Here is a 230686-nt window from a genome sequence, read left to right as displayed (position 1 = left end):
AGCCAAGTGCCGAGCGTCGGCGAATAGGCGACGGAGGTGATATAGCCCTGCCCATTGGCGAGCGAGGGCCTGTCGTTCTTCTTGAGGAGATGCGATCCGGCGCGGATGCGGTCGGCCCTGTCGACCGGCCTGATGCCGACCACGGCCTCGCGGTCCTTGGCCACCATGCCTTCGCGGCCAGCCATCATGCGGCCGATATAGTCCTTCTTGGTCGACATCATGCGCCCGAGGCCCAGATCGGCGGCGGTCGTCGTGCCATTGAGCTCGCCGCCCGCCACATGGCCCTTCTCGACGCGCATGACGGAGAGCGCCTCGATGCCATAGGGCGTGATGCCGAATTCCTCGCCTGCCTGCATGATCGCGCGAGCAACCAGATTACCATAGTCGGCCGGCACCGAGAGCTCATAGGCATGCTCGCCCGAGAAGGAGATGCGGAACAATCGCGCCGTGATGCCGCCCAGGATCGAGATCTCCTTGGCCGCCAGATAGGGGAAGGTCTCATCGCCGAGCACCACGTCATCGACGATCTTCTGCAGCGTCGGCCTCGCCTTGGGGCCGGCGACCGCCATTTGCGCCCATTGCTCGGTCACCGACACATATTGCACATCGAGCTCGGGCCACAGCGCCTGGTGGCAGAATTCCATATGCGTCATGATCTTGGCCGCATTGGCGGTCGTCGTCGTCATGAAGAAATGATCGGCCGCGAGCCTCGATGTGGTGCCGTCGTCCATGACGACGCCATCCTCGCGCAGCATGAGGCCATAGCGCGCCTTGCCCACGTCGAGCTGGGCGAAGCCGTTGCAATAGAGCCGGTTGAGGAATTCGGCCGCATCGGGCCCCTGCACGTCGATCTTGCCGAGCGTCGACACATCGCACAGGCCGACCTTCTGGCGCGCCGCATTGACTTCGCGGATGACCGGATCGAGCCAGCCTTCCTCATGCGGCAGCGGGAACCAGCTCGAGCGCAGCCAGAGGCCGGTCTCGACGAAGACAGCGCCCTGCTCCTCGGCCCAGTCATGCAGGGGCGTCTTGCGCACCGGCATGAAGTGATGGCCGGTAAACGGTCCGACAAAGGCGGCGAAGGGCACCGGCGTGTAGAAGGGCCGGAAGGTCGTGGTGCCGATCTCGGCGATCGACTTGCCCGCGGCTTCGGCGAGGATGGCGATCGCATTCACATTGCCGAGCTTGCCCTGGTCGGTCGCCATGCCGGCGGTCGTGTAGCGCTTGGCGAGCTCGATCGATGAGTAGCCTTCGCGCGCCGCGAGCGGCAGGTCCTTGGGCGTCACGTCGTTCTGGTAGTCGACAAAGGCCTTGCCGTGACTCTCTTTCACCCACCACAGCGCCTGCGCCGCATAGGCTTCGTCGCGGCATGGGGGCGGTGCCGCCTTCTTCGTCTTGAAGCCGAGCTCGCCCACCGCTCTGCTGGCCTTCTCGGCGCCCTCGCGCAGGGCTTCGGAGAGCAGCATCGCGCCATTGGCGGCGCCCGCGGCGACGAAATCGCTGCCGATATCGGGCGGCAGGAAGGCCTGCAGCCTGTCGTTCCAGATGGGTTTCGCGCCCTTGTGGCACATGAGATTGACGACCGGGCTCCAGCCGCCCGACATCGCCAGCGCATCGCAGGCAATATGCATGTGGTCGGAAAGCTCGACGCCCGAAACGATCTTGCCGGGCGTCGCATCGGCGACCGTCCGGCCTTTCAGCACCGGAATGCCGGCCGCGTCGGCGGAAGCCTCCTTGCGGGAATCGACGATCACCTCGACATGCACGCCCTTGGCTTTGAGATCGCGCGCCGTGCGATAGCCTGAATCATTGCTGGTGAAGACGACAACCGACTTGCCGGCCGCCGCCGCATAGCGGTTGGCGAAAGTCCGCATGGCCGAGGCGAGCATCACCCCCGGCACGTCATTGCCGCCGAACACGATCGGCCGCTCCTCGGCACCCGCCGCCAGCACCGCCTTGCGGGCCATGATCTTCCAGTAGCGCAGCCGCGGCTCATAGGGCGACGGCTCCAGCACATGGTCGTTCACCCGCTCCAGCGCGCCGAAGACATTGCCGTCATAGAAGCCGAAGGCGGTGGTGCGCGGCATCAGCGTCACATTGGCGAGTGACGCGAGCTCCGCGATCGCAGCTTGCGCCCAGTCATAGCCGCTCCCGCCGGCGATCTCCTCATTCTCGCTGAGCAGCGAGCCGCCGAGGCGCGAGCCTTCATCGAGCAGGATCACGCGCGCCCCGGCGCGCGCCGCGGTCAGCGCCGCCGAGAGGCCGGCGGGACCGGAGCCGATCACCAGGAGATCGCAATGGCCATAGGACTTCTCATATTTGTCGGGATCGGCCTCATGCGTGGCCGCACCTAAGCCCGCGGCGCGCCGGATCAGGGGCTCATAGATCTTCTCCCAGAAGCTCTTCGGCCACATGAAGGTCTTGTAGTAGAAGCCGGCGACGAAGACGGAAGCCGCCAGCGAATTGATGGCGCCGATGTCGAAATTGAGCGACGGCCAGCGATTCTGGCTGCGCGCCGCAAGCCCGTCATAGAGCTCGATCACGGTGGCGCGCGTATTGGCTTCCTTGCGTCCGCCCTCGCGCAATTCGACCAGCGCATTGGGCTCGGCCGCACCCGAAGCGATCACCCCGCGCGGGCGGTGATATTTGAACGAGCGCCCCATCAGATGGACGCCATTGGCAATGAGCGCGGAAGCCAGCGTATCGCCCGCATGCCCCGTGAAGCTCTTGCCGTCGAAGGTGAAATTGAGCGAGGTCGCGCGGTCGATGAGACCGCCTTTGTCGAGACGGAAGCCGGCCATCAGACCTTGCCCTTCTTCTGATCTTGCGCAAAATCCCTGGCCGTCGTGACGCCGAAGATCTCATGCGTCTGCGTGTCGCGCTCGACCACCAGCCAGGAGCGGCAGCCGCCGCCATGATGCCAGTATTCCTTGAACCGGCCCTTGGGGTTGTCGCGCAGATAGACATAGTCGAACCACTGATCCATCGTCTTGGGATCGTTCGAGGCCGGCCGCTGCACCGTGGCGTCACCCAGCTGGGTGAACTCCTCCGAGGGACGCGGGCCGCAATAGGGGCAGTTGATCAGCATGAGTGGGTGTTCCTGATGTCGAACCTCCCTCCACCGCCGGAGGCGGGGAGGGTGGCCGCGGCGAAGCCGCGGACGGGTGGGGTGTCGAGGCGATCGTGATCTTGCAAGTACAAGCGAGACTGCTCACGCGGAGCCGCCCCACCCGTCGCGCTTTCGCGCGCCACCCTCCCCGCGCTGCGCGCGGCTGAGGGAGAAGAAATGGCGAAGAGCGCGTGCATGGCCATCAGTGCAGATTGGGCGTGGCGCCGACGCCCTTTTCATCGATCATGTAGCCACGCTCGAACCGGTCGAGCCGGTAGGGCGCGTTGAGCTTGTGCGCTTCGTTCCTGGCGATCGTATGGGCGAAGCACCAGCCCGATGCCGGCGTCGCCTTGAAGCCGCCATAGCACCAGCCGCAATTGAGATAGAGCCCGTCAATATGGGTCTTGTCGATGATGGGCGAGCCATCCATCGACATGTCCATGATGCCGCCCCAGGACCTGAGCACGCGGATGCGGGCGAGGCCCGGGATCATGGCGACACCCGCCTCGATCACATGCTCGACCGTCGGCATGTTGCCGCGCCGCGCATAGGAGTTGTAGCCGTCGAGATCGCCGCCGAAGACGAGGCCGCCCTTGTCCGACTGCGATACGTAGAAATGGCCGACGCCATAGGTGATGACATTGTCGATATAGGGCTTGAGACCTTCCGACACGAAGGCCTGCAGCACATGGCTCTCGATCGGCAGTTTCATGCCGGCCATGGCGGCGACCTCGCTGGTATTGCCGGCGGCCGCGAGGCCCAGTTTCTTGCAGCCGATATAGCCCTTGCTGGTCTCGACGCCCTTCACCTTGCCGTTCTCGATACGTATGCCGGTCACTTCGCAATTCTGGATGATGTCGACGCCGCGTGAATCGGCGCCTCTTGCATAACCCCAGGCGACCGCGTCATGGCGCACCGTGCCGCCGCGCCGCTGCAGCAGCCCGCCCTGGATGGGGAAGCGCGCATTGTCGAAGCTGAGGAAGGGGGCGATCTCGCGCACCGCCTCGCGGTCGAGCAGCTCCGAATCGACGCCGTCGAGCCGCATGGCATTGCCGCGCCTGGCATAGGCATCGCGCTGCGGATCGGAGTGGAAGAGGTTGAGCACGCCGCGCTGCGACACCATGGCGTTGAAATTGAAGTCCTGCTCCAGCCCTTCCCACAGTTTCAGCGACCATTCATAGAACGGGTTATTGCCGAGAAGCAGGTAGTTGGATCGGATGATGGTGGTGTTGCGCCCGATATTGCCGGAGCCGAGCCAGCCTTTCTCCAGCACCGCAACATTGGTGATGCCATGCTCCTTGGCGAGGTAATAGGCGGTCGAAAGGCCGTGGCCGCCGCCGCCCACGATGATGACGTCATATTCCTTCTTGGGGGTCGGCTCGCGCCAGGCCGGGGCCCAGTTCCTGTGGCCGGAAAGGGAATTCTTGAGGAGCGAGAAGACGGAATAGCGCACGGGGTTTCCTGACCTCTGTTGGATGGCGCAGTGTGCCAGCTGGGACGCGGCTGTCTTGTCTCAGAAAGACAAATCCTGTTAAATTCAGGACATGCCTCCCAAGACCGACGATCAGGCGCAAACCATCGGCTTCCTGCTCATACCCGGTTTCGCGCTCATGTCCTATGCGTCCGCCATCGAGCCGCTGCGCGCCGCCAATCTCTTTGCGGCCAAGAGCCTCTATCGCTGGGTGCATATCTCGCACAAGGACCAGGTCGTGTCCTCATCGGGTGGCGCCACCGTGCCCTGCACCGCGCGCGTCGGCGACGACCTTCATCTCGATCTGCTACTCGTCTGTGCCGGTGGCAATCCCGCCACCTTCAACCATCGCCCCACCCTCGCCTGGCTGCGGCGGCTGGCGCAGCGGGGCTTGCGCATTGGCGGCGTGTCCGGCGGGCCCTTCATCCTGGCGCGCGCCGGATTGATGGCAGGCTATCGCATGACCATCCACTGGGAGCACGCGCCGGCCTTTGCCGAGGAATTCCCCGATCTCCTGTTGACCCGCGCCCGCTATGTCATCGACCGCAACCGCGTCACTTGCGCGGGCGGCGTGGCGCCGCTCGATATGATGCATGCCTTGATCGCGGAAAAACACGGCAGCGAGCTCGCGACAAGGACAAGCGACTGGTTCCTGCACACGGAAATCCACCCCGGCGGCGGCCCGCAGCGCGCCTCGCTCGCCGACCGCTACCGCATCAACCGCCGCGACCTGATCGCCGCCCTCGAGCTCATGCAGAACAATCTCGGCGATCCCCTGGACCGCACTTCGGTGGCGAAGTCGATCGGCCTGTCGACCCGCCAGCTCGACCGTCTCTTCGCGCGTCACCTCAATAAGAGCTTCGCCGACCACTATCGCACTATCAGGATCGAGGCGGCGGGCGAATTGCTGCGCCATTCGGCCCTCACCATCACCGAGATCGCCATCGCTTGCGGCTTCGCCAATGCCAGCCACTTCTCGACCGCCTTCAAGGCCGAGACCGGCGCGTCGCCCAGCGCGACACGTCCATGAATTCTTGACCGCCTGTCGCGTATAGGCTACAAATGACTCGCGCCGAACTACGGTCCAGGATATCGAATCTACTATCTCAGACGCGGCTCGGAAATTGTCGTATTGCTGATTGGTGGCGATAAACGAACACAGAAACGAGACATCGAGAAAGCCCAGGAGCTTGCGCGGCATTGGAAGGAAAGGACATCATGAAATCCACGACATTCGATGCCGCCGAATATCTCGATACGCCTGGGCGCCAGGCCGACTATCTTGCTCTGGCGCTGGAAGGCGGAGATCCCGACGAAGTGCGCGATGCGCTTTCCTTGATAGCACGTGCTCGCGGCATGGCTGAGATTGCAAGCGCAGCGCACCTGAACCGGGAGAGCCTCTACCGGGCGCTCGGAGAAAACGGCAATCCGGAATTCGCAACCGTCCTGAAAGTCATCAATGCTCTGGGCCTGCGCCTGACTGCCGCACCTATTGATCAACCGCGCAAACGCCGTACACCGGCGCGCAAGGCAGGCACAGCCGCACGCAAGCGCAAAGCCGCTTGAGAAAGGCTGGCATTAGGCTCGCGCCTTTTCGATTCCCGGAATCCGGCTGATCTCCTCGGCCAGGAAATCGACCAATAGCCTCACCCGTGCGATGCCTGAGCGCTCGGGCACGATCAGCATGCTCACCGGAACCGGCGTCAGCTCGTATTCGGGGAGGATCACTTCCAGCCGTCGGTGGGCCAGGAGATCATCGACCAGCCAGTGATGGGCCGGCGCGACACCGCGCCCGGCGGCAAGGGCTTCGCGCGCGGCAAGCCCGTGATCGGACAGGAAGCGTCCGCCGAAGGGCACGATATGACGCTCGCCATCGGGACCGGTGAGCGCGAGCATGTCGCTGCCCGCGACATTCGACAGGCGGATTCCTTCATGGGCGGAGAGATCGGACGGCATAACAGGCCGCCCGCGTGCCGCGAGATAGTCGGGCGCCGCCACGAGCATTCGCCGGCTTTGCCCAAGGCTCTTGAGCTTCATCGAGCTGTCGGTGAGCGGCCCCAGGCGCAGGGCCAGGTCGACCCCTTCACGCACGAGGTCGATGCGCTCATCGGAGAGGCTGAGATCGATGCCGATATCGGGATACTGGTCCTGGAAGGCGAAGATCAGCCGGGTCACCTGCCGGATCCCGAAGGCCACCGTGCAGGAGATCCGGATCGTCCCCGCCGGCGCGCCGCGCGTGCCGCGCGCCTCATCGCCCGCCTGCTCGACGAGCCGCAGGATCTGCACACTGTTGGCATAATAGCGGCTGCCCTCCTCGGTCAGCGTCACGCGCCGCGTCGTCCGGCTGAGCAACGGCACGCCGACCGCTTCCTCGAGCTCACGCACATGGCGCGTGATGGTCGACTGCCCGACGCCAAGCTCGCGCGCCACTGCCGACAGGCTGCTGCGTTCGGCGACGCGCACGAAGCTGCGCAGGCGCTCGAGGGTGACGCCCGATTTATCCATTTTTCGGCATGATATTATTCATTATGCACATATAGTGGATTGCTCAGGTCATGCCTAGCTTAGGGGCCGTCCCATCCCGGAGGCCCAGCCCATGAAAGTCCTGCTCGTCTTTGCCCATCCCGAACCCCGCTCGCTGAACGGCGCGCTCCGCGACGTCGCCGTCAAGGAGCTCGAATCCCAGGGCTATGAGGTGCGCGTGTCGGATCTCTATGCCGATGGCTGGAAATCCGAGGTCGACCGGGCCGACTTCCCGTCGCTCGACCCGCAGGCGCGGCTCATACCGGTCGCCGCCTCCAAGACAGCTTTCGATGCCGATACGCTCACCGAAGACGTCAAAGCCGAAATCGGGAAGCTCCTGTGGGCCGATATCCTGATCCTGCAGTTTCCGCTCTGGTGGTTCTCCATGCCGGCGATCCTGAAAGGCTGGGTCGATCGCGTCTTCGCTTATGGCTTTGCCTATGGCGTCGGCGAGCACAGCGATCGGCGCTGGGGCGACCGCTATGGCGAGGGAACGCTCGCCGGCAAGCGCGCCATGCTGATCGTGACCGCCGGCGGCTGGGAGGAGCATTACACGCCGCGCGGCGTCAACGGGCCGATCGACGACCTGCTGTTCCCGATCAATCACGGCATTCTCTATTACCCGGGCTATGACGTGCTGCCGCCCTTCGTGGTCTACAAGGTCGACCGCTTCGATGCGTCGGGTTTCGAGACCGCGGCCGAAGGCCTGCGCGAAAGGATGCGCACTCTCGCAACCACTCCGCCGATCCCCTATCGCCGGCAGAATGGCGGCGACTATCTGATCCCGGGTATGACCCTCCGCCCCGGCCTTGGCGATCAGGAGATGTCCGGATTTGCCCTTCACGTGAATACTGAAGCATGATCCACCACCCGCTGACCAACCACGAAACGGCTCAATACCTGGCTCGGCACAAGCAGAAATACCTCTTGATGAAACGTTCACCTGAACGTCTAAATGGGGAGAAAAACTGGAAGGAGGACCAGATGCATACGAAGCAAGCCCTGCGCGAGCTCGGCGTCACGCCCTCGACCATTACCGATGCCCAGAAGCGGCAATTTGATGAGCAAGGCTACATCATCGTCGAGAATGTCCTGACGTCGGAGGACTGCGAGCGGATGCGCGGCGCCTTCGAGCTCATCCACGCCAAGGAGAGGGAGAACGGCGGTCACGAAGTGCATGTGGAGCCGGGCGCCCGCCGCATCTCCAACATCTTCAACAAGACCGACGCCTTCGATAAATGCCTGTGGATCCCCGAAGTTCTCGCCGTTTCGGCGCATGCGCTGGGCGAAATCAAAGTGCATGGCGCCAATCTTCGTGATCCCGTGAAAGGCTACGGCCACCAGGACCTGCATGTCGACGTCCCCAAGAAGTTCGTGGATGATTGGTGGGTCGTGAACTCCATGGTTATGTTCGACAACATGACATTGGACAATGGACCGACCCGCATCGTTCCGGGCTCGCACTACTGGGCGCCGATTAATGTGCCTTATGTGAACATCGGCGACTGGGAGCCTGCACCATTGACCCCCGAGGAAGCGGTACGCATCCCGAAGGACCTATCCGCTCCCTATCCGGGTGAGGTGCTGGTCGAAGCACCGGCCGGTTCGGTCATCATCTGCAATTCATCGATGTGGCACGCAGGCACGCTCAAGAAGACCGACAAGCCGCGCCGCATGTTGCATCTCACCTATACGCGGCGCGACCTGCCGCAGCAGCTTCTGCAGCTTGATTACCTGACGCCCGAGCTCTACAGCCGCATGACTCCGGTGCAGCGCTACTTGCTCGAGATCGAGCCGCCAAAGCCCGGCGACGGCATTGCGCGGCAACCCAAGAAAGAGCACAAGGGCTGGTGGAATTGACATCCTGACAACCACCCGCACTGGCCACGATGACGGAAGTGGCGAGGCTTCATGTCAGGCAGGCGGGCTAGCAATCCAGCGTCGTGTCGCGTTCCCACTGGGTGAGATGGCGGCAATACTGGTTCCACTCATTCGACTTGAGCTTGATATAGGCCGATGACAGCTCGGGCCCGAGTGCCTCGAGAATATACTTGTCCTTCTCGAAATTGCGGATCGCATCGAGGAGGTTGAGCGGCAGCTTCTTGGCGCCCTTCACCTTGTGCCCTTCGGCATACATGTCGATGTCGAGGCGCTTGCCCGGATCCATCTTCTCATCGATGCCATGCAGGCCCGCCGCCAGGATCACCGCCATCATCAGATAGGGATTGGCGGAATTGTCGGGCAGCCGCAATTCGACCCGCCCCTCATCCGGCACGCGCACCATATGGGTGCGGTTGTTGCCGCCGAAGGTCACCGTATTGGGCGACCAGGTGGCGCCCGACATGGTGCGCGGCGCATTGATGCGCTTGTAGCTGTTCACCGTCGGATTGGTGATGGCGGCGAAGCTCTCGGCGTGATGCATGAGGCCGCCGAGGAAGTTGTAGCACAAGGGCGACAAGCCGAGCTCGCCCTTCCTGTCATGGAAGAGATTGGCCTTCCTCGCATTGTCCCACACCGAGATATGCACATGGCAGCCATTGCCGGTGAGGTTGACGAAGGGCTTCGGCATGAAGGTGGCCCGAAGCCCATGCTTCTCGGCGATCGACTTGACCATGAACTTGAAGAAGCACAGCTGGTCGGCCGTGGTCAGCGCATCGTTGAAGTTCCAGTTGATCTCGAACTGGCCGTTCGCGTCCTCGTGGTCGTTCTGATAGGGACCCCAGCCGAGATTGATCATGGTGGTGCAGATCTCGGAGATGACGTCGAAGCGGCGCATCACCGCCGACTGGTCGTAGCAGGGCTTTTCCTGCGTATCGCGCGGGTCGGAGACGGATGAGCCATCGGCATTGATGAGATGGAATTCGGGCTCGACGCCCGCCATCAGCTTCATGTTGCGCTTGGCGCATTTCGCGAGGAGGTTCTTGAGCACGAGGCGCGGCGCCTGGCCGACCGGCTTGCCTTCCATCCACGGGTCGCCCGCCACCCACGCCACTTCCGGCTTCCACGGCAGCTGGATGACCGAATCCGCATCCGGCATCACGAACATATCGGGATGCGCCGGCGTCATGTCGAGCCAGGTGGCGAAGCCGGCGAAACCGGCGCCTGATTTCTGCATGCTGCCCACCGCTTCCGCCGGCACCAGCTTGGCGCGCTGGGTGCCGAACAGGTCGGTGAAATTGAAGAGGAAGAATTTTACTTTCTTGTCTTTTGCATATTTAGCCAGATCGCCGGCCATGAAGGTCTCCTGTTTCCAACCCTAGATTTAGACACCCTGCGGTTCGCAGATGATTTCTGTTTTGACCGAATTGGCGATGAAGCATTCCTCATGCGCCAGATGGTGAAGATGGTCGAGCTCAGGCCGCGTCGGCGCCTTGCCCGCGAACTGGACGAGAGGCTTCAAGGTGCAGCGTGTGACGGCAAGGCGTCCTTCCGCGATCTTGCCCATTTGGCCTTCGGCATTGTCCTCATAGCGCTCGACCGTAAAGCCCGCCTTGGCCGCGTGATAGAGGAAGGTCAGCATGTGGCAGCTCGAGATCGCCGCCACCAGCGCCTCTTCCGGATCGATGCCGGCGGGGTCCGAGAAGGGTACCCGCACCACATGCGGTGACGCGGAGGCGAGCACCGTCTGGCCGCCGTCGAACGACCAGTGATGGGCGCGCGAATAGGTGTTCTTGGTGAAGTTGTCGCTGTTGCTTTCCCACAGGATCCGGGCGGTGTGCAGATGCGCCATGACTACCTCGTCGCCATCGCAAGGGCGGCAGTATCGCCGAATATCGGAAGAGCGGAAATTCCCATTGGGCCTGGTCTCCTATCCGCTCTTCTTACACCTCGCCCCGCGCAGCGGGGAGAGGAAGGGGCCCATTGCGGAGCAATGGGAAGGTGAGGGGCTCCAGTTCACTTCATGCATGCCCCTCACCCCTCCCGCCGCTTCGCGTCGGGTCCCTCCCCTCTCCCCGCTAAAGCGGGGCGAGGGTCTGATGGCGAGGATATCTGCACGTCTTCCCATCAATAGCCGCTCTTGCCCGGGATCCAGTTCGTGCCCGCCAGCGGCACCTGCGCCATGGCGGCCGCCTCGACGGTGAGCGCCACCAGGTCTTCCGGCTCCAGATTATGCACATGGTTCTTGCCGCAGGCGCGCGCGATGGTCTGCGCCTCGAGCGTCATGACCTTCAGATAGTTGGCGAGCCTGCGTCCGGCCCGCTTAGGATCGAGGCGCTTGGCAAGCTCGGGATCCTGCGTGGTGATGCCGGCGGGATCGCGGCCTTCATGCCAGTCGTCATAGGCGCCGGCCGTGGTGCCGAGCTTCTGGTATTCCTCTTCGAGATGGGGGTCATTGTCGCCGAGCGCCACCAGTGCGGCGGTGCCGATCGACACCGCGTCGGCGCCGAGCGCCAGCGCCTTCGCCACATCGGCGCCGTTGCGGATGCCGCCCGAGACGATGAGCTGCACCTTGCGGTGCATGCCGAGATCCTGCAGCGCCTTGACCGCCGGGCGGATGCAGGCGAGCGTCGGCTGGCCGACATGCTCGATGAAGACTTCCTGCGTGGCGGCGGTGCCGCCCTGCATGCCGTCGACCACCACGACATCGGCGCCCGATTTCACCGCAAGCGCCGTATCGTAATAGGGCCTGGCGCCACCGACCTTGATATAGATCGGCTTCTCCCAATTGGTGATCTCGCGCAATTCATGCAGCTTGATCTCGAGATCGTCGGGCCCGGTCCAGTCGGGATGCCGGCAGGCCGAGCGCTGGTCGATGCCCTTGGGCAGGTTGCGCATCTGCGCCACGCGGTCGGAGATCTTCTGGCCCAAGAGCATGCCGCCGCCGCCGGGCTTGGCGCCCTGCCCGACCACGACCTCGATCGCATCTGCCTTGCGCAGGTCGTCCGGGTTCATGCCGTAGCGCGAGGGCAGATACTGGTAGACCAGTGTCTTCGAATGCCCGCGCTCCTCCGGCGTCATGCCGCCATCGCCGGTCGTCGTCGAGGTGCCGGCGAGGGTGGCGCCGTTGCCGAGCGCTTCCTTGGCCTGCGCCGAGAGCGAGCCGAAGCTCATGCCGGCGATGGTGATCGGGATTTTCAGCTCGATCGGCTTCTTGGCGAAGCGCGTGCCGAGCACGACATTGGTGCCGCATTTCTCGCGATAGCCTTCCAGCGGATAGCGCGACATCGAGGCGCCGAGGAACAGGAGGTCGTCGAAATGCGGCATCTTCCGCTTGGCGCCGGCGCCGCGGATATCATAGATGCCGGTGGTGGCGGCGCGGCGGATTTCCGACAAGGTATAGTCGTCGAAGGTTGCCGATTTGCGGGGCGTTGTGCGCGGCGTGTTGGGATCCATGTGTGCCTCAGTAAGCGTCGGCGTGATCGATGTTGAAATTATAGAGCTTGCGTGCCGAGCCGAAGCGGCGGAAGTCCTTCGGATTGGCCTTGATCTCGGCCTCGTCGAGAAGGCGCGCCAGCTTGGCGAGATGATGATCGGTCATCTCCTTCTCGATGCAGTCGGCGCCGAGGCTGTCGGCCTTGCCGCGCACATAGAGCCTGGCCTCATAGATGGAGTCGCCCAGCGCCTCGCCGGCGTCGCCGCAGACGACGAGATGGCCACTTTGCGCCATGAAGGCCGACATATGGCCGACCGAGCCGCCGACCACGATATTGATGCCCTTCATCGAGATGCCGCAGCGCGACGCCGCGTCGCCCTTGATGACGAGGAGGCCGCCATTGCCGGTGGCGCCGGCCGACTGGCTGGCATTGCCGTCGACGCGCACTATCCCCGACATCATGTTCTCGGCGACGCCCGGTCCCGCATGGCCATGGATGAGGATCTCGGCCTCTTTGTTCATGCCGCCGCAATAGAAGCCGGCATGGCCGGCGACCTCGACGGTGATCGGCGCATCGAGGCCACAGGCAATGGCATGCTGGCCCATCGGATTGCGGATCAGCCAGTGCCGCTCGTTGGTATCCTTGGGCAGCGCATGCAGGCGCGAATTGACGCCGCGCACGCCGTCTTTTTCGAGATCGATCTCGATCATGATTCTTGTACTCTCCCTCTGCCCGTCATCCCGGCGAAAGCCGGGACCCATTGAATAAATGCCCTGCGGGCAGCGCTCATCGTCCCGAATGAATTTAGGGGATCCCGGCTTTCGCCGGGATGACGAAAATAAGTGAGCACTAATGTCCACCCCAATTATAGATCGTCTGCGGCGCCGGCTCCCAGATCTTCGCCTTGTCGGCACCGGGCAGGTGCGCGATGGCGCGGAACTCGGTCGCCATCGCCACCCAGTCGTCGGTCTCGGCGAGGATCGCATGCTTGCAGGCGATGGGATCGCGCACCACGGCAAAGCCGTCATGCGTGCCGACGCAGAACGTATAGAAGCCGTCCATGTCCTTGATGCCGTCTTCCAATGTCTCCTTGAGCGAGGCGCCCTGGCGCAGTTTCCAGGTCATATAGGCGGCGGCGACCTCGGTGTCGTTCTCGGTCTGGAATTCGAGGCCTTCGCGCTTGAGGTTCTCGCGCAGGCGGTTGTGGTTGGAAAGCGAGCCATTGTGGACGAGGCAGAGATCGGCGCCGGTCGCGAAAGGATGCGAGCCGGCGGTGGTCACGGCGCTCTCGGTCGCCATGCGGGTATGGCCGATGATGTGGCTGCCCTTGGCCTTGGCCAGATCGAACTTCTCATAGACCTTCTCGGGCAAGCCCGTTTCCTTGAAGATCTCGATCGCCTGGCCGGAGCCGACGACGCGCACATCCGGATAATGCGCCTTGAGCCACGCCGTCACCGCCTCTTCCCTGGCATTGGTGGTGAGGATGGCATGATTGCCGATCTGCTCGGCGCTGACCTGCTTCTTGGTATGCGCCTTGAGCGCCGCCGCCAGCTTCTTCCAGGCGAATTTCGCATCGTCATGGGCGAGCGAGAATTTGGTGAAGCCCTTCTTGGCCGGGTTGCGATAGATGGCCACACCGGCTGAATCGGGCCCGCGGCTCGTCATCTCGATGAGCATGGGCTTGAACAGCTGGCCGAGCTTCGGCTGCAATTTGGGGTTCTTGAGATAGAGGCCGACAATGCCGCACATGGCCAAGTCTCCCGTTCAGTGAGGTTTCCCGATCATGTAACAGCGGCCAGGGGAACTTGCAACTGGGGGGAATAATTTTTTCCCCAGAGGAATTAACAGGGAAGGACGCGGAACAGATTGCCGATGGTTGCGTCCAGAACAGTGGCCGTTACCTGCGCCCGGTTGAACACGATGTCACAGAGACAGGCAAAGACGAAGACAAGATAGGCCGTATAGACGAATCCGACATAGTCGCCGAACACGATCGTGTGCAGCCAATTCTGGTTGAACAGATAGAAATAGCTCGTCACCAGCGTCGCGAGCAGCAGCACCAGGCCAACGGGCAGGAAATGGACCCCAGCCTGGCGCCGCATGAACACCGCGAGGGTCAGCAGGATAAAGGCAGCGGCATTGGTGCCGGTGAAGATGCGGAATTCCCGCGTGAGCTGGCCCTCCACTTCGAGATATTTCGTCTTGATGAGGTCGGTCAGTCGGTCCTGGAGCTGGGCCGCATCGGCGATTTGCGCGACCACAAAGTCACGCAACCCTCTGGACAGCCTGTTCCGGCATTCACAGTTGAGATCGGCCATCTGGCTCGCGACCAGGGCGACGATTTCCGGAATCTTGGCCTTGAGCAGGAGCTTCATCCTGCCGATCTCTTCAGCCTTGTCCTTCATCAGGATTTTCGCCTTCTCGACCAGGAAATCCGCGCCCAGCGCCTCGACTTTCTCATCCATCTCCTGGGCAACCCGGTAGCGGATGACCTCGCGCGCCGCCTGGCTGATGAAATGCGCATTGGTCCACGAGGCGATGAAGGCGCCGGTGAACAGCAAACTGCCGGCAAACCCCACGACCATAACCAGCAAGCGAATGATTTTCATGGATTATTCGTCACGGCGATAGCAGATGACCGAGAGATAGCGGATCGGCAGCTTGCGCAGTTCCTCCGGCCCATGCGGGGCATCGGCATCGAAGAACAAGGCATCCCCCGGCAGCATCGCATAGGTCTTGTCGCCATGGCGGTAGACCACCTCGCCCTCCAGCATATAGAGGAATTCGAGCCCGGCATGCTGGAAGGTCGGGAAGACGTCGGACTGGGCGGTGAGCGTGATCATATAAGGCTCGACCATCACCGGCCCATGCGGGCTGTGGCCCAGGAGCTGGTATTGGTGGCCCGCCCTGGTACCCCGCCTTTCGATCGTAAGTCCTTGCCCCGACTTGACAAAAGTGGCGTCTCGCAATTCCTCATAGCCGCGGAAGAAGGCCGTCACCGGCACATGCAGCGCCCACGAGAGAGCCTGCAGCGAGCTCAGGGACGGCGACGTCGCGCCATTCTCGATCTTGGACAGCATGCCGGCCGACATGTCGGCGGCCTTGGCGACCTCGCTGATGGTGAGCCCCAGTTTCTCGCGGAAGCGCTTGACCTCGCGCCCGATCGACTCCTCGAGCAACTTGTGCGCACCGGGCGTCGTCTGATGCGGCTCCTGATAGGGCAGCGTGTCCCCGTCCCTTCGGGATTTTTTTCCACGGCCGCCGCTCGATTTGTCCAAGGGTTACCTCCTTTTCAACTACATAGGACGGAAGACCTGCCGTGCTCAACAGAAGCTTGTGTTTGCGGTGCACAAGAGCCATAAGCAGGCCCCTTTTACGAGTTTTCGAATGACCTCCAGAAAGCTGACCCATCTCGAACGGCTTGAGGCCGAGAGCATCCACATCATCCGCGAAGTGGCGGCGGAATGCGAAAAGCCGGTCATGCTCTATTCGATCGGCAAGGACTCGGCCGTCATGCTGCATCTGGCCATGAAGGCTTTCTATCCCGCCAAGCCGCCCTTCCCGTTGATGCATGTCGACACCACCTGGAAGTTCCGCGACATGATCAGCTTCCGCGACGAGACCGTCGCCAGGCTCGGCCTCGACCTCATCGTCCATGTCAACCCGGACGGGCTCGCCAAGAAGATCAATCCCTTCGACCACGGCTCGGCGCTGCACACCCAGATCATGAAGACCGACGCGCTCAAGCAGGCGCTCGACAAATACGGCTTCGACGCGGCCTTTGGCGGGGCCCGCCGCGACGAGGAGAAATCGCGCGCCAAGGAGCGCATCTTCTCCTTCCGGGACAGTCGCCACCGCTGGGACCCCAAGAACCAGCGTCCCGAATTGTGGGACCTCTACAATGCCCGCAAGAACAAGGGGGAATCGATCCGCGTCTTCCCGCTCTCCAACTGGACCGAGCTCGACATCTGGCAATATATCTTCCTCGAGGACATTCCCATCGTGCCGCTCTATTTCGCCAGGCAGCGCCCGGTGGTGATGCGCGATGGCCAGATGATCATGGTCGATGACGAGCGCATGCCGCTGCACCAGGGCGAGACGCCCGAAATGAAGCTCATCCGCTTCCGTACATTGGGCTGCTATCCCTTGACCGGCGCCATCGAATCCAGCGCCGCATCGCTCCTCGACATCATCCAGGAAATGCTGGTGACGACCTCCTCCGAGCGCCAGGGCCGCGTCATCGACAAGGACCAGTCGGCCTCGATGGAGAAGAAGAAGCAGGAGGGGTATTTCTGATGCTCTCCCCATTTCCGTCACCCCGGCGAAAGCCGGGGCCCAATAAACCGGTGAAACATGACAACTGCCGCCCGCTTGATTCTATTCAGGGGGTCCCGGCTTTCGCCGGGATGACGTTCTTTCGCCGGGATGACGGTTTGCGGAATCTGGAGGCCGGTCGTTGATGACGTCGACGCGTTTCATCGAGTTCCAGGGCGGCGATGTCGAGGCCTATTTGCGCTCGCAGGAGGAAAAGGACCTGCTGCGCTTCATCACCTGCGGCAGCGTCGATGACGGCAAGTCGACCCTGATCGGAAGGCTTCTTTATGAAGCCAAGATGCTCTTCGAGGACCAGCTCTCGGCGCTCGAAGCGGATTCGAAGCGGGTCGGCACCCAGGGCGGCGCGCTCGATTTCGCCCTTCTCGTCGACGGCCTCTCGGCCGAGCGCGAGCAGGGCATCACCATCGATGTCGCCTATCGCGCCTTCACCACCGACAAGCGCAAATTCATCGTCGCCGACACGCCGGGCCATGAGCAATATACCCGCAACATGGCGACCGGCGCCTCGACCGCCGATCTCGCCATCATCCTGATCGATGCGAGGAAGGGCGTCCTCACCCAGACGCGCCGCCATTCCTTCATCGCCACCTTGCTCGGCATCCGGAACATCGTCGTCGCCGTCAACAAGATGGATCTGATGGATTATCGCCGCGATGTCTTCGAGGCGATCGCGGAAGACTATCGCAGTTTCGCGAAACAACTCGGCATCGAGGATTTCACCTGCATCCCGCTCTCGGCGCTGAAGGGCGACAATGTCATCGAGCCGTCCGTTTCCATGCCCTGGTATCACGGCCCGACCTTGATGGCGCATCTCGAGAGCGTGGCTATCGGCGAGGCGACGGACAAGGGCGACTTCCGCCTGCCGGTGCAATGGGTGAACCGCCCGGACCAGGCTTTCCGCGGCTTCTCCGGCAGCATCGTCGAAGGCACGGTGAAGCCGGGCGACGAGATCCGCGCCGTGCCGTCGGGCAAGACCTCGCGCGTCGAGCGCATCGTGACCTATGACGGCGATCTCGCCGAAGCCGCCTCCGGCCAGGCCGTGACGATCACGCTCGAGGACGAGATCGACATCAGCCGCGGCGATGTGATCTGCGCCGCCAATTCGCCGCTCGCCGTCGCCGACAAGTTCGAGACCCGCATATTGTGGATGGACGAGGAGGCCATGCTTCCCGGCCGCCCCTATCTGATCAAGGCGGGGCCGCTCACCATTCCCGGCGCCTTCGAGGCGCCGAAATACAAGGTCAATGTCAACACGCTCGAGCACGTCGCCGCCAAGACCCTCGGCCTCAACGAGATCGGCGTCGTCAACATAGATCTCGACCGCGCCATTCCCTTCACCCCCTATGGCGAGAACCGACGTCTCGGCAGCTTCATCATCATCGACCGTTTCACCAACAACACGGTCGGCATGGGGCTCATCAATTTCGCGCTGCGCCGCGCCTCGAACATCCATTGGCAGGCGCTCGATGTGAACAAGGCTTCCCGCGCGGCCAAGGCCGGACAGAAGCCGACCATCCTGTGGTTCACCGGCCTGTCGGGTTCCGGCAAGTCGACCATCGCCAATCTGGTCGAGAAGCGGCTCCATGCCGCCGGCCACATGACCTATCTTCTCGACGGCGACAATGTCCGCCATGGGCTCAACAAGGATCTGGGCTTCACCGATGCCGACCGGGTCGAGAACATCCGCCGCGTCGCCGAGGTGGCGCGGCTGATGGTCGATTCCGGTCTCATCGTGATGGTGTCGTTCATTTCACCCTTCCGCTCCGAGCGCCTGATGGCGCGCGAGCTGGTCGCTAAGGGCGAATTCGTCGAGATCTTCGTCGATACGCCGCTCAGCGTGGCCGAGACGCGCGACGTGAAGGGCCTCTATGCCAAGGCGCGGCGCGGCGAGATCAAGAACTTCACCGGCATCGATTCCGACTATGAGGCGCCGGAGGCGCCGGAACTGCGCCTCGACACGACGAAGCTCTCGCCCGAGGAGGCGGCCCAGAAGATCATCGCCCATCTCACCCAGGCCGGACGGCTCACGCCCGATATTCCGGTCATCGATCCGCCGGGCTTCCAGTGAGCGAGGCCGGCATCCTTTTCACCTGGCTGAACGGGCCTGACATCGCCCGGCTCGCCATGACGGATGAGGAGATCCTGGCCGCGGTGGAGGGCGGCTTGCGCGCGCAAGGCCTCGGCCAGACGGTGATCGAGCCCCGCATGCATCTTACCCCCGACCCTGCCTTTCGCGGCCATTTCAATGTGCTGCGCGGCTATGTGGCGCCGCTTGCGCTCGCCGGCGTCAAGATCGTCGGCGACTATGTCGACAACTGGCGGAAGGGCCTGCCCTCCGAGATGGCGCTTCTCAACCTCTTCGATCCGCGCACCGGCATGCCGGTCGCCATTCTCGATGCGACGGCGATCACCGAGATGCGCACCGGAGCCCTGACCGCGCTCGGCGCCCGCCATCTGGCGCGCAAGGATTCGAAGATCCTCGGCCATGTCGGCGCCCGCGGCACCTCCTACTGGAATATCAGGCTGCTCGACCACCTGTTCGATTTCGCCGAGATCCGCGTCCATTCGCGCCGCAAGGAAAGCCGCGAAGCCTTCGCGCAGACCCTCGAGCGCGACCTCGGCAAGAAGATCATCGTCACCGAGGACTGGCAAAGCTGCCTCGAAGGTGCGGACATCATGGTCGAGGCCTCGCGCCTCGAGCGGCGGGACGAGATCTTCAAGACCGCCTGGATCAGGAAGGGCGCCTGCGTCATCCCCTATGGCACGGTAAGCGCGCTCGAGCTGTCCATGACCTCGATCATGGACAAGGTCGTCATCGATGATTTCAGCCAGTTCCGCGCCGGCAAGTTCGGCGCGCTCAGACCCCATATCGATGCCGGCCTCATCAGCGAGGCGACCGTGCATGGCGAGCTGGCCGAGATCGTCGCCGGCAAGAAACCCGGGCGTGAGAGTGACGCGGAGACGATCCTGTTCTGGCACCGCGGCCTGTCTTTGTCCGACATCGCGCTCGGCGCCGCGATGCTCGACAAGGCGAAGGCGCTCGGCATCGGCCAGACACTCACTTACGCATAATACCCTCGCCCCGCTTTAGCGGGGAGAGGGAGGGACCCATTGCGCAGCAATGGGAGGGTGAGGGGCCTCTGCGTGACCTGACACAGGCCCCTCACCCTTCCCAACGCTTCGCGTCGGGCCCCTACCCTCTCCCCGCTAAAGCGGGGCGAGGGTCGGCAGCTTTCCACTTTTCACCAGCTCTGCGGCAATCCTCTCGATCTCTCTTCCCAACGGCCGGTCATCGTCGATGAATCCCGAAACCCCTCGGACCGCCTTGTGAACCGGCGCCAGCCGTACCGGCAATTCCTTCACCCCCGCCAGATCTACCGCTTGCACCCCGGCCAACAGTTCCAACGCGATCAGGAGATCCATCCGGTCGAGCAGTTCCCCGAGCTTCTGCGCTGCCAGGGCGGAGAAAGTCGCCGCATCTTCCTGCCCATCGGCATTGTGGCTGGGGAGGATCGGCACCGGATGGGCAAGATGGATGATCTCCGCCCGGAGCGCCTCCGCCGGCTTCATCAGCGGGCCGAAGCCGGCGCGGTCGGTGCTTTCGGAAGAGAGCAGCGGCGGCAGGTCGGAGAATGAGGGGCTCATGAGGCGCTGGATGCGCGACACGCTGTCGGTCGCGACGAGCGCCAGCGCCCGCGCCATGCCGTCGAGTGCCAGCGTCAGATGCGGCATATGGAAATTGCTGGTGCCGATGATCCTCTCCTCATCGAGAAGCACGACCGGATTGTCGGCCACCGAATTGAGCTCGACCGCGAGCGCCGCTTCGAGCCGCGCCGCTTCCGCATAAGCCGCGCCATGGACTTGCGGCATGCAGCGGAAGGACAGGGGATCCTGGAAGCGCCGCGCCTTCACCTCCGCCGTGCCGCAATCGGTGAGCGCCAGCAATTCATCGCCCGCCTCGATTTCGCCGGGCTGCGGCCTGATCCGCGTCGCCGCCTTCTGGAACGGCGTGCGGTTGCCGCGGAACCCGACGAACGACAGGGCACCGGCAATCTGCAGTGACGTGACGGCCCGCCGCGCTTGCACCGCCGCCAGAGCCGCAAGCCCGACCGAGAAGGCGGTCGAGTTGCACAGGACCTGGCCATCCTTCGGCGCCAGCACCAGCGGCGCAAGGCCGGCCGATTGCAGAACTTGTGCGGCCGGCTGGCGCTCGCCTTCGACAAGCATCTCCCCTTCCCCGATCAGCGCATGCGGCAGTGCCGCCATGGCGACCAGGTCGCCGGCGCCGATCGAGGCATGGCGCGGCATGACCGGAATGACATTGCGGTTGAGAGCCTGCACAAGCGCGTCGGCCACCGCCGGGCTCGCACCTGGCGCACCTGTGAGCAAGCTGTTGAGCCGCGCCACCATCACGGCGCGCACCTCCTGCGGCGGCAGTGGCGGCCCGAGCCCCTGGGCGCGGCCACGCACCATGCGGACACTGAACTCGGCCAGCGCGTCGGGCTTCAGCATCTGCCCGGCCCGGGCGCCGAGACCGGTATTGAGCCCATAGACCGGAATTCTTTCGCTCAGATGCCTGTCGACGATGCGCCTTCCCTTGTCGATGAGGGCCCGCGCAATGTCATCGATCACGACCGTCTCGCCCCGCGCCACGCGCTCGACGCCCTTTGGATCGAGCGAGCGTCCGTCGAGGATCACGGCCGCCATGCGAGCATGGTCTCGGCGATGCGGCGCAGCACCGGCTTGAGCTTCGCCACCTTGGCGGGATCGAGACGGTTCGACCCGTCATCCATGAGATGGCAGTCCTGGCCCTTCTCCATCTGCACCGCATGCACATGATCGGCGGGCTTGCCGAAGTGGCGGGTGATGTGGCCGCCGATGAACCGCCCATTCACGATCTGCGTGAGACCGCTTTCCTGCATGACCCTGGCGATCCGCGCCGCGAGCCCGGGCGCACAGCTCTCGCCTTTGACGGTGCCGAGATTGAGATCGGGCAAGACGCCATCGAACAGCCTTGGCACGCGGGACGCAATGGAGTGGCAATCGAACAGGAGCGCATAGCCATGGCGCTTCTTCGCCCGCGCGATCTCCCTGGCGAGAGCTTCATGATAAGGCCGCCAATAGGTCTCGCGCCTCAGCGCCACCTCATCGGCCTTAACCTCCGTGCCATCGCGATAGATCGGCGTGCCGTCGAATTCGATCGGCGGACAGAGGCCGGTGGTCGCCTGGCCCGGATAGAGGCTCTGATCTTCAGGCGGGCGGTTGAGGTCGATCACATAGCGGCTGACATTGGCCCTGATCACCGTCGCCTTGAGCGCAGGCGCGAAATCATAGAGCTGCTCGACATGCCAGTCGGTGTCGGGAAGCTTCCGCGCATGGTCCGTCAACCGCGCCGCGATATCAGGCGGCAGATCGGTGCCGGCATGCGGCACGGAGAAGATGAGGGGACCGTCGGCTTGCTGCAGTTCGAAGAGCTTGCTCACGCCGCCGAAGCTACCGACCGAACGCTCCCCTGTGAAGCGGTTTCAGGCGGCAAGCGGCTCGTCCAGCACCTCACTTTTCGGGATGACGATGGGGAATGCGATCAGCAGGACGAGGTTGAGCACGGCGAAGCTGGCAAAGGCGCCGGCGAAGCCCCATCGGTCCGCCAGCGGGCCGGCGATGAGCGAGCCTGCGAAGAAGGCGCTCCAGCCGATCCAGCGATAGCTCGCCACCACCCGGCCGAGCATGCTCACCGGAACCGCCGCCTGCTGATAGGCGCTGACGCTGATCACCCAGAAGACGCCGCCAAAGCCCGCCAGGAAGGCCGCGACGGCGGTGGAGACATAGCCGAAGCCGAGCGCCGGAATGGCATGGAACAGGATGGTCCCCACGACATCGGCGGCCAGCACCAGGCGCGTGCCGATGACGCGATGGACGCGGCCATAGGCGAAGGCGCCGGCAAGGCTGCCGCAGCCCAGCGTGGTGACGATGAAGCCATAGGCGGTCGCCGAGAGGGCGAGGCCTTCGGCTGAGATCACATAGCTGACGATCAGCACGAACCACCCGCCCCAGGCGATCGACATGACGGCGAGCACGATGGTGAGGCCGCGCAGGACCGGCGCCTGGATCAGGAGTCTGAGCCCGCTGGTCACATCGGCGAAACGCAAGCCTGCCTGCGCCGGCGCCGCCGCACCGGCGACGCCGGCGATGAGCAGCAATCCAGCAAGCAGGATGACGGCGGCGGCGGCCAGCGCGGCAATAGGCGCGACATCGACGAGGGCCGTCACCAGAACCGGCGCCAGCAAGGTGACGCCCACCGTCTTGGCACCATTGAGCAGGCTGTTGGCCGACCGCAGATCCTGCTTCGCCACGACCTCCGGAAGGATCGACTGGCTCGACGTGTCGACCAGCACTTCCGACGCGCCGACCGCGAAGCCGGCCAGGCACAGGAGGACGAGCGCATGTGTGCCCGTGGCGTAGAGCGCGAGGAGAACCATGATGCCGGCCACCGCCAGCGCTTCGCCGGCCCGCAGCACCTGCACTTTGCGCGACCGGTCGAGTATCAGGCCGGCGAGCAGCCCGAAAGCCGGCCAGGCGGCGGCGACCGAGGCGGCGAACATGCCGATCGCCGAGGGCGCGCTGCCGCCCAGCGCCAGCAAGGCCGGCACGGCATATTTCACCGCATTGATGCCGAAGCCGGCGCCGGTGACCGAGGCCACGATCAGATGGAGTGGACGCATTGCCGCGTAATCACTATATTAGCGATAGTCGCTTACTAATCGAATCGCGTAAGCTTGTAAAATGAAATCTGAGATTACATTTCAGCACCCTGCCCGGCTTCGGCCCGAGCGCCTGCCGGCCGACTTCGCTCTGGCCTTCGTCAACACCTATGACCCGGTGCGCGCCGTCACCGATCTCCTCGCCAATCCCGAGCATTGCCGGGTGTTCCTGAGCGAATGGTGCGAGCTCGACTGGGACCTCGACTGGGGCAAGATCGCCCGCCGGCTGCAGCTCTTTCGCGACGACCTGCGCACACACCTCATCCGTTTCATCACCGCCGAGGTCCCGCTCGCCGACTTCACTCGCTATCTCGATCACAAGCTCGAACATTGGCCCTGGATCGCGCGGCCTGTCGCGGAGGAGAAATCCGTCCGCATGATTTTCGTGCCCTCGCCGCAATTGAAGCCCGTCCAGCATGTCGAAGCGGTGGTGACGCGTGGGATCGCCGATCTCATCGCCGAATTGGGGCCGGAGCGCCTGCATCAATGCCAGTCGCAGCCCTGCGAGGAGATCTTCGCCGACCATTCCAAATCCGGCCGCCAGCGCTTCTGCGGCAAGCGCTGCGCCACGCGTTTCAATGTAGCGATGTTCCGCAAGCGCAAAACCTCCTGAGCATGTGCTTTTCCGACGACACGCTCGAAAATTTCGTCGCCCACGGCGCACCGTCGCTGCCGGCACCTGAACGCGAAGGCCACATCGAACATGACGGTGCGCGCATCTGGCATGCATCTTACGGATCGGGCCCGCCGGTCATCCTGCTGCATGGCGGACTCGGCCACAGCGGCAATTGGGGCTATCAGGCCGGACCCCTGCTCGCGTCCGGCTACCGCGTCATCGCCATCGACAGCCGAGGCCATGGCCGCTCCACGCGCGACCACCGCCCTTACACTTATGAGCTGATGGCGTCTGATGTTCTCGCTGTCATGGATCATCTCCATGTCGAGAAGGCGGCTTTCATCGGCTGGAGCGATGGCGCCTGTATTGCGCTCGTCCTCGCCATGCGGGCGCCGCAACGGGTCAGCGGCGTCTTCTTCTTCGGCTGCAACATGGATTCGAGCGGCACCAAGGAATTCGTCATGACACCCATCGTCGAGCGCTGCTTCAGCCGCCATGCCAAGGACTACGCCATTCTCTCGGCCACGCCCGATGATTTCGATGCTTTTGTAACGGCGGTCAGTTTCATGATGAAGACCGAGCCCAATTATGCGGCGGGCGACCTTGCCCGGATCACGGTTCCCGTTACGATCGTCCATAGCGAGCATGACGAGTTCATCAGGCCGGAACATGCCGAATGCCTGGCCCGAAGCATTCCCGGTGCCAGGCTGATCCGGCTTTCGGGCGTCAGCCACTTTGCGCCGCTGCAACGGCCTGACGATTTCAATCGCGCGACACTGGCCTTTCTGGCGCGTCTCGCCGCAGATTAAATCTGCAACGGGCCGTGGCCCAAGCCTTCAACTTCGGCGGGATTTGCTCTAACGTAAATGCTTTTCGGCATAGGGCATCCATCTGCCTGGAATTTAGGCATATGACGGCGGAAATCATCGACGCGCTTTATGAAGCCGCGTTCATCGCGGAAAAGTGGCCTGCCGTTCTGACACGTATTACGGATGTGGCGGCGGCGAAGGGCGGCGTGCTTCTGGTGTTTGCGGACAACATGCGCATCCGAGGACAGGCCGTCCCATCATTGCAGGACATGATGAATGCGGCCATTACCGACGAGGCGTTGCGGGTGAGCCCCGTGGCCGCTCTCGAACTCATGAATAGCGTACGGCCGGCAAGCTTCATCGAACTGGACAGTTTCATGACGCCGCAGCAGATCAGGGACGATCCATTGCGCGTTCGATTGCGCGCCCGCGGTCTCGGCAGGCAAGCCTGCACGGCCATAGCCATGCCGAGCGGCGAGGTGGCGATGTTCATCTTCGAGCGCGGTCTGGACGAGGGTATCCACCCGGCGGAGAGCTTGGCCTTCCTCGATGGCATGCGACCCGACATGGCACGCGCCAGCCTCGCTGCCGCTCGGCTCAGGCTGGAACAGGCGCGTGGCTCAGTGGAGGCTCTGGCGATGATCGGGCTCCCGGCTGCGGTTCTCGCCGGAAATGGCCGCGTCAGGGTGACGAACGCCCTGTTCGACCGCGAGAAAGAGCTTTTTGTCGCCACGGCCTTCGGCGGCATCGCCCTTTCCCATCCTGACGCCAACCGCTTGTTCCAGCTTGCCTTGCAGGCCCCGGGCGGTGCGGCGGTCCTGCGCTCGATTCCGCTGCGCAATACCCTGCCGCCGCCGATCGTGCTGCATGTCCTCCCGCTCAGGCGCGATGCGCATGATCTTTTCGGCGGCGGCGATCAGCTCATCGTCGCCACCGCCATCAGCGCCAGCATGCTAGTGCCCTCGCCCACCATCTTGATCGGCCTGTTCGACCTGACGCCGGCGGAAGTGAAGCTGGCCACCGCTTTGGCCAAAGGACTGAACCTGAAGGCGGCCGCCACCGAAGCCGGCCTGCAATTCTCGACCGTACGCACCTATCTGAACCGCATCTTCCGCAAGACGGGAACTAATCAGCAGAGCCAACTTATTGCGCTTCTGAAGTCGGCTCATCCGCTTCAGCCCTGACAACCCATAAAATTGCACTCGCCTAGCATCATATGATGCTAGGCGGCCTTGCAATTTCCCGGCAGATTTTCCGCATTGGGGCTGAACCAATGTGGTTTCCGGCGGCGCGATGCGCATCTGCCGGACTCTTGCCAGGGAGGTTTCATGAAGACGGCGATCTATTTCATCGGAGTGGCGGCGGCAGCGACCGTGGCCATCGTAGGTTTGCCACAGCTGGTTGCGAGGACCGAAGCGGCCTTCAATCCGTGCTCGGAGAAGAAAGAACATTGTGGCGGCACCGACCATTCGGATCTGAGTAATCAACAGAAATCCCACTCAGTCACTGGACGGAACTCTGGAGAATCTGGAACTACGAGTGGCGGCACCTCCGGGCAAACTAGCGGCGGTACATCTGGCGGTACCAGCGGCGGCACTTCTGGCGGCACGAGCGGCAGCACTTCTGGCGGCACGAGTGGCGGCACTTCTGGTGGCACGAGCGGCGGCACATCTGGCGGCACGAGTGGCGGCACTTCTGGCGAAACGAGTGGCGGCACATCTGGTGGCACCAGTGGCGGCACCAGCGGCGGTACGTCTGGCGGCACTTCTGGCGAAACGAGTGGCGGCACATCTGGTGGCACCAGTGGCGGCACCAGCGGCGGTACGTCTGGCGGCACCAGCGGCGGTACGTCTGGCGGCACTTCTGGCGAAACGAGTGGCGGCACATCTGGTGGCACCAGTGGCGGCACCAGCGGCGGTACGTCTGGCGGCACCAGCGGCGGCACTTCTGGAGGTACCAGCGGCGGTACGTCGGGTGGCACCAGCGGCGGTACGTCGGGCGGCACCAGCGGCGGTACGTCGGGCGGCTAGGCGAGGCTTGATCAAATCAAAATGGATATCGGGCAACCGGGGCGGACGGATGTTCAACGGAGCCAGGATGGTCATGCTTGCGACCGAAGCCGCCAGGAGAGCCCCCGCCCTCTGATTCCCGCACGCCCTGACTCAGCCAGCCTATGGACTGGTGCCGCAGGTGTAACCGCCGCCATTGCAGGCGCGGTGCTTCTGCGCGACTGGAGCGAAGTTGTCTATATCAAGACGCTTGCGGTGCTGGCTATATCTGCGGCCACCATGCTTGCCATGGATATCTTCGTCTATCGCGTCCAGCTCAATCCCACCACGGAACTGGCGCAGCAGCCGGTCCGGCCGCTCAATTGGCTAAGGCTATTCCAGAAGCTTGCCGGCTTCTGGATCACAATTGGCGTGATCGCGGCACTCTATGCGCTCATACCGGAATATGCCAACGCCTTCTACCGCCCCTTCAAGGATGCAGCCCTATATCTGCTGCCGGGTGTCGTCGTCGCTTCGCCCTTCTATATCGCCTGGGTCGATCGCCGGCAACGCGATCCCGAAGATGCCTATGCGCAGCTTGCTGCCTTCCTCATCGGACGCAGGTCGGTTGACCGGGCGGCGCTTGCCCTTCATGCGCGAGGCTGGCTGGTGAAAGCCTTCTTCATCCCGCTGATGTTCGTCTATGTGCATGATGATCTGAAAGCGATGTGGACGGCGCCGCTGCTGCCGGTGCTTGCATTCGAGCACATCTTCCCGCGTCTCATCGATCTCTTCTATCTGATCGACGTGCTGCTGGCGGCCATCGCCTATACGCTGACCTTGCGCGTCATCGACAATCACATAAGGAGCGTCGAGCCGACGATCGGCGGCTGGGTCATCTGCGTGATCTGCTATCGGCCTCTGGTCGATGCGCAGGCGCCCTATATCCAGTATGAGCTCGACAAGCTGCACTGGGGTGATGTGTTCGCACCCTGGCCTTGGGTCTATGTGCTGTGGGGCAGCCTCATTTTGGTGCTGGCCTTCATCTATGTCTGGTCGACCGTGATCTTCGGCCTGCGGTTTTCCAATCTCACCAATCGCGGCATCATCGCCTCAGGGCCTTATCGATGGGTGAAGCATCCGGCCTATCTGGCCAAGAATCTGAGCTGGTGGATGATCTCGGTGCCCTTCGTCGCCGGCGCCGGCTGGCCGATCGCGCTGCAATCCTGCCTCATGCTCGGCGCTGCCAATATGATCTACTATCTGCGCGCTCGCACCGAGGAACGCCATCTGAGCGCTGATCCCGCCTATCGCAAGTACAAGGCCTATATGGCCGAGCACGACCTCTTCGCCCGTCTCAGGCGCATGGCTGGTCTAGGCCGCGCCAAGTTCCTTCAATAGTCCGGGCGCGAAACGCGCAAACGTCCCCGCTTCCACCATGCCGGCGACGCTCTCGATGTCGGTGGCGAATTCGCGGTCGATATCGCGCGCGGCAGCCTTGCCGCGGATCAGCGCGTAGGTCTCCTCCAGCGGCTTCGATGAGGTGAGCGGCCGGCGGAAATCGATGCCTTCGGCGGCGGCGAGCAATTCGATGGCGATGATGCGGGCAAGATTGGCATTCATCAGCGCAAGACGCCTTCCGCCATGGGTCGCCATGCTGACATGGTCTTCCTGGTTGGCGGATGTCGGCACGCTGTCGACGCTGGCGGGATGCGCAAGCTGCTTGTTCTCGCTCATCAGCGCGGCTGCGGTGCATTGCGGGATCATGAAGCCCGAATTGAGGCCCGGATTGCGGATGAGGAAGGGCGGCAAGAGCGAGATGGTGGGATCGATGAGCGCGGCGATCCGCCTTTCGCTGATCGAGCCGATCTCGGCGACCGCCATGGCGATGATGTCGGCGGCGAAGGCGACGGGCTCGGCATGGAAATTGCCGCCCGACAGCACCGCGCCGTCCTCGACGAAGACGAGGGGATTGTCGGAGACGCCATTGGCTTCGATGACGAGGGTCTTCGCCGCATTGCCGAGGAGATCGAGGCAGGCGCCCATCACTTGCGGCTGGCAGCGGAAGGAATAGGGATCCTGCACCCTCTCATCGCCGGTCACATGCGAGGCGCGGATGGCGCTGCCCTGCATCAGTCGGCGGTAGTGCCCGGCCGCGAGCTGCTGCCCGGGATGCGGCCGCAAGCTGTGGATGCGCGGGTCGAAGGGCGTGTCGGAGCCCATCACCGCATCGACCGAAAGGGCGCCGGCCAGGATCGCCGCCGCGGCATTGCGCTCGGCGGCGATGAGGCCGTTGAGCGCCAGCGCGGTCGAGACCTGCGTGCCATTGAGCAGCGCCAGCCCTTCCTTGGGGCCGAGCGGCACCGGTGAGACGCCTGCCGCCTTGAGCGCCTCGGCGCCCGAGACGCGCTTTCCTTTGACGAAAGCCTCGCCCTCGCCGATGAGGACGAGCGAGAGATGGGCGAGCGGCGCCAGGTCGCCCGAGGCCCCGACCGAGCCCTGCCCAGGAATGACCGGCAATATGTCCTGGTTGAGAAGACCCGCCAGCGTATCCATCGCCTGGAGGCTGATGCCCGAGGCGCCTTGCGACAGGGCATTGATCTTGAGCAGCAGGATGGCGCGCACGATAGAGGGCTCGAGCGGCGCCCCGACGCCCGCCGCATGCGAGCGCACGATATTGATCTGCAGCGCCGAGAGATCGGCCGGCGCGATGCGCTGCTTGGCGAGCTTGCCGAAACCGGTATTGACGCCATAGATCGCATCGCCCGTGGCGAGGAGCCGCGTCACCGTCTCGGCGCTCCGCGTGATGGCGGCGCGCGCTTTCCCGGTGAGCTCGACCGTGACCGGCCCCGCCAGCGCCTGGCTCACATGATCGAGGGTGAGCGGTCCTTCTCCGATACGGATCATTGCAACACCTATTTTGTCAGCCGCTTCACCGCGGCGCGGAACTTCTTCTCGATCGCTTCTTCTCTTATATGTCGACGCTCCTGCACCACATGTTCGCCGGCGACGAAGACATCGCGCATGCAGGCATTGCCGCCGGAGAATATCCAGCTATCGAGCGCCGAATCCCCCGAGCGCCCGATCAGCGCCGGATGCCCATCATCGAGCACGGCGATATCGGCGCGGTAGCCAGGGGCCAGGGCGCCGACCTTCTGCGCCATGGATTGGGCCCCGCCCGTAAGTGCCGCATCGAGCAAGGTGCGCCCCGTCGATTTGCCGGGGCCGGAAGCCAGCGCATTGCGGGTGCGGTCCCTGAGGCGCTGCGAATATTCGAGCTGGCGCAGGTCTTCCGCCGGGCTGACGCTGATATGGCTGTCGGAGCCGATGGCGATGGCGCCCTTGTTCTTGAGGAAGAGATCGGCGGGGAATGTGCCGTCGCCCAGATTGGCTTCGGTCGTGGGACACAGCCCCGCGATCATGCCGGAGGCCGCCATGCGTGCCGTCTCATCCGCCGTCATATGGGTGGCATGGATGGCGCACCAGCGCTGCGACAGAGCGAAATTGTCGATGAGATACTGGACCGGCCGCGCCCCCTTCGACCAGGCGATGCAGTCATCGACTTCCTTGGTCTGCTCCGCCACATGGATATGGATCGGCGCTGTCTTGCGCCCCAGGCGGTCGAGCCCGGCGATCACTTCGTTGAGAAGCTCCCTGGTCACGGCGCGCAGCGAATGCGGCGAGATGCCGAGCTGGCGCAAATTATGGCCCTTGCTGGCTTTGTCGAGGCTCGAAAGGATTTTGAGATAGCGAGTCTCATCATTGATGAAGCGCCGCTGCCCCTCTGTCGGCTTCTGGCCGCCGAAGCCGCCATAGGCATAGAGCGTCGGCAGCATCGTGATGGCGATGCCCGCCTCCTCGGCCGCCGCAAGGCAGCGCAGCGACAGCTCGGCCGGCTCGTCATAGGGCGAGCCATCGGGCTGGTGATGCAGATACTGGAATTCGCCGACAATGGTCGAGCCGCTCTTCAGCATCTCGACATAGAGCTGGGCCGCGACCGCCTCGAGATCTTCCGGTCCGAGCTTGAGCGCGAAGCTATACATCACTTCCCGCCAGGTCCAGAAGCTGTCGGCCCCTGGCCCTGCCACTTCGGCGAGCCCCGCCATCAGCCTTTGATGGGCATGCGAATGGATGTTCGGCATGGCCGGAATGGCGATGCCTTTCAGGGTCTTGGCGGTCTTGTCGGAGCTGCCGGCCTCGACCTTTTCGATCATGCCATGGGCATCGATGGTGAGCGTGACGTCCTCGGCCCAGCCCGAGGAAAGCAAAGCGGAGGCGAATTTCAACTTGCGCTGTTTCATCTTTTCACTATACTGTATATACAACCTTATACAAGTGGCTTCGATGCTTTTTTCCAATCTCAGACTGGCGACGATGACGGAAGGCGGGCCCTATGGCCTGATCGAGGATGGCGCGGTGCTGGTGAAGGATGGACGGATCGCCTGGACCGGGGCGCGGAAGGAAGCGCCCGCGGCTCAGTCGATCGACTGCGGCGGGCGCCTCCTCACCCCGGGCCTGATCGACTGCCACACCCACATTGTCTATGGCGGCAATCGCGCCCGGGAATTCGAGCAGCGCCTCAATGGCGTCTCCTATGCCGAGATCGCCAAGGCCGGTGGCGGCATCCTCTCGACGGTGCGCGCCACCCGCGCGGCCAGCGAGGAAGAGCTGCTCAAATCGGCATCGACCCGGCTCGAAAGCCTGCTGGCCGAAGGCGTCACCACGATCGAGATCAAATCGGGCTATGGCCTCGATGTCGAGACAGAGCTCAAGATGCTGCGCGTCGCCCGCGCGCTCGGCAAGCAGCATCCGGTCGATGTGGTGACGAGCTATCTGGGCGCCCATACTTTCCCGGCCGAATATCGCGACGATCACGCGGCCTATGTCGATCTCGTCTGCGGCAAGGCCTTGCCGGCCGTCGCCCAAGCCAGGCTCGCCGACGCCGTCGATGCCTTTTGCGAAGGCATCGCTTTCTCCGTCGCCGAGACGGAGAAAGTCTTCGCCACCGCACAGAAGCTCGGCATTCCGATCAAGCTCCATGCCGAGCAATTGTCCAATCTGGGCGGCGCCATTCTCGCCGCGCGCTATGGGGCGCTCTCCGTCGATCACATCGAATATCTGGATGAGGATGGCGTCGTTGCCATCGCGCAATCGGGCACCGTCGCGGTGCTCCTGCCCGGCGCCTTCTACTACCTGAAAGAGAAGCAGCACCCGCCGGTTGCCGCCCTGCGCGCCCGCAAGGTGCCGATCGCCATTGCGACCGATCTCAATCCCGGCTCCTCGCCCGTCCATTCCTTGCTCGCGACCATGAACATGGCTTGCGTCCTCTTCGGCCTCACCCCGGAAGAAGCTTTGCGCGGCGTGACGGTGAATGCCGCCCGCGCGCTGGGCTTCAAGGACAGGGGCCGGATCGCACCCGGCATGAAGGCCGATCTCGTTCTGTGGAATGCCGAGCGCCCGGGTGATCTCGCCTACCCGCTCGGCTTCAATCCCCTCGCCGCGGTGATCCGCAATGGCGAAATCATCAGGGGAAAACTCTGATGACGGCGCCCCTTTATGCCAAGGTCAAGGAGCACATTCTCGGCCATATCCGCTCCGGCGCCTGGACGCCCGGCATGCGCGTGCCGTCCGAGAACGAGCTCGTCGAGACCTTCAGCATCTCGCGCATGACCGCCAACCGCGCGCTGCGCGAGCTCACCGCCGATGGCTTCCTTTCCCGCGTGCCGGGGGTCGGCACTTTCGTCAAGGAGCCGCCGGCCCGTTCGAGCCTCGTCGAACTGCGCAACATCGCCGATGAGATCGCAACGCGTGGACACCGGCATACCGCTCACATCGAAACGCGCGAGACCATCGAAGCCTCAGCCGCGCTCACCGAGGAATTCGAGCTCCGGCTGCCGGCAAAGCTCTTCCATCTGGTGATGGTGCATAGCGAGAACGGCGTGCCGGTGCAGCTGGAAGAGCGCTATGTGAATCCTTTCGCCGCGCCGCACTTCAACGAGCAGGATTTTTCGGCCGTGACGCCGACCGGCTATCTCGTCGCCGCGGTGCCGGTCGATGAGCTCGAGCACACGGTCGAGGCCGTCATGCCGACGCCCGATCAGCAGGCTTTGCTCGATATCGGCGAGCATGAGCCCTGCCTTGCTCTGCACCGGCGCAGCTGGAGCAAGGGCCATGTCGTCACTGTCGTGACGCTCACCTATCCCGCCAGCCGCTATGCCCTTCACAGCCGCTACAAGACATCGCCCTCCGGAACGCTGAGCCAGTAGGAGTTTTTATGGACACCCGCCGCGACAACAGCCGCATCATCACATCGCCGACCGGCACGAAGATCAGCGCCAAGAGCTGGCTCACCGAGGCGCCCTTGCGCATGCTGATGAACAATCTCGATCCGGGCGTCGCCGAGCGCCCCGAGGAGCTCGTGGTCTATGGCGGCATTGGCCGGGCCGCCCGCAACTGGGAAGCCTTCGACCGCATCACGGCGTCGTTGCGTTCGCTCGAGGCGGACGAGACCTTGCTTGTGCAATCGGGCAAGCCGGTCGGTATCTTCCGCACCCACAAGGATGCGCCGCGCGTCCTCATCGCCAATTCCAACCTCGTGCCGCACTGGGCCGACTGGAACCATTTCAACGAGCTCGACCGCAAGGGCCTCATGATGTACGGCCAGATGACGGCGGGCTCGTGGATCTATATCGGCACGCAGGGCATCGTGCAGGGCACTTATGAAACCTTCGCCGAGGTCGGGCGCAAGCATTATGGCGGCAAGCTCAAGGGCAAATGGTTCCTGACCGCGGGGCTTGGCGGCATGGGCGGCGCCCAGCCGCTCGCCGCCACCATGGCCGGCGCCTCGATGATCGCCATTGAATGCCAGCCGTCCCGCATCGAGATGCGTTTGAAGACGCGCTATCTCGACGCCAGGGCCTCGAGCATCGATGAAGCGCTGGCCATGATCGACACGTCGCACAGAGCGGGCAAGCCGATCTCGGTCGGCGTGCTCGGCAATGCGGCCGAGATTCTCCCGGATATGGTGAAGCGCGGCATCAGGCCCGATGCGGTGACCGACCAGACCTCGGCGCATGATCCGGTCAATGGCTATCTCCCCGCCGGCTGGACCATTGCCGAATGGGAAGAGAAGCGCGTCTCCGATCCCAAGGCCGTCGAAGCGGCGGCGAAGCAATCCATGCGCGTCCATGTCGAGGCGATGCTCGCTTTCCACAAGGCCGGTGTGCCGACCCTCGATTACGGCAACAACATCCGCCAGGTCGCCCTCGATATGGGCCTCAAGGACGCTTTCGCCTTTCCGGGCTTCGTCCCGGCTTATATCCGTCCGCTCTTCTGCCGCGGCATCGGTCCCTTCCGCTGGGCCGCTCTCTCCGGCAACCCGCAAGACATCTACAGGACCGACCAGCGCGTGAAGGAGCTGATCCCGGATGATCCGCATCTCCACAACTGGCTCGACATGGCCAGGGAGCGCATCGCCTTCCAGGGCCTTCCCGCCCGCATCTGCTGGGTCGGCCTCGGCCAGCGCCATCGTCTGGGCCTCGCCTTCAATGAAATGGTCAAGAACGGCGAAGTCGAAGCGCCCATCGTCATTGGCCGCGATCATCTGGATTCTGGCTCGGTCGCCTCGCCCAACCGCGAGACCGAGGCGATGATGGATGGCTCGGATGCCGTTTCCGACTGGCCGCTCCTCAATGCGCTGCTCAACACCGCGAGCGGCGCGACCTGGGTGTCGCTGCATCATGGCGGCGGCGTCGGCATGGGCTTTTCGCAGCATTCGGGCATGGTCGTCGTCTGCGACGGCTCGGACGATGCGGCGCGAAGGCTCGAGCGTGTTCTGTGGAACGATCCGGGCACCGGCGTCATGCGTCATGCCGATGCGGGCTATGACATCGCCATCAATTGCGCGAAAGAACAGGGCCTCAAATTGCCGTCGCTCGGCATCGGCGTTTGAGAGCAGAGATGACCCAGCACATGCCGTCCCTCGTCATCACCGGCCACGATCTCGATTTCCGCGAACTCGCGCGGGCTGCTTCCGGTATGCTCGCCGTCTCCGTCGCCCCTTCGGCCTTCGCGGCGATCAGGGCCTCGCGCGACATCGTCGAGACCATCCTGAAAGAGAACCGTCCTGCCTATGGCATCACCACCGGCGTCGGCTCGCAGAAGGATTTCAAGGTCGATCCGGCCACGGCGGCTGCCTATAACGCCAAGCTCGTCGCGGCGCATGCGACGCGCGTGCCGGGACCGACTCTGCCTCCCGAGGCCGTGCACGGCGCCCTGCTCTTTCTCGCCAACCAGTTCGCCCATGGCCTCTCCGGCGTCTCGCCGGAGCTGGTGGAAGTGATTGCGGGCGCGATCAACAGCGCGAAGATGCCGGAGATCGATGGCTCGGGCTCGGTCGGCGCCTCCGACCTCGTGCCCAATGCGCAATTGTCGTATTGGCTGCTCAACCGCCCCGAGGCGAAGAAGCTCGGTCTGCCGAGGCCGAAGGAAACGCTCTCCCTCATCAACAACAATGCGGTCTCGCTCGCCCAAGGCTCCATCGCGCTGGCCTCCGCCGAACGCCTGATGCCGGCCTTCGATCTGGCCGCCGCGGTGGCGCTGGAAGGATTTCGCGGCAATCTCGGCGCCATCTCGGAAGAGGCCAATCGCGCCCATAAACGCCGGGGCCAGCGCCGCAGCGCTCTGCGCATGCGCAATTACCTCGCCGACAGCCGCCTGTGGAAACCGGGCGAGGCGCGTCTTCTGCAGGATCCCCTTTCCTTCCGCTGCGCCTCGCAGGTTCATGGCGCGGCAGCGGAAGTCTTCGCATCAGCCGCAGATGTGTGGAACAGCGAGCTCAATTCGGTAAATGACAACCCGATCATCGATCGCATCAGCGGCAACGCCGTATCGAACGGCAATATGGACACCACAAGGCTTACCCTCGCCGCCGATCATTTGCGCCAGGCTCTGGCCAAGATGTGCGATCTGGCTGGCGAGCGCGTGCACAAGCAGCAATGGCCGGCCTTCACCGGCCTGCCCACCGGTCTTGCCGAGGAGGCGGGTGCGGTGGGCGGCGTGCAGTTCCTCAATCTCGGCCACATCACCGCTTCCCTCGTCACCTCGGTCAAGATCTGGGCCCGCCCCAGTCTCCTCAATTCCGTCGGCCAGGTGGCCGATGGCGTCGAGGACACCGCGAGCCACGCGCTTCATGCCGTGCATGACCTGATGCGTGTCATCGATGCCGGCTGGAAGATCGCCGGGCTCGAAATGATGATCGCGGTCTGGGCCATCAGGCGCCGGCGCCTGCGCAAGGCCGATCTCGGCCGCGGCATCCGCCCGGCGGTCGAGATACTGGGCGACATGCTGCCGATCGGGCGCGAAGGCGAGACGATCTTCGATATCGCGCCTCTGATCACCGAACTGCAATCGGGCTCGATCCTCGATCGCGCCTTGACGGAAGCCCGCGAGAAGGTCGATCCTGCTCTCGAATGAGATGAGGGCGGCAGCTTCATGTGGAACCCCCGGGCGATAGGCCTGTTGATCGCGCTCGCCGCAAGCCCGGCCTTGGCGCAAGCGCCGATGAATCTCGACGAAATCGATCCGGCCATGGTGGCCGATTTCCTCGGTGACTGGACCATCCAGAACGCCGATGCCGGCAAGACCTGCAAGGTGACATTGTCGCGCGAGGAGACGATCGGCGGCATGGTGATCGATGTCGACCCTGAATGCGGCAAGGTGTTCCCGGTCATGAATGATGTGGCGAGCTGGCGGCTCCTTGAAGGCTGGGAGATCGTGCTCGCCGACGCGACGCGGAAATCGCTGATCCGCTTTTTCACCCCCGACAATGCCTATGTCGCCGAGCCCGAGACTGACGGCATCAAGACCATCGTGAAGCTCGGCAGCGGCGCGCTGGAGAACTGACGACGCTCCTTCCAACATTTCCCCCTCGCCCGTTGCGAAGCAATGGGAGAGGGTGGCCGAAGGCCGGGTGAGGGCTCTTTGCCTCAGGAGCGACGCTTTCGAGAAAGAGCCCTCATCCGCCCTCTGGGCACCTTCTCCCATCCTGCGGACGGGAGAAGGGAAACTTCGTCACGATTTCACGCGCAGATTCTGCGGATCATAAAGCGGCTCCAGATGGATCTGCGCCTTCAGCAGGTTATTCGCCACCACCAGCTCATAGGTCCCATTGCGCAGATAATCGTCATCGACACCGGCCGCATCGCGCACATAGCCAAAGCCGATCGGCTTGCCGACCGTGTAGCCATAGCCGCCGCTGGTGAGATAGCCGACCTGCTTGCCATTGCGCAGGATGGTCTCGCGGCCCAGCAGCACGACATTCGGATCGACCGTGGTGAAGCAGGTGAGTTTCTTCGCCAGCGGCGAATGCACCGCCTTCTCGCAGGCCTCCCGTCCCATGAAGGCGATGTTCGATCTGAGCTTCACCGCCCAGCCAAGCCCGGCCTGGAACGGATTGTCATTGGGCGTGATGTCGGAGCCCCAGGCGCGATAGCCCTTCTCAAGCCTGAGCGCTTCGAGCGCGCGATAGCCGGCGGGCGCGATGCCATGCGCCGCACCTGCTTGCATCAGCGCGTCGAAGACATCACCCGTTGCCCCGATCGGCATATGCAATTCCCAGCCGAGCTCGCCCACATAGGTCACGCGCAGCGCGCGCAATCTGTGTCCAGCGATCTCGATCTCGTGCACATGGCCGAAGGGGAAAGCCGCATTCGACATATCGGCGCGGGTGATCGCGGCGATCACCTGACGGGCATTCGGTCCCATCACCGACAAAGTGCCCCACTCTTCGGTCACATCCACGAGCCTCGCATCGAGACCGGGCCTGATATGATCCCTGATCCAGGCGAGGTCATGGGTGCGGAAGCCGGTGCCGGTCACGATATAGAAGTGATCTTCCTTAAGCCTCGCCACGGTGAGATCGCATTCGATGCCGCCCCGCGAATTGAGGAGCTGCGTATAAGTGAGCCGCCCGGAGGGACGCGCCACGTCATTGGCGCAGATCCAGGACAAGGCCTCGGCCGCATCTTTTCCCTTGAGTTCATATTTGGCGAAGGACGACTGGTCGAAGACGCCGACCTGCTCGCGCACCGCCTTGTGCTCGACACCCACAGCATTGAACCAGTTCTGCCGGCCCATCGAATAGATGTCTTTCGGCTCGGCGCCCTTGGGCGCAAACCAGTTCGGCCGCTCCCAGCCGAGCTTCGAGCCGAAGCAGGCATTGAGTTCCTTGAGGCGCTCATAGAGCGGCGACACGATGCGCGGCCGACCGCTCTGATATTCCTCATGCGGGAAGCCGACCGTATAATGCTTGCCATAGGCCTCGAGCGTGCGCTCATTCACCCATTGCCTGTCCTTGTGCAGGTCGGAGAATCGCCTGATGTCGACCACCCACAGGTCCATCGGCGCCTCGCCCTGCGCCACCCATTGCGCCAGCACCCAGCCCGCCCCGCCGCCGCTCGCAATGCCGAAGGCGTTGAAGCCGGCGCCGACATAGTAATTGGCGAGCTCGGGTGCGGCGCCCAGGATGAAATTGCCGTCCGGCGTGAAGCTTTCCGGCCCATGGATCATCTTCTTGATGCCGGTCGTCTCGAGCGCCGGCACACGTGCCAGCGCATGCGTCATATGCTGCTCGAAATGATCCCAGTCGTCCTCGAACAGCTGGAACTCGAAATCGCTTGGCACGTCGTCGAGCGTCCAGGTGATCGGATCGGGCTCATAGCCGCCCATCACCAGCCCGCCGACTTCCTCCTTGAAATAGATGCGCCGGTCGGGATCGCGGATGGTCGCGATGTCGGTGGCGAGGCCCTCCACCTTCTCGGTGATGATATATTGATGCTTCACCGGCTGCAGCGGCACGCTCACCCCGGCCATGGCGCCCAGCTGGCGCGCCCATTGCCCGCCGCAATTCACCACCTTGTCGCAGGCGATGCGCCCGTGATTGGTCCTGACCGCGACGACGCGGCCCTTGTCGATCTCAAAACCTTCGACGCGCACGCCTTCGAAGAGCTTCGCCCCATGCATGCGCGCGCCCTTGGCCAGCGACTGCGCGATGTCAGAGGGACTGGCCTGGCCATCGGTCGGCAGGAAGCTGGCACCGACAAGATCGGATGTTTCCAGCAGCGGCCACATCGCCTTGACTTCCCTGGGCGACAGCAGATGCATTTCCATGCCGAAGCTCTGCGCCGTGGTGGCAAGACGCTTATATTCGATCCAGCGGTCCTCGTTGCAGGCGAGCCTCAGACATCCGGTCATCTTCCAGCCGGTCTCGAGCCCGGTCTCCCTGGCCAGGTTCTTGTAGAGCTCGACCGAATATTTGAGCACTTGCGTGATCGACGCCGAGGAGCGCAACTGCCCGACCAGCCCCGCCGCATGCCAGGTCGATCCCGAGGTGAGCTTGTTCTGCTCCAGCAGGATGACATTGGCCCTATGGTCGCGCGCCAGGTGATAGGCGGTCGAGCAGCCGATGATGCCGCCGCCGATGACGATGATGTCCGCTTGGTCAGGAAGATTCATGATTTCCCATATCGCTCTTCGAAGGTCTTGAGCGCCCGCTCATAGCGGCCGAGATATTCATTGGCATGCGCCACATAATCGACGCCCGGCGCATTGAGATGAAGCTCCGACACCATCGCCCAGGTCGCCTCGCGCAAGGTGGAGGCCGTCTTCATCGCATCGAAGGCGCGCTGGGTCGCCTCGTCCGGCGCCTTGCCGAAATAGAGCGTGAGCAGCCGGCGCTCGTCCTCAGGGCTGAAGGAATTGTTGGCGGAGATATTGGCGAGGTCGAACATCGCCGTGCCGAAGCCGCCATACTCCCAGTCGATGAGCCACAGCCTCTTGCCGTCATCCATGAAATTGCCGGGCAGGAGATCGTGATGGCCGAAGATGACGGGCAGCGGCACCTGCGCTTCCTCGAGGAAATCGACCTGCGCCATCCAGCGCGGGATATCGGCGGCGCGACTGTGGCTCCCTTCTTTCAGCGTATGGGCATAATCGCGCAGCACATGGAAGACCCAGAAGACCGAGGCCGGACCGGTGATCCTTCGCTTCATCTCGCGATGGCATGTCTTGAGAAGCTCGGCCGAGCGCTCGAGATTGCTGCGCACATCCGCTTCCGAGCAGGTTCTGGCTTCGATGAAGCGCACCACCATCAGGCCTTGCTCGGCATGGATGACTTCCGGCGACAGCCCCGCTTCATGGGCCGCCCGGCTGGCGCGCGCCTCGCGGTCGCGGAACACATGATGGCAGGGAAAATCCTCGCCGACGCGCGCGACATATTTTCCGCCTGCGTCGCTGACGACGAAGCTCGCATTGCTCAAGCCGCCCTTGAGCGGCGTCAGCGTGACGGCGCCCCTCCAGCAGGTGAGATCGCGCACGCGCTGTTCGGCTGACCCCGTCATGCCAGCCCGCGCCTGGCTTTCATGCGGTCGACCCAGGCGGTGATCAGCCGGTCGGCGATGATGCCGATGAAGGCGATGGCGAGCCCGGCCACGATGCCCTTGCCGGCATCGGCCTTGGACAGCGCCTTGAACACCTCCTGCCCCAGGTCGCGCGTACCGATCATGGCGCAGATGACGATCATGCTGAGCGACAAGAGGATGGTCTGGTTGATGCCGAGCATGATCTCGGGCAGCGCCACCGGCAGCTGCACCCGCCAGAACAACTGTCTTTTGGTGCAGCCGGCCGCGATCCCCGCCTCGATCAGCTCATGCGGCACCTGCCTGATGCCGTGATTGGTGTAGCGGATGGCGGGCACGATGGCGAAAGCGACGGTGGCGATGAGCGCCGTCACGTCGCCGACCCGGAACAGCATCACCACCGGGATGATGAAGCAGAAGGAGGGGATCGTCTGCAGCGTGTCGATGACGGGCGTCACGATGCTCTCGACGCGTTTCGAGCGCGACGCCCACAGGCCGATCGGAATGCCGATCAAAGCGGCGATGAAGGCCGCGGCCCCGCACAGATAGAGCGTCGCCATGGTCTGCACCCACAGGCCCGTCACCGCGCAGAAGGAGGCCAGGAGCGCCACGATGATGGCGAGCGGCAGCGCGCCCAGCCGGTAGCCGGCAAAGCCCAGGAGCAGCGCCACGCCGAGCCACGGCAATCCCTCGAAGAAGGCGCGCAGCGGATTGAGCACATAGATCAGGAAGCTGGTGCGCATCACCTCGATGATGTCGAAGTAATTGACCGTCACCCAGTCGACCGCCGCCTTCCAGGCGGGCGCGGTGGTGAGCGTGATTTCGGTCGGCACCTTGGCGAAGGCCGGCAGCGCGAGCGCCACCAGGGTCGTCCCGATCAGCAGCGCCAGGATGGCGATGAGATTGAAATGCCGCTGATGCCAGGGCAGTGCCGCGGCTTCCTGCTCGGGCTTCTGCAGGGCGGCCGCCTGGCTGACGCGGTCGAGCACGATGGCGAGGATGACGATGGCGAGCCCCGCTTCCATCGCCTGGCCCACCTTGAGGGCGCGCAAAGCGAGGAGCACGTCATAGCCGAGCCCGCCCGCCCCGATCATCGAGGAGATGATCACCATGTTGAGCGCCAGCATGATGACCTGGTTGACGCCCAGCATCAGCGAGGGCTTGGCGCTCGGCACCAGCACGCGCCACAGTTTCTGCCGCCTGGTGCAGCCCGCCATGTCGGCGAAATCCTTGATGTCCTGCGGCACTTTCGAGAGTCCGAGAACGGTGGCACGCACCATGGGCGGCGTGGCGAAAAGGCCGGTGGCGAGCAAGGCCGAGACCGGGCTGTTGCCGAACAGCAGCAGCATCGGGATCAGATAGGCGAAGGTCGGGATCGTCTGCATCAGATCGAGCATCGGCGTGATCACGAGCCGGTTCACGCTCGGCGAGAGATAGCCCCAGATGCCGATGAGAAGACCGGTCGCGACGCAGATCGGCACGCAGACCAGGATCAGCGCCAAAGTCAGCATGGCGCTGTCCCATTGCCGGAACAAGGCGATCGCCAGGAAGCTCAGGCCGCTCAACAGAGCGAGCCTCATGCCGCCGAAGCGATAGCCGATGAGACCCGCCACCGCGCAGACGCCGACCCAGGAGAAGCGCGGCAAGGTGACGGTGCTCTCGCCCCAGCCGATCTTGTAGCCCTTGGCCAGGAAGCCCAAGGCAAGCTGCAGCGGGATATTGATGATGTCGGCAAGCCCGCGCGTCAGCCAGGTGAAGGTCACCTTGATCCACTGCATGATGGCGCCGATCCACTCGGCGAAGGGGATGATGGCGGCGGACGGGTAATCCTCACCGCCGGGCACGATCCAGGCGATGGCGAAGGCCACGGCAATCGCGGCGATGACTATCGCGGCGATGCGCCAGCCGGGCAGTGCGCGGGCACCCGTTTCGCGATGATCGAGCGCGACATCGGTCATGTTGGCGCCGCCTTGCCGGACCTGCGCCCGGCGAGGAGATCGATGACCGCCTGCGGCGCGATCTCCCCCACGAGCTTGCCTCCCGCATCGGTCACGGCAAAAGGCTCCCGGGCGGCGACGATATCGGCGGCAAAGGCTTCCACTTTCGCTTTCGCCGTCACCGTGCCGGCATGTTTTGCGGAAGTCTTGCCGCGCGTCATCAGGCTTGCCGCCGACATCACCTTGGCGCGGTTCACGTCGCGGGTGAATTCCGCCACATAGTCGGTGGCGGGGTTGAGCACCAGCTCTTCCGGCGCCCCGATCTGGATGATCTCGCCATCCTTCATGATGGCGATGCGGTCGGCGAGGCGGATCGCCTCGTCGAAATCATGAGTGATGAAGACGATGGTCTTCTTCAGCACATTCTGCAGCCGCATGAGCTCGGACTGCATCTCGCGCCGGATCAGGGGATCGAGGGCGGAGAAGGGTTCGTCGAGGAACCAGATTTCGGGCTCGACCGCGAGCGAGCGGGCGATGCCGACGCGCTGCTGCTGGCCGCCGGAGAGTTCGCGCGGATAATGATGCTCGCGGCCCTTGAGGCCGACGAGGTCGACCATCGCTCTGGCGCGCTTGGTCTGCTGCGCCTTGGGCACGCCCTGGACCGAGAGCGGGAAACCGACATTTTCGAGCACGGTCAGATGCGGCAGGAGCGCGAAATGCTGGAACACCATGCCCATCTTGTGGCGGCGGATCTCGATGAGCTCGGCCTCGCTCGCTTTGAGGAGATCGCGGCCGTCGAACCGGACCTCGCCATAGGTCGGCTCGATGAGGCGCGACAGGCAGCGCAGCAGCGTCGACTTGCCGGAGCCCGAAAGCCCCATGACGATGAAGATCTCGCCCTCATGCACATCGATGCTGGCGCGCCGCACCGCGCCGATGAGCTTCGCCCGCGCCAGCGCCTCGGCCGGGGCATCGCCCTTGTGCTCTCTCATGACGCCTTCGGCATTGGGGCCGAAGACCTTCCACAGATTGCGGCAGGACAATTTCACCGGCCGCTTGATATCGGTCATTGCAAATCGTTCCGTATCAAAAACTCTCTCCATCCTTTCCCCTCTCCTGTTGCGAAGCAATGGGAGAGGGTGCCCGGAGGGCGGGTGAGGGCACTTTGCCTCAGCAGGGAACGCTCATCCCGATCGGAGCACGGTGCGCGAAAGAGCCCTCATCCGGCCTTCGGCCACCTTCTCCCACGCTCTGCGCGGGAGAAGGGGAGGTTCTTGGATTGTGGACGTAAGTCTCCTGGCGCTACTGCGCCCAGGCCTTCCACTTGGCCTCGTTGGCGGCGATCCATGCGGCCGCCACTTCCTCGATCGACTTGCCGCCGAGATCGACATCGCCCGAGAGCTTGTTGAGCTCGGCCGCATCGATCTGATAGGCCTTGGCGACCTTGTAGGCGACCGGCCATTTGTCCTTCATGCCGGCCCAGCCATATTTCCAGATCTCGCCATGCGGCTTGCCGCAATCATGCGCCTTGTCGGGATTGCTGCCCCATTTGGGGTCCGTGTAGCATTCGGGCGTATATTCCGGGAACTGGATCCACTCGCCTTCATATTTGGCGGGCGCCCAATGCGGTGAATAGATCCACAGCATGATCGGCGCCTTGCGCTGATAGGCCGAATCGAGCTCGGCGAACATCGCCGCGTCGGTGCCGGCATGGATCACCGTGAAGGGGAGATTCAGCGCCTCGACGCGCTCGTCATCGAAACCTTCCCAGGTCACCGGCCCGCCGAGATAGCGGCCCTTGGGCGCCGTCTCGGGCGTCGAGAAGGCTTCCGCGCATTTCGGATCCTTGAGCGCTTCCCAATTGGGCAGGCCCGGGCACTTCTCCTTCATATAGATCGGATACCACCATTCTTCCTTGGCCTTGGGCCCGAGGCTGCCGAGCTTCTCGGTCTGGCCGGTGGCATCCGACGCCTTCATCGCCTCGCCCGCCGTCGTGTCCCAGTATTCGATGCCGACCGTGATATCGCCATTGGTGAGGCCGGTGGTGAGCGATGAAAGATAATCGCCGGTCGGATATTCGACCGTGTAGCCCAGCTTCTCGAGAATGCCGCCGAGGATCTTGGCGTTGAGATTGACGCTGGTCCAGTCGAACAGCGCGATCTTGATCGGATCGCTCGATTCGACCGCCTGGGCGGTCATGGGGGTGAGGGCCGTCGCCGCCAGAGCGGCAAGGCCGAACAAGGCTCTTGTTACGCGCAATCTGCTCATGGATGTCTTCCTCTTCCTGGCTCCCATCGAGCCTTCCGATCGAATGATCGGACAAGGCTCGAGCAACTTTAAGCGCGGACTTGCTTGTTGTGGTCTGGTCCGCTGCCGGCAAGTGTCGTGGCACAGGCGCTCAGGTGTCAATGCCGAACCGAAAATTTCGTGGCATTTTGTGGCTTTGCCGGAATTTTCTTGCTCTGACTGACCATTTCATGGTCATTTTGCTTGAAATCGGGCATTAATTCCATGAACCGCCTCTCCCGCCGTCATGCCGAGATCCGCCAGCTGCTGCATGACCGCATGTCTGCCTCAGTCACCGAGCTGTCCGAACGCCTCGGCGTCTCGGCCGAGACCATCCGCCGCGACCTCAAGCTCATGGCCGAGCGCGGCGAGGTGCTGAAGCTGCATGGCGCCGCCACCCTGCCGCATGCGGTGGGCGAGGCGCCCTTCGAGCGCCGCATGCGCGAGAACGCCATCGCCAAGCGGGCCATCGCGCGCCGCGCCGCCGAGGCCATCGCCGATGGCGACAGCATCATGCTCGACACCGGCACGACCACCAGCTATCTCGCCCGCGAGCTTCTGCAGAAGCGCGGCCTCACCGTGGTCACCAACTCGTCCGACATCGCCCGCACGCTCTCGACGGTGAACGGCAACAAGGTGCATATGGCGGGCGGCGAGCTGCATGGCGACAATGGCGCCGCCTTCGGCAATTCGGCCATCACCTTCATAGAGCGCTTCAATGTCCGCCACGCCATCATCACGGCGGGCGCCCTCGATGCGGCGACCGGCGTCAACGACTACGATCTGGCGGAAGCGGAATTCGCGGCCACCGTTCTGTCGCGCGGCGAGCGCTCGGTCGTCGTCACCGACCGCAGCAAATTCGGCCGGAGCGCGCTGGTCAATGTCTGCGGCTTCGACCAGCTCGATTGCCTGGTGACCGATGCGAAGCCGCCCGATGATCTCGCCCGCGCGCTCGTGGCGGCGGGCGTCGCAATCGAGGTCGCTACACTCCCTTGAGCAGGCAGCCCGCCGCCAGCACGATGAAGGCGATCGTCATCAGCCAGACGGACGCGATCGGGATGAAGGTCAGGGCGTTGAGGGCGGCGAGAACAGCAAGCACGGCGATGATGACGGCGATCACGAAAGTGACGGTCTTTGGCGCACTAAGGTCCATGGCAGCATCCCCTCTTGAGTTGGCCTGATTCGGATTCTACACCAAAACCGCCCTAACGACAAAACAGGCCGGCCATGAAGATCGTCTATTCCGAAGATCACCGTTTGCATTTCCCGCAAGGCGAGCTCTATGGCGGCGAGTTCGTGACGCCCTTCGAGCGTCCTTCGCGCATCGAATACATCCTGCGCGAATTGAAGCACCGCAGGATGTCCGATCTGATGCCGCCGGCGAAGCTCGACATGAAACCCGTGCGCAAGGTGCATGACCGGGAATTCCTCGAATTCCTGGAGACCGCCTGGAGCGAATGGACCGCGGCCGGCTATCGCGGCGAGGTCATTCCGACCGGTGTCGCGGCGCGCGGCATGCGCCAGAAGAAGCCGCGCTTCATCGACGGCAAGGTTGGCTATTATTGTCATTCGATGGAAACCTGCATGACCGCCGGCACATGGGAAGCGGCATCGGCATCGGCCGCGGTGGCGCAGACGGCGCAGAAGCTCGTGAGCTCAGGCGGCCGCTGCGCTTTCGCGCTGTGCCGGCCGCCCGGCCATCACGCCCATCACGACATGTATGGCGGCTATTGCTTCCTCAACAATGCCGCCATCGCCGCGCAGGGTTTTCTCGACAGCGGCGCCGGCCGCGTCGCCATACTCGATGTCGACTTCCATCACGGCAACGGCACGCAGGATATTTTCTATGGCAGGGACGACGTGCTCTTCTGCTCGCTGCATGGCCAGCCGGAGGACGCCTATCCCTATTTCCTCGGCTACAGGGATGAGAGGGGAACGGGCAAAGGCGAAGGCTGCAACATCAACTATCCGATGCCGCCGGGCGCCAGATATGACGTCTGGGGCAAGGCGCTCTTGGACGCGCTCGGCAAGATCAGGCGCTACAAGCCCGATGCGCTCGTCGTCTCGCTCGGCGTCGACACCTTCAAGGATGACCCGATCAGCTTCTTCAAGCTGACCTCCGATGACTTCCGCACCTATGGCGGGGCAATCGCCAAATCGAAGCTGCCGACCCTCTTCGTGATGGAAGGTGGCTATGCGGTCGAGGCGATCGGCATCAACACGGTCAATGTGCTGGACGGGTTCCTGAACGGCTAGGCGTTCAACGCGCAGCGCATTATCCAAATTACCGTCACCCCGGCGAAAGCCGGGGCCCATTAAATTGGTCAGGCTTGGGCAGCGCCGCCCAGGTTGCGTTTATTCAGGGGGTCCCGGCTTTCGCCGGGATGACGAACCGGATCACAGCCGCGGTCGCCCTTTCTTGCCGGTGAACCAGCCGCCGGCCGCCTTCTCATAGGCCAGCGCCGCCTTGAACACGGTCGCGTCGTCGAAAGTGCGCCCGACGATCTGGATGCCGGTTGGCACGCCGCTCTGTGCGAAGCCCGAGGGCACCGCCATCACCGGGCAGTTATGCAGCATGTTGAACTGATGCGTCATGACCCAGCCATATTCGCCGTCGGCCTTGACGCCATTGACCTTGAAATCCGGATCCCACGGATCATGGTCGGCATGCACCGCCGGCAGATTGAGGGTCGGGCAGATGAGCACATGATGCGCCGCGAGCACCGGGCCCAGCGTCTGATACATCCGATGCGACTGCGCCCAGGCCTTGTGCACGTCATCGATTTGCGTGGTCTTCTCGATCGCATCCGCCATCTTGAGCGCATAGTCGGTCATCAGATGGCCATGCGTCTTCTTCCACCACACGGTCTGGCGCCCGAAATCCATCGCATTATACCAGTGCAGCGCATTGGCATCGACATCGCTCGTCCAGCCGAGCTTCACCTCGGTCACTTCGGCGCCGAGCGAGCGGAACAGCTCGATCGCCTTGAGCGTGTTGCGGCGCACATCGGGATCGACCTGCACATAGTCGAAGTCGACCGACGTGGCGATCTTGACGCCCCTCAGCGATCCCGCCCGCTCCGGCAGCTCGACCGTGTCGCGCAGCGAATCATGATCGAGCGGATGCGGCCCGGCGATGATCCCCTGCATGAGGCCCGCATCGCCGACCGAACGCGTCATCGGCCCGCAATGATTATAGCGGTCGAAGCAATTGGGCGCGCCGTCGGGATTGCGCCCATGCGGCGGCTTGAAGCCGACCGTGCCGCAGGCCGATGAGGGAATGCGGATCGAGCCGCCGATATCGGTTCCCGTCGCCAGCGTGGTGAGGCCGCAAGCAAGTGCAGCGCCCGAGCCGCCCGACGAGCCGCCCGGCCCGAAATCGATGTTGAAGGGATTATGCGTGGTGCCCCAGGCGCGCGAATGGCAGGCCCCCGACAGGCAGAATTCGGGCGTCGTGGTGCGCATATGGATGATGGCGCCGGCAGCACTCAACCGCTCGATCATCGGATCGGAATGATCGTCGATATTGTCGATGAAGATGAGCGAGCCATGGGTGGTACGCTTGCCCTTGACGCGCTGCGCATCCTTGACCGCCAGCGTCAGCCCTTCGAGCGGACGCGGGCCGCCATTGCGCTTGCCATAGGCCGCTTCCGCCAGTTTCGCCTGTTCGAGGGCCTCCTCGAAATAGCGGTCGGTGATGCAGTTGATCGCCGGATTGACCGCCTCGCTCCTCGCGATCTGCGCCGTGAGCAGCTCGACGGGCGACAGTTTTCGGGCCCGGAACAGCTTCAGCGCTTCCTTGGCGGTCAGATAGCACAGGTCGTCATCGGTCATGGACAAGTCTCGGTTGGGCGCGCTAGAGGCAGCACACTAATCTGACGCAAGCAAGGGAACAACGTCCATGGGTGACAGGCTGAAGGGCAAGACGGCTTTGGTGACATCGGCGGCGCAGGGCATCGGCCGCTCCACCGCCATCGCCATGGCCAGGGAAGGGGCCAAGGTCTATGCCACCGATATTCGCGAGGACCTGCTGGCGGGTCTCGCGAAGGAAGCTTCTGGCATCGAGACATTCCCTCTCGATGTGCTGAAGACCGAGGCGATCGCCGAGGCCGCCAGGCGCGCCGCCGACGTCGATGTCCTGTTCAACTGCTCGGGCTATGTCCACAACGGCACGATCCTCGATTGCGACGAGAAGTCCTGGGATTTCTCCTTCGATCTCAACACCAAGGCGCATTATCGGATGATCAAGGCCTTCCTGCCCGCCATGCTGGAGAGGGGCAAGGGCACCATCGTCAACATGTCTTCCGTCGCCTCCTCGATCAAGGGCGTGCCCAACCGCTTCGTCTATGGCGCCACCAAGGCTGCGGTGATCGGCCTCACCAAGGCGCTGGCCGCCGATTTCGTCGGCAAGGGCATCCGCTGCAACGCCATTTGCCCGGGCACCGTCGACACCCCGTCCCTCAATGACCGCATGCGCCAGCAGGGCGATTACGAGAAGGCCCGCGCCGCCTTCATCGCACGCCAGCCCATGGGCCGCATGGCGATGCCCGAAGAGATCGCCGCCCTCGTCATCTATCTGGCCAGCGAGGAATCGGCCTTCATCACCGGCCAGACTTTCGTGATCGACGGCGGCTGGTCGGGCTGATCGTTTCTACACAAATATTGGTGGTCGCCACATGCCTGTTGGCAAGCTCACTTATTCCTCATAGGATATTTGGCGCATCGGACCGAAAAGTGTGAAGTCCGATGCGACAAAAAAGAGAATAAGAATAAAACGCCAACAGGGGAGTTGTGATTGAGCAGGGCCGGTTCTGGGGAACGGCGCAGCGCCATCGAGGTGTTGGGCGTCAGCAAGGTCTTCGGCAATGGTGATGATGCGGTAAGGGCGCTCGACAATGTCGACGTCACCATTCGCGAGAACGAGTTCTTCACCCTCCTGGGCCCTTCCGGCTGCGGCAAGACAACCCTGCTCCGCCTGATCGCCGGCTTCGATTTTCCGACCGAGGGCGAGATCCGCCTCTATGGCGAGGACATCGCCCCGCTGCCGCCCTTCAAGCGCCCGGTCAACACCGTCTTCCAGAATTACGCTCTATTCCCGCATATGACCGTGGCCCAGAATATCGGCTTCGGGCTCGAGATGCTGGGCAAGCCCAGGCCTGAGATCGCCCAGCGCGTCACGGAGATGCTGAAGCTGGTGCGCATGGAGGAATTGCGCAACCGCCGCACCAGCCAGATTTCCGGCGGCCAGCAGCAGCGCGTGGCGCTTGCCCGCGCGCTGGCGCCCCGGCCCAAGGTGCTGCTGCTCGATGAGCCCTTGTCGGCGCTCGATTTCAAATTGCGCAAGGACATGCAGATCGAGCTGAAGCGCCTCCAGCACGAGACCGGCATCACCTTCATCTTCGTGACCCATGACCAGGAAGAAGCGCTCACCATGTCGGACCGCATCGCGGTCATGTCGAAGGGCCGCATCCTGCAGATCGGCTCGCCGCGCGACATCTATGACCGCCCGGCCGAGCGTTTCGTCGCCAATTTCATCGGCGATACGAATTTCCTCGAAGGCACGGTCACGGCCGTGAACGGAAGCAAGGCACGCATCGCGCTCGCCGCCGGCGGCGAGGTCGAGGCCGGCATCTCCGAAGGCGTCAAGCCGCAAGGCAATGTCACCATCGTGGTGCGCCCCGAGCATGCGGCGATCGTCATGGCGCCGGGCCAGGATGCGCTGAGAGGAACGCTCGAGAACATCGTCTATTTCGGCACCGACACGCATTTCCACGTCAAGCTCGCCTCGGGTCCGCATTTCATCATCCGGCAGCAGAACCGCCATGGCGCCCGGGAAGAGCTTAAGGTCGGCATGCCGGTCGGTGTCGAGATCGGCGAGCATGCCGCGCAAGTGCTGAAGGACTGATCATGCCCGTTGCCGCATCGTCCTCCCTGTCGCGCGCCGCCCTTGTCGCCGCCGAAGCCGACCGGCGCGAGATCCGCGGCCGCTGGCTGCTCGCCTCGCCCGCCCTCCTCATCATCCTCTTCGCCGCCATCGGCCCCCTCTTCATCGTGCTCCTCTTCTCGTTCCTGACGCCCGCCGATTATGGCGGCATCGTCTGGAAGCCCTCCGGCCATGCCTGGTTCCAGGTCCTGTTCCAGAAGGATATCTTCGACGACACGACGACCTTCGCCGATGCCCATCTCTCCATATTGTGGCGCTCGGTGAAGCTGTCCTTGCTCACCACCATCATGGCGCTGGCCTTCGGTTTCCCCACCGCCTATTTCATCGCCACGCGCCCGGAGAAGATGCGCGACATCTGGCTGTTCCTGATCACCATTCCCTTCTGGACCAATCTCCTGATCCGCACCTTCGCGGTGCAGGAAGTCATCCGCAATGAAGGCATCATCAACACGGTGCTGATCAAGCTCGGGCTCATCTCGAGCCCGATCCAGATCATGTTCACCGATGTCGCCATCATGCTCGGCATGCTCTATGTCTATTTGCCGCTGATGGTGCTGCCGCTCTATGCCAGCATGGAGAAGCTCGATTTCCGCCTCGTCGAGGCGGGCTATGACCTCTATGCCAACCGCTTCCAGGTGCTGCGCCGGGTCATCGTCCCGCTGGTCAAGCCCGGCATCATCGCCGGCTCCATCCTGGTCTTCATCCCCTCGCTCGGCGCCTATGTGACGCCGCGCGTGCTGGGCGGCGGCAAGAACATGATGCTCGGCAACCTGATCGAGCTGCAATTCGGCCAGGGCCGCAACTGGCCCTTGGGTGCTGCGCTCTCGATCACGCTGATGGCCATCGTGATGGTCGCCCTCATGGTCTATGTGCGCTATGCCGCCGGCAGCTCCGAGAACCGCCATGGCTAACGCATCGGCCGGAAAAGTGCGTGCGGTTTTCGGACAAGCCGATGCGCAAAAGCAAAGCAGGACGAATTTCTCGATCAAGCGCCAGACGGGCTTCGGCGTCATCGCCCTCTTCTGCTTCTTCCTGCTCTATCTGCCGATCGCCACGCTGGTCGTCTATTCCTTCAATGCCGGCCCCTCCATCGCCATCTGGGAAGGCTTCTCCTGGCGCTGGTATGTTGCCGCCTGGAACAACAACCAGATCGTCGAGGCCTCGACGCGCTCCTTCATCATTGCGAGCTTCGCCGCCATCGTCTCGACCATCGCCGCCACCATGGCAGCGCTCGCGACGACCCGCACCAGGCCCTATCGCGGCCTCAATTTCATCTATGGCTTCATCAACCAGCCCTTGATGGTGCCCGAGATCGTCACCGGCATCGCGCTCCTCATCTTCTTCGCCATGGTCAAGATCTGGACCGGCTATACGGGCCTCGCCTATCTCATCATCGCGCATACCGCCTTCTGCATTCCCTTCGCCTATCTGCCGATCCGCGCAAGGCTCGAGAACATGGATCTGACGCTCGAGCGCGCCGCCGCCGATCTCTATGCGACGCCGTGGATGGCCTTTCGCCGCGTGACGCTGCCGCTGCTGTGGCCCGGCATCATCGCCGGGCTGATGCTGGCTTTCGTGGTGTCGCTCGATGACGTCGTCATCACCGAGCTCGTCAAGTCGGGCGGCCAGGACACGCTGCCCACCTACATGCTGGGCCAGCTGCGCCGCGTGGTGACGCCCGAGATCAACGCCATATCGAGCGTGTTCCTGCTCATCTCGATCGTCATCGTGACCTTGTTCTTTTTCCTGAACCGCAAACGGACCTAGAAACGACCATCGTGGAAACATGAGCGCATCACTCTTCCTCCGTCATCCCGGCGCAAAGCCGGGATCCATTGAAGCCTTGCCGCGCCGGCGGCGCTGTCGAAATTGCACCGGCCTGGGGGCTCCCGGCTTGCGCCGGGATGACGGATAGATGGGTGGTAACCGGGACTTTGCATGCAATAATCTTCAATGAAGCACGGACATCAACTGAGACACAGGAAGGAAATCATGGCAGTCGCATGGGAGGGAGAATTCCCTCGGGCCTGTCCGTCGGATGCGCATACCGAGCGCATCTGGACGGACGTTATCAAATGAGCGCAGACTGATCTGGGGCCCCGGAATGTTCGACGACATCGGGGCTTTTTATTTGATCTGAGAAAAACGGAGGAACCGGATGAGTACGAAACTGAAATATGCCGCCATCGGCCTTGCCATGACGGCCTTCGCAGCCCCGGCCTTGGCCGACGGCGAGCTCCATATCTACAATTGGGGCAACTACACCAATCCCGAGCTGATCAAGAAGTTCGAGGAGGCCTACAAGGTCAAGGTCACGGTGACCGACTATGACTCCAACGACACGGCGCTCGCCAAGATCCGCGCCGGCGGCCATGGCTTCGACATCGTCGTGCCGTCCGCCAATTTCATGCCGGTATGGATCAAGGAAGGCCTCCTGGCCGAGACGCGTCCCGACCAGATGGAGAATTTCAAGAATATCGAGGACCGCTGGGTGAATGTCGAATGGGATCCGGGCCGCCATTATTCCGTGCCGTGGCAGTGGGGCTCTACCGGCGTTATCGTCGACACCTCGCTCTATAAGGGCGACATCAACACATCAGGGATCATCTTCAACCCACCCGACGAGCTCAAGGGCAAGATCAATGTCGCGCCCGAGATGAACGACGTGATGGCGGCGGTCATCTGGTATCTGGGCGGCCAGTGGTGCACCGCCGACAAGGAGCTGCTCAAGAAGGCGCGCGACACGCTGGTCGAGGCCAAGAAGAGCTGGATCTCGATGGACTATGGCGTGATCGAGAAATTCGCCAGCCGCGATTTCGGTGCCGCCTATTACTGGAACGGCGCCGCTTTGCGCTCCCGCCAGCAGAACAAGGATGTGCGCTACGGCTATCCGAAGGAAGGCTATCCCCTGTTCATGGACAGCGTCGCCGTGCTCAAGGACGCCAAGAATCTCGAGAACGCCAAGCTGTTCCAGAACTTCATCATGGATCCGCAGAATGCCGCGCTGATCTCGGCCTTCGCCAACTATGCCAACGGCATCAAGGGCTCCGATCAGTATCTGCCGGAGCATATGAAGGGCGCGCCTGAGGTCGAGATCCCGGCCGAATTCGTGTCCAAGGGACAGTTCTTCAAGCTCTGCGAGCCGGAAGTGACGGCACTTTATTCGCAGATCTGGACCGAGCTGCTCAAGTAAGCACTCAAGCAAGACCCGGCATCGCAAAGATGCCGGGTTTCAACGACAATGGCGCTAGGGAGAGAGACAGATGAAGACGATCGCATATGCAGCACTTGCTCTGGCCATGACGGCCTTTGCAGGGTCGGCCTCGGCCGATGGCGAGCTCAATATCTACAACTGGGGCAACTACACCAATCCCGACCTGATCAAGAAATTCGAGGAGACCTACAAGGTCAAGGTGACGCAGACCGACTATGACTCGAATGACACGGCGCTCGCCAAGATCAAGGCCGGCGGCCACGGCTTCGACATCGTCGTGCCGTCCGGCAACTATATTCCGATCTGGATCAGCGAAGGCCTGCTGCTCGAGACGCGGCCCGATCAGATGGAGAATTTCAAGCATATCGAGGACCGCTGGGTGAATGTCGACTATGACAAGGGCCGCCACTATACGGTGCCCTGGCAGTGGGGCACGCTCGGTGTCGCGGTGAACACCGGCGCCTACAAGGGCGACATCGACACCTGGGGCCTCCTCTTCAATCCGCCGGACGAGCTCAAGGGCAAGATCAATCTGGTGCCCGAGATGAATGACGTCATGTTCGCCGCGATCAAGTACAATGGCGGCACATACTGCACCGGCGACAAGGAAGTCCTGAAGAAGGTGCGCGATACCCTGCTCGCCGCCAAGCCCAGCTGGATGTCGATGGAATATTCGACCATCGAGAAGATGGTCAATGGCGACTTCGCCGCCACGCTCGACTGGAACGGCTCGGCGCTGCGCCAGCGCCTGCAGAACGACAAGATCCACTATGGCTATCCCAAGGAAGGCTATGTCGTGTGGATGGACAATGTCGCGGTGCTGAAGGACGCCAGGAATGCCGAGAATGCCAAGCTGTTCCAGAATTTCGTCATGGCGCCGGAGAACGCCGCGATGATCTCGGCCTTCGCGCGCTATGGCAATGGCATCAAGGGCTCGGAGGATTTCATGCCGGCCGACATGAAGACGGCGCCGGAAGTGGTCATCCCGGACAAATATCTGGCGGCCGGCGAGATCTCCCGGACCTGCCCGCCCGACGTGCAGCAGCTCTATACCGCGATCTGGACTGAGCTGACGAAATAGGGGCAAAGAGTCCTTTGCTCGCCTCGAACCTCCCTCCCCGCATGCGGGGAGGGTGGCCGCCGAAGGCGGACGGGTGGGGTCTCTCAATCTCGATACCCTTCGTCACCCCGTGTCTTGCTTCATGAAGAATCCTGTCGCTTTTGCACGCTCTCTGCGCAAGCAGATGACACCTGAGGAAGTGAAGCTATGGGTCAGGCTGAGAACCTGGCGCAGCGAGGGCTATCATTTTCGGCGGCAGGCGCCGGTGGATGGCTATGTTCTCGATTTCCTGTGTAAGACACACAAGCTGATCGTGGAAGTCGATGGGAGTCAGCACGGCGAAAGCCAAGGTCTTGCCTATGATGAGAAGCGTGACACCCACTTCCGCCGAAAAGGATATCGTATTGTGCGGCTCTGGAATGCGGATATAAATCGCGATCCTGATGCTTCCGCTGATACGATATGGGCTGTACTTCAAGGCGAGGACCCATTTTCATGATCTTTCCCCACCCGGTCACGGCTGCGCCGTGACCACCCTCCCCGCAAGCGGGGAGGGAGAGCAAAGCTACACCAAGGGAACCCACCACACATCATGCCATCCTACAGGAATTCCGAGCCGCGCCCGCCCATCATGCGCGGCAGCCCGCCCGAGCTGCGCGTGCCCTTCGCCAACTGGGATCGTCCGCCCTGGAATCGCTGGACCTTCCAGCATGTGCGCGAGATCCTGCCGACCGCCGAAGTGTGGCGCGGCAATGGTCCGTCATCCCTCTTGCCGCAGCTGCCGCAGGATCTGGGGGATGTGGAATTCACCATCCTCGGCGACAAGCGCACGACGCTCGATGCGTTTCTCGACGACAGCTATACCGACGGCTTCCTCGTCCTGCACAAGGGCCGCATCGTCACCGAACGCTATTTCAACGGCATGACCGAGCGCCGCCTGCATCTGTCGCAATCCATGGCGAAGTCGGTGACCGCGGCGGCGGCGGGCTGCCTCGTCGCCGAGGATGTGCTCGATCCGGCCAGGCCCGTCACCCATTACCTGCCCGAGCTCGCCAGCACCGCCTATCAGGGCGCCACCTTGCAGCAGGTCCTCGACATGACGACGGGCGTGCGCTTCAACGAGGATTATACCGATCCCTTTTCCGATGTCGGCAAGATCGATGTCGCTTCGGGCTGGAAGCCGGCGCCGCCCGATGCCGAAGGCTTCCCCGACCATGTGTGGGAGCTGATCCTCACCCTCACCACGCTCGAGCGCCCGCATGGCGCGAGCTTCGTCTATCGCTCGATCGAGACCGATGTCCTCGCTTTCTGCATGGAGCGCGCCACCGGCCGGCGCCTGCCCGAGCTCGTCTCGGAACTGCTGTGGCAGAAGATGGGCGCCGATGAGAGCGCCTGCTTCACGCTCGACCGCGCCGGCTATGCCCTGGCCGATGGCGGCCTCAATGCCACCTTGCGCGACTATGCCCGCTTCGGCGCGCTCTATCTGAATGACGGTGTGTTCAACGGGCGCCAGATCGTGCCCGCGGCCTGGATCAAGGCGACGCAGACGGGCGATCATGCGCTGTTCGGTGAGCCTTATACATTTACCACGCCCAATGGCGCCTATCGCAACCAGTTCTGGATCGAGGATGTGGCGCGCCCTGCGATCATGTGCCGCGGCGTCTTCGGGCAGCTCATCTATATCGACACGGCGCGCGACCTCGTGGTGGTCAAGCTGTCGAGCTGGCCGGACTTCCTCAATGTCGAATTCGGCGTGAACACCTTGCGCATGATTCATGCGATCGCGGCGGAGTTGAGCTAACCGCGGGTGGCGGGTCACTTGACGATAATATCGCCTTAGCTGGCAAAACTGCGTCGCCGCATTGATATCGTACTACGATTATCGATATTTGGCAGCGACACATCACAGGCATTCGCCTTTCATCCGTTATCCGATGACATAGACTTCTGGTCACTCAACTCTACCCGCACCAGGCGACAGGCGAACTCACGCTAAACATTGGCATCCATGGCTGCGCGCTTCCTGGCACTCACTGCATGTGTTGCGCGCAGGCGGCGTCAAACTTGTCGATTTCATAGGCTCGCGTCCTATCTACAATTGGACAAGAGGGAATCGGGAGGCTGGCGCCGTCTCGATCGAAATGAACCGGCGGGATCTGGATAGACAAAGGTCGGCCGATCGGTATCTTTGGGAGAGAAAACCTAATCCCTGTCCTAGGCTCACACTTCCATGAAAATAGAGAGCGCTCTGCGACAGGCGAAAGCTCTGATCATGACGGCGGCCATGGTTGGCGTGCTCCCGGTCAGCGTCCGAGCGGCAGATCTTCCAACCGAAGACAGGTCGTCCACCCAACTTAGGCTCCTGGACGGCGAATGGCGCGATGGCTTGCGTGAAAGCGGCATTGGCATCGATGCCTGGTGGACGCAGTTCTACCAGGGTGCGATCGCGGGTGAGGGCTCACGCGACTGGCAATACGGCGGCAAGGGCGATGTCTTCCTCACGCTCGACGGTGGCAGGCTCGGTCTGTGGCAAGGATTGTCGGTTGCCGCACATGCTGAGTTTCTGTACGGCGACGATGCCAATGCGCTCGGCAACGGCGTCCTCCTTCCTGTCAATACGGCGCTCGCCTTTCCGCACCTGGGCGGATATGACGAAGACCTTTCGATCGTCATCACCCAGGCCCTGAATGAGAGGGTCGCGGTCAGCGTCGGCAAATTCAACATGTTCGATGTCCTCGCCAAGACGCCGCTGCTCGGGGGCGGGGGAACCGATACTTTCATGAATTTGGGGCTTGCCGCGCCCGTCACCGGTGTCACGCCACCCTATCTTCTGGGCGCCAATATCACCATCAAGACCAATCCGGTGATCTTGACCGCCTTTGTCTATGACCCGCGCAACGCGCAAGATGACGATGTCCTGGAGAATCCGTTCAGTGAAGGCGTCACCGGCATGCTGTCGGCCACCGTGCCTTATCGGCTCGGCGGAAAGAGCGGTTTCCTCGGCGCCAAGGCGATCTACAGCAACAAGCGCGGCACCGATCTCTCCGAGATTCCCGCGCTCATCCTGCCGGGGGAGAGCGAGACATTCATCGACGACAAGAAGGGAAGCTGGTTCTTCAGCGCTTCGTTCCAGCAATATCTGGTGCAGAATCCCGACAATCCCCAGGAGGGCTGGGGTATCTTCGGCCAGATCGCCGTTTCCGACGGCAATCCCAATCCGCTCGAATGGAGCGCTTTGCTCGGTTTCGGCGGCACCAGCTTCCTGCCCGAGCGCAATTTCGACCGATGGGGCATCGGCTATTTCCGCTATTCCCTGAGCTCGGACCTCAGGGACGGACTTGACACTCTCGGCATCGATCTGCGTGACGAACAGGGGATCGAGGTTTTTTACAGTCTCGCCGTGACGCCCTGGTTCTCGCTGACGGGCGATGTGCAGACCGTCGAGCCGGTCATCTCCGACAATGCAACCGCAGTGACCACCTCACTGAGGACAAAAATAAGATTCTAATTCGACAAGACATCCGCTTTGCGTGGTGACATCAATCGAGTTGAACGTTGAAGATCGAGGAGGCCTAGAATGTCAAGCAATCAACATCCAACGGAGTCGGATGTTCACGGCGTTGCCTGCCAGTGCCATACCGCCGCCTTCGCGCGGCTGAATGCCTTCGTCACCTATAAATTCTCCCGACGCGGCTTTCTATTCGGCGCTTCCGCCGCGGCGGTGGCGGCGTGGCTTCCGAAGGGAGCGGCCGCGGCTATTCCAGATCCGCCAAAATCCGCGGTCGCCTTCACCAACATCAAGCTGTTCGACGGCAAGTCGACCAGGCTCCTGGGTGGCAAAAGGGTCGTCATCGAGGGCAACAAGATCAAATCCATCGAGGATGCCTCGCAGCCGGCGGCCGAAGGCATCGAAACGATCGACGGAGGCGGCCGCACGCTGATGCCAGGCCTCATCGATGCGCATTGGCACTCCATGATGGCCTCGCTTCCCATAATGGATCTGCTGACTGCGGATGTCGGCTACATCAACCTTGCCGCCGCCGAGGAGGCGCGCCGGACGCTGATGCGCGGCTTCACCAGCATCCGCGATCTCGCCGGCCCCGCTTTTGCCTTGAAGCGTGCCATCGACGGCGGCTTGACGCCCGGCCCGCGCATCTGGCCGTCGGGCGCCATGATCTCGCAGACCAGCGGACATGGCGATTATCGCCTGCCATTCGAGGTGCCTGAGGCTCCCGGTGCGCCCTTGAGCCGTGGTGAGACCATTGGCGGCGGCATGATCGCCGACGGGGTTGATGAGGTCCTCAAGCGGGTGCGCGAACAACTGATGCTGGGCGCAAGCCAGATCAAGCTCGCGGCCGGGGGTGGCGTGGCCTCGAACTTCGACCCTATCGATGTCAGCCAATATACCGAAGCGGAATTCCGGGCCGCCTCGGATGCCGCGGAGAACTGGGGTACCTATGTCACCGTCCACGCTTATACGTCGCGGGCGATCCAGATCGCGATCAGGGGCGGTGTCAGATGCATCGACCATGGCCAGCTCATGGATGAGGAGACGGCCAGGATGATGCTGGACAAGGGCATCTGGTTGAGCACGCAGCCTTTCCTCGACAATGAATATGCAAATCCGCAAACAACACCGCTCGGCCGCGCCAAGCAGCTCCAGGTCTTCGCGGGCACCGATGCGGCCTATGGCTTTGCCATCAAGCACAAGCTCAAGACCGCCTGGGGCACGGACATCCTATTCGATCCCAAGATGACCCAGCATCAGGGTGCGATATTGACGACGCTCACGCGATGGTATTCACCTGCCGAAATCCTGGTCACAGCCACCGGAACGAATGCCGAGCTCCTGGCGATGTCCGGCCTTCGCAACCCCTATCCCGGCAAGATCGGGGTGATCGAGGCGGACGCCTATGCCGATCTGCTCCTGATCGACGGCGACCCTACCGCCGATATAAAGTTGATCGCCGATCCGGAAAAGAACCTCAGGTTGATCATGAAGGACGGCCGCATCTACAAAAACACGCTAGCCTGATCTTCGGTGCTTCCAGGCAACGGAGGCTTTGCCTTTTCGCATCGCTGGCATAGTCTGCGGCGGATACGGATTCGAGGGACAGGCCCGTGCCGAAGAACAGCAATCGGCCGACATCCAGCGGAAGGCTCGGTTTTGGCATTAGCGGCGAGTTGCACTTCGACGACCCCGACGCTTTTGCCGCAGCATTTCCGGGCGGGAATTACGGCGTCATTCCGTTGGATCACGAGCCGTTCCATAGCGCCATCAAGATGGCGAATCTGGGCGGCGGCGTATCGGTGCGCAGCGCCAGCTTCGCCGGCGGGGTTCTGATCAGGGCAGAGTTCGTCGGTGATCTGCCGACGATAGCCTTCCTGTTTCCCTGCATCAATGGCGGGCATGCCGTGTTCAACGGCAGGGAGGCGGATCCGAGATCGCTGACCGTGTCACATGGCAACATCTCGTCCCAGTTTCGTTTACAGGGCCCCCATGAACTGGCCGCGATTACCATTCAGCGAGACACGATGCTCGAGGCATACGATGCGTTGTCGGGCGGCCGCGCGCCGGCGTGCCTGTCGTCGAGCACCCTGATGACCGTAAATCCCACGCATGCAGAGAGGATCGGCATTCTTTGCGGCGAAGCCAATGACATGCTGAAACTGCTGCCCGGAACAAAGCCGCAGATGAATCCGATTCCGGGGCTCAATCTGCTTCGCGACCGGATGCTGGCCACGCTGATTACAACGATAGCGACTGATCGCGATGAACGTGACCGGAGGGCCATGAGCCGCCAGACGGCAGCCATGGCCCGCATCGAACGCCATATCGATGATCATGCTCACGAGATCAGCGGGTTGCAAGACCTGTGCGCGGGCGTCGGCATGGCGCTCAGGACGATCGAGGCGATCATCAGGAGCCGCACCGGCCTTACCGCCCTCGACTATCTCAAGCGGCGACGGCTCGCTTTCGTGCACCGACAACTCCTCAATCCCGTGGGCGCGACCACGGTGGCCAATGCCGCCCTGTCCTTCGGCTTCCTTCATTTCGGACGGTTTTCCGCCGAATATCGTCGGGCCTATGGAGAACTGCCGTCTCATACCCTTGCGCGGACCCTGGGCAAGAGCATCGATTGAATGGGATCCGGCTTCTCCCTTCATCTCGTGGTCTTGGTGATCGCGGCAATCAGCGCCGCGATTGGAATGGTGTCGGTTCCGATCGGCATCGGAACAATCATCTTCCTACCGCTGCTCTATGGCTTCATCCTCGGCGCCGTGCTCAACCCCAATGCCAACAAGATCACGGCAAGGTACTTCACCGACGCGCATGTGAAGCTCGCCGGCACGATGGTCATGATCGCCATCGTGATCATCGGCGCGAAATTCGGCGCCACGGTGGGGCCGCAGATCGACAAGATTCTCGCAACCGGCCCCGCCCTGATGCTGCAGGAAATCGGCAATCTCGGAACCATCGCTCTCGCCTTTCCAGTCGCGGTCTTCATTCTCGGCATGGGGCGCGAGGCTGTCGGCGCCACTTATTCCATCGACCGTGAACCGAATCTCGCTTTGATCGCCGACAGATTCGGCCTGGGCAGTCCCGAGGGCGCCGGCACGCTCGGCGTCTACGTCGTCGGAACATTGCTCGGCACGATTGTTTTCGCCCTGGTGCCGCCGCTCGTGCATGCGTCCGGCGTCTTCGACATCCGGGCGCTTGCCATGTCGTGCGGGGTCGGTTCGATCAGCATGGTCACCGTCTGCATGACGAGTCTTGCCGCACAGGTCCCGGGGCAGAAAGATCTCATCATCGCGCTCGGCTCGGCGAGCAACCTGTTGACCAGCGCCACCGGCCTCTATGTCGGCGCCCTGGTGGCCTTGCCGCTGACCGAATGGCTCTACCGTAAATGCCGGCCGCGCGAACTGCGGCATGAGACGGCGGGGCAAAGCAGCGCGCATACCGCGGCCGTCCGGGAGCCCATGACCGCAATGCGGGAGAAGCAGCGCCTCGGCATCGCAGCTTCCGCCGGACCGCTCATGATCTCGGCCATTCTCGGCCTGTTGGCTTCTTCCATCATGACATCGACAGCGCCGTGGTCGAACGCTGCCGGAGTGGCCTTTCTCTATGCGACTTCGCTGTTTGGCATCGCGATCGCGACCATCATCCCCATGAACTTTCCTGCTGTCGGCTGGGCCGCTATTCTGACGCTGCTTGCGACGATGCCGGGCGTCCCGGGTGCAGACTTCATCGTCTCCCAGGTCAAGACAATCGATCTGACGGCCCTTGCTGTGCCGGCGCTCGCCTATGGCGGACTGGCGCTCACCCGCAACGAGTTCATCATCGCCCGCAAAGCGGGTTGGAAGATCGTTATCGTCGCCATCCTCGTGATGCTCGGAACCTTTCTGGGCTCCGCGATCGTCGCCGAGCTTGCTTTCCGCCTCGGTATTTCCTGATCACCGGGCGGTTGAAGGCTCAGCGCGCAAGATCGGCGCCAGGCGCCGGCTCGCTGTAAAGCTTCATGATCCGCGCGAGGTTGTGTTTGCGGGCTTCCCGGCACCCAGGAAGCCGGTGAGGAGCGTCACCGGAACCTGTGCTCATACCGTCCTCGCCATGATTTGCCTGCCTATTCGCCGCAGGCGTAGCGCGAACAGCGTCAGCGCCACGCCTATGACAAGCACGTCTCTACCGTTATTTGATCATTAGAAGTATCGTCTTGGGCGGGCAGTTCGTGACCGCGTGCTTCCTGGTACGCACTGCACATGTTGCGCGCAGGGCGGCGTCAAGCTTGTCGATTTCATGGGGTCGTCGATCCAATCCACAATCGGACTGATCGTGACCCGTGGTACCGTTACGGCTCGCGGAAAGACAAATTTCCAGGAGCAATGCTGACGAGAGCCCGGCACATCGCTCGATCGAGGCTGACGTGCTTCCCCATTCGCAAATCTCCTTACGACAACATCGTCTTAGCTGACAAAAGTGCGAGGCCGCATCGATATCGTACTACGAATATCGATATTAGCAGCGACACGGTACGGGCATTCGCCTTTGCTCGCTCCATCTGCTTTTGCGGCGGGTGGGAGAGGCGAATGTTCATTAGAAATAGCGATAAATTTGATTCTGTTGCATTGAGGCGCCATCCGGACCGGATGCGCGCGTCGGCTCTGCTGTCCGGTGTCACATTCTCGGCGTTGATGATCGGCCTGACGGGCCCGATCGGCGGGGCGGCCGCGTCCGATTGCGGCGGGGGCGGTGCGGTCGTCGGTGGCAATTGCACGCTGCAGCCCTATGATCCCGCCATCGATGAGAATGGCGGAACGGGCGCCAACGCCACGAACAACGACCTCGATCCTGTAACCGTCACGAATGGCGAGACGGTCACCTTGACCGGTAACGCCGCGGTCATCCAGCCCGGCGAGCCGGGCGTCAATGGCGCGACCTCCTTGTTCACCTTTGACACCGATGGCCGGGTGACCGCGGGAGCCGAGTTCCTGGACGACCATGTGCTCAACCGCGGCGCGCAGAACGGCGCGGCAAGCTACATCGATCCGATTACCCAGGACCAGCGCACGATCAACGTCTTCCAGTCGGGCCAGATGTCGGCACCGCAGCTCGGCGAGCGGACCTTTCCGGATTATGTCGCTGTCCAGGATAACCAATATATAGATACGCGGCTCGGCAATGTGGAGCAGACGGGCGGCACCCTCAATGTCGATATCGCCGGCGATATCAGCATGGCCGCCAAGCAGACGACCCTGTTCCAGGCCGACGGCAGCGGATCGGCGCAGAGCACGATCAACTGGACGTCGAGCAACAAGATAGATTTCTTCGGCGCCACCATGCCTCTCGACACGCAGCTCACGACCACGTCGAACCAGCTGGCAGGCTGGCCGACCGAGGTGGAACTGCCCGACGGCGTGACCTTACCGCCCGGCACGCCGTTGACCGTCACCGACGGCAAGGTGGCCATCAACAATTTCGACGACTTCAAGGCCTTCAACGATGCCCTGATCCAGATCATCAATGACGACAATGACGGCGTCGTCATCGACCAGGCGCAGTATGATTCGCTCATCGCCGCGGCCGCCAATCTCCAGACCGGGCAAGTCGATTTCGAGTATGACGCGGTGCCCCAGCCTGACGATGTCCATGAAGGCGGCGGCCAGCGCACAGTGATGAATGCCATCGGCGCGAACGGGGCCGCCAATATCACCGCCGGCGTCACGCTCGACGTGAACGGCGCCAATGGCGGCGTGCTGCGGGCCGAGGACGGGGCGACGATCGTCAACAACGGCACCGTCAACAACACCAATGGCGTCGTCATGGTGCTGACCAATGGCAGCACCGGCTCCAATGCCGAAGGCGCCGTCATCAATTCACGTGTCGGCAGCAATGCCGTCGATGTGAATGGCTCGACCTACACCAATGACGGAACCATCAATCAGGAAGCCGGCGGGACGGCGATAAACGCCACCAACGGATCGGACATCACCAACAACAGCGTCATCAGCCTCGGCGGCACCGGCACTGGCGGTAGCAGCGCGAATGTCTCGGCGACGGGCGTCAATGCGGCGAACAGTACCTTCACCAACGCCGCTGGCGCTGAAATCTATATCGGCCGCAATGAGCTGGGCCAGGACGTGGCCCTCAATATCGGCGGCCTGGGTGCGGCGACCGGCGTCAATGTCACCGGCCTCAGCCATGTCGTCAATGAAGGCGACATCACCATCGGGAGTCTGACGCAGGGCGCGGTCGGCCTCAAGGTCGATGGCGCGACGGCCGGATCCACTGTCGACAACAAGGGCGACATCACAGTCAACGGCGCCGCCGCCGGCACGCCGCGGGAGAATGTCGGCTATCTGGTCCGCAATGCGGGCGCCGACGGCAATATAAAGAACAGCGGCACGCTCACGGTCAATGGCGTCAACGGCACCGCGCTGAAGGTCTTGAGCGACAACGGCACCGACGCCCATGTGATCTCGACCGGCACCGTCAATGTCGCGGGCGATGCGGATCCGGCTTCCGGCACCCGCAACTACGGTGTCTGGGTGGAAGGCACGGGCGGCGGGACCGCCAGCGCCGACATATCCGGTCCCCTCAATCTGACCGGCAACGGCGCCATCGGCGTGCATGCGAGGGGCGACGCGAATGTGCATGTGGGCGATGGCGCCACCCCAAGTTTCTCGGACGGCACCGATCAGATCGGCTTCTTCATCTATGGTTCCGGCGCCTCCATCGACACCGATGAGACGGAATTCGAGGTGGCGACGGAACGCTCCACCCTCTTCCGTATCGAGGATGGCGCCCAGTTCGACGGCACCGGCTTCACGATCACCGCCAGCGGCATCGATTCCAAGGGCGTTGTCGGCACGGGAGCGGGAACCGTCATCGATACGAAGGGAACCACCTTCAACCTGACCGGCGACGGCGCAACCGCCATGGTGATCGAAGGCGGGGCGACCGGCACCGCCGATGACACCACCATCTTCAATCTCGATGCCGCCAACACCATTGCCGGCATCGCGGACGGCCAGAAGCATGGCCTGAACGGCGCCCCGGTCGGCGCCATCGATCCCGCGACCAAGCTCACCAATGGCGCGGATGTCGAGTCCGCTGAGACCGGCGTCACGGGCTTCATCGCGCGCAATTCCGCCACGGTCGAGACGACCGGCGACATGACACTGTCGGGCGCCGGCAGCACCGGCCTCCTCGCCGAGGACGGCGGCAAGTTCATCGCGTCCGATCTGACGGCCGACATCAATGGCTGGGTTGCCCAAGCCGACGGCGGCGATGCCAACAGCTTCGTCCTGAGCAATGTCATAGCTGAAGGCTCGGACGGCGTTCTCCATGTGGCGGCGGACACGGGAGCGAGCTTCTCCGCCACCGGATCGGACCTGACCGGTCGCATGCAGACCGAAGCCGGCGGCACGTCGGATGTCGACCTGACCGGCACCAGATGGGAGATGAATGCAGACTCGAACGTCACCAACCTGACGCTCGAGAACACCGATGTCTTCTACACGCGCGACGGAAACGTGCATAAGACGCTGACGGTCAACGGCGACTATTCCTCGACCGATAGCGAATTGTTCATGAACACCTATCTCGGAACCGACGGGTCGCAGTCCGATCTCCTCCATGTCGAGGGCAGCACCAGCGGCTTGACGCTGATCCATGTCGAGAACACGGACGGCATCGGCGAGCAGACGCTCCAGGACGGTATCCTGCTGGTCCAGGTCGACGGCGCGTCGGATGGCGAGTTCGTCCTCGACAGCCCCTTCGTGATCAGGAACGAGGAAGTGATCTTCCAGGGCGCCTGGGGCTACACGCTTCAGCAGAACGGCAAGGACGGCGCTGAGGATGGCGACTGGTATCTGCGCACCGAACTGGCCGACGGCGCTCTCATCACCGCGCCCGGCATTCCGATCTACGAAGCCTATGTGCAGGCATTGCTCGGCTTAAATAGCCTGTCCAGCCTGCAGCAGCGCTCCGGCAACCGCTACTGGAACCAGCCCGCGACCGGGGCGGTGTTCTGCAAGGATCCAGCACGGAATTACACCTGCGCCATCAGCGACGAAGAGGACGACTACTACCAGGATTCCAACGGCAAGCATATCGACCAGAGCTCGATCTGGGGCCGCATCGAGGTCGCGCATGGCGAGTACGAGCCCGACAAGTCGACCAGCGGAATGTCCTATGACCAGGATCTCTGGAAGCTGCAGGCCGGCATCGATGGGCTGTTCGCGGAAGGTGACGCGGGCAAGCTCATCGGCGGCATCAATGCGCAGTATGGCACGATCGACACGGATGTCTCGTCCCTGGTCGGTGGCGGCGACATTTCGACGACCGCCTACGGTGTCGGCGCATCGCTGACCTGGTATGGCCTGAGCGGCTTCTATGTCGACGGCCAGGCCGGCGCCACCTGGTATGACAGCGACCTCAAGACCAGCCTTCTGGGCGACATGGCCGACGGCAACAACGCTTTCGGCTATGCGCTCTCCATCGAGATCGGCCAGCGTCTCGAATTCGCCGGCGCTTGGGCCCTGACGCCGCAGGCCCAGCTCGTCTATTCCAGCGTGGAGTTCGACGACTTCACGGATGCGCTGGGCGCCGATGTCTCGATGGGTGACGGCGAAAGCCTCAAGGGCCGCGCCGGCCTGGCGCTCGAATACCAGGACAGCTGGAAGGACGGCTCGGGCGATATCCAGCGGGCTTCGGTTTATGGCATAGCCAATCTGCAATATGAGTTTCTCGACGGAACCAGCGTCGATGCCAGCGGCAACGAGTTCGAGACCGAGCTCGATCCCTTGTGGGGCGGTGTCGGCATCGGCGGCAGCTACAATCTGGACAACGACAGATACGCTCTCTTCGGCGAAGTCTCGGCTAACACCTCGCTTGAGAATTTTACCGACAGCTACAGCTTCAACGGCAATGCGGGCATCCACGTGAGCTGGTAGTCGCGATGCGAGCCGGCGCGCCATTGTCCGCGAGAGCTGACCGGTGAACCGGCGCTCCCTTCTCCTATTGGCCATGCCGGCAATCACCGGCTGCGCCTCCACCCGTCTCCTCGCCGAGACGGACGACACGCCGGCGCGGGATTATTCTGAAGAGCCCTATCCCGTCCGGCGTGTCGATCGTTCGAAATTTGCCGCCCGCTACCACCCGGCGACGCTCGCCGCCGCGGCCCCGGAGAGACCGGGATCCATCGTCGTCGACACGGCCAACCGCCAGCTCTCCTTCGTGGAAAGCAGGAAGCTGATCCGGCGTTATGGCGTGGCGGTCGGGGCAAGCGGCCATGCCTGGAGGGGCAAGGCGGTGGTCGGACGCAAGGCGGCATGGCCGGCCTGGTACCCGACCGACGAGATGCATGCGCAGGCGCCGGGTCTGCCTCGCCGGATCGAGCCCGGTCCGGCAAATCCGCTGGGCGCGCGGGCGCTCTATCTGTTCCAGAACGGCCACGATACCTATTATCGGATCCACGGCACATCCGAGCCCTGGACCATCGGGACCGAGGCCTCGTCCGGCTGCATCCGCATGATTAACGAGGACATCATCGACCTTTACGGCCGCGTCGCCGTGGGGGCCGTCGTGCTCGTAGTCTGAACACCGGAAATGCGGGTTCATCGGAAGCTGGCGTGAACTGGATAGCCGCACTTCCGAAACACCAGTAAACAAAATGCAGCTCGCAACGACGATCGAGACGCCCCGGCTGTTGATCAAATGACGCGCCGGGTGCCTGAACGTCGGGCTGCCGGCTAGGTGGATGGCTCTCGAGGCAAAGCGATGAAATACCTGGCATCAATGACGGGACCGCATATGCGCGTCCCATCGGTGATGTCCTGGCGTTTGCCGGACGGATATTGACGTGTCGTTGGCGACCCTCATCCCCTTGAGCTTCAGTCGACAACCGTCACGCGAACGTCATTTGCGGTCTGAGTTCATGGCCGACGAAACACACGGCTTCGTTAACATGACCAGCTTCGCGGTGCACAGGACGAGCGCCGGCCTGGCATGGCCTTCCGCATTCATGTCGGTCCAGACGGAAAGTCCTTATGCCGGGCAATTCGACGCCATAGACGGCATATTAATTTCCCTGATCGAGTCGGGCCGCGTGGACGCGACCGTTCGCTTCCCCTACAAGACGGCAACCCTGCATGGCCGGCCCGGCGGTGTTTCCATAGTCCCAAATGACATCGCCTTTGCCGTCGAATCACAATCCAGGGCGCGGACGACACATCTCTATATCCGTCGGTCGGTCGTCGACGATATAGCGATGCGGATGCATCACGGCGATCCCGACAACATCGCCATTCTTCCTACTCTCGCGGCATACGATCCCGTTCTCGAGCAGCTCTGCGGCGCGATCCGGCACGAGCTTGCGAGCGATCCGAAGTCTTCCGGCATATATGTCGAAACCCTGACATACGCCGCGGCCGCTCATCTCCTGAGAAGATATTCGAGTCTTGGTCATCCGCAGACACAGCCTGCCAACCTTCGGCGGCTAGGAAGCCAGCACATATCGCGTGCCCAGGAGATGATCCGAAGCCGGTTCGAAGAACGCCTGACGCTCAAAGATCTTTCGGCCGGCACCGGCGTGACCGCCGATCATTTCCTCAGGCTTTTCAAGCTGGAGGCCGGCGTCACGCCCTATCAGTTCCTCATTCGTTGCCGCATAGACCATGCACGGCGCCTGCTCGCACAAGCGGATGAGAGCATTGCCGTCATCGCCCAGCAATGTGGGTTTTCCGACCAGGCGCATCTGACGAAAGCCTTTCGCCGGTTGACGGGCACGACGCCGGCGGCTTTCCGGAAAGCAAACGGTAGATAGTCGCAAACGAGCCACGCACGAAAGATCCGCCCCTCTCCCGCGACTAGAAAACGATCAGCTGACCCCGCAGCCCCATGAAAACAGCCATATCGTTCCGGCTGACGGGATCTATGACCTGGAGGTCCGCGCTCAGGCGGAACCAGGGCGTAAGGGCGGCATTGTAATAGGCCTCGACGCCGCTTTCATCCTGGAGATCGATGCCCAAGTCCTCGAGCCCGTCGAGCAGCTTGTCGCTCAAGCCGTAGCGGAAATAGGCGATCCCGAAGCGATCGTCCGATCGGCCGGGAATGAAGCTCGACCCGCCGATGCCGGCAATCGCATGCCATGCGATGACATTGGGGTTTGCGTCGGAAATGCCGACCTCGCCGAACACGCCCCATCCCTCGCGCGGGTTGTCGGGATTCTGCTGAAGATATTGCTGGAACGAATAAGCCGCATACCAGCGGTTCGACTTGGGCGAGAAGTCCTGCGACTCCGGCGGCAGGCCCAGCCCCGGAACATTGTCGAGATCGAAGCCGTCCTGGGTGCTGTAGGCAAGCTTGACCCCTTGGAATCCCGAAAGGCCGCCAATCTTGACGGGAACGGTTATGGACGCAAGTCCCGTCACACCCTCGCTGAAGGGATGTTCGAAGACCTCCCAGCTCTCCGCATTGCGGGGATCATAGACATAGAAGGCATAGATGGCCGGCGCTGTCCTGATCACCAGATTGGCGCCCAATATATAGGGAGGCGTTATGCCGCTGATAGGCGCCGTAAGGCCCACATTCAGGAACGAGCCATTCGCATCGCCATTGCCGATCAGCGGCGTCTGCGCCGCCGTATCCACCATGTTGAAGTTGCCGATGCTGACCGTGACGCCATCCGCAATGGCTTGCGTGAGCACGACCGAGACATATTCATCGGTGCCGCCCAAACGCGGCAAGCCCATCCCGGTATCCACCGGAAGCAATACTCCCGATCCCGATGAATTGGCGTCGTCGCCATATTCGAGCTCGCCGTGAATGCTGACGGAGAAGCCGGACCACAACCCCACTTTCCCGCCGTCGATCCCGACGAAGAGGTCGCCCTTTCCGCCATATTGCCAGGTCCTGTCGCCCTCGCCCGCGACGGTTCCCTGGTAGAACTGCGTGAAAGCCAAGCCGAGATTGATCCCGGCATCTTTCAGGTCCTGTTTGGAGCTGTCCGGGACCAGCAGCTGGGAGCGATCCAGGATCGACTCTTCAGCCCCGGCCGCGGCCGGCAACGCCATCAGCGTCCCCAGAACAAGCAATGAGATGTTGAATTTCATGGGGACGGATTTCCAATTTTATGACTTCGCCATCAGTTCCAGCACCGAGAGCGTGCCGACCTTCGCGCCCACCGGGATCGCATTCAGATCGACCCGGAAGTCGGGATTGTGCGCCGAATACGGAAACACCTTGCCGGCCTTCGCTGCTTCGGCGAAGAGCGCCGGGTCGGCGACGCCGACCGCCATATAGGCGACCGGAACCTTCTCGTGCGGCCCCCTCAGCAGATGCACGTCTTCCGAACCGGTGGCTGGCGGAAATTCGTCGATGACCTGCTTCTCGCCCAGGAGACCAGCCAACATGGGCTTCAGCAGCGCCGCCAGCTTGGCGTCATTGACCAGCGGGGGCGAAAAACCTTTCATGACCACGGACGGCAATTGGTCTTTCGGCATTCCATAGGTCGAGGCGATCCCGTTATTGATGCTGTTGACGCCGTTGATCATCTGCTCACGGACCTTGAGGTCGAAGAACCTGAGATTGAGCTTGAGCAGAGCTTCCTTGGGAATGACATTGTTGTCGGAGCCGGCCTGGAAGGATCCGACGGTCAGCACCGCCGTATCGAGTGGATTGAGGACCCGCGAGAGGATCATCTGATATTCCATGACCGCCAAAGCGCCCATGATGACCGGGTCCTTCGTCATCTGCGGCATGGAGCCGTGGCCGCCGACGCCGTGGAAGGTGATATCGATCTGGTCGGTGCCGGCCATCACCGTGCCGCCGCGGGCGCAGATATAGCCGGTTGGTATCGGCGCCGTATGCAGCGCCAGCAGATAATCGGGCGTCGGCACGCCATGCTTGCTGTAGAGTCCGTCATCGACCATGGCCTTCGCACCTGTGATCGGCTCTTCGGCCGGCTGTCCGATGAGGACCAGGGTGCCGCCCCAACGGTCCTTGTTTTCGACCATCACTTTGGCAAGGCCGAGCATCCAGGTGACATGGGCATCGTGACCGCACATATGCGCGACATAAGTCTCGGTCCCGTCCGGCCTTTGGGCTCGAACCTTGCTGGCATAGGGCAGTCCTGTCGCCTCCTCGACGGCATTGGCGTCCATGTCGGCGCGGTACATCACGGTCGGACCGTCACCATTGCGCAGGATGGCCGCGACGCCGGTTTGCGCTATGCCCGTCTTCACCTCGAAGCCGAGATCGCCGAGTGTCTTTACAATGATTCCTGCCGTGCGGACTTCCATGAAGCCGAGCTCGGCATTCTGGTGGATGTCCTTGTAGATCTCGACCAGCCTGTCCTTGTCGGCGTCGATGGCGTCGAAGACCTTTTTTGCTAGGTCGGCGGGAATCCGGCTCGTCGCCGCGTCGGTGGCCTGCGCCGCCGCCGGAGAGGCGAAGCTCGCGAACGCCAACGGTGTCGCGGCGACCGCCGCCCCGCCACCCAGGAAGAAGCCGCGGCGGGAGAGAATGCCTGCCCATTGCGCCGCGTCGCCGCAAAAACATCCATTGGAACATGCGGGGGAATGCGCCAGTTCCTGATATTTCTTGCCAAGCCGCCTGATCATCTTGCCGCTCCGTTGATTGTGCCTCTGTTACGCTGGACTCATGTGCCGCAGGATTCGAATCCGCGACGCAGAAGATGCTCGTCGAGATTACGCCCGATGAAGACGAGCCGGCTCTCGCGCCGCTCGTCCTCCTTCCATGGCTGCTGGTGATCTCCCTCCAGGACCATATGCACGCCCTGGATGACATAACGGTCGGGATCGTCCTTGAAGGCAAGGATGCCCTTCATCCGCATGATGTCCTGCCCCCGGCGATCCGTCACATCCTGGATCCAGCGGAAGAACTCTGCCGCGTCGAGCTCGCCGCTCCGGAAGGAAGCCGAGCGGACGGCTCCATCGTGCTTCACCCTCCGCTCATGCTCATGCTCGTGATCATGGTGCGCCAAGTGATCATGATGGTGGTGATGATCGCAATCTGGCCCGCACGCCGTTTCGTCATGGAAATGATGATCGGTGCCGAATGAGCGCTGCAGATCGAAGGCACCGCAATCCAGGATCTGCGTCAGATCGAGATCGGCCCGGGTGGCGATGTGGATACGAGCGCCAGGGTTGATTTCTTTTATGACATGGCGCGCATGCTCGAGGTCCTCTTCGCCGACCAGGTCGGCCTTGTTGAGGATCACGATGTCGGCGAAGGCGATCTGCGCTTCGGCCTCGGGCGAATTGCGCAGTTGCAGGGGCAGATGCTTCGCGTCGACAAGGGCGATGACGGCGTCCAGCCGCGAGCGCTCCCGGATCATGTCGTCGGCGAGGAATGTCTGCGCCACCGGCGCCGGGTCCGCCAGGCCCGTGCTTTCCACGATGATGGCATCGAAACGATCAGGCCGCGAGGTGAGCTCGGTGACGGCGCGGGCGAGATCGCCGCGGACGGTGCAGCATATGCAGCCGTTGCTCATCTGGACCATCTCTTCGCTCGCCTGGACGATCAGGTCGCCGTCGATGCCGATCTCCCCGAACTCGTTGACCACGACGGCATAGCGGCGGCCGTGATTCTGCGTGAGGATGCGGTTGAGCAGCGTGGTCTTCCCGGCGCCAAGGAAGCCGGTCAGGAGCGTTACGGGTATCTGCGGTTTCATGCCGTCCTCGCCAGGATTTGCTTGCCTATCCTCCATAGGCGCAGCGCGAGCAGCATCAGCGCTACGCCGATGGCGAGCATCGCTATGCCGATCAGCGAGGCCACGGCCACAATGCCCCAAGCCCAGTTGGCGATGATTGCCGCGCCGAACAGGATCGAGATCATGCCCGTTGCCGCCAGCCAGAGCTCACCGGAAAGCTCCTTGCGCAGGATGACGGCGGATATCAGCTGGAAGATGCCCATGACGATGGTCCACCCGCCGATCAACAGGACGAGGTAGATGGCGATCTCTCCCGGGATCAGGATGGCCGCCAGTCCCACGACAGCGCTGACAATGCCACTGGCGAGAAGGAGCAGGCGGTTCCTTCCCTTCGCCTTCGGTGAGAGTGCGCCCCATGCCGTCAGGGCCCCGTCGACAAGCGCATAGCCGCCGAAGGCGAATGTCAGGAACCTGAGAAACTGTGCCGGCCACAGAAGCGCGCAAATCCCGAGGGCGATGCCGAAAAGGCCGCGCACCAATATGGTGGACCACATGGCGACGAGCGCTTCTTTCATGCCGTCCCGCAGCGCGGCGGACCTCGCCATCCCTTGCCTCCCTCGCCGACGAACCGGCCGCGCCCCAGCAACATGATCCCAAAGTCGCTACACATGCTATGTTCGGCCGGGGACGACGGGCTATCCATATCCCGCAGGATTTCGGCTATCGTGATGATTTTACTGAATAACGTAAGGGATGGTTAATCTTGGCCAATACCCTAGCGCGCATAGACGGTCACGACCGGCGCCTTGCCGGGCAGGAGCTTGTTGTAGACGAACCTGATGAGGGAGATATTCCGCCGCAATCCCCGCAGGTCGATGTTGCGCGTGCATTGATTGGCGCCAATGAGCTTGCGGATCTTGATGTCCTGGCTGCCGGCATTGCCGAACACCACATCGACATCGCGGAACCATACCGGACGCCGCGACACGCAGATCTTGATCTGCTTGTGCCAGTCAACCCCGCGAACCCGAATGATGTCGCGGTCGACGCCGAAACGGACTGTTTGCGTGCCAATCCGCTCCCACGCCGCTGCCTGGGCCGAGACCGCAACCACAAGCCCGAACGACAACAAGGCGGCGGAACATAGTGCTTTGATATTCATGAATGTTTCCCTTCTGTTGCAGGAGCTGACGCAGGAACTCTGCCCGCCTCGACTTTCGCTCCGAAAACTATTTGCTTCGGTCAGCGCAAGCTATCCGGAACGCGCATCTTTTCAGCGCGCGCAACCAGCGCGTGATCAGGAAAAGTGGATGCCGGTTTTCCGTCCGATCACGCGCTAAACTTAGGATTTCGATCACGTTTATCACTTCAGACCGTTTCGGTCTGAAGTGATCGTGATCCAGGCGCTCACGACTGGATGGACTGCAGATGTCCTAACAACCAATCTGTCACCTATTGGGCATTCCTTATATTGCAGCGATCAGCCCCCGGCATTCGGGGACCGGAAGACCACGGGAACACGCCTGATCAAAAGCAAGGTCCGAGCTTCCTTCGCCAAAAACTGCGCCGCCGGAAGACGAAACTTGCGTGATGCTTTTGCCTATAGAAAGATAGATCGATTAAAATCGGCGATTCTTCGTTTGAAGAGGCTGATGTGATAACGATGATATACAGAAGCTGATTGTGGTGACTCAAGCTATGTATCGTGTTCGCTCCGGACAGCGCAGCTTCGATGATCCCGATGCCTTGGCGGCAACGATTCCAGGTGGGTTCTTTGGCGTCCTGCCGCTGGAGAAGATGCCGTTCGGGGCTAGTCTTCGCGACCTGGAAATCGGACTTGGCTTTTTGGTGCGGAGCGTAAAGACATCAGGTGCGGTGGCAATCCGGTCTGAATTTACCGCGACGATGCCCTGTATTGCTTACCTCCTTCCTTGTCTCGATGGCAGCCCGGCGCTGTTCGATGGGCTTGAAGCCGGAGGCCGTACGATCGCTTCGCGTATCGTCGGCCACACGCCGAGCTTGCGCACATTCGCTCCCAATGAAGTTGTCAATTTCACAATGTCCTTGGGCATTTTGGAGCCGGCAGTTGACGCGTTTGCCGGCAAATCGGGCAAGCCGCTCCTCGTTTCGCCGAGCACGATCCTGAATGCGGTAAACGTCGATATTCCACGCTTGCGCGTGCTCCACCGGATCACAGGAGAAATAGCCGGACAGCACCGCCTCAGTGAATCGGGAGCCGTCGCACTGCCGGCATTCTCCCTGGTCCGGGACGAGATTCTGGCGACCCTTGTTCGGGGATTGGCGGATACCGGCGTGCGGCCCGATCATCGGGCTCGCCAGTTGCAAACACATTCGATGGCGAAAATTGACCGCTATCTGGACGAACACCGGGCAACTGTCGTCGGCCTGCAAGACCTTTGCTCCGGCACCGGCTTACCCTTGCGAACGGTAGAGGCGATCATTCGGGGCCGGACTGGCTTGTCGGCGCTGACTTATCTTCGGCGAAGGCGGCTGGCATTCGTGCGCGAGGCGCTGCTGAAACCGGCTTCGGCGACAACCGTCACGTCGGCGGCAATGCAATTCGGATTCTGGCATCTCGGCCGGCTATCCCAGTATTACCATCAAGCCTATGGCGAATTGCCGTCCACGACGATTTCAAGAGCGCTCGGACACCCGGTCAGCTTCCTCCGATAAGTAAATTTGTACGCATGTCGGCACCGCCGATCGCGCACAGGAAGGCCCGGCAGCACGTTTGGATTGTTCCGTTGATACGCATGACAAGTTGCTTCCGGGCAAATACATCCATTCACGCATCAACGCGGACATAATCATATCGTAGCGTGTTTCGGATAGTTGGCGCTATCGGACTTAGCGTATGACGGCTTTAAATGCGGGTCAAATATGCAAGGGAGCGCCATATCTCCCTTTGGAGGAGGTCCGATGCCTGAAGGTGAAGCACTCGGCGGCGAGATGACGCGCCGTGCGCTAATGTCCTTGGCGGCAGCTGCGGCTGCGATCAGGCCGGTCTCGTCATTTGCCCAGAGCAATACGGTCCGGCGCGACAACGAATCCGGTCCTTACGATCTGGTGATCCAGCGTGGCCGGGTCATCGACCCCGAGACCGGTCTGGATGCGATCCGCGATGTCGGCATCAAGGACAATCATATTGCCGCGATATCGGAAACACCGTTGCAAGGGGTGCGGATATTGCAGGCCGAAGGGCTGGTGGTCGCACCGGGCTTCATCGACCTTCATGCGCATGGCCAGCAGCTTCCCGCTGCCTGGGCGCAGGCGTTCGATGGGGTTACAACCGCGCTGGAGCTCGAATCGGGGCTCCTGCCGATCTCGCGCTACTATGATCTCGTCGGGAAGGAAGGCCGGCCCATCAACTATGGCGCTTCTGTTGCCTGGACCTACGCCCGCATCGCTGAGAAGGAAGGAATGGAGCCGGATGGCACGATCCTCTGGTTCCAGGGCGCCTTCGTCAAGTCCAATTGGCAGACAACGCTTGCCACGACCGAGGAGATCGACCGTATTGTCGCCCGCGTCGAAGACGGCCTGCGTGACGGCGGCCTCGGTATCGGCATCAACGCGGGATATGCGCCAGGCTATGGCCGCAAGGAATATTACCGGCTTGCCGAGCTTGCCGCTCGGTATGGCGTTCCCACCTATACCCACGTCCGCTACGGCAGCGTGAAGGAGCCGCAGAGCGCTTTCGAAGCCTTCGAGGAACTGGTTGCCTTATCGGCGGCAACCGGCGCGCATATGCATGTATGCCACATCAACTCCTCCTCGAGCCGCGACATTCGCGATTGCGTGACCCTTCTTAAAGGGGCCCAGGCGCGGGGACTGCCGGTGACCGTGGAGGCCTATCCCTATGGCGCCGGTTCTTCGACGGTCGGCGCGGAGATTTACCGCGGCGCCGACTGGCTGGAGCGCTGGGGCGCGACCGATGCCTCCGCCATGGAACTCAACGGTCAGCCGCTGACCCAGGCGAAGATCGACGAGCTTCAGGCTTCGGCTCCCGGAACCGTTATCGTCATGCACTTCCTTAGGCCCGACACGTCGGAAGTGGATCAGGCGCTGCTCGATCTCTCCGTTCTCTATCCCGGTGGAAGCATCGCTTCCGATGCGATGCCCTGGCAGACACCCGCGGGCCTGGTCGAGGGCGATGTCTGGCCGTTGCCGGAGGACGCATTTGCCCATCCCCGCTCTACGGGTTGCTATTCGCGCTTTCTCGCCCGCTATGTGCGTGATCGCAAGGCGGTTTCCCTCTCTGAAGCCTTGGCCAAGATGAGCCTCGAGCCGGCGCGCGTGCTGCAGGCGTCGGTGCCGCAAATGCTCCGCAAGGGGCGTCTCCAGGTCGGCGCCGATGCCGATATCGTGGTGTTCGACCTTGCGACGGTGCAGGACAACGCAACCTTCGTCGCGCCGACGCGCTTGTCGACCGGCTTCCGACACGTCGTTGTCAATGGCACACCGGTGATCGAAGAGGCGAAGCGTAATGCCGATGCCCGGCCGGGGCGCGCAATCCGGCGCCAGGCATGAAAAGCCTGTCTCCCGTGCCGCAGCACCCGATCCCGGTGACGCTCCTCACCGGTTTCCTGGGTGCCGGCAAGACCACACTGGTCAACCGGATGCTTCGCGAGGCCGGCGGGCTGCGCCTTGCGGTTCTGGTGAATGATTTCGGGGCGGTCAATATCGATACCGAGCTGATCGAAGGAACGGCCGACGAGGTCATCGCGTTGAGCAATGGCTGTATCTGCTGCAGCCTGACGGGTGGATTGCTGGCGGCGGTGAGCGGCGTGCTGCGCCGTCCGGAACCGCCGGATGCGATCGTCATCGAGGGCTCGGGTGTCAGCGAGCCCCTGGAGGTTGTGCGGGCTCTTTCCGATCCGGAACTGCAACGTTACGCGCCGCTCGACGCGGTCGTGACGATTGTGGATGCTGGCGGAATTGCTCATCTCGACGGAGATGCTCTTGGGCTTGCACTGCGGCAGATTTCGGCGGCCGACCTCGTTCTCATGAACAAGGTCGACCTGGCGGATGAGGCTGCCATTCGGATCGCGGAAAGCCGTGTGGCAGCGTTGGCCCCTGGGGCGAGAATCATCCGCTGTGTGAATGCAGAGGTGCCGCTCGCCGTCTTGCTCGGACTGGCTGGCGGGAAGCAGCCCGGCGCCTCGTCGGTGCCACCCAGCGCGAGAGAGGCGTTCGAAACCGTCACGATAGAACGGCAGCAGCCTATCCCGACTCAGCGGCTGCACGATTTGCTTTCGAGCCTTCCCGAACGGGTTTATCGCGTCAAAGGCGTTCTCCAGCTGGCCGAGAGGGCGGAAGCACGCTGCATTCTTCAGGTGACCGGAAAGCGCGCCACGATCACCATTGGCGAGCCCTGGAATGGCAGGCAGCCGCGCAGCCAGATCGTTTTCATTGCCGCGAAAGGCACACTCGATCGATCGCTGATCGAAAGTCTATTGGACAATGAGTCCGTGATTAAAATTGGCCCGGAAGCGATGGTGGCCTGAAGCTGCGGTTTCGGAGGAACGGCGTCCTGCGGGGCGCCGTTGCCGCGGCACCAGTCATCCTGGCAGCGGACACGTCTCTGGCCGCCACGCAGACTTCCGAGGGTTCCGTGCCGGCGAGCAGGGTCTCTGCGGAATTGACCACCCGGATCAAAGCCGCCATCACCATAGTCCAGGTGCCCGGCTGCTGACGCCCTTTGAAAGGAGCGCTCCAGCGCGTGATCAGGAAAAGTGGATGCCGGTTTTCCGTCCGATCACGCGCTAAACTCAGGATTTCGATCACGTTTATCACTTCAGACCGATTCGGTCTGAAGTGATCGTGATCCAGGGCCTTGCCTTTGCGACTTGATATCCTCGATGGGGATGGCAAAGTCCCGAGCGCCAATGGGGCGCGGGGACGGCAATGGAAAGCAGACCGACGGAAGCCGACTCGATCGTCAGTCGGATTGACGAATTGCCGCTTCGGCCGATGCACATATTTGCTGTCCTGGCATGCGCGCTTGGACTCTTTTTCGATCTCGCCGAGTTTGCGATTGGCAATGCGCTGTCGGCGGTGTTCTCCGCTCCTCCTTATTCGGCAGATGTGACGGCATTGTCGTGGCTGCTTGCGGCCGTGTATCTCGGCGCAATCGCCGGCGCCTTCGCGACCGGATGGCTTGCGGACCGCTACGGCCGCCGCTCGTTGATCATTGTCCTGCTCGCGATCATTTCCCTCTCATCGGTGGCCGCGGCTGCCAGCCCGGACATATTGTCCCTCGCGACTGCGCGAGGATTGTCCGGCCTTGCCCTTGGAGCCTATCCGCCACTGATGGCCTCATATCTGACCGACATCCTGCCGGCGCGGAACCGGGGCGGCCTCATAATGGCGACCGTCGCGTTAGGGGCGACCGGGCCGTTGGCGCTGATCTTCCTGATCCGCTGGCTTACGCCAATTGAACCACTTGGCGTCGAGGGCTGGCGTTGGGCGTTCATTGTCTGCGCGGCGGCGGCGGGAATCTGCATGCTTTGGTTCCGGAAAGTCCCTGAATCGCCGCGATGGCTGGTCAGTCAGGGAAGACTGGTTGAAGCCAAAACAGCGCTGGCTCGCTTTGGATCGGCCGCCGACAGTTTGGAACATCATACCAAGCCATCTTCTCCCGAAACTCGAAGCACACCTGCCCCTCGAGAAAAGCTCTTGTCGGGACGCCTGGGTTTCCTGCTCTTCATCTATTTTCTCGCACCGTGGTCCACTATCGGTTTTCCGCTTCTTTCCGGAGCAGTGCTCATCCACAAAGGCGTCAATCTCGGCGATTCGTTATTCTATGTCGGCATCTCGAGCATTGGGCCTGTCGCAGGCGCCATTGTCGCGGGTTTCGCCATAGACAGGATAGAAAGGAGAACCGCGCTCATTGTTTCAGCCATCGCCATGGCGACCCTGGGTTTCACATTCGGCGTTTCGCAATCACCGGCTTGGCTGATGGCGAGCGGGCTGGCCTACAACATGGTGATAGCGATCTTCATGCCGACGCTAGTCATCTATGCGGCTGAGCTTTTCCCCACAGCTCAGCGCGCTCGTGCGACCTCTTGGTCGTGGGCGATCAGAGGAATCGGCGCGACATTGACTCCTCTTATCCTGCTGCCGCTGCTGCAGTCTTCCGGCACGGTCGCAATGTTTTGCGCAATAGCAGCGAGTCTCTTCGTATTCGTTGCCGCCCTGACGATATGGGGGCCTCCTGGCGTCGCCGGTCAGGCCATTCGCTGAGTGGAGACGCCCTCTCAAAACCCGACGTGATTGGGATAGACTCCACCCGATAAGCTGCCCATCATTCATTGAGAGGCGGCATTTGGATCAGGGTGACAAACGATGCTCATTTCCATTGATTGGCGACACCTGGCCCTGGTCCTGCTCGTCATGTGGGTAACCGCCGGGACGACGGAAGCCGAAGCCAAGCGCCGCACGATAAGCGGCATGATCAGCTATCGCGAGAGGATAGCCCTGCCCCCATCCGCGATGGCTGAAGTCAAACTGATCGACATATCCCTTGCGGATGCTCCGGCAAAAGTCATCGCGTCGACCACAGTCATGCCGCAGGGTCATGTCCCGTTTCGCTACAGCCTCTCCTTCGACGATGCGCAGATCGAATCGAACCACAGCTACGGTTTGCGGGCCATCATAATGGTGGACGGCGCGCAGTGGTTCACCACGACCACTCACTATCCGGTTCTTGCGGACGGAAAGGACGAGATCGACATGACCTTGCGGCGCACCAGCGGAAACTCGACAGGGACCGGCGACCAGAATCGTCTATCCGGCCGCTGGCTCGCCGAGGATATTCGCGGCGGCGGAGTCATCGACCGGCTTCAGACCGTGCTCGAAATCGCCGAGGACGGCAAAATCACCGGCAGCGGTGGCTGCAATCGCTTTACCGGCCGGGCGACGATCGCCGGCGAGAATTTCACAATCGGTCCTGTGGCCAGCACCAATATGGCCTGCAGCCCTGCCATCATGGACCAGGAGCAGAAGTTCTTTGCCGCACTCCGGGAGGTGCGGACATGGAAAGTCGATCCCACGCGCCGCAAGCTCGCATTGCTGGATGCGGATGGCCGTGCGCTGATCGTCCTGGCCCGCATGTAGTCAAGGGCTTGCCAATCGGCCGTCGCCATCTTGAGGACCTCGGCGATCCATGCCATTGCCGCAGAAGTTTCAGAAAATATTTCAGGCCGAAAACCGGGAACGAGTTTTCGGCCCGTGCCTTGAATAGGCAATGAGAATGTCTCTGACTCTTGATAGGGTCAGCCGTTGCTCTAATTGAGGACAGCGACGCGCACCTTGGCGACGCCCGAGCCATGCATGCCGACGGCGCGCGCCGCGCCATAGGCGAGATCGATGATGCGGCCGCGGATGAACGGGCCGCGGTCATTGATGCGCACGATCACCGAGCGGCCATTGCGCAGATTGGTGACGCGCACCTTGGTGCCGAATTTGAGCGAGCGATGCGCCGCGGTGTAGCCATTGGGATTGAATCTTTCGCCATTGGCGGTCAGCCGGCCGGACTTGTAATAGGAGGCCATGCCGACTTGCGCATGGCTGGGTGCCGAGATGACGGCGGCGGAGAACGGATAGGCAAAGGCACAGAACAGGAGAGCAGCGAGGATTCGCTTCATCTCATCCCCTCATTTGTTGTTGTGGATGCCTGCTGCCTAGGGAACGTATGAGGCGAGAATGTGTTCCCTTATGACGCTGCGTCAATCATGCCATCGAGCGCGATTTCCGGCCTTTTTCCGGCGATGAGATCGGCCGTGATGCGTGCCGCGCCATGGCTCATCGTCCAGCCCATATGACCCTGTCCGGTATTGAACCAGAGATTCCTGGTGCGCCCCTGCCCCAATATCGGCGTGCCTTCCGGCGTCATCGGCCTGAGGCCCGCCCAGTATTCCGAAGCTTCCCAATTGGCGCCGTTGGGAAACAGCTCGCGCATCACGGTCAGCATGTTGCGGAAATCCTCCGGCTGGTGGGTTCGCCCATAGCCTGAGAACTCCGCCGTCGCCGTGGCACGCACCCGGTCGCCATAGGGCGCATAGGCGATGAGATTCTCCTCATCGATGCCGCCGATGCCGGGCGGATTGTTCTTGCCCGCGACGGGCGCCGTGATCGAATAGCCCTTCACCGGATAGATCGGCAGCTTGGCGCCCAGCTGGCGCGCCAGATGCGGGGAATAGACGCCGAGCGCCAGCACGATCACATCGGCGCTCTCGCGCCCCTTGTCGGTCACCACGGCCCTGATGCGATCACCGTCGAGGTCGAAGCCGGTCACGGTCGTGCCGAATTTGAAGGTGACGCCCTGCCCCTCGAGCCATGTCGCCATGTTGCGGGCGAACAGCCGGCAATCGCCGCTCTCGTCGTTCGGCGCATAGAGGGCGCCCGCGAACTTCTCCTTCACATCGCTGAGTGCCGGGTCCTTTCCGGCGATCTGATCGCGCCCGATCAGCTCGATCACGCAGCCCTCCTTGCGCAACAGGTCGGCCTTCGCTCCCGCCGCATCGAGCGCTTTCTGGCTGCGATAGAGATAGAGTATGCCGTCGCGCTTTCCATCATAGGCGACCTTCGCCCGCGACAGCGTGTCGTGGAACACGTTGAGCGAATAGGCGCAGAGCCGCGCCTTGCGCTGCGTGTTGAGGGCGGCGCGCTCGGCCGTGCATTGCTGCCAGAATTTCCACATCCAGCTCCAGAACCGGGGATCGGCGGTGGGACGGAAGCGCAGGGCCTGGTCATTGCGCCACAGGGACCTGAGCAGGATGCCGGGCGCCGCCGGCGACGACCAGGCATAGGCATGGCTGGGCGCAAACAACCCGGCATTGCCATAGGAGGTGAAGGAGGCGGGGAGGGTCTCACGGTCGATCACCGTGACCTCATGGCCGTCGCGGTTCAGTTCATAGGCGGTCGTCACCCCGACAATGCCCGCCCCCAGCACCAGTGCCTTCATGGCTTTTCCTTTGCGGCTTCCACGCCCGAGTGGTAGGCGACTTGGGCCCGCCCGACAACATGCAAGCACACATGCCTACCACGACCCACGCCGATGCCTTTCATTTCGACCACCCGGTCCGGAGCTTCTGGGAAGCGACCGCGGCTCCGCTCGGCATCGACACGGCGCCGCTCGCCGGTGACGCCCAATGTGATATCGCCATCATTGGCGCAGGCTACACCGGGCTTTCCGCCGCGCTGCGCCTGAGGAGCGAATATGGCATGGATGTGCGCGTGCTGGAGGCGGCCGAGCCCGGCTGGGGCGCTTCCGGACGCAATGGCGGCTTTTCCTGCATCGGCTGCCACAAGAGGAGCTACACCTCCCTCATCAAATCCTACGGTCTCGAGGATACGCGCCGCTTCCATGGCGCGATGAAGGATGCCGTCGGCCTGGTCCGTGATCTCTGCACCACCCACGGCATCGATGCCTGGATCCATGACGGCGGCGAGATCTCGCTCGCCCATCTGCCGAACCGCTGGGCTGAACTCGAGGAAGAGCGCGACTTCATGGCCCGCGTCTTCGGCGAGAAGCTCGAGCTTCTGAATGTCGACCAGATGAAGGAGCAGGGCCTGTGGGCGCCGCAATTCCATGGCGGCATCAGGGGCGATGTCGGCTTCAGCATTCATCCGTTGAACTATGCGCGCGGCCTGGCGCGCGCCGCTTACAGGGCCGGCGCCAGGATCCATGGCCGCTCGCGCGTCATCCGCTGGGAGGAGCGCGCCGGACGCCACATCCTCACGACGCAAGGCGGCACTTTGTCGGCGGGCAAAGTCATCGTCGCCACCAATGGCTACACGCCGGAAGACGTCTCGCTTCATCATCGGGGGCGCCTCATGCCGGCCCTCAGCAACATCATCGTCACCCGCCCCCTGAGCGAGGCCGAACGAAGAGATCAGGGCTGGACATCCCGCCTCATGGCCTATGACACGCGCAATCTCCTGCATTATTTCCGGCTCCTGCCCGACGGCCGCTTCCTGTTCGGCGGCCGCGGCGGCACCGATGCTTCCGATGCGGGCGCCGAACCGATGCAGGCGCATATGGAGAACACCTTGCGCCGGATGTTCCCGGTCTTCGGCCAGGCCGGAATCACCCATTTCTGGCGCGGCTTCGTCTGCCTCTCTTATGATCTCGTGCCCTATGTCGGCCCGCTTGACGAGGCGAAAGCCGTGTGGACCGCGCTTGCCTATCACGGCAATGGCGTCGCCATGGCGAGCTATTCGGGCGCGGCGCTGGCCGATCTCATTGGCGGCAAACCTGAGCGCGCCAATCTCCCCTCGATCCTCACCAGGCGCTTGGCGCGCTTTCCGGTACCCGCCTTACGCCCGCTCTATCTCAAGGGCGCTTATCTGTGGTTCAATTATCAGGACAATCGTTAGGTAACCTCAGCAGGCCAGGTGAGGTCGTGACATCGGACCGGATGACAGGCTTTGATCACCTCGTCTTCGGATAATAGAGCGGGAACCCAGCGCAAGAGGCGTCGATGCATTCAACCTGCCCCTTCGATACTTCGGTCACCAGCATTCTCTTGCCGTCCCGCGAGAAAGCCAGATTGGTGGGCTGGGCGCCATCGAGCGGCAGGCGCTCGGCCACCTGACCATCGCGGTCGAGCACCGTGACGTTTTTTTGGTTGTAGACTGTGCAGTAAAGCCGCCCATCCATGCCGAATTTCATGCCATCCGGGCCTTTGAAATCCGGGCGGTCATCGGGCTGCAGCACATTGCCGAAAACCTGGCGTTTCGGCGCTGGTGAAAACACGTCATAATGGTAGATTTCGCCGGTGAACGAGGCATTGGCATAGAGCAGATTGTCCGGCCCGAAAGCGATGCCGTTGGTGAAGCGAATCTTGCGATCTATGATGCGAACGACTTTCATGGCCTTGGGATCGATCTCATAGACGCGGCCATCCCAGTTCAGGTCCATGTACCCTTCGACAAAATTCTGGCCGTCGAGGAAATCGGTCACCGCCATACCGGAGTCGGTCATGTAAAGGTTATCGTCCGGTCCAAAAGCGAGATCATTGGGGAAGAGGAACTGTCCGTCCCTGTCGTCGCCTTCCAGCCGCTTGATCTCGCGGCCATCGGGATCGATGCAGATGAGGGCGCGCAGTCCCGCTTCCGCGATCCAGATCAGGCCGTCGCCGTCGATCGCCAACCCATTTGGACGGCCACCCGTCTTCCTGACCACGTGACGCTGGCCCGTGGGGTCGAGCTTTGTCACGTTGAGCGTGCTGTGCGACATCTCGGTGACATACATGGACCCGTCGGGCAGCGTGACGGGCCCTTCCGGAGCTCCGATATTCGCGGCGAAGATGCTGGATGCCATTTTCCTCTCCTTGCTGTTCGCCATTATGACGGCCGGCGCTCCCTGCCGCCAAGCCAGGTGCGTATCGTGTCGGCGACGCGCGCCGCGGAAAGCCCATAGCGCTCATGCAATGTCGGCAATGCGCCCGCGTCCAGGAACTCGTCCGGAAGACCGATCTGGCGGAACCGACCCGAAAAGCCATGGCGCAGCAGAAGTGCCGCCACGGCCTCGCCAAGTCCGCCAATGACCGTATGGTTCTCGGCGACGATGACCGGTCGCCCCGGCTTCAAGGCTTCGGCCAGGATCGTCTCGCGATCGAGCGGCTTGATCGTGCTCACATGCAGCACGGCGACCCTTATGCCCTGCTGGGCCAACTGCTCGGCGGCTTCGAGGGCGCGCATCGTCATCAGGCCACTGGCGATGAGCAATATATCGGCGCCATCGACCAGAATCCGCGCTTTGCCGATCTCGAAGCGATAGCCATAACGATCCAGAACCAGGGGCACCTTGCCGCGCAGCAGGCGCATATAGACGGGCCCCTGGTGGTCGGCAATCGCGGGTACGGCCTGTTCGATCTCGAGCGCATCGCAGGGGTCGATGATGGTGAGGTTGGGAAGTCCGCGAAAGATCGCAAGATCCTCGGTCGCCTGATGGCTCGGCCCATATCCGGTGGTAAGGCCCGGGAGAGCGCAGACGATCTTGACGTTGAGATTCTCCTCGGCGATCGCCATGCAGATGAAGTCATAGGCCCGGCGCGAGGCGAAGACCGCGTAGGTGGTGGCGAAAGGCACAAAGCCCTCGCGCGCCATGCCGGCGGCAGCGCCCATCAGGAGTTGTTCGGCCATGCCCATCTGGTAAAAGCGATCGGGACAGGCCTGCGCGAAGATATGAAGATCGGTGTATTTGGCAAGATCGGCGCTCATGCCGACGATTTCCGGCCGGGCGAGTGCCGCTTCAACCAGGGAATGGCCGAAAGGCGCTGTCTTCACCGGCTGATCGTCGTCCGCAATCGACGCGATCATCGCCGATGTCTTGAGTCGCGCCGCGCCGCTGGCGGTTTGCGGACGCTTGTATTTGTCGCGCTTCATTGCGGCATCCCCGCATCAAGCACCGCCAGGGCCCTACTCCATTCTTCCGCTTCCACACGCAGGAAATGATTGCGCTCTCGCATTTCGAGGAAATCGATGCCCTTCCCCATCCTCGTGTCGCAGATGATGATGCGCGGCTTCCGCTCGCTCGAATCGCGCGCATGGTCGAAAGCGGCCGACAGGGCTTCGATGTCGTTCCCGTTAACCCTTTGCACATACCATCCAAAGGACAGGAACTTCTCCGCGAGCGGCTCGAAATTCAGGACGCTCTTCGAGGGTCCGTCCGCCTGCATGTTATTGACGTCGACGATGGCGATGAGATTGTCGAGGCCGAAACTCGCCGCCGACAGGGCGGCTTCCCAGGTCGAGCCTTCATTGAGCTCGCCATCGGACAGTAGATTGTAGACGACGCTTGCCGATCTCTTGCGCTTGAGCCCCAGGCACATGCCGACAGCAATGGAAAGCCCCTGGCCAAGGGAGCCGCCGGTGATCTCCATGCCGGGCGTATAGGCCGCCATGCCCGACATCGGCAGGCGGCTGTCATCCGATCCATAGGTCTCGATCTCATCTTCCGGCAGGATGCCGGCTTCGATGAGCGCCGCGTAAAGCGCGATGGCATAGTGTCCAATGGAGAGCAGGAAGCGGTCCCGGCCCTCCCATTCGGGCTCGCTCGGCCGAAATCTCAGCGCATGGAAATAGGATACCGCCAGAATATCGGCGACGCCCAAAGCCTGGGCGATATAGCCCTGGCCCTGCACTTTCGCCATCCGCAGGGCATAGCGGCGAATGTGATAGGCGCGCTGCGCCAGGCTGGTATTGGGGCGGCGCTCATGCATGTCAGAGAACCTTGTCGGTTTCGGGATCGATGAGGATCGATCGGTTCAGGTCGACGGCATAGTCGACGGCGCTGCCTTGAGCGCCCACATCATGGGCGCCAAGCTCGACGGTCACGGCGACCCCGCCCACATGCGAGGTGACAAAGGTGCGAGTCCCGGTCGGCTGGATCAGGTCGGCCTTGGCGCTCACCCGCGCAACGCCGGATGGCATTTTCCCGCCAATGGCCCGGCTGATATGTTGCGGTCTGATGCCGAGGATCACCTGGCGTTCGGCCTTGCCGGCAAGGGCTTCCGTTCGTCCCGGCGGAAGTGCCAGCGTCTCGCCTGTGGCCAGGGCAATGGCCGCACCATTGCCGCGCGCGACAAGCCTCGCCGGGATCAGGTTGATCGAGGGCGACCCCAGGAAGCCTGCCACGAAACCGGTGGCCGGCCGCTCGAAGAGATCAAGCGGCGCCCCCAGCTGCTCGATCCGGCCATCGCGCAACAGCACGATCTTGTCGGCGAGCGTCATCGCCTCCACCTGATCATGGGTGACATAGATCATGGTGGTGGCGATCTCGCGGTGCAGCCTCTTGATCTCACCCCTCATCTCGTCGCGCAATTTGGCGTCGAGATTGGAGAGCGGCTCGTCGAAGAGAAAAAGCTGCGCCTGACGCACGATGGCGCGGCCAATGGCGACGCGCTGACGCTGGCCGCCGGAGAGTTGGCGAGGATAGCGCTGTAACAGGGGGCCGATGCCAAGCATGGCCGCAGCTTCATCGACACGTCGCTTGATTTCGGGCTCGACGACCTTGCGGGCGCGAAGCCCGAAGGCGACATTGTCATAGACGGTGAGATAGGGATAAAGCGCGTAGTTCTGGAACACCATGGCGATGTTACGGTCGCGCGGTCGCATGTCGTTGACGATTTGCCCACCGATGGCGATCGTTCCGCCATCGAGTTGCTCCAATCCGGCAATGGTGCGCAGCAACGTGCTTTTGCCGCAGCCTGACGGTCCGACGAAAATGGCAAACTCCCCTTCGCCGACATGCAGATCGATGCCTTTGAGGGCATGCACCGCGCCGTAATATTTCTGCAGCCCCGCTATTCTGACATCCGCCACAGGCTTCTCCCTATCCCTTGACCGCGCCGAGCGAAATGCCGCGCACCAGATAGCGTTGCATGATCGTCACGGCGACGAAAATTGGCAGCGTGCCGAGCACAGACATGGCGGCGATCTTCGACCAGAAATTCGACTGGCCGCCGAAATAGTGGGTGAGCTGCACCGGGAAGGTGATCACCTCGGTGCGCGTGAGGATGAGCGCGAAGATGAAGTCGTTCCAGGCGAAGACGAAGGTGAACACCGCCGTCGCCATCAGCCCCGAGCGCGCCATTGGGAACACGACCTTCCACAAGGTCTGCCAGCGCGTGCAGCCATCGACGAGAGCGCTTTCCTCGAGTTCGAGCGGGATGTCGGCGATGTAGCCGCGCATCATCCAGATGACATAGGGAAGGTTGAATGCGGTATAGAGCAGGATGAGACCGAAATAGGTGTCGACCCAGCCGAAATGCACGTAGATGAGAAAAATCGGGAAGACGATCGCGATCGGCGGGATCATGCGCTGCGAGATGATCCACATGGCAAGATGCTCGCCGCCGGTGCGGAAGCGGGCGAGACTGTAGGCGCAGAAGGTCCCGAAAATCATCGCCAGGAGGGAGCTCACGCCTGCCACGATGAAGCTGTTGAGGATCGCCAGCACGTCACCATCCCTGAACAGCACCAGATAGCTGCCGAGCTGCAGCTGGCTTGGGTACCATACGGGCGGAACGTGATAGATCTCGTCCGCGGTCTTGAATGAGATCATGAAGAGCCAATAGACGGGGAAGAGGAATATGACCGTCACGGCCGAAGCGAGAACATAGCGCAGCAGCAATCTTCCGCCGCCGCGACGGCGGCTGTATCCGAAGCTCATCGGACCATCTCCATTCGCCGCAGGGCGATCGTCACGATGGCGGTGAGGATGACGATCACCAGGAAGGCGACGGCCGCCGTATAGCTGGTGTCGAACTGCACGAAGCCGATGACATAGGCATAGAGTGAAATGGTCTCGGTCATCGAGCCCGGGCCGCCTTCGGTGAGCGCCCAGATGATGTCGAAGATGCGGACGAGATCGAGGCCGCGGATCAGCACCGCCACCGCAATGACGGGCGTGATCGCCGGGATGACGATCTGGCGCAGCACGCGCCAGTAGGAGGCGCCATCGATTTCGGCCGCCTCGAGCTGTGACTGGTCGACATTCGACAGGGCTGCGAGCAGCAGCAGGAACATGAAAGGCGTCCACTGCCAGACTTCACAGACGACGATGGCAGGATAGACAAAGGATGGATTGACCGTCCACAGGATGTTGACGGGTTCGCCGGCGAAGAAGCTCAGGATCTGGCCAATCGGACCGAAGCGCACGTCGAACATGAGCCGCCATGTAGCGCCCGCGACGATCGGTGAAATGACCGTGGGGAGCACGAGCAGCGCCACGAAAATCTGCCGTCCCGGGAATCTTTCGAGGAACAATTGCGCCAGCAGGAAGCCGAAAACGAGCTCGAGCGGCAGCGCCACCATCGTGATCAGTGCCGTGTGCAGCAGCGACTCCCACAGGCGACTGTCCTTGAACAGCTGAACGTAGTTCAAGGCCCCGGCGAAGGAGGTATCGACCTCCGTCATCGTGATGTTCTGGAAGCTGACGACAAGCGAATAGACGAGTGGGAAGATGCCCACCAGCAGCAGGATGAGGATCGCCGGTGCGATCATCAGATATTTGAAGCCCCGGTCGGAGGCGACCGATATCCTTTGGGCCAGCGCAGGTCGGGTGTTCATGAACTCTTTTCTGACGAAAGGGGTGAAGGGCCATTGGGAAGGCCCTTCACCGCAAATCCGGGGAGATCAGGGATAGGCGCCGGGCTTCGCCGCCCATGCCTTGTAGACGGCCTTCTGCTTGTCGACGCCGACCTTTTGCGTGACTGCATCAAACTGCTCCGCCAGGCGGTCCAGGATGGCCTGCGCATCCTCGCCGGCCCAAAGGCTGCTGATCGCCTTCGTCATCGCCTCATCATATTTGTCCTGCTGCAGCAATGACAGGTCAAGGAGACCGGTTTCGCCGGCGCGCTTGATCGTGTCGAGATAGGCTCCCGCATCCGGCCACAGCTTCCTGTATTCCGCACTCTCGTAGTGCGATGTGCGGAACGGATCGCGCAGCGTATAGGGAAGCTGGACGCGCTCGAGGCTCGTCTGCTTGCTGTTCAGCCACTGGATGAACAGATAGGCGGCTTCCTTGTGCTTGCTGGCCGTGGAGACCGACAGGGCGAAGCCGACACCCAGCTCGTCGCGGCCCAACGGATTGAGCGCATAGCCGACCTTGCCGGCGATCTGCGATTTCGGCACCCAGGAGAGCGCCTCTTCGCCCGATCCATATCCCGCGGCCCAGCGGCCATAGGGCGGCCAGGAGATCGTCATGGCGGTCGTGCCTTGCAGGAAATTGGCCAGATTGTCGACGAAGTTCCATTGCTCGACGCCGGGCGGCATGAACTTGTTTTCCGCCACCATGCCCTCGAAGACCTTGAGGCCGACCGGGCTGTTGACGGTCGCCTTCATGGTTTCGGCATCGAAGAACTTGCCGCCCTCCATGCGGAAGCGCTCCTGGAACATGTATTGCGGATAAGGCGCGGTGCGGAAGAAGCCGGCGCCATAGGTCTTGGGCGCCAGCTTGTCGGTGATGAACTGGCCGATCTCGGCAAACTGCTTCCAGTCCTTGGGCGGGGCGAGGTCATAGCCGTGCTTGGCCTTGAACTCCTCCTTCATTTTCGGATCCGCGAATATGTCCTTCCGGTAGTAGAGGAGCATGACATCGCCATCGTCCGGGAAACCGTAGATCTTGCCATCAACGGTCATCTGGTTGTCGCGATAGGCGGGAGCGATGTCCTGCAATTCATCGCGATAGCCAAATTGATCGACCCAGGCGTCGAGGGGCTCGAGCGCCCCGGCGCGTACGAGATCCGGCATCCACGACGGAATGACGTTCAAGGCGTCATAGGCGCCGGCACCCGAACGGAAGTCCTGCATGATCTTGGTGAACATCTGATCGGTCGGAACTTCGACGACCTTCACCTTGATGCCGGTCAGCTTCTCCCATTTTGGCCCCGAGTAGTTCAGAGGGTCAAGCGATTGAAGACCCGCCTCCCAGACAATGCTGATCTCGGTGCCGGCATATTTCTTCGCCGCCTCGACTGCCGTTTCAGCAGCATTCTTGCCCTCCGCCCAGGCCGATCCCGGATATAAGGCCAGCAGCGATGTCGCGGCCAGGAATGATCTTCTCTTCATCTTCTCCTCCCATGTTTCTGCGTCAGGTCGGCCGCTGCCGCTGTTCCCCAGCCACAGCCTGCTCCGCGCAGATTCCCTTGAACTAGTGAATGAGCATGCCTCCATTGACGTCGATCACTGCGCCGGTCACGTAGGCCGAGAGATCGGATGCGAGGAACAGAAATATATTGGCCACATCGGATGCAGCACCCAACCGGTTCAGCGGTATGCCCTTGATGATCTCGGCCTTCATGGCGGGGGTGAGCTTGTCGCCGGTGATATCGGTCTCGATCAAGCCAGGCGTAACGCAGTTGACCCGGATCCCGTCTGGCCCCAGTTCGCGCGCCATTGCCTTGGCAAGGCCGAGCACGCCCGCTTTGGCGGCGGAATAATGCGGCCCCCCGAAGATGCCGCCGCCGCGCTGCGCCGATACCGAGGACATGCAGGCAATGGAGCCCTTACCGCGATTGCGCATATGGGGAATGACGGCTTGGCTCAGATAGAGGACGCCCCGCAGATTGACATCCATGATCCGGTCCCAGTTCTTGGGATCGATCTCCATCGTCCTGACCGGCTGGGTGATGCCGGCGTTGTTGATGAGGATATCGACGGTGCCGAGCTTCTCGATGACGCTGGCGACGGCGCTCCGGCATGCCTGGGCATCTGTCACATCGCACCGCAACCCCAGATGCCCGGACCCGAGTGTAGATGCAGCCTCGTGAGCTGCATTCAGGTCAATATCGAGAACGGCGACTTTGGCACCCTGCCCGGCAAAGGTCCGTGCGGTTGCCAGGCCGATGCCGCGTTTGCTGGCGGCCCCTGAAATAACGGCGATTTTTCCGTGCAGAAGCAAACGGGTCCTCCCAATTGGCGACGCTTTTTTGAGGAGGATGATGGGAATCCGACGTTTCGACAAACGCGACCTTTACAAGAATACATGAATCCAGTTCACTAATCGAATGCAGCTTACCCTTTTGCGCGCATTCGAAGCGGCCGCCCGTACCGGCTCTTTCCAGGAGGCGGCGGTGGAACTGCATCTGTCGCCGAGCGCCATCAGCCATGCCATCCGGAAGCTCGAGCAAAGCCTGGGCGCGGTATTGTTCGAACGCGAAGGCCGGAAGGCGCGCCTCAGCGTAGATGGCAAGGCGCTGATACGTCACATCGGGCCGGCCTTCGACGATATCCGGCGCGGCGTCAGTCTGGTCTCGACCCGCGGCCCCAAGGTATTGCGCGTCCATTCCGCGCCGAGCTTTGCCGCGCAGTGGCTGACCCCGCGCCTGCCGCAGTTCCTGGCGGCCCATCCCGACATCGAAATTCGTCTCTCTGCCGGCACGGACTATACGCGCTTCACCACCGACGAGTTCGACGTTGACATCGTCTATGGCCGGCAGGACCAGGAAGGTGTCGTCGTGCTGCCGCTCGGCGAAGAAGCCGTGACGCCGCTCTGCACACCCAAATTCGCCAGTCTGATCCTGAAGCCCGAGGACCTTCTGCGCCACGCCCTCATCGACAGCGACAACAAGCAGATCAGGTGGCCCGACTGGTTCGCCGCCAACGGCCTGTCGGCGCCGCCGCCACATGGCATGCGCTTCGATCGCAGCTTCCTGGCGATATCGGCGGCGGCCAGCGGGCTTGGAGTCGCGCTCGAATCGACCAGGCTTGCCGAAAGAGAGATCGCCGATGGTCGCCTTGTGCCGATCCTCTCCGGCAAATCGGTCGATGTCCGCTATGTCGGGCACTTTCTGGTCTTTCCGCGCATCGCGGTACGGCGGCAAACCTTGCAGATTTTCAGGCGATGGATCGTGAGCGAGCTCGGACTTCCGGTTTCGAGCTCGATTTGAGGCCGGCCCTTCCCTGTTCAAGAATCTTGCGCAGCGGCGACACACCGTTCGGGGTCTATATCTTCCTGCTCACACGCCGGTGGCAATCTCGGCAACGCGGTTGCGCTGATCGAAGTGCTCAGCCAGATCGTCGACGCGGTCGGCGAGAGGCTGACGGTCCTCGCCGACAGTGGTGTTCAACGTGACAGCATCGCGCGCGGCGATCATCCCACCACTTGATAATGCGATTGCTCGAAATTCTGCGCCACGATCGTGACAAACCGATCGGCGGTTACGACAAAGAAGGTCTTGCGCAGCCGCTCCTTGACGTCCCATGTGACGACTTCGCCTTGATGGCAGAACCAGCTGTCACCGGGCCCATAGGTGACGCTGTTGCCCGCTTCGTCCGTCAGCGTCACCTCACCAGCCAGAACGGTTGCATGCTCGTGGAAGGGATAGATGACCTTGAAACGGCCCTTCGTCACCTCATAGATTCCGCTCAGGATCTGCCCGTTTCCCGAAGAATAGAGATTCTTCCCATGCATGATCGGTGCACCGTCGAGCGTCACCGCCGACAGCCGCTCAGGCGGCCCCCAGACGTCGAGGCTGATGGGATCGGACTTGAGCTTGTAGGCGATCATCTGCATTTCCTCCGTGTCATGACTATTGCTTGAATCCCGAGGCGCGCGGCGGCCTCGCTGGCCGCGAGCGATCAGGATGCCCGCCGGGGCATGCAGGATCAACCGCGTTGCATTCGTAATTTCCGAAGCAGTGCTACGCAAAACCGTTCTTTCCGAAGGGCCGCGGCGCTTATACTTCTATTTAGCCGCCGGTCCTGCGAGCGACCGCGCATGCGCTGATGGGCGCTGCACTACGCGGCAATATCGATGTAGACCATGCCGGCCTCGATCTTCACCGGATAGACCTTGAGATTGACGCAGGCCGGGGCACCCTTGGCGGCGCCGGTGCGATAGTCGAAGCGGCCATTGTGTTTCGGGCACTCGATGATGTTGTCCATGACGAGGCCATCGGCCAGATGCACCTTCTCATGCGTGCACAGGCCGTCGGTCGCGTAGTATTTCCCGTCAGGCGAGTGATAGACCGCAAATGTCCGGCCGGCATGATCGAAACGCATGACGTCTTCCTCGGCGATGTCGCCAACGGCGCAGGCTTCAACCCACTCGCTCACCTGGCGCCCCCTTTTGCCAGCATGGCCCTGAACTTCTCGACCTCGCCGGGAAGTGCTGCGACGATCTGCGCCGCCTCGGGGAAAGCGCCGGTCTGGACGTCGCGGTGATACTCCCTGAAAGCCGCGATCCGCTCCTGCTGGAGCCTTTCGCGCTCGGCGGCGAAGTTGCGATAGACCTTGGCATGCTTCGGAACATGGCCCTTGTTCTCGCCCAGCACGTCGCAGGTGAAGAGATATTGCGCATCGCAGCCGGTTCCCGAACCCATCGAGATCATGAATAGCGGGGTTCGGCGCGAGATCTCGGCGGCGATATCGGGCGGTGTGACCTCGATCTCGACGCCGAAGGCGCCGGCATCCTCGTATTTCCGCACCATGTCCCAGATCATCATGGCGCTCTCGGCGGTCTTGCCGACGGCTTTGAACCCGCCGGTCCATGAGCATTTCGACGGGATCAGCCCGACATGCCCGATGACCGGGATGGCCTCGTCGGCCATCCGGCGGATCGTCGCGAATGATGTCGGGCAGTAGACCGCATCGGCGCCGGCCCGCATCATCTGGTAGCCCCAGCGCAGGAAGCCGTCCGGCGCGCCGTCATGATCATAGAGCGACAGGCCCGGTATGGCGAATACCGTCGGCGCCACTTCCCGGAAGCGCGGGCTTGTCAGGAATTCGGGCGGCACCGACAGGATATCTATTCCCGCCGCCTCGGCCGCGACGATTTCCTCCCAGTTGTCGACATGCAGCTTCGAATACTGGTACTTGCCTTTATTGGCGCGAATATCGGCGAGAGTCGGTTTCTTGCGCGGCATGGATGGTCAACCTTTCACGGCAATGGGAAGCGGCGGGGTCGGCCGCGCGGTCGCGGGCAGCTGGCGCCGCACGAAATGCTCGGGGTCCTTGCGCTGGCGCCACAGGGTCGGGATGATCTCCTTGTAGCAGGCCCAGAAGCCGTGATAGGGCGGCGGACAGTCCGGCAGGATTTCCTGATGCAGCTCCGGCAGCCGGTGATAGGGAACCATCGGGAACATGTGATGCTCGATATGGTAGTTCATGTTCCAGTAGACGAAGCGGCTGAAGGGATTGATATACATGGTGCGGCAGTTGAGCCGGTGATCGAGGACATCCTCGGCAAGCCCGATATGCTGCGTCAGGCCGGTCATGAGCATGTGCCAGGCGCCATACATGCTGGGCAGGCCGATCAGCATCGCCGGCAGGATCGACCCGAGATAGACGCAGGCCGCGAGGACAGCGAGATAGATCGCCGTCCACACGCGCGCCACGAAGAAGACGCGGGGGCGCTCCGGCTCCGGGATGAAGTCCTTCTCACCGTCGGTGAGACGGCCTGAGGCATAGCGCAGCATCGCCCACCAGGCCTGCGGCACCATGAGGATGCCGAAGATGTTGAGCACCGCCTTGGCGAGCTCCGGCGGGCGCATCAGGATGATCTCGGGATCGCGCCCGACGATGATCGTATCCGTGTGATGGCGCGAATGGCTCCAGCGCCAGATGGTCGGGTTGCGCACCGTCATGAAGCAGGCGATCTGATAGACGGCGTCGTTCTTCCACTGGGTCCTGAAGGCAGTGCCGTGGCCGCATTCATGCCAGCGCGAATCGCCCCCTGAGCCATAGAGCACGCCATAGACGATGAAGAACGGCACGCACCACCATGTGCCCCAGAACCAGGCGCCAAGCCCGCCGGTCAGGATCAAGGCACCGATCCAGATCAGCGTGTCGCGCGTCGCCGGACCGTCCGAGCGCTGCATCAGTTCCTTCATGCGCGGGCGCGGTATGTCGCTCTTGTACCAATCGGCATTGGCGAGCCCGATCTGCTTTGCCCGCTCGTTGAGCGGTCCCTCGAGGCTGTAATTGCGGGGAAAGGGTGCGCTTGCGGTTTCGAAGCTCATGTCTCTGCTCCTTCCATCACGCTGAGCAGGAGGGTCAGGTCCTGATCACGTGATCCGTCACTTCTTCGATCGTCGTGTCCTCCTTCCTGGCCTCGAACACCTTGGCGCCATGGCTCATCACCACGAAACGGTCGCAGACCATGAAGGCATGATAGAGATTGTGGGTGACGAGCACGCTGGACGTGCCCTCTTTCTTGAGATCCCGCACATAGCCGAGAAGATGCTCGGTCTCGCGCACCGAAAGTGCCGAGGTCGGCTCGTCCAGCAGCAGGATGTTGCGCTTGAAATGCACAGCCCGCGCGATCGCCACCGCCTGCTTCTGCCCGCCCGACAGGAAGCCCACTTCCTTCCGGGGATCGTCGATCCCCGAAATCTGGACGGCGCTTCCGAGTATGTCGATGGTGACTTCCTCCATCTTCCGGTGGTCCATGAAGCCGAAGCGGCCGGTGATCTCGCGGCCCATGAAGATATTGCGGGTGATCGACATGGAATCGACCAGCGCTATGTCCTGGTAGATGGTCTCGATGCCGGAGGCTTCCGACTCCGCCCGGGTCCGTATGTCCGTCTTCTTCCCGTTGATGAAGACCTCGCCCGAGGTCGGCGGATTGATGCCGGAGATCATCCGCACCAGCGTCGACTTGCCGGCGCCATTGTCCCCGAGCAGGCCCACCACCTCGTTCCGGCCGATATGGAAGTCCATGTTGTTGAGCGCCACGAATGACCCATAGCGCTTGACGATCTTGCGCGCCTCATAGAGAGGTGTCTCCTCGGGCCGTATGCCCTCTGTCGGCCTGTCCACCGGGATATGGGCCGGTTTCTGCGGATGGCGAAGCGCGTGACGGGGTTCTGACATCGGCTTCTCTCCTTACGCCTTGCTGCGCCGGATGGCGGTGTTGAGGACGACCGCGATCACGATCAGCGAGCCCACGAACATCTCGAAATAGAAGGCAGGCGCCCTGAGCAGAAGCAGCACGTCCTGGATGGTGAAGACCAGCGCCGTGCCGAGCACGATCCCGAGGATCGAGCCACGCCCGCCATTGAGCGCAAGCCCGCCGATCACGCAGGCCGCGATCGCCTGCAGCTCCATGCCGAGGCCGCCGCCGGGCTGGATCGAGCCGACGCGGGTCGCCGCGACCACACCGGAAAAGGCCGCCATGAAGCCTGCAATGGCGAAGGCGATGATCTTGGTGCGCGCCGGATCGATGCCGATGGCCACCGCCGCATTGCGGTTGCCGCCCACCGCATAGAAATGGTTGCCGAGCCTGTGGTGATGGAGAAGGAAATAGAAGGCGATCGCGAACAGGCTGAACCAGATGATCGAGGCATGGATGACGCCGATCTCGCCGCCGAAGATCGTCCTGAAGGGTTCGGTCGGCTTGAAGCGCAGCGCCGAGGCGCCGTGATAGAGCAAGGTCGCCCCTTTCCACAGCAGCATGCCGCCCAGCGTCGTGATGAAGGACGGAATGTTGAACCTGAGCGTGATCAGCGCGTGAAACACCCCGATGAGCGCGCCGATCGTCAATACGAGGGCCATGGCGATGAAGGGCGCCGCGGCACTTGCATGCTCTTCACTGATGTCGCCGAGAAGCTGGTTGCTGACCGTGGCGCAGACGATGGCGAGGAATGAATACTGGGCGCCGACGGAAAGGTCGTATTCACCGGCGATCATGAGAATCCCGACGCCCAGCGCCATGATGCCGAGCGGCGCGATCGACTTGAGAGTCACGGCGATATTCGCCGGCAGCAGGTAGCGGAACTCTCCGGGAAACATCAGGGCCCCGGCAATGCACAGGATCTGGGCAATGCAGAACATCACGGCGATGCCGCCTTCCGGACGGTCGCGGATCCAGTCCGCGACCTTGGCCGGGAACGTGCGCCCGGCACGCTCCGCGACGGCTCTGCGAATATGATCGGCTTGGCTGTTGGACATGCTTCCCCCTGCCGCGGCGTCGGGAGAAGACCGGCGGATCGGGACTCCGCCGGTCATCTCAGGCATTGACGAAGGCCGGCCTCAGCGGACCGGACCGGCGTATTTCTCGGCGAACTGATAGTTCGTCTTGTCGATGAGGCCCGTGCCGCCCGTATCCATCTCTGAAGGATAGAGCCCGTATTTGAGGTTGAGGGCCAATTGCGTCACCGCATAGTAGCCCTGGCTGTAGGGTTGCTGGTCGACGGTTGCGGTGAGCTCGCCATTCTTGATGTCTTCCAGTATGTCCTTCGAGACATCGAAGCCGCCGGCCGGTATCTTGAGACCGGCATCCTTGATGGCCTGCACGGCCTGGCTGGTCGGCGTCTGGCCGAGGCCGATGACCGCGGCCGTGTCGGGGTGGCCCAGCAGATACTGCGTCATCAGGTTGAGCGCCTGCGCATGGTCGTTGCCGACGCCGAGGATCTCGGAACTGGCGCCGATCTCGGCAAGCGCCTTCTGCACACCCGCGTGACGCTCGACGGCATAGGTGGCTTGCGCCGCCTCGACCGGCGTGAACACCATGTCGCCTTTCTTCAGCCCATGCTCGGCGATCATGCGCTTGCCGAGAACATAGCCGGCGGCGATGAAATTCTGGCCCATGAACGCCATGCGGCAGGTGGAGTCCGGCGCGCCATGGCGCGAATCGTCGATATTGAAGGTGACGACGGGGATGCCCTGCTTCATGGCGCCGCACAGAACGTCGATATAGGCGTTGTCGTCGGCGATATTGACGGCAATGCCGCTGACCTTGTTGGCGATGCCGGTCTCGAGAATGCCGAGCTGGTGCTTCTGGTCTTCTTCGCCGAACTGGATGTCGATATTGACGCCCTGCTGCTCGGCGGCGTCCTTGGCGCCGTTCACCACCGCCTCGAAGAACGCGTTTGACGACTGCGACCACGGCACGAAGAGGATGTTGATCTTCTTCCATTCCTCCTTGTGATCGGAATCGAAGGCCATGCCCACAGTCGGCACGGCGGCCATCACAAGGCCGGCGATTGCCGCAATTCCCAGTTTCCTCACTGACTGCATCGGGTTTCCTCCCATTGGCGACCGGTCGGTCTTCCGATTTTCCGGTGGTCGCATCCGGAACGATCGGGCTCGGATTGGCTTCACCAGCTCCTCTTGCCGAAGACGCGTTCGATGCCGGCGAAGAGATGGTCTTTCATCCGCTCTCCTGCGGAAGCTTCATTGCCGCTGGCGATGGCTTCGTAGATGGCGCGATGCTCGGCGGCCACGCGGCGCGACGTGGCATTGGGCTGCATCGCCTGCAGCTGCCGGCCGAGATTCAGGCCGAACAGGATATGCGGCATCAGGAAATTGAGCGTCATGACGAAATAACGGCTGTGCGCCGCTCGCGCGACCGCCATGTGGAACGCCATGTCGGTCTGGGCCACGGCATCGTCATGGGCGGGGCTCTTTTCCAGGGCTTCGACCGCCGCGAGGATCTCATCGAGCGCGCGCCGCTCCATGTGCCGGGCGGCCTGCGCGGCAGCGGCGCTTTCGATCACCATGCGGAAGCGCAGGCAGTCCTCGAGATCGGCCAGGGTCTCGGGCTTGCCATAGGCGGAAGCGCCGGCGGGCTTGCCGCACGTATAGGTGCCCGAGCCCCGGCGGGACTCGATCACCCCTTCATCCTTGAGCACCGCCAGGGCCTGGCGCAGCACCGGCCGTGAAATGCCGATCCGCTCCGCCAGCTCCGCTTCCGAGGGCAGCCGCACGCCCTGCGCATAGGCCGGCAAGGAGATCATTTCCCGGACCGCAGCCACCGCATGGGCGACGAGCGGGGTGTCCATTCTGGCCAAGCTCTCGATCATAGTTGTAAATAGTAGCAAGAATTAGTTTCTACGCAACTCCCAATTTCACTGGGTTTTTGGCTTCCCTCTGCGCAAAACTCCGGCCTTGGAAGGGGTTTTCCGACCAACCATAAGAACTGCTTTTATCTATTATGAGCAACATCTGGCGGGAGCGATCATGGAAGATCGTCGGCAAGGAGCCTCCGCGCACTCATTGAGGACTGGCAATTGCGGGCCAGACCATGAGATTGGAAAATTATAGGATGTGCAGAGCCCGACCTGGAAATGGATCGGCTCGGTTCCCTGGGAGTTCAGATGCAGTATCCAGGAAAAAAGAGAGGAGACGGGGAGTGAGTGAGCTGCTGAGGAAAATTCCCTGCTCCGGCCTGCTCGGCATCGCCAAGTCATTGATATTGCGAGTGCCGGATTCTCTTTGTGAAAATTCCCTGTAAATCCCTGTAATTCCCTGTATCCGGGCCGCCGGGACCGGCGGCCGCCCAAGGAATTTCAGCCTATATTTTCACGCGGTGAAAGTCGCGTCCGGCCGGATGCCCGGACCATCTACCGCGCTTTGTTCTTGTAATAGACGTCGAGGAACACCGCGAGCATCAGCACTGCGCCCTTGATGACCTGCTGCCAGTCGATGCCGACACCCATGATCGACATGCCGTTGTTCATGACGCCCATGATGAAGGCGCCGATCACAGCACCTATCACCTTGCCGACGCCGCCCGTCGTCGCCGCCCCGCCGATGAAGCAGGCGGCGATCACGTCGAGCTCGAAGCCCAGGCCCGCTTTGGGCGTCGCCACATTGAGGCGCGCCGCGAAGATGAGGCCGGCAAGGGCGGCCAGCGCCCCCATGATGACGAAGATGAGGAAAGTCAGCTTTTCGGTGTCGATGCCGGAGAGCTTGGTCGCCTTCTCATTGCCGCCCATCGCATAGATGCGCCGGCCCATCGTCGTATTGGTGGTGAGGAAGACGAACAGCGCGATCAGCGCGAACATCACGATCAGCACATTGGGCAGGCCCTTGTAGCGCGCCATCAGGAAGGAGAAGCCGATGAAGGCGATGGCGATCAGGATGTTGCGGCCATAGAAGATGATGTCCGGCTCCTCGGCCAGCCCATGCTCCTGCTGGTTGAGCCTTTCGCGGTAGTTGAAATAGATGATGACGGCAGTCACCAGCGCGCCGATCAGCAGGGCCAGCATGTTGAATGACGGGACGCCGAAGAGATCGGGGATGTAGCCCGAGCTCAGAAGCTGGAACTCGCGCGGGAACGGGCCGACCGAGGCGCCGCCCAACACGGTCAGCGCCAGGCCCTTGAAGATGAGCATGCCGGCCAGCGTCACGATGAAGGCCGGTATCTTGTGATAGGCGACGAAATAGCCCTGCAGGCCCCCGATGGCGGCGCCGACCACCAGGCAGGCGATGACCGACAGGAACGGGTCGAGCTTCCAGGTCACCATCATCACCGCCGCCACGGCGCCTATGAAGCCCGAGACCGAGCCGACCGAGAGATCGATATGGCCCGCCACGATGACCAGCAGCATGCCGAGCGCCATGATCACGATATAGCTGTTCTGCAGGATGATATTGGTCATGTTGACCGGCATGAACAGCGTGCCCGAGGTGGTGAACTGGAAGAACACCATGATCGCGAGCAGCGACAGCAGCAGTGCATAGTCGCGGATATGGGCCTTGATGAAGCGCAGCAGGTCGGGCTTGGCTTCGCTGTGTGCGGTGACTTCGCTCATCTCACTTTTCCCATGAATTCATGATGGCGCGCATGATCTTCTCTTGCGAGGCCTCTGGCGTCGGCATCTCGGCCACGACGCGGCCCTCGTTCATCACATAGAGACGGTCGGAGATGCCGAGCAGCTCCGGCATTTCCGACGAGATGACGATGACCGCCTTGCCCTGCTCGGCGAGGCCGTTGATGATGGCATAGATCTCGTATTTGGCGCCGACATCAATGCCGCGCGTCGGCTCGTCGAGGATGAGGATGTCGGGCCCGGCGAACAGCCATTTCGACAGCACCACCTTCTGCTGGTTGCCGCCCGACAGGTTGACCGTCGTCTGATAGACGCCGGAGCTCCTGATCGCCAGGTCGCGGCGGTATTTGTTGGCGACCTTGAGCTCCTGGAAATCGTCGATCACGCCGCGCCTGGCGACGCCGTCGAGATTGGCGAGCGTCACATTGTGCTTGATGTGGTCGATGAGGATGAGGCCATAGGTCTTGCGGTCCTCGGTCACATAGGCAAGCCCGGCCGCCATCGCCTTGGGGATGGTCGAGACATCCGCCTTCTTGCCGTGGATCAGGACCTCGCCCGAGATCTTCTGGCCATAGGCGCGCCCGAACAGCGACATGGCGAGCTCGGTGCGCCCGGATCCCATCAGCCCGGCAATGCCGACGACCTCACCCTTGCGGACGGTGAAGCTCACATTGCGGATGAGGTGCCGGTCGGCATGCAGCGGATGGAAGACATTCCAGTCCTTCACCTCGAGGATGGTCTCGCCGATCTTGGCATCACGCGGCGGATAGCGGTCGGTCAGCTCGCGCCCGACCATCGCCTTGATGATGCGGTCCTCGCTCACCTTGGCGGTCGAGGTGTCGAGCGTGTCGACCGTCTTGCCGTCGCGCAGGATGGTGATGCGGTCGGCGACCTTCATCACCTCGTTGAGCTTGTGGGTGATGAGGATCGAGGAGATGCCATGCGCCTTGAGCTCCTGCAGGAGCGCCAGCAGGGCGTTTGAATCGGTCTCGTTGAGGCTCGAGGTCGGCTCGTCGAGGATGAGCAGCTTCACCTTCTTGTTGAGCGCCTTGGCGATCTCGACCAGCTGCTGCTTGCCGGTGCCGAGATTGGTGATGAGCGTATTGGGGTGCTCCTTGAGGCCGACCTTCCTGAGAAGCTCGACCGAGCGGCGGAACGCCTCGAACCAGTTGATGATGCCGCGCCTGGCCGTCTCATGGCCGAGGAAGATGTTCTCGGCGATGGAAAGCAGCGGGATCAGCGCCAGCTCCTGGTGGATGATGATGATGCCGGCGGTCTCGCTGTCGGAGATGGTGCCGAACTTGCGTTCTGCGCCTTCGAACCTGATCTCGCCATCGTAACTGCCATGCGGATAGACGCCGGACAGGACCTTCATGAGGGTCGATTTGCCGGCGCCGTTCTCGCCGACCACGGCATGGATTTCGGCCGGCATGACCGCGAGATTGACGTCCGTCAGGGCTTTCACCCCCGGAAACGTCTTGGTGATGCCGCGCATTTCAAGAATGGGCTGCGTCAATTCCGCCCTCCCCGCCTGACCTGTCCGTTGTCCGGATCTTGATTGATTAGAACAATAAGCAAGGGGCTTCGCAAGCGCGAAGCCCCCCGATAGCGCAAACGTGTCAATTGTCGATCTGATCCTGGGTGTAGTAGCCGGAATCGACCAGCGACTTCTTGATGTCGTCCTTGCCGACCGAATAGGGGGTGAGCAGGTAGGACGGCACGACCTTGACCTCGTTATTGTAGGTCTTGGTGTCGTTGACCTCGGGCTCCTTGCTCTGCAGCACCGTATCGACCATCTTGGCCGTGACCTTGGCGAGCTCGCGCGTGTCCTTGAACACGGTCGAATACTGCTCGCCCGCCATCATGCCCTTGACCGAGGCAAGCTCGGCGTCCTGGCCGGTGACGATCGGCATTTCGGCGCCGGGGGCATAGCCCACACCCTTGAGCGAGGAGATGATGCCGCGTGAGAGGCCATCATAGGGGGCCAGCACGCCGTTCACCTTCTTGTCGGTGTAGTTGGCCGACAACAGATTGTCCATGCGGGCCTGGGCGACGGCGCCGTCCCAGCGCAGCGTGCCGACCTTGTCCATGCCCATCTGGCCCGACGGAACGGCGACTTCGCCGGAATCCATGAGCGGCTTCAGCACCGACATGGCGCCGTCATAGAAGTAGAAGGCATTGGTGTCGTCGGGCGATCCGCCGAACAGCTCTACGTTCCACGGCTTTACATCGGGGAAGCGCTCTTTCAGGCCCTCGACCAGCGATTTCGCCTGCAGCACGCCGACGCCGAAATTGTCGAAGGTGGTGTAATAGTCGACATCGCCCGTCTTGGTGATGAGACGGTCATAGGCGAAGACCTTGACGCCCGCTTCCTTGGCCTTCTTCAGGATGTCGGACAGCGTCGAGCCGTCGATCGCGGCGATGATCAGGACCTTGGCGCCCTTGGTCACCATGTTCTCGATCTGGGCCAGCTGGTTCGGGATATCGTCCTCGCCATACTGAAGATCGGCCTCGTAGCCGAGCGCGGTGAATTCCTTGACCATGCTTTCGCCGTCGGAAATCCAGCGGGTCGACGATTTGGTCGGCATCGAGATGCCGATGAGCCCCTTGCTTTCGGCGAAGGCGGGGCCCGCGGCGGCAAGCATCGCCAGGCCGGCAACGGAAGCGACAAGTTGTCTGCGATTCAGCATGAATTCCTCCCTGTTATGCTGCGGAGCGGATCGTCCGTTCCCGGCCGATCGGTCTCTCTGCCCTGTCCATTAGATTGAAACCCGTGGACGTTCAACGCCTATTTGTATTACAATTGGACTAACGGCTTATATGATCCTCGGACAATTGGCCAAGGCCCGGTTAGCTGGACGCGCAAACTTATCCGGGCGCAGAAAAGGAGAAGGCGCCGGCATGCCTGCCCGCGCCTTTCCGTGATTGTTCTTGCCTGTCGTGAATACCCTCTGCCCCCGTGGACCGAGGGTCAGGAAATCAGATGGCCGCTTCGACCATGATCTCGACATCGAGGCCGGGAGCCGCCAGCTTCGACTCGACCGTGGCACGGGCCGGCGTCTGGCCCGGCACCACCCAGGCGTCCCAGGCTTCGTTCATCTGCGACCAGGTCTTGATGTCGGTCAGCCAGATATTGGCCTTGACGACCTTGGTCTTGTCGCTGCCCGCCTCTTTCAGCGTCTCATCGATCTGCGCCAGAATATCCTGGGTCTGCTCCTTGACCGACTTGCCAACCGTCGTTTCGGCCACAAATCCCGACAGATAGACCATATTGCCGTGGATCACCGCTTCGCTCATGCGGTTGCCGGCGCCGATACGCTTCAAAGCCATGGAACATCTCCTGCTGTTATTCGAGTGCGGCCTTGGTGGCACGAAGGATGAGGTGAGGCAAGACATCAAATGCATAGGGCGCATTGAGACGTTCCAGCCAATGGTGATAGTCGCGCCCCCAGGGCCCGATATTGATCACTTTGTAGCCGGGCGACGGCGCCAAAGCGAAGCTCGCGCCCCAGATCGGCGTATTGGCCTCGGCGACGCTCAGGTCGCCCGATGTCTCGCCGAGGAAGCTCATATCGGAGATGCCGGGAAAATAGCCGATCCGCGACAGGCTCGTGCCCTTCTCGGCCGCCGCCTCGCCCAGCACCGCCATCAGGCGCTCGCCCAGCTGCGCATCCCCGAACGTTACCGCGGGATAGGGCAATGAGCCGAAGCCCAGTATGACCGCAGGCCCCGGCAGCCTGGTCGCGGCCCAGGCGAACTCGCTCGCCAGCCGCGCCCGGCTCGGGAAGTCGAGATCCTGCCGTTCCGCCAGCTCGCCATTGAGAAGGGCGAAGGCGCTGTCGAAATCGGGATCGGACTTGCGCGCCTGGGCGATGAGCTCGGCGAAGCTCAGGACCGGCACGCTCTCCTGCCGGAACGGCTGCGGCGGGCTGACGGCGCGGGCGCGTTCGCCGAGCCGTTCCATCGCCCGGTCCATGGCCTGGCGGGCCATGCCGGTAGCGAGGCTCAGCACTTCCGCCGGCGAGCGGCGATGCTGCAGCGTGTTCCAGTAGACGAAGACACGCGCCGGCGTCGTAACATTATAGCCGCTCTTCATGTCCTTCGCATAAAGCGCGCTGGGCGGTGCGGCGATCTCATGGCCGCTGGTCTCGGCGAGCTCGGGCGTACATTCGAATTCGGTGAGGAGCTCGGCGGCGAGATAATTGGCGTTGACGCCGGCAAAGGGATAGCAGGCATGCGCCTCGCGCCCGACGACCAGCGCCGTCAGCAGCAGCTTGCCGATCGAGCCCATGCTCACCGAACGGCCGAAGGAACCGTCGCCGTCATCGGCGATCGAATCGAGATTGATGACGAGGCTGATATCGAGATCGCTGTCGCGCGCGATCTTGGGCAGGAGCGCGGCCGCGGCGCGCATGCCGGCCGAGCGGTCCTCCTCATCGGGCGTCGCCAGCAGCAGGATATTGCCCTCACGATGCTCCTCGGCGGCAAAGGCCTCGAGCACGGCGATGGCGGCGGCGATCCCGGCCTTCATGTCGAGCAGCCCGCGGCCCGGCAGATAGTCGCCCGACAGGAGATCGGCCAGCGCCAGCGGATTCTCGGCCGTGCGCTTGAGCTTGTCGATGATCATCGGCAGCAGTGTTTCCGGATCGCAGGCAAAGGGAGCGAGCTCGGCATAGTCGTCGAACGGCACGGTGTCGAAATGCCCGGCAAGCACCACCGTCCTGCGGCCCTCGCCCTTCACCAGCGCCAGGAGATTGGCACGCGCCGTGCCGTCATCGAGCGGCTGCACCTTGAGATGCTCCGGATGCAGATGGAAATACCGGGCCTGCGCCAGCATGGTTTTGAGCAGGTGCGGAAAATCGCATTCGCCCTGCGTACCGGTGACGCTGCGCCACTCCGTCATCTGGATGGCCGCTGCGCGGGCGCGTGTCGCGAGACTCGGGCTCATTCAGCTTCTCCGAAGATGATGATCTCAGGCAAAGCGTCGGTCGTATTCGAGCACCGCATTGAGCAGCACTTGCGCGCCCGCCGCGCATTCCTCGAACGAGGTCGATTCCGCTTCATTGTGCGAAAGCCCGCCAAGGCAAGGCACGAAAATCATGGTCGTCGGCGCCACGCGCGCAATATAGGCGGCATCATGGCCCGCGCCCGAGGCCATGACGCGGGTCGAGAACCCGGCCTGCTCGGCGCCGTGGCGCACGCATTCGATGAGATCGGGCGCGAATCTGACCGCCGGCGACTTCCAGATCCGCTTTTCCTCGACCTCGAGCTTGAGCTCCTCGGCGATCTTGGGCAGCGCCGACTGATAGGCGGCCTCCATCTTGTCGAGCACGTTCTCGTCGGGATGGCGCAGATCGACGGTGAAGAACACTTCGCCCGGAACCACATTGCGGCTGTTGGGACGGTTTTCGATGAGGCCGACGCTCGCCACACCCGGCAAATGATCGAGCCCGACCTTGTTGATGGCCTCGATCATGCGGGCAGCACCCACCAATGCGTTCTTGCGCAGCAGCATGGGTGTGGCGCCGGTATGAGCTTCCTGGCCCCGCACCGTCACCTCATACCAGCGCATGCCCTGGACGCCGGTGACGACACCGACCATCTTGTGCTCGGCTTCGAGGATCGGTCCCTGCTCGATATGGAGCTCGAACATCGCCTGGAACTTGTGCGTGCCCACCGGCTCTGATCCCTTGTAGCCGATGCGGGTGAGCTCATCGCCGAGCGTGATCCCGTCGCGGTCGGCCCGGCTATAGGCGAAATCCTGCGTGAAGACGCCGGCATAGACGCCCGAGCACAGCATCGCCGGGGCGAAGCGCGATCCTTCCTCGTTCGTCCAGTTGACGATCATCACCGGCGCGTTGGTCTCATAGCCGAGATCGACCATGCTGCGCAGCGCCTCGAGCGCGCCGAGGACGCCCAATACGCCGTCGAACTTGCCGCCGGTCGGCTGCGTGTCGAGATGCGAGCCCATGGCGATGGGAGTGAGCTTGTTGTTGCGGCCCGGCCTCAGCGCGAACATGTTGCCGACGCTGTCGACCGAAACCATGCAGCCCAGGGCCTCGCATTGCGCCTTGAACCAGTCGCGCACTTTCTTGTCCTCGTCCGAGACGGTCAGCCGCCTGATGCCGCCTTTCGGCGTCGCGCCGAATTTCGCGGTTTCCATGAGCGCGTCCCACAGACGCTGCGGGTTGATGGCGAGATTGCTTTTGCTGGTCATGCTGTTACCCAAACGGCTAGTGCGGTGGATTATCAGGCGTCTTCGGCCTGTTCAGGAAGAAAGTCCAAGCCCCATAGCAGAACATCGCAAACGCAATGGCCGCCCACATGCTGTTGCCGTGATAGAGATCGAGGACGAACCAGACGGCGATGCCGGCCATGATGGCAAGGCGCAGCCATAATGGCCAGTGCAGCGGCTGGTCGAGCTTTCCTTTGCGTTCCGGCCTATCGTCCATCGATCTGCTTGCCCATGATCGCGATGGCTTTCTGGTAGACGGTCGCCGCGTTCCAGCCCTGGATGGCGCCGAAATTCGTCTGGCCCGGCTGATAGCCCTGGCCCCTCACCCAGCCATGGCCTTTGAGGAAATTGGCGGTCGAGGCCAGCGCATCGGCCTTGGAGTTCAGATTGATGCGCCCGTCACCATCGCCATCCGCGCCAAAGAGCCGGACATTCTTGGGCAGGAACTGGGTGTGCCCGACTTCGCCATGCATGGCGCCGCGCGCCGATGCCGAGAGCGTGCCCCGGTCGATAAGCGCCAGCGCCGCATAGAGCTGCTCGGTGAAATACTCGGTGCGGCGGCAGTCATAGGCGAGCGTCGCCACGGCCGAGAGCGTGTTCTGGTTGCCGGTGACATTGCCGAAGCCGGTCTCCATGCCCCAGATGGCAAGCAGCGGGCCGGGCGGCACGCCATAGCGCTTCTCGATGGAGGCAAAGAGCGCGGCATTGGATTTCTTGAGCGCACGGCCGCGCGACACGATGGCGGGCGCCCCGCGCTTGGCCATGAAGGCCGAGAGCGACAGCTTGAAGCTGTGCTGGCCGCGGTCGGCGCGGATGGTGGCGGTGGAATAACTCGTGTTCATGAGGGCGGCAAGCGCCTTGGGCTTGATGCCTTTCTGCTTGGCTTCGGCGCTGAACGATCGCTTCCAGTTCTCGAAATTCGAGCCTGTGCTGCTGCATCTCGCGGCCTGCGCCACGCTTGCGCTTACGGCCAGCGCTGCCGCGCCGGCCACGATCGCCACCCACTTGCCGAGCCTCATGCCGTCCTCCGCCTTTCACCACTGTTTCGGGGACGCCGACATTGCCATCAAGCCGCGCCTTTGTCACCGTCGCGATGGATTGCGCCCAGGGGCTTGCCGTGGCATGGCAATCGGATGCCGGATCACATAGAAAGTCTGTTTCCGACCCTCATCTTTCGCGCCACCCTTGCGGGCTCGGGCCGGCTCAACCATGAGCTCGAGCAGGCTGCCTTCGCGCTGGCCGAGACCGACCTCGCCGGGCGGCGCTGGTGCGCGAAGCACGGCTATGCCGGCTATACGTCCTATGGCTCGCTGGCCGACCTGCCCGACCGCAGCCCGCCCTTTGCGCGCCTCAGGCGCCTGATCGAGCGGCACGCGGCCCGTTTCGCGAAGGATCTCCATTGGGACCTGCGCGGCGGCAGGCCATTGTGCGATTCGATGTGGGTGAACATCCTCCCGGAAGGCGGCTCGCACAGCTCGCATCTCCACACCAATGCGGTGCTGAGCGGCACCTATTACGTGAAAACGCCGGAAGGTGCGGGTCCCATCGTCTTCGAGGATCCGCGCCACGCCATGATGATGGCGGCGCCGCCGCGCAAGGCCTCGGCGCCGCGGCCCTTGCGCACCTATGTCAGCGCCGAGCCCGCCCCCGGCGCCCTGATCCTGTGGGAAAGCTGGCTTCGCCACGAGGTTCCGCTCAACCGGGCGGAGGGCGAGCGCATCAGCGTGAGCTTTAATCTTGTGATCGGCTGAGCCCTTCGCATCGGGCGGAAACCGTGTAAGCTTGCTTCATGCGCGCCCTTGTCCTGCTGATCTGTGTGATGACCGCAATCACCTCGCCCGGTCTGGCGGAAGCGGCTGGAAAATCGAAACGGCAGCCGGATATGAGTGCCGGACCGGCCATGCGCTTCGTTATAGTCCGCAGTCATGTGAACGGGTGTGAACCGAACTGCCCGCAATGGATTTCTGCGGAAGGCGTGATAACCGCGCAAACTCCTTCCTTGCTCAGGAAGGCGCTCAAGCAGGCCGGAGGAAGCCAGCTGCCCATTCTTATGACATCTCCCGGCGGCGATGTCGAAGCAGCCCTCGCTCTGGGCGAGATCATCCGCACTCGCAAGCTCGATGTCGGCGTAGGCTGGACATTTTTTGCCGGCTGTTGGCCCGGCGACCGGACTTGCAATGTGACAGCCCGGCAAAAGGGGCGATATTACGGCACTCCTTTCGCTTGGCGTGCTTATTGCCTTGCCGCCTGCCTCCTTGCCATCACCGGAGGACGCAAGCGGTTGGCGGCCGGTGCTTCTCTGGGAACCACCGAATTCAGCACGCCCATGACCGACCAGCGCATTACCTATCAGGAACGCTACCGCATCGTGAAAGGCAAGAAGAAGGTACTCAGCCGAAAGGTCATCAAGCGCGAGACGCTCAGGAGCTATACTACATCGAAACTCGACAAAGCCTCCTGGAAGAAGCTGCGCGCCTATGCCGGAAAGATGGGCGTCGGCAATGGCTATCTGGCGCTCTTCACCAAGGCACGACCGGGATCTGTCTATTTCGTATCCGGCGAAGAGGCGTTGTTCACGGGCCTCATCACCAGTCTCGACAGCGCGCGCAGCCTGGTTGCAAATCAGCTGTGCAAAATGACGCCTGCCGCCAAAAACTGCGTCAGGCACGTTGGCGCGGAGAAGTCCTGACCGGTCTTTACGGCCCAGGCCCTGTTCATCACTTCATCACTGCTGCCATTGCCTGTTGTGCACCCTGAGCTCGCCAAAGAACGCGCTCCAGGCAGCCCGGCTCGCCTCACACTTGATCGAGTGCGAAGCCTCCCAATCAGACTTCCGTATTGCGCAGCGGCAGGCGACAGCGGGGTGATTCTTGTCGCCTGGCCTTGTGACGAACAGTGTCAACACGACTTTACAGGTCTATCGTCTACGGCGTCACCGCCCCTGCCCGCTTCACTGCACGCGGCTTGTTGATCTCGCGCCAGGTCGAGTTGGCGACATGGACGGCCGGATAGGGATCGCGGCGCACGAAATCGCCGTCGCCCGCCTTGGCCCTGAGATCGCCGTCCTTCCAGGCGATGCGCCCGCGCGACAGCACGCTGACCGGCAGGCCGGTCACCTGATAGCCCTCGAAGACATTGTAATCGATACGGCTCACTTGCGTCTTGGCCGAGATCGTCTTGGTCTTGTTCGGATCCCACAGGACGAGATCGGCATCCGAGCCGACATCGACGCGGCCCTTCTTCGGATACATGTTGAGGATGCGCGCGATATTGGCGGAGGTGACGGCGACGAACTCCTCCTTGGTGAGGCGCCCCGAATTGACGCCGGCCGTCCACAGCACCGGCATGCGGTCCTCGAGGCCGCCCGTGCCGTTGGGGATCCGGGTGAAGTCCTTCGCGCCCATGCGCTTCTGCTCGGTGGTGAAGGAGCAGTGATCGGTCGCCACCACCTGCAGCGAGCCTGACTGCAGCCCGGCCCACAGCGACTCCTGGTGCTTCTTCGGCCTGAACGGGGGCGACATCACCCGCCTTGCCGCATAGTCCCAGTCCTTGTTGCGGTACTCGTCCTCATCGAGGGTCAGATGCTGGATGAGCGGCTCGCCATAGACGCGTTTTCCCGCTTCGCGCGCCCGCTTGATCGCCTCATGCGCGTCGCGGCAGGAAGTGTGGACGACATAGAGCGGGCAGCCCGCCATGTCGGCGATCATGATGGCGCGGTTGGTGGCCTCGCCCTCGACCTCGGGCGGGCGCGAATAGGCGTGGCCTTCGGGACCGGTGATGCCTTGCGCCAGGAGATCGGCCTGCATGCGGAAGACGACGTCGCCATTCTCGGCATGGACGAGCGGCATGGCGCCGAGCCCGGCGCAGCGCGAGAAGGAGTGATAGAGCTCATCGTCATTGACCATGAGCGCGCCCTTATAGGCCATGAAATGCTTGAAGGTGTTGATGCCATAGGTCTTCACCACCGTTTCCATCTCGTCGAAGACCTGCTTGTCCCACCAGGTCACCGCCATATGGAAGGAATAGTCGGAGGCCGCCTTCTCGGCCTTGCGCCGCCAGTCCTGATAGGCGGCGAGCATCGACTGCTTGGGGGCCGGAATGCAGAAATCGACGATCATGGTGGTGCCGCCGGAAAGAGCGGCCTTGGTGCCCCATTCGAAATCGTCCGCCGACACGGTGCCCATGAACATGAGCTCCATGTGGGTATGGGGGTCGATGCCGCCCGGCATCACATAGAGGCCGCCCGCATCGATGACCTCTGCCTTGCCCGGCGCCTCGAGCTTCTCGCCCACCGCGACGATGCGGCCTTCATCGATGAGCACATCGGCGCGCCGCGAATGATCATGATTCACGACAGTGCCGCCGCGGATGAGAATGGACATGACACAACTCCCTATCTCGAAACTTTACCCTCCCCCTTGCGGGGAGGGTGGCGCGTAGCGCCGGGTGGGGGTCGGGTGGTCTCTCCGCGTGCTGCCAAAGAAACACGGAAAGACCGCCAGACCCCCACCCCTAACCCCTCCCCACAAGGGGGAGGGGAATGCGTATGCCTACATCTTCTTCATTTCATCGGTGACCGCCGGCGACCACGCACCTTCCGGCTTCTTGGTGATGACCGGATCCGAACCGCCCTTCATCAGCGTGTCGACCGTGCGGTCGGCGGCGGCGACATCGAGCGTCCCGTCCGAGCCTTCGGTGAGCTTGTTGATCTCCTGCATCATCGTCTTCTGGTGGCCCTCTGTCTGCGCGCCCGTGGCATCATTCTCCAGCACGATTTTGGCCGCATCATCCGGATGCTCGCGGGCCCAATCCCAGCCCTTCATCGACGCCTTGACGAATTTCGCCATGGTGGTCACGAAGGCCGGATCCTTGAGCTTGTCCTCGAGCACATAGAGACCGTCCTCGAGCGTCGCCACACCCTGGTCCTCGTATTTGAACACGACCAGGTCTTCCGGCTTCACGCCCGCTTCGATGATCTGCCAATATTCATTGTAGGTCATCGTCGAGATGCAGTCGGCCTGCTTCTGCAGGAGCGGATCGACATTGAAGCCCTGCTTCAGCACATTGACGCCGTCGGCCCCGCCGGTGGTCGGGATATTGAGCTGGCTCATCCACGACAGGAAGGGATATTCATTGCCGAAGAACCACACGCCGAGCGTCCTGCCCTTGAAGTCTTCCGGCTTGGTGATGCCGGTCTCCTTGCGGCAGGTGAGCATCATGCCGGAGCGCTTGAAGGGCTGCGCGATATTGACCAGCGGCACGCCCTTCTCGCGCGAGGCGAGAGCCGACGGCATCCAGTCGATGATCACATCGGCGCCGCCACCGGCGATGACCTGCGGCGGCGCGATGTCGGGTCCGCCCGGCTTGATCGTGACCTCGAGCCCGGCATCCTTGTAGAAGCCCTGCTTCTGAGCCACGTAATAGCCGGCAAATTGTGCCTGGGTCACCCATTTGAGCTGCAGCGTCACCCCCTTTGTCGGGGCGGGCGCGAGGTAAAAATAAGCGATGGCCGCGACCGCCGCCAAGGCCACGATTGCCACCGCGGCCGTCAGAAATTTCTTCATGCGAACGTCTCCTCTTCTCCCTGTTTGCCTACGGGTCTTTGCGCGACCGGTAGGACGGATGCCAGAAGGTCACTACGCGTTCGATCAGCGCAATGATCCCGTAAAAGGCCGAACCGGCGATGGCTGCGACGGCGATTTCGGCCCAAACCATGTCGAGGCCAAGCCGGCCGACCTCGGTCGAGATGCGAAAGCCCATGCCGACAATGGGGGTTCCGAAGAATTCCGCTACGATGGCCCCGATCAGGGCGAGTGTCGAGTTGATCTTGAGCGCGTTGAAGATGAACGGCATCGCCGCCGGGAGCCTGAGCTTGACGAGCGTGTCGAACCAGGAGGCGCCATAGGAGCGCATCAGGTCGCGTTCGAGATGACCCGCCGCCTGCAGCCCGGCCACTGTATTGACCAGCATCGGAAAGAAGGTCATGACGACGACGACGGCCACTTTGGAGTGCCAGTCGAAGCCGAACCACATGACCATGATCGGCGCCACGCCGACGATCGGCAGCGCCGCGAAGAGATTGCCGAGCGGCAGGAGCCCGCGCCTGAGGAAGCCCCAGGCGTCACACAGGACCGCCACCAGGAAGCCGGCGAGCGAGCCCAGCGCCCAGCCGGGCAGCACCGCGCGCAGGAAGGTCTGCACGAAATCGGCCGCGAGCGTCGGCAGCGAGGTGATGAGCTTGCTCCAGATGTCGGAGGGCGCCGGCAGCAGCACCAGCGGGATGCCGAAGCCTTTCACGGCGAGCTGCCACAGCAGCAGAAGGGTCAGGCCGAAGATCGCGGGCACGGCGAGGTTGCGCAGCCTGGTGGTCAGTGGCGAGGACGTCCGGATTCCCGACAAGGCGTCATTGCCGATCCACACAAGAGCCCAAAGCACCAGCACCCCGATCCAGAAGAGAATGCCGGGCCTCGCCGTCACCAGATGCGCCATCAGCCACAGCAGCAGACCCGATAGGGCGAGCAAGCCGATGGCGGCAAACCGCTTGTGGCGCAAGGCGGCGATCATGGTTTCGCCCCCATGGCGCGCGCCACTTGCCGCTCGATGAAGCCGACCAGCCAGACAAGGCCCGACGACATCACCGCCGCGGCGACGAGCGCCGCCCAGATCTGCTGGGTCTGGCCGTAATAGGAGCCATTGAGCAGGCGCGCCCCGATGCCGGCCTGGGCTCCGGTCGGCAGCTCGCCGACAATGGCGCCGACCAGCGCGATGGCGATCGCCACTTTGAGCGAGGTGAACAGAAAAGGCACCGAAGCCGGCCAGCGCAGCTTCCACAGCACCTGCGATGCATCCGCATTATAGGTGCGCATGAGGTCGAGCTGCATCGGATCGGGCGAGGTCAGCCCCTTCACCATGCCGATGGTGACCGGGAAGAAGCACAGATACATCGAGATCAGCGATTTCGGCACGAGGCCGGTGAGCCCGATCGAGCCCAGCACCACGATGATCATCGGCGCGATGGCGAGGATGGGAATGGTCTGCGACGCGATGATCCACGGCATCAGGCTGCGGTTCAGCGCCTTCACATGGACGATCGCGATGGCAAGCGCGACGCCGAGGATGGTGCCCAGCATGAAGCCGAGCAAGGTCGAGGACAGCGTCACCCAGCAATGATAGAGGAGCGACCGCGGCCGCCATGGCGCCACCGTGAAGACGGTGTTCCATAATTCGGCCATGACCTGATGCGGCGCCGGCAGCACCGGGCGCGGCAGCGACCATGAGATCGACAGCGTATTGGCAAGCCCGCCGCCGGCCTGATCGATCAGCGGCTGGCTCAGCACGGCATTCATCGGGATCGCCGCCACATACCAGACCACCAGGACGATAAGCACGATGATGGCAACCGGCAGTGCCGAGCCGGCGAAGAGGGCACCGGTGAAGGACGGGCGCGTCACGGTGGCGGCGAGGATCATACGACCCTCCGGTCATTCTTTTTCCCCTCCCCCTTGTGGGGAGGGGTTGGGGGTGGGGGTCGGGTGGTCTCACAAAGCTGATTCCCACTGCGCTGCTGATGCAGCTCATGCGTCAAGGAGACTGCAAGCCCCCCACCCCTAAAGGGGGAGGGGAATCCACCCCGCTCAATCCTCATAGGAGTGCCCTTGCCTCAGACCCTCGCGCACCCGATGCGCCACTTTCAGGAATTCCGGCGTCTCGCGGATATCGAGCGTGCGGTCCTTGGGGAAATTCGTCTCGATGACGTCGATGATCCGTCCCGGGCGCGGCGACATGACCACGATGCGGTTCGACAGGAACACCGCTTCCGGGATCGAATGGGTGACGAACACCACCGTCTTCCTTGTCCGCGCCCAGAGTTCGAGCAGCTGCTGGTTGAGCTTGTCGCGCACGATCTCGTCGAGCGCGCCGAAGGGCTCGTCCATCAGCATGAGCTTGGGATCGAAGGCGAGGGCGCGCGCGATCGAGACGCGCTGCTGCATGCCGCCCGACAGCTGCCAGGGAAACTTTTTCTCGAAGCCCCTGAGATTGACGAGATCGAGATTGCGCGCGATGCGCTCGGCCCGCTCGGTGGCGCCGAAGCCCATGATTTCGAGCGGCAGCGCCACATTGCGCTCGATCGTGCGCCAGGGATAGAGCGCCGGCGCCTGGAACACATAGCCATAGGCGCGCTGGCGCCGCGCCTCTTCCGGCGTCATGCCATTGACGGTTATGGCGCCTTCACTCGCCTGTTCGAGATCGGCGATCACCCTGAGCAAGGTGGTCTTGCCGCAGCCCGACGGCCCGATGAAGGACACGAAATCCCCGTCATGGACGGTGAGATTGACTTTCGACAGGGCATAGACCGGCCCATCGGCCGTCTCGAATGTCAGACTGAGCTCGCGCGCCTCGATAACGGACGCCGCCGCCATTCAACCTCCCCTAGATCACGATCGCTTCAGGCCGGGCGGCCTGAAGCGATAAACGTGATCGTTACCTATATTTGGCGCGCGATCGGACGGAAAACCGGTATCCACTTTTCCTGATCGCGCCCCTTTTTCTTTAAGACTCGTTGGAAAGGATGCTAAACGCTATTGACCATTTGATCAAGAATTAACACCATGGGTCATGGCGCAACCAAAGCCCAAACCGAAGCTTGCGGGCAAAACCCGCATCCAGGCGATCAACGAGGACATCATCCTTGCGGCGGCGCTCGAGGTCTTTTCGGCCTTTGGCTACCGCGGCTCGACCGTCGACCAGATCGCCGACCGCGCCGGCATGTCGAAGCCCAATCTGCTCTATTATTTCCGCCGCAAGGACGACATCTATCGCGCCGTCCTCGAAAAGACCCTGGCCGACTGGCTGGTGCCCCTGAAGAGCCTTGATCCCACAGGCGAGCCTTTGTCCGAGATCGCCCGCTATATCCGCGCCAAGATGGCCATGTCGCGCGACAACCCCAAGGCCTCGCGGCTGTTCGCCAATGAGATGCTGCATGGCGCACCCGCCATCGGCGACTTCCTCTCGGGCCCCATGAAGCTGCTGGTGGACGAGACGGCGCGCACCATCAAGGGCTGGATCGCCAGGGGGCAGATCGCCGCCATCGACCCCTATCACCTCATTTTCACCATCTGGGCGATGACCCAGCATTATGCCGATTTCGATATCCAGATCCGCGCCGTGCTCGGCCGCAACAGCAATCACTTCGCCGACGCCGAGACGACCATCATCCGCCTCATCCAGGATGGGCTCAGGCCGCGGCCTTGATCGCGAACCGGCAGGCCACGCGGCCGTCGAACTCCACCACCGGGACCTTGGCGATATCGATGCCGTGCAGGCAGCGTATATTGACATAGGCCAGGCGCTCAAGCCTCTCGGCCGTGTCCTCGGCGAAGGGATGCATGCCGCAGGTGCGGCAGAAGCGGTGCGCGATCGCATGCTTGTTGAAGGTGTATTTCTGCAGGTCGGTTTCCGGCGACAGGAGACTGAGATCATTGCGCGGCACGGCGATGAGCAGCGCGCCCTTGCGCGAGCAGATCGAGCAGTTGCAGGCAATGGCGCCGGCGGCGACATCGCCCTTGACCTCGAAGGTGACCTTGCCGCAGTGACAGCTTCCCTTGTAGCGCATTGTCCCCTCCCGCAGGTTAAGCCGTCGGATTCAGACTAGCATGGATGATTCTCTTCGGCGACGACAAATCGGAGGCTCTTGCCTTCGCGGAGCACGAGAGCATGACGCGGAGTCGACGTCACGCTCTAGCTTTTTGTTTGCGCATGATCTTTTCGGAAAGCCGGCGCCCGGCTGAGAAGCATGCCGATCGTGAATTGCCGCATGATGCCGTCACCTCGCGAAGACCTGCTTTGTATGGCGGGTTTCCGCGATCCGTGCCGGCGTCAGCGGAATTGCGCCACCCGCTTGGCGCTGTCGGGATCGAGAAAGCCCTTCACGGTCGCCTGGGTTTCTTGCGCCATTGCGGCATCGAGCCCTGCCCCGGTCCGTCGTGCCAGGATATGCCTCAGATCGCGCACCCGTTCGCGCGGCAAGGCGGCGATGCGGCGGGCCAGGTCTCGTGCGCTCGGCAACAGCTGCTCGTCAGGGACGACATCGCGGATCAGACCCCAGCATTTCGCCTGGGTTGCGTCGAATTTATCGCCCAGCATGATCATCTCGCGCGCCCGTTGCAGGCCGACGAGGCGCGGCAGGATGTCGGTGACGCCGCCGGTGACGAAGACGCCGAGCGCGATCTCGGGAAAGAAGAAACGCGTGCCTTCCGCGGCGATGGCGAAATCGCAATTGATGACCCATTCGAGCCCGCCGCCGCAGGCCCAGCCGCGGATCGCGCCGATGACCGGCCGGTCGCCGAACATCATGCTGCGGGTCACATCCTGGATGCGCTCGATATAGGCGGTGGTCTCCGCTTCGTTCCCGGCCTGTGAACTGAATTCCTTGAGATCATCGCCGGCGCAGAAGGCGCGGCCCTCGCCCGTGAGCACGATCGCCCCCACTCTGGCATCCTCATTGGCGGCATCGAGCGCGGCAATGAGATCCTCCAGCAGCTCCGGCACGATCGCATTGAGCCGGTGCGGCCGGTTGAGCGAGATCTGCTGCACGCCGTCGCCGAGATACTCGCTGAGTACCGTTCTGGTCATGGCCTGTCTCTCCTGATCACCCGGCGGGTCTTGCCTTCATTGCGGGGCAAGGTGTTGAAGGGAACGAGCATCACCCGCGCCGATACGCCGATATCGCGCTTGATGCGCTGCTCGATCGTGCCGGCTTGCCCCTCTTCCGGCGCCGCTCCCGCCGCGAGTTCGGCCTCGACCGGCAGCACCGCATAGGGCGACGGGCCATCGAGCACGATGCGATATTCACCCGACAGGCCCGAGAACTGGTTGATGACGGCGGCAACCTGGGTCGGAAAGGCGTTGATGCCGCGCACCACCACCATATCGTCGCTGCGCCCGACCACGCGCAGGCGCGGCGCGGTGCGCCCGCATCTGGCCTTTCCCGTGCCGGTGATCACGATGATGTCGCCGGTGCGGAAGCGCACCAGCGGCTGGCACTGGCGGGAGAGATGGGTGAGCACCAGTTCGCCGCGCGAGCCTTCCTGCCAGGGCAGCACCGCGCCATTGGCGGGATCGATCAGCTCGGGATGGAGAATGTCGAGCGCCACGAAATGCAGGTCGTCGTCAATCTCGCTCTGGCCGGCAAAGGTGGTGAGCACGTCGGTCACGCCGTAATTGGCATTGCGCACCTTGAAGCCCCAGACGGCTTCGAGGCGGTGGCGGAATTCCGGATCATCGAGCCCGCTCTCGCCGCCGAACAGCCCGAGCTTGAGGCCGAGATCGCGGGGCTTGAGGCCTGGATAGTGTTCGGCGATGACCTGCCCCAGAACCGCCGGGTAGGACGGCGTGCAGGAGATCGCCGTGATGCCGAGCTCGCGGATGGTGCGGATGAGAAGCTGCGTCTCGCCGACGCCGAAGGGCACCACCGTGGCGCCGGTGGCCTCGAGCGTCGCGTGATCGGTATAGCCGCCCATCCACAGGCGGTAATTGAGGCAATGGACGACGCGATGGCCGGGCCTGAGGCCGGAAGCCGTTTGCGCGCGGGCGCCGACCAGGGCTGTCTCCTCGGCATCGCGCCGCGACAGAGCAAGATTCATCGCCGTCCCGGTCGTGCCCGAGGTCCGGTGCACCCGGGCGATCTCGTTCTCATCGGCCGCCAGATAATCGCCAAAGGGCGAATGGTCGCGCTGGCTTGCCCGCAGCATTTCCTTGTCGATGAGCGGCAGGTCGGCGAGCCCTGCGAGGCTCCGGGGCGGACGCGTGCTGCCCCAGGCGCGCCGATGCAGCGGCGAGCTGCGGGCGACATAATCGCGCTGGCTCTCCCACAGGCGCTGCCGATGGGCGGCGAGCTCCTGGAGATCGGCGAAATCCGCCCGCTCGACCAGCATGGCGCTTTTCTCCATAAAATGACTATGATGTCATTTTCATATCCAGCAAATCATGTCAATATGTCCGGAAGGATGAACAAGCCTCGGACCATAGCGATTGCCTCCTCCGACGAGCTGGATTTCGCCCAGGCGCTGCTGGCATCGGCGGAGGATCAGGCTTTGCGCAAGGTCGAGCGCACCCGCTCGCGCCTCCTCGCCAGCATCGCCGCGGCGCTGATGGCCGGCACCGAACGGGGCGAGCTCAAGGTGGCGGATGTCACGCAGGGCGCGGGTCTCGCCCATGGCACCTTCTATCGCTACTTCACCGATATGCGAGGCGCGGTCGAAACGCTGATCGAGGAGTTCTCGGGCTTCGTGCAGAGGAGCATCGCCGGCGCGCGCGACGGCGAGACGGGCTCGCGCGAGCGGGTCCTGGGGGCGACCCGGCTTTATACCCGCCTCTTCCGGCGCAATGCCGGCCTGATGCGCTGCCTCATCGGCCTCAATGGCGAGACGACGTCTTTCGCAAGGTCCTATCAGCGGCTCAACCGCGACTGGTATGGCCGCGTCGCGGCGGCGATCGCCAAACGCCGGGGCGCCGCGCCATCGCGCGATGCCTTCCTGCCCATGGCCTATGCGCTGGGCGGCATGATCGATGAATTCCTGACCCAGATCTATTTGCGCAAGGACCCGGCCCTGGCCCATCTTGCCAATGACGAGGATGCCATTGCCGAATTGCTCACCGAGCTGTGGTGTTCCGGAGCCTATGGCCGGCAGGGTTCAAAATGAAAACCGCTTGCCGACCGCGAGCGGCACCAGCGTCTTGTCGCCGAACTCATTGGCGAGTGCCGTGACGGCGCGCCAGCCGGTGCAGTGGCCGGCGGCGATCACTTTGAGGCCGAATTCCCGCATCGCCGCCACCGTGTCGGCAATGATCCGCTCATTGGTGCCGGAAAGATGGAGCCCGCCTGCTACCGCATAAAGCGGTATATTCGGGAAGGACGCCCTGGCCTGCTTGAGCACATTGACCACGCCCGCATGCGAGCAGGCGGTGAAGACGACGAGGCCCTTGCCCGTGACATTCACGGCCACGAAACGCTCATCCATGATCAGCTCGTCGAGCTCCCAGCCCTTGCCGTCAAGCGTCTTCCTGTGCTGGCCTGGAAGCCCGCGCTCGAAAGGCGTCACGCGCGCGATCTCCCCGCTCACATAGGCCAGCCCATCGAACAGCGCTTGCGGCTCCGTGCTGTTGATGACCTCCGCGCCATTGTCGCTGAGCGCCGTCACGCCCGGCACGTCCTCCATGACGAGGAGCGAGCCATCCGGCCGCTTCATGGCGCGCGTGCGGAACATGTCGGGATGGGCGTAATAGGGCACGCGCTTGCCGCCATTGCGGTCGCGGATGATCTGCAGCGCCCTGAGCATGGCGCCGCCGTGATCCCAATGGCCATGCGACAGCACGATCGCCTCGACGGCCGCCAGATCGGCACCGAGGCGCGAGACATTCTGCTCGAAAACCCGGTCTTCAGGCCCCGTGTCGAACAAAAGCGTCTTGGTTTTGTCGCCGCTCCTGATCGTGATGAGGCAGGAGAGACCATGCGCGGCGCAGCATAGGCAGCTGCCGCCCAACACCCAATGTCCATGCCTTCGCCTTGAAAGGCTCGCAAACTCCGTCTCGACGAAGGACGGCACTGAGGACAGGCTGTCGGTGACATTGTCGACGATGATGTGAACTTCGGCACTGTCGACTTCTCGAAGGATGGCCATACAGCACCTCCCTTCAGGCGTAACGGGCTTTCGATCGCTCTTTGGCTTTCATTGCCTCCACTTCGCGATTGCGCGGCGGCGCCGTCGTATGGAGATTGAAGACCAGCTTGCGTGCCGCCAGCGTCACCTCGTCGACGGCCTGATGGAACGCTGCATCATTCGCCTTCGACGGCTTGGCGAAGCCCGACAGCTTGCGGACGAACTGCACGGCCGAGGCGCGAATCTCGTCATCCGTCGCCGGCGGCTCGAAATTGAACAAAGTGCGGATGTTCCGGCACATCATCGCCTCCTCTGGAGAATGGTCCTCTTTGACGGAATATAACCTTTCATGTCATCGCTTTTTAGGCGCTTTCTTCTTCGCCCTGACCTGGTTATGCGCAATGGCGGCGCACACCAGGGTCTTGAGCGCCCGCTCATTGATCTTGTCGCCTTCATGGAGATCGATCGCGCGCCAGACCTTGCCGCCGAGGCCTGCATTGAAGAGCTTGTCCGGATCGGGAAGGCTCGCCCCATGCGAAAAGGTGAGCTTCACCTTGTCCTTATGGGCGTTGCCGACCGCGATGATGCCGTCGCGCGACCAGACCGGGCTGCCCATCCACTTCCATTCCTCGATGATCTCGCCATCAGCGCCGAGGATGGCCTTGCGGACGCTGGCGAGCATCTTGCCACGCCAGTCGTCGAGCTTCGCGATCAGCTGGTCGATCTTATCCGTTGCCGTCATTGGCCCGCCTCGATCATCTTCCACCCGTTCCCTGACGGATCGCGAAAACCCGCATCGACACTGCCATAGCGCTCCACCGGCTCCTGGGTGAATTCCACGCCCCGCGCCTGCAACCGATCATAGGCGGCGCGGCAATCATCGACCGCGAGAACCAGCGGCGGCATGGCGCCCTTGGCGACCATCTCGCGCAAAGTCTGCGCGGTTGCCGCATCATGCAGCGGCGGCCCCGGCGTGAACAGGCCAAGCTGGAAGGACGGCTGGTCCGGATGCTGCACCGTGAGCCAGCGGAAGGGGCCATTCTTCACATCGGCAAGGACCCGGAATCCGAGCTTGTCGACATAGAAACCAACCGCCTCGTCCTGATCCCGGACATAGATACCGACGACATCAATAGCTTCGCTCATAGGACCTCCATTTCTTGAGGCCCCTCCGTATCACCCTCCTCGCGCCGCCGCTTCTCCGAAACTGCTATTGTGAGCTGGGGCCGCGTGGCGGCACGGACCATGCATTCCGGCACGAGATCATGCCGAGCATCCGTCCCGCGCGCCCGGGTCGCACCAGGGCTCTCGCCGGTAACGTCGCGGAATATCCGCCCGAAAGTGCCGAGGCTGTTCCAGCCGGTCTGAAGGGCGATCTCCGTGATGGAGAGTTCCGTCTCGCGCAGCAGCGCCTTGGCCCGCTCGATGCGCCTTGTGAGCAGGTAGCGATGCGGCGGCACGCCGAAGGCTTGCCTGAAGGAGCGCGCAAAGTGAGCCTCGGAGGTGCCGGACACTTGCGCCAGACGCTCCACCGGCCAGTCCTCATGCGAGACCGCATCCATGCGGTCCTTGGCGCGCAGCAAGCGCCGCAACAGCTCGGGGTCCTGACCCACGGGTCCATGCCTCCTCTGGAGATTGATGGTTGCGGATGGCAGTATAGGCGAAACCCGCTCTCCTGTAAGACTTGGGAATTTGTACGATGCCGGCAGAAGCAAAGCCCGTTACCATCGAAGTCGGCAAGGAAGGCAGCGTCTCGGGCCTGTTGCTGAAACCCGTATCGCCGCGTGCCCTTTATGTGTTCGCGCATGGCGCCGGCGCCGGCATGACGCATCGCTCCATGGCGGCGATCGCCGAAGGCCTCGGCGAGCGCGGCATCGCCACCTTGCGCTATCAGTTCCTCTATATGGAGAAGAAATCCGGACGGCCCGATGCGCCGAAGCTCGCACAGGCCGCGGTGCGCGCCGCCATTGCCGAAGCCCGGAAATTGCTGCCGAAGCTGCCGCTCTTCGCCGGTGGCAAATCCTTCGGCGGACGCATGACGTCAGGCGCGCAAGCCGTCGAGCCGCTGCCGGGCGTGCTTGGCCTCGTCTTCCTGGGCTTCCCCTTGCATCCGGCCGGCAAGCCGGCGCAGGAACGCGCCCAGCATCTCGCCGACGTCGATATTCCGATGCTATTTCTGACCGGTACGCGCGATGCTTTGGCTGAGCTCGATCAGCTCGAGCCGGTGACCAAGTCACTCGGCAAGAGAGCGACATTGAAACTCTTCGACCAGGCCGATCATTCGTTCCACGTGCCGGCCAAGAGCGGCCGCAAGGATCCGGAAGTCCTCAATGAGATTCTGGATGAATTCGCGCGCTGGGTCGACAAGGTGATCGCCGCATAACCGGCTCATATGTCGTTGCCGGCTTAGACAGGGTCGACTGCGCCGCGTTCATTCCATTCCAGTATGATAGGGTCTCTTGCGCGAAGCGGACAGGAGCGGAGAAGATGGCTCGTCTTTCAGGCAGATGCATGTGCGGGGCGGTGACCTGGACCTATGCAGGCGACACAACGCGAAATCTCGTTTGCTATTGTACCGATTGCCAGCGCGCCACGTCTTCGCCTGTGACGGCGTTCCTGGGCATGATTGCGAAGCAGCTTTCCTGGAACGGGAAGATCAAGCATTACGAAAGCAGTGCCGGCACTTTCAGAGGATTCTGTCCCGCTTGCGGCACGCGGCTCTATTTTCGCTCGGACAAGTGGCCTGAAGAAACCCATGTCCATGCCGCCACATTGACGAATCCCGGCGAATACCGCCCCGACGCGCAGGTCCTCACGCGTTCGCGCCCAGGCTGGCTCGATCTCCTGAAGTCGATCCCCAGTCACGACGGCTTTCAGAGGCCGCCGGCGGATCCGACTGAACGAGCTGATTGAGAGGGCCGCTTGCTCAGTGAACTTGCGCCTTCTGAAGCAGCTTGAGCGCGGCGCCATGCGCTTCGGTGACCCAGGCCGCCATGCCCTTCGGATCGGGCGGGAATTCGAGCTCGATCGAAGCGGCGCCGGTGAAGCCCGTCTCTTTTATGGCGGCGAGATAGTCGCCGAACGGGGTGTTACCGCGTCCGGGCGGCATGTCGCCATGATTGATGCCGTCGCAGTCCGACATATGGACATGGGCGACCCGGCCCTTGAGCCGTCGCGCCACCTGCTCGGGCGGGATGCGCATCAGCCAGAAATGTGAGATGTCGATGGTCGCCTTCACATTGGCGAGCCCGACTTCGTCAAGGAATCGCTCCATCGTGTCGAGTGAATTGATGAAGGCGAATTCGAACGGCAGGAGCTCGATGGCCAGCTCACGCTGGCGCTTCGCCGCATGCGCCCCCACTTGCCGCGTCGCATCGACCACCATGTCCCATTCGCCCTTGGCCGGGATGAGCTTTTTCTGGAACATATATTCGCCGGGCACGAAGCAGAGATTGCGGGTGGTCGGGAAATCGGCGGCAAGATCGACGACATTCTTCGCCCGCTCGATATGATAGCCGCGGATCGCCGGGTTGAAGTCGCTGAGACCCAGGCAGGTGCAGACGAGCGAGACGACCGGCAGGCCGACAGACAAATTGTCGGCGATATAGGCCTGGCGCTCTGCCTTGCTCAGTTTGCCGGGATCGAAGCCGACAAACAGATCGAGGCTTTCGAAGCCGATGCGCTTCGCCTCTTCCCTTCCGCGCTTGCCTTCATAATCCGTGCCGAACCAGGCCGAATCGATGAGGCCCAGTGTCCAGTTGGCATTCTTCTGCATGCGACACCTCTGGAGTCATCTTCACCGACTTTGCACGTGAGGCCAACCCACATTTTTATGTGTAAACCAAAGTTTACATCATGAGAACTATGGTTTATATTGTCGCATGGTTGGAATCCTGAGATCGCAGGCAAAATACGATGCCGCAGAATTTCTGCGCACACCTGAGGAAATTCAACAGTTCCTGGAAATCGTCTTTGAAGAGAACCAGGATGATCCCGCTATCATAGCCGCAGCCATTGGTGCCGCCACTCGTGCATATGGCATGGTCCGGACCGCAAGGGAAACGGGCCTTACGCGCGAAGGACTCTACAAAGCTTTTTCCGAGACCGGCAATCCCAGCTTCGCCAATGTCCTGAAGGTCATGAAAGTGCTGGGTTTGGGCGTCAAGCCAATTGCGTTGCCACGTCGCAAACCGACCAAGGCCAAGACGCGCAGCCGCCGCGACGCAGCCTGAAGCCCCGATCGGGGCCCTTGGCAGATATCTGCAACCTACTCCGCCGCGACCTTTGCCGCCGGATTGTTGGGATGCGTCGTCCAGTTGGCGTATTTCTTGTCGATCTTCCGGCCGGTGCGGGGATCGGTGCCCTTCGTCATCTGCACCATGGTGATGCAGCTCTCGACCGGGCACACTTCGACGCACAGATTGCACGCCACGCATTCCTCGTCGATCACCTCGAAATGGCGCTTGCCGTTCTTGGGCGCATTCGAGATCGCCTGGTGCGATGTGTCTTCGCAGGCCGCATAGCAGCGTCCGCACTGGATGCATTTGTCCTGGTCGATATGCGCCTTGGCGATGTAGTTGAGATTGAGATACTGCCAGTCGGTGACATTGGGCACCGCCTTACCGATGAGCTCATCGAGGTGTGAGAAGCCCCGCTCATCCATCCATTGCTCCAGCCCCGATGTCATCTCCTGCACGATCTTGAAGCCATAGGTCATGGCGGCGGTGCAGACCTGTGCGGTGCCTGCGCCGATGAGGATGAATTCCAGCGCATCGCGCCAGTTGGTGATGCCGCCGATGCCGGAGATCGGCATTCCTTGCGTTTCCTTGTCGCGCGCGATCTCCGACACCATGGACAGCGCGATCGGCTTCACCGCCGGGCCGCAATAACCGCCATGCGTGCCCTTGCCGTCGATCGTCGGCTCCGGCGCGAAACTGTCGAGATTGATGCTCATGATCGAATTGATCGTGTTGATCAGCGACACGGCATCGGCCCCGCCCTGCTTCGCCGCGCGGGCCGGCTTTCTTATGTCGGTGATGTTGGGGGTGAGCTTGACGATCACCGGCATGCGCGTATTGGCCTTGCACCAGCGCGCCACCATCTCGATATATTCCGGCACCTGGCCCACCGCCGAGCCCATGCCGCGCTCCGACATGCCATGCGGGCAGCCGAAATTGAGCTCGACGCCGTCGCAATCGGTTTCCTCGACCCGCTTCAGGATATTGGCCCAGTTCGTCTCCTCGCAGGGCACCATCAGCGAGACGACCATGGCACGGTCGGACCATTCGCGCTTGACGCGCTTGATCTCGTCGAGATTGGTCTGCAGTGGCCGGTCGGTGATCAGCTCGATATTGTTGAGCCCGAGCAGGCGCCGGTCGCCCGAATGGATGGCGCCATAGCGCGGGCCGTTGACATTGACGACATGCGGATCCTCGCCCAGCGTCTTCCACACGACGCCACCCCAGCCCGCCTTGAAGGCGCGGACGACATTGTATTCCTTGTCGGTCGGCGGCGCGGAAGCGAGCCAGAACGGGTTCGGCGACTTGATGCCGACGAAATTGGTGCGAAGGTCTGCCATGGGGGTTCTCCTAGGCTGACAGGAACTCGTGGATCGATTCGGCGGCACGACAGCCGTCATCGACGGCGGCGACGGTGAGGTCCTGGCCGCCCGCGGCGCAGTCGCCACCCGCCCAGACATCAGGCAGGCTGGTGCGGCGGGAAGCGTCGACCTTGATGCGCCCGCCGTCAAGCACCAACGCATCCTTCATCGGATCGGGCACGAAGGTCTGGCCGATCGCCTTGAAGATCATGTCGGCCTTGAGCCTGAAGGTCTCGCCGGTGCCTCCGAGCTTGCCCTTCTTCTCTTCCGTATATTCGCATTCAAGCCCGATGGCCTTGCCATCCTTGGCCAGCACTTTCCTGGGGCTAACCCAGTGCTTGATCTTCACGCCCTTGGTCTGCGCCAGTTGCTGCTCGAAGCCGGACGCCTTCATCTGCTCGGCGCCGCGGCGATAGAGGATGGTGACGTCCTCGGCGCCCAGGAGCTTCGACTGCACTGCGATATCGATGGCGGTCATGCCGCCGCCGATCACCAGCACGTTGCGGCCGACCTTGAGCTTGCCCAGATCCTTCGCCTGGCGGATCTCGGCAATATAGTCGACCGCATCCTCGACGCCGTCGGTTGCCTCATGCTTGCTGTTGAGCGCATTGACGCCCTGCAGCCCCATGCCGAGGAACACTGCATCAAACTCCTTGCGCAGGCCTTCGAGCGTGATCTGCTTGCCGAGCGCCTTGCCGCGCTCGACCGTGATGCCGCCGATGCCGAGCACGAAATCGACCTCGGCCTGGGCGAAGCCGTCGACCGATTTATAGGCGGCGATGCCGTATTCATTGAGCCCGCCCGGCTTCTTGCGGGCCTCGAAGATCGTCACGTCATGGCCATGCATGGCGAGACGGTGAGCACAGGCGAGGCCCGCAGGCCCCGCCCCAACGACGGCCACTGACTTCCCGGTCGCAGGCGCACGTTGAAAGGGTTGCCGGCCGGTGCGCATCTGCGCATCGGTGGCATAACGTTGCAGGAGCCCGATCTTGACCGGCTTGCCTTCGGCCGTCTCGCGCACACAGGCTTCCTCGCACAGGGTTTCGGTCGGGCAGACGCGGGCGCACATGCCGCCCAGTATGTTCTGCTCGAATATGGTCTCGGCGGCGCCCAAGGGGTTACCGGCGCCGATCTGGCGGATGAACATCGGGATGTCGATCGAGGTCGGGCAGGCCTGCTGGCAGGGTGCGTCATAGCAGAAATAGCAGCGGTCGCTCTCGACCAGCGCCTCATGCGCGCTCAGGGGCGGATGCAGGTCGGCGAAATTCTTCGCATAGGCGTCTTTGGACAGGCGGCGGCCCGCAATATCGGGATGGCCCATGGCAGTCTCCTCATTTCCAGTCTTTTCGCCGGATCAAGGAATAGTGAATCATTTTTTTCTTTTGGTCAAATTATTTATCAAAAGGTCAAAATAGAGACGTGCCTGCTCATATCCGCTCGCCCCTGAGCAGCCGGCGCTGTCCCCTGAGGCGGACCACGGCAAACTCCGCAAAGCGCCGCGCTTCCGGCATGCGCTGCACTTCCGGCGTCATCAGCAGCCACCACATGCCCCCGAGCTCGGAGCGCGGCTCGAAGCAGCGCAGCAGCCCGGCATTGTCGCCCTCGATACAGGGCAGAAGCCCGACGCCCAGCGAGGCCTTGAGCAGGCCAACCATGTTCATCACCGTGTTGCTGCGCGCCACGATGAGCTGGGGATCGGCCTGCGTGACAAGCCAGCGCCCGCGCGCCGTCTGTCCCAGGGCCTTCTCATAGACGATCACCGAATGTCCGCGAATTTCCTCAGGTGATGCCGGCATCCCGTGCTTGCCGGCATAAATCGGGCTGCAATAGAGCGTCCAGCCGAAATCGGGCAGGCGCTGTCCGATCAGGCTCTCGCTGATCGGGCTCTCGGTGGCGCGGAAAGCGATATCCGCCTCGCCCTTTTCGAGATCGCAATGGGCCTCGCTCGACACCTGCTCGATCTGCACCCTGGGATGCTCCTGGCGATAGGCGGCGACAATCGGGGCCAGAAGATGGGTGAACATCGTCTCAGGCGCGGTGACGCGGATCAGTCCCGAGACCAGCCGGCGCAGCCGCTCGGCCTCGCATTCGAAGTCGAGCGCTGCGGTCTCCATCCGGCTCGCCGCCGCCTCGAGCGTCCGGCCATGCTCGGTCAGGGCATAGCCGGTGCTGCGCCGGGCAAACAGCGCAAGGCCCAGCTGGTGCTCCAGCACCTGGATGCGCCGGCTGACTGTGGTCTGGTTCATCCCGAGGCCCCGCGCGGCACCCAGCGTCGAACCGGCGCGGACAACCGCCAGGAAGATGCGCAGATCGCTCCATTCATACATGAATCCCATTCTGCAATATTGCAGAACCATTCATCAAGGCCGCATATACCCCGGCGTCATCTTTTCTGCGACATGGGCGCCCCTCGACCAACCAGGAGGAACGCATGTCTGCTTCGGCCCATCCGGCGAAGAGCCGGGAAATGCACAACCACCATTTCGACTCGACCATCTGGAACGATTTCAAGTTTCGCGACGACGATATCGTCATCTCGACCTATGCCAAGTCCGGCACCACCTGGGTCCAGCAGATCGTGAGCCAACTCATCTTCGGCGGCGCCCCAGGCTTGCCGGTGGCCGAGATGTCGCCCTGGCTCGATCTGCGCGTGCCGCCCAAGATGGAGAAGCTCAAGGCGGTTGAGATGCAGACCCATCGGCGCTTCATCAAGACCCATTTGCCGGTCGATGCCCTGGTCTTCTCGCCGCGCGCCAAATACATCTATATCGGTCGCGACGGGCGCGATGTCCTATGGAGCCTGTACAATCATCACGCCAATGCCAATGCCCTCTTCTATGAGATACTGAACGAGACGCCCGGACTCGTCGGTGAGCCCATCGCGCCGCCGCCCGCGTCGATCCGCGACTACTATCATGCCTGGCTCGACCGTGACGGCCATCCCTTCTGGCCGTTCTGGGAGAATGTGCGCTCATGGTGGGCGATCCGAGACCTGCCGAATGTCTATCTCACGCACTTCCAGACGCTGAAGGACGACATGCCGGGCCAGATCCGTCGTATGGCGGATTTCCTCGGCATCACGGTAGACGCCGCGAAATGGGACGCGATCCTGCGCCATTGCAGCTTCGACTATATGAAGGCAAACGCCACGGCCAGCGTGCCCCTCGGCGGCGCATTGTGGGACGGTGGCGCCGAGACCTTCGTGCACAAAGGCACGAATGGACGCTGGCGCGATGTGCTGACTCCCGAGGAAAGCGCCAAATATGAGCGCCGCGCGCTTCACGAGCTCGGGCCCGACTGCGCCCGCTGGCTCGCCTCGGGTGATCTCGCCGACGGCTTCGGCAAGGCGGCTTAGCCGGCTTCAGAAGATTGGGGAGCGGTTCAGCACTTGGGCGCGTAGTCGGCCGCGTTCACAGTCTTGGGCCGCTCCTCGAGATGGAGGTGAGTGACCTTTTCCGGCGTCTCGGCAACGACCTTGCCGCGCCGGATCACCCAAAGCCGCGCCGGCTTAAGCCTTATCGCCTCGATGGGATCCTTCGCCTGCAGGACGACCATGTCGGCATGGCAGCCCTTGTCGAGCCCATAGGCTTCGAGATGCATGGCCTTGGCCGGATTGACCGTCACCGCGTCGTAGCACCAGCGCAGGCCTTCGCGGCTCGTCATCTGCGCCACATGCACGCCCATATTGGCCACTTCCAGCATGTCGCCCTGGCCCAGCGGATACCAGGGGTCGAGCACGCAATCATGGCCGAAGGAGACATTGATGCCGTAATTGCGCATTTCCGGCACCCGCGTCATGCCGCGCCTTTTGGGATAGGTATCGTGCCGGCCCTGCAGCGTGATGTTGATCAGGGGATTGGGTGTCGCGTGCAGCTGGGCTTCCGCCATCAGGGCTAGCAGCTTCGACACATAGTAGTTGTCCATGGAATGCATCGAGGTCAGATGCGAGCCGACGACGCGGCCCTCGAGCCCCAGCCTGTGGGTCTCATAGGCCAGCGTCTCGACATGGCGCGACAAGGGATCGTCCGTCTCGTCGCAATGCATGTCGACGAGGAGCCCGCGCTTGGCGGCGATCTCGCACAGTGCCTTCACACTGGCCGTGCCCTCCTCCATGGTGCGCTCGAAATGCGGGATGCCGCCCACCACATCGACGCCGAGGACAAGGGCCCGCTTGAGATTCTTGGCCGCATTGGGCGAACGGAAATAGCCGTCCTGCGGGAAGGCGACGATCTGCAGGTCGATATAGGGCGCGATCTTCTGGCGCACCTCGAGCAGCGCCTCGACGCACAGAAGCCGGTCGTCGCATATATCGACATGGGTGCGGATGGCGAGCAGGCCTTGCGCCACCGCGAGATCGCAATAGCGCAGTGCGCGCTCGATCACCGCCTCATGCGTGAGGCGCGGCTTGAGCTCGCCCCACAGCGCGATGCCTTCGAGCAGCGTGCCCGATTCATTGAGCCGCGGCTGGCCCAGGGAAAGGGTCGCATCCATGTGGAAATGCGCATCGACAAAGGGCGGCGACACCAGATAGCCCTTGGCGTCGATCTCCTTCACGCCTTCGATCGCGGGAACGGTGCCGATATCGGCTATCCGCCCCTTGCGGCACAAGATGCTCACCCGCGTGCGCCCGTCGGGCAAAGTCGCGTTTCTGATGATCAGGTCGCTCATGACTTCTCAACCCCTCTCCGCATGGGCGCTATGTGAGCAGGAATCAAACCGTTCGTCTACGCACGCCGTCGCCGAAAAGAAGAACGTCATCCCGGCGAAAGCCGGGACCCATTAAATTGGTAAGGTGCGCGCAGCGCCGCCTGGTTGGTTCTATTCAGTGGATCCCGGCTTTCGCCGGGATGACGAATAAAAAATCACATCTTCCTCGCTTCCAGTGAGAAAGCCAGCGGCAGCTGTACATGATCGGCAGGCAGGCGGTAGAGCCCGTCCTCCGAGACCGTCATATTGGGGAAAAGCGGCCAGGTGAGCGCTGGATGCTCATGCAGCCAGTTCAACGCCATCCCGGCTCGGATCAGGCCGTTGATGATGTCGGACAGCGGATGCTGCCAGGAATAGGTCTTCTTGTTGGCCAGCACATCATTGGCTCCCGTATAGGTCGTCTCGACCTCATCGACGATCGGAGCCTCCCGAGGCGTACGCCAGTCGAATTTGGGACCGACGCGCCCATCGACCCAGTCGAAGGGAAGGATGTTCGGATGGCTTTCGGCGAGATAGAGCCGCCCTCCCCTCTTCAACAGAGAGGCGACGACCTTCGCCCATTGCGCGATGTCGGGCAGCCAGTTGATGGCGCCCCAGGTCACATAGACCATGTCGAAATCGCCAGTGATGAGCTTTCGCGCATCATAGACATTGCCTTCGACGAATTGCGCATCGACATCGAGTTGCCGTGCCAGCGCCCGCGCTTCGGCAATCGCTGCGGGAGAGAAATCGAGCCCGGTGACCGAGGCACCGCGCCGTGCGAGACAGATTGAATCGAGTCCGAAATGGCATTGCAGATGCGCGATGCGCAGGCCACTGACATCGCCGATCTCGGACGCCTCGATGGCATTGAGCTTATCCTTGCCGGCAAGCACCTTCTCAACGTCATAGAACTTCGTCTCGTCCCGGCGATGGATCGCCACACGCTCGTCCCAGCTCTTGCGGTTGGTGTCGAACCAAATCTGCTTGTCCATGGTCGCCTATATACCTGGTTTCCCTCCCCCTTGTGGGGAGGGGTTAGGGGTGGGGGTCGGGTGGTCTCTCCGAACTTCGCGCGTCACACCATCGAATGGGCCAGTTCTGCAACACCACCAGACCCCCACCCCGGCCTTGCAGGCCGACCCTCCCCGCAAGGGGGAGGGTAAAAAAGAAACGGGCCAACTCGTTGAGCTGGCCCGCGCCAATTCAGAGCTGAACTTTAGAATTATGCCTTGTCGGCTTCGCTCGCCTCGGTGACCGGAACCGCGTCCGACGCACCCGGAACAAGTGCCCGCTGCTTCTCGGCGATGCGCGCCGACTTGCCGGTGCGGCCGCGCAGGTAATAGAGCTTGGCGCGACGCACATCGCCGCGGCGCACCACCTTGATCGAATCGATCAGCGGCGAATAGACCGGGAAGACGCGCTCGACGCCTTCGCCATAGGAGATCTTGCGGACGGTGAAGTTCTCGTTGAGGCCGCCGCCCGAACGCGCGATCACCACGCCTTCATAGGCCTGCACGCGGCTGCGGTCGCCTTCGACCACTTTCACATTGACGATGACCGTGTCGCCAGGGGCGAATTCGGGGACGGCGCGCTTCGCAGCCACCACCGCTACCTGCTCTTTTTCGAGCTGCTCGATGATATTCATAATTATACGTCCTTTTGGAGTTGCGGCTCTCTACACGCTGAGCCGGGTAAAATCAATTCTTTCTCTGCACATAAGCCTGCCAAAGATCGGCGCGGCGCTTCTCGGTCAGCCTTTCCCTTTGCTCCTTCTTCCAGCGGCTCATCGCCTTGTGGTCGCCGGAGAGCAAAATCTCAGGAATTTCAAGACCTTCCCAGCTCCTGGGGCGGGTATATTGGGGCTGTTCCAATAGTCCGTCCTCGAAGCTTTCCTCATGCCCCGAGCGCTCATCGCCCATGACGCCCGGCAGAAGCCTGACCACCGCGTCCAAAAGCGCCAGCGCCGCCGGCTCTCCGCCCGACAGCACGAAATCGCCGAGCGAGACCTCGCGCAATTGCCGCCGCTCGATCACCCTTTCATCGACGCCCTCGAACCGGCCGCAGATGATGAGCGCTCCCGGCCCCGCCGCCAGATGGCGCACCAGGCCTTGCGTCAGGCGCTCGCCCCGGGGCGACATCAGGAGCCTCGGCCCCTTATGGTCGGCCTGATCGATGGCCTGCGCCAGGATATCGGGCTTCATCACCATGCCGGGCCCCCCACCGGCGGGTGAATCATCCACCGTGCGATGCCGGTCGGTGGCGGCGTTTCTGATGTCGCGCACCTCCATCGACCAGATGCCGGCATTGAGCGCCTTGCCGGCCAGCGACGTGCCGAGCGGTCCCGGAAACATTTCCGGGAACAGCGTCAATATGGTGGCGCGCCAGCTCATCGCTCATCCGGTTCGGCTTCATCGAGATAGGTCTCGGGCAGATCGAGGGTCAGCTCTCTCTTCGCGAGATCGATCCTCGGCACATAGGTTTCAGCGAAAGGCACCAGCACCGTCTCCGCAATACCCTCGCGGCGGATCTCGAGCAGATCGCCGGCACCGAAATTCGGCACCGCGACGACCGTCCCGAATTTCTCGCCTGCCGGGCTCAGCGCCGTCACCCCGATGAGGTCATGCATATAGACCTCATCATCTTCGGGTTCCGGCAGCTGCGCGCGCCAGAGGAAAAGCTCCGCACCTTTCAGGGCCTCGGCCCGGTTGCGGTCACGCACGCCCTTCAGCATGGCGATGAAGCCATCCTTCTGGACTTTAAGCTTCTCGATCTCGAGGCTTTCGCCCCGCGCCGTCGTGAGCGGCCCATAGGAGCCGATCGCTTCAGGCTCGGCAGTGAAGCTCCTGAGCTTCACCTCGCCCTTGATGCCATGCGCGGCCGTAATGACACCGGCCAGCACTTTATCGCCGGGCGAGGCCATCCCTTGACCTTAGCTCTGCGGTGCTGCAGCGGCAGCGGCCTCGGCGGCCTTGGCGGCGGCGTCGGCCTGGGCCTTCTCACGCTCCAGGCGCTTCTTGCCGGGGAGAGCCTTCTTCGGGTTGTTGCGGGCGTCGCGCTTCTTGAGGCCGGCCTTGTCGAGGAAGCGCAGCACGCGATCGGTCGGCTGGGCGCCCTTCTTGAGCCAGGCGGCGGCCTTCTCGGCATCGAGCTGGACGCGCTTCTCGTCGGTCTTGCCGAGCATCGGGTTGAAGGCGCCGACCACGTCGATGAACTTGCCGTCGCGGGGCGACGCCGCATCGGCAACCACGATGTGGTAATAGGGCCGCTTCTTCGAGCCGGCGCGCGACAGTCTGATTTTCAGTGACATCTAGTTCTCCTTGGATATGTCAGTGTTGGATATGCAGATAGACATGGTGGGGCTTGCCATGCATGAGGAATTCTCCATCCGGCACGGCACCGAGCTTCTCGGCGACACGCAGTGACGCCGAGTTGCCGGGATCGATGTAGCTGACGAGACGGGGAAGCCCCTTCTCGCGATAGCCATAGTCACGCGCACGGATTGCCGCCTCGACGGCATAACCGAGCCCACGGAATTCCGGCATGATGTTCCAGCCGACTTCGGGATCACCCCAGCCGTCCGGGAACCACAGCCCGCAAGAGCCCGCGAATTTGCCGCTGGCGCGGTCTTCCAGCGCCCAAGGGCCGTAGCCGCGCAACTGCCAGTGGCCGACGAAGAGCGCCACGCGCCGCCACACATCGCTGCGCTGGACGTCTGCGCCATAGATCGCCGCCGATTGGGGATCGCGATAGAAGGCGAGGAAAGGATCGACATCGCTCTCGCGCCAGAAGCGCAAGCGCAGCCTTTGGGTGGCGAGCTCGGGCGCCATGTCATTTCTTCTTGCCCAGCCCCGGCAGGCCCCTGAAGGGCGAGCCGCCCAGGCCCGGCAATCCGCCGAGGCCGGGAAGCTTGGCCCCGCCGAGGCCCGGAAGGCCTGTCGGCAGCTTCGACATATCGGGCAAAGCCCCGCCCGGCATCATCTCTTTCAGCTCGGCCGGGATCGCATTGGGATCCATCTTGGCGAGCTCGGCCTGCATCTTCTCCATCTCGGCTGCGTCGGGCGCACCTTTGCCGCCGAACATGCGGCTCATCAGGCCCTTGTTGCCGCCCATCTTCTTCATCATGTCCGCCATCTGGACATGCATCTTGAGCAGGCGGTTGATTTCCTCGACCTTGGTGCCGGAGCCCGCCGCGACCCGCTTCTTGCGCGCGGCATTCATCACTTTCGGATTGCGCTTCTCGAATTTCGTCATCGAGCCGATGATCGCCATCTGGCGCTTCAGCACCGAATTGTCGAGATCGACGCCTTCGAGCTGCTTCTTGATCTTGCCCATGCCGGGCAGCAATCCCATCATGCCCGACATGCCGCCGAGCTTCTGCAGCTGGGTCAGCTGATCGGCGAGATCCTCGAGATCGAAGGCGCCTTTCTGCATGCGCTGGGCGATGCGCTTGGCTTTCTCGGCATCGATCGACTGCGCCGCTTTCTCGACCAGGCTGACCACGTCGCCCATGCCGAGAATGCGCCCGGCGATGCGCTGCGGGTGGAAATCCTCGAGCCCGTCGAGCTTTTCACCGGTGCCCATGAGCTTGATCGGCTTGCCGGTGACGGCGCGCATCGACAGCGCCGCACCACCGCGGCCGTCGCCGTCGATGCGGGTGAGCACGATGCCGGTGATGCCGATCTTCTCGTCGAAGGCCCGGGCAAGGTTGACGGCATCCTGGCCGGTCAGCGCATCGGCGACGAGCAGCGTTTCATTGGGCCTGGCGATGTCGCGCACCGCCGCCGCTTCGGCGAGAAGTTCCTCATCGATGTGAAGACGGCCGGCGGTATCGAGCATGACCACATCGAAGCCGCCGCGCCTCGCTTCCGACATGGCGCGTCTGGCGATATCGACCGGCGTTTCGCTCTTGATGATGGGCAGGGTCTCGACGCCCGTCTGCTGACCGAGAATGGCGAGTTGCTCCTGCGCCGCGGGCCTCCGCGTATCGAGCGAGGCCATCAGCACCTTGCGCTTCTCGCGCTCCTGCAGACGCTTGGCGATCTTGGCCGTGGTGGTCGTCTTGCCCGAGCCCTGGAGGCCGACCATCAGGATCGGCACCGGCGGCGAGGCCCTGAGATTGAGCGTGGCACCTTCCGAGCCCAGGACGGCGACCAGTTCGTCATGGACGATCTTCACGACCATCTGGCCGGGCGTCACCGACTTGACCACATCGGCGCCGACCGCCTTGGCCTTCACCTTGTCGATGAAGCCGCGCACCACGTCGAGCGCCACATCGGCCTCGAGCAGTGCGCGCCTCACTTCGCGCATCGCCGCATCGACATCGGCCTCCGACAGCGCACCCCGCCCGGTGAGCTTGTCGAGGATGCCGGAAAGCCGCTCTTGCAGTGTCTCGAACATACAAAGGTTCCTTTTCGCCCAAACGCAAAAACACCCGGGGGCGCCACGCGCTGCCGGATGCGGGACCGCATCACCTCCCGGGTTCAACCCATGTGTGATGAGGCCTTGAGACGTTCAAGCGTCTGAAATTCGGGGGTGTTCTAGGGGGAGGCCGTCCAAAAGTCAATCACGCCCAATCTTAGGGCTTGCTTCCTATTTAAGCCGCTCGCAGACCTTCGCCGCCACCGCCTCGCCCGAAAGCCGCGCGCCCGCACAGGTTTGCACCAGCCCGCCGCCCAGCGCCTCGCCGGCAAAGAATATGCGCTCACCCACCGGCTCCATGAGGGTCTTGCGCGCGGTCGCAAAACCGGGCCGCGCCGCCGCATAGGCGCCGCGCGTGAAGGGATTGGCGCCCCAGTCGGTCATGGCGCTGCGCCCGATCTGCTTCTCGATGGCCGATCCGAAGCTGCGCGCCAGGCTCTGCACCGCGAAATCGACCGCCGCCGCCTCGCCCGCCGCCGAGAGTTCCCAGGCGAAATCGCCGCCGACAAAGCCGATCAAGAGATCGCAGTCGAAGGGGAAGCACAGGAAGTAGATGTCGTGATGCCCGTGGCGCTCGATCAGGATATCCTCGAAGGGTTTGACGCCGTGCCGGTCGCCTTTGATCTCGAGCGGGATCTTGGTGAGGAGCCCCATCGGCAGACTATGGACCGCTTCGTCATGCGCGAGCGGAAGGTCGGGAGAGAAGCGCAAGCCCCCGAAAGCCAGCGCGCCCATCGACACCGTCACGATCGCCATTCTGGCCGCCATTTCGCCGCGCGGCGTCTCGGCGATGACGCCGGGCCCGTCCCAGCGCAGGCGTTTCACCGGCGTTTCGAGCTCGACCGGCACGGAGCGGCCCCAGCTGTGAACGACCGAACCAAAGCCCTCGCGCACCAGGAAGTTGGGGTCGAGATCGGCGGCGGCCATGAGGTCGGCGACGGAGATTTCATCCGTGTCCTGAGCAAAATCCATGGGTCCCGCATAGGTCGCGGCCGCGGCACCGATAGGGCTCGCCTCGAGCAACTCGGCAAGCCTGTCGCCCTTGGCGGTCTTGTGCTCGAGAAGGGCCGCGAGGCTGAAATCGGCCTTGAACATCTTGGCCATCTCGATCGCGGTGGCGCGCCTCGCGCCGAAATAGAGCCGGTCGAGATTGAGATCGTGATGCTGAAGCGTGGCGTGTTGCGCGATGCCTTCATCGAAGAACGGATTGCGGTCGGCCGCATGCATCCAGGCGCAGCCCCAGTCGAAGGGAATGCCGAATTTTTCGGTCACGGTGTAAGCGCGCCCGCCGATACGGTTCTGCGCTTCCAGCACGCGCACCGACTTGCCTTGCGCGATCAAGGCTTTCGCCGCCCCGAGCCCCGCGGCTCCGGCACCGACAATGAGGACATCTACAGATGAAGTCATGCTGCGCTCCGTGCGTGGAACGCCTCTCCCGCCGCGTCAGAATGTCCCCACCTAGGCCCGAAGGCAAGTCTGAATTGCGGGCATCAAACAGCGGGCGCCAGGATTAACCCTCTTTTCGGCCGGTCTTCCTTGACGAAATAGACCATGAGGCCCGCGATCACTGCGGTGGCGAAGGCGGCCCACCACATTTCCGTATAGCGGGCGAAGAGATCGAACAGATAGCCGCCCATGAAGGAGCCGAGCGCGCCGCCCAGCGCATGGCCGCCACTGATCAGTCCCATGGCGAGGCCCATGATCTTGAGGCCGAGATGCGAGGCGGCGAGGCTCGCGGTCGGCGGCACCGTCGAATAATCGAAGATGCCGTAGATCACCGCGAAGACGAACAGCATCTCATAGCTCACCCCGACATTCATGAGGACGAGGAAGGAGAAGGAGCGCACGATGTAGATGGTGCCCAGGAGCAGCGGCCGGTTGACCTTGTCGGTGAGCCAGCCGGCGAGGAACATGCCGCCGAGGTTGATCGCCATGATGCCGCCATAGACGCCGGACGCCGGCACCGGCGGGAATCCGCAAAAGGCGGCATAGGGCAGGAAATGCGTCTCGATGGCGCCGGTGGTGGTGACGCCGCAGATGAAGAAGCTCCAATAGAGAATGTGGAAGGTCGGGTTGGTGAGGAGGAATTTGAGCCGCCCCCACAAGGCCTCCTGCGGCTCCGCCAGCGCCGTCCTGGCTTCGGCCGTGGAGCCCGCTGCCGGCTTGAGGGCGATCCAGATGACCACTGCCATGACGATGCAGACGGTCGCCACGGCGATGATGCTCCATTGCCAGCTCACATAGGCAAGCCCCGCCGTCACCAGGGGCACGGTGATGAACTGCCCGGCCGTGGCGCCCGAATTGGCGATGCCGGTGGCAAGGCCGCGCTGCTCGGTAAAGAGCTTGGCGATGGCGGTCGAGATCAGATGCATGTTGGCGGTGGCAAAGCCGACCCCACCGACAAGGCCATAGCCCACTATATAAAGTGCGGCGACCGGGTAGGCGGCGAACAGCAGGAGGCCGGCCGCGACAATGAGAAGGCCTGCCGCGAGCATGAGACGCGCGCCATAGCGGTCGGCGAGGTTGCCGGCGATCGGCGCCACGATGGCGACCATGACAAGCGCCACCGACTGGCCCGAGCTGATGAAGGTCTTCGACCAGCCGAGCGTCTTCGTCCAGTCATCCGTCATGATCGAGACGACCTGGCGCGCCGACATCACGATGGAGAGGACGGCAAAGCACAGCCAGACGACGATCCAGGGATTGAGGTGGCGAGCGGAAGCGGCTGGCGAAGCATGGGTGCTGGTCATGCGCAATCCATGACCCGCCGCGGAAGATGTCGTCCAGCCAAATTTTTTGATGAGACATATTGCGGGAATTGATGGGTACAGTTCCCGCAGTTGCCATGATCGAACTGACGCTCCCGAAAACAATATTCCGTCATCCCGGCGAAAGCCGGGACCCCCTGAATAAGCGCAACCTGGGAAGCGCTCATCGCGTGGATAAAATTCAATGGGTCCCGGCTTTCGCCGGGATGACGGTTGAGAGGATTGCCGCTCAGTTCTGCGGCCGGTTCCTGAGCGCTTCCGCCTGGGCGTAGAAGCGCTTTTCCCATTCCTTGTGATTGTCGAGGCCCTCGCGGATGAAGGGCGTGAACAGCGCGATGTTCATCAACAGCCAGTTCACGAAATTGGCCGGGAACCGCATCGGCTTGACGAAATCGACGAACAATACGACGCGCGTCTTGTCCGAGTGGTTCCACGCCTCATGCTCATAGGCGTCATCGAAGATCAGGACCTTGCCCTCGCTCCAGTGGCAGATCTGGTCCTTCACCCGGATGGCGATCCTGTCGCGCGGCTCCGGCACAATCATGCCGAGATGCAGGCGCAGCACGCCATTATAGGGCCCGCGATGCGCCGGCAGGTGCTTGCCCGGTTCGAAGATCGAGAACATCGCGGTCTTGAGCCCGGGAATGGCCTGGACCGCTTTCCATGTCTCGGGACACTGGGCGATGTTCTGTTCCGACTTCATGCCGAAGGCCAAAAGGAAGAAGGTCTTCCAGCCCTGGTCGGTGCTGATCGTCTTCACGTCGGCCGAGATGTCCTGAAAATTCGGCAGGTCAGCCTTGCGCACCAGGACGCGCTCGAGCTCGGCGCGGATCTGCGGATAGGCCTTCTCGATCTCGCCGACCCACGGGAATACCTTGTTGTCATAGACGGGCGGATTGCCGAGCCTGGCATATTTCAGATTGAGCTTTTCGGCCCGGGCGACGATCCCCATGAAAAACCGGGTAATGGCGCTGGGCCGTTCGAGCGGAGCGATGCCTGCGGTGGCGAGCTTTTGGCCCTCGTCTTCCCGTTTTTCGGGAGCGAAGGCCCCGTGCGTGGTATCGGCGGTCATGAGGTCCACCGGATATGGCCGCATCGTGGCGGCTCTAAGGCAGAAACATTGCCGGGAGGTTAGCAAAAGGCTAGCCTTTCCAGCAACTTTCACCATATAAACCGGCCATGAACGGGTTGGCACCCATGGAATTCCGCAAGATGAACGGGCTCGGCAATGACTTTGTCGTGCTCGATGCGCGTCCACGCGCCTTGTCCATCAGCCCGGAGCAGGCCCGCGCCATCGCCGACCGCAAGACCGGCATTGGCTGCGACCAGCTGATCGTCATCGAGCCCTCGACCAAGGCCGATGTCCGCATGCGGATCTGGAATAATGAGGGTTTCGAGGTCGAATCCTGCGGCAATGCCTCACGCTGCATCGCCGATATCCTGTTCGCCGAGAAGCGCAAGACCGTAGCCACGATCGACACCTTGGGCGGCTTCCTCACCTGCGAGAAGGGCGGCAATGGCCTGGTGACCGTCGATATGGGCGTGCCGCGCTTCGGCTGGCAGGACATTCCGCTGTCGGAGCCCTTCCCCGATACGCGTCACATCGAACTGCAGCTCGGCCCCATCGACGCGCCGCTGATTCATTCCCCCTCGGTCGTCAATGTCGGCAATCCGCATTGCATCTTCTGGGTGAAGGACCTCGATATCGTCGACCTCGCCAAGGCGGGACCGATGCTGGAACATCACCCGCTCTTCCCCGAGCGCGCCAATATCTCGCTCGCCCGCATCGACGCGAAAGACCACATCACGCTCAAGGTCTGGGAACGCGGTGCCGGCCTGACGCGCGCCTGCGGCACCGGCGCCTGCGCCGCTCTGGTGGCGGCAGCGCGCATCAAGCTCACCCACCGCAAGGCGACCGTGACGCTGCCCGGCGGCGATCTCGTCGTCGAATGGCGCCAGGATGACAATCACATCCTGATGACCGGCCCGATCGCCTATGAATTCGATGGGTTCCTGCCCGCGCATCTCGCGGTGTGATCCTCGTGTCGAAGCCCGACATCATCACTTTTGGCTGTCGCCTCAATGCGTATGAGGCCGAGGTGATGCGCCATGAGGCCGATAAGGCCGGCCTTGAAAACGCGGTCATCTTCAATACCTGCGCGGTGACGGCGGAAGCCACCCGCCAGGCGCGCCAGGCGATCAGGCGGGCGCGCAAGGAGAAGCCCGACGCCCGCATCATCGTCACCGGCTGCGCGGCGCAGACCGATCCCCAGATGTTCGCCGTGATGCCGGAAGTCGATCTCGTGCTCGGCAACCAGGAGAAGCTCGATGCCAAGAGCTACCGTTTTCCCGATTTCGGCGTCGCCAGGGAAGAGCGCGTCAAGGTGAACGACATCATGTCGGTGCGCGAGACGGCGCTCCACATGATCGACGGCTTCTCCGAGCGCACCCGCGCCTTCGTGCAGATCCAGAATGGCTGCGACCACCGCTGCACCTTCTGCATCATCCCCTTCGGGCGCGGCAATTCGCGCTCGGTGCCGGCCGGTGATGCGGTCGAGCAGATCCGCCGCCTGGTCGCCAATGGCTATTCCGAGATCGTGCTGTCGGGCGTCGACATCACCTCCTGGGGTGCCGACCTGCCGGGCCGGCCTCGCCTCGGCAATCTGGTCCGCCGCATCCTGAAATCGCTGCCCGAGCTCAAGCGCCTGCGCCTGTCCTCGATCGATTCGATCGAGGCCGATGACGATCTCATGCGCGCCATCGCCGAGGAGGAGCGGCTGATGCCGCATCTGCATCTCTCGCTCCAGGCTGGCGACGATATGATCCTCAAGCGCATGAAGCGCCGGCATCTGCGCGACCACTCGATCGCCTTCTGCGATGAGGCCCGCAAGCTCAGACCCGATATCGTCTTCGGCGCCGACATCATTGCCGGCTTCCCGACCGAGACCGAGCAGATGTTCGAGAACTCGCTCAGGATCGTCGAGGAATGCGGCCTGACCTTCCTGCATGTCTTCCCCTTCTCACCGCGCCCCGGCACGCCGGCGGCGCGCATGCCGCAATTGCCGAAGCCGGTGATCCAGGAACGCGCCCGCGCCTTGCGGGAGAAGGGCAAGGAGCGTCTCGATGCTTTCCTCAGGCAGGAGATCGGCGCTGAGAGGTCCATCCTCATCGAGACCGAGAGCATGGGACGCACCGAACATTTCGCCCAGGTGAAGTTCGCTCAGCGCATGAGCGCCGGCGCCATCATCCGCGCCAAGGTGACCGGACGCGGCGCTGACCACCTCGAGGCGAGCCTGGCCGCATGACGGGCTTCTTCAAGAAACTGTTCAACCGGATCTCCGGACACCAGGACGAAGCGGCGCCATCTCCGCCACCGGAAGACGAGACGCCGACACAGGCCGAGACCGCATCACCCCCGGCCGAACCGGAAGCCAAGCCCGAAGTCGTCGCGCAATCCGAGCCGGAGCCCGTCGCCCCCGAATCTGTCGTAATTTCGGAACGGGCGCCGCCTGAGCCTTCCGCCACAATGGAATTGCTTGAACCGGAAGTCAGGCAGCCTGAGCCGAAGAAGGTCGCGGCGAAGAAACACGAAGCCACACCGAAGAAGGTTGAAGCCAGGAAATCCGAGCCTCTCCCACCCCCGCCCGAGCCGGTGGAACTTACACCACCTGTGCCTGAGCTGCCCGCACCTGCACAGCCATCGCCGGAACCCGAAATCTCTCTCGCCCCTGAACCGGAGCCGGAAACCGAGGCTCCTATGGCAGAGGCCGCCGCGCCCGAGCCCCCTGCTCCACGGCCGCGTGGGAGATGGTTCACCCGCCTCAGGGACGGCCTGGCGAAATCGTCCCGTTCGCTCACCGGATCGATCAGCGCCATCTTCACCAAGCGCAAGCTCGATGAGGCGACGCTCGAGGAGCTGGAAGACGTGCTGATCCAGGCCGATCTCGGCGTCGAGATGACGACCCGGATCGTCAAGGCGGTGTCGGCCGGCCGTTACGACAAGGAGATCGAGCCCGAGGAGGTGAAGGCGATCCTCGCCAGCGAAGTGGCGAAGGTGCTGAAACCGGTCGAGGTTCCTTTCACCTTCGGCGAAGAGAAGCCTTTCGTCATCCTGGTGGTCGGCGTCAACGGCTCGGGCAAGACCACCACCATCGGCAAGCTTGGCGCGATTGCGGCCGGCGAGGGCTTCTCGGTGATGCTCGCCGCCTGCGACACGTTCCGCGCCGCCGCGATCGAGCAATTGGCGGTCTGGGGCAAGCGCATCGGCGCCAGGGTCATCTCGCGCCCGACCGGAGCGGATGCCGCCGGCCTGGCTTTCGATGCGATGCGGGAGGCCAGGGCCGAGGCCGCCGACATCCTCATCATCGACACCGCCGGGCGCCTGCAGAACAAGGCCAATCTCATGGCCGAGCTCGACAAGATCGTGCGCGTCATCCGGAAGCAGGACGAGACGGCCCCCCATGCCGTGCTCCTGGTGCTCGATGCGACCACCGGGCAGAACGCCATCTCGCAGGCCGATGTCTTCACCAAGGTCGCGGGCGTTACCGGCCTGATCATGACCAAGCTTGACGGCACCGCCCGCGGCGGCATACTCGTCGCCATCGCCGAGCGCTTCAAGCTTCCCATTCACGCCATCGGCGTGGGCGAGCAGGTCGAGGACCTGCAGCCTTTCGACGCCGAGGCCTTCTCCCGCGCCATTGCAGGTCTTGAAGAATGAACCCTGTCGTCAAAATCCTTATCGAAGCCGGCCCCCTGGTCGCGTTTTTCCTGACCAATTGGCTGGCGGGAATATTCTGGGGAACCGGAATATTCATGATCGCGACCGCCGTCGCCCTCATTCTGTCCTGGCTCCTGACCCGCAAGCTTGCCGTCATGCCGCTGATCAGCGCCGGATTCGTCGCGGTCTTCGGTATCCTGACGCTCTGGCTTCATGACGAAACCTTCATCAAGGTGAAAGTCACCCTGATCAACGCCCTGTTCGGCGTGGTCCTGCTCGGCGGCTTGTTCTTTGGGCAGACTTTTCTCAAATTCGTGATGGGCGAGGCCCTCAAGATGACCGATGAGGGCTGGCGCGCGCTGACCATACGCTGGGGAATTTTCTTTTTGTGCGTCGCCGTCGTGAATGAGGTGGTGTGGCGGTCGGTTTCGACCGATACCTGGGTGAATTTCAAGGTCGCTCTGCTGCCCATTACCCTGGTCTTTGCCCTTTCGCAGGCGCCAATGATGACCAAACACATGATTCAGGACGATCCGAAGCCGCCGCACTAGGTGGAATGTCGCATTTCGAGACCGTTCCGTATGCTGACGATACGTTCATCACCCTGAGCAAGCACGCTTCTCGCAATCGCAAAACAGTATTTGCTTTATCCTCTTGCCGTCGTCCTTGTGAGGCGCTAGGACAAAAGGCTTCGGGTGACGGTGACAACAAGCCTGCGCGGTTTCGGGGCGAAAAAGCCAGGAAATACATCATCCGGAATGAGGCATCAGATACGTGCGGTGAGGCTGGCGGCTTGCTGTGCGGCAGGAGTAGGGGTCGATGACAGGCAACAAAGACGTGAAGCAGCTTTCACGCTCGCCATATCATCTATTGAAGAGAGCAGCGCAGTACGCTGCCTATGTCTATCAAGGGGAGGTCGGCAAAGCCGGCCTGACACAGCGCCAGTTCACCGTTCTCATCGCCGTCGACCAGAATGAAGGCGTGAGCCAGACGGCTCTGGTGAAGATGACCGGCATCGACCGCTCGACGCTGGCCGATCTGGTGGCGCGGCTTCTGGCGCAGGGCTATCTGCAGCGGCGCCGCACCAAGGATGACGGCCGCACCAATTCGGTGCGCATCACCTCGGCCGGCAAGCGCATGCTGAAGCTGGCGCAGCCGGGCGCCGATGAAGTGGACAAGCAGGTGCTGGCCACCGTGCCGGTCAGTCATCGCAAGCCCTTCACCGAGGCTCTGGGACTTCTTGCCGCCGAGATGGACCGCATCGAGGACGAAAGCGAGGTCAAGCCCGCGCTCAAGATCAAGAACCGCCGGCGCGCCTGAGCTCTTCGATTTTTGGAATGATCTGCGTCTTGAGGGCTTCTCGCGAGAGAGGCCCGATCCATTTGAGGCGGATGGTTCCCTTGCCGTCGACGAGGAAGCTCTCCGGCACCCCATAGACGCCCCAGTCGACCGAAGCCCTTCCATTGGGATCGGCACCGACCGCGGCGAAGGGGATGCCGAGCGTCGTCAGGAAGCGGCGGGCATTTTCGGGATCGTCCTTGTAGTTGATGCCGACGACCTTGAGGTCCTCGCGGCGGCTGAGTTCCATGAGAAGCGGATGCTCGTCGCGGCACGGCACGCACCACGACGCCCAGACATTGACGAGCGTGACCGCGCCCTTGGCGAGATCGGCCGTGGCGAGGCCCGGCAGGTCGAGCCCGTCGATCGGATCTAGCGCGAATTGCGGCGCCGGCTTGTTGATCAGCACCGAGGGCACGTCGGCCGGATCGCCCGCCAGGCCGCGATAGAAGACCGCCGCCAGGACGAGAAACACCGCAACCGGCACGAGGGCGAGCCATCGGCGCGGCCGCGAGGACGGGCCAGGGCTCGCTTCAGCCATGCCGGCCGTCTTTCTTGGCGTCGAGCGCGCTCACCTGCCGCTTCAGTTTCCGGTCGCGCAGGAGAATATAGAGCACGAGCGCGGCGAGGCCGGCAAAGCTCGCCAGATAGGCCGCGATCACGAAGGCGACATGAGCAGCGTTGAGATCCATCAGCGCCCTGCGAGTCCGGCCAATTGCAGCTGGCGAATCTTGCGGGACGTGATCTCGCTGCGCATGGCGATGAGGAGCAGACCGGCGAACAGCAGCATATAGGCCAGCGCCATGATCAAAAGCGGCCATAGCATGCGCTCGTCGATGGTGGGGCCGCCCATGCGGAAGACGGAGGCGCCCTGATGCAGCGAATTCCACCAGTCGACCGAGAATTTGACGATCGGCACATTGATGAAGCCGGCGATGGCGACGATCCGGGCGATGAGCGCGGCGCGATGCGGGTCCTCGATTGCCTGCCACACCGCCATATAGCCCAGATAGAGCAGGAAAAGGACGAACATGGAGGTAAGCCGCGCATCCCACACCCACCAGGCGCCCCACATGGGCTTGCCCCACAGCGAGCCGGTGACCAGCGCCAGGAAACAGAACATGGCGCCGATGGGCGCTGCGGCCTTGGCCGCCATGTCGGCGAGCGGATGCCGGAAGATGGCGGCCGACGCGCTGGCGAGCGCCATCGCCGTATAGACCATGAGCGCCATCCACGCCGCCGGCACATGCACGAACATGATCCGAACCGTCTCGCCCTGCTGGTAGTCGGGGGGCGCCGTGACGAGCGCCATATAAAGTCCGGCCGCAAAGGCGACCAGCGCCGCTACCCAGACGGGAAGCAGGAGCGCCTGGGCGAGCTTGAGGAACCGGGCCGGGTTGGCGAATTGCTGCATGGCCATATATAGCGCGTGATCAGGAAAAGTGGATACCGGTTTCCCGTCCGATCACGCGCCAATTCGAGATTCCGATCACGTCGATCACTTCAGACCGAACGGCCTGAAGTGATCGTGATATAGGAGTCCTGACTCATTTCAGATAGGCGCGCAATGCCGCAGCGGCGGCAATGGGAATAAGCACAAGGCTCGCCAGCGCGATCGCCGAAAGCATCAGCAATGACGGTTTCGTGAGGTCGGGGCTGGTCGTCGCCGCCACGCCGAAGATGAGGCATGGCACATAGAAGGGCAGGATCAGGAGCGAGACGAGGAGTCCTCCTCGCCTGAGCGCCACGGTGATCGCCGCCCCGAGCGACGCGAGCAGCGACAGCGCCAGGGACCCGAGCAGCATGGCGAGGCCAAGCGGCAGGATGACCCCGGGATCGAGATTGATGAGGAAGCCGAGCAGCGGTGCTGCGACGGCAAGCGGCAGCGCCGTGGTCAGCCAGTGGGCGGCCGCCTTGGCGAGGACCACCAGCTCGAGCGGCACGACGCCCAGCGCCATCGCATCGAGGGAGCCGTCTTCGAAGTCGGACTGGAAGATGCGCTCGGCCGAGAGCAGGACCGAGAGCAGCAACGCGATCCACAGGGCGCCGGGCGCGATGCGCTGCAGGAGCGCCTGGTCGGGGCCGAGCCCCAAAGGCAACAGCACGATCACCGTCACGAAGAAGCCGATGGCCGTGCCGGCGCCGCCGCCCTGCCGCGTGGCGAGCTTGAGATCGCGCCGCATCAGGGCCCAGATCAGCTTCACGCCGGCGCTCCAAGCATGAGGGTGACGTCGGCCGTGAGCGCGAGCGGCGTGTGGGTGGCGACGACGGCAAGCCCGCCGCCGCTCAGATGGCCGCGCAGGAGCTTCATCAGCCGCTCGAGCGAGGCCTGATCGAGGCCGAGCGTCGGTTCATCGAGCAGCCACAGGAGCCGTGGCACCAGAGCGAGCCTCGACAACGACAGGCGGCGCTTCTGCCCGGCCGACAGGAGGGCGGCCGGATACTCCCCGAGATCCTCCAGATCGAAAGCGGCGAGTGCCGCCGCCAAGTCGCCGCCGCCGAGAAAATCGCCCCAGAATTGGAGATTCTCCCTGACCGTCAGCGGCGTCTTGATGGCCTCCTGATGGGCGCCATAATGGGCCTGCTGCCCTATCGAGAGCTCAGGCGACCCGCCCGTGAGGCTGATGGCGCCCTGGGCCGCCTCGCCCAGCCCCGCAATGAGGCGCAGCAGGGAAGATTTGCCGGCCCCATTGGGCCCGCGCAGCTCGAGGAGCTGGCCGGAAGCGAGAGCGAAATTCACATCCGTGAAGACCACCCGGCCGCCTCGCTGGCAGGCCAGGGCTTCGGCGCATAATTGAACCATCGTCCACCCGCTTAACCCATTGGACGGCATGAGGCAAAGCCGGTTCTGCCTGGAGGCCGGACACCCGGTCGCGACGGAATGCCTGGTTTGGTTGTGTGATCTCAAGACTTGGCATCGTCACGCAATTGGACCTATATGCAGGGCAAATCCCGCCTGGACCAATCTGCACCAAGGATCTGCCATGACCGCGACGTCCCTCGACTCCTTCAAATGCCGCAAGACTTTGAAGGTGGGCGCCAAGACCTATGTCTATTTCAGCCTGAAGGCGGCCGAGAAGAACGGCCTTACCGGAATTTCATCCCTGCCCTATTCGCTGAAGGTGCTGCTCGAAAACCTGCTGCGCCATGAGGATGGCCGCTCGGTCACCAGGGAAAGCATCCAGAACTTCGCCCACTGGCTCACCAATCGCGGCAAGGCCGAGAACGAGATCGCCTATCGTCCCGCCCGCGTCCTCATGCAGGACTTCACCGGCGTGCCGGCGGTGGTCGACCTCGCCGCCATGCGCGATGCCATGCGCAATCTGGGCGGCGACCCCAAGAAGATCAATCCGCTGGCCCCGGTCGACCTCGTCATCGACCATTCCGTGATGGTCGACTTCTTCGCCAACTCGAAAGCCTTCAAGCAGAATGTGGCGCTCGAATATGACCGCAATGGCGAGCGCTACACCTTCCTCAAATGGGGCCAGGGCGCCTTCGACAATTTCCGCGTCGTGCCGCCCGGCACCGGCATCTGCCACCAAGTAAATCTCGAATATCTCGCCCGCACCGTGTGGACCAAGAAGGTCCAGGAGAAGGGCAAGAATGTCGAATACGCTTTCCCCGATACGCTTGTCGGCACCGACAGCCACACGACCATGGTCAATGGCCTCGCGGTCCTGGGCTGGGGCGTGGGCGGCATCGAGGCGGAAGCGGCCATGCTCGGCCAGCCGACCTCCATGCTCATCCCGGAAGTCGTGGGCTTCCGGCTCGAAGGTGAGCTGCCGGAAGGCACCACCGCGACCGATCTCGTTCTCACCGTCACCCAGATGCTGCGCAAGAAGGGCGTGGTTGGAAAGTTCGTCGAATTCTATGGCCCGGGCCTCGCCAATCTGGCGCTCGAGGACATGGCGACCATCGCCAACATGGCGCCCGAATATGGCGCCACCTGCGGCTTCTTCCCCGTTTCCGCCGAGACGCTCGCTTATCTGAAGGGCACCGCGCGGCCCGCCGCCCAGATCGCCCTTGTCGAGAAATATGCCAGGGCGCAGGGCATGTTCTGGACGGCGAAATCCGCCGATCCGGTCTTCACCGACACGCTCGCGCTCGATCTTTCCACCATCGAGCCTTCGATGGCCGGTCCCAAGCGTCCGCAGGACCGCGTCACGCTCAAGACCGCGGCTTCCGATTTCGCCCATGTGATGGCGAACGAGTTCAAGAAGGCCGGCGAGCTGCACAGCCGCTTCAAGGTCGAAGGCACCAATTTCGACCTGGGCCATGGCGACGTGGTGATCGCGGCGATCACGTCCTGCACCAACACCTCCAACCCCTCGGTCATGATCGGCGCCGGCCTTCTCGCCCGCAATGCGGTGAAGAAGGGCCTCACCGTGAAGCCCTGGGTCAAGACCTCGCTGGCCCCGGGCAGCCAGGTGGTGACCGAATATCTCAAATCCTCAGGTCTCCAGAAGGATCTCGACAAGCTCGGCTTCGATCTTGTGGGCTATGGCTGCACCACCTGCATCGGCAATTCCGGTCCCCTGCCCGAGGCGATCTCGGAGGCGATCAAGAAGAACGATCTCGTCGCCGCGGCGGTATTGTCCGGCAATCGCAATTTCGAAGGTCGCGTCAATCCGGATGTCAGGGCCAATTACCTGGCCTCGCCGCCGCTCGTCGTCGCCTATGCGCTGGCCGGATCGCTCACTGTCGATCTGAGCAAGGATCCGTTGGGCCTGGGCAAGGACGGCAAGCCCGTCTATCTCAAGGACATCTGGCCGGCGGCCAAGGAGATCGCCGCCTCGGTGCGCAAGAACGTCACCCGCAAGGCCTTCGCCACGAGATATGCCGATGTGTTCAAGGGCGATGCCGACTGGCGCAAGATCAAGGTCGAGGGCGGCCTCACCTTCAAATGGAGCATGTCCTCCACTTACGTGCAGAACCCGCCCTATTTCGAGGGCATGAAGATGGCGCCGGATCCGGTGACCGATGTGGTCAATGCCCGCATCCTCGGCCTCTTCCTCGATTCGATCACCACCGACCACATCTCGCCCGCCGGCAACATCAAGGCGACGAGCCCGGCTGGCACCTATCTCACCGAGCATCAGGTGCGCCCGGTCGACTTCAACTCCTATGGCGCGCGCCGCGGCAATCACGAAGTGATGATGCGCGGCACCTTCGCCAATATCCGCATCAAGAACCAGATGGTGCCGGGCGTCGAGGGCGGCGTGACCAGACACTATCCCTCGGGCGAGCAGATGCCGATCTATGACGCCGCCATGCGCTACGCGCAGGAGGATGTGCCGCTGGTCATCTTCGCCGGCAAGGAATATGGCACCGGCTCGTCGCGCGACTGGGCCGCCAAGGGCACGAAGCTTTTGGGGGTGCGCGCCGTGATCGCGCAGAGCTTCGAGCGCATCCACCGCTCCAACCTCGTCGGCATGGGCGTCGTGCCCTTGCAGTTCAAGGATGGCGAGTCCTGGCAGACCCTGGGCCTCAAGGGTGACGAAATAGTAACCATTCATGGGTTAGCTGAAGGGCTGAAACCGCGGGCGATGCTGCAGCTGATGATCACGGCGCCGGATGGAGCCGGCCGCATCATCGACGTGCAGTGCCGGATCGATACGCTCGACGAGTTGGACTATTACAGGAATGGCGGCATCATGCCCTATGTCCTGCGCAGTCTCGCCAAGGCGGCGTAACGGTCACCGCCTTGTGAGTGGGCTCACCTTAACGTGACTCGATGGGGTGTCATGATTAAGTCATATAGGCCAGATGCTGACCTTGCTTGAACTGACCCGCCGGCGCGTGCTGGCGCTTGGCGCTGGTGCCGTTGCGGCGACCGCCGCGGGCGTCCGGGTCAAGGCGGATACGCTCCGTCCCGCCATTGTCGAGCTGTTCACCAGCCAGGGATGCTCGTCCTGCCCGCCGGCCGATGCCTTCATGGCCGAAGTGCGCACCATGCCCGATGTCATCGCGCTGACCTACAATGTCGACTACTGGGATTATCGCGGCTGGCGCGACACGCTGGCGGCGCCGGAAAACTCCAAGCGCCAGTACAAATACGCCAAGGCGCGCGGCGACATGGATGTCTATACGCCGCAGATGATCATCGATGGCGCCTCCCATGTCGTGGGCAGCCAGAAGACGGCGGTGATCGCCGCCATCAAGCGCTCCTTCGCCAATCCGCCGCCCATGTGGATTCCGGTCTCGATCTTCGCCAATGACGCGGAATTCCAGATCACCGTCGACCAGGCGCCGCTCGATGTTCCGGCCCCGACCGCCAGCCTCTGGTTCGTATCGGTCGCGCCGCATATTCCGGTCGAGATCGAGAAGGGCGAGAATGCCGGCCAGAAGATCGACTACCTGAATGTGGTGCGCAAGCTGGTGCCGGTCGGCATGTGGCATGGCGAGCGGACGACCCTGGCGCTGCCCAAGGACAGCGTGATGACGGAAGACAGCACCAGCTGCGTCGCATTGCTGCAGATGAAACCCCTGGGCCGGATACTGGGCTGCGCCGTGTGGGGCCGCCTGAGCTCATAGACCACGACCAGGTCGGATCACATCATACTATAAGTCTCGAGTGCGTCCTTATCGCCGATCCAGCAACTTTGACGGGAGGCGCTCCCTCTCGCAATTCCTATCCCGATGATTATATTTAGGGTATCCTGCTTCGGCCGGGATAACGTGCCCAACACGGGAGAATGTCAATGTCTTACAAGACCGTTCTCGTCGCTCTCAATGAAATCAACCGCCTGGATGCCCTGAACGCCGCCGCCGCCAGGATCGCCAGGATCGATGGCGCTTTCGTCCGCGGCCTCTACACCATCCCGGCCGCGCAGATTTACCCTTCTACCGGCTTCGAGGCCGTGCCGCAGATGTTCGAGGGCCACCAGACCTTCTTCAAGAACAATCTCGCCAAGGTGAGGAGCGCCTTCGAGGCCTCGCTCGCCAAGTCCAAGCTCGAGGGCGAATTCGTTTCGATCGAAGGCCGCTCGCCTCTGATCTCGGACGAGATCATCAGCCACGGCAAATCGGCCGACATCATCATCGTCTCGGCCACCGACCCGTCGGAAGTCTCGGGCGTCGAGCTCGATGCCATCGAGCGCGTTCTCATCGGCGCCGGTCGCCCCTTGCTGGTCCTGCCGCGCAGCAACGAGCATGTGCTCGACCTCGATCGCATCGTGGTCGGCTGGAATGGCGGGCGCGAAGCCGCCCGTGCCGTGTTCGATGCGATCCCGCTGCTGCAGGCGGCGAAATCCGTCGCCGTCGTCTGCGTCGACCCCAAGAATGAGGAACGCGTGACCCCGGAAGAGCCGGGCCGCCGCATCGTGGCGACGCTGCAGCGCCACAAGGTCAAGGCCGAGGCCAAAACCATGGAAGGCGGCGGCGAGAGCGCCGGCAAGGCGCTGCTCAAGCATGCCAGGGAGATCGATGGCGGCCTCATCGTGATGGGCGCCTATGGCCACAGCCGCTTGCGCGAATTCGTCTTCGGCGGCGCCACCCGCCATGTGCTCGACGACATGACGCGGCCCGTCTTCATGTCGCATTAGACCTGTGTAAAATTAGAGCAACAGGCGCGGCACTGATTGGTTGCCGCGCCTTTCTTTTGCTGTCAAACAGGGAGCAGGAGATTTAAAATCATGCCTGTGGCCAAACCCGCCTTCCTGTTCGATCTCGACGGCACGCTTGTCGATAGTGTCTATGACCATGTGCTGGCCTGGCACGATGCGCTGCAGGCCGAGAATATCGACCTGCCGGTCTGGCGCATCCATCGCCGCATCGGCATGTCGGGGGGCCTGTTCGCCAACATGCTGCTCAGGGAAATCGGCCAGGAGATCAGCGCCGAGCGCATCGCCCATCTGCGCCGCGTCCATGCCGACTCCTACGCCAGGCGCTCCGCCAAGGTGCGCCCGCTGCCGGGCGCCCAGGCGCTGCTCAAATACCTGACCGATGCGAAGATCCCCTGGGCCATCGCCACCAGCGGCCGCATGGAGACGGCGGGCCCGGTGCTCAAGACCCTGGGCGTCGATCCCAAGAAACAGACGGTGGTGACCCGCGACCAGGTGCGCTTCGCCAAGCCCGATCCCGATCTCTTCATCGAGGCGGCCGACCGCCTCGGCGTCGACATTACTTCCGCCTCGGTGGTGGGCGATGCGATCTGGGATATGCTGGCTTCCCGCCGCGCCCGGGCGCTGGGCATCGGCCTTCTCTCCGGCGGCTATGGCGAGGAGGAGCTGTTCCGCTCCGGCGCCTATCGCGTCTTTTCCGAGCCCGCCGACATGCTGCGCCATATCGACGAGCTGGGCGGACGCCAGGCATAGGCCACCGCGAGGAGGATCGCCGCAAAGCCTGCGATGTCGAGCAGGCTCGGACGATCACCGACCAACAGCATCGCCGAGAGCACGCCGACCACCGGCACGGCGAAGCTCAGCAATGCCGATGTCGAGGCCGGGTTGCGCGCCAGGATCGCGAACCACAGCATATAGGCGCCGGCCATGGCGCCGATGACATGGAAAGCGAGCGCGCCGGCAACCAGTCCCGACAGCGAAGCCGGCACTGCCTGGCCGGAAACGAGAAGACCGATGCCTGAGATCGCCGCGCCGATCATGAGCTGATAGGCCGTGGTGGCGATGGGATCGCTTTTGAGCGGCCACTTCTTGAGGACAATAGTGCCGAGCGACCAGGACAAGGCCGCCAGCAGTGGAAAGATGAGCCCTGGCGTCGCGCCGGATTCGAAGACGGGGTAGGCGAGCAACGCAATGCCGAGCGCGCCCGAGCCGAGCGCCAGCGCCTTGCGCCGGTCGATCGCTTCGCCAAGGATGAGGGCGGCGAGCAGCACCGACCAGACCGGCATCGTATAGGTGAGGATAGCCGCCCGCGATGTCGTCGTGATGAGCTGGGCGAAGGCGGTGAAGATGTTGAAGCCCGCGATATTGAGAGTGCCCGCCAGGATCAAGGGAAGCCAGGAGGCGCGTGCCACCGCCAGCCGGCGGCGCAACGCCAGCGCCACAAGGAGTAGGAGAAGGCTTCCGCTCGCCAGCCCGATGCTGCGCAGCGCGAAAGGCGGGATCTCGCCGAGCGCGATCTTGACCGCCGGCCAGTTGAATCCCCACAGCAAGGCGAGCAGGACGGGAAACAGACTTTCTCGCCTGATCATGGGAACGGCTAGAGACCCTTGCGATAGACGATGAAGGACGAGCGCGGTACGATCGTGTCATAGAGCGAGCGCGCCGCCCCATTATATTCCTGGGTCTGCCAATAGAGCCGGAAGGCGCCTTTCTCCTTGGCCTTCTGCTCGCAGGCGAGGATCAGCTCCTTCGCGGCGCCACCACCCCGGGCATCAGGATCGACGAAGAGATCCTGCAGGTAGCAGATGGGCTGCTTGCTCCAGGTGCTGTCATGGAAAAGGTAATTGCAGATGCCGATGACCTCGCCATCCTTTTCCGCCACCAGCGCCTCGATATTGCTGCGGGGATCGAGGATCAATCGCCAGGTATGGGCGGTGACGTCCTCGGGCACGCTGGCGCGATAGAACTTGATATAGCCGGCCCACAGCGCGCGCCATCTGGCTTCATCCTTGGAAGCGGCGGGCCTGATGACGATGCCTGACATGGAAGGGTCCTTTCCGTGAGGGTTGTGAGCGCCCTTTATGTCGACGGCTCACGCCCGAAACAGGGCCACTTTCGCAAAAGGACAACGGACCACAATCGCCCGTCAGGCTGGCGGCAACGACTGCCGGTATTTCTCGGCATCCCAGTTGACGAGAGCGAGCTCCTCATCGAGCGTCAGCACGCGCACCGGCTCGGCTTGCGTGAGCCGCAAGCCCACATCGGCGAGGCAGCGCGCCATGGCGTGCATCGCAGGCGTGGCGTCGGCGGGCAGCAGCACGCCCTTACCCGGCACGACAATGAGCTTGGGCTCGGGTCTTCCGGCCCGGCCGATGCGTTCCGCGGCCCTGGCCGGCGCTTCACCCTCTTCCGCTACCGAGATGCCCGCCCCCAGAAAGACGATGTGATCGGGATAGAGCGTGCCCTTGCGCGCCTGGGCCAGGCTCTGCGCATCGAAAGCCAGGCTCTGCACGATGGCGTCGGGAGAGGGCACGTAGCGTGTGCCCTGCGCCAGTTCGGCAAGCGCGGCAGTATCGGGAGAGACAGGCCGGCGCGCCGGCTTCACCACCGCCTGCACCGCCCGCTCCAGCAGTCTTTCCGCTTCCGCCACGGTGTCGGCTGCCACGACCAAGCCGTGATTGCCGAGCACCAGCACATTGGTTTCAGGCTTCAGCCGCAAGCGGATTTCCTTGGCGAGCGGCAGGCCGGGCCGGCGATAGGGCACGAAGGCCCAGTCGAAGCCTGCAAGCTTTTCCTGCAGCCGCGCCTCGGCATCTTCGCGCACTGCCCAGGATATCGTCTCGATACAATGGACATGCAGGACGACTTTATGCGCGAAGCTCGCATGCACCGTCGTCTCGATCGACGGCCTGAGCCCCAGGCTGTTGAGATCGCCGCGCACGAAATCGGTGCAGCTTTCGCAGGCCGGATCGTCTCTTTCCAATGCCTTGAGCAGCGGGGCGATCGCGACCGGTACGAAGATGTCACGCTCTTTCGCATGCTGCAGCCAGGTGCCCGACGCCTTGATCCACATGACGCCGTCCTGCTTGAGCGATGTGTTGCCGCCGGCCGCCTGGACCAGCAGCGGATCGGCGCCGACCCTGGCCGAAAGCGCTTTCAGCGCCGTCATCTCATGCGTCATGTCTCTTTCCAGCCTTTGAGATAGGCCCTGACCGCTTCGCTTTCGGCCGCGGTCAGATGCAGACCATGCTTGGTCCGGCGTTCCAATATGTCTTCAGCCGTCTGCGCCCATTCCGCCTCGCGCAGATAGGAGATTTCCCGCTCATAGAGCAAGGCGCCGAAATGCCGCCCGAGATCGCTCATCGACCGGGCGCCCGAGAGCAGGCCATGCGCCATGCTGCCATAGAGGCGGGCATAATGCCGGGCGAGCGGCGCCGGGAGCCACGGATAGCGACGCAATAGCTCAGCGACAAAGGCGGCAAAGCTTTTGGCGCCGTTGAGATCGCCGCCCGGCAGATGCGCGCGCTCCGTCCAGCTGCCGCTCATCTGCGGGAAATGGGCCTTCAGCCTGTCGAGCGCATGTTCGGCGAGCTTGCGATAGGTGGTGATCTTGCCGCCGAACACCGAAAGCAGGGGCGGCTTGCCCTCGCCCTCATCGATGTCGAAGACATAATCGCGCGTCACAGCGGAGGGATTGGCCGCATTGTCGTCATAGAGCGGCCGCACCCCGGAAAAGGCCTGCACGATGTCGGAGCGCTTGAGCTCACGCTTGCTGTAGCGGTTGACCACCGCGATGAGATAATCGATCTCATTGTCGTCGATGGCGACATCTTCGGCCTTGCCCTCATAGGGAATATCGGTCGTGCCGATGAGGCTGAGATTGTCCTGATAGGGATTGACGAAGATCACCCGCTTGTCGTGATTCTGGAAGAGATAGGCCTGCGGTCCGTCCCAGAATTTCGGCACTACGATGTGGCTGCCTTTGACGAGGCGGATGCGGCGCGCCGAATTGACGCCGCTCACCCGCCCCAGAACGTCCTGCACCCAGGGTCCTGCGGCATTGACGAGGACGCGCGCCTCGATGCGGCGCGCGCCTTCCGCCCCCTTGAGCTCGACCTGCCACAGGCCGTTCTCGCGCCGGGCCGACACCGCCGCCATGCGGGTAAGGATTTCCGCCCCCTTTTCGCGCGCATCGACGGCATTCAGAACGACGAGGCGGGCATCGTCCACCCAGCAGTCGGAATATTCGAAAGCGGTCTTGTACTCGTCGCGGATGATGGCGCCTTCAGGGTCCCGTCTCAGATCGATGCGCCGACAGCCGGGCAAGGTCTCGCGCTTGCCCAGGTGATCATAGAGGAAGAGGCCGAGCCGGATGAGCCAGGCCGGGCGCTGCTCGGGCGAATGCGGCAGCACCAGGCGCATCGGCCAGATGATATGAGGCGCGGCCTTGAGCAGCACCTCGCGCTCGGTGAGCGCCTCGCGCACCAGCCGGAATTCGTAATATTCGAGATAGCGCAGGCCGCCATGGATATATTTGCCGGAGCGCGAGCTGGTGCCTTGCGCCAGATCGTCTTTCTCGCACAGCACGACCGACAGTCCCCGTCCCGCGGCGTCGCGGGCAATGCCAGCGCCATTGATGCCGCCGCCAATGACCAGAAGATCGACCGGGCCCTTCTTTACCATCGTGGGGCTCAACACCGATTGACGGGCGGCTCGCCCACGAGATAGCGCCGGACCTCTTCCGCCGCGAGGCCCGCCGCATAGGTGACGGTCCTGACCGACGCACCGGCGATATGGGGCGTCAAGGTCACATTCTCGAGCTTGAGTAGCGGCCAGTCGGCGGGAACCGGCTCGATCCCGAAAGTCTCGAGCATGGCGCCCTTGATGCGGTGACTGGCGAGCGCGTCATAGAGCGCGTCATAGTCGACCAGGGGGCCGCGCGCCGTATTGACCAGGATGGCGGTCGGCTTCATCTGCGCCAGGGTTTCGGCATTGATGAGCTTCTCGGTTTCCTTGGTCACGCGCGGATGCAGCGACACCACATCGGACTGGGCCAGCAGCGTTTCGAGCGAGACCTGCTCGACGCCGTCGGCGAGGTCGGTGGCGGAAAGCTGGACATAGGGATCGGCGACCAGGATGCGGCAGCCGAAGACCTTGAGCAGGCGCACCACCCGCGTGCCCACTTGGCCATAGCCGATGACGCCGACCGTCATCTCGGAGAGCTCTTCGCCGGTGCGATCGGCGCGATAGAGATCGCCGCGCCAGATGCCGCGCCGCAGCGCGTCATGGCCGCGGGTGATGAGCCGCGTCTCGGCAAGTATGGCGCCGATGGTGAACTCAGCGACCGCGGCCGCATTGCGGCCCGGCGTGTTGACGACGGTGACGCCGCGCCGGCGGGCGGCCTCCATGTCGATATTGACCGGACCGCCGCGCGACACGGCGACGAATTTGAGCGACGGACAGCGATCCATGATCGACGCCGACAAGGGTGCGAGCTGCGTGACGAGGATCTCGGCGCCGTCGATCAGCGCCGCCGTCTCGTCCTCGCTGCCCATATATTCCTTGAGCCCCGCCATGCCGGCCTGGGCATAGCCATGCTCCATCGGCCTGTCGGGCCAGTCGAGATCATGGCGGACGATGTCGAGCGGAGCCTTGGGGCATTTCTGCCGGATCGCCGTCTCGAACATGTCCGAGCGCATGAAATGATCGCCGATGATGACAAGCTTACGCATGAGGATTTTGCCTTGAAGTCTGCAACGCACGCCAGACGGGACGCATCCCTGTGCGCGTTTCCTTGTAGATGGGGAACATCGTGTCGAACATTTGCACGAGTGCCGCATCGGGTCTGGTTTCCGGTCCGAGCGCCGGGTCGACCCACCGGGCCGCGCAATCCGCCATGTTCGGATATATCTTCTGCTGGACGGCGGCCATCATGGCAGCACCTGCGGCACCCGCCTCTTCGCGCTGAACGCTGCGCACCGGCGCATCGAGGGCGCTGGCGAACAACAGCCTGAGCGCCTTGGAGCGGGCGGCGCCGCCGGTGAGTCTCAGATCCCTCGGCAGCGGACCCATGGCCGCGTAGCAATCGCGCGCCGCGAGAGCGAGGCCTTCGAACACCGCACGCATCAGATCGGCAAAGCCCATGGAGGCATCGAGACCGGTGAATTGCGCCCTGGCTCCCGCATCGAGGAACGGACCGCGCTCGCCAGCCTGTGAGATATAGGGATGATAGAGAAGTCTGCCCGACGGGCGCTCCAGGACCTGGTCGTCGAGACCGGCGAGCAGATCCTTGCGGTTGCGCTCGACCCCATGGGCTTTCAGCACATCGCGGGCGAGATCGAGGAGCCAGTCGATATTGAGGGTCGAAGCCATGTTGGACTGCATCTGCGCCAGCATGCCGGGCACCGGGAAGGCCATCGTGTAGCCGGTGCGTTCGGCATTGAGACGCACCTGGTCGGCTGAGGGCGCGAGCCGCATATGCATGCCGGTCGAGCCCGCGATCGAGCAGCCGACCCGGCCCTCGCGGTCGAACAGCCCGCCCCCCAGCGCCGTGCAGACGACATCGACATAACCAAGGATGACGGGCGTGCCGGCGGCAAGCCCGGTGGCGGTCGCCGCCGCGAGGCTCAAGCCATGCGACTGCTCGGTGCCTTCGACGATGGGAGGAAGAAGTCGTTTCGCTTCCGGAACGCCAAGTTCATCAAGGATTTGAGGGGCATAGGCACGGTTGCGGTAATTGCCGAATGTGAAATTGGCTTCCGAAGGATCACAGGCGCGCTCGCCCGTCAGCTTGAAATAGAGCCAGTCCTTGCAGTGATGCGCCGACTGCGCCCGGGCCAGAATTTCGGGCGCATGGCGCTTGAGCCAGGCAAGCTGGACATTCTGCTGACAGGCATTCACGCCCGAGCCGGTGCGCTCATAATGCGCCGCATAGCCGGAGGCGCGGGTGAAGTCTTCCGCGATCGAAGCCGCCCGCGAATCGAGCCACAGCCAGGCCGGTGCCGCGGGCTCGCCCTTCTCATCGATCAGCCACATGCCATCGCCCTGCCCGGTGACGGCGATCGCAATGACACGGCTGTTCAGGTTGTCGATCTTTTGGGCAAGGTCCTTCAGCGTCTGCGCGGCATCTCGCCAGGTGCGCGCCATGTCCTGCTCGACTCCGCCATTGGGCAGCGTGACATAGGAATTGGGGATCGCGGCCACGGCGAGCTGCTCACCGGCTGCCGAGAAGGCGACCGATTTGATCACCGACGTGCCGGCATCGATGCCGATGATGATGTCGGCGCTCATACGAGCTCGGCCCCATGCGCAATGGCGGCACCGGTGCCCGCCGCGAAGACATGAAGATCATGGGGCGCGATGCCGAGCGCGATCGTCTCGCCTGGTTTGGCGGTGATCTGCTCATGCGACACCGAGACGACCGTGCGCCCGGCGATTTCGGTGGCGATATGGGTCTGGTCGCCCAGCCACTGGCAGGTGACGACGCGCGCCTTGAGGCCGCTTCTGCCGATATGCACCGCATGCGGGCGCACGCCCAGCATGAGCGCCGTCTCGCTCTGCAGGCGCGTTCGCACGGCCTGCGGCAGGTCTGCGGCCGCATAGGCGAGGCTCTGCCCATCGCTGCCGGTGATGGTGAAATTGACCGTCTTGCCATCGTCCCTCACCTCGACCGGGAACACGTTCATGGGCGGCTCGCCGATGAACGTCCCGACGAAGAGATTGGCTGGCCGCGCCTTCAATTCGGCCGGCGTCGCATATTGCTGCAGCACACCCCCTTCCATGACCGCGATGCGGTCGGCGAGCGCATTGGCCTCGGTCTGGTCGTGCGTCACCAGGATCGTCGTGCATTTATGCTCGCGCAGATAATGCTTGATGCGGCCGCGCAGCACCGCGCGCAGTTGCGGCTCGAGCTGGCCCATCGGCTCATCGAGGAGATAGAGGCCGGCGGGGCGCACCAGGGCGCGGCCGAGGCTGGCGCGCTGCTGCTGGCCGCCCGACACCGAGCTTGGGTATTTGTGCAGCACATCGCCGATCTCGAGCATTTCGGCCATGTCCCTGACCCGCTTGCCGACATCGGCCTGACCGAGCTTCTGCGCCTTGAGCGCGAAGGAGATGTTTTCGCCGATGGTGAGCGGCGGATAGAGTGAATAGGTCTCGAAGGCCATGGCGACGTTGCGCTGCGCCGGCGGCAGCGCGTGGATGGGCCTGCCATCGAGCGTGATCGAGCCGTTGGTGAGCGTCTCGAAGCCGGCGATCATGCGCAGGGTCGAGGTCTTGCCGCAGCCGGAAGAGCCGAGCAATGCGGTGATCTCGCCGGGCTTGACGGTGAAGCTCAGATCCTTGACGGCATGAATGGCGCCGGCGCCATAGATCTTGTCGACATCCTTCAGAACGAGCTCGGACGACATCAGGCGCGCCCTCCCGCGAGCGCCGCAGGGCGCTTACCAAGATTCCCCTTCTCCCGCGCGCAGCGTGGGAGAAGGTGGCCGAAGGCCGGATGAGGGCTCTTTCTCAACGCACGCACGAACATGAAAAACTTTCCGCTTGGCAGATAAAGAGCCCTCACCCGCCCTATCGGGCACCCTCTCCCATCCTCCGGACGGGAGAGGGGGAATAGTATGAACAGCTCACAAATTTCGTGCACTCTCATGGGCGACTACCCTGCCCAAGCGTCGCACCTGTATCGCGGTCGAACAGATGGGTTCCCCGGGCGTTGAAGGTGATCCTCACCTCGCTCTCGGCCCTGGGTATCTGGGCCGATGACGACGGCAGCGAGGCCAGAAGCTCGGCGCCAGACGATGTCTGCAGCAGGAGCACGGTGCGCTCATTGAGCGGCGTCACCGCCATCACTTGCGCCTTGAGGCCAGTGCCCTTGTCCTTCGTCATCTCGACCGCTTCCGGCCGGACTCCGAAGGTCACAGGCCGCCCCGCCAGCGCCGCATAGGATTTGTCGATTGCCACTTTCTCTCCCGCAAAATCGATTGCGCCATCGGGACCGACCGTGGTTTCCGCCAGGTTGATCGTCGGATCGCCGAACAGCCGCGCCACGCCGACCGTCGCCGGCTTGCGATAGATCTCCTCGGGGCTCGCCACCTGGACGAACCTGCCCTGGGCCAGGACGGCGATGCGGTCGGCCAGCGCCATGGCTTCCTTGTAATCCTGCGTCACATAAAGGACGGTCGATTTCGCCTGCCGCAGCAGCCGCGGCAATTCGAGCCGCATCTCGAAACGCAGTTTCGCGTCCACATTGCGCAAGGGGTCATCGAGCAGCAGCAGCTTGGGCGATGAGGCAAGGGCGCGGGCGAGCGCGGTGCGCTGCTTCTGGCCGTTCGACAATTGCCGGGGCGCGTGGCCCAGCACATGGTCGATCTTGAGCAGCCTGGCGACGCGCGCCACCCCGTCCTTGACCTGGGCATCGCCCTGGGCACGGGCCCGCAAGGGGCTGGCGATGTTCTCGAAGGCATTGAGATGCGGGAACAGCGCGAAATTCTGGAACGCCATGCCGACATCGCGGTGCTCGGGCGCCACATCCGCCATGTCCTGATCGTCGATGCTGATCTTGCCCGTCGTCGGTTCCTCGACGCCGGCAATGAGCCGGAGCAGCACGGTCTTGCCGGTGCCGGACGGCCCGAAGATGACGACGATCTCGCCCGCATCGGCGGTGAGCGAGATGTCCTCGAGGACCTTGTTGGCCTTGAAGGATTTGGAAACGGCGGCGAGTTCGAGATGATGCGGCATGATCAACCCTTCACCGCGCCGAGCGACAGGCCCTCGACCAGGTAGCGCTGGGCATAGAGGGCGAGCGCCAAAGTCGGCGCGATCGACAGCACGATAGCGGCGGCGATCTGGCCATACTGGATGCCCGATGCGGTGACGAAGGCGAGCGCCCCCACGGTCACCGGCTGCTTGTCGGCGGAAGCCAGGATGAGCGCGAAGATGAAGTTGTTCCAGGCGAAGATGAAGGCCAGGAGGCCCGCCGCCGCGATGCCCGGCATGGCGAGCGGCACCGCGATCTTGCGGAAGGTCTGCCACCAGCTGTTGCCGGCAATGCGATAGGCATGCTCGATATCGGGGCTGATATCCTCGAAATAGCCGCGCACGATCCACAAAATGAGCGGCAGGCAGATGAGCTGATAGACCCAGATCAGCCCGATATAGGTGTTGGTGAGGCCGAGCTGCTTGAAATAGAGGCTGAGCGGCAGGAGCACCAGCAGCGGCGGCGCGAAGCGGAAGGACAGCAGCGTGAAGGCGATGTCCTCGCCGAGCCGGAAGCGGAAGCGCGCGAAGGCATAGGCTGCCGGAATGCCGAGGGCCAGCGAGACGAGAACCGAAGCGACCGAGAGGAAGACGCTGTTGCCCAGGTTCTTCATGAAGGCGATGTCGAGATTGCCGGCAGTTGTCTCGAGCCGGCCGGTGATGAGCGCCGAGTAGTTCGACAGGGTGGGCTCGAAGACGATGCTGGGCGGGATGCGCAGGATCGTCTCATTGGTCTGGAACGACATCAGCACGATCCAGAAGATCGGGAACAGGAAGAAGACGAGGACGAGGCCGATGAGGATGCCGCGGACGATCCGTTCGAAGGTCGATGTGTGATCCATGGCCTATGCTCCCCCATGGGCGCGTTCGCGCAATTTGAGCCACTGCTTGATGAAGATGTTGGAGAGCAGATAGGTGATCGCCCACAGGATGATGAGGAGCGCGGCCGAGCGCCCGACATTCGTGTACTGGAAGAATTCGAGATAGGACTGGACCTGGAACACCATCAGCGTGTCGCCGGGCCCGCCTTGCGTCATCGAATAGACGATGTCGAATTGCTGGATCGAATCGAGCAGGCGGAACAGCGAGGCGGTGATGATATAGGGCAGCAGCATCGGCAGCGTGATGCGGAAGAAGACGAAGCTGCGCGGCACGCCGTCGAGCGCTGCTGCCTCGAACGGCGCCTTGGGCAGCGAGCGCAGGCCCGCCAGCAGCAGGATCATGATGAAGGGCGTATAGACCCAGACATCGACCAGCGTCACGGTGAGGAGCGCGGTCGAGGGATCGGATGCCCATTTGAAATCGGTGAAGCCCAGAAGGCTCACGAAATAGCTGAGGATTCCGAAATTGGGATTGGTCATCAGCTTCCACATCAGGGCGGCGAGCGCCGGTGCCGTCATCAGCGGCAGCAGCAGCAGGATCGAGGCGATATTGTTGAAGCGCGTCGGCTTCTGCAGCAGGAGCGCAATGCCGAGGCCGAGCAGCAATTCGACGCCGACGGTGAGCCCGGCATAGACGAGCGAGACCTTGACCGTGTTCCAGAAGGCCGCATCGGAAAGGAAGTTGATATAGTTGTCGAACCAGATGAAGCCCTTGAGGGCCGGCAGGTTGAGACGGAAGCGCAGCAGCGAATAATAGACGGCGGTGAAGAACGGGATGAGGATGCCGATGCAGACGAGGAGCGCCGGCAGGCTCAAGAGATAGGGCAGCGCCCGGCGCATGAACCGGCTCGATGTCTTGGGTCGAGGAATATGATCGGCTGCCGCGGTCATGGGTCTGGCCCTCGTTCTGGTTCGGACATCTTACCCTCGCCCCGCTTCAGCGGGGAGAGGGAGGGACCCATTGCGGAGCAATGGGAGGGTGAGGGGCCAGCGGGCGGGATAAGGCGCTGAGCGCCAAATTGCGTATGCACGACGTGATCCCGAGAATAGGAAATAACGCTGGTAAAGGAAAGCTGCGGCACTCTGAATTCCAACTCGTATCTCTCTACAAAGCCCCTCACCCTTCCCGTCGCTGCGCGACGGGCCCCTTCCCTCTCCCCGCTAAAGCGGGGCGAGGGTATCATCAATGATGAGAGGTTGCGCAGCCCGGCCGGGAGGACGAACCGGGCTGCGCGGTTGAAGCAGTCCGAAGTCTAGCCGAGACCGGCTTCCTTCAGCTGCTTGTCGACATTGGCGGCAAGCTGGTCGAGGCCTTCATCGACCGGTACTTCCTTGGCCACCATCTTCTGGAGTGTCTCCGCCCACTGGGTAGTGAGGTCGAAGAACAACGGCTGCGCGGTGAAGTAGATCTTCGCCCCCGGCGCGGACGTATCGTGCTGATTGAGATAACCCGGATAGGACTTGTCGATCCGGTTGCGGAATTCCTCATCCTTCCACACCGAGGCGCGGACCGGATTGACGAAGTCCATCTTGCGGGCGCCGAACAGGTCATGCTCGACGGAAGACGCCCATTGCATGAAGTACCAGGCGGCGTCCTTCTGGCTCGAGAAGTTCGACAGGGCGAGCGACCAGATCCACACATTGGGCGTGGGCGCACTCGCCTTCGGGTCGGCGGCAAAGGGCGCGTAACCGATATTACCCTTCTCCTTGTTGTCGCCGCCATTCATGAAATAGCCGAGAATGTCGGCATCGAAGATCATGGCGGAGGCGCCGGCGCCGAGATCGGTGCCGACCTGGTACCAGGTATAGGTGGACCAGTTCTTCGGTCCCGATTCCTGGATCATGCCCACCCATTGCTTGTGGAACGCCTTCGATTCGGCGGTGTTCATCGCCGCGGTGAGCTTTCCGTCGGCGACGGTGAAGTCCTTCTGGCCGAAATTCGAATAGCCCGACAGGAAGCCCGGATGGATCGAGGCCCAGGAGCGCGAGCCGCGCACGCCGATGCCATAGGGTCCGCCCAGATCCTTGGTGAGCTTCGCGGCCGTGGCCACCAGCTCGTCGAGATTCTTCGGCGGCTGGACGCCGGCCTTCTCGAACATCTTCACATTGTAGGAGAGGTTGTTGAGCTCATAGCCCCACGGGATGCACCACTGCTTGGCATCGGCCGAGCCGAGCTCACCGCCCGGCACGCCGTTCCACGCCGTCGAGGCGCGCAAGCCCGGCAGCACGTCGTCCCAATTATAGGTCGGGTTCGTCTTGGCCGGGTCCTTGATATATTCGTTGAGATCGGCGATCCAGCCGGCCGGGCCATAGGTCCAGGTCATATAGGCGCCGGTCATGAAGGCATCATATTCGCTCGATCCCGATGACAGCGCCGCCGTCACCTTGTCGAAATAGACGTCTTCCGGAAAGACGTCATAGGTGACGTCCATGCCGGTCATGTCCTTGAAGGTCTGCAGATTGGCGATCATCGCATCCGCGTAGGGATGCTTGTTGAGCAGGAGCTTGAGCTTCTTGCCCTTATGCGCCATCCAGTCGAAATCCGCCGCCATGGCGCGCGATTGCGCGGCCGTCAGCAGCATGCCGCCGGCGGCGGCCGAAATTCCGAGCTTGGCCGATGTGGCGAGCAATTCGCGCCGCGAGAGCTTGCCGGCGACGAAAGCGTCGAACAGCCCTTTTTCTTTCTCGTACATTCCCATTTTCCTCCGTTGCGTTGGATGGTTGTTCAGCTCGCGGCTTTTTTTGCGCCGTTCTTGTTGCCGGGGTCGGATCCGGTTTCCTCGCCGGCCAGTTGCCGGGCGGTGGCTTCGTCGGTGATGAGGCCGGTCAGGAGACCCGACCGCAGCACCGCGCGAATGGCTTTCATCTTGTTGCGGCCGCCGGCGATGGCGACCATTTCGCGCCCGCGCAATTGCTCGATATCGGGAGCAAGGGCGCGATCGGAGAGATCGGTCGGCACGCGCTTGCCGTCATCGGCGAAGAACGAGCCCAGCACCTCGCCGAGCGCGCCGGCGCGGGCCACTTCATCGATTTCGGCGGGCGCGATCATGCCGGCGGAGGTGATGAAGCCTTTATTGTCGACCTCGCCGATGCCGACGAGATGCAGCGTCGCCTGGCGCGCCAGCGCCACGACGTCGGCAATGCCGAACTGCTTGAGCAGCACCGCCTTGTCCTCGACGCTGTTGGCGAAGAAGGGAACCGGTAAGAGATAGGCCTCCTCCGAGCCGGTGCGCTCGGAGAGGCGATGGATCACGTCATAGGGATTGGCGGCGAAGCGGCGCGTTAGGCCGCCGAGCAGCGAGACGAATTTCACATGCGGGGCGGGCGATGACGGCAGGAAGTCGATCGCCGCGGCAAGCGTGCGGCCATGGCCGACGCCGATGATCTGATGCGCGCCGCGGTCGAGCACATTGCGCAAGTATCGGGCTCCCGCCATGCCGAGCGTGCGCAAGGGCAAGGCGCCGTCATCGATATTGGGCACCACCTCGCAATGGCCGAGGCCGAACTTGGCCTTGATCTGCTCCTCGAGCCCGACGCAGCCGGCGATCGGGCCCTCGACGAAGACCCGGATCAGGCCGTCGCGGCTGGCGCGGGCGATGAGGCGATGCGCCTTGGTGTTGGGGATGTTGAGCTTCTCGGCGATCTCGCCCTGGGTCTGGCCGCCGGCGAAATAGAGCCAGGCGGCGCGCGCCGCGAGCGTCGCTTCTTCGTCGATCTGCAGATGTGACCGGGGCTGGTCCACGTCTCCCATCCTTGTCTGCATTTTTTTTCGTTGCTTGCAATATTTTGCAATCCGGGACGCAAGTCAACGAAATTCGATGCTGCGGTGCACAGGCGCATCGAAGGGAAAAAGAGCGTCAGAAATCCCAGGGGGAAATAAGTTCGAGATTAGTTGTCGAGAAGTCGGCCAGATTGCGAGTGGCCAAGCGGCCCCCATTCACGAGAGCAATCGCGGCAATCATGCCATCGGGTGCAGACATGGAATGTCCTTGCAGCTCGGCGGCGCCCATGATCTGACCATAGGCAAGCGCCGCCTCTTCCGTCAGTCCAAATATTCGAGCCGAGAACCGATGTCGCCAATCGGACAGGCGTCGCTCCAGGCGTTTCGCGCGCTGATCAGGGCGTATTTTCTCGATACCAAAGGCGATCTCGGCAATCGTGACCGTAGGAAGCGCAAGCTCCGCATCATGTCGAGCAAGCCATGCTATAACAGCTTCATTGGGTTGCTTCCTCAGTGTCTCGGAAACAACATTCGTGTCCACGAAGATCAAAGATCGATCCCCGTGTGTTTCTTCCTGCTTTCCTTGATGATGGCCTCGAGGTCGATGTCGTCAGCATCGCTCTCGGCGGCGAGGCGGGCATAAAAGGACACCGCTGGTTCGCGTCCAGCCTCACGAATCTCATAGGCTTCCAAGGCACGCTCGACGACATCGGCAACCGTGCGATTCTCTCGACGAGCTAAACGATGAGCCAGGTCGCGCGCCCTGGCGCTACGCACGGAAAGCTGGGGTTCTGCCATCTGGACCTCCTGCAGATCCTATATAAGGGAGAAGCATTCTGCCATCAAGATGGCAGATGCCGGCAAGATGGCTAAATGGGCGGCTGGCAGCGTGTATAACGCCCGGTCTTGAAATCGAGGATCACGCCATTCTGGTCGAAATCGGCGGAGAGCATGGTGAGGATGGCCGGCGCCAGCGCTTCGGGCAAAGGCACACTATCGGGATCCTCCTCGGGCCAGGCCTCGACGCGCAATTCGGTGCGGATCGGTCCCGGGCTGATGAGATTGGCCCTGACCCTCGTGCCCTCGATCTCATTCGCATAGACGCCGACCAGGGCCTCGAGCGCGGCTTTGCTCACCGCATAGGGTGTCCAGCCGGCATGACGTTTCCACGCGACGCCCGATGTGACGAACAGCGCCCGCCCGGCGGGGCCCGCCTTGAGCAACGGATCGAGCAGATGCAGCAATCTGAAATTGGCGGTGAGATTGATGGCGAGCGCCGCTTCGAAATCAGCCGGCGACAATTCCCCGACCGGCCGCTTCGGCCCCAGGATGCCGGCATTGCCGAACAGCCCGTCGAGCCGGCCGACGCGCTCGGCGATCAACGCCGCGAGGCGGTCGATATCGGCGCTGTCATTCATTTCGCAGGCGATTCGAGTGACCTCGCCGCCCAATGATTTCGCTTCCGAATCCAGTCCGGTGAGGGCATCGAGAGTGCGTGCCGTCGCGACGATATGAGCGCCCTCCCGGGCAAGCGCCTGGAATGCTGCCCGGCCAATGCCGCGCGAGGCGCCGGTGACCAGGATGACGCGGCCTTCATGCTGTCGAACCAACGCTTCCCCGTTCTGAGACATGATCATGGTGCGCCTGCGCTTAACCTGTCCGATCCGGGCTTTCAACCCGGACAATACCAATCAAGTACCAGTATAATTTTCTTTCCAGAAGGTATTATTTTGGTATTGTCCGGACCGCAGGAGATTCACTTGGCCGAGAAACTATTCATGGGCGTCGATGGCGGCGGCACGAAATGTCGGATCCGCCTGCGCGACCATGAGGGCGCCCTTCTCGGCGAGGCGACGGGCGGTCTGGCCAATCTCTACCAGGATCTCGGCGCCGCGCTCGCAACCATCCTCGCCACCATCGGCGAGGCCCTGGGCAAAGCGGGCCTCGCCGACAAGGACCGGCCCCGGATCCATGTGGGCCTGGGCCTTGCCGGGGCGGTCACCGAGGAGACGACGGCAGCGGTGCGGCACGCTCTCGAGCGCTTCGCTACGGTCAGCGTCGATGTCGATGCCTATGCCGCCTGCCTCGGCGCTCATGAAGGCGCCGATGGCGGCATCGTCATTGCCGGCACCGGCTCCGCGGGCCTGGCGCTGGTCAAGGGCGAACGCCACTGGATCGGCGGCTTCGGCTTCCCTCTGGGCGATCAGGGCTCGGGCGCCATTCTCGGCCGCGGGGCCTTGCGCCGCGCCGCCTTGAGCCTCGACAATCTCATTCCGTCTTCGCCCTTGCTCGCCGAGCTTCTGGCCAGCTTCGGACGCGACCGCGACGCTTTCGCCGACTGGGCGCGCCATGCCCTGCCGCGTGATTATGCGCAATTCTCGCCACGCATCTTCGCCGCCGCGGCCGCGGGCGACCACCATGGTCGCGAGCTCGTCGAGGATGCGGCGCGTGGAATTGCCCGGCTTGTCAAAGAGCTCCTCGCCCGCGGCGCCCCCCATGTGGCGCTGGTGGGCGGACTGGCGCGGCCGCTCGATCCCTACATGCCGAACGATCTCAAGGTGCATCTCATCGCAGCGCGGCATGACCCGCTCGATGGCGCTATCATGATGGCGCGCCGTGCCGCCGGTCTCAGCGGATGGCACCGATGAGCGGCATCTCGCCCGTCTTCGAGCGCGCCCGCATCGCCGATGGCGGGCCGGCCCCCCTCTATCTCAAGCTCAAGCGGCTCGTCACCGAAGCCATCGCGCAGGGCGAGCTTGCCGACCGCGATGCGATACCGGGTGAGCGCGATCTCGCCCGCATGCTCGGCATCTCGCGCGTCACCGTGCGCAAGGCTTTCGCCGATCTCGTCGCCGAAGGCATCCTCGTCCAACGCCGCGGCTCCGGGACTTTCGTCGCATCGCGGTCCGAGCGCATCGAGCTGCCGCTGTCGCGCCTCACCAGCTTCACCGAGGACATGCGCTCGCGCGGCATCGAGACCATCTCCGACTGGCTCGACCGCTCCGTCGCCTTGCCGACACCCGAGGAAGCGCTCGTGCTGGCCCTTTCGCCGGGCGAGAAGGTGAGCCGTCTCCATCGCCTGCGCCGCGCCGACGACAAGCCGCTCGCCATCGAGCGGGCGTCGATCCCGCAGCGCTTCCTGCCCGACCCGCTCGCCGTCGAAAGATCGCTCTATGCGACCTTGACCAAACGCGGGCTGCGTCCGGTGCGCGCGCTGCAGCGCCTGCATGCCGCGGCGCTCGGCAAGTCCGATGCCCTGCTTCTCGGCCTGCCGGAAGGAAGCCCCGCCCTCTTCACCGAGCGCGTCGCCTATCTGGCCGATGGCCGCGTCGTCGAATTCACCCGCTCACATTATCGCGGCGATTCCTATGACTTCGTCGCCGAGCTTCATCTCACGGCAGGATCATGACCGGACAGCAAACCTATATGGCGCTTGAAACCGCCGAAGCCCCCGAAGCCGTCGCCCGCATGCTCGCCACCAACCGGCAGGCGCTCAAAGAACTCGGCCGGCTCTACCGCGACAGGAAGCCGTCGCATATCGTGACCTGCGCCCGGGGCTCCTCCGATCACGCGGCGTCCTATTTCAAATATCTGATCGAGATCACGCTCGGCCTGCCCTGCTGCTCGGTCGGCGCATCGGTCGTTTCCGTCTATGGCGCGAAGCTTGCTTTGCGCGATACGCTGCTGCTCACCATTTCGCAATCGGGCAAGAGCCCCGACATTCTCGCTTTCCAGGCGGAAGCGAAGCGCGCCGGCATCCCCACCCTCGCCGTCACCAATACCGAGGATTCGCCTCTGGCACGCGAGGCCGATCTCTGCTTGCCTCTCTGCGCCGGGACGGAGCGCAGCGTCGCCGCAACCAAGACCTTCATTGCCTCTGCCGCCATGGCGGCAGGCCTTGCCGCTGTCTGTGGGGGCGAGTCCGGGCTTGTAGACGCGCTCGATCATCTGCCCGATGACCTGACCAAGGCGCTCGCTTTGCGCTGGAGCCAGGCCGAGGAGATCTTGAGCGCCAGCACGTCTTCCTATGTGCTGGGCCGCGGTCCTTCGCATCCGATGGCCGGGGAAGCCGCCCTCAAGCTCAAGGAAACCTCGGGCCTCCATGCCGAGGCCTATTCCGCTGCCGAAGTCGTGCATGGGCCGATGGAATTGATCGGCGAAGGCTTCCCGGTCCTCGTGCTGGCGCCCAAGGACAAGGCCGCCGCCACCACGGCGGAGACCGCGAGGCGCCTCGGTGCCGCGGGCGCCCGGGTGATCACGCCCGACTATGCGCCGACCCGCCACCCGCTGCTCGATCCCGTCTCGCTGATCCAGACCTTCTATGGCAGTGCCGAGCGCATTGCCCGGTTGCGTGGCCGCGATCCCGACCGGCCGCGGCTGCTCAAGAAAGTGACGGAGACAAAATGAAGCGCTTCGCCCTCACCGGTGCCCGCCTCTTCGATGGTGAGCAGTTTCACGATGGCATGGCGGTCGTCATTGCCGATGGCCGTATCGAGAAGCTGGTCACGGCTTCAAAGCTTGACGGCGCAATCACAGCGACCGATCTCGCCGGCGGCATATTGGCGCCCGGCTTCATCGATGCCCAGGTGAATGGCGGCGGCGGAGCGCTGCTCAATGGGGATCCCTCCATTGCCACCATCCGGCGCATGGCCGAAGCCTATCGCGTCTTCGGCACGACGAGCCTCCTGCCCACCGTCATCACCGACGCGCCCGAGATCATCCGCGCGGCGGCCGAAGCCGTGGCCAGGGCCCGGCGCGAAAACGTGCCGGGCGTCATCGGCATCCATATCGAAGGCCCGTTCCTCGATCCGCGAAGGCAGGGCGCCCATCCGCCCGAGCACATCCGCGAGATCACGCCAGCCGACATCGCCTGGCTGAAGGAGCTCGATTGCGGGATCGTGCTTCTGACCGTGGCCCCGTCGCATGTTTCGCCTGACGCCATCAGGGAGCTCAGCGCGGCCGGCATCATCGTCTCGCTCGGTCATTCGGACGCCACGGCGCGCGAGGCCAACGCGGCACTGGCCGCCGGCGCCCGCGGCTTCACCCATCTCTATAACGCCATGAGCCAGCTGCAGCATCGCGAGCCCGGCATGGTGGGCGCCGCCCTTGCCGATCGCGAAAGCTATTGCGGCATCATCGCCGATGGCCATCATGTCGATCCTCTGGCGCTCAAGGTGGCGCTGGCGGCGAAGCCCAGGGGTCGTCTCTTCCTCGTCACCGATGCGATGCCGCCGGCCGCTGGCGGGCCTCCGAGCTTCGAGCTTCAGGGCCGCAAGATCACCGCCCGCAATGGCCGTCTTGAGCTCGACAATGCGACGCTGGCAGGCTCCATCCTGACCATGGATGAAGCGGTGCGCTATTGCGTCGATCAGCTGGGCGTCGATCTCGCCGAAGCCTTGCGCATGGCGGCGCTTTACCCGGCCGCCTTCCTGCGCAAGGACCGCGAGCTCGGCCGCATCCTGCCTGGCTATTGCGCCAATCTCGTCCATCTGACAGATGATCTTGCGGTCGAACGGACCTGGATTGACGGAGTAGCCTCCTCATCATGAAACTCAAGCTCGCCGGTCACCTGAGCCAGGGTTCGGGCAAGGTGAATGAGGATGCTGTTGGCTTCATCGGCGCTGCCGATGACGTCACGGCGGCCTGGGCGCTCGATGGCGTCACCGGCATCAATGACACGGGCCTCGGCGTGGCGGGCAGCGACGCGCAATGGTTCGTCTCGCGCATCGATCATCATTTGCACGACCTTCTCGCGCAACCGCAGGATCTGCCGGGCGCCCTCTCGCAACTGATCGACCGGCTCATTGAGGATATGACGACGCACCGTCTGCCCGACAATTTCGATCCGCCCGCCGCCTGCATCGCCGCGATCTGCCGCATCGGCACGGAATGGCACTCGGTTCGCCTGGGCGATTGCCGGATTTTGGCCGAGGACCGTTCCGGCTTCCGCCGCCTCGTCGATTTTCCCAATGACGAATTCGACCACTGGGTCACGACAGAGGCGACGCGCCTGCGCCAAAGCGGCATGACGAAGCTCGACGACCTCTTCCGCGCTTTGCAGCCGGCCCATTTCGCCAGCCGCCGCCAGCGCAACAAGGAAGGCGGCTATGGCGTGATCGAAGCCGATCGCGCCTGTCTCGCTTTCGCCGAATATCTGCCGCTCGACCAGCCTTCCCATGTGTTGCTCTCGACCGATGGCTTCTTCCGTCTGGTCGATCACTATGGAGAAGCATCCGAGAGCACCCTGTTGGCGCGCGCGGCGCAGCAGGGCGGGGTTTCCGCCCTCTATGGCAGGCTGCGCCAGATCGAGCGCGGCGATCCCGATTGCATGAACTTCCCGCGCCTCAAGCCGCAGGATGATGCCAGCGCCATCGCGCTGATCCGGGCGTGACCCTTCTCCAGACATTACAGTTTTGTAATTTCGATTGACAGTCACGCCTGTTCAATCGGAGTATTCCGGGATGTTGGATTTCGTGTTCGGTTTCCCGGAATTACGTCCGGAAGAAGAGCTGGCAAAAATCGTTGCAGCAATGCGCAACGGAAACAGAAAAATCAACGAGAGAGGACGCCCATGAGAGACCTGACCGCCAACCGCAGAACCGCGCTGAGGCTTTTAGGGGGAGCCGCCGGCGCCCTCGCCGCGCCCTATAACATTCGCCCCCGTCCGGCCTGGGCGCAGAGCAACACGCTCAACATCACCACCTATGACAAGTTCCTGCCGGCCGAGTTCCTCGACAAATTCCAGAAGGATACCGGCATCCAGGTCAATATCCGCCTCACCGACGATCAGGGTAAGCAATATAACCTGCTCGCCGCCGAGGGCGCCAATCCCTCGACCGACATGGTCACTGTCGCCGGCCACCGCTACACGCAGTTCATCAGCTCGGACCTGCTGGCGCCCCTCGACACCGACAAGATCAAGAACTGGAAGAACCTGAACCCCGCTTATCAGAACGCGCCATGGACGCGCGTGAACGACAAGCTCTGGGGCCTGCCGATTCTTGCCGGCTATGAGGGCCTCGCGATCAACACCAGCTATGTGAAGGATCCGCAAAGCTGGGACGTCATGTTCGATCCGCAGTACAAGGGCATGACGTCCTATATCGTCAGCGACTTCATGACCATTGCCATGAAATATCTGGGCTATGACGGCGACTTCGTCACCTATGTCGACAAGCGCGAGGAGGCCCAGAAGGCGACCAACGCGGCCCGCGACTTCCTCATCAAGCACAAGGACATGGTCCGTAAATATTACGACGCGGGCTCCGAGGTGCAGCAGATGTTCCTCAACGAGGACATCTATCTCGCCCATTCCTGGTCGGGACCTGCGGCGAAGCTCATTGCCGAAGGCCATCCGATCCGTCTCTCGGTGCCGAAAGAAGGCACGTTCGGCTTCTGCTACACGCTGAACATCGTCAACCACGCGCCCAATGCCGAGAACGCCTACAAGCTCCTCGATGCCATCCTGGCCTCGCCCGAGGTCGGCGCCTCGATGACGCGCCAGTCGGGTTTCGCCTCGACCATTTCCGGCGTGCCGGAGCTCCTCACCGATCTTGAGCGCGCCGCGAACTCGCTGCCGCAGGAGCAGGTCGAGCGCATCGTGTTCTTCTCCTCGGTGAACCGCGACATGAAGAACGAAATGATCGACAAGGCCACCGCCGAGGTGAAGGCCGCCTGATCTTCCGAACGATTGAAAGGCGCTCCGGCGGAGAATGCCGCCGGAGCGGCAGCATCTTCATGGCGAGTATCGAGGCAGCGCAGGCGGAGCTGGAGAATGGCGGGCCCATGCCGCGCTATTCGACGAATATCAGCCGGATCGTCAATTCGCGGCTCTATCAGCTGACCCTCGGCGCGGCGGTGGCGAGCCGGGCCGGACGGCTGGCTCTGTTGGCCGCCGTGCCGCTGCTCTGGCTGGCCTTCCTCCATATCGGCCCGATCTATCAGATGGCGAAGATCAGCTTCCTGACCAGCTACCCGCTCCAGCACGGCCGTCCTGCGAGCTACACGCTCGCCAACTACGCGATCTTCTTTTCCGAATCGATCTATTTCATGCCGCTGATCCGCAGCTTCGTCTTCTCGCTGGCGTCGACGGCGATCACCCTCATCGTCGTGTTTCCAGTCGCCTATTATGTGGCGAAGATCGTCCGGCCCGACTGGCGCTCCAAGGCCTTGCTGCTCCTCCTCGTCCCGTTCTGGGCGGGTGAGCTCATCCGCACCTTTTCGGTCATCATGCTGCTTGCCAACCGTGGCGCCCTGAACTTCCTCCTGCGCGACATCGGCCTCATCGACCGTCCCATACCGATGCTCTATACCTCCTTCTCGCTGGGCTTCGGCCTCATCTATCTCATCTGCCTCTATATGCTGCTGCCGCTCTACTCCGCGATCGACAAGATCCCCAAGCATCTGCTCGACGCCGCAGCCGACCTGGGTGCCGGACCTTTCACGCGCTTCCGCCGCATTGTCCTGCCGCTGTCGCGCGACGGCATCGTCTCCGGCTGCAGTCTCGTCTTCCTCACCTGCATCGGCGTCTTCGCCACCCCCATGCTGCTCGGCGGTCCCACCAATGTGATGTTCCCCGAGACGATCAGCGGCTTCTTCCATGGCGCCAGCGACAAATGGCCGGTGGGGGCGGCCTTTGCCCTGATCATGCTCGTTTCCGCGCTCACCACGGCCGGCATCTTCATGCGGCTGGTCGGCGGCAAAGCCACGAAGCTGATGTGATGCGCGCCTATTTCTCCGACATCCCGCGCACCCTGCTCGCCATGGGCTACTGGGCCTTCATGCTCTATCTCCTGGTGCCGCTGACCCTCATGATGGCGATGAGCTTCAAGGATGCCAATTTCATCGCCTTTCCGATCGGCGACTTGACCTTGCGCTGGTACAGCCAGGTTCTGCACGACAAGCAGTTCCTCGAAGCCTGCCTCTATACCATCGCCATCGCCGTCGCGACCACTTTCGCCGCGACGGTGATCGGCGTGTGGATCGCCATGCTCATCGCCCAGAGCGGCAGCCGCTGGAGCGGCATCCTTTTCGCGCTGGCCTGCCTTCCGGCGGTGGTGCCGGGCATGATCTCGGCCATCTCGCTGCGCGTCTTCATCTCGACCATCGACATGCCGACCGGCACCGGCGCCATCGTGCTCGGCCACACCGTGCATGCCGTGCCCTTCGTCGTCGTCATGGCGCTGACGCGGCTGCGCTCGATGCCGCCCAATCTCGTCGATGCGGCGCGCGATCTCGGCGCCGACAGCATCGTCGCCTTCTTCCGCGTGACCCTGCCCTATCTGGGCCCGGCGATCGCCGGCGGCATGATCTTCTGCGTCCTGCTCAGCGTCGATGATTTCGTGCGCACCTTCTTCCTGGGCGGCTATCGCCCGACCCTGCCGATGCTGATCTTCGCCAAGGTGCAGGGCGGCATGTCGCCCGAGATCAACGCGATGGCGACGCTCGTTCTCATCGTTACCGCCGCCGTCGGCCTCTATGCCGAGTATATGACCCGCCGTTCGAGGAGTCGCTGATGCAACCGGTCGTCCAGTTCGAGAATGTGACCAAGACCTATGGCCAGGCAATCGCGGTGGATGATCTCAACCTTGCGATCGAGCCCGGCAAGTTCGTGACCTTGCTTGGCCCTTCCGGCTGCGGGAAGTCGACGACCTTGCGCATGCTGGGCGGCTTCGAGACCCCCAGCTCGGGGCGCATCCTGCTCGCCGGCAGGGACGTGACGCACCTGCCGCCCAACAAGCGCAACGTCAACATCGTCTTCCAGGATTACGCGCTCTTCCCGCATATGAATGTCGCGCGCAACATCGCTTTCGGGCTGGAGCTGCAGGGAAAATCCGCCGATGCCATCCACCGGCGGGTGATGGAGCTCCTGAGGCTGGTCAGGCTCGAAGCTTTTGCCGAGCGCCTGCCGTCGGAGCTCTCCGGCGGCCAGCGCCAGCGCGTGGCGCTGATGCGTGCCCTGGCTCCCGACCCGCAGGTCTTGCTGCTCGACGAGCCGCTCTCGGCACTCGATGCGAAATTGCGCCAGCAGATGCAGATCGAGCTGAAGGCAATCCAGGAGACGACCGGCAAGACGTTCCTGTTCGTGACCCACGACCAGGAGGAGGCGCTCACCATGTCGGATGTGATCGTCGTCATGAACAACGGCAGGATCGAGCAGATGGGCGATCCGCACACGCTCTATTCGCATCCCAACAGCGTCTTCGTCGCCAACTTCATCGGCGAGGCCAATCTTCTGAAGGCGACGGTTGTCGCCCGGGACGGCGACAGGACGGCGTTGCGCTGGAACGGGCTCGAGGTCCAGGCCTCCGCCACCGGCCATCCCGCCAAGGCGGGTGATGCCGCCTGCATCGTGGTGAGGCCGGAAGCGATCCGGTTCTCAGGCTCGCCCGCCGACGGCGTGAATGCGATGCCGGGCAAGATCCGTCAGCGCGTCTTCAAGGGCAACCACACCTCGATGCTGGTCGAGGTCTCGGACGGCACTCATCTTACCGCGCTCGTCCATCTGGGCGATACGGAATCGATCGCCGGCGAGGATGTTTGGATCAGCTGGAAACCTGAGAATGCCACCGTCATCCGTGACGAGGCGGTGCCGGCGTGAGCACCGTATCTCCCATTGGCGCGGCCATGGCCAAGAACCTCACCGAGCTCGAGCAGCGGGTGCGCGACGACCTTGCCTGTCTCTGCCTGCCACCCGCGAACTGGGTCGTCCCGGCCGAAGGGCCCGATGGTGAGCCGGTCCATGACGTCGCTGTCATCGGCGGCGGCATGTGCGGCCTGGTCGCGAGCTTCGCGCTGCGGTGCGCCGGCATTCGCAATCTGCGCATCCTCGATCGCGCACCCAAGGGCTTCGAGGGTCCATGGCTCACTTATGCCCGCATGGAGACCTTGCGGTCGCCCAAGCAGCTGACCGGTCCTGCCTATGGCATGGCCTCGCTCACTTTCCGCGCCTGGTTCGTCGCCCAGTTCGGCGGGGAAGCCTGGCAGGCGCTCGACAAGATCCCGCGCCCGATGTGGGCCGAATATCTGCGCTGGTATCGCGAAGTCCTCGACTTGCCGGTCGAGAACGAGGTGGAAGTCCGGCGCATCCGCCCGCAAGGCGATCTCCTGCGGCTCGAGCTCGCAGGGCCGGGCCGGCGCGAGGACAGTATCCTCGCCCGCCGCGTGGTCATGGCAACCGGGCGCGACGGCACCGGAAGAGCCAGCATCCCGGCCTTCGTCGATGGCCTGCCGAAGACCCATTGGGCGCATTCCTCCGATGCCATCGACTTCGCAGCCCTCAAGGGCAAGCGCGTGGTCGTGGTGGGCGTCGGCGCCTCGGCGGTCGACAATGCGGCGGAGGCTCTCGAGGCCGGGGCCGCGGAAGTCCGTCTCCTGGCGCGCCGCAAGGTGATGCCGACCATCAACAAGCTGATGGGCATCGGCTCCTTCGGATTCACCGCCGCCTATTCCGAGCTGGATGATGCCTGGCGCTGGCGCATCATGCATTATTCCTTCCTTACCCAGACGCCGGCGCCGCGCGGCTCGACCTTGCGGGTGAGCCGGCATGCCAATGCCTATTTCCATTTCGGCGCGGGCGTCGAGACAACGCGGATGGTTGACGGCGAAGTCGTTCTCGGCCTCGACGGCGGCCGGCGGCTCACCACCGACTTCCTGATCCTCGGCACGGGCTTCCTGGTCGAGCCGCTGGCCCGCACGGAGCTTGCGGGCTATGCCGACAAGATCGCCCTGTGGCGCGACCGCTATCGCCCACCCGCCGGGCTGGAGCACGAGCAACTGGGCAATTTCCCCTATCTCGCCGAGGATTTCAGCTTCCTCGAGCGCTCGCCGGGTGAAGCGCCATGGCTCTCGCGCATCCATTGCTTCAATTACGGCGCGAGCGTGAGCCTGGGGAAGACCAGCGGCGACATTCCGGGCATCAGCGAGGGGGCGGCCTGGCTCGCCCGCGCCATCGCCGCCGAATTCTATGCCGAGAATATCGAGGCGCACTGGCAACGTCTGCTCGCCTATGACACGCCGGAGCTCAAGGGCGACGAATGGCGGGGAAGCGAATTGCCGGAAGAGGCGGAGGAAGCACCCGCCAGGAAACGAGGACTGCAATGACGGATTTGCTGCTTGAGCTGGCGCGGATCGCACCCGAAAGCCCCCTGGCCGCGATCGCCGCCAAGCGCGGCGATGTTTTCGAGCTGACGCAGAAGACGCATGACGCGGCGCTGCGGCCTTTGCAGCCCGGCGGACTCTCGCATGGCTTGCGCGCCGCACTCGCCTGCCGCATCGCCGCCCTCAATGGCGACGCGCCGTTCCTTGGGCATTTTCGCGGGCTGCTCGACGAGGCGAAGGCAAGCGAAGACGAGAGAAAAATCGCTGAGCTGTCCTGGACGGGCGGCGATGATCGCTCGCGGGCGCTGATCCGTCATACCGATCTCGTCGCTTCGGAGCCGAAGAAGGCTTCGGGCGCCGATATAAGGCTTCTGTGCGAGGCCGGCATTGCCGAGGCCGATATTGTCCGTCTCTCCGAGCTGATCGCCTTTGTGAGCTATCAGATCCGGGTGGTGGCGGGATTGCGTCTGTTGAAGGGAGCCCTATGAGCCGCATCGTCAAGGATTTCACCAGCCGGGTTCCCCATTGGCATCCGCATGTGACGCCGGTCGAGCTGGACAAGGCGACGCCGGCCCAGCTCGACGCCTTGCAGGTGACGCCATCCAACCGCAAGATCTCGGACTATGTGCTGGTGCTCGCGCATGATCCGGAGACTCTGAAGCAGCGCTCGCCATTGTTCAACGCCATCATGTACAACCGGGGCGGCATGTCGCGTGCCGAGCGCGAGATGGGCGCGGTTGCCGCGTCCCGCGTCAACCACTGCATCTATTGCGCCGCCGTCCATGCCGAGCGCTACAATCAGCTCTCCAAGGACGAGACGGCGATGGCGAAGGTTCTCGCCGACGGCGCCGAGGCCGACCTGACGCCGCGCCTGGGTGCGATCCTGCGTTTCGCGATGAAGCTTTCCGAATGCCCGCCGGCGGCCACTGCCGAAGACGTGACGGCGCTGACGCAGGCAGGGCTCGATGCGGAGGAGATTCTCGATCTCGTCCTGTCGGCCGCTCTGTTCGGCTGGGCCAACCGCCTGATGCACACTCTGGGAGAACCGGTCGCGGCATGAAAAGCAACGAGCCATTGCCCGGCCCGAGCGAGCCGCCGGCGATCGGCCCCCGCCTCCAGGCGCAGCGCAAGGCGCGCAATCTGACGCTTGCCGAGCTGGCGCAGGTCTCGGGCGTGTCGCGCTCGATGCTGTCGGAGATCGAGCGCGGCGACGCCAATCCGACCTATGGCACACTATGGCACCTGACCAGGGCTCTCGGTCTCGACATTACGAGCCTCATCTCAGGTGCCAGCGAAGAGGCGCGCGCCATCGATCACCAGACCGAGCATTCGACGCCGGTGATCCGCGGCGCCGATGGCACCTGCACCTTGCAGATCCTGTCGCCGGCATCGATGGTATCGGCCACCGAATGGTATCTGCTGAACTTCGAGCCCAATGGCCGGCTTGTCAGCGAGCCGCATGCGGCCGGCACGATCGAGCATCTCCATTGCACCGAGGGCGAGATTTCGGTGACCAGCGGCGTATCGAGGACACTCCTGCGCGCGGGCGAGACGGCGCGCTATGCGGCGGATGTGGAACACGGCTTGGTGAGCACTGGCGCCGTGGGTGCCAGGGCCTTTCTCGTCGTCACCTTCGATCCGGCGAGTCGAACCAGATAGACCACCTCATGGAGAAAGCCGGAAGATGCGCGTAGGAATAGTCGGAGCCGGATCGATCGCCTTTGCCACGGCCTGCCTTCTTGAGCAGATGGGCCACGAAGCCGTGCTGTGGTCGCCTTCGGGTGAGCGTACCGCGGCGCTGGCCCAAGGCGAGCCGCTGACCGCCACCGGCGCCATCCAGGGTATTTTTCATCCGAAGGTCGCCGCAAGCGCCAGGGCCCTGACTGAAAGCGCCGACGTCGTCTTTATCGCGCTGCCGGGCTACGGGCACAAATTCGCCTTTGACGCCATCGCGCCCTTCCTTGCCGCGAAGCAGACTGTCGTCATCAGCTCGCATGCCTCTTTCGGCGCCCTCTATCTCGGCCGCGCCCTTGCCCGCCGCGGCCTCATGGTGCCGATCGTCGCCTGGGGCACCACCGTCGTGACCGGCCGGCAGAGGAGCCCAACCGAGGTCAATGTCAACACCGTGCGCAAGATGGTCGATCTCTCGACCGTGCCGGTGGCGCAGAGCGCGCATGGACTTGCCGTCTGCCGGAAGCTCTTCGGCGACCGCTTCGTCGATCGCGGCAGCCTGATGGCGATCGCGCTCAGCAATCTCAACCCGCAGAACCACATGGGGATCGCGCTCTGCAACCTGACGCGCATGGAGCGCGGCGAGACCTGGAGCCAGGGCCAGAACGTCACCCCGAAAGTGGGTAGCCTGCTCGAGGCGCTCGACGCGGAAAGGCTTGCCATCGCCAGGGCATTGGGCCACGACGTGCGCACCATCTTCCAGCATTTTCATCTGTCCTTCCATGTGCCCATGAGCTCCGTCTCGCAGATGAACCAGGAAATGCATGCGGCCGGCAATGGCGGCACCGGGCCGGCGACGGCGGAAAGCCGTTATGTTCTGGAGGACGTGCCCTTCGGCCTGGTGATGACGGTGAAGCTCGGGCGCCTCGCCGGCAAGCCGGCAGAGCTCCATGAGGCGGGTGTCAGGATTTTCTCGGCCCTCTATGGCCGCGATTTCTTCGCCGAGAACGATCTCCTCGCCGCTCTTGATCTCGACAGCATGTCGCTTGCCGATATCGTGGCGTTGTCGCGGGACGGTTATTGCCTGCAGGAGTGAGGCGTGCCGGCGCAAGCCGGCAGGAAAGTCAGGCTGCCAGCTTCTGGGCTTTCATATTGGCGGCGGCGACGGCATAGCCGCCGGCCGCGCCGTCGATGAAATGAAAGTGATCGCGCGCGAACGGGTTGGGGACGAAACATGTCATCAGCGCCGAGCTCTGCCGATGCAGCCCGTAGCGGCAGAGACCGTCGTCGCGGGCGCGCGCCAGGCGCTCCTCGAGACGCGCAACCAGAGCGGGCGCTATGTCCACCGTGAGCTTGAGGCCGTCGTCGAATTTGCGGAAATCGGTATTCTGCGCCACATCGTTCTTGTAGGCGGCGGGGTCGAAGCGGCCGACTTTCACGTTGGTGCGGAAGACGAGCCAGCCGGCTAGCGATTCGGCGAGAATGTAGAGCTTGCGCGCCAGCAGCGACCCGCGGCGCGAGGCGAGCGCTTCGTAATTGAGACCCTTGGGCGGGAAGCCGAATTTGCGCGGCACCGGCAGGCCCGCCTGCTCCTCGCCGCTGACGATGCGGATGATGTCGTCGACCAGCCCGGCAAATTCGCCGCTGCGCGCTTCATCCGCCGGCGTGACGATGATGGAGACAATCTCGCCGTTCTTCGCCGCGATCGGATCCCAGCGGCAGGAGAGCCCGGTGAGATCCGGCCGGGCGCCGGCGGGCGCCGGGGGCACCGCATATTTGCCCGCCTTCATCTGGCTCTCCGCCCAATTGGCGCCGCCGCCGGCGAACATCGCATAGGTGACGTTGGAGCTTGCCCGAAACCGCGCCACCCGCACATCGAGTCCGTTCGCCCTGATGTCGCTGAGCGGCACGATGGCGGCACGCAGATCGAGGCCCAGATCCTGCTTCACCCAGGCTTGCGTCAGGGCGAGCGCTTCGCGCGTCGGCGCGACCGCATTCTCCGGCACCGCCAGTATGGCGCCGTCGCCGCCGAAGACGAACGGTATCTTGCGATGGCCGAGCGCATTGAGCACCGCCGAGATGACGCTGGCGCCCGCCATGTTGACGGCCTTGTATTCGCCCCGTTCGATGGCGCTGGTCGAGCTCACGATATCGGCCGTCGCCAGCGACCATCCATCCGGCAGAGGACGATAATGGCGCGCATCGGCAACGCCGGAAAATTCCTCGAAGGCCGGCAGCGTCTCAAAGAAGTCTTCCTGGGTCATCGCGGTCATGGCAACACGCTAGCATGGCGGGCGAATCTTGGCGATTGCGCTGCGCATTGACGCAATAGGCGAAGGCGGTCATAGGCAGAGGGGTGAAGATCGCTTTCTACGCCCCGCTCAAAGCGCCCGACCATCCTGTCCCTTCCGGAGACCGGGAGATGGGGCGTCTTCTCATCCGGGCGCTGGAAACAGCGGGCTTCCGCGTCTCTGTCGCCAGCACCTTGCGCGCCTTCACGCCGGAACCCGATCTCATGCCCAAGCTTCGGCAGGCTGCCGATGCGGAAAAGGCGAGGCTCATGCAGGTCTGGACGCAGACGGGCAAGCCCGATCTGTGGTTCACCTATCATCCCTATTACAAGGCACCCGATCTCCTGGGTCCCGATCTCGCGCGTCATTTCGATATTCCCTATGTCACCGCGGAAGCGTCCTATTCGCCGCGGCGCGACCGGCAGGGCTGGGCCGCGGCGCAGGCCTGGGTTCGCGACGCCATCACCCTTGCCCGCCTCAATCTGTGCTTCACCGACCGCGACCGCGACGGTCTTGGCAGGGCGGTGCCTGGCGGCCGCTTCGCGTCGCTTGTACCCTTCATCGATACGGCCGCCTTCGCGGATGGTTTCGCCGAACCGGCGGGCCGAAACCTCATGACCGTGGCGATGATGCGCAAGGGCGACAAATTCGCGAGCTTTACCATGCTGGCCAAGGCGCTGGCCTTGCTGCCCGACCTGCCCTGGCATCTCTCGGTCATCGGCGATGGCCCGGTGCGGCGCGAAACCATTGCCTTGTTCGCAGGCCTTCCGCGTGAGCGTTTCGACTGGCGGGGCGAGCTTGCCCCCGACGCCGTGCCGTCCGCTTTGCGCAAGGGCGGCATTTATGTGTGGCCGGGCTGCGGCGAGGCCTATGGCCTGGCCTATCTCGAGGCACAGGCTGCCGGCATGCCGGTGGTGGCGCAGGCGACCGCCGGCGTTCCCGCCGTGGTCGAGCATGGCCGCACCGGTCTCCTGACGCCCGATGGCGACGTCGCAGCCTATGCCGCAGCGATCCGTGATCTCTTCAGCGATGATGCCAAGCGCAAGGCCTATGGCCAGGCCGCGCGAAGCTTCGTGCTGGACGAGCGCGCTCTGGCGCCGGCCTCGCGCCGTCTCGCCCAGCTCCTGAAGGACGCGCTGGCGTGACGCCTGGTTTGTGGCAGCCGGTTCTCACCGAGCTTGCGCTTTGGCGTGAAGCCGGACGCAGGGCAGATCTGTGGCTGCGCGACGACGATGCCATCGCGCCGACGCCGAAACTCGACCGGCTGATCGCCTTGACGGCGGAATTCGCCGTTCCGGTCGGGCTCGCGATCATCCCCGCCAGAACCGGCCCGGCGCTCGCCCGCCATCTCGACAACGCTGAATTCGTTCATCCGCTCGTCCATGGCTGGTCGCACGCCAATCATGCGCCGCCCGCGGAGAAGAAGCAGGAGCTGGGCGACCATCGCCCGCCGGGCGTTGTGCTGAAGGACCTGGCCGAAGGCCTGACGCGGCTCACTGACCTCTACGGCAGGCGCCTCACAGCGATGCTGGTGCCGCCCTGGAATCGCATCGCTGTTTCCCTGCTCGATGATCTGCCTTCTCTCGGCTTCACAGCGCTCTCGGTCTTCGGCCACAAGCTCGTCTCGCGACCCCGCCTCAGTGTCGTCAACACGCATGTCGACATCATCGACTCGCGCGCCGGCAATGCCTGCCGTGACCATACGGTGCTGGTGGCTTCGCTGACGCAGGAGCTCGAGCGCGCGCGGCGGGCGGGAGGCACTCCCATCGGCATATTGAGCCATCATCTGGTGAGCGATGACGAAGCCTTCGGCTTCCTGCGCGGTCTCTTCTCCGCCACCGCGCAATCGCAAGCGGTCAGCTGGCGCACCCCCGGCGACCTGATCGGCCCATAATCAGAGCTCGATCACCTGCCCCTGGCGCGCCACGAAGGCGCCGGAAAAAGCCGCTTGCGCATCCTTGCCGATGGCATCGAGTTCGCTGTCGGTACGCAAGGGCGAATGATGGAAGATGGCAAGCTTCCTGGCCTTGGCCGCCCGGCACAGGCGCACGCCTTCTTCCCAGCTTGAATGGCCGAAGCCCCGATAGCGTTGCATCTCCTTCTCGACGAAGGCCGCGTCATAGATGACGAGGTCGGCATGATCGATGAGCTTGAGCACATTCTGGTCGAGCTTGCCGGGCACATGCTCCGTGTCGGTGATGTAGCAGGCGCATTTGCCCTGGAATTCGACCCGGTAGCCGACGGCGCCATTGGGGTGATTGAGGCTGCCGGTACGCAAGGTGACGCCGTCATGGGGGGTCAGCACATCGCCCGGCTTGAAATCCCGGTAGTCGACATCGGCGATGAAGATTTCCGGCGCGATCGGAAAATAGGGCGCCTTCATGATCCCTGAGATCATTTCATGAGTGGTCATCACGCCCGCCAGATGCCCCGACCAGATCCTGATCTTCATGCTGCCGCGATAGAACGGCATGAAGAACGGGATACCGAAAATATGATCCCAGTGGCAATGCGAGAAGAACATGTCGAGGCGCTTGAGGCCCTTCTCCTCGATCTCGATGCCGGCGCGCTTGAGGCCGGAGCCGGCATCGAACATCAGAAGATGCTCGCCGCAGCGCATCTCGACACAGGACGAATCGCCGCCATAACGGGCGAAATCGGGACCCGAGACCGGGATGCTTCCCCGCGCACCCCAGAACTTCACGGTAAAATCTGGTTTCGCCATCAAGTACTTAAACCCTCGCTTGGCCCTATCGTAGCAGGTCTGGCGTGCTATGGAACTCCAAAGCGGGAAGCTCCGTCGCCCGCTTGACCGCCACCACCTCGATGGGCTCGACCCGCCCGCGAATGTCGATTCGCCGGGTCTCGAGCCCGCCCCTCTCGACCCCGGCCTTGTCCAGGACGGCTGTGGAAATGATGGCCTGCATATTGAGCTCCTTGCACGCTCCTTCGAGACGGCTTGCGGTATTGACCGTGTCGCCGAGCGCCGTAACGCCGCCGGCACCCGAGGATTTGCCTGCCGCCCCTATGCGCCCCAATATGGCCGTGCCCGCATGCAGCCCGATCCCCATTTCGAGCTTGCCGCGCAATTCCTCATGCAGGCTTTGGTTGAGGGCATCGAGCACGCCGCCCATCGCGCGCGTCGCCGCGAGCGCATCGCGGGCACCCGCTTTCGCCGGCCGGTCCATGCCGAAGATCGCCATGATGCCGTCGCCCATGAACTTGTCGACATAGCCGCCGGTATCGTTGATGACCTCGCTCATGCGGCCGAGATACTGGTTGAGCAGGAACACGACGTCATACGAGAGACGCTGCTCGGACAGCCGGGTGAAGCCGCGCAAATCGCAGAACATGACCGTGACGTCCTGCTCGACGCCCCAGAAATACTTGTCCGTCAGCCCGCCTAGCGCATCGACGCTCACCGCCGGCAGCAAAGTCGTGACGGTGATGTCGCTCACCGGTCGATACTGGCAGGCGAGCCTGACATTGGCCGGGGCGCCGACGCGCTGCAGCACGCGGCGCTCGCCGGCATCGGGTGGAGGCTCGTTCGCCGCCCCTTCGATCACCCGCACCCGGCAGGTCGAGCAGCGCGCCCGGCCGCCGCAGACCGAGGCATGCGGGATATTGTTGAAGCGGCTGATCTCCAGGACCGACATGCCGCGCCGCGCCGACACGCGCTGCCCGCCCGTATAGGTGACGGTGATCTTGTGCCGGTAATGGTCGACGGCGCTGAGCCCTGCGCGCACCGCCACCACCGCGGCAAGCACGCCCAGATAGCCGTAGAACTCGTAGTTCATGAGCCCGAGAAGAAATTTGTATTGCTCGGGAGTGAACGGCGGCTGGAAATCGGTTTCGTAGCGCACCGCACGGCCGGCCGAGGCGAAGCCCGCATAGGCCAGCGCCGGGATGAGGGTGGCGAGCGCCACCCACAGCCATTTGAGATCGCGATACCAGCTCCTGAATTCGAGCCAGTGATGCAGACCGATGCAGCCATGCACCCACACCAGGATCATCAACACGGCCTGGCGTACCGCCTCCGATGTCCACATGACCCATAGCGCGTAAGTGTAGTTGTCCTCGAAGCCCACATATTCATGGGCGACGCGCAAGCCGGTGACATGGCGCATCAGAAGAAGCGGAATGAGGAGGCCGAAGGCGAGCTGCACCCATTCATGCGCTGCGATCCTGAGATTGCGCCGGCCGACGAAAACCACGACACCGAGCACGAAATGGATAACGAACGCGCCGGCAAGGATGAGCGTGCCGACGAGGCTGCGGGTGACGGCGGTGCGCAGGTCACGCACCCATTCCATCGCATCGATGGAAACCAGGCCCACCGCATGATTGAGGAAGTGCGTGAGCACGAAGGCGAACAGCACAAGGCCGGTGGCGAGCCGCGCCTGGCGCAGGCTCACGCGCGGCAGCGTCATCTTGTGAGGCAAGGCAACGTCGGGATGCGCCATGACGGCCTCCGCCGCAGGCCGCAGCTAGTGCGTCTTGCGCCGCAATTCGCTGCGCGCTTCGCTGAGCTCGGCGGTCGTGTGGCTGAGACGGTCGGCGAGCACCCGCATGATCTCGACCGCCATCTCCGGAAACTCCGCCAGCAGCTTAAGGAAATGGTCCTTGCGGATGCGCAGTGTCTCGAGCGGCGCATTGGCCCGGACCGTCGCGGTGCGCGCGACGTCGCAGAGAATGGCGATCTCGCCGACGATCGAATTGGGTTCGAGAGTCGCCACCTTGATCTCGCCGCTTTGCGAATTGACCAGGATGTCGGCCGAGCCGGAGAGAACCACATAGGCGGCATCGCCCGGATCCCCCTGCTTGAACAAGGTCTGTCCGCTGCTGAAGCTGACCCGGTCCGACGTGAAGGCCAGAAGCTTGAGCTTGGCCGGAGCGACGCCCGAAAACAACGGCACGCGCCGCAACAGCTCAACTTCATCTCTCAGCTGCATGGCTCATTTCTCCCATATCATTCCCCTATCTTACGACGCCAGGAGACCGGCGAAAACGCCCTTTCGGGACATCAGATGGTCATAATTGCCGTCCTCGACGGCAACCCCCCGGTCCAGCACCACCACCCTGTCGAACAGGCGGGCGAGATTGGGATTGCTCAGCACCCAGATCACCGCCGGCTTGCGCCCGTCGCGGGCGGCTTCGCCCAGCACCGAGCGGACCAACTGCTCCTGCGTGCGCTGCTCGACCGACGACAGCGCCTTGTTCAGGATGATGAAATCGCCGCGCTTGAGCAGAGCCCGCGCCACATGCAGCTTCTGGCGCTGCACCGTGGTGAGGCGGCGGCCTCCGACGCCGACGTTGAATTCAAGTCCCACCTTCATCACGTCCTGGCTGAGATCGAGATCATCGAGCACCGCGCGCACGATGCCGCGGATGCGGTCGCCGGCATCCGCGTGCCGGTGGCCGACGCGGCCGAACAGCACATTGTCGAGGATGCTCGCCGATTTATTGTAGCCTTCCGGATCATAGAGCTCGATCGCGCCCTTGAGGTTGTCGGGCAGATTGTCGTGGAAGACCATGCGCGCCTGGACGATACGCTCCATCATCCCGTCGTCGAGCAGGCCGAAGCGGTAGCGCGGCTCGACATAGGAGAAGGTGAGCTTCATCATGCGCCGGCGATCCGCCTCCGAGATCGCGGCGAAGGGCTTGTCCTGAACGCGCTGCAGCAGCGCCTGATAGTCCGGGATCTCGTCCGCCGTCATGAAGATGAGCTGCTGGAAGAACGGATGATCGGGCGGCAGGTCGCGGAACAGCTCTACCGCGTTGCGGGCGATCTCGACGCCCATGCGATAGAGCGCCTCATCGAGATTCGATTGCGTCAGGATGGAGCGGAAATAGGCATTCGCCGCCAGATTGGCGTTGGAAAGCTCAGGCCCGACCGGCGTGCCGAACAGGAGATTCTCGGCCACCGTCGCCTCGGTGTTGTAGAGTGCGAGATCGAAGGACGCGACGAGGCCGGAAAGCCCCTCTTCGTCGAGCCGCGTCTGCAGCGCCTTGCGGGCCTCGACGATGTGCCTCGGGATCGCCGGATGCAGCTTCTCGTCGAGTGAGGCCCGCAGTCCCAGATCGAAGACATCATCGGAGAAGGAGACGGCTTCGAGGACATGCTCGACGGCGGCGGAAAGATCTTCCGGCCCCTTGGCGCCGATCGTCTCATAGTCGATCCAATCGCTGCGCAGATCGTGATCGGGGTTGCCGGCGCGCTGCGCTTCGCTCACTTCCCATTCGCGCTGGCTGGCGAGCGTTCCTTCATAGGCCGGATGGCGAACCGGATAGTGTTTCAGCACATAGACGAGATTGTCGTAGATGGTGCCCTGGAACAGATGCGCCTCGCCTGCCGCATAGGCAATGCGCCGTCCGGTGACGGCTTCCGGCAGCGCCAGCAGATCCGCGCCGTTGACGGAGATGCGGCCGTTCTCCGGCCAGACCAGCCGGGCAATGGCGTCGGCAAGCGCTTCGGTGCCGCCGCCGGCGGTGCCGATGACCGCGACATTCTCGCCCGGGCGGATGTCGAGCGTGATGTTCTCGAGCAGCCTGGCGCCGCTGTCGTCGCTGGCGGAAAAATTGTAGATCGAGATCGGCGTCTCGATCGGCGTCGCCGGTTTGCTGGCGAGCGCCTGGACCGCGGGATCGATGAGCTGGTCGACATGGAACTGCTCATAGACCTGCGCATATTTGACCTGCACATCGAGACGCTGCTGGTCCCAGTCGATCAGGTCCTTGATCGGACTCGGCAGGTCCTTGTAGGCCGAGATCACCGCGACCAGCTGACCGATATCAAGCTGGCCCCTGAGCGCCAGATAGCCGCCGATCGCGTAGAACAGGAAGGGCGTGACCTGCGCCAGGAAATTGTTGAGGAACTTGACGAAGAATTTCCACTGATAGAGGTCGTAGCGGATCTTGAAGATGCGTCCCAGGCGGCTGGCGATATCGGCACGCTCGTAGTTCGACGTATCATGGACGTGGATCGACGAGATGCCGTCGACGATCTCGCCGACCCGGCCCGCCAGCTGGCGGGCGGTGAGCTGGCGCTCCTTGCCCAGCCGGATGAGGCGGCGGCGCATCTTGGGGATGATGATCCCCTGAATGCCGACCATGAAGGCGGCCAGGATGCCGAGCCAGAAATTCTGCAGCACGATGAAGAAGAGCGCGGTCCCCGCCTGCATGCCGAGGAAGGCCGGTTGCACGAAGGCATCGCCGATGAAGCCGCCCAGGGGCTCGACTTCATCCTTCACCATGGTGGCGACTTCCGAAGCCTTCACCCGCTTGAACACATTGGGCGGGAAGCGCAGCACGCGGTCGATGAGCTGGAAGCGCAGGCGGCGCAGCATGCGCTCGCCGAGCCGGCCCTTGAAGGTATTGATGTAGAATTTGAACAGCCCGTTGACGACGACCAGGAGGAGAAAGGCCGCCGACAGCGCCATCAGCATGCCGAAGCGGCTGAGATGGAAGCCCTCGAAAAGGACGACGGGCTCGATCTTCCCCAGCCAGTCGGGAAGGTCGAGGACGATCTTCAGGAAGGTCTGCTGGGCATCGGGTGTGTTGAAGCCATCACCCTGGATCGGTCCGTTGACGATCTGCTTGGGCAGGTCGAGCGACAGGAAATAGGTCGGCATCGACAGCAGGATGATGAACAGGATCCAGATCTGCTGCCGGCTCGTGTGCCTCCAGATGTATACTGCGAGATTCTTATCCATCGTGATGAGGGCGCCTGGACCGTGGAAAAGGGCTGACGTGGCAGAAGAGATGCATGGTTCCCGACTTCAGCATACAAAAAGGCTCGCGCCCCGGCTACTGGCAGAAAAGCCATGCCAATCAATACTTAACATCATTGCCGGCCCGCCAGGCGCTGGGCCAGGATACGGGCCGTTTCCGCGGCCCCGTCGAGACTGATCTTGTGCGTCGCGGGCGACGGCGCGCCGGCCATCGCCGCGGCCAGGCTTTCGGGCGTCAGTTCGTTCTCGGTCACGACCGCGGCAAGGCCCAGCTCCGCCAGGCGGCGGGCGCGCTCGCTCTGCTCGGTCTCGCCCCCGGCCGCGAAGGGTATGAGAACCGCGCGGCAGCGGGCCTGCAGGAGGTCGCAGACCGTATTGTAGCCGGCCTGCGATATGGACAGCCGGGCATTGGCGAGAAGCCCGGGGAAGTCGGCCCGGAAGGTCTCGAGCCGGATGCCGGCGGGCAGCGTCGCGGCGAGCGCCGCTTTTTCGCCCGGCGGGAAATGCGGGCCGGTGATGATGCACCAGCGCGGCCATTGGGCGGCGAGGCGCGCCGCCACCATGGCCGCGGTCGCGACCAGCCGCTGCCCGACAATGCCGCCGCCGGCCGAGACCACCACGTCGAACCGGTCGGGCGACGGCGCCGACGCGCCGGCCACCAGCCCGGTATAGGCGATGCGCTCCCTGATCTCGGCTGCGCGCGGGAACGTCTCTTCGAGCCGCGCGAAGCCCGGATCGCCATGAACGAGAATGAGATCGAAAAAGTCCTTGATGAGCGCCAGTGTCTCTTCCGCACGCCCGGCCTTGCGGTTCTCCTGCAGGATATCGCGCACCGAGCTTGCGATCAGGGGCGGCCTTACCCTCGCCTTGGCGCGCTCGATGAGCGGCAGCAGTTCGAAGCGCATCTGCCGGCGGCCGAATGGAAAGGCCTCGATGATGAGCACATCGGGGTCGAGCGCGTCGAACTCGGCAAGCAGACGCTCGCATCTCTGCGCCTTGAGCGCCGCACTGACCGGCTGATCATCTTGATCGACGAGCGCCGAGAAGGCCGCATCGCGTGACCGTATGGGCGGCAATTGCACCACCCGCACCTGGCCGGTCGGAAAGCCCGTCACCGGCGGTCCGCCGCTCACCAGCGTGACGTCGACCGCCGCCTGCTCGAGCGCCGAAGCGATGCGGCTGACCCGCGCCAGATGGCCGATGCCGAGAAGATGCTGGACATAGATGAGTGCCTTCATGCCGCATCCCGCACGCCGCCGAACAGCCGGGTGAGCTGACGGATGCTCGCCGCATGATCGAAATCGCTGCGCACGCGCCGCTCCGCCGCATCGCCGAACTCACGCCTGAGAAGGGGATCGCGGATGGCCTTGGCGAGAGCTTCGCTCAAGGCGCCCGGATCGTCGGGCGCCACCAGAAGCCCGTTTACTTTGTCGCTGAGAAGTTCCGGCACGCCCGAGATCGTCGTCGACACGCAAGCCAGCCGCTGGCTCGCCGCCTCGACCAGCACATTGGGCAGTCCGTCGCGGTCGCCGTCGCTGGCGATGCGGCAGGGCAGCACGAAGAGATCGCTCTCGCGATACTGCGCCAGCACCTCGGCCTGCGCCATGGACCCTTGCCAAAGGATGCGTTCCGCCAGCCCGAGCGCTTCCGCCCTGGCCTTGAGTGCCGGCAAGAGCTCGCCGCCGCCGATATGGACGAAACGCCAGGAGAGGTCCCCGGGCAGCAGCGCCAGCGCATCGAGCAGCACGCCATAGCCCTTCTTCTCCACCGCCCGCCCGACGCTGAGCAGGACCACAGGATCCCGGATGACCGTGCCGTCGCGCGCCGGGCGCTCCGCCGTGAAGCGGCCGAAACGGGCGAGATCGAGGCCATGATAGCTCAAATGCACGCGCGCAGGATCGGGGCTCAGGCTCTTGAGCTTGTCGAACCCGGCTTTGGTGCAGGTCACGACGAAGCGGGCATCGGCGAGCTTGTCGCGCAGCTCCCAGTCCGGTGATGTCCAGATGTCCTTGGCATGCGCCGAGCAGCTCCACCCGACGCCGAGAAGCAGGCTCGCATAGCGCGTGACTGCCGCCGGCGTGTGGATGAAATGCGCATGCAGCCAATTGAAATCGGCGGGGAATTCGGCCGCCAGCACCAGGGCCTGGCCGAAGCGGCGCCAGCGGTTGCGCGTCCGGTCACGCCTGAGATCGGCCAGGAAGGCGCTTCGCATCGACCGGTAGTTTCTGTGCCGGCGCATCTTCCACCAGGCCCTGAGGACCCTCAGCGGGTCGTCGCGCAGATATTCCGGCAGATAAGTGACCGGCGCCTCGATCTCGTCATGTACCGGATGACGCTTCTTGTCGGTGGGATGACGCATCGACATGAGGACGAGCGCGTGACCGGCAAGCTCGAGGCCGCGCAGTTCCTGGGCGATGAAGGTTTCCGAGAGACGCGGATAGCCTTTCAAAACGATGACGATCTTCTTCGTCAATTTCCGCCTTCGATGACCGAAAGCCGCTTCTGCGAGCCGGGCTCGAGCCATTCGCCGACGAGATCGGTGATCCTCTCGAGCCCGTCGAGCCTTAGCTTCGAGGTGACCTTGGAGGGCGGCGCCCGCTCGGGCAGGACCTTGAGCGCCTCGGCAAGGCGCGCCGGGTCTTCCGCCTCTTCCGGCAGCAGCATGTCGATGACGCCGAGTTCGGCGGCACGCCGGGCGCGGATCAGCTGCTCTTCGCGCGGCGTCACGCGTGGCACGATGAGCGCCGGCTTGTCGAAGGACAGGATCTCGCAGAAGGTATTGTAGCCGCCCATGCCGACCACGGCGCGGGCGCCGGCGACCAGATTTTCCATGCGGTTGTCGAATTCGATGATCTCGACATTGGGAATGGCCGAGCCCTTCTTGAGGAGCTTGCGCCGCTTGCGCGCCGGCATGAACGGCCCGAGCACCACCAGCAGCCGGTGCGTCAGGGTTGCGTCATGGCGGTAGGCGTCGAAGATATTGTGGATGAGATCGGCGCCGTCGCCGCCGCCGCCCGTCGTCGCCAGTATGTAGTTGCCCTCGACCTCGCGCATCGGCACGTCGGCCTGCGGCAGATGCCGCTGCAGGAAGCCGACATAATGCATGCGCGACCGGACATTCTGCGGCACATCGAAGCCGGTGAGCGGATCGTAGAAGTCCTCAGGACCGTAGACCCAGATCGAATCGTAGAACATCCCGGCCTTGCGCAGGACATCGCGCTTGGCCCATTCGGCCTTGAGCAGATTGGGTGCGTCCATGACCTCGCGCAGGCCGAGCACCAGCGTGGTGCCGTGCGTCTTGAGATAGGAAAGCGTCTCCTCGAGCTCGCCGCGCAGGCCGAGCGGCTCCTTGTCGACGATGAACATGTCGGGCTGGAAGGATTCGGCCGTATGGCGGATGATCGCCTGGCGCATCTCCAGCGTCTCATGCAGATCGGTGTGGCGGTCGAGCGATGTATATTCGCCGTTATGCAGCTTGATGATCGAGGGAATCTTCACGAAGTCGACGCGCACGCGGTAGTCGAAGGCGCCCGCGATGGTTGAGCCCGAGATGATGAGGACGCTCAGGCCCCGGTAGTTCTCGACCAGCGAATGGGCGATGGTGCGGCACCTTCTGAGATGCCCGAGGCCGAAGGTGTCGTGGCTGTACATGAGGATTCGAGCATGTTCGAGCCGGCGCATCAGCACTCCCCTCTCTTTTTTCCGGCCCGCCGGAACCGGCGGACCAGGCCATGGCGCGGCAACTCGACCATATGGTGAGGATGCCCCCTCATTTGTACGGATCCGCGGCGTCGCGCAGTCCGTCTCCCAGGAAATTGAAGGCCAATATGACGACGATCACCGGGATGACCGGCAGCATAAGCCAGGGATAGAGCGCCACCACATTGATGTTGGTGGCTTCGTTGAGCAGCACCCCCCAGCTGACGATCGGGGGCCTGAGGCCCAGCCCGAGGAAGCTCAATGCGGTTTCGCCGAGGATCATGCCGGGGATGGATATGGTGGCCGAGGCGATCAAATGCGACATGAAGCCGGGGACCAGATGCCGCGCGATGATGCGGCTTCCTCTTGCACCCATCAGCTGGGCCGCAAGGACATAGTCCTCCTCACGCAACGCCAGTAATTTCGAGCGTACCGCACGGGCAAGTCCGGTCCAGTCGAGCAGGCCGAGGATGAAGGTGATGCCGAAATAGACGAGCAGCGGCGACCAGGTGACAGGCATGATGGCGGCGAGCGCCAGCCACAGGGGAATGCTGGGCAGCGATTGCAGCACTTCGATGAGCCGCTGGGTGATGAGATCGACCACACCGCCGCGATAGCCGGCTATGCCGCCGATGACGATGCCGAGGATGAAGCTCACCGCGACGCCGAGAAGCCCGATGGTGAGCGAGATGCGGGCGCCATAGATGATGCGCGAGAACACGTCGCGCCCGAGCTGGTCGGTGCCGAGCAGGAAGAACTGCCCACCTTCGGCCGGGCAGACGAGATGCAGATTCGTCTCGACCAGGCTCCAGAACTTGTAGGCATCGCCACGGCAGAAGAAGCGCAGCTTCTGCACCTTGCTGGTGTCGTCCTTGTATTCGCGCCTGAGGTTCTCCATGTTGAGCTGGACGCTGCGGCCATAGACGAACGGTCCGACGAAGCTTCCCTCATGGAACAGCCGCACTTTCTGCGGCGGCGCGTAGATGGCGCCGACATTGCGGGTGGCAAGATTATAGGGCGCCAGGAACTCGGCGATGACGATCATCACATAGAGGATGGCGAGGATGACGGCGGAGAGGAGCGCCAGCCGGTGGCGCTTGAATTTCCACCACATGAGCTTCCACTGCGAAGCGAGGAACACCCGCTTCTGCTGCTCGCTCATCGTGTCGCCCGAAGTCGGGTCGAAAGGAGCGACCGACACATAATGCCTGAGCGGCTGGCCCGGCGGCGGCAGCGGCGTCATATCGTTCATTTCGTGCTTCCGCCCTGCAGCCTGATGCGCGGATCGAGCACCGCCAGCGCCAGATCCGAAATGAGGACGCCGATTACCGTGAGGAAGGCGAGGAACATGAGGAAAGAGCCGGCGAGATACATGTCCTGGCTCTTCAGCGCCCGGATCAGCAACGGCCCGGTGGTCTCCAGCGACAGCACGATAGCGGTGATCTCGGCGCCCGAGATGATCGCCGGCAGGATCGAGCCGATATCGGAGATGAAGAAATTGAGCGCCATGCGCAGCGGGTATTTGACCAGCGCCTTGAACGGGTGCAGGCCCTTGGCGCGCGCCGTCACCACATATTGCTTCTGCAGCTCGTCGAGCAGATTGGCGCGCAGGCGCCGGATCATGCCCGCGGTCCCCGCCGTGCCGATGATCAGCACCGGAATCCACAAATGCGCCAGGATCGACTTGAACTTGTCCCAGCTCATCGGCTGATCCATGTATTGCAGATCCATGAGATGGCCGATCGAGGTTCCGAACCACACATTGGCGAGATACATGAACACCAGCGCCATCATGAAGTTGGGCACCGCGATGCCGAGCAGGCCCATGAAGGTCAGGCCGTAGTCTCCCCAGCTATACTGATGTGTCGCCGAATAGATCCCGATCGGAAAGGCGATCAGCCAGGTGAAGATGATGGTGGTGAAGGAAACGACGATGGTGAGCCACAGCCTGTCGCCGACGACATCCATGACCGGCAGCCGGTATTCGAAGGAATAGCCGAAATCGCCGGTCAGCATGCCGGCGACCCAGTGGAAATAGCGCACGAGTGGCGGCTTGTCGAAGCCGTATTCCTGGCGCAACTGCTCGATCTGCTCGGCATTGACGCTCTCGCCCTGCGCCTGCAGTTCCGCCACATAGCTTTCGAAATAATCGCCCGGCGGCAGCTCGATGATGGTGAAGACCAGCGCCGATATGATCATCAGCGTCGGCACCATCATGAGGATGCGCCAGATGATGTAGCGCAGCATGCTCAGGAGCCTCCCTTCTCGAACCAGAAGGTATCCATGCCGTAGACGCCGAAATAGCAGGTGGGATCGAAGCTGAAGAGCGCCTTGTCGGGCACGTTGCGCAGTTTCGAGGAGATGACGATGGGCTGCTGCGTGCCGTTCAGGATGCCGATGGAGAAGACCTGGCTGGTATAGAGCGCCAGCATCTTGTGCCAGATCTCCGCCCTGGCTGTCGTGTCGGCGGCCTTGTGCCACTGATTGTAGAGGTCGGAAAGCTCCTTGGCCTCCGGCAGATCGGCCTCCGTGCCCTTCTCGCCGGCCGATTCGACGAAAATGCCCCATTGCGGCCATTGCATCTGCTCGTGGCTGGTTGGCGCCAGGGCATGCGGATTCATGTCGGCGATCGGCACGCCATTGTCGAGGCCGGAGGACATCGTCATCATCGTGGTGCCGCCGATGACGCGGCTCCTCAGCACATCGGTCTGCGAGGTGCGGATCACGAGCTTCAGGCCCACCTTCTTCCAGTGATCGGTGATCAGCTGGAGCACGTCGGTCTCGACCTGGTCTTCGCCCGCCGTCTCGACGATGATCTCGGCGCGCCGGCCGTCGGAAAGCAGCCGCACGCCGCTCCCATCGCGCTTGTCGAGACCCATTTCGTCGAGCAGCGCATCGGCCTGGGCTGGGTCGAAATTGGTGTATGCGTTCGCATACTCGTCCTTATAGAGCGCGCTTGCCGGCAGCACGGTGTCGGCGCTCGGCCGGCCGAGCCCGAAGAACTTGGCTTGGTTGATCTCGTTGCGGTCGATGGCCAGCGACAACGCCCGGCGAAAACGCGCGTCGCGCAATGTCTTGCTCCAGACCGGGTCCTCGAAGTTCAGGTTGGGGAAGAGGGCAATGCGCGATCCGCGCCCGCTTTCCCACAGCTTGACCTTGATCGGATGCGTCGCCTCCGCTTCCTTCAGGAACGTATAATCGGCGAAGCCGATGTTCTGGGCCTGGAGATCGGCCTCGCCGGCGCCGGTCTTGGCCGGAATCAGCGACGAGGAGCTGACATTGAGGACGAAGCGATCGATATAGGGCAGCTGGCGGCCGTCCTGGTCGACGCGATGGAAATAGGGATTGCGCTCGAAGACGAACTGCTCGGAAGGCGGCTTGGTCGTGTTGCGCCACGGATCGAGCACCGGCAGGTCGGGATTCTCCGGCCGGTATTGCCGCGCCTTGTTGATGTGGAGCCCCGTCCATTTCTTTTCGCTATTTGCCTTGATCAGTTCGTCGAGCTTCTCCTCGGTCTGGTACTTCTTGTGAAACTGCTTCAGGTAATGCGCCGGCATGAGCAGGCCGAGCGCCTGCGGGGCGGCGATCTGCGGCAGGAAATCGGGATTGGGCGCTTCCCAGGTGTAGCGCACCGTCTGGTCGTCGATGATCTCGAATACCGGCGCCTTGCCGTTGACGAGCAGATAGGGCGAAGTGACCTTGCTCAACTCTTCGTTGAACGCCACGTCCTCGAGCGCGTAACGGAAGTCTTCTGTCGTGACCGGCTCGCCATCCGACCATTTGAGACCGGGCCGCAGATGGAAAGTGAAGATACGGCCTTCCTGGACCTCGTAGGATTGCAGGAGATCCGGCTGAAGCTGCAGCTTGTCGTCATAGCGGAGCAGCCGCGTATAGCCATAGACGGTCATGAGGCTGATATTGCGCTGGCCGCCGATGAGGATGCGCGCCGTGCCGCCATATTGGCCGACGGACTTGCCCTCGCCCGCGATCGTCACTTTCAGGGGCTCCTTGGGCAGGCGCTGCTCGACGGGCGGCATCTCGCCCTTCGTCACCTTGTCCTTGAAGTAGTCCGGCTCGACATAGCCCGCCGCTGCCGGCATGGCACACAGGATGGCGAGCACGAGGCTGTAGATAAACCGCAGAATCATTGACCTAACTCCCGAGATGGTTGGTCGCGCTGGGCAAGGATCCAGTGTGAGCCGCCGAGATCGCGATAATCGAGGCCATCGCCTTCGTCGCGAAACTCCTTGTCCCAGGCACTGTCGTCGGAGGCACCGCCGAGCTTGAGCGTCTTGAAGTCGAGCGGACGTCCGAGATCGGGATAGGGCACGGCGGCAAGCAAGGCACGCGTATAGGGGTGCACCGGATTGCGGAACAGGGTCTCGCGCGGCGCCACCTCGACGATGCGCCCCCGGCACATCACCGCGATCCGGTCCGCCATGTAGTCGACGACCGCCAGGTTGTGCGAGATGAACAGATAGGTGAGGCCGAGCTCCTTCTGCAGGTCCTTGAGCAGATTGAGGATCTGGGCCTGCACCGAGACATCGAGCGCCGAGACCGGCTCGTCGCAGATGAGGAGATTGGGGCCAAGCGCCAGCGAGCGGGCGATGCCGATGCGTTGGCGCTGGCCGCCGGAGAAGCTGTGCGGATAGCGCGACAGGAAGCGTGGATCGAGGCCGACCGCCTGCATGAGCCGTTCCACCGTCTCCTTGCGCTCGGCCGGGGTGCCGATATTGTGGATCTCGAGCGGTTCGCACAGGATGTTCTGCACCGTCATGCGCGGGGAGAGCGAGCTGAACGGGTCCTGAAACACCATCTGGATGCGCCGCCGCACCGCCTTGAGCTTTTCGCCCTCGGCCTTGAGGAGATCGACTTCGCCCTCGCCGCAATCGAAGGTGACCGAGCCTTTATCCGCGCTGACCGCGCGCATGATGATCTTGCTGACCGTCGTCTTGCCGCAACCCGACTCGCCGACCAGCCCGAAGCACTCGCCCTGCTTGATGTCGAAGCTGACATTGTCGACGGCGCGTATCTCGCTCGAATCGCTCTTGCCGAACCAGCCGGACTGGCGGGTCGCGAAGGACTTGCCGATATTGCGCACATTGAGAAGGATGCCGCCGGTCTTGCGGTTGCGCTCGGAGCTTGAGCCCAGCAGCGATCCGGCATGGACCGGCACTTCGCGCAGCGCCTTCAGCCGCTCGCCGGGCTTCATGTCGAAATGCGGCACCGCCGCGAGCAGCGCCTTGAGATAGGGATGCTGAGGCCTGTCGAATATGTCGGTGACGGTTCCCGCCTCCATGATCTCGCCGCGATAGATGACGACGACCTCATCGGCGATATTGGCGACGATGCCGAGATCATGGGTGATGATCAGGATCGCCATATTGAGCTTCTGCTGCAGCTCTTTCAGGAGCTGCAGGATCTGGGCCTGGATGGTGACGTCGAGCGCGGTCGTCGGCTCATCGGCGATGAGCAGCGCCGGCCGGCAGATGAGCGCCATGGCGATCATGGCGCGCTGGCGCAGGCCGCCGGACAATTCGAACGGATACATGCCATAGGCGCGCTTGGGATCGGGAAAGCCGACCAGCTTCAGCATTTCCTCGGTCTTGGCGCGCACTTCCGTGTCGCTGGCGGTGAAATGGATGCGATAGGCCTCGCCCACCTGGTCGCCGATCGTGTGGAGCGGCGACAGCGAGGTCATCGGCTCCTGGAAGATCATCGAGATGCGGCCGCCGCGGATATGGCGGTATTTGTCGCCGTCGACATCGAGCGAGGCGAGATCCGTGGTTTTCTTCTTGACCGGATCGGCGAACAGGATCTTGCCATGCTTGACCCGGCCGGGCCTGGGCAGGATGCCCATGATCGTCTGCGCGATCACCGACTTGCCCGAGCCTGATTCGCCGACGAGCGCCGTCACTTTCCCGGGCAGGACCCGGAAACTCGCCCCTTTGACCGCATCAAAATCCCAGGCATGCAGCGCAAAGCCGATGCCCAGATCCTCAATGCGGAGAATATCACTTGCCGCCGTCATTGCGGTCCGGACTTACGCCTTGCCAACATGGCCGACCCAACGCTTCCCCTTTTTGGGGAGCCTAGCCGTTTTTCAGCCTCTAGGGAAAGGGGCAAATCTGCGGCTTGGTAACATCTGCACAACGGAGGCTGCGGCGGAAGTCGTCATAATAGAGAGCCCAGACCCCGGGGCCCCCGGCCCGGTACGGCCCGAACTTGAAATACTGGTTCTCGCCCAGCCCCTTGTCATTGTGGCCGATGCGGCCTTTGACGGTGACGATCCATTTGTCGTTGGCGAATATCTCTATATGGCCGGTGCCCTCGGGACCGGGTTTCGAATAGACGGCAAAATCGATCCAGCCGCTGTCCGCCGCCGGCAGCTTATTGCCGTGATCGGTGACGGTGATCTTGTCGGTGCAGGCGGTGAACTCGTCCCCGTTCTCAGGCCCGAAATTCTTGTCGAAGGCGACCAGTGCCCGCGTCTGGTTGGTGTCGGGGCGAAGCCAGACCGCCGTTTCGCCCGGGGCGCAAATAGCTCTCTTGCCCTTCTCGATCTCCTTGCCCGGCACCAGGTTGGTTTCGACCGTGATGAAGAACTTGCCTTCATTGTAGCGGAAGGCCAGGAACGGGCTGAAATCGCCGTTGGCGCCGGCCTCGATCTCGCGCTTCCACTGGGCGACCAGGTAGCGGTGGTCATCCTGGGGCAAGGGTTCGGCGAATTTGACCGCGAAGCCGTACCAGACCCCGGTGTCGTAAGGAACTCTGAGCTTGCTGCGCTCCCAGATTTCCGCCCGCTCGCTGCACAAAGGTTGGCTCACCGGGCACAGCGGCTTCACCGACAACCGTAAGGCGCGCTTGCCGCGATGCACCACCTCGTCCTGGAACTCGAAGGTGCCGGCGCTCTGCTCGAAATTCTTCTTGTAATAGAGCCCGCCCTCGGGGGCGAAATCCGCGCCCTCGAAACCGTCGACGAGCTTGTCCTGATAGGTGAGCTTCGCGCCGGCCGCCGCCGGCTGCGCACCGAGAGCCAGGAGGCCCGCCAGGACGAGGCCCGTTGCCGCGAAACGTCGCATCAGCTCGCCTTGCGCCGGGTGAGATATTTGTCGCGATGCAGCAGGATGAGCTGCTCGGCGTCGGTGAGATCGCGCGCCTTGCTGGCCGGCACATAGTCGGTGACCGTGCCCTTGCCCTCGATGGGCGCATGGACCTTCATGTCGTATTCGGTGCCCCGCAAAGTCTCGATCCCCAGCATCTTCCAGTTGCCGCCGCTATAAAGGGCAAATTCGTCGCTGGCAATGATCGGCGTCTTGTATTTCTTCGACAGGCTCTCGAGCCGCTGGACCTCGTTCACCGCCTGGCCGAAGGCCGAGAAGGTGAGCCTGTCCTTCAGGCCGACATTGCCGAACATGACATTGCCGACATGCAGCCCCAGCCCATAGCCGATTTCCGGCAGGTTCTCGCTCCGGCGCTGCTCATTGAGCTGTGTCATGCGCGCCACCGCATTATGGGCGGCGGCCAGCGCCTGCCGGCAGGCGATCTCCGAAGGCCCGCGATGCCGGGCGCAAGGGATGACCGCCAGGAAACCGTCGCCGAGGAAGCTCAGTATCTCCGCCCCGCCTTCGCCGAAGGGCGTGGCGATCGCATCGAAGAACTGGTTGAGCGTGTCGATGAAGACCTGCCGGCCGGCCTGCTCGGCGATCGCCGTCGAGCCGCGCATGTCGGCTATGATGAGGGCGGCGCGGATCGTCTCGCCGTCGCCGCGCTGGATCTGGCCCGACAGCACGCGCTTGCCCGCGCCGTTGCCGAGATAGGTGGTCAGCATGTTGCCGGCGAGCTGGCTCAGCACCGCGACGCGTGTCGCCACCGCGAGCCGGCTCTGGATGCGCAGCAGCGCCGCGATGTCGCTTTCATTGAAGCCGCCCGGCCGGTCGGTCGACCAGGAGCCGAGGATGCCCTGCGTCCATTCCTCATCGAAGCCCGACACGAAAGCGAGATAGTCGGTGATGCCTTCCTTCCTGAGGTCTTCGAAGATCGGAAATTCCGGCTGCGCGTCGACATCGATGCGCCGGCGCATATGCTCGAGTCCGTGGCTCAGGAGATGGAAATAAGGACTCTTGAGGAACATATCGTTCTTTTCCTGGCCGGGCTCGACATGGCGGTAGCCTTCGACCTTGAGGCCTTCGCCGCGACGCCAGGTGAAGCCCATGGCGCGATAGAGCGGATGCAGCATGGACAGCGAGACATGGATGCGTTTCACGGGAATGCCGGTCGCGGCCAGTCTTTCGCAGCAGCCGCGCACCACGGTCTCGAGATCGGTGTTTCTGAGCGATGCCTGCTTCAGCCAGTCCGACACTTTGTCGATGAGGATTTCCGATGTCTCATACTGGGCGGCCGTCATGCAGTGCTCCGTTGCCTTCCTCCCAAAGTCACCCGGACCCGCACCCGGCTTGCCCGACCATGGCGAAAGAAGCGCTCAAATAACATTATGAAGCCTTGTCCCGCTCGGCAGGGCCCGATTCGGACGGCAAAGGCTTTCGGCCACCTAATGTGTGATCCGGACCGCGACATTGCAACGGGGGCGTCCGGTTAAGGAAAAGAATATCAGCCCCGCGGGGGCTGCGCGTCAGGCCGACCCCACTGATGAGGTAAGTAACCAAACTGGAAAATTTGCCCACAGCGGCAACCCGTTCGAGCTCGCGATAGAGCCGTGCCAGCCGCAAGGTGGCCAGCAGCGTCCTGCCGCGACGGAATGGCGCCAAGCCGGCGAGGCTCTTCTCGTACAAGGCGGGATGGACGGCGAGCTGCACGCCCCGCACCTGCGCCCGATCCAGCGCCCTGAGCTCATCGGCGATCTTGTACTCATAGCCTTCGATGTCGATCTTGACGAAGACCGGACCGGGACCTGCCTTTTTCAGGAGCTCCCCCATCGAGCAGCCAGGCACCTCGACCGAGCACCCTTTGTTGCCGATGTCGAGGGCACTCGTTTCCGAGCTGCCGAAATCATCGACCGCATTGAGAGTCAGGCAGGACTTGGGCGACAGCGCGCATTCGGTGAGCGACACATTGGGATAGCGCGGCAGGAGCGCCTTGAGGACGGCGTGGCATTTGGGATCGGGCTCGACCACGATCACCCGCCTGGCCCGCCGGCTGGCCCAGAAGGGCGTGACCCCGATCCAGCCCCCGATGTCGATATAAGTAATGTCGGGCGAAAGCTGGTCGCTCAGCGTACGGAAGGTTTTGGGCTCCCATACGCCGCTTGTGAGCTTGCCGTAGAATTTCCGGTACTCCGGAAGGTCGGCCAGGGTCACCGTCTCGCCATGATAGGTGATGTCGAGGACATTCATGGGCGTTATCTGCGCCAACTCAGGCCTAACTTCAATGCAGATGACGTAAAGGTGAGGTCAGGCCGATTATGGCTGAAAGGCCTCCCACTTGCCCTGGCGCCGGACGATCGGCTCCGATGAAATGGCATAGGGCAATTTTTCGATCAGATCGCGGGCGGCCTTTTGGGTGGCCGCCAATCCGGCACTTTCCTCGCTTCCTGTCACCAGCATGAGATCGCGGGTCAGGACAAACACGACGAGATCGCCGCGAAACCGAAATCTGTCGGGATTCCAGAACTGGTCGAAGAGGAGAACCGACGTCATGTAGGGATCATTGGCCGATATGACGACCATCTCGGGATAGGTCTCAAGAAGCGGCTCCACCATGATGCGGCGAAGATTTTCGATCGCGACCGATTCGAAATCGGACCGTGTCAATCCGGTCTCCTCGATCATCCGGCTGTCGGCATATCTTATTGTGTCCGGCGCATCGAAGGCATAGTAAACAGCGATATCGCCCGCCAGCCGGTGCATTGGAAACTCCTGATCGGCGCGTTTGGTCTTGTTGATTTCATCCAGATAACTTTGATGACGGATGACGGCCACGAGTTGTTCACGCTTGGCGAATGACGCTTTGTCCGGGGCGCTGGCGGAGACGCGCGCATGTTCGTTGAGGATATCCTCGAGTCTCCAGGGCTCATCCAGATATTTCTTGAACGCATTGTCGAGGTTGCCCTTGAACAAGAGAGCCTCGTATTCGGCACCCCTTTTAATCTCTACTTCCAGAGCCTGCTTGATGGTCACCCTTGCATCCGGGAAGAGTTTCTCGACCCGCGCGGCAAAAGACTGTGTGAACTCCTGCGCGCTCATGCGCTCGTCGGCCTGCGCAAGCCCGGCACTCGCCAGAAAGACTGTGAGGAGTGCCAAAACAGTCCCCACCAAGCTCCGCCCCCCGATCATGTCACACGTCCTTCGCCATCTCTCTCAGCTTGAATTTCTGGATCTTGCCGGTCGAGGTCTTGGGCAATTCGGCAAAGACCACGTGCTTGGGCACCTTGAAGCGCGCCAGGCCCTGCCGGCACCACTGGGTGATCTCATCCGCCGTGACGCTCTGGCCGGGCTTCAGCTCGACGAAGGCGCAAGGGCTTTCGCCCCATTTCTCATCCGCCTTGGCGACGACGGCGGCCGCCTGCACCGCCGGATGCTTGTAGAGCACTTCCTCGACCTCGATCGAGGAAATGTTCTCGCCGCCCGAGATGATGATGTCCTTGGAGCGGTCCTTGAGCTGGATATAGCCATCGGGATAGAGCACCGCGAGGTCGCCCGAATGGAACCAGCCGCCCTTGAACGCCTCTTCGCTCGCCTGCCGGTTCTTCAGATATCCCTTCATCACGATATTGCCGCGGAACATGACCTCGCCCAGCGTCTCGCCATCGGCCGGAACGCGCTCCATGGTTTCGGGGTTCATGACGGTCAGTGTCTCGAGCGGGATGTAATTGACGCCCTGGCGCGCCTTCTTCGCCGCCCGGGCCGCCGGGTTGAGCGAATCCCAGCTCTCGTCCCAGTCGTTCACCACCGCCGGCCCATAGGTTTCGGTGAGGCCATAGACATGGGTGACATTGAAGCCCGCTTCCGCCATGCGCGCCAGCACCACTTCCGGCGGCGGCGCGGCGGCGGTGGTGAACTCGACGACATGCGGAAGCTTCGTCTTCTCTTCGTCAGGCGCATTGAGGATCGTCGTCATCACGATCGGCGCGCCGCACAGATGCGTGACCTTGTGCTCGGCCAGGGCCTGCCAGATCGCCTTCGCCCGGACCGCGCGCAGACAGACATGCGTGCCGCCCATGACCGACATCGACCAGGGATAGCCCCAGCCGTTGCAATGGAACATCGGCAGCGTCCACAGATAGACCGGATGCTTGGCCATCTGCTGGGTCAGCACATTGCCCTGCGCGATCAGATAGGCGCCGCGGTGATGGCAGACGACACCTTTGGGATTGCCGGTGGTGCCCGATGTGTAGTTGAGCGAGATCGCGTCCCACTCGTCCTCGGGCATCAGCCAGGCGAAGTCGGGATCGCCATTGGCGATGAAGCTTTCATAGTCCAGCGAGCCGAGGCGCTGGCCCTCGGGCACGAATTCCCGGTCGACATAGTCGACGACGATCGGTTTGCGGCCCTTCATCAGGCCGAGCGCTTCCTTCAGGAGGCCGGAGAATTCGCTGTCGATGAGGACGAGGCGGGTCTCGGCATGATCGAGCGAGAAGGCGATCACGGCGGCATCGAGCCTGGTATTGAGCGTGTTGAGGACGGCGCCGGTCATGGGGACACCGTAATGCGCCTCGAGCATGGGAGGCGTATTGGCCAGCAGCGCCGAGACCGTGTCACCGCGCCTGATGCCGGCCTTGGCGAGCGCCGAGGCGAGCCTGCGGCAGCGCGCATAGAACTCGCCATAGGTGAAGCGCTGCCGGCCATGGATGATGGCGGTATGGTCCCTGTAGACCGCGCCGGCGCGGGCCAGAAAAGACAGCGGCGTCAAAGGCTGGTAGTTGGCCGGGGTCTTGGGCAGGTCGCGGTCATAGATGGAAGTGCTCATGCGGCAGGTCTTATTACATCCTGTTCCCGCGCGGAAGCTGCCAGCCTCTAGAAACCGACCTCCGGCTTGCGGAATTCGCGCTCCCAGTTCTCGCCGACCGCGGCGACGCAGGAAAGGCCTTGCGGCGTGGTGAGGATAATCGTCCAGCTGCGGCCTTCGGAGACGAAGACCTCGAGCAGCAGGCCTTGCGCCGTCACCCCATTGGCCTCGGGCGCCTCCTCGTAGCGCTCGACGAGCTGGGTGATGATCTCCTCGCGCGGCGCGCAGGGAAGCTGCGCCTGGGCGATCATGGGAAAGAGGATCGTGAGAGCGGCGGCGAATCCGCTCAAGCCATGCCGTCTGTGGAAGCGGGCCATGTGAGCCACTCTGCTGAGCGCCTCTTGTCCGGCAAAAAATCTGGAGAGGACGACCAAGGCGCCCGGGTAAGAAAACGGTTTGTGCCGGAGCCTTGCTCCGGCCAGGGACTTCACCGTTCCCACTTATTATGTGGTGTGGGCAAGGTCCGCCAACAAGGGCTGGCCCAAAGCATGATCCGGAAAAGTGGATGCCGGTTTTCCGGAAAAATCATGTGCAAACAAAAAGCCAAAGCATGATCCGGAAAAGTGGATGCCGAAGCCATCACGCTTCAGGTCGTCGCCGGCCTGGGAACGGACAGCGGCTTGGGCGGCGACGGCTGGCGCCCGTCGAGGATGAAGGCAAGAAGTCCCATCAGCGCGAGGCCTGTCGTAATGATGATCGAATCATGCGCGAAACTGCCGCCCCATTCATGGCGGACCACCGCGCCGGTCATCGACAAGAGCGAGCCGAGGCAGAAGACAGGCAGAGAATGCCGCCCCATGGCGGTGAGGAAATGCGTCTTCGGGATGCGGTGCATGAGACGGCCGAGCGGCGACATCATCACCACATAGCCCAGCGCCAGCACATGCAGGAGGCGTGGCCAGGCGACGAAGCCTTTCTCGAAACCCCATAGGGTGCCCGGCAGCTTGATGCCGGAGAAATGGATCAGCCAGTCGAACGGCACCCACCAATAGGCGAGCAGCAGATAGGCGACGCATGCCGCATAGAGCACGCGCGAGAACGGCATGGGTTTCGCCTCGCGCTGGCGCTGGCCGAGGATGAAGCCGATGACGAACAGAAGCTGCCAGGCCAGGGGATTGAAGAACCAGCCGCCGGGCAAGGGATAGTTCGGCACATCGAGCGCGAAGAGCGCGGTTGCGAACCACAGGGTCACCGACACCGCGAGCAGCAGCGACAGGTTCAAGCGGGCGAGCACCATGATGGCGGGCAGCATCAGGAGCAGCGCCATATACATCGGCAGGATATTGAAATAGCCGAGCTGATGGCCGAGCGTTATGAGTCCGATGAAGCCGCGCACCGGATCGTCCATCAGGGGCTTGATGTCCATGTAGACGATCGTGTCGTCGAGATATCCGGGATGCGTGAAATAGAGCGAGGCGGCGCAGAACAGCGCCACCGCCGCAACCGTCGTCACCACATGGCTGACATAGAGGACACCGGCCCGCCGCCAGGCCTTGCTCATCGCGTCCCAGATCTCGCCGCGCTCGAAACGGGCGAAATAGGCATAGGCCGAGGCGAAGCCCGCCAGCATGACGAAGACTTCCGCCGCATCCGAGAAGCCGAAATTCTTGGGCGTCCACGTTTCGTAGAAATTGCCGGGCACGTGATTGATGAAGATGATGGCGAGCGCCAGCCCGCGCAGGAAATCGACGCGATGGTCACGGCGGGAAGGGGCGGGTGCGGACGTCATGTCGGTGTGCATGCGGGAACGGGGTGGCTGGATCAAGGCGCCAAACTGCGCATTTCGTCACGGGTCCGGAGGTAAAATTTGTCTCTCAGTCCGGCTTGAAGGTTCGCGCCCTGGCTTCGCCCTCCTCCTGGGTCGCCATGGGCAGGCGGGCGACGAATTCGTCGAGCCAGGCATCGCTGCGCCCGCCGGCCTTGGCGAGAATATGCCATTTCATCGCCTCCGCCGGATCGACGTCGAAGGCTTTGCCGGTCGCATAAAGCCTGGCGACGCGATTCTGCGCCACCGGGTTGCCGCGCCGGGCGGAAACGAGGAGCCACTGGGCGCCGACCTTCTCGTCCTTTTTGACGCCGTCGCCGCGGAATACCATGATGCCGTAGTCGAGCGCCGCGTCACGGTGACCCTGGACTGCCGCCTTGGCGAACCATTCACCGGCCATGACCTTGCTGGCATCGACACCTCTGCCCTCGGCATAGAGAACGCCGAGATTGTACTGCGAATCCGCGTAACCCTGCGCCGCCGCCTTGCGGAACCATTCGGCGGCATCGGTCCAGTCCGGCGGCGCTTCTGCCGCCGCCAGGAGGCCGAGCCGGTGCTGGGCCTCGGGCTTGCCCTGCCCGGCCGCCTTCAGCATCCAGTAACGCCCGCGGACCGTGTCCGGTTCCCCGAGCGCGCCATTGAGATAGATTTCGCCCAGCGAATATTGCGCGCCGAGATTGTTCTTCTCGGCGGCATCGGCATACCAGTCGACAGCCTTGTTGAGATCGGCGGTGACGCCGAGGCCCTTCTGGTAGAGGACGCCAAGCATGGCCATGGCGCGGATATCGCCCCTTTTCGCCGCCGCCTCGGCGACGGTGAAGGCGCCCTTGTAGTCCTTGTCCTCATACAGGGAGACAGCTTCCTCATAGGAGCTTTGCGCAAGCGCCGGGCCGGCGAGAGCCAGGCAAAGGAGGACGGCCAGTCTGATTTTCATGGCGCCTGTTCCGACATCGCCTGCATCAGGTCGGTGACGATGCGCCGGGCCTCTTCGGGCGATGTCCAGATCGAATCCGGCGGACGGATGAAATCCGGCTGTTGCGTCAATAATGCGGCAACCTGCTCCGGCCCGACCGGATCGGCGGCAATGCAGGGCACCTCGAACAGGCCCGACCACCAGGCGATGATCGGCTCGTCATGCGGCTTGAGCCTGGCCTGGTGGAAGGCGACATAATCCGCACCGGCTTCCGCGAGATCCATCGCGGTGTGCCGCGACACACCGCACAGCGCGCCTATGATCTTGTCCGGTCCGAGCAAGCTGCGCGCATGATCGTAGTCGGCGCGGGTTGCGATTTCGATGCCGTCGCACTGGCGGGCATGTTTCTCGTCGCCGCTGAGCAGCGCCACATTGAGCTTCACCGCAAGCGGCTGCAAGGCCGCGATGAGATCGCCAGGCGCCAGCACGCTCGCCACATCGCCCGCGGCGCAGGCCGCCGTGAAGCAGCGGATCGCATGCTGGCTGGTCGTTTCCGGCACGACAAGATGAAGACGGGGCGGCGCCATGAGTGATTCTAAGGCCTCCTCGCTCTGTTGAACCAGAGATGGGAACGGAAGGCAAATATGCCACCCCTCCCGCCATGACGAGCTTGCAGGACGAGGGTTAAGCTCGAAACGGATCTTCCACCCGGGGCCAGATCCGGCGCGTGAGCTTGCGATAATTCGTCTCGCGCGGATTATTGGGATAAGTGGCCCCGGCCGCGACATAGATGATCTCGGCTGCGATCGGCGCGAAGCCGGCATGGAAGTGGTTGGTCGACTTCACCACCAGCAGCGACTGGCCCGCGACATCGATGCCCATATTGGTGAATATGTCGGGCTCGAAGGTCTGCGTGCGGTTGGTGTTGAGAATGACGTCGATCTCGCTGCCGGCAAGGCGCACCACCGCCGCAGGCCCGAGCGTGACCCGGCTGCCGCCGAAGCTCTGCCAGCCTTCCCGGGCCACTTTGCGGACGGTGACGCGGGCATCGACCGGCTCGCCGCCGAGAGGCCCCGATTTGCCGCCGATGCGCATATCGATCTGCGCCCCCTCGCCCGCCCCATGCGCGAAAGTCACCGCGATCGGATCCCAGATGGTCGCCAGCGCCGCCCTCTTGATATTGCGCTCGATCATGCGGCGCAGCAGCAGCGTGCCGTCTCCCGCCACTCCGCCGCCTGGATTGTCCCACATGTCGGCGATGACCGCGGGTCGTCCGGGCCGTGCCGCCTTGAGCGCGCGGTCGAGCCCTTCATCGATGCCCGTCGTCGGCATCATGGTCGTGCCGCGCAGGGCGAAGATCTCGCGCCCGAGCTTTTCGGCAAGCCGGTCGCCGCGGGCCTTGTCGCCGTCGCTCACCACCAGCATGCGGCTGCCCATCTCGGGCACATCCGCCGCCATGAAGCCATGGATGAAGGAGACCGACAGGATGCCGTCCTTGCCGTGCAGCGCCTTCAGCCGGTCGACGAAGGAGCGCATCGGCTCGCGGCTGGTCGGATAGACATCGATCATGCGGCAATCGAAAGTCGATATGAGCGGCCTGATCTCGCCGGCTATGGCCCTGAGCGCCATGTCCACGACATGCTCTCCCCGTTCGTAGAAGTCCGTATGAGGGAATTCGAGAAAGGCGGCGAGAATGTCGGCATTGGCGACGCGCTTCGGCGTCAGGTGGCTGTGCGGATCGAGCTCGGCGGCGATGACGGCTTTCGGTCCCACCAGCGCGCGCACCCGTTCGAGGAGATCGCCTTCGCAATCGTCATAGCCTTGAGCCACCATGGCGCCATGCAGCCCGAGCACGACGCCATCGACCGGCAGCGCCTGTTCGAGCTCGCTCAGTATGGCATCGCGCAATCCCTCATAGGCCTGCCGGTTGAGAAGCCCGCCGGGTTCTGCCCAGGCTGCCGTGCCTTCGATGATCTCGAGCCTCTTGTCGCTGCGCGCCCTCCGGCGCAAGGCCAGCATGGGCGATGAGCACAAGGTCGGCGTTTCCGGATGCTGTCCGGGCGGCGCATGGAACGCCATCTCGAAGCTCGCCCGGTCGGTCGGCACGGGCGAGAAGGTATTGGTCTCGGTGGCGAGCGAGGCCGTGAAGATACGCATGCGATCAGCGTTTCGGCGAATAGGCGATCGCTTCGATCTCGACCTTGACATCGATCATCAGCCGGCTCTCCGCCGTCGAGCGGGCCGGCGGCTCCTTGGGAAAATAGCTGCCATAGACCTGGTTGAAGGCGGCGAAATCGCGTGCATCCTGCAGCCAGGCGGTGATCTTGACGACCTCGTCCAGCGTGGCGCCGGCCAGCACCAGCGCCGCTTTGACATTCTCCAGCACCTGGCGCGTCTGCGCCTTGATGTCGCCGGCGACGACATTGCCTTGCGCATCGACCGGGACCTGGCCTGACACATAGATGAAATCACCGGCCCTGACGGCCGGCGAGAGAGGCACATGGGACGTGCCGAAAACCTGCTTCTTCATGCGAATGCTCCTGTTTGACCGACGCGCCAGGATCTGGCGGAAAGAGGAAGGATCAGCCGGCGAGGATAGAGCATGGCGGCAAGAAGAGCGAAGTGGTTTTCCGGTGTCGCGATGCAAAAAGCGGAAAACTCGCGCACTGCATTTCCATTCCGCTGGAATGTCCGGTGCAGCGGAACTCGATCGGCGTTGGAACACGCGCCTACTTGGCGAGGATGCCGTTGATCTGCTCGGCTGTCGCTTTCAGCACCGCGTCGGGATCGGCGCCGAGATAGATCTTCTGCAGCGCGGTGACCGTCGTCTCCGCCACTTCGTCCCAGCGCGCGATGAGCGGTGTGAAATGGGCCGAAGGCATGAGCTCGATGAAGGCCTTGCGATCGGCGTTGTTCACATTGTAGTCGAGCTGCGCCTCTTCCTTGATCACCGGCAGGAAGCCTTCATCCTGGTTGAACTTGGCGCGCATGCCGGTGGTGAAGAGATAGTCGAGGAACTTCCAGGCTTCCTCCTTGGCCTCGGAGTTCTTGAACATGATGATCGAGTCGGTCACGCCATAGGTGCCTCTGGCGCCCGTGGGGCCTGCCGGAATCGGGGCGATGCCGTAGCCGACATCGGGCGCTTCCCTGCTCATTGCGTCTGCCAGCGCCGGACCTGACATCATCATGCCGATCCGGCCCTGCTTGAACAGCTTCTCGACATCCTCGCGCGCATAGCCGGTGACGCCGGGCTGGGTGGCGCCTTTGGTGATCAGCTCGGCATAGATCTTCGCCGCGGCGGCAGCGCCGTCGCTCGACAGCGCCGACTTGCCGTTCTCGTCGAGGACTTCGACGCCCTGCGACCACATCGCGTAATAATAATAGATGTCGGCCTCGCTGCCCTTGCCCTGCAGGCCATAGCCATAGATCTCGGCCCCCGGCGCCGATATCTTCTGCGCCGCGGCCTTGAGTTCGTCCCAGGTCTTCGGCGCCTCGGCGATGCCGGCCTTGGCGAAAAGCTCCTTGTTGTAGAACAGGGCGCGCGCCGAAGCGGCGATCGGCAGCCCATAGATCTTGCCGTCCATGGCCGCGGCCGACAGGAAGGGCTCGACGAACCGGCGTCTGAACTGGTCGTCGATGAAGCCGTCGAGCGGCTCGACCACATCCCGCTTCACGAAATCGACAAGCCAGAGCGTGCCGGCAACGGCGATGTCCGGATTGGTGCCGGCGGCGATGTCGGAGGCAAGCCTCTGCCCGAGCGTGTCCCAGGGCACCACCTCGATGCTTATGTCGGTGCCGGGATTGGCGGCCTCGAAGGCTTTTTCGGCCTCCGCGAAATAGGCCGCCGTCCTGATGCTGTAATCGGCGACGATGACCTTGACGGTGCCGGCGAAAGCAGGGCCTGACAGGGCAAGGAAACCGAGCCCGACCGCGAGGATGCCCCGCAAATACCGGCCCATTATATGTCCTCCCGGCTGGAACTCTTGATTTTGGCCCGCGCCTTTGAGCGGGTTGTCATCGCTCCCGACATGGTTTCTGCTACATACTGGGATGAGCGAGCGAAAACAAGCAGGTACAGGGAGCCAGCCGGTAACCATGACAGGACTTAAGGGCAAGAAGGTCATCATCACGGGGGCGGGCGGCGGCATCGGCTCGGCCCTTGTCGCGGCCTTCAAGGCTGAGGGCGCCGTCGTCATCGCCTGCGACAGGAACGCCAGGACAGATGAGCCGATCGCACCCGACCATCTCGAAGTGTTCGACCTGCTCAACCCGCGATCGATCAGCAAGGCGGTGGAAGACATCCTGTCCAGTTTCGGGGCGCCTGACTGCCTCATCAACAATGCCGGCTGGACCCGCGCCGAGCTGATGGAGGACGTGACGCCCGAGGTGATCGACCGCGAGTTGCAGCTCAATCTCAACGGCGTGATGCACTTTACCCAGGGTCTGCTTCCCGCCATGGTCGAGCGCAAGGTCGGCAGCATCGTCTTCATCAGCTCGGTGAATGCCATCCTGCATTTCGGCAATCCCGTCTATGCCGCGGCAAAGGCGGGCATTGAGGGCTTCTCGCGCGCCATTGCGGTCGAATATGGCGCGCATGGCATTCGCTCGAACAGCGTCTGCCCCGGCTCGACCCGCACCCATGCCTGGGATCACCGGCTTGAGGCCGAGCCGCAGCTCCTGCCGCGTGTCACCCGGCTCTATCCTTTGCAGCGTCTGGTCACGCCGGAGGAAGTCGCCAATGCCGTGCTCTTCCTCGCCTCCCCGCTCTCGAGCGGCATCACCGGTGTGAGCCTGCCGGTCGATGCCGGCGCTACGGCAGGTTTCCTGCCCTTCATCGACACGGTGCTCAAGGGCATCTGATCATATCCCCTCTCCCCCAGGGAGAGGGGATTCATCTACTGCACCATTCCGCGCGCATCGACCTTGACGGCGCCCAGCACGTCATTGCCGCGCACGAAAACCACGCGGTCGAAGAGATTGGTCACCGGGCAGACATGGTTGGGCGTGATCTGCACCAGATCGCCGACCTTGGGCTTTTGCGCGAGGCCCGAAATATCGAGGAAGCCGTGCTCCTCGCTCATATTGTAGATCTGCGCCTTGTCGAGCCCGGTCACGACGCCATAGCCCTTGAGGCCCAGGAGGTCGCTGGTCAGCGTTTTGCTGCCCGCATCGATGAGGGCGCGTTCATCGGTGGGCCGGCTCACCACCGTGGCGAGGACATGGAGAGCGCAATCATCGTATGAGCAGGTGCCGCGCTCGGCGAGCGAGCGGTCGAAATAGATGTAGGTCCCGGCGCGGTATTCGGTCGCGACTTCGAGCCCTTCCTTGCTCCACATATCGGGCGATCCGCCGGTCGAGACGACGGCGGTCTCGAGCCCGGCCTTGCCCGCCAGATCGCGCGCCTCGGTCAGGAAGGCTTTCGCCGCCAGGCGGGTTCCAGGCGCCGCGTAAGTCATGAGGCCGCCATAGGTGACGCCCCTGGTCTTGTCGACCACCCTGGCGAGGCCGGCGGCGGCTTCAGGCGACTGCACGCCGTTGCGCTTGCCGCCGGTATCGCACTCGACCAGCACGCTTATGTCGCGCCCGGCGGCGATGCCGGCCTGGCCCAGGCCTTCGATGACGGCCTCATTGTCGGCGACGACCGAGATGCCGGTACGCCTGGCGAGTTCGGCCAGGCGCCTGAGCTTGGGCGCTCCCACCACATTGAAGGTGAGCAGCATGTCGCTGATGCCGGCATCCGCCATGACTTCCGCCTCGCCGAGCTTCTGCACGGTGATGCCCTTGGCGCCGAGCGCCATCTGGTATTTGGCCAGCGCCGCCAGCTTGTGCGTCTTGATATGCGGGCGGTTGGCGATGCCGATCTCGTCGCAGCGCGCCTGCCAGCGCTTGAGATTGCGGTCCACCACATCGATGTCGATGACCGGAACCGGCGTCTCCAGCTCCTCGATCCTTTTGCCCACCGGCTCGAACCGGAAGAAGCTGGTAATGTCCTTGCTGCTCATCTTGCCCTCAAAAGCATGATCCGGAAAAGTGGGTACCGGTTTTCCGGAAAAATCATGCGCAAACAATATGTCTGGCGAAAGGGCTTAGAGCATTTCGGGAACGGACTCAAACAATGCCGGCCGACGTTCCCGCCGCGGGTGGCCGCTCCTTCGCCTTGTGCCGGCGGTAGGACGAAGCGCGATAAATCGCGATCGGATCGATGGCGCCGCCCTTGCGCCGCCGCGCTTCGGCGAGGATCGGTGAGACATCGGTCGTGAAGGCCTGCTTGACGAGAAGATGCCCGCCCAGCACGTCGCTTTCGGCCTGGGCTGCCGCGAGCGCAGCGCGGTCGATGAGCGAAGCCTGCACATAGGCGCGCAGGATTTCCGTCGCCGACTGCATCAGGCTTTCGATCGGATCGGTGACATTGTGCGACTGGTCGATCATATAGGCGGGGCTGAAACCCGGGGCCTGGCGCAATTCGGCGTCCACCAGCTCATTGAAGATGAGGAACAGCCGGAAGGGATCGACCGAGCCCGAATCGAGATCGTCGTCGCCGTATTTGGAATCGTTGAAATGGAAGCCGGCGAGCTTCTGCGCCCTTATGAGGCGGGCGACGATCTGCTCGATATTGGTATTGGGCGCATGATGGCCGAGATCGACCAGGCATCTGGCCTTGGGGCCGAGCTCGGATGCCGCCATGAAGCTCGAGCCCCAGTCGGAGATGACCGTCGAATAGAAGGCCGGCTCATAGAGCTTGTGCTCGAGGAAGACGAACCAGTCCTTCGGCAGTTCGGCATAGATGGCCCTGAGCGACTCCATATAGCGGTCGAAGGCGGCATTGAGATTGGACTGGCCGGGGAAATTGGAACCGTCGGCGATCCACACCGTGAGCGCGGTGGAGCCGAGCTTGCGGCCGATCTCGATGCATTCGAGATTGTGCTCGACCGCCTGCGCCCGCGTCGCCGCGTCGGCATGGGTGAGGGAGCCGAACTTGTAGGAGAGCTTCTGCTGGGCGGCATCCTGGAAGCTGTTGGAATTCACCGCGTCGAAGGCGAGATCATGCGAGGCCGCCTTCTGGCGCAGCGCGCTGTAGTCGGAGACCTTGTCCCAGGGAATATGCGGTGAGACCGTGGGCGTCGTGCGGGTGAGCTGGTGGATGACGCCGCAATCATCGAGCTTGTCGAAGACATTGCGCGGTTCTCCGGGCCCCGGAAAGCGCGCAAAGCGCGTGCCGCCGGTGCCCACCCCCCAGGTCGGCACCGCGACGGCATAATCCATGGCCCGTTGCGTCATCTTCTCGATGTCGATGCCGCGCCGCGCGAGCTGGCGTCCGAGCGCGGCATAGTCCTCGGCGAGATGCGCCTCGGCCTTTCGGTTCGCTTCTGCGATGAAATCGGCGGAGATGGAGAAGGTCATAGGTGGCATTCCTTCTTACCCTCTCCTCGCTTCAGCGGGGAGAGGGTAATACGCGCAGCTGTTCGTCCCCTCATCTTGTGAAGCTCGTGGCATTGCCGGCATCGACATTGAGGAAATTGCCGGTCGACTTGGCCGAAAGATCAGAGGCGAAGAAATAGGCCGCTTCGGCGATATCCTCAGGATACACCGAGCGCTGCAGCAGCGAGCGCTTGCGGTAGAACTCTTCGAGCTCCTCCTCCTTGATCTTGTTGGATTGCGCCCGTTGCTGGCGCCATTCGCCCTGCCAGATCTTGGAGCCGCGCAGGACGGCATCCGGATTGACGACATTCACCCTGATGCCGAGCGGCGCCCCCTCCAAGGCCATGCAGCGGGCGAGATGCACTTCCGCCGCCTTGGCCGTGCAATAGGCGGAAGCGCCGGCGGATGCCGCAATGGCGTTCTTCGAGCCGATGAATACCATCGACCCGCCGAGCCCCTGCTTCTTCATGAGCCGGTAGCCTTCGCGCGCCACCAGGAAATAACCGGTGCCGAGGATCGACATGTTCTTGTTCCACAGATCGAGGCTCGTGTCCTCGACCGGCGCGGCGGACGAAATGCCGGCATTGTTGACCACGATATCGATGCCGCCGAAGCGCAATACCGTGTCGCCCATCGCGGCGATGACGGCATCCTCCTTTGTGACGTCAAGCAGGACCCCTTGCACCTGGTCCTTGCCGAAGTGCGCGCCGAAGCCTTCGACCGTCGCTTTGAGCGCCGCCTCGTCGATATCCGCGAAGACGACGCAGGCGCCATCGGCAAGCAGGCGATGCGCGATCGCCTGGCCGATGCCCCCCGCCCCGCCGGTGACGAAGCCGATGCGTCCGGCAAGGCTCTTCGGTTTCGGCATGCGCTGCAGCTTCGCCTCCTCCAGCAGCCAGTATTCGATATTGAAGGCCTCCTGCTCCGGCAATCCGGCATAGTCAGACACGCCCGAAGCGCCGCGCATGACATTGATCGCATTCACATAGAATTCCGACGCGATGCGGGCCGTCGCCTTGTCCTTGGCGAAGGAGATCATGCCGACGCCCGGCACCAGATAGATGACGGCATTGGCATCGCGCATCCTGGGCGAGTTCGGATGCTTCGAGCGCTCATAATAAGCGGCATAGTCCTGGCGATAGTCGGCAAGCGTGCCGTCGAGGCCGGCAATCACGTCATCGAGGTTGTTCGTCCTGGGATCGAAGGGCAGAACCAGCGGCCTGATCTTGGTGCGCAGGAAATGATCGGGACAGGACGTGCCGAGCGGCGCCAGCGCATCGAGCGCATTGCTGTTGACGAAGTCGAGCACTTCCGGCGCATCGGTGAAATGACCGATCTTGCGCTCGTCCCTGGAGATGCGGCCGCGGATCTCGGGCATCAGGCGCTTGGCTGTTTCAGCCCGCGACCTGGCATCGAGGCTGTCGAAGCGATGGCCCTTGAAGGCGGGCCTGGCGCGATGCTCTTCCAGCCATTGGGCCGCCTTGTTGATGATGCGCAAAGTGGTCTGGTAGGACTCCTTGGCGGTCCCGCCCCAGGTGAAGAGCCCATGGGCGCCGAGCACGACACCGACGAAATGCGGGTTCTTCTCGGCCATCTCGCCGAGCTTGAGGCCAAGATCGAAGCCCGGCCTTTGCCAGGGCAGATAGCCCATCTCATCGCCGAAGACGTCCCTGGTCAGCTTCTCGGAGTCCTTCGCCGCGGCGATGGCGATCACCGCATCGGCATGCATGTGATCGACATGCAATGCCGGAACGAAGCCATGCAGCGGCGTGTCGATCGAGGCCGCGCGCGGGTTGAGGTTGAAGGTGCAATGCGGCAGGTAGTCGACCATCTCGTCTTCATGGGCGATGCCGCGATAGAGGTTTTTCAGGGCATGGAGCTTGTCGAGATAGAGTGTCGAGAAGCCATCGAGCTTCATGGAGCCGAGATCGCCGCCCGAGCCCTTCACCCACAGAACCGTTTCTTCCTTGCGGGTCAGGGGATCGGTCATCCTGACCTTGGCCGATGTATTGCCGCCGCCGAAATTGGTGATCCTGAGATCGCTGCCCAACAGGTTCGAGCGATAGAGCAAAAGCCCCGGCTCGCTGAGCGAAGCGGCAACCTTGTCGTCCCACAGATCGGGAATGGCGGATGTCGTCATGGATCACTGACCTTTCATGCTGAATTGCCCTCACCCACGCTGCTCGCCTTCGCGAAGCCCGAAGTTTACGCTCCTGCAAAGCAGAAAACTTCCGCTTCGGCGGAGCAAGGTCGGGCACCCTCTCCCATTGCTACGCAACGGGAGAGGGGAAACACCGGAGAGAGCTCGGTTCCCTAGAAGTCGAACTGACCGATATTCTCCTTCGAGAAGACGAAGGGCGCGCCGAGCAGGATCTCCGAGCCGTTGATGACCTGGAGCTCGCCGAGCTTGCCGGCCTTGACCGAGGTGGCGCCGGCCTTCAGGTCGCCATCGGCGACCGCGCGCAGCACATGCATGGCGGCGTAGCCGAGGTCGACCGGGTTCCACAGCACCACCGACTTGACGCAGTCCTTCTCCACATAAGGCTTCATCGCATTGGGCGTGGCGAGGCCGACGACGGCGATCGTGCCGCATTTGCTGGCCTGGGTCACCGCTTCCGCCGAAGCCGGCGTGGCGACGCTCGTCATGCCGAAGATGCCCTTGAGCTCATCGCCATATTTGTTGATGAGGGTCGTGGCCTGGTTGAAGGAGAGCACGTTGTCCTCCTGCGCTTCCACCGTCTCCAGCCACTTCATCTTGGGATGGCATTTCTCCGCATAGGCCGCCATCTCGGCGATCCAGCGTGCTTGGTTGGGCGTGGTGAAGGTCGAGGTGACGATGGCGAAGGCGCTCTCCTCGCCGATTTCCTTGGCCATATTGTCGATCAGCGCCTTGGCGATGCCGTTGAACTCGGCCTGGTTGACGAACCACTGGCGCGCATCGGGCTGCGAATTGGCGTCATAGCCCACGACATTGATGCCCTTGGACAGCGCCTTCTTCAGGACCGGCGCGATCGCCACCGGGTCATTGGCGGCGAACAATATGCCGTCGACGCCGCTGGTGATGTAGTTGTCGATGAAGGTGATCTGCTGGTCGATATTGGCCTGCGTCGGGCCGTCGGTCTTGGCCTCGACATTGCCGAGCTCCATGGCCGCGTCCGCAATGCCCTTCGACGTCGCGTTGAAATAGCCGATGCCGATGAGCTTCGGCACATCGACGACGGTGATCTTCTTGCCCTTGCGGTCAGGCGCGCCCGTCGGCTCGCCGCCGTCATAGGGCTTGGCCACGGCGGCACCAGGTGTTCCGTCGCAGGCAAGCGGGTTGGTCGGCAGATCGTCTCCCCCGGTCCAGGCCGAGGCGGCAAAGGCGCTCCCCGCCATGGCGGCGAGGGCAGCGGCAGCAACCAATGTTTTGCGTATCATTTCATGCTCCTTGCGCTTCACATCCGGACCTTGATTATGCTGACGGCCAAGAAGATCCGGACCTCCCTTTTGTTCAACCGTCTGCATCCTTGCGAAAGATATTGCTGATGAGGATCGTGCCGATGAGGACGGCGCCGATCACCACGATGGTGCCGTCGCCCTTGACGCCCGCAAGCGCCAGCCCGTTCTTCAGCGCCTGCATCAGGACGAGGCCGAGCAACGTGCCGATGATGGTGCCGCGCCCGCCGAAGATGCTGGTGCCGCCGAGGACGACGGCGGTGATGACGTCGAGCTCGAGCCCGGTGCCCATGTCGGAACGCGTTGTCGAGACGCGCGACACGAAGATCACCGCGGCGAGACCCGCTATGAGCCCTGAGGCCATATATATAAGGAGGAGCGTGCGATCGACGCTGAGGCCTGAGAAGCGCGATGCCACCGCATTGGAGCCGATCGCGTAAGTGGCGCGCCCGAAGGTCGAAAGGCCGAGAATGACGGCGGCGATGAGGGCCAGCAGGCCGAATATCCACAATTGCGTCGGCACGCCCAGGACCTCGCCCTGGCCCAAAGTGAAGAACCAGTCGGGATAGCCGCGGACCGAGCGCGCCTGGCTGATGCCTTCGGCGAGGCCGCGATAGAGCGCCAGCGTCGCCAGCGTCGCGATCAGCGGCGGCACGCCGAAGCGGGTGATGATGATGCCGTTGACGAGGCCCGCAATGCCGCCCACCAGGATGCCGAGCACCATGGCGATGGGCAGCGGGATGCCCATGTTCTGCCAGAACACGCCGAGCAATATGGCGACCAGCCCCAGGATCGAGCCGACCGACAGATCGATGCCGCCGGTGACGATGACGAAGGTCATGGCGAGCGCCACCAGCCCGACCTCGGCCATCAGCCTCCCCTGATTGAGGAGGTTGTCTGCCGTGAAGAAGCGGTCGGACTGCCAGGCAAGCGCGATGAGCGCCAGGATGAGCAGGACGCCGAGGATCGTCTCGTGACGCAACAGGAGGGATCGCAAGCTCGCGGTCATCGCACGAGGCTCCGGCGCCGCCGCGCCATGTCGGCGAGCACGGTGGCGAGGATGAGGAGGCCCAGCACCGCGCGCAGCCAATAGGCCGAGACGCTGAGGAAGATGAGCGCCGAGCCGATGCAGGCGAAGAGGACGGCGGCCAGCGTCGAGCCGATCACGGTGCCGGTGCCGCCGAGGATCGACACGCCGCCGATCACCGCCGCGGTGATGACGGTGAGCTCGAGATTGGGCGGCACCGTCGACTGGATGACCTGCAATTGCGTGGCGAAGAGAAGCGCGGCAATGCCGGCGAAGAAGCCATGCAGGGCGAAGGCGAGGACGCAGGTGCGCTCCGGGTTGAGGCCGGTGGCGCGTGCGGCCTCCGCATTGCCGCCTACCGCATAGAGCGAGCGCCCGGTCGCCGAATAACGCATCCACAGCGCCACGATGATGGTGAGGATCGCCATGAAATAGACCGGGGCGGGAACACCGAAGAGCCGCGCCTGGGCGATGAAGAATTGCGGCGGCATGCCGGTGATCCAGGTGCCGCCGGTGGCGCTGATGAGGCCGCCTTTCAGGATCGACAGCATGCCGAGCGTCGCCACGATCGAGGGGATGCGCATATAGGCGATGAGCGCCCCGAGGCAGGTGTTGATCGCGATGCCGACCAGCACCGGCACCGTCCAGGCCACCCATATCGGATAGCCCGACACCGCCAGCGTGCCGGCGATGGTGGCGAGCACGCCGATGAGCGAGCCGACCGAGACATCGATATGGCCCGAGATGATGACCATCGCCATGCCGATCGCCGCCACCGCGATATAGGCATTGCCGGAGAAGATGCTGGTGAGATTGGTGTTGGAGAGGAAGCGCGGATTGACGAGGCCGACGACGATGAACAGCACGACGATGGCGGTCAGGACGACGATCTCCTGGCCATAGGCCTCGAACAGGCGCGAGAAATAGGACGGCCGCCGGCGCGGCAGGGCGATGTCGCTCATGCCGCCGCCTCCTGGTCGCGCACCAGCGTCATCGCCGCGCCCACCGTTTCCGGCGTCGCGTCATTGCGATCGATCTCGGCGACGATGCGCCCGCCATTCATGACCAGCACGCGGTCGCTCATGCCCAGCACCTCCGGCAATTCGCTCGAGATCATCAGGATCGCCAGGCCGCTCTGGGCGAGTTTCGACATCAGCGCATGGATCTCCGACTTGGCGCCGACATCGATGCCGCGCGTCGGCTCGTCCATGATGAGGATCCGCGGTTCGGCGGCGAGCCATTTGGCGAGGACCACCTTCTGCTGGTTGCCGCCCGACAATTGGCGCGCCGCCTGCCCCGGGCCGCGGGCCCGGATGCCGAGCCGCTTGATGAAGTCGCGGGCGAGCGTAACCTCCTTGCCACGATCGACGATAAAGGCGCGGGAGAGCCTCCGGAGCACGGTGAGCGATATGTTCTCGGCGATCGTCTGCGGCCGGACCAGCCCCTGCAGGCCCCGGTCCTCCGGCACATAGGCGATGCCGAGGTCGCGCGCCTGCTGCGGCGACCTGATCTGCACCGGCCTGCCGTCGATCAGGATCTCGCCCGCTGTGGCGGGCGTGATGCCGAAAATGGTGAGCGCGGTTTCGGTGCGGCCCGAGCCGACGAGCCCGGCGACGCCCAGAATTTCGCCCGCGCGCAAGGTGAAGGAGATGTCGCGCACCGCCTTGCCATGCGACACGTTGCGCAGTTCGAGCCGCGGCGCGCCGATCTGCGCCTCTTCCTTGGGGAAGAGCTGGTCGATCGAGCGGCCGACCATCATCGCGACGAGCGAGCGCTCGGTGACGTCCTTGATGTCGCGGGTAGCCACATAATTGCCGTCGCGCAGCACGCTCACCCGGTCGGCGAGTGCGAAGATCTCGGGCAATTTGTGGCTGACATAGACGATGCCGACGCCGCGGCTGCGCAGGCGCCGGACGATCGCCAGCAATTGCTGCACATCGACTTCGGCGAGCGACGCGGTCGGCTCGTCCATGACGACGACGCGGGCATTCTGCGACAGCGCCTTGGCGATCTCGACACGCTGGCGGTTGGCGACCGACAGCGAGCCGACCTTGGCATCAACATCGAGATGATGCGAATCGAGATCATCCAGGAGTGCGCGGGACTTGTCGCGCATCTGCGCCCAGTCGAGCCCGCCCCAGGAGAGCCTGGGCGCATGATTGAGGAAGATGTTCTCGGCGACCGAGAGCTCGGGGAAGAGCAGCAATTCCTGATAGACGATGGCGATGCCGGCCTTCACCGCCTGGCCGGGATTGGCGAATTTGGCCGGTTGGCCACCGATGATGATCTCGCCCGCATCGGGGGCATGCACGCCGGCGATGATCTTGATGAGGGTCGATTTGCCGGCGCCGTTCTCTCCCAGAAGCGCATGCACCTCGCCCGGCCTGACATCGAAATCGACGCTGTTGAGGACGCGCACGCCGACGAAGGATTTCGAGATTCCCTTGAGCGCGACCAGCGGAGTCATGACGACATCTCCCCCTCGGCGCAGCCATGATCACGATGATTGCAGTTAATCATAATTGGAAGTCTGCCGGATGAGGCTTCCCGGGTCGCTACCCTCTGAACGACAGGCCAGCATCTGGCGCCTCTGCCCGGCATCACAACCTTCCTCCCATCCGGATTCGCCGTTTTTCTTGGTTTTCCGCGGGGCAATCCGGATCCGCCGGGAAAGGTTTCGAGACCGCATGTGATGTTGCACGAGGGCCCCTCTGTGATTAAGATTGAACAATGGTGAGCAATTATGGTCAAGCCATGAATCGCAATCATCTGACAAAAAGGCGTGACGGCGCGCTCACGTCTATGATCATCGTCGATCACCTGACGCCTTCCCCCTCTCCCGTTGCGAAGCAATGGGAGAGGGGGAAAATTGGACGAGGTCACCGCCATGGATGAAAGCGAGCGCCACCGCCTCATCCTCGACGAATTGAAGGAGCGGCCTTTCGCGACGGTGAAGGACCTGCTCGATGTGCTGAAGGTCTCGCCCGCCACCATCCGCCGCGACATCGCCAAGCTGCATGAGACGGGCGGCGTGCGCAAAGTCTTCGGCGGTATCGCCGCGGCGGAAAATGACCTGTCGCCGCAACGCCTCGCTGCGCGGCCTTTCGAGGAAAACCGCATGCTGGCGGTCGAGGCCAAGCGCGCCATTGCGCGCGAGGCTGAGACCCTGGTGCGCGACGGCGATGCCATCATCATCCATGGCGGCACCACCTGCTATCTCTTCGCGCTGCGCCTGGCACGGCGCAATGTGAAGATCTACACCAACTCCATGCCGCTCGCGGCGCGTCTTTGGGAAGACGGCTCCTGCCATCTCACTTTGGCCGGCGGCGAGCTCTATCGCGAGCCCGGCATCATCTACGCGCAAGGCTCGGGTCCACCTGATTTCTATGCCTCGAAACTCTTCTTCGGCGCCCAGGGCATCGGCCCCAACGGTATCATGGAATCGCATCCTCTGATCGCGCGCGAGACCGAGCGCCTGCTGTCGCGCGCCGATGAGGTGGTTCTCCTCGCCGACAGCCGCAAATTCGCGATCCGCACCCGCCACAGCATATTGCCGCTGTCGCGCATCTCGACCCTCATCACCGATGACGGGCTTACATCCGAACAGGCGCGCATGCTGGAGGATGCCGGAATCCGCACCATCATTGCCAGGCTGGGCAAGGAGACTGCGGAGTAGCTCCCGTCGATGACCGGCGGACCGCCGATATTGCCGGCAAGGGGTGGCGCGGCTGTTACTTGTCGGCGGCGCTCCCCAGGTGGGCGGCCAGGAGATCTACCGTCGGGTTATCGATGATTTCTTCCACATGCAGCTCGCGGCCAATCTTCTCCTCTACCGCAACGCACATATCGACGACGGCGAGGCTGTCGATGCCGAGGCCGCCAAAGTGAATGTCGGCGGCTCCCTCTCCCAGGGCAGCGGATTTCTCGGAGGGTGTGATCAGCTCCATGGCGACAAGCACATCCAGAAGCGCCATCTTCACTTCATCGCGGTTCATTCAGACTACCTCAATAATGAAAGTTCTATGTCGAACGAGGCAATGCGACGGCGCCGCTTGGCAAGCTGCTCCCCGTCCATAGGCCTTGAAGGCACAGGAATGTGGGGCCAGCTCCATCAGCTCGAGCGCGAAATGCCAGGTGGATGCCCTCCGTCGGCATTACCATCAAGGTTTCGAGCCCTGCTGCCGTCGCTGTCAGCCCGTGGGATGGCGCGCCGCTTCGACACTGTCTTGGCCGAATCTTTGCTCGCGCGCCACTCGTCGGACATTATCCCGAAGACCAGTATATCGGCTCTTACGCCGGAGGATTTCAGGCACAGATGCTTGTTCAGCCGCGCTTCCAGGCGCCACCCGCCATTGAACAGCAGCCACATCATCGAACGGTTGCTCGGCTGCACATTGGCCTTGGCCTTCTTGTAGTCGAGCTTGTTGAAGAAATATTCAAAAATGCCGATGGAAGCTTCTCTCGAGGCGCCCCGGCCGCGCCACTGCGTATCGCCCAGCAGATGAGTGACAAGCATGATCGATTCTTCAGGCTGCAGCTTGACTATGAAGAGGCCGATCGGCTCCTTCTGACCTCTCGGAAACAGCCCCAGGAGACAATTCGTCTGCTTGGTTTCATACTTGGCGAAATACTCGATCTGCTCCTCCATGCTCCATTTCCGCGGCCTCGTGTTCAGCATCTCGGCTGCAATCGCATCCTCGATCCATGTCTCCAGCGCGGCGGAGGCATCGCTTCGCACCATCGGACGGAGCAGAAATCTTTCGGTCTCGATGACAAATGAAGGTGGAGGTAGGCTTGCCATTCGCCCAGTCCTCAGAGAAGCATGCCGAACTGTACTACATCCAGTCGCCGGCTGCCATCCACCGATGTGCGCTCGAACCGCAGCACTCCTTCCTTGATCCAGGGCGCATGCCCGAAATGGCGAAGCGCCGAGCTGTAAGTCTCGACCACCTTGGCGACGGCTTTCTGCACCCCGTATGCCTTTGCCATATGGGCCAGCAGCACCGCATCGGTCTCCATCAATACACTGTGCGGATCGAAGCGCCACGGATCGACGATCACGTCGATCGTGAGATTTTTGTGCTCCGGATTGATCTGCAATTCATACAGGCCGACATGCCGGCTGCTGTGCCGTTCATATATGCCGATGACGAGACGGCGCTGCCGTTGCGCCGCGATAATGTAGCGTTGCACATCGGCTCGCTTCAGCTTGACGGCGTGTGCATTTCGCTGCCGCATGAGGTCGCTGTCGCTGAACCATCTCAGCCATTCGTCGCTCACATCATCGGGACCGATGATGCGCAGGACGAATCGACGAGTCTGGAGTTGCCCGTCGGGCATCGCTGTGCTTGTTGCGTGAGGCGCCGCCATGCGCCTGGTATACAGCGGCCAAACCTCGACATTCAACCACGTCAAGTCGACCACGTCAGAAGAGAAGCCCGCACCGTCTTGGAGCGGCGCGTTTTTTGCAGAACTTGATGCCCGCGAAAACCCGGAGTCCTCGAGGTGATTTCGAACTGCCCCGTCGAATTCCGATTCGCGCTTGCCATACCGGGCCGCGCCGAATGGCGAAGCCGTCCAGATCGAAATCCCCGTCTTCGATCGAGCCTTCGTCGGAAGCAAAGCACCGCGCAACGTCAGGGCCGGGTCCGGGGGGCGTTGGAGCCGGCCCCAGGCACCCATGAGGCTCACGCGTCCCTCTTGATCAACTTAAAGTAGCGCATCCGGCGGAAAGCTCGGGCAGTCAATCGTGATGGAACACTTCCTCCATCGGGGCCCACCATTCGCTCTTCTTGCGCGAGGCGAGCGGCACCTGCATCGGATCGGTGATCCGCCACCACTCCTGCATGCGCGGATCGGCGCGCATCACCGCCATATCGGCGGCGAAATCCCGGCCATGATATTCCCAACTCGCGAACAGCAGGTTTTCCGGCTCGCGCAGGAAGATCGTGTAGTTGCGGATATTGCAGCGGCTGATGAGATCGAGAATCTCGGGCCACACCTTTTCATGGATGCGCTTGTATTCCGCGATGACCTCGGGCCTCAAGCCGATGACGAGTCCCATCCTTCGCATTCGCTGTTTCCTTTCCCGTGCCGATCCGGCTATTCTCATATGAATAACATGGAGCCGATCGGCCAGGGAGATGGGAACATGACGATGGCGCGCCTGCAGGAAAACCGGGCTTCGCGGCCCGTGCCCTTCGACCAGGCCAAGCTCGATGCTTTGCTCGACAAGGCCGGCATCGACGTCCTCGTCGTCACCTCCAAGCACAATATCCAGTATCTGCTCGGCGGCTATCGCTTCTTCTTCTTCGATTTCATGGATGCGATCGGGGTCAGCCGCTATCTGCCGGTGATGATCTACCGCAAGGGCCGCCCCGACCAGGCCGCCTATTTCGGCAACGGGCTCGAGACCTATGAGCGCCAGCTCGACAAGTTCTGGCCGGCGACCGTCGAGACGAAATCCTGGGGCACCCAGGATGTGATGGCGCTCACCGCGGCGCATCTGAAAAAGCTCGGCCCCATCCGCACCATTGGCGTCGAGATGGGCTTCCTGCCGGCCGACGCCCATTCCGCTCTGCGCCAGGCGATGCCCAATTGCGAAATCGTCGATGCGCTTCTGCCGCTGGAAAGACTGCGTGCCGTCAAGACGCCGGAAGAGCTCGCATTGCTCAGGAAGGCCTCTGAAGGCGTCGTCTCCGCCATGCTGGCGGTGATGGGCTCGCATGGCCCGGGCTCGTCCAAGAAGCAGTTGAGCGAGGCGCTGCGGCTCGAGGAGGTGAAGCGCGGTCTCACTTTCGAATACTGCCTGATCACGGTGGGCTCGAGCCACAACCGCTCGCCCTCGCCCGACACCTGGAACAGGGGCGAGGTGCTGTCGCTCGATTCCGGCGGCAATTACAAAGGCTATATTGGCGATCTCTGCCGCATGGCCCTGCTCGGCGAGCCCGACCAGGAGCTGAAGGATCTCCTCGCCGAGGTCGACCTGGTGCAGCAGGCGGCACGGAAGCCGATCCGCGCCGGCGCTCGTGGCGGCGATATATATGTCGAGGCCGACAAGGTGTTCAGGACGGTGCCGCATCGAAGCATCATGCATTTCTGCGCCCATGGCATGGGCATGATCCCGCATGAGGCACCCCGCCTCACCGGCACCGGCCCTGTTCCCTATCCCGCTTACGACGAGGATCTGCCGCTCGAGGAAGGCATGGTCATCTCGATCGAGACGACCTTGCCGCATCCCAAGCGCGGCTATGTGAAGCTCGAGGATACGGTCGCGGTGACCAGGACCGGCTACGAGCCCTATGGCGATGACGGCCGCGGCTGGAATCGCGGCAGGCTTTGAACATCCGAAAGGATCCGCGCCAATTCGATATCCTGGAGCAGATCCTTATCGTCAAAGTCTTCAACTCTGGCAGGATTTGCTCAAGGTCAGTTTCTGATCTTTATCTAAAACTCAATGCGTTGAGTTCATGCGCCCTTAACTCATCCCTCAAGGTTGCTTCTACGTAATGCTGGCGGTGGTGATACAAGCGCCAATTGCAACTAATTGAGGGCGTCCCATGAAAATCACTTCGCGTAGCGCGCTGTTTGTCGCGTCTCTGTCCGCACTGCTCATCGCCGGACCTTCTCTCCTCAGCAAGTCGAGCCTTCTCTCCTATGACCAGGCCCTTGCCGAAAGAGGCGGCAATGGCGGTGGTAACGGTGGCGGTAATGGCGGCGGCAACGGCGGCGGCAACGGCAATGGCGGCGGCAATGCTGGCGGCCAAAGCAATGGCGGCAACGGCGGAAGCAAGGGCAGTTCAGGAAATGCCGGCAAGTCCTCCGGCGGCAGCGCCAAGAGTGCTTCGCTCGAAGGCAACAAAGGCAAGGCAAAAGGCGCGACCAAGGAGAAGAATATCAACGCACAGCTTGGCGCGCTTAACGCCGCTCATGCCTCGCCGACAGCGCTGAAGAATGCCTCTCCCAATTCGCGGGTCGGCAAGATTGCCGCCTATCAGCAGGCGGCTGCGGCTTCAGCGGCAGCGGATCAGGCCGTTACGGACGCCGAAGCGGCAGCGGCAGCGGCAAGCCAGGCCGTCACCGATGCCACGGTGGCTTCTGACGCAGCCGATCAGGCGCTCGCCGATGCCCAGGCGGCTCAGGCCGCTCTGCCCACCGATGCGTCGGACGCCGAGAAGGCCGCAGCCCAGCAGGCTGTCGATGATGCGCAGGTCGCTGCCGATACGGCACAGGCCACTGAAGATCAGGCCATAGCTGATGCCGCGGCTGCCGATGCCGCGGTGCAGGCCGCGAAGGATGCGGCAGCCACGGCCGAGCAGGCCGAGACCGACGCGCTCAACGCC

At 63.0% G+C, this 230686-nt stretch carries 216 protein-coding genes and 1 pseudogene (2 of these 217 only partly in view); 80 read left to right on the top strand and 137 right to left on the bottom strand.

All coding sequences use genetic code 11. The features are described 5' to 3' along the window. The 3 genes from DT068_RS01615 to DT068_RS01600 form a co-directional block, all read right to left on the bottom strand. Positions 1-2801, bottom strand: partial view of a sarcosine oxidase subunit alpha family protein gene (locus DT068_RS01615; protein ID WP_119388015.1) — the 5' portion only. Its footprint begins 142 nt before the window's first position; 2801 of the gene's 2943 nt are visible here — the first part of the coding sequence; the start codon lies at positions 2799-2801; its stop codon lies beyond the left edge, outside the window. Beyond that, positions 2801-3088 carry a sarcosine oxidase subunit delta gene (locus tag DT068_RS01610; RefSeq protein ID WP_119388014.1) on the bottom strand — a complete coding sequence of 96 codons (288 nt, stop codon included), beginning with the start codon at positions 3086-3088 and terminating at the stop codon, positions 2801-2803. Before DT068_RS01610 ends, DT068_RS01615 begins: the two co-directional genes overlap by 1 nt. A gap of 223 nt (positions 3089-3311) precedes the next feature. Continuing rightward, positions 3312-4562, bottom strand: coding sequence for a sarcosine oxidase subunit beta family protein (locus DT068_RS01600; RefSeq protein WP_119388012.1), 1251 nt, complete (start codon positions 4560-4562; stop codon positions 3312-3314). Positions 4563-4653: 91 nt separating this feature from the next. On the opposite strand from DT068_RS01600, the gene DT068_RS01595 reads away from it, so the two are divergent. From DT068_RS01595 to DT068_RS01585, 3 genes and pseudogenes are all read left to right on the top strand, one after another. Continuing rightward, complete coding sequence (locus DT068_RS01595; protein WP_119388011.1) at positions 4654-5610, top strand: GlxA family transcriptional regulator; 957 nt, start codon at positions 4654-4656, stop codon at positions 5608-5610. A 57-nt stretch (positions 5611-5667) separates the two neighbouring features. Beyond that, a pseudogene (locus tag DT068_RS01590) lies at positions 5668-5802 on the top strand (type II toxin-antitoxin system RelE/ParE family toxin); the annotation flags it as partial. Further along, positions 5799-6146 carry an addiction module antidote protein gene (locus DT068_RS01585; RefSeq protein ID WP_119388009.1) on the top strand — a complete coding sequence of 116 codons (348 nt, stop codon included), beginning with the start codon at positions 5799-5801 and terminating at the stop codon, positions 6144-6146. The pseudogene DT068_RS01590 and the gene DT068_RS01585, both read left to right, overlap by 4 nt. Before the next feature lie 12 nt (positions 6147-6158). Here the strand turns inward: DT068_RS01585 and DT068_RS01580 are convergent, their stop codons facing one another. Further along, on the bottom strand, positions 6159-7085 hold the full coding sequence (locus DT068_RS01580) for a LysR family transcriptional regulator (protein ID WP_119388008.1): 927 nt from the start codon (positions 7083-7085) through the stop codon (positions 6159-6161). Positions 7086-7176: 91 nt separating this feature from the next. Between DT068_RS01580 and DT068_RS01575 the strand changes: the two genes are divergently transcribed. Further along, positions 7177-7965: an NAD(P)H-dependent oxidoreductase gene (locus DT068_RS01575; protein WP_119388007.1), complete on the top strand. Its 789-nt coding sequence runs from the start codon at positions 7177-7179 to the stop codon at positions 7963-7965. Next, complete coding sequence (locus tag DT068_RS01570; RefSeq protein ID WP_119388006.1) at positions 7962-8963, top strand: phytanoyl-CoA dioxygenase family protein; 1002 nt, start codon at positions 7962-7964, stop codon at positions 8961-8963. The genes DT068_RS01575 and DT068_RS01570 overlap by 4 nt, the downstream gene beginning before the upstream one ends. 67 nt (positions 8964-9030) lie before the next feature. Here DT068_RS01570 and glnT read toward each other — a convergent pair whose 3' ends face one another. The 7 genes from glnT to DT068_RS01535 all read right to left on the bottom strand — a co-directional run bounded on the left by glnT (position 9031) and on the right by DT068_RS01535 (position 15696). Further along, a complete protein-coding gene (gene glnT / locus DT068_RS01565; protein ID WP_119388005.1) occupies positions 9031-10338 on the bottom strand; it encodes a type III glutamate--ammonia ligase in 1308 nt (435 codons plus the stop codon). Positions 10339-10365: 27 nt separating this feature from the next. Beyond that, positions 10366-10833: an OsmC family protein gene (locus DT068_RS01560; RefSeq protein WP_119388004.1), complete on the bottom strand. Its 468-nt coding sequence runs from the start codon at positions 10831-10833 to the stop codon at positions 10366-10368. A 275-nt stretch (positions 10834-11108) separates the two neighbouring features. Next, the gene (locus DT068_RS01555; protein WP_119388003.1) at positions 11109-12437 is read right to left on the bottom strand and encodes an FMN-binding glutamate synthase family protein; all 1329 of its coding nucleotides are present in this window, start codon (positions 12435-12437) and stop codon (positions 11109-11111) included. Positions 12438-12444: 7 nt separating this feature from the next. Continuing rightward, entirely contained in the window at positions 12445-13128 is a 684-nt protein-coding gene (locus DT068_RS01550; RefSeq protein ID WP_119388002.1) for a GltB/FmdC/FwdC-like GXGXG domain-containing protein, read from the bottom strand. Between the two features lie 139 nt (positions 13129-13267). Next, the gene (locus tag DT068_RS01545) at positions 13268-14167 is read right to left on the bottom strand and encodes a class II glutamine amidotransferase (RefSeq protein ID WP_119388001.1); all 900 of its coding nucleotides are present in this window, start codon (positions 14165-14167) and stop codon (positions 13268-13270) included. Between the two features lie 92 nt (positions 14168-14259). Next, positions 14260-15027, bottom strand: coding sequence for a hypothetical protein (locus DT068_RS01540; RefSeq protein WP_162913942.1), 768 nt, complete (start codon positions 15025-15027; stop codon positions 14260-14262). A gap of 3 nt (positions 15028-15030) precedes the next feature. Further along, positions 15031-15696, bottom strand: coding sequence for a helix-turn-helix domain-containing protein (locus DT068_RS01535; protein ID WP_119387999.1), 666 nt, complete (start codon positions 15694-15696; stop codon positions 15031-15033). A gap of 109 nt (positions 15697-15805) precedes the next feature. Between DT068_RS01535 and cysD the strand changes: the two genes are divergently transcribed. The 3 genes from cysD (at position 15806) to DT068_RS01520 (ending at position 19825) form a co-directional block, all read left to right on the top strand. Next, the gene (gene cysD / locus DT068_RS01530) at positions 15806-16714 is read left to right on the top strand and encodes a sulfate adenylyltransferase subunit CysD (protein ID WP_119387998.1); all 909 of its coding nucleotides are present in this window, start codon (positions 15806-15808) and stop codon (positions 16712-16714) included. A gap of 163 nt (positions 16715-16877) precedes the next feature. Next, positions 16878-18821: a sulfate adenylyltransferase subunit CysN gene (gene cysN, locus DT068_RS01525; protein ID WP_119387997.1), complete on the top strand. Its 1944-nt coding sequence runs from the start codon at positions 16878-16880 to the stop codon at positions 18819-18821. A 56-nt stretch (positions 18822-18877) separates the two neighbouring features. Next, positions 18878-19825, top strand: coding sequence for an ornithine cyclodeaminase family protein (locus DT068_RS01520; RefSeq protein ID WP_119388296.1), 948 nt, complete (start codon positions 18878-18880; stop codon positions 19823-19825). Positions 19826-19960: 135 nt separating this feature from the next. Here the strand turns inward: DT068_RS01520 and DT068_RS01515 are convergent, their stop codons facing one another. The 3 genes from DT068_RS01515 to DT068_RS01505 are packed head-to-tail and all read right to left on the bottom strand — an operon-like array spanning position 19961 to position 23475. Continuing rightward, the gene (locus tag DT068_RS01515; RefSeq protein WP_119387996.1) at positions 19961-21460 is read right to left on the bottom strand and encodes an HAL/PAL/TAL family ammonia-lyase; all 1500 of its coding nucleotides are present in this window, start codon (positions 21458-21460) and stop codon (positions 19961-19963) included. Next, complete coding sequence (gene hutG / locus DT068_RS01510) at positions 21448-22236, bottom strand: N-formylglutamate deformylase (RefSeq protein ID WP_119387995.1); 789 nt, start codon at positions 22234-22236, stop codon at positions 21448-21450. The genes DT068_RS01515 and hutG overlap by 13 nt, the downstream gene beginning before the upstream one ends. A gap of 42 nt (positions 22237-22278) precedes the next feature. Next, on the bottom strand, positions 22279-23475 hold the full coding sequence (locus DT068_RS01505; RefSeq protein WP_119387994.1) for an MFS transporter: 1197 nt from the start codon (positions 23473-23475) through the stop codon (positions 22279-22281). Between the two features lie 61 nt (positions 23476-23536). On the opposite strand from DT068_RS01505, the gene DT068_RS01500 reads away from it, so the two are divergent. The 5 genes from DT068_RS01500 (at position 23537) to DT068_RS01480 (ending at position 28328) form a co-directional block, all read left to right on the top strand. Continuing rightward, complete coding sequence (locus DT068_RS01500) at positions 23537-24127, top strand: CGNR zinc finger domain-containing protein (RefSeq protein WP_119387993.1); 591 nt, start codon at positions 23537-23539, stop codon at positions 24125-24127. Between the two features lie 2 nt (positions 24128-24129). Continuing rightward, complete coding sequence (locus tag DT068_RS01495; protein ID WP_119387992.1) at positions 24130-24939, top strand: alpha/beta fold hydrolase; 810 nt, start codon at positions 24130-24132, stop codon at positions 24937-24939. Positions 24940-25040: 101 nt separating this feature from the next. Beyond that, the gene (locus tag DT068_RS01490) at positions 25041-26123 is read left to right on the top strand and encodes a helix-turn-helix transcriptional regulator (RefSeq protein ID WP_119387991.1); all 1083 of its coding nucleotides are present in this window, start codon (positions 25041-25043) and stop codon (positions 26121-26123) included. A gap of 355 nt (positions 26124-26478) precedes the next feature. Then, entirely contained in the window at positions 26479-27084 is a 606-nt protein-coding gene (locus DT068_RS01485; protein WP_162913941.1) for a hypothetical protein, read from the top strand. A gap of 71 nt (positions 27085-27155) precedes the next feature. Continuing rightward, positions 27156-28328, top strand: a complete 1173-nt coding sequence (locus DT068_RS01480) for a methyltransferase family protein (protein ID WP_162913940.1) — start codon at positions 27156-27158, stop codon at positions 28326-28328. On the opposite strand, the gene hutH is transcribed toward DT068_RS01480, so the two are convergent. Further along, entirely contained in the window at positions 28302-29834 is a 1533-nt protein-coding gene (gene hutH / locus DT068_RS01475; protein ID WP_119387988.1) for a histidine ammonia-lyase, read from the bottom strand. The genes DT068_RS01480 and hutH overlap by 27 nt on opposite strands. Before the next feature lie 8 nt (positions 29835-29842). Further along, positions 29843-31228 carry a formimidoylglutamate deiminase gene (locus DT068_RS01470; protein WP_119387987.1) on the bottom strand — a complete coding sequence of 462 codons (1386 nt, stop codon included), beginning with the start codon at positions 31226-31228 and terminating at the stop codon, positions 29843-29845. 43 nt (positions 31229-31271) lie between these two features. Between DT068_RS01470 and hutI the strand changes: the two genes are divergently transcribed. From hutI to DT068_RS01445, 5 genes are read left to right on the top strand one after another with little or no spacing between them, the layout of a single operon-like run. Continuing rightward, entirely contained in the window at positions 31272-32468 is a 1197-nt protein-coding gene (gene hutI / locus DT068_RS01465) for an imidazolonepropionase (RefSeq protein WP_119387986.1), read from the top strand. Then, positions 32468-33193 carry a histidine utilization transcriptional repressor HutC gene (gene hutC / locus DT068_RS01460; protein ID WP_119387985.1) on the top strand — a complete coding sequence of 242 codons (726 nt, stop codon included), beginning with the start codon at positions 32468-32470 and terminating at the stop codon, positions 33191-33193. The genes hutI and hutC overlap by 1 nt, the downstream gene beginning before the upstream one ends. 8 nt (positions 33194-33201) lie before the next feature. Continuing rightward, positions 33202-34878 (top strand): urocanate hydratase, encoded by a 1677-nt coding sequence (hutU, locus tag DT068_RS01455; protein WP_119387984.1) that lies wholly within the window; start codon positions 33202-33204, stop codon positions 34876-34878. An 8-nt stretch (positions 34879-34886) separates the two neighbouring features. Continuing rightward, positions 34887-36401 (top strand): aromatic amino acid lyase, encoded by a 1515-nt coding sequence (locus DT068_RS01450; protein ID WP_119387983.1) that lies wholly within the window; start codon positions 34887-34889, stop codon positions 36399-36401. 18 nt (positions 36402-36419) lie between these two features. Beyond that, on the top strand, positions 36420-36830 hold the full coding sequence (locus tag DT068_RS01445) for an AprI/Inh family metalloprotease inhibitor (RefSeq protein WP_119387982.1): 411 nt from the start codon (positions 36420-36422) through the stop codon (positions 36828-36830). Positions 36831-36998: 168 nt separating this feature from the next. On the opposite strand, the gene DT068_RS01440 is transcribed toward DT068_RS01445, so the two are convergent. The 5 genes from DT068_RS01440 to DT068_RS01420 form a co-directional block, all read right to left on the bottom strand. Beyond that, complete coding sequence (locus tag DT068_RS01440; protein WP_119387981.1) at positions 36999-39440, bottom strand: GcvT family protein; 2442 nt, start codon at positions 39438-39440, stop codon at positions 36999-37001. Further along, on the bottom strand, positions 39437-40324 hold the full coding sequence (locus DT068_RS01435; RefSeq protein WP_119387980.1) for a phosphotransferase: 888 nt from the start codon (positions 40322-40324) through the stop codon (positions 39437-39439). Before DT068_RS01435 ends, DT068_RS01440 begins: the two co-directional genes overlap by 4 nt. Next, positions 40321-42300 carry an ABC transporter permease gene (locus DT068_RS01430; RefSeq protein ID WP_119387979.1) on the bottom strand — a complete coding sequence of 660 codons (1980 nt, stop codon included), beginning with the start codon at positions 42298-42300 and terminating at the stop codon, positions 40321-40323. Before DT068_RS01430 ends, DT068_RS01435 begins: the two co-directional genes overlap by 4 nt. After that, positions 42297-43349, bottom strand: a complete 1053-nt coding sequence (locus tag DT068_RS01425) for a quaternary amine ABC transporter ATP-binding protein (protein WP_368904362.1) — start codon at positions 43347-43349, stop codon at positions 42297-42299. Before DT068_RS01425 ends, DT068_RS01430 begins: the two co-directional genes overlap by 4 nt. Positions 43350-43581: 232 nt before the next feature. Beyond that, the gene (locus DT068_RS01420) at positions 43582-44547 is read right to left on the bottom strand and encodes an ABC transporter substrate-binding protein (RefSeq protein WP_119387977.1); all 966 of its coding nucleotides are present in this window, start codon (positions 44545-44547) and stop codon (positions 43582-43584) included. Between the two features lie 243 nt (positions 44548-44790). Between DT068_RS01420 and DT068_RS01415 the strand changes: the two genes are divergently transcribed. Further along, on the top strand, positions 44791-45561 hold the full coding sequence (locus DT068_RS01415; protein WP_119387976.1) for a DeoR/GlpR family DNA-binding transcription regulator: 771 nt from the start codon (positions 44791-44793) through the stop codon (positions 45559-45561). Here DT068_RS01415 and DT068_RS27890 read toward each other — a convergent pair. Then, positions 45548-45718, bottom strand: a complete 171-nt coding sequence (locus DT068_RS27890; RefSeq protein WP_162913939.1) for a hypothetical protein — start codon at positions 45716-45718, stop codon at positions 45548-45550. The genes DT068_RS01415 and DT068_RS27890 overlap by 14 nt on opposite strands. Before the next feature lie 74 nt (positions 45719-45792). Between DT068_RS27890 and DT068_RS01410 the strand changes: the two genes are divergently transcribed. After that, entirely contained in the window at positions 45793-46821 is a 1029-nt protein-coding gene (locus tag DT068_RS01410) for a histone deacetylase family protein (RefSeq protein ID WP_119387975.1), read from the top strand. A gap of 141 nt (positions 46822-46962) precedes the next feature. On the opposite strand, the gene DT068_RS01405 is transcribed toward DT068_RS01410, so the two are convergent. Beyond that, positions 46963-48399, bottom strand: a complete 1437-nt coding sequence (locus DT068_RS01405) for an amidase (protein ID WP_119387974.1) — start codon at positions 48397-48399, stop codon at positions 46963-46965. A gap of 67 nt (positions 48400-48466) precedes the next feature. On the opposite strand from DT068_RS01405, the gene DT068_RS01400 reads away from it, so the two are divergent. The 15 genes from DT068_RS01400 (at position 48467) to DT068_RS01330 (ending at position 69110) form a co-directional block, all read left to right on the top strand. Beyond that, entirely contained in the window at positions 48467-49210 is a 744-nt protein-coding gene (locus tag DT068_RS01400; RefSeq protein ID WP_119387973.1) for an SDR family oxidoreductase, read from the top strand. A 150-nt stretch (positions 49211-49360) separates the two neighbouring features. Beyond that, on the top strand, positions 49361-50470 hold the full coding sequence (locus DT068_RS01395; RefSeq protein ID WP_119387972.1) for an ABC transporter ATP-binding protein: 1110 nt from the start codon (positions 49361-49363) through the stop codon (positions 50468-50470). Between the two features lie 2 nt (positions 50471-50472). After that, positions 50473-51420 carry an ABC transporter permease gene (locus DT068_RS01390; RefSeq protein ID WP_438816394.1) on the top strand — a complete coding sequence of 316 codons (948 nt, stop codon included), beginning with the start codon at positions 50473-50475 and terminating at the stop codon, positions 51418-51420. Next, positions 51413-52276: an ABC transporter permease gene (locus tag DT068_RS01385; RefSeq protein ID WP_119387971.1), complete on the top strand. Its 864-nt coding sequence runs from the start codon at positions 51413-51415 to the stop codon at positions 52274-52276. The genes DT068_RS01390 and DT068_RS01385 overlap by 8 nt, the downstream gene beginning before the upstream one ends. 391 nt (positions 52277-52667) lie before the next feature. Further along, positions 52668-53702: an ABC transporter substrate-binding protein gene (locus DT068_RS01380; protein WP_119387970.1), complete on the top strand. Its 1035-nt coding sequence runs from the start codon at positions 52668-52670 to the stop codon at positions 53700-53702. Positions 53703-53772: 70 nt separating this feature from the next. Beyond that, complete coding sequence (locus DT068_RS01375; RefSeq protein WP_119387969.1) at positions 53773-54804, top strand: ABC transporter substrate-binding protein; 1032 nt, start codon at positions 53773-53775, stop codon at positions 54802-54804. Between the two features lie 52 nt (positions 54805-54856). After that, positions 54857-55282: an endonuclease domain-containing protein gene (locus DT068_RS01370; protein ID WP_368904361.1), complete on the top strand. Its 426-nt coding sequence runs from the start codon at positions 54857-54859 to the stop codon at positions 55280-55282. A 93-nt stretch (positions 55283-55375) separates the two neighbouring features. Further along, positions 55376-56584 (top strand): serine hydrolase domain-containing protein, encoded by a 1209-nt coding sequence (locus DT068_RS01365; protein WP_119387967.1) that lies wholly within the window; start codon positions 55376-55378, stop codon positions 56582-56584. Between the two features lie 429 nt (positions 56585-57013). Further along, entirely contained in the window at positions 57014-58291 is a 1278-nt protein-coding gene (locus DT068_RS01360) for a carbohydrate porin (protein ID WP_119387966.1), read from the top strand. A 69-nt stretch (positions 58292-58360) separates the two neighbouring features. Continuing rightward, entirely contained in the window at positions 58361-59818 is a 1458-nt protein-coding gene (locus DT068_RS01355) for a metal-dependent hydrolase family protein (RefSeq protein ID WP_119387965.1), read from the top strand. Between the two features lie 86 nt (positions 59819-59904). After that, entirely contained in the window at positions 59905-60927 is a 1023-nt protein-coding gene (locus DT068_RS01350) for an AraC family transcriptional regulator (RefSeq protein ID WP_162913938.1), read from the top strand. Further along, complete coding sequence (locus DT068_RS01345; protein WP_119387963.1) at positions 60928-62238, top strand: DUF3100 domain-containing protein; 1311 nt, start codon at positions 60928-60930, stop codon at positions 62236-62238. Positions 62239-62931: 693 nt separating this feature from the next. Then, the gene (locus DT068_RS01340; protein WP_162913937.1) at positions 62932-67239 is read left to right on the top strand and encodes an autotransporter outer membrane beta-barrel domain-containing protein; all 4308 of its coding nucleotides are present in this window, start codon (positions 62932-62934) and stop codon (positions 67237-67239) included. Positions 67240-67282: 43 nt separating this feature from the next. Then, positions 67283-67885: a L,D-transpeptidase gene (locus DT068_RS01335; RefSeq protein ID WP_162913936.1), complete on the top strand. Its 603-nt coding sequence runs from the start codon at positions 67283-67285 to the stop codon at positions 67883-67885. Between the two features lie 337 nt (positions 67886-68222). After that, a complete protein-coding gene (locus tag DT068_RS01330) occupies positions 68223-69110 on the top strand; it encodes a helix-turn-helix domain-containing protein (protein ID WP_119387960.1) in 888 nt (295 codons plus the stop codon). 43 nt (positions 69111-69153) lie between these two features. Here the strand turns inward: DT068_RS01330 and DT068_RS01325 are convergent, their stop codons facing one another. The 5 genes from DT068_RS01325 to DT068_RS01305 form a co-directional block, all read right to left on the bottom strand. Next, positions 69154-70398, bottom strand: a complete 1245-nt coding sequence (locus DT068_RS01325) for a carbohydrate porin (protein WP_119387959.1) — start codon at positions 70396-70398, stop codon at positions 69154-69156. Positions 70399-70416: 18 nt separating this feature from the next. After that, on the bottom strand, positions 70417-71907 hold the full coding sequence (locus tag DT068_RS01320; RefSeq protein ID WP_119387958.1) for an amidohydrolase: 1491 nt from the start codon (positions 71905-71907) through the stop codon (positions 70417-70419). Between the two features lie 38 nt (positions 71908-71945). Next, positions 71946-72980 (bottom strand): CobW family GTP-binding protein, encoded by a 1035-nt coding sequence (locus DT068_RS01315; RefSeq protein ID WP_119387957.1) that lies wholly within the window; start codon positions 72978-72980, stop codon positions 71946-71948. Further along, positions 72977-73564 (bottom strand): HdeD family acid-resistance protein, encoded by a 588-nt coding sequence (locus DT068_RS01310; protein ID WP_119387956.1) that lies wholly within the window; start codon positions 73562-73564, stop codon positions 72977-72979. Before DT068_RS01310 ends, DT068_RS01315 begins: the two co-directional genes overlap by 4 nt. 170 nt (positions 73565-73734) lie before the next feature. Then, a complete protein-coding gene (locus DT068_RS01305; protein WP_119387955.1) occupies positions 73735-74121 on the bottom strand; it encodes a DUF2541 family protein in 387 nt (128 codons plus the stop codon). 536 nt (positions 74122-74657) lie between these two features. Here DT068_RS01305 and DT068_RS01300 point away from each other — a divergent pair. From DT068_RS01300 to DT068_RS01280, 5 genes are all read left to right on the top strand, one after another. Further along, positions 74658-75653 (top strand): helix-turn-helix domain-containing protein, encoded by a 996-nt coding sequence (locus tag DT068_RS01300; protein WP_119387954.1) that lies wholly within the window; start codon positions 74658-74660, stop codon positions 75651-75653. A gap of 246 nt (positions 75654-75899) precedes the next feature. Then, positions 75900-77507 carry an amidohydrolase family protein gene (locus DT068_RS01295; protein WP_368904360.1) on the top strand — a complete coding sequence of 536 codons (1608 nt, stop codon included), beginning with the start codon at positions 75900-75902 and terminating at the stop codon, positions 77505-77507. Next, positions 77504-78484: a CobW family GTP-binding protein gene (locus tag DT068_RS01290; RefSeq protein ID WP_119387952.1), complete on the top strand. Its 981-nt coding sequence runs from the start codon at positions 77504-77506 to the stop codon at positions 78482-78484. The genes DT068_RS01295 and DT068_RS01290 overlap by 4 nt, the downstream gene beginning before the upstream one ends. Before the next feature lie 400 nt (positions 78485-78884). Continuing rightward, a complete protein-coding gene (locus DT068_RS01285) occupies positions 78885-80222 on the top strand; it encodes an MFS transporter (RefSeq protein ID WP_119387951.1) in 1338 nt (445 codons plus the stop codon). Positions 80223-80324: 102 nt separating this feature from the next. After that, positions 80325-81095, top strand: a complete 771-nt coding sequence (locus DT068_RS01280; protein ID WP_119387950.1) for a YbaY family lipoprotein — start codon at positions 80325-80327, stop codon at positions 81093-81095. A gap of 170 nt (positions 81096-81265) precedes the next feature. Here the strand turns inward: DT068_RS01280 and DT068_RS01275 are convergent, their stop codons facing one another. Then, the gene (locus DT068_RS01275; RefSeq protein WP_119387949.1) at positions 81266-81625 is read right to left on the bottom strand and encodes a septal ring lytic transglycosylase RlpA family protein; all 360 of its coding nucleotides are present in this window, start codon (positions 81623-81625) and stop codon (positions 81266-81268) included. A gap of 68 nt (positions 81626-81693) precedes the next feature. Continuing rightward, positions 81694-82944: a D-amino acid dehydrogenase gene (locus DT068_RS01270; protein WP_119387948.1), complete on the bottom strand. Its 1251-nt coding sequence runs from the start codon at positions 82942-82944 to the stop codon at positions 81694-81696. A 71-nt stretch (positions 82945-83015) separates the two neighbouring features. Here DT068_RS01270 and DT068_RS01265 point away from each other — a divergent pair, with 71 nt between their 5' ends. Beyond that, complete coding sequence (locus DT068_RS01265) at positions 83016-84359, top strand: NAD(P)/FAD-dependent oxidoreductase (protein WP_162913935.1); 1344 nt, start codon at positions 83016-83018, stop codon at positions 84357-84359. 55 nt (positions 84360-84414) lie between these two features. Here DT068_RS01265 and DT068_RS01260 read toward each other — a convergent pair whose 3' ends face one another. From DT068_RS01260 to DT068_RS01225, 8 genes are all read right to left on the bottom strand, one after another. After that, entirely contained in the window at positions 84415-85305 is an 891-nt protein-coding gene (locus tag DT068_RS01260) for an SMP-30/gluconolactonase/LRE family protein (protein ID WP_119387946.1), read from the bottom strand. Between the two features lie 23 nt (positions 85306-85328). Next, entirely contained in the window at positions 85329-86372 is a 1044-nt protein-coding gene (locus DT068_RS01255) for a transketolase family protein (RefSeq protein ID WP_119387945.1), read from the bottom strand. Then, complete coding sequence (locus DT068_RS01250) at positions 86369-87208, bottom strand: transketolase (RefSeq protein WP_119387944.1); 840 nt, start codon at positions 87206-87208, stop codon at positions 86369-86371. Before DT068_RS01250 ends, DT068_RS01255 begins: the two co-directional genes overlap by 4 nt. A gap of 1 nt (position 87209) precedes the next feature. Further along, complete coding sequence (locus DT068_RS01245; RefSeq protein WP_119387943.1) at positions 87210-88310, bottom strand: ABC transporter ATP-binding protein; 1101 nt, start codon at positions 88308-88310, stop codon at positions 87210-87212. Positions 88311-88320: 10 nt separating this feature from the next. Continuing rightward, entirely contained in the window at positions 88321-89160 is an 840-nt protein-coding gene (locus DT068_RS01240; protein ID WP_119387942.1) for a carbohydrate ABC transporter permease, read from the bottom strand. Continuing rightward, complete coding sequence (locus tag DT068_RS01235; RefSeq protein ID WP_119387941.1) at positions 89157-90059, bottom strand: carbohydrate ABC transporter permease; 903 nt, start codon at positions 90057-90059, stop codon at positions 89157-89159. The genes DT068_RS01240 and DT068_RS01235 overlap by 4 nt, the downstream gene beginning before the upstream one ends. A 66-nt stretch (positions 90060-90125) precedes the next feature. Beyond that, the gene (locus DT068_RS01230; RefSeq protein WP_162913934.1) at positions 90126-91559 is read right to left on the bottom strand and encodes an ABC transporter substrate-binding protein; all 1434 of its coding nucleotides are present in this window, start codon (positions 91557-91559) and stop codon (positions 90126-90128) included. An 82-nt stretch (positions 91560-91641) separates the two neighbouring features. Continuing rightward, a complete protein-coding gene (locus tag DT068_RS01225) occupies positions 91642-92391 on the bottom strand; it encodes an SDR family NAD(P)-dependent oxidoreductase (RefSeq protein ID WP_119387939.1) in 750 nt (249 codons plus the stop codon). A gap of 106 nt (positions 92392-92497) precedes the next feature. On the opposite strand from DT068_RS01225, the gene DT068_RS01220 reads away from it, so the two are divergent. After that, on the top strand, positions 92498-93379 hold the full coding sequence (locus DT068_RS01220) for a LysR substrate-binding domain-containing protein (RefSeq protein WP_119387938.1): 882 nt from the start codon (positions 92498-92500) through the stop codon (positions 93377-93379). 114 nt (positions 93380-93493) lie between these two features. Then, entirely contained in the window at positions 93494-93598 is a 105-nt protein-coding gene (locus DT068_RS28260; RefSeq protein WP_368904359.1) for a hypothetical protein, read from the top strand. Here DT068_RS28260 and DT068_RS01210 read toward each other — a convergent pair. The 16 genes from DT068_RS01210 to DT068_RS01135 form a co-directional block, all read right to left on the bottom strand. Further along, positions 93583-93999: a cupin domain-containing protein gene (locus DT068_RS01210; RefSeq protein ID WP_119388294.1), complete on the bottom strand. Its 417-nt coding sequence runs from the start codon at positions 93997-93999 to the stop codon at positions 93583-93585. The genes DT068_RS28260 and DT068_RS01210 overlap by 16 nt on opposite strands. Positions 94000-94229: 230 nt before the next feature. After that, entirely contained in the window at positions 94230-94547 is a 318-nt protein-coding gene (locus DT068_RS01205; RefSeq protein WP_119387936.1) for a MocE family 2Fe-2S type ferredoxin, read from the bottom strand. Further along, positions 94544-95356, bottom strand: coding sequence for a 3-methyl-2-oxobutanoate hydroxymethyltransferase (locus DT068_RS01200; RefSeq protein WP_119387935.1), 813 nt, complete (start codon positions 95354-95356; stop codon positions 94544-94546). Before DT068_RS01200 ends, DT068_RS01205 begins: the two co-directional genes overlap by 4 nt. A gap of 6 nt (positions 95357-95362) precedes the next feature. Then, a complete protein-coding gene (locus DT068_RS01195; RefSeq protein ID WP_119387934.1) occupies positions 95363-96451 on the bottom strand; it encodes a fatty acid desaturase family protein in 1089 nt (362 codons plus the stop codon). 34 nt (positions 96452-96485) lie between these two features. Continuing rightward, positions 96486-97304 (bottom strand): ATP-binding cassette domain-containing protein, encoded by an 819-nt coding sequence (locus DT068_RS01190; protein ID WP_119387933.1) that lies wholly within the window; start codon positions 97302-97304, stop codon positions 96486-96488. Between the two features lie 12 nt (positions 97305-97316). Then, a complete protein-coding gene (locus DT068_RS01185) occupies positions 97317-98381 on the bottom strand; it encodes an ABC transporter permease (protein WP_119387932.1) in 1065 nt (354 codons plus the stop codon). 81 nt (positions 98382-98462) lie between these two features. Then, positions 98463-99449: a substrate-binding domain-containing protein gene (locus tag DT068_RS01180; protein WP_162913933.1), complete on the bottom strand. Its 987-nt coding sequence runs from the start codon at positions 99447-99449 to the stop codon at positions 98463-98465. An 80-nt stretch (positions 99450-99529) separates the two neighbouring features. Continuing rightward, positions 99530-100213, bottom strand: coding sequence for a FadR/GntR family transcriptional regulator (locus DT068_RS01175; protein WP_162913932.1), 684 nt, complete (start codon positions 100211-100213; stop codon positions 99530-99532). 561 nt (positions 100214-100774) lie between these two features. Continuing rightward, positions 100775-101968 carry a multiple monosaccharide ABC transporter permease gene (gene mmsB / locus DT068_RS01170; RefSeq protein WP_119387929.1) on the bottom strand — a complete coding sequence of 398 codons (1194 nt, stop codon included), beginning with the start codon at positions 101966-101968 and terminating at the stop codon, positions 100775-100777. Position 101969: 1 nt separating this feature from the next. Further along, on the bottom strand, positions 101970-103502 hold the full coding sequence (mmsA, locus tag DT068_RS01165) for a multiple monosaccharide ABC transporter ATP-binding protein (protein WP_119387928.1): 1533 nt from the start codon (positions 103500-103502) through the stop codon (positions 101970-101972). Between the two features lie 103 nt (positions 103503-103605). Beyond that, positions 103606-104631 (bottom strand): multiple monosaccharide ABC transporter substrate-binding protein, encoded by a 1026-nt coding sequence (gene chvE, locus DT068_RS01160; protein ID WP_368904385.1) that lies wholly within the window; start codon positions 104629-104631, stop codon positions 103606-103608. A 334-nt stretch (positions 104632-104965) separates the two neighbouring features. Beyond that, a complete protein-coding gene (locus tag DT068_RS01155) occupies positions 104966-105316 on the bottom strand; it encodes a RidA family protein (protein WP_119387926.1) in 351 nt (116 codons plus the stop codon). 16 nt (positions 105317-105332) lie between these two features. After that, on the bottom strand, positions 105333-106934 hold the full coding sequence (locus DT068_RS01150) for a M20/M25/M40 family metallo-hydrolase (RefSeq protein ID WP_119387925.1): 1602 nt from the start codon (positions 106932-106934) through the stop codon (positions 105333-105335). Positions 106935-106958: 24 nt separating this feature from the next. Beyond that, positions 106959-108203, bottom strand: coding sequence for a Zn-dependent hydrolase (locus DT068_RS01145; RefSeq protein ID WP_119387924.1), 1245 nt, complete (start codon positions 108201-108203; stop codon positions 106959-106961). Between the two features lie 16 nt (positions 108204-108219). After that, positions 108220-108438 carry a hypothetical protein gene (locus DT068_RS01140; protein ID WP_119387923.1) on the bottom strand — a complete coding sequence of 73 codons (219 nt, stop codon included), beginning with the start codon at positions 108436-108438 and terminating at the stop codon, positions 108220-108222. Then, positions 108428-109240, bottom strand: coding sequence for a lytic murein transglycosylase (locus DT068_RS01135; RefSeq protein ID WP_119387922.1), 813 nt, complete (start codon positions 109238-109240; stop codon positions 108428-108430). The genes DT068_RS01140 and DT068_RS01135 overlap by 11 nt, the downstream gene beginning before the upstream one ends. Positions 109241-109354: 114 nt before the next feature. Here DT068_RS01135 and DT068_RS01130 point away from each other — a divergent pair, with 114 nt between their 5' ends. Continuing rightward, positions 109355-109972, top strand: coding sequence for a TIGR02466 family protein (locus DT068_RS01130; RefSeq protein WP_119387921.1), 618 nt, complete (start codon positions 109355-109357; stop codon positions 109970-109972). Between the two features lie 38 nt (positions 109973-110010). Further along, positions 110011-110910: a hypothetical protein gene (locus DT068_RS01125; RefSeq protein ID WP_162913931.1), complete on the top strand. Its 900-nt coding sequence runs from the start codon at positions 110011-110013 to the stop codon at positions 110908-110910. A 235-nt stretch (positions 110911-111145) separates the two neighbouring features. Here DT068_RS01125 and hydA read toward each other — a convergent pair whose 3' ends face one another. The 5 genes from hydA to DT068_RS01100 form a co-directional block, all read right to left on the bottom strand. Further along, positions 111146-112603, bottom strand: coding sequence for a dihydropyrimidinase (gene hydA, locus DT068_RS01120; protein ID WP_119387919.1), 1458 nt, complete (start codon positions 112601-112603; stop codon positions 111146-111148). A 168-nt stretch (positions 112604-112771) separates the two neighbouring features. Next, complete coding sequence (locus DT068_RS01115; protein ID WP_119387918.1) at positions 112772-113785, bottom strand: ABC transporter substrate-binding protein; 1014 nt, start codon at positions 113783-113785, stop codon at positions 112772-112774. Between the two features lie 28 nt (positions 113786-113813). Then, a complete protein-coding gene (locus DT068_RS01110; RefSeq protein WP_438816393.1) occupies positions 113814-114785 on the bottom strand; it encodes an ABC transporter permease in 972 nt (323 codons plus the stop codon). Then, positions 114782-115690: an ABC transporter permease gene (locus DT068_RS01105; protein ID WP_119387917.1), complete on the bottom strand. Its 909-nt coding sequence runs from the start codon at positions 115688-115690 to the stop codon at positions 114782-114784. The genes DT068_RS01110 and DT068_RS01105 overlap by 4 nt, the downstream gene beginning before the upstream one ends. A 165-nt stretch (positions 115691-115855) precedes the next feature. Further along, positions 115856-116641, bottom strand: coding sequence for an ABC transporter ATP-binding protein (locus DT068_RS01100; protein WP_119387916.1), 786 nt, complete (start codon positions 116639-116641; stop codon positions 115856-115858). Between the two features lie 196 nt (positions 116642-116837). On the opposite strand from DT068_RS01100, the gene DT068_RS01095 reads away from it, so the two are divergent. Continuing rightward, positions 116838-117473, top strand: a complete 636-nt coding sequence (locus tag DT068_RS01095) for a TetR family transcriptional regulator C-terminal domain-containing protein (protein WP_119387915.1) — start codon at positions 116838-116840, stop codon at positions 117471-117473. Here the strand turns inward: DT068_RS01095 and DT068_RS01090 are convergent. The 3 genes from DT068_RS01090 to DT068_RS01080 all read right to left on the bottom strand — a co-directional run bounded on the left by DT068_RS01090 (position 117457) and on the right by DT068_RS01080 (position 120154). After that, positions 117457-117834: a GFA family protein gene (locus DT068_RS01090; RefSeq protein ID WP_119387914.1), complete on the bottom strand. Its 378-nt coding sequence runs from the start codon at positions 117832-117834 to the stop codon at positions 117457-117459. The genes DT068_RS01095 and DT068_RS01090 overlap by 17 nt on opposite strands. A 263-nt stretch (positions 117835-118097) precedes the next feature. Further along, on the bottom strand, positions 118098-118853 hold the full coding sequence (locus DT068_RS01085) for an enoyl-CoA hydratase/isomerase family protein (protein ID WP_119387913.1): 756 nt from the start codon (positions 118851-118853) through the stop codon (positions 118098-118100). Next, on the bottom strand, positions 118850-120154 hold the full coding sequence (locus DT068_RS01080; RefSeq protein WP_119387912.1) for a phenylacetate--CoA ligase family protein: 1305 nt from the start codon (positions 120152-120154) through the stop codon (positions 118850-118852). The genes DT068_RS01085 and DT068_RS01080 overlap by 4 nt, the downstream gene beginning before the upstream one ends. 72 nt (positions 120155-120226) lie before the next feature. Here DT068_RS01080 and DT068_RS01075 point away from each other — a divergent pair, with 72 nt between their 5' ends. Next, positions 120227-120922 (top strand): TetR/AcrR family transcriptional regulator, encoded by a 696-nt coding sequence (locus DT068_RS01075; protein WP_162913930.1) that lies wholly within the window; start codon positions 120227-120229, stop codon positions 120920-120922. Here DT068_RS01075 and DT068_RS01070 read toward each other — a convergent pair. From DT068_RS01070 to DT068_RS01050, 5 genes are read right to left on the bottom strand one after another with little or no spacing between them, the layout of a single operon-like run. Further along, positions 120914-121900, bottom strand: a complete 987-nt coding sequence (locus DT068_RS01070; protein ID WP_119387910.1) for an MBL fold metallo-hydrolase — start codon at positions 121898-121900, stop codon at positions 120914-120916. The genes DT068_RS01075 and DT068_RS01070 overlap by 9 nt on opposite strands. A gap of 13 nt (positions 121901-121913) precedes the next feature. Beyond that, positions 121914-122180 carry a DUF2277 domain-containing protein gene (locus DT068_RS01065; RefSeq protein ID WP_119388292.1) on the bottom strand — a complete coding sequence of 89 codons (267 nt, stop codon included), beginning with the start codon at positions 122178-122180 and terminating at the stop codon, positions 121914-121916. A 51-nt stretch (positions 122181-122231) separates the two neighbouring features. Beyond that, positions 122232-122621 carry a DUF1801 domain-containing protein gene (locus DT068_RS01060; RefSeq protein ID WP_119387909.1) on the bottom strand — a complete coding sequence of 130 codons (390 nt, stop codon included), beginning with the start codon at positions 122619-122621 and terminating at the stop codon, positions 122232-122234. After that, positions 122618-123025, bottom strand: a complete 408-nt coding sequence (locus tag DT068_RS01055) for a VOC family protein (protein ID WP_119387908.1) — start codon at positions 123023-123025, stop codon at positions 122618-122620. The genes DT068_RS01060 and DT068_RS01055 overlap by 4 nt, the downstream gene beginning before the upstream one ends. Continuing rightward, a complete protein-coding gene (locus DT068_RS01050) occupies positions 123022-123441 on the bottom strand; it encodes a helix-turn-helix transcriptional regulator (RefSeq protein WP_119388291.1) in 420 nt (139 codons plus the stop codon). The genes DT068_RS01055 and DT068_RS01050 overlap by 4 nt, the downstream gene beginning before the upstream one ends. A gap of 137 nt (positions 123442-123578) precedes the next feature. Here DT068_RS01050 and DT068_RS01045 point away from each other — a divergent pair, with 137 nt between their 5' ends. Both DT068_RS01045 and DT068_RS01040 read left to right on the top strand, forming a co-directional pair. After that, positions 123579-124262, top strand: a complete 684-nt coding sequence (locus DT068_RS01045; protein WP_119387907.1) for an alpha/beta hydrolase family protein — start codon at positions 123579-123581, stop codon at positions 124260-124262. Positions 124263-124366: 104 nt separating this feature from the next. Beyond that, the gene (locus tag DT068_RS01040) at positions 124367-124792 is read left to right on the top strand and encodes a GFA family protein (RefSeq protein WP_119387906.1); all 426 of its coding nucleotides are present in this window, start codon (positions 124367-124369) and stop codon (positions 124790-124792) included. A gap of 13 nt (positions 124793-124805) precedes the next feature. On the opposite strand, the gene DT068_RS01035 is transcribed toward DT068_RS01040, so the two are convergent. Beyond that, the gene (locus tag DT068_RS01035) at positions 124806-125654 is read right to left on the bottom strand and encodes a sugar phosphate isomerase/epimerase family protein (RefSeq protein WP_119387905.1); all 849 of its coding nucleotides are present in this window, start codon (positions 125652-125654) and stop codon (positions 124806-124808) included. Between the two features lie 106 nt (positions 125655-125760). Here DT068_RS01035 and DT068_RS01030 point away from each other — a divergent pair, with 106 nt between their 5' ends. Continuing rightward, complete coding sequence (locus DT068_RS01030; RefSeq protein ID WP_119387904.1) at positions 125761-126111, top strand: addiction module antidote protein; 351 nt, start codon at positions 125761-125763, stop codon at positions 126109-126111. A gap of 35 nt (positions 126112-126146) precedes the next feature. Here DT068_RS01030 and preA read toward each other — a convergent pair whose 3' ends face one another. The 3 genes from preA to DT068_RS01015 form a co-directional block, all read right to left on the bottom strand. Then, positions 126147-127457 carry an NAD-dependent dihydropyrimidine dehydrogenase subunit PreA gene (gene preA / locus DT068_RS01025; RefSeq protein WP_119387903.1) on the bottom strand — a complete coding sequence of 437 codons (1311 nt, stop codon included), beginning with the start codon at positions 127455-127457 and terminating at the stop codon, positions 126147-126149. A 10-nt stretch (positions 127458-127467) separates the two neighbouring features. After that, a complete protein-coding gene (locus tag DT068_RS01020; RefSeq protein WP_119387902.1) occupies positions 127468-128799 on the bottom strand; it encodes an NAD(P)-dependent oxidoreductase in 1332 nt (443 codons plus the stop codon). A 106-nt stretch (positions 128800-128905) separates the two neighbouring features. Beyond that, positions 128906-129805 carry a LysR family transcriptional regulator gene (locus DT068_RS01015; RefSeq protein WP_162913929.1) on the bottom strand — a complete coding sequence of 300 codons (900 nt, stop codon included), beginning with the start codon at positions 129803-129805 and terminating at the stop codon, positions 128906-128908. 104 nt (positions 129806-129909) lie between these two features. Between DT068_RS01015 and DT068_RS01010 the strand changes: the two genes are divergently transcribed. Then, positions 129910-130833, top strand: a complete 924-nt coding sequence (locus tag DT068_RS01010) for a sulfotransferase domain-containing protein (protein ID WP_119387900.1) — start codon at positions 129910-129912, stop codon at positions 130831-130833. A gap of 26 nt (positions 130834-130859) precedes the next feature. Here DT068_RS01010 and DT068_RS01005 read toward each other — a convergent pair whose 3' ends face one another. The 11 genes from DT068_RS01005 to olsC all read right to left on the bottom strand — a co-directional run bounded on the left by DT068_RS01005 (position 130860) and on the right by olsC (position 141425). Continuing rightward, positions 130860-132146: an amidohydrolase family protein gene (locus DT068_RS01005; protein WP_119387899.1), complete on the bottom strand. Its 1287-nt coding sequence runs from the start codon at positions 132144-132146 to the stop codon at positions 130860-130862. Between the two features lie 194 nt (positions 132147-132340). Further along, complete coding sequence (locus DT068_RS00995; protein ID WP_119387897.1) at positions 132341-133159, bottom strand: class I SAM-dependent methyltransferase; 819 nt, start codon at positions 133157-133159, stop codon at positions 132341-132343. 230 nt (positions 133160-133389) lie between these two features. After that, a complete protein-coding gene (gene rplS, locus DT068_RS00990) occupies positions 133390-133812 on the bottom strand; it encodes a 50S ribosomal protein L19 (protein ID WP_119387896.1) in 423 nt (140 codons plus the stop codon). Positions 133813-133864: 52 nt separating this feature from the next. Continuing rightward, positions 133865-134557 (bottom strand): tRNA (guanosine(37)-N1)-methyltransferase TrmD, encoded by a 693-nt coding sequence (gene trmD / locus DT068_RS00985; RefSeq protein ID WP_119387895.1) that lies wholly within the window; start codon positions 134555-134557, stop codon positions 133865-133867. Continuing rightward, a complete protein-coding gene (rimM, locus tag DT068_RS00980) occupies positions 134554-135087 on the bottom strand; it encodes a ribosome maturation factor RimM (protein WP_119387894.1) in 534 nt (177 codons plus the stop codon). The genes trmD and rimM overlap by 4 nt, the downstream gene beginning before the upstream one ends. Positions 135088-135096: 9 nt before the next feature. After that, entirely contained in the window at positions 135097-135474 is a 378-nt protein-coding gene (rpsP, locus tag DT068_RS00975; protein WP_119387893.1) for a 30S ribosomal protein S16, read from the bottom strand. 19 nt (positions 135475-135493) lie between these two features. Further along, positions 135494-135994, bottom strand: coding sequence for a GNAT family N-acetyltransferase (locus DT068_RS00970; RefSeq protein WP_119387892.1), 501 nt, complete (start codon positions 135992-135994; stop codon positions 135494-135496). A gap of 1 nt (position 135995) precedes the next feature. After that, on the bottom strand, positions 135996-137564 hold the full coding sequence (gene ffh / locus DT068_RS00965) for a signal recognition particle protein (RefSeq protein ID WP_119387891.1): 1569 nt from the start codon (positions 137562-137564) through the stop codon (positions 135996-135998). 192 nt (positions 137565-137756) lie between these two features. Then, a complete protein-coding gene (locus DT068_RS00960) occupies positions 137757-138992 on the bottom strand; it encodes a flavin monoamine oxidase family protein (protein WP_119387890.1) in 1236 nt (411 codons plus the stop codon). 83 nt (positions 138993-139075) lie between these two features. After that, complete coding sequence (locus DT068_RS00955; protein ID WP_119387889.1) at positions 139076-140335, bottom strand: MFS transporter; 1260 nt, start codon at positions 140333-140335, stop codon at positions 139076-139078. Between the two features lie 247 nt (positions 140336-140582). Further along, complete coding sequence (gene olsC, locus DT068_RS00950; RefSeq protein WP_119388290.1) at positions 140583-141425, bottom strand: ornithine lipid ester-linked acyl 2-hydroxylase OlsC; 843 nt, start codon at positions 141423-141425, stop codon at positions 140583-140585. Positions 141426-141550: 125 nt separating this feature from the next. On the opposite strand from olsC, the gene dapF reads away from it, so the two are divergent. The 5 genes from dapF (at position 141551) to DT068_RS00925 (ending at position 146390) form a co-directional block, all read left to right on the top strand. Continuing rightward, the gene (gene dapF / locus DT068_RS00945) at positions 141551-142390 is read left to right on the top strand and encodes a diaminopimelate epimerase (RefSeq protein WP_368904357.1); all 840 of its coding nucleotides are present in this window, start codon (positions 141551-141553) and stop codon (positions 142388-142390) included. 5 nt (positions 142391-142395) lie between these two features. Further along, positions 142396-143658: a tRNA (N(6)-L-threonylcarbamoyladenosine(37)-C(2))-methylthiotransferase MtaB gene (gene mtaB, locus DT068_RS00940; RefSeq protein WP_119388289.1), complete on the top strand. Its 1263-nt coding sequence runs from the start codon at positions 142396-142398 to the stop codon at positions 143656-143658. Then, positions 143655-145070 (top strand): signal recognition particle-docking protein FtsY, encoded by a 1416-nt coding sequence (ftsY, locus tag DT068_RS00935; protein WP_119387887.1) that lies wholly within the window; start codon positions 143655-143657, stop codon positions 145068-145070. Before mtaB ends, ftsY begins: the two co-directional genes overlap by 4 nt. After that, positions 145067-145621, top strand: a complete 555-nt coding sequence (locus DT068_RS00930; RefSeq protein WP_119387886.1) for a septation protein A — start codon at positions 145067-145069, stop codon at positions 145619-145621. The genes ftsY and DT068_RS00930 overlap by 4 nt, the downstream gene beginning before the upstream one ends. Positions 145622-145889: 268 nt before the next feature. Next, the gene (locus DT068_RS00925) at positions 145890-146390 is read left to right on the top strand and encodes a MarR family winged helix-turn-helix transcriptional regulator (protein WP_119387885.1); all 501 of its coding nucleotides are present in this window, start codon (positions 145890-145892) and stop codon (positions 146388-146390) included. Here DT068_RS00925 and DT068_RS00920 read toward each other — a convergent pair. From DT068_RS00920 to ccmA, 5 genes are all read right to left on the bottom strand, one after another. Continuing rightward, the gene (locus DT068_RS00920) at positions 146368-146949 is read right to left on the bottom strand and encodes a DsbE family thiol:disulfide interchange protein (protein WP_119387884.1); all 582 of its coding nucleotides are present in this window, start codon (positions 146947-146949) and stop codon (positions 146368-146370) included. The genes DT068_RS00925 and DT068_RS00920 overlap by 23 nt on opposite strands. Beyond that, positions 146942-147100 carry a heme exporter protein CcmD gene (gene ccmD, locus DT068_RS00915; protein WP_119387883.1) on the bottom strand — a complete coding sequence of 53 codons (159 nt, stop codon included), beginning with the start codon at positions 147098-147100 and terminating at the stop codon, positions 146942-146944. The genes DT068_RS00920 and ccmD overlap by 8 nt, the downstream gene beginning before the upstream one ends. Continuing rightward, positions 147100-147828 (bottom strand): heme ABC transporter permease, encoded by a 729-nt coding sequence (locus DT068_RS00910; protein WP_368904356.1) that lies wholly within the window; start codon positions 147826-147828, stop codon positions 147100-147102. The genes ccmD and DT068_RS00910 overlap by 1 nt, the downstream gene beginning before the upstream one ends. Positions 147829-147955: 127 nt before the next feature. After that, positions 147956-148612, bottom strand: coding sequence for a heme exporter protein CcmB (gene ccmB / locus DT068_RS00905; protein ID WP_368904355.1), 657 nt, complete (start codon positions 148610-148612; stop codon positions 147956-147958). Next, a complete protein-coding gene (gene ccmA, locus DT068_RS00900) occupies positions 148609-149211 on the bottom strand; it encodes a heme ABC exporter ATP-binding protein CcmA (protein ID WP_119387882.1) in 603 nt (200 codons plus the stop codon). Before ccmA ends, ccmB begins: the two co-directional genes overlap by 4 nt. 181 nt (positions 149212-149392) lie before the next feature. On the opposite strand from ccmA, the gene acnA reads away from it, so the two are divergent. From acnA to DT068_RS00880, 4 genes are all read left to right on the top strand, one after another. Further along, the gene (gene acnA / locus DT068_RS00895; RefSeq protein ID WP_119387881.1) at positions 149393-152101 is read left to right on the top strand and encodes an aconitate hydratase AcnA; all 2709 of its coding nucleotides are present in this window, start codon (positions 149393-149395) and stop codon (positions 152099-152101) included. A 73-nt stretch (positions 152102-152174) separates the two neighbouring features. Then, complete coding sequence (locus tag DT068_RS00890) at positions 152175-152942, top strand: DUF1223 domain-containing protein (RefSeq protein WP_119387880.1); 768 nt, start codon at positions 152175-152177, stop codon at positions 152940-152942. 167 nt (positions 152943-153109) lie between these two features. Next, positions 153110-153952 (top strand): universal stress protein, encoded by an 843-nt coding sequence (locus DT068_RS00885; protein WP_162913928.1) that lies wholly within the window; start codon positions 153110-153112, stop codon positions 153950-153952. A 90-nt stretch (positions 153953-154042) separates the two neighbouring features. Then, positions 154043-154723 (top strand): HAD family hydrolase, encoded by a 681-nt coding sequence (locus DT068_RS00880; protein ID WP_119387878.1) that lies wholly within the window; start codon positions 154043-154045, stop codon positions 154721-154723. Here DT068_RS00880 and DT068_RS00875 read toward each other — a convergent pair. The 15 genes from DT068_RS00875 to DT068_RS00805 form a co-directional block, all read right to left on the bottom strand. Next, positions 154654-155559 (bottom strand): DMT family transporter, encoded by a 906-nt coding sequence (locus DT068_RS00875; protein WP_119387877.1) that lies wholly within the window; start codon positions 155557-155559, stop codon positions 154654-154656. The genes DT068_RS00880 and DT068_RS00875 overlap by 70 nt on opposite strands. An 8-nt stretch (positions 155560-155567) precedes the next feature. Then, positions 155568-156014 carry a GNAT family N-acetyltransferase gene (locus DT068_RS00870; protein WP_119387876.1) on the bottom strand — a complete coding sequence of 149 codons (447 nt, stop codon included), beginning with the start codon at positions 156012-156014 and terminating at the stop codon, positions 155568-155570. Between the two features lie 102 nt (positions 156015-156116). After that, on the bottom strand, positions 156117-157151 hold the full coding sequence (locus tag DT068_RS00865) for a class II aldolase/adducin family protein (RefSeq protein WP_119387875.1): 1035 nt from the start codon (positions 157149-157151) through the stop codon (positions 156117-156119). Beyond that, the gene (locus DT068_RS00860) at positions 157148-158653 is read right to left on the bottom strand and encodes a glycerol-3-phosphate dehydrogenase (RefSeq protein WP_119387874.1); all 1506 of its coding nucleotides are present in this window, start codon (positions 158651-158653) and stop codon (positions 157148-157150) included. The genes DT068_RS00865 and DT068_RS00860 overlap by 4 nt, the downstream gene beginning before the upstream one ends. Positions 158654-158661: 8 nt before the next feature. Then, a complete protein-coding gene (locus DT068_RS00855) occupies positions 158662-159702 on the bottom strand; it encodes a 2-hydroxyacid dehydrogenase (protein WP_119387873.1) in 1041 nt (346 codons plus the stop codon). Further along, on the bottom strand, positions 159695-161260 hold the full coding sequence (locus DT068_RS00850; RefSeq protein WP_119387872.1) for an FGGY family carbohydrate kinase: 1566 nt from the start codon (positions 161258-161260) through the stop codon (positions 159695-159697). Before DT068_RS00850 ends, DT068_RS00855 begins: the two co-directional genes overlap by 8 nt. After that, positions 161257-162378 carry an ABC transporter ATP-binding protein gene (locus DT068_RS00845; protein ID WP_119387871.1) on the bottom strand — a complete coding sequence of 374 codons (1122 nt, stop codon included), beginning with the start codon at positions 162376-162378 and terminating at the stop codon, positions 161257-161259. Before DT068_RS00845 ends, DT068_RS00850 begins: the two co-directional genes overlap by 4 nt. Positions 162379-162616: 238 nt before the next feature. Then, complete coding sequence (locus DT068_RS00840; RefSeq protein ID WP_119387870.1) at positions 162617-163708, bottom strand: ABC transporter ATP-binding protein; 1092 nt, start codon at positions 163706-163708, stop codon at positions 162617-162619. A 2-nt stretch (positions 163709-163710) separates the two neighbouring features. After that, complete coding sequence (locus DT068_RS00835; RefSeq protein ID WP_119387869.1) at positions 163711-164568, bottom strand: carbohydrate ABC transporter permease; 858 nt, start codon at positions 164566-164568, stop codon at positions 163711-163713. A 3-nt stretch (positions 164569-164571) separates the two neighbouring features. Beyond that, positions 164572-165498 carry a carbohydrate ABC transporter permease gene (locus DT068_RS00830; RefSeq protein WP_119387868.1) on the bottom strand — a complete coding sequence of 309 codons (927 nt, stop codon included), beginning with the start codon at positions 165496-165498 and terminating at the stop codon, positions 164572-164574. Between the two features lie 362 nt (positions 165499-165860). Beyond that, positions 165861-167300 carry an ABC transporter substrate-binding protein gene (locus DT068_RS00825; RefSeq protein WP_119387867.1) on the bottom strand — a complete coding sequence of 480 codons (1440 nt, stop codon included), beginning with the start codon at positions 167298-167300 and terminating at the stop codon, positions 165861-165863. 32 nt (positions 167301-167332) lie between these two features. Further along, positions 167333-168349: a sugar-binding transcriptional regulator gene (locus DT068_RS00820; protein ID WP_368904354.1), complete on the bottom strand. Its 1017-nt coding sequence runs from the start codon at positions 168347-168349 to the stop codon at positions 167333-167335. Between the two features lie 115 nt (positions 168350-168464). Beyond that, positions 168465-168878: a type II toxin-antitoxin system VapC family toxin gene (locus DT068_RS00815; protein ID WP_119387865.1), complete on the bottom strand. Its 414-nt coding sequence runs from the start codon at positions 168876-168878 to the stop codon at positions 168465-168467. Then, positions 168875-169126, bottom strand: coding sequence for a plasmid stabilization protein (locus DT068_RS00810; protein WP_119387864.1), 252 nt, complete (start codon positions 169124-169126; stop codon positions 168875-168877). The genes DT068_RS00815 and DT068_RS00810 overlap by 4 nt, the downstream gene beginning before the upstream one ends. A gap of 71 nt (positions 169127-169197) precedes the next feature. Next, complete coding sequence (locus DT068_RS00805) at positions 169198-169965, bottom strand: SDR family NAD(P)-dependent oxidoreductase (RefSeq protein ID WP_368904353.1); 768 nt, start codon at positions 169963-169965, stop codon at positions 169198-169200. A 123-nt stretch (positions 169966-170088) separates the two neighbouring features. Between DT068_RS00805 and DT068_RS00800 the strand changes: the two genes are divergently transcribed. From DT068_RS00800 to DT068_RS00735, 14 genes are all read left to right on the top strand, one after another. Further along, the gene (locus tag DT068_RS00800) at positions 170089-170976 is read left to right on the top strand and encodes a glucosamine kinase nucleotide-binding domain-containing protein (protein WP_162913927.1); all 888 of its coding nucleotides are present in this window, start codon (positions 170089-170091) and stop codon (positions 170974-170976) included. Next, positions 170973-171737 carry a GntR family transcriptional regulator gene (locus DT068_RS00795; RefSeq protein WP_119387862.1) on the top strand — a complete coding sequence of 255 codons (765 nt, stop codon included), beginning with the start codon at positions 170973-170975 and terminating at the stop codon, positions 171735-171737. The genes DT068_RS00800 and DT068_RS00795 overlap by 4 nt, the downstream gene beginning before the upstream one ends. Next, positions 171734-172735, top strand: coding sequence for an SIS domain-containing protein (locus tag DT068_RS00790; RefSeq protein ID WP_119387861.1), 1002 nt, complete (start codon positions 171734-171736; stop codon positions 172733-172735). Before DT068_RS00795 ends, DT068_RS00790 begins: the two co-directional genes overlap by 4 nt. Next, positions 172732-173877, top strand: coding sequence for an N-acetylglucosamine-6-phosphate deacetylase (gene nagA, locus DT068_RS00785; RefSeq protein WP_119387860.1), 1146 nt, complete (start codon positions 172732-172734; stop codon positions 173875-173877). The genes DT068_RS00790 and nagA overlap by 4 nt, the downstream gene beginning before the upstream one ends. Then, on the top strand, positions 173874-174719 hold the full coding sequence (locus DT068_RS00780) for a protein phosphatase 2C domain-containing protein (protein ID WP_119387859.1): 846 nt from the start codon (positions 173874-173876) through the stop codon (positions 174717-174719). Before nagA ends, DT068_RS00780 begins: the two co-directional genes overlap by 4 nt. 180 nt (positions 174720-174899) lie before the next feature. Then, a complete protein-coding gene (locus tag DT068_RS00775; protein WP_119387858.1) occupies positions 174900-176006 on the top strand; it encodes an extracellular solute-binding protein in 1107 nt (368 codons plus the stop codon). A 59-nt stretch (positions 176007-176065) separates the two neighbouring features. Continuing rightward, entirely contained in the window at positions 176066-177049 is a 984-nt protein-coding gene (locus tag DT068_RS00770; RefSeq protein ID WP_368904352.1) for an ABC transporter permease, read from the top strand. Next, entirely contained in the window at positions 177049-177843 is a 795-nt protein-coding gene (locus DT068_RS00765) for an ABC transporter permease (protein ID WP_119387857.1), read from the top strand. Before DT068_RS00770 ends, DT068_RS00765 begins: the two co-directional genes overlap by 1 nt. Next, on the top strand, positions 177843-178928 hold the full coding sequence (locus tag DT068_RS00760) for an ABC transporter ATP-binding protein (protein WP_119387856.1): 1086 nt from the start codon (positions 177843-177845) through the stop codon (positions 178926-178928). Before DT068_RS00765 ends, DT068_RS00760 begins: the two co-directional genes overlap by 1 nt. A gap of 26 nt (positions 178929-178954) precedes the next feature. Next, positions 178955-180430, top strand: coding sequence for an NAD(P)-binding domain-containing protein (locus DT068_RS00755; protein WP_119388284.1), 1476 nt, complete (start codon positions 178955-178957; stop codon positions 180428-180430). Continuing rightward, positions 180427-180915, top strand: a complete 489-nt coding sequence (locus DT068_RS00750; RefSeq protein WP_119387855.1) for a CMD domain-containing protein — start codon at positions 180427-180429, stop codon at positions 180913-180915. The genes DT068_RS00755 and DT068_RS00750 overlap by 4 nt, the downstream gene beginning before the upstream one ends. Next, the gene (locus DT068_RS00745) at positions 180912-181487 is read left to right on the top strand and encodes a peroxidase-related enzyme (protein WP_119387854.1); all 576 of its coding nucleotides are present in this window, start codon (positions 180912-180914) and stop codon (positions 181485-181487) included. The genes DT068_RS00750 and DT068_RS00745 overlap by 4 nt, the downstream gene beginning before the upstream one ends. Next, positions 181484-182086 carry a helix-turn-helix domain-containing protein gene (locus tag DT068_RS00740; RefSeq protein WP_119387853.1) on the top strand — a complete coding sequence of 201 codons (603 nt, stop codon included), beginning with the start codon at positions 181484-181486 and terminating at the stop codon, positions 182084-182086. The genes DT068_RS00745 and DT068_RS00740 overlap by 4 nt, the downstream gene beginning before the upstream one ends. A 25-nt stretch (positions 182087-182111) precedes the next feature. Next, the gene (locus DT068_RS00735) at positions 182112-183194 is read left to right on the top strand and encodes an NAD/NADP octopine/nopaline dehydrogenase family protein (protein WP_119387852.1); all 1083 of its coding nucleotides are present in this window, start codon (positions 182112-182114) and stop codon (positions 183192-183194) included. 28 nt (positions 183195-183222) lie between these two features. Here DT068_RS00735 and DT068_RS00730 read toward each other — a convergent pair whose 3' ends face one another. Then, a complete protein-coding gene (locus tag DT068_RS00730) occupies positions 183223-184371 on the bottom strand; it encodes a DUF3095 domain-containing protein (protein WP_119387851.1) in 1149 nt (382 codons plus the stop codon). An 83-nt stretch (positions 184372-184454) separates the two neighbouring features. On the opposite strand from DT068_RS00730, the gene DT068_RS00725 reads away from it, so the two are divergent. Further along, entirely contained in the window at positions 184455-185534 is a 1080-nt protein-coding gene (locus tag DT068_RS00725; protein ID WP_119387850.1) for a glycosyltransferase family 4 protein, read from the top strand. After that, positions 185531-186283 (top strand): polysaccharide deacetylase family protein, encoded by a 753-nt coding sequence (locus tag DT068_RS00720; protein ID WP_119387849.1) that lies wholly within the window; start codon positions 185531-185533, stop codon positions 186281-186283. The genes DT068_RS00725 and DT068_RS00720 overlap by 4 nt, the downstream gene beginning before the upstream one ends. On the opposite strand, the gene DT068_RS00715 is transcribed toward DT068_RS00720, so the two are convergent. The 23 genes from DT068_RS00715 to DT068_RS00605 form a co-directional block, all read right to left on the bottom strand. Continuing rightward, complete coding sequence (locus DT068_RS00715) at positions 186284-187114, bottom strand: MBL fold metallo-hydrolase (RefSeq protein WP_119387848.1); 831 nt, start codon at positions 187112-187114, stop codon at positions 186284-186286. 25 nt (positions 187115-187139) lie between these two features. Next, positions 187140-188852, bottom strand: coding sequence for an adenylate/guanylate cyclase domain-containing protein (locus tag DT068_RS00710; protein ID WP_119387847.1), 1713 nt, complete (start codon positions 188850-188852; stop codon positions 187140-187142). Positions 188853-188876: 24 nt separating this feature from the next. After that, positions 188877-189341, bottom strand: coding sequence for a cyclic nucleotide-binding domain-containing protein (locus tag DT068_RS00705; protein WP_119387846.1), 465 nt, complete (start codon positions 189339-189341; stop codon positions 188877-188879). A 30-nt stretch (positions 189342-189371) separates the two neighbouring features. Next, complete coding sequence (locus DT068_RS00700; RefSeq protein WP_119387845.1) at positions 189372-192101, bottom strand: ABC transporter transmembrane domain-containing protein; 2730 nt, start codon at positions 192099-192101, stop codon at positions 189372-189374. 131 nt (positions 192102-192232) lie between these two features. Then, the gene (locus tag DT068_RS00695; protein ID WP_119387844.1) at positions 192233-193357 is read right to left on the bottom strand and encodes a glycosyltransferase family protein; all 1125 of its coding nucleotides are present in this window, start codon (positions 193355-193357) and stop codon (positions 192233-192235) included. Then, a complete protein-coding gene (locus tag DT068_RS00690) occupies positions 193354-194592 on the bottom strand; it encodes a glycosyltransferase family 4 protein (protein WP_438816392.1) in 1239 nt (412 codons plus the stop codon). Before DT068_RS00690 ends, DT068_RS00695 begins: the two co-directional genes overlap by 4 nt. Continuing rightward, positions 194589-195803 carry a glycosyltransferase family protein gene (locus DT068_RS00685; protein ID WP_119388283.1) on the bottom strand — a complete coding sequence of 405 codons (1215 nt, stop codon included), beginning with the start codon at positions 195801-195803 and terminating at the stop codon, positions 194589-194591. Before DT068_RS00685 ends, DT068_RS00690 begins: the two co-directional genes overlap by 4 nt. Positions 195804-195888: 85 nt before the next feature. Continuing rightward, entirely contained in the window at positions 195889-197061 is a 1173-nt protein-coding gene (locus DT068_RS00680; protein ID WP_119388282.1) for an ABC transporter permease, read from the bottom strand. A 5-nt stretch (positions 197062-197066) separates the two neighbouring features. Next, entirely contained in the window at positions 197067-198065 is a 999-nt protein-coding gene (locus tag DT068_RS00675) for an ABC transporter permease (protein ID WP_119387842.1), read from the bottom strand. Between the two features lie 2 nt (positions 198066-198067). Beyond that, complete coding sequence (locus DT068_RS00670; RefSeq protein ID WP_119387841.1) at positions 198068-199966, bottom strand: ABC transporter substrate-binding protein; 1899 nt, start codon at positions 199964-199966, stop codon at positions 198068-198070. Continuing rightward, on the bottom strand, positions 199963-201849 hold the full coding sequence (locus tag DT068_RS00665) for an ABC transporter ATP-binding protein (protein WP_119387840.1): 1887 nt from the start codon (positions 201847-201849) through the stop codon (positions 199963-199965). The genes DT068_RS00670 and DT068_RS00665 overlap by 4 nt, the downstream gene beginning before the upstream one ends. A gap of 79 nt (positions 201850-201928) precedes the next feature. After that, positions 201929-202900, bottom strand: coding sequence for a polysaccharide lyase family 20 protein (locus tag DT068_RS00660; protein WP_119387839.1), 972 nt, complete (start codon positions 202898-202900; stop codon positions 201929-201931). Further along, positions 202900-204225: an adenylate/guanylate cyclase domain-containing protein gene (locus DT068_RS00655; RefSeq protein WP_119387838.1), complete on the bottom strand. Its 1326-nt coding sequence runs from the start codon at positions 204223-204225 to the stop codon at positions 202900-202902. Before DT068_RS00655 ends, DT068_RS00660 begins: the two co-directional genes overlap by 1 nt. A gap of 85 nt (positions 204226-204310) precedes the next feature. After that, positions 204311-205171 (bottom strand): FkbM family methyltransferase, encoded by an 861-nt coding sequence (locus tag DT068_RS00650; protein ID WP_119387837.1) that lies wholly within the window; start codon positions 205169-205171, stop codon positions 204311-204313. A gap of 66 nt (positions 205172-205237) precedes the next feature. Next, positions 205238-206077 (bottom strand): DUF1444 family protein, encoded by an 840-nt coding sequence (locus DT068_RS00645; protein ID WP_162913926.1) that lies wholly within the window; start codon positions 206075-206077, stop codon positions 205238-205240. A 34-nt stretch (positions 206078-206111) separates the two neighbouring features. After that, on the bottom strand, positions 206112-207743 hold the full coding sequence (locus DT068_RS00640; RefSeq protein WP_119387835.1) for an acyl-CoA synthetase: 1632 nt from the start codon (positions 207741-207743) through the stop codon (positions 206112-206114). A 47-nt stretch (positions 207744-207790) separates the two neighbouring features. Next, positions 207791-208099 carry a hypothetical protein gene (locus DT068_RS00635; RefSeq protein WP_119387834.1) on the bottom strand — a complete coding sequence of 103 codons (309 nt, stop codon included), beginning with the start codon at positions 208097-208099 and terminating at the stop codon, positions 207791-207793. 269 nt (positions 208100-208368) lie between these two features. After that, positions 208369-209511 (bottom strand): OpgC family protein, encoded by a 1143-nt coding sequence (locus DT068_RS00630; protein WP_162913925.1) that lies wholly within the window; start codon positions 209509-209511, stop codon positions 208369-208371. A gap of 85 nt (positions 209512-209596) precedes the next feature. After that, entirely contained in the window at positions 209597-210481 is an 885-nt protein-coding gene (locus DT068_RS00625) for a tetratricopeptide repeat protein (protein ID WP_119387832.1), read from the bottom strand. Beyond that, complete coding sequence (locus DT068_RS28255) at positions 210478-211047, bottom strand: beta/alpha barrel domain-containing protein (RefSeq protein WP_119387831.1); 570 nt, start codon at positions 211045-211047, stop codon at positions 210478-210480. Before DT068_RS28255 ends, DT068_RS00625 begins: the two co-directional genes overlap by 4 nt. A gap of 97 nt (positions 211048-211144) precedes the next feature. Then, positions 211145-212617 (bottom strand): M81 family metallopeptidase, encoded by a 1473-nt coding sequence (locus DT068_RS00615; protein WP_119387830.1) that lies wholly within the window; start codon positions 212615-212617, stop codon positions 211145-211147. 4 nt (positions 212618-212621) lie between these two features. Beyond that, positions 212622-212990 (bottom strand): RidA family protein, encoded by a 369-nt coding sequence (locus DT068_RS00610; protein WP_119387829.1) that lies wholly within the window; start codon positions 212988-212990, stop codon positions 212622-212624. A gap of 199 nt (positions 212991-213189) precedes the next feature. Next, positions 213190-214419, bottom strand: coding sequence for an ABC transporter substrate-binding protein (locus tag DT068_RS00605; protein ID WP_119387828.1), 1230 nt, complete (start codon positions 214417-214419; stop codon positions 213190-213192). A gap of 136 nt (positions 214420-214555) precedes the next feature. Here DT068_RS00605 and DT068_RS00600 point away from each other — a divergent pair, with 136 nt between their 5' ends. Next, positions 214556-215320, top strand: coding sequence for an SDR family oxidoreductase (locus tag DT068_RS00600; protein ID WP_119387827.1), 765 nt, complete (start codon positions 214556-214558; stop codon positions 215318-215320). A gap of 35 nt (positions 215321-215355) precedes the next feature. Here DT068_RS00600 and DT068_RS00595 read toward each other — a convergent pair whose 3' ends face one another. The 7 genes from DT068_RS00595 to DT068_RS00565 all read right to left on the bottom strand — a co-directional run bounded on the left by DT068_RS00595 (position 215356) and on the right by DT068_RS00565 (position 224811). After that, positions 215356-216462 carry an alanine racemase gene (locus DT068_RS00595; RefSeq protein ID WP_119387826.1) on the bottom strand — a complete coding sequence of 369 codons (1107 nt, stop codon included), beginning with the start codon at positions 216460-216462 and terminating at the stop codon, positions 215356-215358. Between the two features lie 106 nt (positions 216463-216568). Further along, positions 216569-217861 carry an L-rhamnose catabolism isomerase gene (gene rhaI / locus DT068_RS00590; RefSeq protein ID WP_119387825.1) on the bottom strand — a complete coding sequence of 431 codons (1293 nt, stop codon included), beginning with the start codon at positions 217859-217861 and terminating at the stop codon, positions 216569-216571. A gap of 70 nt (positions 217862-217931) precedes the next feature. Continuing rightward, a complete protein-coding gene (locus tag DT068_RS00585) occupies positions 217932-220019 on the bottom strand; it encodes a bifunctional rhamnulose-1-phosphate aldolase/short-chain dehydrogenase (protein WP_119387824.1) in 2088 nt (695 codons plus the stop codon). Between the two features lie 173 nt (positions 220020-220192). Continuing rightward, positions 220193-221299: an autoinducer 2 ABC transporter substrate-binding protein gene (locus tag DT068_RS00580; protein ID WP_119388281.1), complete on the bottom strand. Its 1107-nt coding sequence runs from the start codon at positions 221297-221299 to the stop codon at positions 220193-220195. A 73-nt stretch (positions 221300-221372) separates the two neighbouring features. Continuing rightward, positions 221373-222326, bottom strand: coding sequence for an ABC transporter permease (locus tag DT068_RS00575; RefSeq protein WP_119387823.1), 954 nt, complete (start codon positions 222324-222326; stop codon positions 221373-221375). Further along, entirely contained in the window at positions 222323-223306 is a 984-nt protein-coding gene (locus tag DT068_RS00570; protein WP_119387822.1) for an ABC transporter permease, read from the bottom strand. The genes DT068_RS00575 and DT068_RS00570 overlap by 4 nt, the downstream gene beginning before the upstream one ends. Next, on the bottom strand, positions 223303-224811 hold the full coding sequence (locus DT068_RS00565) for a sugar ABC transporter ATP-binding protein (protein WP_119387821.1): 1509 nt from the start codon (positions 224809-224811) through the stop codon (positions 223303-223305). Before DT068_RS00565 ends, DT068_RS00570 begins: the two co-directional genes overlap by 4 nt. 420 nt (positions 224812-225231) lie before the next feature. Between DT068_RS00565 and DT068_RS00560 the strand changes: the two genes are divergently transcribed. Beyond that, positions 225232-226020, top strand: a complete 789-nt coding sequence (locus DT068_RS00560; protein ID WP_119388280.1) for a DeoR/GlpR family DNA-binding transcription regulator — start codon at positions 225232-225234, stop codon at positions 226018-226020. Positions 226021-226075: 55 nt separating this feature from the next. Here the strand turns inward: DT068_RS00560 and DT068_RS00555 are convergent, their stop codons facing one another. From DT068_RS00555 to DT068_RS00540, 4 genes are all read right to left on the bottom strand, one after another. Then, on the bottom strand, positions 226076-226339 hold the full coding sequence (locus tag DT068_RS00555; protein ID WP_119387820.1) for an acyl carrier protein: 264 nt from the start codon (positions 226337-226339) through the stop codon (positions 226076-226078). Positions 226340-226455: 116 nt separating this feature from the next. Next, positions 226456-227145, bottom strand: coding sequence for a GNAT family N-acetyltransferase (locus tag DT068_RS00550; protein WP_119387819.1), 690 nt, complete (start codon positions 227143-227145; stop codon positions 226456-226458). An 11-nt stretch (positions 227146-227156) separates the two neighbouring features. Further along, a complete protein-coding gene (locus tag DT068_RS27880) occupies positions 227157-228035 on the bottom strand; it encodes a GNAT family N-acetyltransferase (protein ID WP_162913924.1) in 879 nt (292 codons plus the stop codon). A 52-nt stretch (positions 228036-228087) separates the two neighbouring features. Beyond that, positions 228088-228417 carry an L-rhamnose mutarotase gene (locus tag DT068_RS00540; protein WP_119387817.1) on the bottom strand — a complete coding sequence of 110 codons (330 nt, stop codon included), beginning with the start codon at positions 228415-228417 and terminating at the stop codon, positions 228088-228090. A 78-nt stretch (positions 228418-228495) separates the two neighbouring features. On the opposite strand from DT068_RS00540, the gene DT068_RS00535 reads away from it, so the two are divergent. Then, positions 228496-229686: a M24 family metallopeptidase gene (locus DT068_RS00535; RefSeq protein ID WP_162913923.1), complete on the top strand. Its 1191-nt coding sequence runs from the start codon at positions 228496-228498 to the stop codon at positions 229684-229686. 217 nt (positions 229687-229903) lie between these two features. Then, a protein-coding gene (locus DT068_RS27875; protein WP_162913922.1) for a hypothetical protein crosses the window boundary here: on the top strand, positions 229904-230686 show its 5' portion. 69 nt of this gene lie beyond the right edge of the window; 783 of the gene's 852 nt are visible here — the first part of the coding sequence; it begins with the start codon at positions 229904-229906; its stop codon lies off the right edge, out of view.

The sequence above is a fragment of the Taklimakanibacter lacteus genome (genome assembly GCA_003576695.1).
In the GTDB taxonomy this organism is placed as follows: domain Bacteria; phylum Pseudomonadota; class Alphaproteobacteria; order Rhizobiales; family Aestuariivirgaceae; genus Taklimakanibacter; species Taklimakanibacter lacteus.
Note: the sequence above shows the minus strand (reverse complement) of the source record. Positions and strands in the feature narration are given on the sequence as shown.

Bases quoted from the DNA above. Each gene is read 5' to 3' on its own strand.
- DT068_RS01610 (WP_119388014.1), bottom strand. From the start codon at position 3,088: ATGCTGATCAACTGCCCCTATTGCGGCCCGCGTCCCTCGGAGGAGTTC.
- DT068_RS01595 (WP_119388011.1), top strand. From the start codon at position 4,654: ATGCCTCCCAAGACCGACGATCAGGCGCAAACCATCGGCTTCCTGCTC.
- DT068_RS01585 (WP_119388009.1), top strand. From the start codon at position 5,799: ATGAAATCCACGACATTCGATGCCGCCGAATATCTCGATACGCCTGGG.
- DT068_RS01580 (WP_119388008.1), bottom strand. From the start codon at position 7,085: ATGGATAAATCGGGCGTCACCCTCGAGCGCCTGCGCAGCTTCGTGCGC.
- DT068_RS01575 (WP_119388007.1), top strand. From the start codon at position 7,177: ATGAAAGTCCTGCTCGTCTTTGCCCATCCCGAACCCCGCTCGCTGAAC.
- DT068_RS01570 (WP_119388006.1), top strand. From the start codon at position 7,962: ATGATCCACCACCCGCTGACCAACCACGAAACGGCTCAATACCTGGCT.
- glnT (WP_119388005.1), bottom strand. From the start codon at position 10,338: ATGGCCGGCGATCTGGCTAAATATGCAAAAGACAAGAAAGTAAAATTC.
- DT068_RS01560 (WP_119388004.1), bottom strand. From the start codon at position 10,833: ATGGCGCATCTGCACACCGCCCGGATCCTGTGGGAAAGCAACAGCGAC.
- DT068_RS01555 (WP_119388003.1), bottom strand. From the start codon at position 12,437: ATGGATCCCAACACGCCGCGCACAACGCCCCGCAAATCGGCAACCTTC.
- DT068_RS01550 (WP_119388002.1), bottom strand. From the start codon at position 13,128: ATGATCGAGATCGATCTCGAAAAAGACGGCGTGCGCGGCGTCAATTCG.
- DT068_RS01545 (WP_119388001.1), bottom strand. From the start codon at position 14,167: ATGTGCGGCATTGTCGGCCTCTATCTCAAGAACCCCAAATTGCAGCCG.
- DT068_RS01540 (WP_162913942.1), bottom strand. From the start codon at position 15,027: ATGAAAATCATTCGCTTGCTGGTTATGGTCGTGGGGTTTGCCGGCAGT.
- cysD (WP_119387998.1), top strand. From the start codon at position 15,806: ATGACCTCCAGAAAGCTGACCCATCTCGAACGGCTTGAGGCCGAGAGC.
- cysN (WP_119387997.1), top strand. From the start codon at position 16,878: ATGACGTCGACGCGTTTCATCGAGTTCCAGGGCGGCGATGTCGAGGCC.
- DT068_RS01520 (WP_119388296.1), top strand. From the start codon at position 18,878: ATGACGGATGAGGAGATCCTGGCCGCGGTGGAGGGCGGCTTGCGCGCG.
- DT068_RS01515 (WP_119387996.1), bottom strand. From the start codon at position 21,460: ATGGCGGCCGTGATCCTCGACGGACGCTCGCTCGATCCAAAGGGCGTC.
- DT068_RS01505 (WP_119387994.1), bottom strand. From the start codon at position 23,475: ATGCGTCCACTCCATCTGATCGTGGCCTCGGTCACCGGCGCCGGCTTC.
- DT068_RS01500 (WP_119387993.1), top strand. From the start codon at position 23,537: ATGAAATCTGAGATTACATTTCAGCACCCTGCCCGGCTTCGGCCCGAG.
- DT068_RS01495 (WP_119387992.1), top strand. From the start codon at position 24,130: ATGTGCTTTTCCGACGACACGCTCGAAAATTTCGTCGCCCACGGCGCA.
- DT068_RS01490 (WP_119387991.1), top strand. From the start codon at position 25,041: ATGACGGCGGAAATCATCGACGCGCTTTATGAAGCCGCGTTCATCGCG.
- hutH (WP_119387988.1), bottom strand. From the start codon at position 29,834: ATGATCCGTATCGGAGAAGGACCGCTCACCCTCGATCATGTGAGCCAG.
- DT068_RS01470 (WP_119387987.1), bottom strand. From the start codon at position 31,228: ATGAAACAGCGCAAGTTGAAATTCGCCTCCGCTTTGCTTTCCTCGGGC.
- hutI (WP_119387986.1), top strand. From the start codon at position 31,272: ATGCTTTTTTCCAATCTCAGACTGGCGACGATGACGGAAGGCGGGCCC.
- hutC (WP_119387985.1), top strand. From the start codon at position 32,468: ATGACGGCGCCCCTTTATGCCAAGGTCAAGGAGCACATTCTCGGCCAT.
- hutU (WP_119387984.1), top strand. From the start codon at position 33,202: ATGGACACCCGCCGCGACAACAGCCGCATCATCACATCGCCGACCGGC.
- DT068_RS01450 (WP_119387983.1), top strand. From the start codon at position 34,887: ATGACCCAGCACATGCCGTCCCTCGTCATCACCGGCCACGATCTCGAT.
- DT068_RS01445 (WP_119387982.1), top strand. From the start codon at position 36,420: ATGTGGAACCCCCGGGCGATAGGCCTGTTGATCGCGCTCGCCGCAAGC.
- DT068_RS01440 (WP_119387981.1), bottom strand. From the start codon at position 39,440: ATGAATCTTCCTGACCAAGCGGACATCATCGTCATCGGCGGCGGCATC.
- DT068_RS01435 (WP_119387980.1), bottom strand. From the start codon at position 40,324: ATGACGGGGTCAGCCGAACAGCGCGTGCGCGATCTCACCTGCTGGAGG.
- DT068_RS01430 (WP_119387979.1), bottom strand. From the start codon at position 42,300: ATGACCGATGTCGCGCTCGATCATCGCGAAACGGGTGCCCGCGCACTG.
- DT068_RS01425 (WP_368904362.1), bottom strand. From the start codon at position 43,349: ATGACCGATATCAAGCGGCCGGTGAAATTGTCCTGCCGCAATCTGTGG.
- DT068_RS01420 (WP_119387977.1), bottom strand. From the start codon at position 44,547: ATGAGCAGATTGCGCGTAACAAGAGCCTTGTTCGGCCTTGCCGCTCTG.
- DT068_RS01415 (WP_119387976.1), top strand. From the start codon at position 44,791: ATGAACCGCCTCTCCCGCCGTCATGCCGAGATCCGCCAGCTGCTGCAT.
- DT068_RS27890 (WP_162913939.1), bottom strand. From the start codon at position 45,718: ATGGACCTTAGTGCGCCAAAGACCGTCACTTTCGTGATCGCCGTCATC.
- DT068_RS01410 (WP_119387975.1), top strand. From the start codon at position 45,793: ATGAAGATCGTCTATTCCGAAGATCACCGTTTGCATTTCCCGCAAGGC.
- DT068_RS01405 (WP_119387974.1), bottom strand. From the start codon at position 48,399: ATGACCGATGACGACCTGTGCTATCTGACCGCCAAGGAAGCGCTGAAG.
- DT068_RS01400 (WP_119387973.1), top strand. From the start codon at position 48,467: ATGGGTGACAGGCTGAAGGGCAAGACGGCTTTGGTGACATCGGCGGCG.
- DT068_RS01390 (WP_438816394.1), top strand. From the start codon at position 50,473: ATGCCCGTTGCCGCATCGTCCTCCCTGTCGCGCGCCGCCCTTGTCGCC.
- DT068_RS01385 (WP_119387971.1), top strand. From the start codon at position 51,413: ATGGCTAACGCATCGGCCGGAAAAGTGCGTGCGGTTTTCGGACAAGCC.
- DT068_RS01380 (WP_119387970.1), top strand. From the start codon at position 52,668: ATGAGTACGAAACTGAAATATGCCGCCATCGGCCTTGCCATGACGGCC.
- DT068_RS01375 (WP_119387969.1), top strand. From the start codon at position 53,773: ATGAAGACGATCGCATATGCAGCACTTGCTCTGGCCATGACGGCCTTT.
- DT068_RS01365 (WP_119387967.1), top strand. From the start codon at position 55,376: ATGCCATCCTACAGGAATTCCGAGCCGCGCCCGCCCATCATGCGCGGC.
- DT068_RS01360 (WP_119387966.1), top strand. From the start codon at position 57,014: ATGAAAATAGAGAGCGCTCTGCGACAGGCGAAAGCTCTGATCATGACG.
- DT068_RS01355 (WP_119387965.1), top strand. From the start codon at position 58,361: ATGTCAAGCAATCAACATCCAACGGAGTCGGATGTTCACGGCGTTGCC.
- DT068_RS01345 (WP_119387963.1), top strand. From the start codon at position 60,928: ATGGGATCCGGCTTCTCCCTTCATCTCGTGGTCTTGGTGATCGCGGCA.
- DT068_RS01340 (WP_162913937.1), top strand. From the start codon at position 62,932: ATGCGCGCGTCGGCTCTGCTGTCCGGTGTCACATTCTCGGCGTTGATG.
- DT068_RS01330 (WP_119387960.1), top strand. From the start codon at position 68,223: ATGGCCGACGAAACACACGGCTTCGTTAACATGACCAGCTTCGCGGTG.
- DT068_RS01325 (WP_119387959.1), bottom strand. From the start codon at position 70,398: ATGAAATTCAACATCTCATTGCTTGTTCTGGGGACGCTGATGGCGTTG.
- DT068_RS01320 (WP_119387958.1), bottom strand. From the start codon at position 71,907: ATGATCAGGCGGCTTGGCAAGAAATATCAGGAACTGGCGCATTCCCCC.
- DT068_RS01315 (WP_119387957.1), bottom strand. From the start codon at position 72,980: ATGAAACCGCAGATACCCGTAACGCTCCTGACCGGCTTCCTTGGCGCC.
- DT068_RS01310 (WP_119387956.1), bottom strand. From the start codon at position 73,564: ATGGCGAGGTCCGCCGCGCTGCGGGACGGCATGAAAGAAGCGCTCGTC.
- DT068_RS01305 (WP_119387955.1), bottom strand. From the start codon at position 74,121: ATGAATATCAAAGCACTATGTTCCGCCGCCTTGTTGTCGTTCGGGCTT.
- DT068_RS01300 (WP_119387954.1), top strand. From the start codon at position 74,658: ATGTATCGTGTTCGCTCCGGACAGCGCAGCTTCGATGATCCCGATGCC.
- DT068_RS01295 (WP_368904360.1), top strand. From the start codon at position 75,900: ATGCCTGAAGGTGAAGCACTCGGCGGCGAGATGACGCGCCGTGCGCTA.
- DT068_RS01290 (WP_119387952.1), top strand. From the start codon at position 77,504: ATGAAAAGCCTGTCTCCCGTGCCGCAGCACCCGATCCCGGTGACGCTC.
- DT068_RS01285 (WP_119387951.1), top strand. From the start codon at position 78,885: ATGGAAAGCAGACCGACGGAAGCCGACTCGATCGTCAGTCGGATTGAC.
- DT068_RS01280 (WP_119387950.1), top strand. From the start codon at position 80,325: ATGCTCATTTCCATTGATTGGCGACACCTGGCCCTGGTCCTGCTCGTC.
- DT068_RS01275 (WP_119387949.1), bottom strand. From the start codon at position 81,625: ATGAAGCGAATCCTCGCTGCTCTCCTGTTCTGTGCCTTTGCCTATCCG.
- DT068_RS01270 (WP_119387948.1), bottom strand. From the start codon at position 82,944: ATGAAGGCACTGGTGCTGGGGGCGGGCATTGTCGGGGTGACGACCGCC.
- DT068_RS01265 (WP_162913935.1), top strand. From the start codon at position 83,016: ATGCCTACCACGACCCACGCCGATGCCTTTCATTTCGACCACCCGGTC.
- DT068_RS01260 (WP_119387946.1), bottom strand. From the start codon at position 85,305: ATGGCATCCAGCATCTTCGCCGCGAATATCGGAGCTCCGGAAGGGCCC.
- DT068_RS01255 (WP_119387945.1), bottom strand. From the start codon at position 86,372: ATGAAGCGCGACAAATACAAGCGTCCGCAAACCGCCAGCGGCGCGGCG.
- DT068_RS01250 (WP_119387944.1), bottom strand. From the start codon at position 87,208: ATGCATGAGCGCCGCCCCAATACCAGCCTGGCGCAGCGCGCCTATCAC.
- DT068_RS01240 (WP_119387942.1), bottom strand. From the start codon at position 89,160: ATGAGCTTCGGATACAGCCGCCGTCGCGGCGGCGGAAGATTGCTGCTG.
- DT068_RS01235 (WP_119387941.1), bottom strand. From the start codon at position 90,059: ATGAACACCCGACCTGCGCTGGCCCAAAGGATATCGGTCGCCTCCGAC.
- DT068_RS01230 (WP_162913934.1), bottom strand. From the start codon at position 91,559: ATGAAGAGAAGATCATTCCTGGCCGCGACATCGCTGCTGGCCTTATAT.
- DT068_RS01220 (WP_119387938.1), top strand. From the start codon at position 92,498: ATGCAGCTTACCCTTTTGCGCGCATTCGAAGCGGCCGCCCGTACCGGC.
- DT068_RS01210 (WP_119388294.1), bottom strand. From the start codon at position 93,999: ATGATCGCCTACAAGCTCAAGTCCGATCCCATCAGCCTCGACGTCTGG.
- DT068_RS01200 (WP_119387935.1), bottom strand. From the start codon at position 95,356: ATGCCGCGCAAGAAACCGACTCTCGCCGATATTCGCGCCAATAAAGGC.
- DT068_RS01195 (WP_119387934.1), bottom strand. From the start codon at position 96,451: ATGAGCTTCGAAACCGCAAGCGCACCCTTTCCCCGCAATTACAGCCTC.
- DT068_RS01190 (WP_119387933.1), bottom strand. From the start codon at position 97,304: ATGTCAGAACCCCGTCACGCGCTTCGCCATCCGCAGAAACCGGCCCAT.
- DT068_RS01185 (WP_119387932.1), bottom strand. From the start codon at position 98,381: ATGTCCAACAGCCAAGCCGATCATATTCGCAGAGCCGTCGCGGAGCGT.
- DT068_RS01180 (WP_162913933.1), bottom strand. From the start codon at position 99,449: ATGCAGTCAGTGAGGAAACTGGGAATTGCGGCAATCGCCGGCCTTGTG.
- DT068_RS01175 (WP_162913932.1), bottom strand. From the start codon at position 100,213: ATGGACACCCCGCTCGTCGCCCATGCGGTGGCTGCGGTCCGGGAAATG.
- mmsB (WP_119387929.1), bottom strand. From the start codon at position 101,968: ATGAGCGAAGTCACCGCACACAGCGAAGCCAAGCCCGACCTGCTGCGC.
- chvE (WP_368904385.1), bottom strand. From the start codon at position 104,631: ATGCTTGCCGCCGCGGGCCCCGCCTTCGCCGAAAGCAAGGGGCTCATC.
- DT068_RS01155 (WP_119387926.1), bottom strand. From the start codon at position 105,316: ATGGCTTTGAAGCGTATCGGCGCCGGCAACCGCATGAGCGAAGCGGTG.
- DT068_RS01150 (WP_119387925.1), bottom strand. From the start codon at position 106,934: ATGAGCCCGAGTCTCGCGACACGCGCCCGCGCAGCGGCCATCCAGATG.
- DT068_RS01145 (WP_119387924.1), bottom strand. From the start codon at position 108,203: ATGACCAGCAAAAGCAATCTCGCCATCAACCCGCAGCGTCTGTGGGAC.
- DT068_RS01140 (WP_119387923.1), bottom strand. From the start codon at position 108,438: ATGGACGATAGGCCGGAACGCAAAGGAAAGCTCGACCAGCCGCTGCAC.
- DT068_RS01135 (WP_119387922.1), bottom strand. From the start codon at position 109,240: ATGAGGCTCGGCAAGTGGGTGGCGATCGTGGCCGGCGCGGCAGCGCTG.
- DT068_RS01130 (WP_119387921.1), top strand. From the start codon at position 109,355: ATGCCGGATCACATAGAAAGTCTGTTTCCGACCCTCATCTTTCGCGCC.
- DT068_RS01125 (WP_162913931.1), top strand. From the start codon at position 110,011: ATGCGCGCCCTTGTCCTGCTGATCTGTGTGATGACCGCAATCACCTCG.
- hydA (WP_119387919.1), bottom strand. From the start codon at position 112,603: ATGTCCATTCTCATCCGCGGCGGCACTGTCGTGAATCATGATCATTCG.
- DT068_RS01115 (WP_119387918.1), bottom strand. From the start codon at position 113,785: ATGAAGAAATTTCTGACGGCCGCGGTGGCAATCGTGGCCTTGGCGGCG.
- DT068_RS01110 (WP_438816393.1), bottom strand. From the start codon at position 114,785: ATGATCGCCGCCTTGCGCCACAAGCGGTTTGCCGCCATCGGCTTGCTC.
- DT068_RS01105 (WP_119387917.1), bottom strand. From the start codon at position 115,690: ATGATCCTCGCCGCCACCGTGACGCGCCCGTCCTTCACCGGTGCCCTC.
- DT068_RS01100 (WP_119387916.1), bottom strand. From the start codon at position 116,641: ATGGCGGCGGCGTCCGTTATCGAGGCGCGCGAGCTCAGTCTGACATTC.
- DT068_RS01095 (WP_119387915.1), top strand. From the start codon at position 116,838: ATGGCGCAACCAAAGCCCAAACCGAAGCTTGCGGGCAAAACCCGCATC.
- DT068_RS01090 (WP_119387914.1), bottom strand. From the start codon at position 117,834: ATGCGCTACAAGGGAAGCTGTCACTGCGGCAAGGTCACCTTCGAGGTC.
- DT068_RS01085 (WP_119387913.1), bottom strand. From the start codon at position 118,853: ATGACCAGAACGGTACTCAGCGAGTATCTCGGCGACGGCGTGCAGCAG.
- DT068_RS01080 (WP_119387912.1), bottom strand. From the start codon at position 120,154: ATGCTGGTCGAGCGGGCGGATTTCGCCGATCTCCAGGAGCTCGCCGCC.
- DT068_RS01075 (WP_162913930.1), top strand. From the start codon at position 120,227: ATGAACAAGCCTCGGACCATAGCGATTGCCTCCTCCGACGAGCTGGAT.
- DT068_RS01070 (WP_119387910.1), bottom strand. From the start codon at position 121,900: ATGGCCATCCTTCGAGAAGTCGACAGTGCCGAAGTTCACATCATCGTC.
- DT068_RS01065 (WP_119388292.1), bottom strand. From the start codon at position 122,180: ATGTGCCGGAACATCCGCACTTTGTTCAATTTCGAGCCGCCGGCGACG.
- DT068_RS01060 (WP_119387909.1), bottom strand. From the start codon at position 122,621: ATGACGGCAACGGATAAGATCGACCAGCTGATCGCGAAGCTCGACGAC.
- DT068_RS01055 (WP_119387908.1), bottom strand. From the start codon at position 123,025: ATGAGCGAAGCTATTGATGTCGTCGGTATCTATGTCCGGGATCAGGAC.
- DT068_RS01050 (WP_119388291.1), bottom strand. From the start codon at position 123,441: ATGGATGCGGTCTCGCATGAGGACTGGCCGGTGGAGCGTCTGGCGCAA.
- DT068_RS01045 (WP_119387907.1), top strand. From the start codon at position 123,579: ATGCCGGCAGAAGCAAAGCCCGTTACCATCGAAGTCGGCAAGGAAGGC.
- DT068_RS01040 (WP_119387906.1), top strand. From the start codon at position 124,367: ATGGCTCGTCTTTCAGGCAGATGCATGTGCGGGGCGGTGACCTGGACC.
- DT068_RS01035 (WP_119387905.1), bottom strand. From the start codon at position 125,654: ATGCAGAAGAATGCCAACTGGACACTGGGCCTCATCGATTCGGCCTGG.
- DT068_RS01030 (WP_119387904.1), top strand. From the start codon at position 125,761: ATGGTTGGAATCCTGAGATCGCAGGCAAAATACGATGCCGCAGAATTT.
- preA (WP_119387903.1), bottom strand. From the start codon at position 127,457: ATGGCAGACCTTCGCACCAATTTCGTCGGCATCAAGTCGCCGAACCCG.
- DT068_RS01020 (WP_119387902.1), bottom strand. From the start codon at position 128,799: ATGGGCCATCCCGATATTGCGGGCCGCCGCCTGTCCAAAGACGCCTAT.
- DT068_RS01015 (WP_162913929.1), bottom strand. From the start codon at position 129,805: ATGTATGAATGGAGCGATCTGCGCATCTTCCTGGCGGTTGTCCGCGCC.
- DT068_RS01010 (WP_119387900.1), top strand. From the start codon at position 129,910: ATGTCTGCTTCGGCCCATCCGGCGAAGAGCCGGGAAATGCACAACCAC.
- DT068_RS01005 (WP_119387899.1), bottom strand. From the start codon at position 132,146: ATGAGCGACCTGATCATCAGAAACGCGACTTTGCCCGACGGGCGCACG.
- DT068_RS00995 (WP_119387897.1), bottom strand. From the start codon at position 133,159: ATGGACAAGCAGATTTGGTTCGACACCAACCGCAAGAGCTGGGACGAG.
- rplS (WP_119387896.1), bottom strand. From the start codon at position 133,812: ATGAATATCATCGAGCAGCTCGAAAAAGAGCAGGTAGCGGTGGTGGCT.
- trmD (WP_119387895.1), bottom strand. From the start codon at position 134,557: ATGAGCTGGCGCGCCACCATATTGACGCTGTTCCCGGAAATGTTTCCG.
- rimM (WP_119387894.1), bottom strand. From the start codon at position 135,087: ATGGCCTCGCCCGGCGATAAAGTGCTGGCCGGTGTCATTACGGCCGCG.
- rpsP (WP_119387893.1), bottom strand. From the start codon at position 135,474: ATGTCACTGAAAATCAGACTGTCGCGCGCCGGCTCGAAGAAGCGGCCC.
- DT068_RS00970 (WP_119387892.1), bottom strand. From the start codon at position 135,994: ATGGCGCCCGAGCTCGCCACCCAAAGGCTGCGCTTGCGCTTCTGGCGC.
- ffh (WP_119387891.1), bottom strand. From the start codon at position 137,564: ATGTTCGAGACACTGCAAGAGCGGCTTTCCGGCATCCTCGACAAGCTC.
- DT068_RS00960 (WP_119387890.1), bottom strand. From the start codon at position 138,992: ATGACTTCATCTGTAGATGTCCTCATTGTCGGTGCCGGAGCCGCGGGG.
- DT068_RS00955 (WP_119387889.1), bottom strand. From the start codon at position 140,335: ATGACCAGCACCCATGCTTCGCCAGCCGCTTCCGCTCGCCACCTCAAT.
- olsC (WP_119388290.1), bottom strand. From the start codon at position 141,425: ATGACCGCCGATACCACGCACGGGGCCTTCGCTCCCGAAAAACGGGAA.
- dapF (WP_368904357.1), top strand. From the start codon at position 141,551: ATGGAATTCCGCAAGATGAACGGGCTCGGCAATGACTTTGTCGTGCTC.
- ftsY (WP_119387887.1), top strand. From the start codon at position 143,655: ATGACGGGCTTCTTCAAGAAACTGTTCAACCGGATCTCCGGACACCAG.
- DT068_RS00930 (WP_119387886.1), top strand. From the start codon at position 145,067: ATGAACCCTGTCGTCAAAATCCTTATCGAAGCCGGCCCCCTGGTCGCG.
- DT068_RS00925 (WP_119387885.1), top strand. From the start codon at position 145,890: ATGACAGGCAACAAAGACGTGAAGCAGCTTTCACGCTCGCCATATCAT.
- DT068_RS00920 (WP_119387884.1), bottom strand. From the start codon at position 146,949: ATGGCTGAAGCGAGCCCTGGCCCGTCCTCGCGGCCGCGCCGATGGCTC.
- ccmD (WP_119387883.1), bottom strand. From the start codon at position 147,100: ATGGATCTCAACGCTGCTCATGTCGCCTTCGTGATCGCGGCCTATCTG.
- DT068_RS00910 (WP_368904356.1), bottom strand. From the start codon at position 147,828: ATGGCCATGCAGCAATTCGCCAACCCGGCCCGGTTCCTCAAGCTCGCC.
- ccmA (WP_119387882.1), bottom strand. From the start codon at position 149,211: ATGGTTCAATTATGCGCCGAAGCCCTGGCCTGCCAGCGAGGCGGCCGG.
- acnA (WP_119387881.1), top strand. From the start codon at position 149,393: ATGACCGCGACGTCCCTCGACTCCTTCAAATGCCGCAAGACTTTGAAG.
- DT068_RS00890 (WP_119387880.1), top strand. From the start codon at position 152,175: ATGCTGACCTTGCTTGAACTGACCCGCCGGCGCGTGCTGGCGCTTGGC.
- DT068_RS00885 (WP_162913928.1), top strand. From the start codon at position 153,110: ATGTCTTACAAGACCGTTCTCGTCGCTCTCAATGAAATCAACCGCCTG.
- DT068_RS00880 (WP_119387878.1), top strand. From the start codon at position 154,043: ATGCCTGTGGCCAAACCCGCCTTCCTGTTCGATCTCGACGGCACGCTT.
- DT068_RS00875 (WP_119387877.1), bottom strand. From the start codon at position 155,559: ATGATCAGGCGAGAAAGTCTGTTTCCCGTCCTGCTCGCCTTGCTGTGG.
- DT068_RS00870 (WP_119387876.1), bottom strand. From the start codon at position 156,014: ATGTCAGGCATCGTCATCAGGCCCGCCGCTTCCAAGGATGAAGCCAGA.
- DT068_RS00865 (WP_119387875.1), bottom strand. From the start codon at position 157,151: ATGACGCATGAGATGACGGCGCTGAAAGCGCTTTCGGCCAGGGTCGGC.
- DT068_RS00860 (WP_119387874.1), bottom strand. From the start codon at position 158,653: ATGGTAAAGAAGGGCCCGGTCGATCTTCTGGTCATTGGCGGCGGCATC.
- DT068_RS00855 (WP_119387873.1), bottom strand. From the start codon at position 159,702: ATGCGTAAGCTTGTCATCATCGGCGATCATTTCATGCGCTCGGACATG.
- DT068_RS00850 (WP_119387872.1), bottom strand. From the start codon at position 161,260: ATGAGCGCCGACATCATCATCGGCATCGATGCCGGCACGTCGGTGATC.
- DT068_RS00845 (WP_119387871.1), bottom strand. From the start codon at position 162,378: ATGTCGTCCGAGCTCGTTCTGAAGGATGTCGACAAGATCTATGGCGCC.
- DT068_RS00840 (WP_119387870.1), bottom strand. From the start codon at position 163,708: ATGCCGCATCATCTCGAACTCGCCGCCGTTTCCAAATCCTTCAAGGCC.
- DT068_RS00835 (WP_119387869.1), bottom strand. From the start codon at position 164,568: ATGGATCACACATCGACCTTCGAACGGATCGTCCGCGGCATCCTCATC.
- DT068_RS00830 (WP_119387868.1), bottom strand. From the start codon at position 165,498: ATGACCGCGGCAGCCGATCATATTCCTCGACCCAAGACATCGAGCCGG.
- DT068_RS00825 (WP_119387867.1), bottom strand. From the start codon at position 167,300: ATGTACGAGAAAGAAAAAGGGCTGTTCGACGCTTTCGTCGCCGGCAAG.
- DT068_RS00810 (WP_119387864.1), bottom strand. From the start codon at position 169,126: ATGGCAGAACCCCAGCTTTCCGTGCGTAGCGCCAGGGCGCGCGACCTG.
- DT068_RS00805 (WP_368904353.1), bottom strand. From the start codon at position 169,965: ATGATCATGTCTCAGAACGGGGAAGCGTTGGTTCGACAGCATGAAGGC.
- DT068_RS00795 (WP_119387862.1), top strand. From the start codon at position 170,973: ATGAGCGGCATCTCGCCCGTCTTCGAGCGCGCCCGCATCGCCGATGGC.
- DT068_RS00790 (WP_119387861.1), top strand. From the start codon at position 171,734: ATGACCGGACAGCAAACCTATATGGCGCTTGAAACCGCCGAAGCCCCC.
- nagA (WP_119387860.1), top strand. From the start codon at position 172,732: ATGAAGCGCTTCGCCCTCACCGGTGCCCGCCTCTTCGATGGTGAGCAG.
- DT068_RS00780 (WP_119387859.1), top strand. From the start codon at position 173,874: ATGAAACTCAAGCTCGCCGGTCACCTGAGCCAGGGTTCGGGCAAGGTG.
- DT068_RS00775 (WP_119387858.1), top strand. From the start codon at position 174,900: ATGAGAGACCTGACCGCCAACCGCAGAACCGCGCTGAGGCTTTTAGGG.
- DT068_RS00770 (WP_368904352.1), top strand. From the start codon at position 176,066: ATGGCGAGTATCGAGGCAGCGCAGGCGGAGCTGGAGAATGGCGGGCCC.
- DT068_RS00765 (WP_119387857.1), top strand. From the start codon at position 177,049: ATGCGCGCCTATTTCTCCGACATCCCGCGCACCCTGCTCGCCATGGGC.
- DT068_RS00760 (WP_119387856.1), top strand. From the start codon at position 177,843: ATGCAACCGGTCGTCCAGTTCGAGAATGTGACCAAGACCTATGGCCAG.
- DT068_RS00755 (WP_119388284.1), top strand. From the start codon at position 178,955: ATGGCCAAGAACCTCACCGAGCTCGAGCAGCGGGTGCGCGACGACCTT.
- DT068_RS00750 (WP_119387855.1), top strand. From the start codon at position 180,427: ATGACGGATTTGCTGCTTGAGCTGGCGCGGATCGCACCCGAAAGCCCC.
- DT068_RS00745 (WP_119387854.1), top strand. From the start codon at position 180,912: ATGAGCCGCATCGTCAAGGATTTCACCAGCCGGGTTCCCCATTGGCAT.
- DT068_RS00740 (WP_119387853.1), top strand. From the start codon at position 181,484: ATGAAAAGCAACGAGCCATTGCCCGGCCCGAGCGAGCCGCCGGCGATC.
- DT068_RS00735 (WP_119387852.1), top strand. From the start codon at position 182,112: ATGCGCGTAGGAATAGTCGGAGCCGGATCGATCGCCTTTGCCACGGCC.
- DT068_RS00730 (WP_119387851.1), bottom strand. From the start codon at position 184,371: ATGACCGCGATGACCCAGGAAGACTTCTTTGAGACGCTGCCGGCCTTC.
- DT068_RS00715 (WP_119387848.1), bottom strand. From the start codon at position 187,114: ATGGCGAAACCAGATTTTACCGTGAAGTTCTGGGGTGCGCGGGGAAGC.
- DT068_RS00710 (WP_119387847.1), bottom strand. From the start codon at position 188,852: ATGGCGCATCCCGACGTTGCCTTGCCTCACAAGATGACGCTGCCGCGC.
- DT068_RS00705 (WP_119387846.1), bottom strand. From the start codon at position 189,341: ATGCAGCTGAGAGATGAAGTTGAGCTGTTGCGGCGCGTGCCGTTGTTT.
- DT068_RS00700 (WP_119387845.1), bottom strand. From the start codon at position 192,101: ATGGATAAGAATCTCGCAGTATACATCTGGAGGCACACGAGCCGGCAG.
- DT068_RS00695 (WP_119387844.1), bottom strand. From the start codon at position 193,357: ATGAAGGCACTCATCTATGTCCAGCATCTTCTCGGCATCGGCCATCTG.
- DT068_RS00680 (WP_119388282.1), bottom strand. From the start codon at position 197,061: ATGACGCCGCTGCCGCCGCCGGGCCAGCCGCTCAGGCATTATGTGTCG.
- DT068_RS00675 (WP_119387842.1), bottom strand. From the start codon at position 198,065: ATGCTGCGCTACATCATCTGGCGCATCCTCATGATGGTGCCGACGCTG.
- DT068_RS00670 (WP_119387841.1), bottom strand. From the start codon at position 199,966: ATGATTCTGCGGTTTATCTACAGCCTCGTGCTCGCCATCCTGTGTGCC.
- DT068_RS00665 (WP_119387840.1), bottom strand. From the start codon at position 201,849: ATGACGGCGGCAAGTGATATTCTCCGCATTGAGGATCTGGGCATCGGC.
- DT068_RS00660 (WP_119387839.1), bottom strand. From the start codon at position 202,900: ATGCGACGTTTCGCGGCAACGGGCCTCGTCCTGGCGGGCCTCCTGGCT.
- DT068_RS00655 (WP_119387838.1), bottom strand. From the start codon at position 204,225: ATGACGGCCGCCCAGTATGAGACATCGGAAATCCTCATCGACAAAGTG.
- DT068_RS00650 (WP_119387837.1), bottom strand. From the start codon at position 205,171: ATGAATGTCCTCGACATCACCTATCATGGCGAGACGGTGACCCTGGCC.
- DT068_RS00640 (WP_119387835.1), bottom strand. From the start codon at position 207,743: ATGAGCACTTCCATCTATGACCGCGACCTGCCCAAGACCCCGGCCAAC.
- DT068_RS00635 (WP_119387834.1), bottom strand. From the start codon at position 208,099: ATGGCCCGCTTCCACAGACGGCATGGCTTGAGCGGATTCGCCGCCGCT.
- DT068_RS00630 (WP_162913925.1), bottom strand. From the start codon at position 209,511: ATGACGTCCGCACCCGCCCCTTCCCGCCGTGACCATCGCGTCGATTTC.
- DT068_RS00625 (WP_119387832.1), bottom strand. From the start codon at position 210,481: ATGAAAATCAGACTGGCCGTCCTCCTTTGCCTGGCTCTCGCCGGCCCG.
- DT068_RS28255 (WP_119387831.1), bottom strand. From the start codon at position 211,047: ATGGCGCCGCCCCGTCTTCATCTTGTCGTGCCGGAAACGACCAGCCAG.
- DT068_RS00615 (WP_119387830.1), bottom strand. From the start codon at position 212,617: ATGCGTATCTTCACGGCCTCGCTCGCCACCGAGACCAATACCTTCTCG.
- DT068_RS00610 (WP_119387829.1), bottom strand. From the start codon at position 212,990: ATGAAGAAGCAGGTTTTCGGCACGTCCCATGTGCCTCTCTCGCCGGCC.
- DT068_RS00605 (WP_119387828.1), bottom strand. From the start codon at position 214,419: ATGGGCCGGTATTTGCGGGGCATCCTCGCGGTCGGGCTCGGTTTCCTT.
- DT068_RS00600 (WP_119387827.1), top strand. From the start codon at position 214,556: ATGACAGGACTTAAGGGCAAGAAGGTCATCATCACGGGGGCGGGCGGC.
- DT068_RS00595 (WP_119387826.1), bottom strand. From the start codon at position 216,462: ATGAGCAGCAAGGACATTACCAGCTTCTTCCGGTTCGAGCCGGTGGGC.
- rhaI (WP_119387825.1), bottom strand. From the start codon at position 217,861: ATGACCTTCTCCATCTCCGCCGATTTCATCGCAGAAGCGAACCGAAAG.
- DT068_RS00585 (WP_119387824.1), bottom strand. From the start codon at position 220,019: ATGACGACATCCGCCATTCCCGATCTGTGGGACGACAAGGTTGCCGCT.
- DT068_RS00580 (WP_119388281.1), bottom strand. From the start codon at position 221,299: ATGATACGCAAAACATTGGTTGCTGCCGCTGCCCTCGCCGCCATGGCG.
- DT068_RS00575 (WP_119387823.1), bottom strand. From the start codon at position 222,326: ATGACCGCGAGCTTGCGATCCCTCCTGTTGCGTCACGAGACGATCCTC.
- DT068_RS00570 (WP_119387822.1), bottom strand. From the start codon at position 223,306: ATGAGCGACATCGCCCTGCCGCGCCGGCGGCCGTCCTATTTCTCGCGC.
- DT068_RS00565 (WP_119387821.1), bottom strand. From the start codon at position 224,811: ATGACTCCGCTGGTCGCGCTCAAGGGAATCTCGAAATCCTTCGTCGGC.
- DT068_RS00560 (WP_119388280.1), top strand. From the start codon at position 225,232: ATGGATGAAAGCGAGCGCCACCGCCTCATCCTCGACGAATTGAAGGAG.
- DT068_RS00555 (WP_119387820.1), bottom strand. From the start codon at position 226,339: ATGAACCGCGATGAAGTGAAGATGGCGCTTCTGGATGTGCTTGTCGCC.
- DT068_RS00550 (WP_119387819.1), bottom strand. From the start codon at position 227,145: ATGGCAAGCCTACCTCCACCTTCATTTGTCATCGAGACCGAAAGATTT.
- DT068_RS00540 (WP_119387817.1), bottom strand. From the start codon at position 228,417: ATGCGAAGGATGGGACTCGTCATCGGCTTGAGGCCCGAGGTCATCGCG.
- DT068_RS00535 (WP_162913923.1), top strand. From the start codon at position 228,496: ATGACGATGGCGCGCCTGCAGGAAAACCGGGCTTCGCGGCCCGTGCCC.